The 227,747-nt window shown below is 72.4% G+C and carries 200 protein-coding genes, 1 tRNA gene and 2 pseudogenes (2 of these 203 cut by a window edge); 121 read left to right on the top strand and 82 right to left on the bottom strand.

Translation table 11 applies throughout. The features are described from left to right. The 4 genes from BS80_RS32420 to BS80_RS32405 form a co-directional block, all read right to left on the bottom strand. A protein-coding gene (locus tag BS80_RS32420; RefSeq protein WP_198045679.1) for an AAA family ATPase crosses the window boundary here: on the bottom strand, positions 1 to 1,942 show its 5' portion. The gene continues 200 nt to the left of window position 1, outside the view; only the first 1,942 of its 2,142 coding nucleotides appear in the window; its start codon is at positions 1,940 to 1,942; the stop codon falls past the left edge of the window. Positions 1,943 to 2,152: 210 nt separating this feature from the next. Continuing rightward, positions 2,153 to 3,523, bottom strand: a complete 1,371-nt coding sequence (locus tag BS80_RS32415) for a hypothetical protein (RefSeq protein ID WP_063772133.1) — start codon at positions 3,521 to 3,523, stop codon at positions 2,153 to 2,155. A 146-nt stretch (positions 3,524 to 3,669) separates the two neighbouring features. Beyond that, positions 3,670 to 3,927, bottom strand: a complete 258-nt coding sequence (locus BS80_RS32410) for a hypothetical protein (RefSeq protein ID WP_035804855.1) — start codon at positions 3,925 to 3,927, stop codon at positions 3,670 to 3,672. Beyond that, positions 3,917 to 5,758, bottom strand: a complete 1,842-nt coding sequence (locus BS80_RS32405) for a glycoside hydrolase family 15 protein (protein ID WP_035804853.1) — start codon at positions 5,756 to 5,758, stop codon at positions 3,917 to 3,919. The genes BS80_RS32410 and BS80_RS32405 overlap by 11 nt, the downstream gene beginning before the upstream one ends. A 202-nt stretch (positions 5,759 to 5,960) precedes the next feature. Between BS80_RS32405 and BS80_RS32400 the strand changes: the two genes are divergently transcribed. Further along, positions 5,961 to 6,389 (top strand): DUF7144 family membrane protein, encoded by a 429-nt coding sequence (locus tag BS80_RS32400; protein WP_035804851.1) that lies wholly within the window; start codon positions 5,961 to 5,963, stop codon positions 6,387 to 6,389. A gap of 63 nt (positions 6,390 to 6,452) precedes the next feature. Then, a complete protein-coding gene (locus tag BS80_RS32395; RefSeq protein ID WP_232246736.1) occupies positions 6,453 to 6,998 on the top strand; it encodes a phosphatase PAP2 family protein in 546 nt (181 codons plus the stop codon). Between the two features lie 51 nt (positions 6,999 to 7,049). Here the strand turns inward: BS80_RS32395 and BS80_RS32390 are convergent, their stop codons facing one another. Together BS80_RS32390 and BS80_RS32385 are read right to left on the bottom strand one after the other, a co-directional pair. Beyond that, positions 7,050 to 8,405: a diacylglycerol/lipid kinase family protein gene (locus BS80_RS32390; protein WP_051967495.1), complete on the bottom strand. Its 1,356-nt coding sequence runs from the start codon at positions 8,403 to 8,405 to the stop codon at positions 7,050 to 7,052. A gap of 262 nt (positions 8,406 to 8,667) precedes the next feature. Continuing rightward, positions 8,668 to 9,906 (bottom strand): alpha/beta hydrolase family protein, encoded by a 1,239-nt coding sequence (locus BS80_RS32385; protein ID WP_035804847.1) that lies wholly within the window; start codon positions 9,904 to 9,906, stop codon positions 8,668 to 8,670. Positions 9,907 to 10,244: 338 nt separating this feature from the next. On the opposite strand from BS80_RS32385, the gene BS80_RS38730 reads away from it, so the two are divergent. Next, on the top strand, positions 10,245 to 12,416 hold the full coding sequence (locus BS80_RS38730) for an NEW3 domain-containing protein (protein ID WP_063772132.1): 2,172 nt from the start codon (positions 10,245 to 10,247) through the stop codon (positions 12,414 to 12,416). 98 nt (positions 12,417 to 12,514) lie between these two features. Here BS80_RS38730 and BS80_RS32375 read toward each other — a convergent pair whose 3' ends face one another. Next, positions 12,515 to 13,897 carry a lipase family protein gene (locus BS80_RS32375; protein WP_035804846.1) on the bottom strand — a complete coding sequence of 461 codons (1,383 nt, stop codon included), beginning with the start codon at positions 13,895 to 13,897 and terminating at the stop codon, positions 12,515 to 12,517. A 209-nt stretch (positions 13,898 to 14,106) separates the two neighbouring features. Here BS80_RS32375 and BS80_RS32370 point away from each other — a divergent pair, with 209 nt between their 5' ends. After that, positions 14,107 to 15,522 carry a PucR family transcriptional regulator gene (locus BS80_RS32370; protein ID WP_157536731.1) on the top strand — a complete coding sequence of 472 codons (1,416 nt, stop codon included), beginning with the start codon at positions 14,107 to 14,109 and terminating at the stop codon, positions 15,520 to 15,522. Here BS80_RS32370 and BS80_RS32365 read toward each other — a convergent pair. Next, positions 15,441 to 16,967 carry an FMN-binding glutamate synthase family protein gene (locus BS80_RS32365; RefSeq protein ID WP_035804845.1) on the bottom strand — a complete coding sequence of 509 codons (1,527 nt, stop codon included), beginning with the start codon at positions 16,965 to 16,967 and terminating at the stop codon, positions 15,441 to 15,443. The two genes, BS80_RS32370 and BS80_RS32365, sit on opposite strands and share 82 nt — an antisense overlap. A 207-nt stretch (positions 16,968 to 17,174) precedes the next feature. Then, a complete protein-coding gene (locus BS80_RS32360) occupies positions 17,175 to 17,753 on the bottom strand; it encodes a hypothetical protein (RefSeq protein WP_035804844.1) in 579 nt (192 codons plus the stop codon). A gap of 301 nt (positions 17,754 to 18,054) precedes the next feature. On the opposite strand from BS80_RS32360, the gene BS80_RS32355 reads away from it, so the two are divergent. Next, on the top strand, positions 18,055 to 20,469 hold the full coding sequence (locus BS80_RS32355; RefSeq protein ID WP_051967494.1) for an ATP-binding protein: 2,415 nt from the start codon (positions 18,055 to 18,057) through the stop codon (positions 20,467 to 20,469). 80 nt (positions 20,470 to 20,549) lie between these two features. Here the strand turns inward: BS80_RS32355 and BS80_RS32350 are convergent, their stop codons facing one another. Next, positions 20,550 to 20,918 (bottom strand): hypothetical protein, encoded by a 369-nt coding sequence (locus BS80_RS32350; RefSeq protein WP_035804843.1) that lies wholly within the window; start codon positions 20,916 to 20,918, stop codon positions 20,550 to 20,552. A gap of 1,063 nt (positions 20,919 to 21,981) precedes the next feature. Here BS80_RS32350 and BS80_RS32345 point away from each other — a divergent pair. Further along, positions 21,982 to 22,794 (top strand): hypothetical protein, encoded by an 813-nt coding sequence (locus BS80_RS32345; protein ID WP_157536730.1) that lies wholly within the window; start codon positions 21,982 to 21,984, stop codon positions 22,792 to 22,794. Positions 22,795 to 22,885: 91 nt separating this feature from the next. Here BS80_RS32345 and BS80_RS32340 read toward each other — a convergent pair whose 3' ends face one another. Both BS80_RS32340 and BS80_RS39995 read right to left on the bottom strand, forming a co-directional pair. After that, a complete protein-coding gene (locus BS80_RS32340; RefSeq protein ID WP_035804841.1) occupies positions 22,886 to 23,098 on the bottom strand; it encodes a hypothetical protein in 213 nt (70 codons plus the stop codon). A gap of 184 nt (positions 23,099 to 23,282) precedes the next feature. Beyond that, a pseudogene (locus tag BS80_RS39995) lies at positions 23,283 to 23,588 on the bottom strand (ATPase, T2SS/T4P/T4SS family); the annotation flags it as partial. A 147-nt stretch (positions 23,589 to 23,735) separates the two neighbouring features. Between BS80_RS39995 and BS80_RS32330 the strand changes: the two are divergent. Further along, the gene (locus BS80_RS32330) at positions 23,736 to 24,821 is read left to right on the top strand and encodes an integrase core domain-containing protein (RefSeq protein WP_035804838.1); all 1,086 of its coding nucleotides are present in this window, start codon (positions 23,736 to 23,738) and stop codon (positions 24,819 to 24,821) included. A gap of 52 nt (positions 24,822 to 24,873) precedes the next feature. Next, entirely contained in the window at positions 24,874 to 25,317 is a 444-nt protein-coding gene (locus BS80_RS39990) for a hypothetical protein (protein WP_083975613.1), read from the top strand. On the opposite strand, the gene BS80_RS32325 is transcribed toward BS80_RS39990, so the two are convergent. After that, positions 25,299 to 25,383 (bottom strand) — tRNA-Leu (locus BS80_RS32325). The two genes, BS80_RS39990 and BS80_RS32325, sit on opposite strands and share 19 nt — an antisense overlap. 189 nt (positions 25,384 to 25,572) lie before the next feature. On the opposite strand from BS80_RS32325, the gene BS80_RS32320 reads away from it, so the two are divergent. The 3 genes from BS80_RS32320 (at position 25,573) to BS80_RS32310 (ending at position 28,626) form a co-directional block, all read left to right on the top strand. Then, positions 25,573 to 26,910, top strand: a complete 1,338-nt coding sequence (locus BS80_RS32320) for a M20/M25/M40 family metallo-hydrolase (protein WP_035804836.1) — start codon at positions 25,573 to 25,575, stop codon at positions 26,908 to 26,910. Between the two features lie 190 nt (positions 26,911 to 27,100). Continuing rightward, the gene (locus BS80_RS32315; protein WP_035804834.1) at positions 27,101 to 27,343 is read left to right on the top strand and encodes a chaplin; all 243 of its coding nucleotides are present in this window, start codon (positions 27,101 to 27,103) and stop codon (positions 27,341 to 27,343) included. A gap of 299 nt (positions 27,344 to 27,642) precedes the next feature. Further along, a complete protein-coding gene (locus tag BS80_RS32310; protein ID WP_051967493.1) occupies positions 27,643 to 28,626 on the top strand; it encodes a chaplin in 984 nt (327 codons plus the stop codon). 169 nt (positions 28,627 to 28,795) lie between these two features. On the opposite strand, the gene BS80_RS32305 is transcribed toward BS80_RS32310, so the two are convergent. Then, entirely contained in the window at positions 28,796 to 29,002 is a 207-nt protein-coding gene (locus BS80_RS32305; protein WP_269676796.1) for a DUF5703 family protein, read from the bottom strand. Positions 29,003 to 29,302: 300 nt separating this feature from the next. Between BS80_RS32305 and BS80_RS32300 the strand changes: the two genes are divergently transcribed. Continuing rightward, positions 29,303 to 29,932, top strand: a complete 630-nt coding sequence (locus tag BS80_RS32300; protein ID WP_035804828.1) for a hypothetical protein — start codon at positions 29,303 to 29,305, stop codon at positions 29,930 to 29,932. 103 nt (positions 29,933 to 30,035) lie between these two features. Here BS80_RS32300 and BS80_RS32295 read toward each other — a convergent pair whose 3' ends face one another. After that, complete coding sequence (locus BS80_RS32295) at positions 30,036 to 32,165, bottom strand: ATP-binding domain-containing protein (RefSeq protein ID WP_232246735.1); 2,130 nt, start codon at positions 32,163 to 32,165, stop codon at positions 30,036 to 30,038. Next, complete coding sequence (locus BS80_RS32290) at positions 32,162 to 33,142, bottom strand: aldo/keto reductase (protein ID WP_035804826.1); 981 nt, start codon at positions 33,140 to 33,142, stop codon at positions 32,162 to 32,164. The genes BS80_RS32295 and BS80_RS32290 overlap by 4 nt, the downstream gene beginning before the upstream one ends. 373 nt (positions 33,143 to 33,515) lie before the next feature. Between BS80_RS32290 and BS80_RS32285 the strand changes: the two genes are divergently transcribed. From BS80_RS32285 to mshC, 5 genes are all read left to right on the top strand, one after another. After that, positions 33,516 to 34,562, top strand: a complete 1,047-nt coding sequence (locus BS80_RS32285) for an LLM class F420-dependent oxidoreductase (RefSeq protein WP_035804824.1) — start codon at positions 33,516 to 33,518, stop codon at positions 34,560 to 34,562. Positions 34,563 to 34,651: 89 nt separating this feature from the next. Continuing rightward, positions 34,652 to 35,356 carry a histidine phosphatase family protein gene (locus tag BS80_RS32280; protein ID WP_035804822.1) on the top strand — a complete coding sequence of 235 codons (705 nt, stop codon included), beginning with the start codon at positions 34,652 to 34,654 and terminating at the stop codon, positions 35,354 to 35,356. Positions 35,357 to 35,442: 86 nt separating this feature from the next. Then, positions 35,443 to 36,015, top strand: coding sequence for a DUF3090 domain-containing protein (locus BS80_RS32275; RefSeq protein ID WP_035804820.1), 573 nt, complete (start codon positions 35,443 to 35,445; stop codon positions 36,013 to 36,015). Positions 36,016 to 36,041: 26 nt separating this feature from the next. Next, positions 36,042 to 36,884 carry an SCO1664 family protein gene (locus BS80_RS32270; RefSeq protein WP_408607471.1) on the top strand — a complete coding sequence of 281 codons (843 nt, stop codon included), beginning with the start codon at positions 36,042 to 36,044 and terminating at the stop codon, positions 36,882 to 36,884. Between the two features lie 106 nt (positions 36,885 to 36,990). Beyond that, positions 36,991 to 38,220 (top strand): cysteine--1-D-myo-inosityl 2-amino-2-deoxy-alpha-D-glucopyranoside ligase, encoded by a 1,230-nt coding sequence (gene mshC / locus BS80_RS32265; protein WP_035804818.1) that lies wholly within the window; start codon positions 36,991 to 36,993, stop codon positions 38,218 to 38,220. A 55-nt stretch (positions 38,221 to 38,275) separates the two neighbouring features. Here mshC and BS80_RS32260 read toward each other — a convergent pair whose 3' ends face one another. The 4 genes from BS80_RS32260 to BS80_RS32245 form a co-directional block, all read right to left on the bottom strand. Beyond that, the gene (locus BS80_RS32260; protein ID WP_157536729.1) at positions 38,276 to 39,304 is read right to left on the bottom strand and encodes a slipin family protein; all 1,029 of its coding nucleotides are present in this window, start codon (positions 39,302 to 39,304) and stop codon (positions 38,276 to 38,278) included. Between the two features lie 294 nt (positions 39,305 to 39,598). Continuing rightward, entirely contained in the window at positions 39,599 to 40,666 is a 1,068-nt protein-coding gene (locus BS80_RS32255; RefSeq protein WP_083975610.1) for a PAC2 family protein, read from the bottom strand. Between the two features lie 249 nt (positions 40,667 to 40,915). Then, positions 40,916 to 41,725: an SGNH/GDSL hydrolase family protein gene (locus tag BS80_RS32250; protein ID WP_035804816.1), complete on the bottom strand. Its 810-nt coding sequence runs from the start codon at positions 41,723 to 41,725 to the stop codon at positions 40,916 to 40,918. 97 nt (positions 41,726 to 41,822) lie between these two features. Next, positions 41,823 to 42,899, bottom strand: coding sequence for a hypothetical protein (locus BS80_RS32245; protein ID WP_051967491.1), 1,077 nt, complete (start codon positions 42,897 to 42,899; stop codon positions 41,823 to 41,825). Positions 42,900 to 43,057: 158 nt separating this feature from the next. Here BS80_RS32245 and BS80_RS32240 point away from each other — a divergent pair, with 158 nt between their 5' ends. Next, positions 43,058 to 44,431: a hypothetical protein gene (locus tag BS80_RS32240; protein WP_035804814.1), complete on the top strand. Its 1,374-nt coding sequence runs from the start codon at positions 43,058 to 43,060 to the stop codon at positions 44,429 to 44,431. Positions 44,432 to 44,434: 3 nt separating this feature from the next. On the opposite strand, the gene BS80_RS32235 is transcribed toward BS80_RS32240, so the two are convergent. Then, positions 44,435 to 46,570, bottom strand: a complete 2,136-nt coding sequence (locus BS80_RS32235) for an AMP-binding protein (protein WP_051967490.1) — start codon at positions 46,568 to 46,570, stop codon at positions 44,435 to 44,437. A gap of 234 nt (positions 46,571 to 46,804) precedes the next feature. Here BS80_RS32235 and BS80_RS32230 point away from each other — a divergent pair, with 234 nt between their 5' ends. Continuing rightward, positions 46,805 to 47,431, top strand: coding sequence for a mycothiol-dependent nitroreductase Rv2466c family protein (locus BS80_RS32230; RefSeq protein WP_035804812.1), 627 nt, complete (start codon positions 46,805 to 46,807; stop codon positions 47,429 to 47,431). Positions 47,432 to 47,503: 72 nt separating this feature from the next. Here the strand turns inward: BS80_RS32230 and BS80_RS32225 are convergent, their stop codons facing one another. Beyond that, positions 47,504 to 48,544: a glycoside hydrolase family 18 protein gene (locus BS80_RS32225; RefSeq protein WP_232246734.1), complete on the bottom strand. Its 1,041-nt coding sequence runs from the start codon at positions 48,542 to 48,544 to the stop codon at positions 47,504 to 47,506. 142 nt (positions 48,545 to 48,686) lie between these two features. On the opposite strand from BS80_RS32225, the gene metH reads away from it, so the two are divergent. The 3 genes from metH to BS80_RS32210 all read left to right on the top strand — a co-directional run bounded on the left by metH (position 48,687) and on the right by BS80_RS32210 (position 54,993). After that, positions 48,687 to 52,277: a methionine synthase gene (gene metH / locus BS80_RS32220; RefSeq protein ID WP_035804807.1), complete on the top strand. Its 3,591-nt coding sequence runs from the start codon at positions 48,687 to 48,689 to the stop codon at positions 52,275 to 52,277. Between the two features lie 127 nt (positions 52,278 to 52,404). Continuing rightward, positions 52,405 to 53,109 carry an HAD family hydrolase gene (locus BS80_RS32215; protein ID WP_035804805.1) on the top strand — a complete coding sequence of 235 codons (705 nt, stop codon included), beginning with the start codon at positions 52,405 to 52,407 and terminating at the stop codon, positions 53,107 to 53,109. A gap of 261 nt (positions 53,110 to 53,370) precedes the next feature. After that, positions 53,371 to 54,993, top strand: a complete 1,623-nt coding sequence (locus tag BS80_RS32210) for an ABC transporter substrate-binding protein (protein WP_083975609.1) — start codon at positions 53,371 to 53,373, stop codon at positions 54,991 to 54,993. 70 nt (positions 54,994 to 55,063) lie between these two features. Here the strand turns inward: BS80_RS32210 and BS80_RS32205 are convergent, their stop codons facing one another. Then, positions 55,064 to 55,735: a response regulator gene (locus tag BS80_RS32205; protein ID WP_035804803.1), complete on the bottom strand. Its 672-nt coding sequence runs from the start codon at positions 55,733 to 55,735 to the stop codon at positions 55,064 to 55,066. Beyond that, on the bottom strand, positions 55,736 to 56,677 hold the full coding sequence (locus tag BS80_RS32200; RefSeq protein ID WP_083975608.1) for a RecB family exonuclease: 942 nt from the start codon (positions 56,675 to 56,677) through the stop codon (positions 55,736 to 55,738). It abuts the gene before it with no gap. 183 nt (positions 56,678 to 56,860) lie between these two features. On the opposite strand from BS80_RS32200, the gene BS80_RS32195 reads away from it, so the two are divergent. The 3 genes from BS80_RS32195 to BS80_RS32185 all read left to right on the top strand — a co-directional run bounded on the left by BS80_RS32195 (position 56,861) and on the right by BS80_RS32185 (position 59,881). Next, positions 56,861 to 58,066, top strand: a complete 1,206-nt coding sequence (locus BS80_RS32195; RefSeq protein ID WP_035804801.1) for a site-2 protease family protein — start codon at positions 56,861 to 56,863, stop codon at positions 58,064 to 58,066. 94 nt (positions 58,067 to 58,160) lie between these two features. Further along, complete coding sequence (locus BS80_RS32190; RefSeq protein WP_035804799.1) at positions 58,161 to 59,117, top strand: tRNA (adenine-N1)-methyltransferase; 957 nt, start codon at positions 58,161 to 58,163, stop codon at positions 59,115 to 59,117. A 146-nt stretch (positions 59,118 to 59,263) separates the two neighbouring features. Then, positions 59,264 to 59,881, top strand: a complete 618-nt coding sequence (locus tag BS80_RS32185) for a hypothetical protein (RefSeq protein ID WP_035804793.1) — start codon at positions 59,264 to 59,266, stop codon at positions 59,879 to 59,881. Between the two features lie 28 nt (positions 59,882 to 59,909). Here BS80_RS32185 and BS80_RS32180 read toward each other — a convergent pair whose 3' ends face one another. Continuing rightward, complete coding sequence (locus tag BS80_RS32180) at positions 59,910 to 60,212, bottom strand: ferredoxin (RefSeq protein WP_035804791.1); 303 nt, start codon at positions 60,210 to 60,212, stop codon at positions 59,910 to 59,912. A gap of 253 nt (positions 60,213 to 60,465) precedes the next feature. Between BS80_RS32180 and arc the strand changes: the two genes are divergently transcribed. The 26 genes and pseudogenes from arc (at position 60,466) to BS80_RS32055 (ending at position 85,343) form a co-directional block, all read left to right on the top strand. After that, on the top strand, positions 60,466 to 62,232 hold the full coding sequence (gene arc, locus BS80_RS32175) for a proteasome ATPase (protein ID WP_035804789.1): 1,767 nt from the start codon (positions 60,466 to 60,468) through the stop codon (positions 62,230 to 62,232). Between the two features lie 234 nt (positions 62,233 to 62,466). Continuing rightward, a complete protein-coding gene (gene dop / locus BS80_RS32170) occupies positions 62,467 to 63,978 on the top strand; it encodes a depupylase/deamidase Dop (RefSeq protein WP_035804787.1) in 1,512 nt (503 codons plus the stop codon). 220 nt (positions 63,979 to 64,198) lie between these two features. Next, positions 64,199 to 64,417 (top strand): ubiquitin-like protein Pup, encoded by a 219-nt coding sequence (locus BS80_RS32165; RefSeq protein WP_035806492.1) that lies wholly within the window; start codon positions 64,199 to 64,201, stop codon positions 64,415 to 64,417. Positions 64,418 to 64,420: 3 nt separating this feature from the next. Then, positions 64,421 to 64,897: pseudogene (locus BS80_RS39985) on the top strand (endonuclease domain-containing protein); the annotation flags it as partial. A 68-nt stretch (positions 64,898 to 64,965) separates the two neighbouring features. Beyond that, positions 64,966 to 65,808 carry a proteasome subunit beta gene (prcB, locus tag BS80_RS32155; protein WP_035804785.1) on the top strand — a complete coding sequence of 281 codons (843 nt, stop codon included), beginning with the start codon at positions 64,966 to 64,968 and terminating at the stop codon, positions 65,806 to 65,808. 48 nt (positions 65,809 to 65,856) lie between these two features. Then, a complete protein-coding gene (gene prcA / locus BS80_RS32150) occupies positions 65,857 to 66,642 on the top strand; it encodes a proteasome subunit alpha (RefSeq protein ID WP_051967487.1) in 786 nt (261 codons plus the stop codon). Positions 66,643 to 66,812: 170 nt separating this feature from the next. After that, positions 66,813 to 68,174, top strand: a complete 1,362-nt coding sequence (gene pafA / locus BS80_RS32145) for a Pup--protein ligase (protein ID WP_035804783.1) — start codon at positions 66,813 to 66,815, stop codon at positions 68,172 to 68,174. Positions 68,175 to 68,339: 165 nt separating this feature from the next. Then, positions 68,340 to 69,323 carry an FKBP-type peptidyl-prolyl cis-trans isomerase gene (locus tag BS80_RS32140; RefSeq protein WP_035804781.1) on the top strand — a complete coding sequence of 328 codons (984 nt, stop codon included), beginning with the start codon at positions 68,340 to 68,342 and terminating at the stop codon, positions 69,321 to 69,323. 133 nt (positions 69,324 to 69,456) lie between these two features. Further along, entirely contained in the window at positions 69,457 to 70,773 is a 1,317-nt protein-coding gene (locus BS80_RS32135) for an FKBP-type peptidyl-prolyl cis-trans isomerase (RefSeq protein WP_051967485.1), read from the top strand. 180 nt (positions 70,774 to 70,953) lie between these two features. Continuing rightward, positions 70,954 to 71,328, top strand: coding sequence for an FKBP-type peptidyl-prolyl cis-trans isomerase (locus tag BS80_RS32130; RefSeq protein WP_269676241.1), 375 nt, complete (start codon positions 70,954 to 70,956; stop codon positions 71,326 to 71,328). Positions 71,329 to 71,492: 164 nt separating this feature from the next. After that, positions 71,493 to 72,488: a helix-turn-helix transcriptional regulator gene (locus BS80_RS32125; protein ID WP_035804779.1), complete on the top strand. Its 996-nt coding sequence runs from the start codon at positions 71,493 to 71,495 to the stop codon at positions 72,486 to 72,488. 26 nt (positions 72,489 to 72,514) lie between these two features. Beyond that, on the top strand, positions 72,515 to 73,441 hold the full coding sequence (locus BS80_RS32120; protein WP_198045713.1) for a helix-turn-helix transcriptional regulator: 927 nt from the start codon (positions 72,515 to 72,517) through the stop codon (positions 73,439 to 73,441). A gap of 1 nt (position 73,442) precedes the next feature. After that, positions 73,443 to 73,676 (top strand): hypothetical protein, encoded by a 234-nt coding sequence (locus BS80_RS32115; RefSeq protein ID WP_035804776.1) that lies wholly within the window; start codon positions 73,443 to 73,445, stop codon positions 73,674 to 73,676. Between the two features lie 35 nt (positions 73,677 to 73,711). Next, positions 73,712 to 73,885 carry a hypothetical protein gene (locus tag BS80_RS41320; RefSeq protein ID WP_157536726.1) on the top strand — a complete coding sequence of 58 codons (174 nt, stop codon included), beginning with the start codon at positions 73,712 to 73,714 and terminating at the stop codon, positions 73,883 to 73,885. A gap of 188 nt (positions 73,886 to 74,073) precedes the next feature. Then, positions 74,074 to 74,343: a Sec-independent protein translocase subunit TatA gene (gene tatA, locus BS80_RS32110; protein WP_035804774.1), complete on the top strand. Its 270-nt coding sequence runs from the start codon at positions 74,074 to 74,076 to the stop codon at positions 74,341 to 74,343. Positions 74,344 to 74,414: 71 nt separating this feature from the next. Continuing rightward, entirely contained in the window at positions 74,415 to 75,368 is a 954-nt protein-coding gene (gene tatC, locus BS80_RS32105; protein ID WP_035804772.1) for a twin-arginine translocase subunit TatC, read from the top strand. Between the two features lie 115 nt (positions 75,369 to 75,483). After that, complete coding sequence (locus BS80_RS32100) at positions 75,484 to 76,635, top strand: NAD(P)/FAD-dependent oxidoreductase (RefSeq protein ID WP_035804771.1); 1,152 nt, start codon at positions 75,484 to 75,486, stop codon at positions 76,633 to 76,635. Positions 76,636 to 76,707: 72 nt separating this feature from the next. Then, the gene (locus tag BS80_RS32095) at positions 76,708 to 77,022 is read left to right on the top strand and encodes a (2Fe-2S)-binding protein (RefSeq protein ID WP_035804770.1); all 315 of its coding nucleotides are present in this window, start codon (positions 76,708 to 76,710) and stop codon (positions 77,020 to 77,022) included. After that, complete coding sequence (locus BS80_RS32090; protein ID WP_083975607.1) at positions 77,003 to 78,433, top strand: FAD/NAD(P)-dependent oxidoreductase; 1,431 nt, start codon at positions 77,003 to 77,005, stop codon at positions 78,431 to 78,433. Before BS80_RS32095 ends, BS80_RS32090 begins: the two co-directional genes overlap by 20 nt. A 131-nt stretch (positions 78,434 to 78,564) precedes the next feature. Next, positions 78,565 to 79,428 carry a dihydrodipicolinate synthase family protein gene (locus tag BS80_RS32085; protein ID WP_051967705.1) on the top strand — a complete coding sequence of 288 codons (864 nt, stop codon included), beginning with the start codon at positions 78,565 to 78,567 and terminating at the stop codon, positions 79,426 to 79,428. A gap of 55 nt (positions 79,429 to 79,483) precedes the next feature. Further along, complete coding sequence (locus BS80_RS32080; RefSeq protein WP_035804768.1) at positions 79,484 to 80,485, top strand: proline racemase family protein; 1,002 nt, start codon at positions 79,484 to 79,486, stop codon at positions 80,483 to 80,485. Next, the gene (locus BS80_RS32075) at positions 80,482 to 81,861 is read left to right on the top strand and encodes an aldehyde dehydrogenase family protein (protein WP_035804766.1); all 1,380 of its coding nucleotides are present in this window, start codon (positions 80,482 to 80,484) and stop codon (positions 81,859 to 81,861) included. Before BS80_RS32080 ends, BS80_RS32075 begins: the two co-directional genes overlap by 4 nt. Beyond that, positions 81,858 to 82,835 carry a proline racemase family protein gene (locus BS80_RS32070; RefSeq protein WP_198045677.1) on the top strand — a complete coding sequence of 326 codons (978 nt, stop codon included), beginning with the start codon at positions 81,858 to 81,860 and terminating at the stop codon, positions 82,833 to 82,835. The genes BS80_RS32075 and BS80_RS32070 overlap by 4 nt, the downstream gene beginning before the upstream one ends. A 30-nt stretch (positions 82,836 to 82,865) precedes the next feature. Further along, entirely contained in the window at positions 82,866 to 83,816 is a 951-nt protein-coding gene (locus tag BS80_RS32065; protein ID WP_232246733.1) for an ornithine cyclodeaminase family protein, read from the top strand. A gap of 125 nt (positions 83,817 to 83,941) precedes the next feature. Further along, positions 83,942 to 84,652 (top strand): GntR family transcriptional regulator, encoded by a 711-nt coding sequence (locus BS80_RS32060; protein WP_035804765.1) that lies wholly within the window; start codon positions 83,942 to 83,944, stop codon positions 84,650 to 84,652. A 94-nt stretch (positions 84,653 to 84,746) separates the two neighbouring features. After that, a complete protein-coding gene (locus BS80_RS32055; protein WP_035804763.1) occupies positions 84,747 to 85,343 on the top strand; it encodes a Uma2 family endonuclease in 597 nt (198 codons plus the stop codon). Between the two features lie 3 nt (positions 85,344 to 85,346). On the opposite strand, the gene BS80_RS32050 is transcribed toward BS80_RS32055, so the two are convergent. After that, the gene (locus tag BS80_RS32050) at positions 85,347 to 86,051 is read right to left on the bottom strand and encodes an ABC transporter ATP-binding protein (RefSeq protein ID WP_035804761.1); all 705 of its coding nucleotides are present in this window, start codon (positions 86,049 to 86,051) and stop codon (positions 85,347 to 85,349) included. Then, positions 86,048 to 87,118, bottom strand: a complete 1,071-nt coding sequence (locus BS80_RS32045; protein ID WP_035804759.1) for an FtsX-like permease family protein — start codon at positions 87,116 to 87,118, stop codon at positions 86,048 to 86,050. Before BS80_RS32045 ends, BS80_RS32050 begins: the two co-directional genes overlap by 4 nt. Before the next feature lie 188 nt (positions 87,119 to 87,306). On the opposite strand from BS80_RS32045, the gene BS80_RS32040 reads away from it, so the two are divergent. After that, a complete protein-coding gene (locus tag BS80_RS32040) occupies positions 87,307 to 88,578 on the top strand; it encodes a sensor histidine kinase (RefSeq protein ID WP_332262213.1) in 1,272 nt (423 codons plus the stop codon). Next, a complete protein-coding gene (locus BS80_RS32035; RefSeq protein WP_035804757.1) occupies positions 88,575 to 89,216 on the top strand; it encodes a response regulator in 642 nt (213 codons plus the stop codon). Before BS80_RS32040 ends, BS80_RS32035 begins: the two co-directional genes overlap by 4 nt. Before the next feature lie 45 nt (positions 89,217 to 89,261). Here the strand turns inward: BS80_RS32035 and BS80_RS32030 are convergent, their stop codons facing one another. Continuing rightward, positions 89,262 to 90,179, bottom strand: a complete 918-nt coding sequence (locus BS80_RS32030; RefSeq protein ID WP_035804756.1) for a hypothetical protein — start codon at positions 90,177 to 90,179, stop codon at positions 89,262 to 89,264. A gap of 120 nt (positions 90,180 to 90,299) precedes the next feature. On the opposite strand from BS80_RS32030, the gene BS80_RS32025 reads away from it, so the two are divergent. Further along, the gene (locus BS80_RS32025) at positions 90,300 to 91,352 is read left to right on the top strand and encodes a nitronate monooxygenase (protein WP_035804755.1); all 1,053 of its coding nucleotides are present in this window, start codon (positions 90,300 to 90,302) and stop codon (positions 91,350 to 91,352) included. Positions 91,353 to 91,386: 34 nt separating this feature from the next. After that, complete coding sequence (locus BS80_RS43680) at positions 91,387 to 91,542, top strand: helix-turn-helix domain-containing protein (RefSeq protein ID WP_332262212.1); 156 nt, start codon at positions 91,387 to 91,389, stop codon at positions 91,540 to 91,542. A 33-nt stretch (positions 91,543 to 91,575) separates the two neighbouring features. Here BS80_RS43680 and BS80_RS32015 read toward each other — a convergent pair whose 3' ends face one another. Next, positions 91,576 to 93,048: an aminopeptidase P family protein gene (locus BS80_RS32015; RefSeq protein WP_051967484.1), complete on the bottom strand. Its 1,473-nt coding sequence runs from the start codon at positions 93,046 to 93,048 to the stop codon at positions 91,576 to 91,578. A 282-nt stretch (positions 93,049 to 93,330) separates the two neighbouring features. Here BS80_RS32015 and BS80_RS32010 point away from each other — a divergent pair, with 282 nt between their 5' ends. The 10 genes from BS80_RS32010 to BS80_RS31965 all read left to right on the top strand — a co-directional run bounded on the left by BS80_RS32010 (position 93,331) and on the right by BS80_RS31965 (position 103,610). Continuing rightward, a complete protein-coding gene (locus BS80_RS32010) occupies positions 93,331 to 95,070 on the top strand; it encodes an ABC transporter substrate-binding protein (RefSeq protein ID WP_035804753.1) in 1,740 nt (579 codons plus the stop codon). Between the two features lie 16 nt (positions 95,071 to 95,086). Beyond that, positions 95,087 to 96,094, top strand: a complete 1,008-nt coding sequence (locus BS80_RS44205) for an ABC transporter permease (protein WP_035804752.1) — start codon at positions 95,087 to 95,089, stop codon at positions 96,092 to 96,094. After that, the gene (locus tag BS80_RS32000; RefSeq protein ID WP_035804750.1) at positions 96,091 to 97,080 is read left to right on the top strand and encodes an ABC transporter permease; all 990 of its coding nucleotides are present in this window, start codon (positions 96,091 to 96,093) and stop codon (positions 97,078 to 97,080) included. Before BS80_RS44205 ends, BS80_RS32000 begins: the two co-directional genes overlap by 4 nt. Next, positions 97,077 to 98,063, top strand: a complete 987-nt coding sequence (locus BS80_RS31995; RefSeq protein ID WP_035804749.1) for an ABC transporter ATP-binding protein — start codon at positions 97,077 to 97,079, stop codon at positions 98,061 to 98,063. The genes BS80_RS32000 and BS80_RS31995 overlap by 4 nt, the downstream gene beginning before the upstream one ends. Further along, positions 98,060 to 99,058, top strand: coding sequence for an ABC transporter ATP-binding protein (locus BS80_RS31990; protein ID WP_035804748.1), 999 nt, complete (start codon positions 98,060 to 98,062; stop codon positions 99,056 to 99,058). The genes BS80_RS31995 and BS80_RS31990 overlap by 4 nt, the downstream gene beginning before the upstream one ends. Positions 99,059 to 99,168: 110 nt before the next feature. Continuing rightward, the gene (locus BS80_RS31985) at positions 99,169 to 100,947 is read left to right on the top strand and encodes a glycoside hydrolase family 36 protein (protein ID WP_051967483.1); all 1,779 of its coding nucleotides are present in this window, start codon (positions 99,169 to 99,171) and stop codon (positions 100,945 to 100,947) included. A 10-nt stretch (positions 100,948 to 100,957) separates the two neighbouring features. Beyond that, complete coding sequence (locus tag BS80_RS31980; RefSeq protein ID WP_035804746.1) at positions 100,958 to 101,149, top strand: DUF6011 domain-containing protein; 192 nt, start codon at positions 100,958 to 100,960, stop codon at positions 101,147 to 101,149. 90 nt (positions 101,150 to 101,239) lie between these two features. Further along, positions 101,240 to 101,662 carry a GntR family transcriptional regulator gene (locus BS80_RS31975; RefSeq protein WP_035804745.1) on the top strand — a complete coding sequence of 141 codons (423 nt, stop codon included), beginning with the start codon at positions 101,240 to 101,242 and terminating at the stop codon, positions 101,660 to 101,662. Further along, on the top strand, positions 101,659 to 102,588 hold the full coding sequence (locus BS80_RS31970) for an ABC transporter ATP-binding protein (RefSeq protein ID WP_035804744.1): 930 nt from the start codon (positions 101,659 to 101,661) through the stop codon (positions 102,586 to 102,588). Before BS80_RS31975 ends, BS80_RS31970 begins: the two co-directional genes overlap by 4 nt. Then, on the top strand, positions 102,585 to 103,610 hold the full coding sequence (locus BS80_RS31965) for an ABC transporter permease subunit (RefSeq protein ID WP_051967482.1): 1,026 nt from the start codon (positions 102,585 to 102,587) through the stop codon (positions 103,608 to 103,610). The genes BS80_RS31970 and BS80_RS31965 overlap by 4 nt, the downstream gene beginning before the upstream one ends. A gap of 74 nt (positions 103,611 to 103,684) precedes the next feature. On the opposite strand, the gene BS80_RS31960 is transcribed toward BS80_RS31965, so the two are convergent. Continuing rightward, positions 103,685 to 105,760: a S9 family peptidase gene (locus BS80_RS31960; protein WP_035804742.1), complete on the bottom strand. Its 2,076-nt coding sequence runs from the start codon at positions 105,758 to 105,760 to the stop codon at positions 103,685 to 103,687. Positions 105,761 to 105,866: 106 nt separating this feature from the next. Here BS80_RS31960 and BS80_RS31955 point away from each other — a divergent pair, with 106 nt between their 5' ends. Beyond that, on the top strand, positions 105,867 to 106,958 hold the full coding sequence (locus BS80_RS31955) for an aminotransferase class V-fold PLP-dependent enzyme (RefSeq protein WP_232246732.1): 1,092 nt from the start codon (positions 105,867 to 105,869) through the stop codon (positions 106,956 to 106,958). A 19-nt stretch (positions 106,959 to 106,977) separates the two neighbouring features. On the opposite strand, the gene BS80_RS31950 is transcribed toward BS80_RS31955, so the two are convergent. Next, positions 106,978 to 107,352: a hypothetical protein gene (locus BS80_RS31950; RefSeq protein WP_035804738.1), complete on the bottom strand. Its 375-nt coding sequence runs from the start codon at positions 107,350 to 107,352 to the stop codon at positions 106,978 to 106,980. 351 nt (positions 107,353 to 107,703) lie between these two features. Here BS80_RS31950 and BS80_RS31945 point away from each other — a divergent pair, with 351 nt between their 5' ends. Next, complete coding sequence (locus tag BS80_RS31945) at positions 107,704 to 110,541, top strand: DEAD/DEAH box helicase (protein WP_035804737.1); 2,838 nt, start codon at positions 107,704 to 107,706, stop codon at positions 110,539 to 110,541. Positions 110,542 to 110,601: 60 nt separating this feature from the next. On the opposite strand, the gene BS80_RS31940 is transcribed toward BS80_RS31945, so the two are convergent. Further along, the gene (locus BS80_RS31940; protein ID WP_035804736.1) at positions 110,602 to 111,633 is read right to left on the bottom strand and encodes a sphingomyelin phosphodiesterase; all 1,032 of its coding nucleotides are present in this window, start codon (positions 111,631 to 111,633) and stop codon (positions 110,602 to 110,604) included. A 167-nt stretch (positions 111,634 to 111,800) separates the two neighbouring features. Beyond that, complete coding sequence (locus BS80_RS31935; protein WP_051967480.1) at positions 111,801 to 112,940, bottom strand: hypothetical protein; 1,140 nt, start codon at positions 112,938 to 112,940, stop codon at positions 111,801 to 111,803. Between the two features lie 82 nt (positions 112,941 to 113,022). Between BS80_RS31935 and BS80_RS31930 the strand changes: the two genes are divergently transcribed. Together BS80_RS31930 and BS80_RS31925 are read left to right on the top strand one after the other, a co-directional pair. Next, on the top strand, positions 113,023 to 114,363 hold the full coding sequence (locus tag BS80_RS31930) for a radical SAM protein (protein ID WP_035804734.1): 1,341 nt from the start codon (positions 113,023 to 113,025) through the stop codon (positions 114,361 to 114,363). Continuing rightward, complete coding sequence (locus BS80_RS31925) at positions 114,360 to 115,376, top strand: aminotransferase class I/II-fold pyridoxal phosphate-dependent enzyme (protein WP_035804733.1); 1,017 nt, start codon at positions 114,360 to 114,362, stop codon at positions 115,374 to 115,376. Before BS80_RS31930 ends, BS80_RS31925 begins: the two co-directional genes overlap by 4 nt. A gap of 115 nt (positions 115,377 to 115,491) precedes the next feature. Here BS80_RS31925 and BS80_RS31920 read toward each other — a convergent pair whose 3' ends face one another. The 5 genes from BS80_RS31920 to BS80_RS31900 all read right to left on the bottom strand — a co-directional run bounded on the left by BS80_RS31920 (position 115,492) and on the right by BS80_RS31900 (position 120,576). Next, positions 115,492 to 116,442: a hypothetical protein gene (locus BS80_RS31920; RefSeq protein ID WP_332262211.1), complete on the bottom strand. Its 951-nt coding sequence runs from the start codon at positions 116,440 to 116,442 to the stop codon at positions 115,492 to 115,494. A gap of 232 nt (positions 116,443 to 116,674) precedes the next feature. Next, positions 116,675 to 117,202 carry a GNAT family N-acetyltransferase gene (locus BS80_RS31915; protein ID WP_332262210.1) on the bottom strand — a complete coding sequence of 176 codons (528 nt, stop codon included), beginning with the start codon at positions 117,200 to 117,202 and terminating at the stop codon, positions 116,675 to 116,677. Continuing rightward, positions 117,199 to 117,414, bottom strand: coding sequence for a hypothetical protein (locus BS80_RS31910; RefSeq protein ID WP_035804732.1), 216 nt, complete (start codon positions 117,412 to 117,414; stop codon positions 117,199 to 117,201). The genes BS80_RS31915 and BS80_RS31910 overlap by 4 nt, the downstream gene beginning before the upstream one ends. 525 nt (positions 117,415 to 117,939) lie before the next feature. Further along, positions 117,940 to 118,506: a hypothetical protein gene (locus BS80_RS31905; RefSeq protein WP_035804731.1), complete on the bottom strand. Its 567-nt coding sequence runs from the start codon at positions 118,504 to 118,506 to the stop codon at positions 117,940 to 117,942. A 522-nt stretch (positions 118,507 to 119,028) separates the two neighbouring features. Further along, positions 119,029 to 120,576 carry an alpha-L-arabinofuranosidase B gene (locus BS80_RS31900; RefSeq protein ID WP_035804729.1) on the bottom strand — a complete coding sequence of 516 codons (1,548 nt, stop codon included), beginning with the start codon at positions 120,574 to 120,576 and terminating at the stop codon, positions 119,029 to 119,031. 369 nt (positions 120,577 to 120,945) lie between these two features. Between BS80_RS31900 and BS80_RS31895 the strand changes: the two genes are divergently transcribed. Continuing rightward, the gene (locus BS80_RS31895) at positions 120,946 to 122,496 is read left to right on the top strand and encodes an alpha-L-arabinofuranosidase B (protein WP_198045712.1); all 1,551 of its coding nucleotides are present in this window, start codon (positions 120,946 to 120,948) and stop codon (positions 122,494 to 122,496) included. Between the two features lie 112 nt (positions 122,497 to 122,608). Here BS80_RS31895 and BS80_RS39980 read toward each other — a convergent pair whose 3' ends face one another. After that, complete coding sequence (locus tag BS80_RS39980; protein WP_083975606.1) at positions 122,609 to 122,911, bottom strand: amidohydrolase family protein; 303 nt, start codon at positions 122,909 to 122,911, stop codon at positions 122,609 to 122,611. A gap of 1,313 nt (positions 122,912 to 124,224) precedes the next feature. Between BS80_RS39980 and BS80_RS42145 the strand changes: the two genes are divergently transcribed. Together BS80_RS42145 and BS80_RS44200 are read left to right on the top strand one after the other, a co-directional pair. After that, on the top strand, positions 124,225 to 125,073 hold the full coding sequence (locus tag BS80_RS42145; RefSeq protein WP_198045675.1) for a hypothetical protein: 849 nt from the start codon (positions 124,225 to 124,227) through the stop codon (positions 125,071 to 125,073). A gap of 93 nt (positions 125,074 to 125,166) precedes the next feature. Then, entirely contained in the window at positions 125,167 to 125,580 is a 414-nt protein-coding gene (locus BS80_RS44200) for a transposase (protein ID WP_408607452.1), read from the top strand. Between the two features lie 62 nt (positions 125,581 to 125,642). Here the strand turns inward: BS80_RS44200 and BS80_RS31875 are convergent, their stop codons facing one another. Beyond that, positions 125,643 to 126,035 carry an ester cyclase gene (locus tag BS80_RS31875; protein WP_232246730.1) on the bottom strand — a complete coding sequence of 131 codons (393 nt, stop codon included), beginning with the start codon at positions 126,033 to 126,035 and terminating at the stop codon, positions 125,643 to 125,645. A 140-nt stretch (positions 126,036 to 126,175) separates the two neighbouring features. On the opposite strand from BS80_RS31875, the gene BS80_RS31870 reads away from it, so the two are divergent. Both BS80_RS31870 and BS80_RS31865 read left to right on the top strand, forming a co-directional pair. After that, positions 126,176 to 126,748 (top strand): PadR family transcriptional regulator, encoded by a 573-nt coding sequence (locus BS80_RS31870; RefSeq protein WP_035804723.1) that lies wholly within the window; start codon positions 126,176 to 126,178, stop codon positions 126,746 to 126,748. A gap of 22 nt (positions 126,749 to 126,770) precedes the next feature. Continuing rightward, entirely contained in the window at positions 126,771 to 127,751 is a 981-nt protein-coding gene (locus BS80_RS31865) for an NADPH:quinone reductase (protein ID WP_035804721.1), read from the top strand. A 151-nt stretch (positions 127,752 to 127,902) separates the two neighbouring features. Here the strand turns inward: BS80_RS31865 and BS80_RS31860 are convergent, their stop codons facing one another. The 4 genes from BS80_RS31860 to BS80_RS31845 form a co-directional block, all read right to left on the bottom strand. After that, complete coding sequence (locus tag BS80_RS31860) at positions 127,903 to 128,160, bottom strand: hypothetical protein (RefSeq protein ID WP_035804719.1); 258 nt, start codon at positions 128,158 to 128,160, stop codon at positions 127,903 to 127,905. 67 nt (positions 128,161 to 128,227) lie between these two features. Further along, positions 128,228 to 129,133: a 5'-3' exonuclease gene (locus BS80_RS31855; protein WP_035806451.1), complete on the bottom strand. Its 906-nt coding sequence runs from the start codon at positions 129,131 to 129,133 to the stop codon at positions 128,228 to 128,230. Positions 129,134 to 129,180: 47 nt separating this feature from the next. Further along, positions 129,181 to 130,032 carry a PhzF family phenazine biosynthesis protein gene (locus BS80_RS31850; RefSeq protein ID WP_035804717.1) on the bottom strand — a complete coding sequence of 284 codons (852 nt, stop codon included), beginning with the start codon at positions 130,030 to 130,032 and terminating at the stop codon, positions 129,181 to 129,183. Between the two features lie 10 nt (positions 130,033 to 130,042). Next, positions 130,043 to 131,086 carry a cation diffusion facilitator family transporter gene (locus tag BS80_RS31845; RefSeq protein ID WP_035804715.1) on the bottom strand — a complete coding sequence of 348 codons (1,044 nt, stop codon included), beginning with the start codon at positions 131,084 to 131,086 and terminating at the stop codon, positions 130,043 to 130,045. 207 nt (positions 131,087 to 131,293) lie between these two features. Between BS80_RS31845 and BS80_RS31840 the strand changes: the two genes are divergently transcribed. Both BS80_RS31840 and BS80_RS43230 read left to right on the top strand, forming a co-directional pair. After that, positions 131,294 to 132,088, top strand: coding sequence for a 3-oxoacyl-ACP reductase (locus tag BS80_RS31840; protein ID WP_035804713.1), 795 nt, complete (start codon positions 131,294 to 131,296; stop codon positions 132,086 to 132,088). Between the two features lie 131 nt (positions 132,089 to 132,219). Further along, positions 132,220 to 133,566 (top strand): DUF2510 domain-containing protein, encoded by a 1,347-nt coding sequence (locus BS80_RS43230; protein WP_051967479.1) that lies wholly within the window; start codon positions 132,220 to 132,222, stop codon positions 133,564 to 133,566. 117 nt (positions 133,567 to 133,683) lie between these two features. On the opposite strand, the gene BS80_RS31830 is transcribed toward BS80_RS43230, so the two are convergent. Beyond that, positions 133,684 to 134,916 (bottom strand): alanine racemase, encoded by a 1,233-nt coding sequence (locus tag BS80_RS31830; RefSeq protein ID WP_035804711.1) that lies wholly within the window; start codon positions 134,914 to 134,916, stop codon positions 133,684 to 133,686. A 90-nt stretch (positions 134,917 to 135,006) separates the two neighbouring features. Between BS80_RS31830 and BS80_RS31825 the strand changes: the two genes are divergently transcribed. Beyond that, on the top strand, positions 135,007 to 135,789 hold the full coding sequence (locus BS80_RS31825) for an SseB family protein (protein WP_035804709.1): 783 nt from the start codon (positions 135,007 to 135,009) through the stop codon (positions 135,787 to 135,789). A gap of 4 nt (positions 135,790 to 135,793) precedes the next feature. On the opposite strand, the gene BS80_RS31820 is transcribed toward BS80_RS31825, so the two are convergent. Then, positions 135,794 to 136,168 (bottom strand): DUF1844 domain-containing protein, encoded by a 375-nt coding sequence (locus tag BS80_RS31820; protein WP_035804707.1) that lies wholly within the window; start codon positions 136,166 to 136,168, stop codon positions 135,794 to 135,796. A gap of 454 nt (positions 136,169 to 136,622) precedes the next feature. On the opposite strand from BS80_RS31820, the gene infC reads away from it, so the two are divergent. The 12 genes from infC (at position 136,623) to BS80_RS31760 (ending at position 149,151) form a co-directional block, all read left to right on the top strand. Beyond that, positions 136,623 to 137,378 (top strand): translation initiation factor IF-3, encoded by a 756-nt coding sequence (gene infC / locus BS80_RS31815; RefSeq protein WP_232246791.1) that lies wholly within the window; start codon positions 136,623 to 136,625, stop codon positions 137,376 to 137,378. 141 nt (positions 137,379 to 137,519) lie between these two features. Beyond that, positions 137,520 to 137,714, top strand: coding sequence for a 50S ribosomal protein L35 (gene rpmI / locus BS80_RS31810; protein WP_035804704.1), 195 nt, complete (start codon positions 137,520 to 137,522; stop codon positions 137,712 to 137,714). A gap of 104 nt (positions 137,715 to 137,818) precedes the next feature. Continuing rightward, positions 137,819 to 138,214: a 50S ribosomal protein L20 gene (gene rplT / locus BS80_RS31805; RefSeq protein WP_035804702.1), complete on the top strand. Its 396-nt coding sequence runs from the start codon at positions 137,819 to 137,821 to the stop codon at positions 138,212 to 138,214. 101 nt (positions 138,215 to 138,315) lie between these two features. Continuing rightward, positions 138,316 to 139,191, top strand: coding sequence for a TrmH family RNA methyltransferase (locus tag BS80_RS31800; RefSeq protein ID WP_035804700.1), 876 nt, complete (start codon positions 138,316 to 138,318; stop codon positions 139,189 to 139,191). A gap of 46 nt (positions 139,192 to 139,237) precedes the next feature. After that, positions 139,238 to 140,365, top strand: a complete 1,128-nt coding sequence (locus BS80_RS31795; protein WP_035804698.1) for a sensor histidine kinase — start codon at positions 139,238 to 139,240, stop codon at positions 140,363 to 140,365. A gap of 211 nt (positions 140,366 to 140,576) precedes the next feature. Then, complete coding sequence (gene pheS, locus BS80_RS31790; protein WP_035804696.1) at positions 140,577 to 141,698, top strand: phenylalanine--tRNA ligase subunit alpha; 1,122 nt, start codon at positions 140,577 to 140,579, stop codon at positions 141,696 to 141,698. Beyond that, on the top strand, positions 141,698 to 144,217 hold the full coding sequence (gene pheT / locus BS80_RS31785) for a phenylalanine--tRNA ligase subunit beta (protein ID WP_035804693.1): 2,520 nt from the start codon (positions 141,698 to 141,700) through the stop codon (positions 144,215 to 144,217). The genes pheS and pheT overlap by 1 nt, the downstream gene beginning before the upstream one ends. 132 nt (positions 144,218 to 144,349) lie before the next feature. Next, a complete protein-coding gene (locus tag BS80_RS31780; protein ID WP_035806449.1) occupies positions 144,350 to 145,081 on the top strand; it encodes a DUF7873 family protein in 732 nt (243 codons plus the stop codon). 474 nt (positions 145,082 to 145,555) lie between these two features. Beyond that, positions 145,556 to 146,623: a phosphatidylinositol-specific phospholipase C domain-containing protein gene (locus BS80_RS31775; RefSeq protein WP_035804692.1), complete on the top strand. Its 1,068-nt coding sequence runs from the start codon at positions 145,556 to 145,558 to the stop codon at positions 146,621 to 146,623. A 151-nt stretch (positions 146,624 to 146,774) separates the two neighbouring features. Further along, positions 146,775 to 147,308, top strand: a complete 534-nt coding sequence (locus BS80_RS31770) for a hypothetical protein (RefSeq protein ID WP_035806448.1) — start codon at positions 146,775 to 146,777, stop codon at positions 147,306 to 147,308. Positions 147,309 to 147,334: 26 nt separating this feature from the next. Further along, the gene (locus BS80_RS31765) at positions 147,335 to 148,558 is read left to right on the top strand and encodes an MAB_1171c family putative transporter (RefSeq protein ID WP_035804690.1); all 1,224 of its coding nucleotides are present in this window, start codon (positions 147,335 to 147,337) and stop codon (positions 148,556 to 148,558) included. Then, complete coding sequence (locus BS80_RS31760) at positions 148,555 to 149,151, top strand: phosphatase PAP2 family protein (RefSeq protein ID WP_035804688.1); 597 nt, start codon at positions 148,555 to 148,557, stop codon at positions 149,149 to 149,151. Before BS80_RS31765 ends, BS80_RS31760 begins: the two co-directional genes overlap by 4 nt. Positions 149,152 to 149,156: 5 nt before the next feature. Here BS80_RS31760 and BS80_RS31755 read toward each other — a convergent pair whose 3' ends face one another. Next, entirely contained in the window at positions 149,157 to 150,062 is a 906-nt protein-coding gene (locus BS80_RS31755) for a helix-turn-helix domain-containing protein (protein WP_035804686.1), read from the bottom strand. A gap of 289 nt (positions 150,063 to 150,351) precedes the next feature. Continuing rightward, complete coding sequence (locus BS80_RS31750; RefSeq protein ID WP_035804684.1) at positions 150,352 to 151,221, bottom strand: 3-hydroxybutyryl-CoA dehydrogenase; 870 nt, start codon at positions 151,219 to 151,221, stop codon at positions 150,352 to 150,354. A gap of 233 nt (positions 151,222 to 151,454) precedes the next feature. Here BS80_RS31750 and BS80_RS31745 point away from each other — a divergent pair, with 233 nt between their 5' ends. Continuing rightward, a complete protein-coding gene (locus BS80_RS31745; RefSeq protein WP_035804682.1) occupies positions 151,455 to 152,273 on the top strand; it encodes an SDR family NAD(P)-dependent oxidoreductase in 819 nt (272 codons plus the stop codon). A gap of 18 nt (positions 152,274 to 152,291) precedes the next feature. Here the strand turns inward: BS80_RS31745 and BS80_RS31740 are convergent, their stop codons facing one another. The 7 genes from BS80_RS31740 to BS80_RS38295 form a co-directional block, all read right to left on the bottom strand. Then, entirely contained in the window at positions 152,292 to 153,191 is a 900-nt protein-coding gene (locus BS80_RS31740) for a polysaccharide deacetylase family protein (RefSeq protein WP_035806446.1), read from the bottom strand. 109 nt (positions 153,192 to 153,300) lie between these two features. Then, positions 153,301 to 154,548: a M23 family metallopeptidase gene (locus BS80_RS38300; protein WP_051967477.1), complete on the bottom strand. Its 1,248-nt coding sequence runs from the start codon at positions 154,546 to 154,548 to the stop codon at positions 153,301 to 153,303. A 116-nt stretch (positions 154,549 to 154,664) separates the two neighbouring features. Further along, positions 154,665 to 156,290, bottom strand: coding sequence for an alpha-amylase family glycosyl hydrolase (locus tag BS80_RS31730; RefSeq protein ID WP_035804680.1), 1,626 nt, complete (start codon positions 156,288 to 156,290; stop codon positions 154,665 to 154,667). Positions 156,291 to 156,323: 33 nt separating this feature from the next. Then, on the bottom strand, positions 156,324 to 157,715 hold the full coding sequence (locus tag BS80_RS31725) for a pyridoxal phosphate-dependent decarboxylase family protein (RefSeq protein WP_035804678.1): 1,392 nt from the start codon (positions 157,713 to 157,715) through the stop codon (positions 156,324 to 156,326). A gap of 83 nt (positions 157,716 to 157,798) precedes the next feature. After that, on the bottom strand, positions 157,799 to 159,094 hold the full coding sequence (locus tag BS80_RS31720) for an ATP-binding protein (RefSeq protein WP_035804677.1): 1,296 nt from the start codon (positions 159,092 to 159,094) through the stop codon (positions 157,799 to 157,801). Positions 159,095 to 159,213: 119 nt separating this feature from the next. Beyond that, positions 159,214 to 159,930 (bottom strand): class F sortase, encoded by a 717-nt coding sequence (locus tag BS80_RS31715; RefSeq protein ID WP_035804676.1) that lies wholly within the window; start codon positions 159,928 to 159,930, stop codon positions 159,214 to 159,216. Positions 159,931 to 160,029: 99 nt separating this feature from the next. Continuing rightward, complete coding sequence (locus tag BS80_RS38295; protein WP_157536725.1) at positions 160,030 to 160,443, bottom strand: hypothetical protein; 414 nt, start codon at positions 160,441 to 160,443, stop codon at positions 160,030 to 160,032. Positions 160,444 to 160,705: 262 nt separating this feature from the next. Between BS80_RS38295 and BS80_RS31705 the strand changes: the two genes are divergently transcribed. Next, positions 160,706 to 162,643 carry a Xaa-Pro dipeptidyl-peptidase gene (locus tag BS80_RS31705; RefSeq protein ID WP_051967475.1) on the top strand — a complete coding sequence of 646 codons (1,938 nt, stop codon included), beginning with the start codon at positions 160,706 to 160,708 and terminating at the stop codon, positions 162,641 to 162,643. A gap of 73 nt (positions 162,644 to 162,716) precedes the next feature. Here BS80_RS31705 and BS80_RS31700 read toward each other — a convergent pair whose 3' ends face one another. Beyond that, entirely contained in the window at positions 162,717 to 162,962 is a 246-nt protein-coding gene (locus BS80_RS31700) for a ferredoxin (protein WP_051967474.1), read from the bottom strand. A gap of 4 nt (positions 162,963 to 162,966) precedes the next feature. Continuing rightward, complete coding sequence (locus tag BS80_RS31695; RefSeq protein ID WP_035804675.1) at positions 162,967 to 164,175, bottom strand: cytochrome P450; 1,209 nt, start codon at positions 164,173 to 164,175, stop codon at positions 162,967 to 162,969. Between the two features lie 283 nt (positions 164,176 to 164,458). Here BS80_RS31695 and BS80_RS31690 point away from each other — a divergent pair, with 283 nt between their 5' ends. From BS80_RS31690 to BS80_RS31675, 4 genes are read left to right on the top strand one after another with little or no spacing between them, the layout of a single operon-like run. Next, positions 164,459 to 166,162: an ABC transporter substrate-binding protein gene (locus BS80_RS31690; protein WP_035804673.1), complete on the top strand. Its 1,704-nt coding sequence runs from the start codon at positions 164,459 to 164,461 to the stop codon at positions 166,160 to 166,162. Continuing rightward, entirely contained in the window at positions 166,163 to 167,113 is a 951-nt protein-coding gene (locus tag BS80_RS31685) for an ABC transporter permease (protein WP_035804672.1), read from the top strand. After that, positions 167,110 to 168,099, top strand: a complete 990-nt coding sequence (locus BS80_RS31680) for an ABC transporter permease (RefSeq protein WP_035804671.1) — start codon at positions 167,110 to 167,112, stop codon at positions 168,097 to 168,099. The genes BS80_RS31685 and BS80_RS31680 overlap by 4 nt, the downstream gene beginning before the upstream one ends. Continuing rightward, the gene (locus BS80_RS31675) at positions 168,096 to 169,769 is read left to right on the top strand and encodes an ABC transporter ATP-binding protein (RefSeq protein WP_035804670.1); all 1,674 of its coding nucleotides are present in this window, start codon (positions 168,096 to 168,098) and stop codon (positions 169,767 to 169,769) included. The genes BS80_RS31680 and BS80_RS31675 overlap by 4 nt, the downstream gene beginning before the upstream one ends. On the opposite strand, the gene BS80_RS31670 is transcribed toward BS80_RS31675, so the two are convergent. Continuing rightward, a complete protein-coding gene (locus BS80_RS31670; protein ID WP_035804668.1) occupies positions 169,755 to 171,170 on the bottom strand; it encodes a pyridoxal-phosphate dependent enzyme in 1,416 nt (471 codons plus the stop codon). The two genes, BS80_RS31675 and BS80_RS31670, sit on opposite strands and share 15 nt — an antisense overlap. Positions 171,171 to 171,300: 130 nt before the next feature. Between BS80_RS31670 and BS80_RS31665 the strand changes: the two genes are divergently transcribed. After that, a complete protein-coding gene (locus tag BS80_RS31665; RefSeq protein ID WP_051967473.1) occupies positions 171,301 to 173,136 on the top strand; it encodes a penicillin-binding transpeptidase domain-containing protein in 1,836 nt (611 codons plus the stop codon). 14 nt (positions 173,137 to 173,150) lie between these two features. On the opposite strand, the gene BS80_RS41310 is transcribed toward BS80_RS31665, so the two are convergent. The 3 genes from BS80_RS41310 to BS80_RS31655 form a co-directional block, all read right to left on the bottom strand. Continuing rightward, positions 173,151 to 173,297, bottom strand: a complete 147-nt coding sequence (locus BS80_RS41310) for a hypothetical protein (protein WP_198045674.1) — start codon at positions 173,295 to 173,297, stop codon at positions 173,151 to 173,153. Positions 173,298 to 173,326: 29 nt separating this feature from the next. Further along, a complete protein-coding gene (locus tag BS80_RS31660; protein ID WP_035804666.1) occupies positions 173,327 to 174,079 on the bottom strand; it encodes an HAD family hydrolase in 753 nt (250 codons plus the stop codon). Positions 174,080 to 174,240: 161 nt separating this feature from the next. Further along, positions 174,241 to 174,558, bottom strand: coding sequence for a hypothetical protein (locus tag BS80_RS31655; RefSeq protein WP_157536723.1), 318 nt, complete (start codon positions 174,556 to 174,558; stop codon positions 174,241 to 174,243). A gap of 741 nt (positions 174,559 to 175,299) precedes the next feature. On the opposite strand from BS80_RS31655, the gene BS80_RS31650 reads away from it, so the two are divergent. Together BS80_RS31650 and BS80_RS31645 are read left to right on the top strand one after the other, a co-directional pair. Next, positions 175,300 to 176,244, top strand: coding sequence for an ABC transporter ATP-binding protein (locus tag BS80_RS31650; protein ID WP_232246729.1), 945 nt, complete (start codon positions 175,300 to 175,302; stop codon positions 176,242 to 176,244). Beyond that, positions 176,244 to 177,104, top strand: a complete 861-nt coding sequence (locus BS80_RS31645) for an ABC transporter permease (RefSeq protein ID WP_035804661.1) — start codon at positions 176,244 to 176,246, stop codon at positions 177,102 to 177,104. The genes BS80_RS31650 and BS80_RS31645 overlap by 1 nt, the downstream gene beginning before the upstream one ends. 22 nt (positions 177,105 to 177,126) lie before the next feature. On the opposite strand, the gene metG is transcribed toward BS80_RS31645, so the two are convergent. Both metG and BS80_RS31635 read right to left on the bottom strand, forming a co-directional pair. Next, entirely contained in the window at positions 177,127 to 178,836 is a 1,710-nt protein-coding gene (gene metG, locus BS80_RS31640; protein ID WP_035804660.1) for a methionine--tRNA ligase, read from the bottom strand. Between the two features lie 243 nt (positions 178,837 to 179,079). Beyond that, positions 179,080 to 179,739, bottom strand: a complete 660-nt coding sequence (locus BS80_RS31635) for a helix-turn-helix transcriptional regulator (protein WP_035804659.1) — start codon at positions 179,737 to 179,739, stop codon at positions 179,080 to 179,082. Positions 179,740 to 180,008: 269 nt separating this feature from the next. On the opposite strand from BS80_RS31635, the gene BS80_RS31630 reads away from it, so the two are divergent. After that, positions 180,009 to 183,239, top strand: coding sequence for an AfsR/SARP family transcriptional regulator (locus tag BS80_RS31630; protein WP_232246728.1), 3,231 nt, complete (start codon positions 180,009 to 180,011; stop codon positions 183,237 to 183,239). Positions 183,240 to 183,259: 20 nt separating this feature from the next. Here the strand turns inward: BS80_RS31630 and BS80_RS31625 are convergent, their stop codons facing one another. Then, a complete protein-coding gene (locus BS80_RS31625; RefSeq protein ID WP_035804658.1) occupies positions 183,260 to 183,469 on the bottom strand; it encodes a hypothetical protein in 210 nt (69 codons plus the stop codon). Between the two features lie 259 nt (positions 183,470 to 183,728). Between BS80_RS31625 and BS80_RS31620 the strand changes: the two genes are divergently transcribed. After that, positions 183,729 to 185,552 (top strand): APC family permease, encoded by a 1,824-nt coding sequence (locus tag BS80_RS31620; RefSeq protein ID WP_035804657.1) that lies wholly within the window; start codon positions 183,729 to 183,731, stop codon positions 185,550 to 185,552. Positions 185,553 to 185,595: 43 nt separating this feature from the next. Here the strand turns inward: BS80_RS31620 and BS80_RS31615 are convergent, their stop codons facing one another. The 3 genes from BS80_RS31615 to BS80_RS31605 all read right to left on the bottom strand — a co-directional run bounded on the left by BS80_RS31615 (position 185,596) and on the right by BS80_RS31605 (position 188,489). Continuing rightward, positions 185,596 to 186,003: an SAV_915 family protein gene (locus tag BS80_RS31615; RefSeq protein ID WP_063772131.1), complete on the bottom strand. Its 408-nt coding sequence runs from the start codon at positions 186,001 to 186,003 to the stop codon at positions 185,596 to 185,598. Positions 186,004 to 186,154: 151 nt separating this feature from the next. Continuing rightward, positions 186,155 to 188,065, bottom strand: coding sequence for an acyl-CoA dehydrogenase family protein (locus tag BS80_RS31610; protein WP_083975604.1), 1,911 nt, complete (start codon positions 188,063 to 188,065; stop codon positions 186,155 to 186,157). 109 nt (positions 188,066 to 188,174) lie between these two features. After that, complete coding sequence (locus tag BS80_RS31605; RefSeq protein WP_035804655.1) at positions 188,175 to 188,489, bottom strand: hypothetical protein; 315 nt, start codon at positions 188,487 to 188,489, stop codon at positions 188,175 to 188,177. A gap of 360 nt (positions 188,490 to 188,849) precedes the next feature. Between BS80_RS31605 and BS80_RS31600 the strand changes: the two genes are divergently transcribed. Together BS80_RS31600 and BS80_RS31595 are read left to right on the top strand one after the other, a co-directional pair. After that, entirely contained in the window at positions 188,850 to 189,053 is a 204-nt protein-coding gene (locus BS80_RS31600) for a cold-shock protein (RefSeq protein WP_035804653.1), read from the top strand. Positions 189,054 to 189,300: 247 nt separating this feature from the next. Next, on the top strand, positions 189,301 to 190,971 hold the full coding sequence (locus BS80_RS31595) for a DEAD/DEAH box helicase (protein ID WP_051967472.1): 1,671 nt from the start codon (positions 189,301 to 189,303) through the stop codon (positions 190,969 to 190,971). A gap of 65 nt (positions 190,972 to 191,036) precedes the next feature. Here BS80_RS31595 and BS80_RS31590 read toward each other — a convergent pair whose 3' ends face one another. Continuing rightward, positions 191,037 to 191,927 (bottom strand): hypothetical protein, encoded by an 891-nt coding sequence (locus BS80_RS31590; protein WP_157536719.1) that lies wholly within the window; start codon positions 191,925 to 191,927, stop codon positions 191,037 to 191,039. A gap of 158 nt (positions 191,928 to 192,085) precedes the next feature. On the opposite strand from BS80_RS31590, the gene BS80_RS31585 reads away from it, so the two are divergent. Both BS80_RS31585 and BS80_RS31580 read left to right on the top strand, forming a co-directional pair. Beyond that, on the top strand, positions 192,086 to 192,502 hold the full coding sequence (locus BS80_RS31585) for an SsgA family sporulation/cell division regulator (protein WP_035804651.1): 417 nt from the start codon (positions 192,086 to 192,088) through the stop codon (positions 192,500 to 192,502). Positions 192,503 to 192,677: 175 nt separating this feature from the next. Beyond that, positions 192,678 to 192,989 carry a hypothetical protein gene (locus BS80_RS31580; RefSeq protein ID WP_035804649.1) on the top strand — a complete coding sequence of 104 codons (312 nt, stop codon included), beginning with the start codon at positions 192,678 to 192,680 and terminating at the stop codon, positions 192,987 to 192,989. 4 nt (positions 192,990 to 192,993) lie between these two features. On the opposite strand, the gene BS80_RS31575 is transcribed toward BS80_RS31580, so the two are convergent. Beyond that, on the bottom strand, positions 192,994 to 193,473 hold the full coding sequence (locus BS80_RS31575; protein WP_035804646.1) for an ATP-binding protein: 480 nt from the start codon (positions 193,471 to 193,473) through the stop codon (positions 192,994 to 192,996). A 238-nt stretch (positions 193,474 to 193,711) separates the two neighbouring features. Here BS80_RS31575 and BS80_RS31570 point away from each other — a divergent pair, with 238 nt between their 5' ends. After that, positions 193,712 to 194,617 (top strand): SigB/SigF/SigG family RNA polymerase sigma factor, encoded by a 906-nt coding sequence (locus BS80_RS31570; protein ID WP_063772129.1) that lies wholly within the window; start codon positions 193,712 to 193,714, stop codon positions 194,615 to 194,617. Positions 194,618 to 194,626: 9 nt separating this feature from the next. Here the strand turns inward: BS80_RS31570 and BS80_RS31565 are convergent, their stop codons facing one another. Next, positions 194,627 to 195,520, bottom strand: a complete 894-nt coding sequence (locus tag BS80_RS31565) for a UbiA family prenyltransferase (protein ID WP_051967471.1) — start codon at positions 195,518 to 195,520, stop codon at positions 194,627 to 194,629. 79 nt (positions 195,521 to 195,599) lie between these two features. Here BS80_RS31565 and BS80_RS31560 point away from each other — a divergent pair, with 79 nt between their 5' ends. Genes BS80_RS31560 through BS80_RS31545 form a run of 4 tightly spaced genes read left to right on the top strand, consistent with a single transcriptional unit; the run spans position 195,600 to position 198,801 of the window. After that, positions 195,600 to 196,682 carry a type III polyketide synthase gene (locus BS80_RS31560; RefSeq protein ID WP_035804645.1) on the top strand — a complete coding sequence of 361 codons (1,083 nt, stop codon included), beginning with the start codon at positions 195,600 to 195,602 and terminating at the stop codon, positions 196,680 to 196,682. Between the two features lie 9 nt (positions 196,683 to 196,691). Continuing rightward, complete coding sequence (locus BS80_RS31555) at positions 196,692 to 197,225, top strand: isoprenylcysteine carboxyl methyltransferase family protein (protein WP_035804643.1); 534 nt, start codon at positions 196,692 to 196,694, stop codon at positions 197,223 to 197,225. Positions 197,226 to 197,269: 44 nt separating this feature from the next. After that, the gene (locus BS80_RS31550) at positions 197,270 to 198,283 is read left to right on the top strand and encodes an NAD(P)/FAD-dependent oxidoreductase (RefSeq protein ID WP_035804641.1); all 1,014 of its coding nucleotides are present in this window, start codon (positions 197,270 to 197,272) and stop codon (positions 198,281 to 198,283) included. Positions 198,284 to 198,333: 50 nt separating this feature from the next. Then, entirely contained in the window at positions 198,334 to 198,801 is a 468-nt protein-coding gene (locus BS80_RS31545; protein WP_063772128.1) for a hypothetical protein, read from the top strand. Here BS80_RS31545 and BS80_RS31540 read toward each other — a convergent pair. From BS80_RS31540 to BS80_RS31530, 3 genes are all read right to left on the bottom strand, one after another. Then, a complete protein-coding gene (locus tag BS80_RS31540; protein ID WP_035804638.1) occupies positions 198,780 to 199,136 on the bottom strand; it encodes a nuclear transport factor 2 family protein in 357 nt (118 codons plus the stop codon). The two genes, BS80_RS31545 and BS80_RS31540, sit on opposite strands and share 22 nt — an antisense overlap. Positions 199,137 to 199,296: 160 nt before the next feature. After that, on the bottom strand, positions 199,297 to 200,604 hold the full coding sequence (locus tag BS80_RS31535; protein WP_035804636.1) for an aldehyde dehydrogenase family protein: 1,308 nt from the start codon (positions 200,602 to 200,604) through the stop codon (positions 199,297 to 199,299). Positions 200,605 to 200,629: 25 nt separating this feature from the next. After that, the gene (locus BS80_RS31530) at positions 200,630 to 202,135 is read right to left on the bottom strand and encodes an MFS transporter (protein ID WP_035804634.1); all 1,506 of its coding nucleotides are present in this window, start codon (positions 202,133 to 202,135) and stop codon (positions 200,630 to 200,632) included. A 148-nt stretch (positions 202,136 to 202,283) separates the two neighbouring features. Between BS80_RS31530 and BS80_RS31525 the strand changes: the two genes are divergently transcribed. Continuing rightward, positions 202,284 to 202,718, top strand: a complete 435-nt coding sequence (locus BS80_RS31525; protein WP_035804633.1) for a MarR family winged helix-turn-helix transcriptional regulator — start codon at positions 202,284 to 202,286, stop codon at positions 202,716 to 202,718. A gap of 54 nt (positions 202,719 to 202,772) precedes the next feature. Beyond that, entirely contained in the window at positions 202,773 to 205,049 is a 2,277-nt protein-coding gene (locus BS80_RS31520; RefSeq protein WP_051967469.1) for a molybdopterin-dependent oxidoreductase, read from the top strand. A gap of 41 nt (positions 205,050 to 205,090) precedes the next feature. Here the strand turns inward: BS80_RS31520 and BS80_RS42140 are convergent, their stop codons facing one another. From BS80_RS42140 to melC1, 5 genes are all read right to left on the bottom strand, one after another. Next, positions 205,091 to 205,729: a TetR/AcrR family transcriptional regulator gene (locus BS80_RS42140; protein ID WP_051967468.1), complete on the bottom strand. Its 639-nt coding sequence runs from the start codon at positions 205,727 to 205,729 to the stop codon at positions 205,091 to 205,093. Between the two features lie 81 nt (positions 205,730 to 205,810). Continuing rightward, positions 205,811 to 207,265 (bottom strand): MFS transporter, encoded by a 1,455-nt coding sequence (locus BS80_RS31510; RefSeq protein WP_083975603.1) that lies wholly within the window; start codon positions 207,263 to 207,265, stop codon positions 205,811 to 205,813. Between the two features lie 190 nt (positions 207,266 to 207,455). After that, complete coding sequence (locus BS80_RS31505) at positions 207,456 to 209,792, bottom strand: M4 family metallopeptidase (RefSeq protein ID WP_051967467.1); 2,337 nt, start codon at positions 209,790 to 209,792, stop codon at positions 207,456 to 207,458. 635 nt (positions 209,793 to 210,427) lie between these two features. Next, a complete protein-coding gene (melC2, locus tag BS80_RS31500) occupies positions 210,428 to 211,255 on the bottom strand; it encodes a tyrosinase MelC2 (protein WP_035804629.1) in 828 nt (275 codons plus the stop codon). A 50-nt stretch (positions 211,256 to 211,305) separates the two neighbouring features. Further along, entirely contained in the window at positions 211,306 to 211,719 is a 414-nt protein-coding gene (gene melC1, locus BS80_RS31495) for an apotyrosinase chaperone MelC1 (RefSeq protein ID WP_035804627.1), read from the bottom strand. 449 nt (positions 211,720 to 212,168) lie between these two features. Here melC1 and BS80_RS31490 point away from each other — a divergent pair, with 449 nt between their 5' ends. Further along, positions 212,169 to 213,569: a DUF2201 family putative metallopeptidase gene (locus tag BS80_RS31490; protein WP_035804626.1), complete on the top strand. Its 1,401-nt coding sequence runs from the start codon at positions 212,169 to 212,171 to the stop codon at positions 213,567 to 213,569. Then, positions 213,566 to 215,455, top strand: coding sequence for a MoxR family ATPase (locus BS80_RS31485; protein ID WP_035804624.1), 1,890 nt, complete (start codon positions 213,566 to 213,568; stop codon positions 215,453 to 215,455). The genes BS80_RS31490 and BS80_RS31485 overlap by 4 nt, the downstream gene beginning before the upstream one ends. 29 nt (positions 215,456 to 215,484) lie before the next feature. On the opposite strand, the gene BS80_RS31480 is transcribed toward BS80_RS31485, so the two are convergent. Continuing rightward, the gene (locus tag BS80_RS31480) at positions 215,485 to 216,846 is read right to left on the bottom strand and encodes an SDR family NAD(P)-dependent oxidoreductase (protein ID WP_051967699.1); all 1,362 of its coding nucleotides are present in this window, start codon (positions 216,844 to 216,846) and stop codon (positions 215,485 to 215,487) included. Between the two features lie 359 nt (positions 216,847 to 217,205). Further along, a complete protein-coding gene (locus BS80_RS31470) occupies positions 217,206 to 217,802 on the bottom strand; it encodes an HAD domain-containing protein (protein WP_035804621.1) in 597 nt (198 codons plus the stop codon). A gap of 153 nt (positions 217,803 to 217,955) precedes the next feature. Between BS80_RS31470 and BS80_RS31465 the strand changes: the two genes are divergently transcribed. The 3 genes from BS80_RS31465 to BS80_RS31455 all read left to right on the top strand — a co-directional run bounded on the left by BS80_RS31465 (position 217,956) and on the right by BS80_RS31455 (position 221,942). Then, positions 217,956 to 218,867, top strand: a complete 912-nt coding sequence (locus tag BS80_RS31465) for an oxidoreductase (RefSeq protein WP_035804620.1) — start codon at positions 217,956 to 217,958, stop codon at positions 218,865 to 218,867. A 229-nt stretch (positions 218,868 to 219,096) separates the two neighbouring features. Continuing rightward, positions 219,097 to 220,662 (top strand): APC family permease, encoded by a 1,566-nt coding sequence (locus BS80_RS31460; RefSeq protein WP_232246727.1) that lies wholly within the window; start codon positions 219,097 to 219,099, stop codon positions 220,660 to 220,662. Positions 220,663 to 220,697: 35 nt separating this feature from the next. Further along, entirely contained in the window at positions 220,698 to 221,942 is a 1,245-nt protein-coding gene (locus tag BS80_RS31455; RefSeq protein ID WP_035804617.1) for a saccharopine dehydrogenase C-terminal domain-containing protein, read from the top strand. Here BS80_RS31455 and BS80_RS31450 read toward each other — a convergent pair. Next, positions 221,916 to 223,928 carry a heavy metal translocating P-type ATPase gene (locus BS80_RS31450; RefSeq protein ID WP_035804615.1) on the bottom strand — a complete coding sequence of 671 codons (2,013 nt, stop codon included), beginning with the start codon at positions 223,926 to 223,928 and terminating at the stop codon, positions 221,916 to 221,918. The two genes, BS80_RS31455 and BS80_RS31450, sit on opposite strands and share 27 nt — an antisense overlap. 123 nt (positions 223,929 to 224,051) lie before the next feature. On the opposite strand from BS80_RS31450, the gene BS80_RS31445 reads away from it, so the two are divergent. From BS80_RS31445 to BS80_RS41295, 5 genes are all read left to right on the top strand, one after another. Then, entirely contained in the window at positions 224,052 to 224,432 is a 381-nt protein-coding gene (locus BS80_RS31445; RefSeq protein WP_035804614.1) for an ArsR/SmtB family transcription factor, read from the top strand. Positions 224,433 to 224,545: 113 nt separating this feature from the next. Further along, a complete protein-coding gene (locus BS80_RS31440) occupies positions 224,546 to 225,664 on the top strand; it encodes an NADH:flavin oxidoreductase (protein WP_035806412.1) in 1,119 nt (372 codons plus the stop codon). 167 nt (positions 225,665 to 225,831) lie between these two features. Beyond that, positions 225,832 to 226,101 carry a hypothetical protein gene (locus BS80_RS39975; protein ID WP_083975602.1) on the top strand — a complete coding sequence of 90 codons (270 nt, stop codon included), beginning with the start codon at positions 225,832 to 225,834 and terminating at the stop codon, positions 226,099 to 226,101. A 518-nt stretch (positions 226,102 to 226,619) separates the two neighbouring features. Beyond that, positions 226,620 to 227,288, top strand: a complete 669-nt coding sequence (locus BS80_RS31430; protein ID WP_051967465.1) for a hypothetical protein — start codon at positions 226,620 to 226,622, stop codon at positions 227,286 to 227,288. Then, positions 227,242 to 227,595, top strand: coding sequence for a hypothetical protein (locus BS80_RS41295; protein ID WP_157536798.1), 354 nt, complete (start codon positions 227,242 to 227,244; stop codon positions 227,593 to 227,595). The genes BS80_RS31430 and BS80_RS41295 overlap by 47 nt, the downstream gene beginning before the upstream one ends. A 3-nt stretch (positions 227,596 to 227,598) precedes the next feature. On the opposite strand, the gene BS80_RS31425 is transcribed toward BS80_RS41295, so the two are convergent. Beyond that, a protein-coding gene (locus BS80_RS31425; RefSeq protein ID WP_232246789.1) for a methionyl-tRNA formyltransferase crosses the window boundary here: on the bottom strand, positions 227,599 to 227,747 show its end. The gene runs 691 nt beyond the window's last position; 149 of the gene's 840 nt are visible here — the last part of the coding sequence; its start codon lies beyond the right edge, outside the window; its stop codon occupies positions 227,599 to 227,601.

Here is a 227,747-nt window from a genome sequence, read left to right as displayed (position 1 = left end):
CCAGTGCGGTCAGCCCCCTGGCCCAGGGCGACGGATCCTCGGCAGCACCGGGATGCTCGGCGGCGTCGAGGGCGGACAGGGCCTGCCACGGATCACCGTGGCGAAGAGCCAGCCGGGAACGGACCACGGCGGTGATCACCGCCTGCACGGGATCCCGTCCGGACTCCGCCCCCGCCCCCGCCCCCGGCCCTGCGGTGTGCTGGGCGCTGCGTCGCGCCGCCGCCAGGTCGCCCCGCTCCATGGCGACCTGCGCGAGGACGAGGTAGGCGACGGCCGGCCGGTCGCCGCTGTCGCCTCGGGTGTGCGCGACCTCGGTGACGGCCTGGCGGGCGCGGGTCTCGGCCCGGCCGGTGGCACCGGTGAGTAACTCGACCAGCGCGAGCAGCGCGAGCGGCTCGTACCGATCCCGGGGATCGGTACCGTCCGCCCGGGCGAGGGCGGCGAGCAGCGTCGCGCGCGCCGAGGCGAGGTTCCCCGCCCAGAGCCGCGCGGCCGCCAGGTCGGTGAGCAGCCGGACCGCCAGCAGGGGGTGGTCGTTCCAGCGGTCGGCGGGCAGGCGGCGCCGCAGGCGTTCGACCGCCTCGGCCGCGTCCTCCGCCGCGACGGTCGAACCGTTCAGCCGGGCGGCCACCAGCCGCAGGAAGGCGGCGCTCAGCGCGAGCGGTGCGTCGTCACCGGCGGTGGCCGCGCAGGTGGTGGCCGCGCGCTCCAGGTGCGCCGTCCCGGCCGGCAGGTCGGCGGCGGCCAGTGCCCTGGCCGCCCGGATCAGCTCGGCGGACGGGCCGCGCACACCGGTCGGCATGCCTTCCAGCAGTGCGGCCGACACTCCGATGCCCGCGCGGGAGAAGTACTGTTCGACCGCCAGATCACCGACGAACCACTCGGCGGCCGTACGCCATTCGCCTGCGGCGATCGCGTGGCGCAGGGCGTCGTCCAGCAGGCCGGCCTGGTGCAGCCAGCGCGCGGCCGTCAGGTGGAGCTTCTGCTGCAGGCCCGGACAACGGGCCCGCAGCTGCACGCGGAGGATCTGCGCGAACAGGGGGTGCTGGCGGTACCAGGAGCCGTTCACCGGGGTGACGAAGGCGTTCGCCCGGGCGAGGTCGTCGAGGATCCGCTCCGCGTCGCCGCCTCCGGTCAGCGCGTTGGCCAGGGCCGGGTGAATGCGTTCGAGGACGCTGGTGCGCAGCAGGAGGTCCCGTGCCTCGCTCGGCTGGGCGTCGAGCACCTCGGCCAGCAGGAAGTCGGCGATCGTGCTGTGGCCCGCCTCGAACTCCTTCAGGTACCGCTCGCAGTCCGGTGCGCCGGCGGCGGCCAGTGCGAACAGCCGCAGTCCCGCGGCCCACCCCTGGGTGCGCTCGGTCAGGGCCCCGACACCTTCGGGGGAGAGCGACAGATCGTGCAGCCGCAGGAGCTCCGAGGCCTCCTCGGTCGAGAACGCGAGGTCGGCGGCGCGGATCTCCGCGATCTCACCGGCGGCACGGTAGCGGTGGAGCGGCAGCAGCGGTTCGTTGCGACTCACCAGGACCAGGCGCAGCTTTCCGTCCGCACGTCGGAGCAGGAGGTGCAGCCCTTCGACGATCTCCGGATTGGTCATGCGTTCGAACTCGTCGAGGACGATCACGACCGGGCGTCGGCATGCGGCCAGCTCGGCTGCCAGGCGCTCGGCCGGCTGCTCGGCCGGGTCCGCCCGGCGCGCGGTGGCGGTCTCCTGCGCGAGCGCCCCCGCCTGGCCCAGGGCCTGCCGGAGGACGGCCCAGAAGAACTCGGGGGCGTTGTCCTCCACCTCGACGGTCAGCCACGCGGGGCGATCCGGCGCCGCGAACGCGCGCGCCCAGTCGGAGGTCAGCAGCGTCTTGCCGGCTCCGGCCGGCCCGTTGACCAGCACCAGGACGTGCTCGCGCACGCCGTGGGTGAGCCGCTCGGCCAGCCGCGGCCTGCGCACGAACGTGGTCGGGACCGGGGGAACGCGTAACCGTGCGCCCAGGAGCGGGTCCGCGCCGAACCGCGAACTCCGCCCCTTCGGGACGGCCGGACCCCCGGGTTCCGTCGCCACGGTGCTCACCGCCGTCCATCCCGGACCTGCGCCGGGCGGGCACAGCTCTCCCTTCGATGGTCGAACGCGGAGCGCCGCGCCGCAAAAGGGAGGACCGCCTCAGCTGCTGCCGCCGCCCGCCGCCGGGGCGTCCTCGCCGGGCAGCGGGTGCGCGGCGCCGTCGGGGGTGGGTGCCGGGCTCGGGGCCAGGAACTCGCGGATGGCGAAGGCGATCAGGATCACCACGGCGAACCAGAGGACGACCAGGCCGGTCGGGTGGGTCCAGAACACGAAGACGACCGAGGCGATGAGCAGGATCGCGATCCCGATCCACCGCTTCCACCGGCGCACGAACGGTTCCACCGGGCCCGCGCGGAACCCGATCGAATCCGCCGCGGAGCGCACCCCGGCCATCCCGGTGGCGCCGATGTGGCGGATGGCCACGGCAGCCCGGGAGGGTCCCGAGAGCAGCGCGCCGAGAGCGACGAGCACGGCGAGCGCGCCCACCCCCCGCACGGCCTGGCGCAGGAAGGTCACCAGGGCGTCGAAGACGGCGCCCGCCGCGGCGGGCGAGGCGTCCGACGGCAGGTGGTCGATGAAGTAGGAACGGAAGACGGCCAGCGCGACGCCCAGCAGCAGCATCGCCGCGCCGACACCGATCGCCGCGCCGACCAGCGCCCTGCGCCGATTGACCGCGGTGTACACCCCGGCCGCGGCGACGAGCACCGCGATGACGGGCAGCCAGTTGCCGAGGATCTCCAGCAGCCGGACGGCGCTCTTGACCTTGGCGAGGTCGGGGGAGGAGAAGATCACGAAGTCGGTGTGGATGTCGGGGATCTTGGCGGCGGCCGCGAAGCCGGCATCGACCAGCTGTGCCTTCACCAGCTGCACGGCCGGCGCGATGTCGAGGGTCACCTCGTTGTTCGTCAGCTGCACCGCGCCGCCGCCCTCACCGGTCAGCGCCTTGTTCATGGTGGCGTGGCCGGCGCGCAGCGCCTGCTCCCAGACGGTCGCGAAGGCGTCGCTGGTCACCACCCGATCGGCCGCGCTGTGGATCAGATCGGTCAGCGCGCTGGTGAGCGGCCCGCTCAGGCCGTTGATCAGCTGGGCCAGCCGCGGTGGTACGCCCTGGTCGGCGGCGCCCGTCGAGAGCTGGTTCACCACGCCGGCGACGTCGATCTGCTGCACCGCGGCGTTGGTGATCCGGTTGGTGACGGCTGCCTGCACGTCGGGGTTGTGGGCCAGCGGCGCCAGGGCCGAGACGAACCGGTCCGTGTCGTGGACCTCGTCGTGCGCCCACACCGCGATCACCGCGAGCAGCGACAGCACGGACGCGACGATGATCAGGACGGTCGAGCCGAAGGCCCGCAGCCGGTGCTTCTCGGCGCGGGGTGTGGCGGCTGTGGCCTCCAGCTGGGCGATGCGGCGATGAAGACCGGCCAGCTCTCCCTCGTCCGGCTGCCCGGGCTGTGCCGGCTCGGTGGATGACATGGCCGGTGGCTCCCTTCCGGCGCGCTCGCCGCTGCCGGCCCCGGCACCGATGTGTCGCGGCTCTCCCCGCAGCAGAACCGATACCGGGCCCGCGCACGACCCGAGAGGCCCCACCCGAGTGGTCGGCCCGGCCGGACGAGTGAGCCTCAGGGTGCGTCCGCGGTCGCTCCCGGGGCCGGGGTGTCGCCGGCGGCGGGCGCCGGGGTGCCTTCGTGCGGCAGCAACAGGGCTGCGGCGAGGCCGATCACGCCGAAGACGGCCAGCGCGATCATGGCCGTGGCATAGCCGTTACTGGTGAGTTCGGTGACCAGGATCGTGCCGGCGACGGCGGTGCCCAGCGAGGAACCGAGGTTGGCCGTCGGGAGATGGAGGGTGTCGCCGGATGAGGCGGTGTCAGGCGACATGCCGGCGGTCGAGTTCGTCGTCGAGCGCCAGGGCCGCGTCGATCAGCGCGAGGTGGGTGAACGCCTGGGGGAAGTTGCCCAGTTGCTCACCGGAGGGGCCGATCTCCTCGGCGAACAGGCCGACGTGGTTGGCATAGGTGAGCATCTTGTCGAAGGCGTAGCGGGCCTGCTGGAGCCGACCGGCGCGGGCCAGCGACTCGACGTAGAGGAAGCTGCACAGGTTGAAGGTGCCCTCGGAGCCGCGCAGTCCGTCGGGTGAGGCGGCGGGGTCGTAGCGGTAGACCAGGCTGTCGCTGACCAGCTCCTGGTCCATGGCGTCCAGCGTGGAGAGCCAGGCCGGATCGGTGGGGGCGAGGAAGCCCACCTTGGGCATCAGCAGCAGGGAGGCGTCCAGCACGTCGCCGCCGTAGTACTGGGTGAAGGCTCGGCGCTGGGAGTTCCAGCCCCGTTTCACCACCTGCCGAAGCAGCTGGTCACGGGCGTCCTCCCAGCGGGTGAGGTCGGCCGGGCGGCTGTAGGTTCGGGCGATGCGCACCGCCCGGTCGAAGGCCACCCAGCACATCAGCCGGCTGTAGGTGAAGTCCTGGCGTCCGCCCCGGGTCTCCCAGATGCCCTCGTCGGGGAGGTCCCAGTGGTCCGTCAACCAGTCGATCAGGCTGCTCAGGGCCTCCCAGCCGCCCAGGGTGCCCATGTCGCCGCCGCCCGTGGTGAAGGCGTAGGCGGCCTCTCCGTAGATGTCGAGCTGGAGTTGGTCGGCCGCGGCGTTTCCGGCGCGCACGGGCGCGGACCCGAGATAGCCCTCCCAGTGGTCGAGCACCTGCTCGGACAGGTGGGGATCGCCGTCGATCCGGTACATGATCTGCAGCGGTCCGTTCTCGCCGCTCCCGCCGCCCTGGGCGGCCTCGACGCGGTCGCGGACCCAGCGGCGGAAGGCCAGGGCCTCGTCCTCGAAGCCGAGGCCGGTCAGGGCGTGGACGGAGAGCGAGGCGTCGCGGATCCAGGTGTAGCGGTAGTCCCAGTTGCGTTCGCCGCCGACCTGCTCCGGAAGTCCCATGGTGGCGGCGGCGATGGGGGCGCCGGTGGGGTGGTAGGTGAGCAGCTTGAGGGTGATCGCCGAGCGGTGCACGATCTGCTGCCAGCGTCCCGCGTAGCAGCAGGAGGCGAGCCACTCGTGCCAGAACTCGCGGCAGGCGTCGAAGGTGGACATGGTCTGCTCGTCCACGGGCGGCGCGGGCAGCGGGCTGCCCGACGGCTGGGTGGTGAGGAGCACGGTCGCCATCTCGCCCGCGTCCAGGGTGAACCGCGCGGTCAGGTCCGTCCCGTCCGGGTGCAGCACCACCGGGGCCGTGGCCTGGACGCAGAGTCCCTGGTCCGGGCCCTCGAACAGGGCCGAACGGTCGTCCAGGACGGTGAGCCGGTGGTCGGCCCGGCCGTAGTCGAAGCGCGGCCGGCACTCCAGCACGAACGGCAGGCTGCCCCGCACCACCCGGGCCACCCGGACGATGCGATGCCGGTCGCTGGGGGTGGGGGAGGTGTCCGGGACCATGAAGTCGATCACCTCGGCCACCCCGCCCGGGGCCATGAAGCGGGTGATCAGGATCGCGGTGTCCGACAGGTAGAGCTGCCTGACGCTCTCGTCGGCGACGGCGTCCCGGTCGATCGCCAGTCGGCAGTAGCCGCCTTTGGCCCGGTCGAGCAGCGAGGCGAAGAGGCTGGGTGAGTCGAACCGGGGAGTGCACCACCAGTCGATGTCGCCGTCGGTGGAGACCAGTGCGGCGGTCTGCAGGTCGCCGACGAAGCCGTGTTCCGCGATCGGGGGGTAGGGACGCATGGTGTGACTCCCGGGGCCGGAGCGGAGAACTGACCCTGCCCGGTCACTGTAGGAGCGGGGCGTCAGCGGCGGGCTCACCCCACGGGGGTGAACGGGTGGGCCCGGGTGTCCGGGTGTCACGGAAGGGGATCCAGGGAATGGGGGTACTGGTGTTTCCGCCGAGTTCTGCACCGCACTGCACTGCACGAATCGAGGTCGAGGAATGTCCACATCACCGAGACCCACGCCCCCGGCCCAGAGCCCCGGCGACAGCGCCTCCCGGGTAGCCGGCGGCACGGTCGCCTTCGCCGCCGTGATGCTTCTGATCGGCGGAGCACTCGCCATCTTCCGCGGGATCATGGGCATCGCCGAGGACGACGTCTTCGTCAGGACGCCGAACTACGTCTTCAAGTTCGACCTGACGAGCTGGGGATGGATCCATCTGGTCCTGGGCGCTCTCGCGATCGTGGTGGCCGCCGGACTGTTCAGGCTGGCCGTCTGGGCCCGGGCGGTCGGTGTGGCCGTCGCCGCGCTGCTCATCGTCGCGAACTTCCTGTCCATCCCGTACCACCCGCTGTGGTCCGTCAGCGTGATGGCGGTCTGTGCCGTCGTCATCTGGGGCCTGTGCGTGGTCCGTTCCTACGACAGCTGAGTCGGAGTCAGGCTCTCGACCGCCCGCATCCACCGCCCGCATCCACCGATGAGGAGCACACGCATGGTTGGCACCCGCGAGGTCCTGCATGACGTCGTGGCCGTGGACCGAGCCGTGTACGCCGCGGTGGCCGGCACCGAGACCCCCGCGCTCGACGTCGGCATGCGGCGCCTGTCCGCCGCGGCCGACCACTCCAAGATCTCCCTCACCGTCGCCGGGCTGCTGGCGCTTCGCGGGGGACGGTCCCGGCGGGCGGCGCTGCTCGGCACCGTCGCCATCGGTGTGGCCTCCACCGTGGCCAATCTGGTGGCCAAGCAGCTGGTGCGCCGCCCGCGCCCGGACCGGGCCGGGAGCCGGAGCAGTCCGGAGCGTCACGTCCCGATGCCGGTGTCCGCCTCCTTCCCGTCCGGGCACACCGCGGCGGCCGTGGCCTTCGCCGTCGCCGTCGGTTCCGAACTCCCGGCCGCCGCAACGCCGCTCGGCGTCCTCGCCGTCGCGGTGGGGTATTCCCGGGTCCACAGCGGGGTGCACTACCCGGGGGACGTGGTCGCCGGAGTGGTGATCGGCGTCGCGAGCGCCGCCACCGTGTCGGCCGTCACGAGGCACTGAACCGCCGCTGCCGTCGCCGACGGCTGGGGACGCCCGGCGGCAATGCGGGTTCTAGCGGCGTGCCGGGGCCGCGCCGGAACCGGCGAGGCGTGCCACGGTCAGTGCCTGGTGGCGCAGGAGCGCGAGGTCGATCGGCGGCTTGGAGCGCGGCACGCCCGGTCGTCCGCGCGGGACCCGCACGCGTAGGGCGAGCGGCCGGATCGTGAGGCGCACCGGGGTGGGCATCAGCACGGCTTCACCGTCGATGCCGACCGGGATCCGGGGGGCGTCCGACTCGACGACCACCTCGTGTGCGACCAGCGTGCGCAGTCCGCCGGCGTGGCGGCCGCGGAGCAGCTCGACCGCCTGAGCGGCGTTGTCGACCGTGATCGCGATGACGCCGAGCACGCCGCCGTCGAGCCGGGGACGGCGGCCCAGTCCGATCGGATCTCCGAACTCGTACGGGTTGTTGCTGATGAGTACGGCCTTCGGAGCCTCGATGACCACCTCGCCGTCGATCCGGACCACCAGACGAGGTCCCTGGTGGCCCGAGAGCGTCTCGGGAAGCAGCCGTAGCGTCGTGCCGCGCTTGTCGTCCCGGTACGCCGGACTCTGCACGACCTCCGCGTAGGCACCGAACGAGGCGTTGTTGACGAAGGTCCGCCCGCCGATCAGCCCGAGGTCGAGGCAGATCTCGACGCCGTCGCGCAGGGCGTCGAGGCCCGCGTCCGGCCGTTTCCGGTCCAGCCCGAGGTCCATCGCGAAGTGGTTGCGGGTGCCCGCCGAGACGACGAGGAAGGGGAGGTCGTGGTCGGCGGCGATGCCGGCGACCAGTGCCTGAGTGCCGTCTCCACCCGCGACTCCGAGCAGGTCGGCTCCGTCCGCCACCGCCGTTCGCGCCAGCGCGGCGACGTCGGTCGGGCCGGGGCCGTCGAGCAGCGCCACCTCGGCGCCCAGGGCTGCCGCCTTGGCGTCCAGGGCGAACTGTCCGACCTTCCCCCCGCCCGAGCGGGGGTTCATGATCAGGAAGGGGCGGGCCGGGGGTGGCGCCTCGCGTTCGGGCATGCCGGAGGGCGGCCGGGCCAGGACCAGGGCGGCCCTCGCGGAGGTGACCGCGAGCGCCGACAGGAGCAGCGCCAGCACGATGGACCAGAACTGGCCGCGGGCGATGTAGAGGACGACGACGGCGATCGGCACGGCCACGGCGACGGCGGCGCAGACCCAGCGCAGCGCGCCTCGGTTGCTCAGGAACCACCAGATCGCTGCGAGCGTCACCACCAGTCCGAGCCCGCCCGCGGTCAGCACGGCGAGACTGCTGAGGCCGCCGGTGATCAGCATCGCCACGGCGCCGAGCGCGGCCGCATAGGCGAGCCGGGCCAGCCAGCGCTGGGAGGCCGGCACCGGCAGCGAGGGCCCCTCGGGAGTCACGGCCCTGTCGGGGGGTCCTGCGGGTCCTGCGGGTCCTGCGGGGCCACGACCCGCCGCCGGGCCCTGATTCGGCTTCTCGGCATCGGTCATGGCTCCTCCGGGATCGCGTGAACAGAGAACGCAGGAGCAGGTCCGGACTTCCGCGTCGGTCGTCGCCCCACCCACGGTAGTGCCGGACCCGGTCGGTCACCGGGAGGCAGCGGCGTCGGCGCCCCGCGCCGCCCCGCCCCAACGGACCGGGCGGGGCGGGGCGGGCAGGCGGTCAGCGTCCGGTGAGGCTGTCGAACCAGGCGCGGATGCGGGGGTAGGAGGCCAGCGCCGATCCGTTGTGGTCGGTGGCACCCGCGTCCAGCACCGGCGCGTTCACCCCGGCGGAGGCCAACTCGGCCTGGCAGGCGCGGGTGTTGGCGGGCGCGACATCCCGGTCGCCGTCCGCGTCGTAGAGCCGGATCGGAGCCCGCGGGGCCCACCGGCAGACGCTGTCCGCAGCCTCGAACATCCGCTTGAACTCGCCGGTGGGGTGCCGGAGTTGCTCGAGGAAGGCCGGGGTGGAGAGCTGCTGCAGGCTGTCCGGGAGGGCGGCGGCCACCTGCTCGTCGGTGTGGTCCCCGTCGAACAGGGCGGTGACGGTGCGGTCGTAGGGCGCCTTGAAGGCCTTGGCGGGCGAGGTGTACAGCGGGTGCAGCCGGTTCCAGCCGACCACGAGGTCGGCGGCGTAGAACGCGGCGTGCGAGCCCAGCAGTTGGCCGTTCAACGCGGCGGGCAGCTCGCTGCCCGTCAGGTCGTACGGCCCGCTGACCGGGGCCAGCGCGGTCAGCCGGTAGCCGGGGACGGACCCTGCCTGCAGCGCCCGCCCCACGCTCATCGCGGCCGGGCCGCCCTCCGAGAAGCCGGTCACCAGCACCCGGCCGTCGGCGCCCGTCCCGTGCCGGGCCTCCACCACCCGGGCGGCGGTCAGCAGGTCGACCGAGGCGGTGGTCTCCGAGCGCACGTCCAGGTACGGGTGCGTGCCGGGCCCGACCCCCAGCCCCAGGTAGTCCGGCGCGACCGCGGCGAAGCCGTCCCCGGCGAACATCACCGCCGCCGCCCGGTCGGGACCGTCCGTCACCGAGGGGGCGTCACCCCGGTAGGCCATCGTGCCGTGCGTGTACTCGACGGTGGCCAGGGCGCGCGTCCCCGGATCGCGCGGCAGCGCGACCACCCCGCTGGCGGTGGTGGGCCGCCCCTGGGGGGTGACGGTCCGGTAGACCACCCGGTCCACCTCGACCCCGTCGCGTTCGGCCGGGGTGGCGAAGCCGATGCCCTGGACGTAGGCGGTGGCCTGCTGGGCGTCCAGCGAGGCCAGCGGCGTGACGGAGACCACGGTGCCGCGCTTCGCCCCTCCCGCCGACGGGCCGGCCGCCGTCGCGGTCGCGGTGCCCGCCACCACCGACAGGCAGAGTAAGGCGGCGGCTGCGGACAGGCGGTGGGTGGTGCGGCGGCGCGGTTGCAGGTTCGTCATCGAAATCTTCCCTCGCTCGGCTGCGCTCACGGCACTTGCGACTCGTCCCGGTGCCCGCGCTGCTGGGGGCTTCCCGGTGCCTCAAGCCTCGCAGCGCGGCCGCCCGGGAACGATGGAGCTGCCCGGCGTCCCGGGGGTGGGGAGAACCCCCCGGTGCGCCGGGGGTGAGGTCCCTCTCCCGTTGTGGAACTGCGCAGCTGTCATGCGCGCTCGTACATTTTTCTGCTCATGTTGACCGTGCTCTTGTCATAAATGAGCACTGCTGCCTAAATGATCCTCACCACGGTTCTGCTTCAGCCGCTTTCCCACGGCTCGACCGATCAGTGAGGTTGCCCCCTGTGACATCTCCCCTCGCGCGGCGACTGCGCGCGGCCCTCGCCGGCTGCTGCGCGCTCGCCACCGCGTCCGCCGGCCTGCTGCTCGCCTCCCCGGTGAGTGCCGAGGCCGCGACGTCCCCCACCCAGTACCCCAACTACGCGCCGACCCCGCCGATGGGTTGGAACGACTGGTCGTACTACCAGTGCGACATCAGCGAGCAGACCATCCTCGGCAACGCCCAGGCCCTGGTCGACAGCGGACTGGCCGCCAAGGGCTACGACACGGTGACCACCGACGACTGCTGGATGGGCGCGCAGCGCGACGCCGCGGGCGACCTGGTCGCCGACCCGGTGAAGTTCCCGCACGGTATGGACTACGTGGGCGCCCGACTCCACGCCATGGGCCTGAAGTTCGGCATCTACGAGGACGCGGGCACCGACACCTGCGGTGGCTACCCAGGCTCGCTGAACCACTGGCAGCAGGACGCGAACCTGTTCGCCAAGTGGGGTGTCGACTACGTCAAACTCGACGGCTGCAACGTCCCGGGCAAGCCCGGCGAGAGTGACGAGCAGAGCTATCACGACACCTATGCGGCGTGGAGCCGGGCGATGCTCAACACCGGTCGCCCGATGGTGTTCTCGGTCTCCGCCCCGGCGTACTTCCAGGGCACCGACGACGCCGTCTGGCACTCCGTCATCGGCTGGTCCGCGCAGGTCGGAAACCTCTGGAGGGAGGGCGCGGACATCGCCCTCGGCCAGGACAGCGGCGCGGGCAAATGGGGCTCGATCACCTACAACTACGGCTACAACGTGGGCCTCGCCGACCAGCAGAGCCCCGGCCGCTGGAACGACCCCGACTTCCTGCTCGCCGGTGACGCGGGCCTGTCCCGCGACGAGACGCAGAGTCAGATGTCGCTCTGGGCCATGATGGCGGCGCCGCTGATCTCCAGCACCGACCTCACCCGGCTGTCCGCCGACGGCCTGGCCGTCCTGGGCAACCCGGACGTCATCGCCGTCGACCAGGACCGGGCCGGCGTGCAGGGCCGGATCGTCCAACAGGGCGCCGGATACGACGTGCTGTCCAAGCCGCTGGCGAACGGCGACCGCGCGGTGGCGCTGTTCAACAGCTCCGACTCCGCGCAGACCGTCACCACCACGGCCGCCGCCGCGGGCCTCGGCTCCGGCTCGTCCTTCCTGCTCAAGGACCTGGTGACGAAGAACGTCACCCGTACCACCGGCACCATCAGCGCCGACATCCCGCCGCACGCCACCGTGCTCTACCGGGTCAGCGCGGGCGGCGGCCACACGGTGCAGCCGGCCACCGCCCTCAGCTGGCGGGACGTCAGCACCGAGGACCGGCCCGCCACGTACCAGGTCAGCCTCGCGAACCTCGGCGCGACCGGCATCGAGGACACCACGCTGCGCCTGACCGCCCCCGCGGGCTGGACGGTCTCCCCGTCGACGGTCCGGCTGAACCGTGTGGCGCCCGGGGCCACCGCGACGGCGACGGTCGTACTGACCGCACCCAAGGCGCCGCCGGGCACCACCGTGTCCACCATCACCGCCGCCGCCGACTACCAGGCGGGCCCGGCCGGGCGCGGTGCGGTGAGCGGGCCGCTGACGATCACCCAGGTTGTTCCGTACCCGACACTCGCCGCAGCGTTCAACAACGTCGGCGTGACGGCGGAGAGCACCACCGCGCCGGGCAACCTCGACGGCGGCGGCGACAGCTACTCCGCCGACGCCCTGGCCAAGGCCGGCGCGACCCCGGGTGCGGCCATCAGCGCCAACGGGCTGAGCTTCACCTGGCCGACGGCCGCCCCGGGCACCGCGGACAACGTCGCCACCGCCGGTGAGGCGGTCGAACTCGGCGGCCAGGGCAGCGCGGTCGCCTTCCTCGGCGCCGAGACCGGCTTCGCCTCCGGCACCGTGACGGTGACCTACACCGACGGCACCACCAGCACCGGACAACTGGGCTTCCCCAACTGGTGCTGCACCCCGACCAGCGACTACGGCGCGCAGATCGTCCTCACCACGGACCATCGCAACACCCCGGCGGGTCCCGCCAACTACGGCACCAGCTACCGGGTGTTCTCCAACACCGTGCCGCTGACCGCGGGCAAGACCGTCCGGACCGTCACGCTGCCCGACCAGCCGGCGATCCACCTCTTCGCGCTCTCGATCAAGCCCTGACCCGTCGCACCCCGACCGATCCAGGCCCCGCCGCTGAGTTGGGATGCGGCGGGGCCTGCGGGCCGTGCGGATGTACGGACGTGCGGGCGTGCGGGGCGTCAGGACGTCGGGGCCGGCTGTTCCGGAGCCAGGGAGTTGCCCGCCGGGATGTCGCCGCAGTCCGAGGGAGCGGTGCGGCCCGCGAAGCGGTCGCCCAGCCAGCCGAACGCGGTGGGTGCCCAGACGACGGGCACGCCGACGTGGCTGAGCAGGTCGTACTGCTGGTACTTGACCGGGGCCTGCCCGGCGTCGCAGTACTGCTGGGCGAGGGCCCGGACGTCTCCGGCGACCATGACCCCGTCACCGGTCCCGATGCCCGCGGGGCTGCCGAAGGTTCCCTCGAAGACGCCGCCGTTGCCCTGGGCGATGTATCCGGGGACGGTCGGGCTGGGGGCCGAGCCGAGGTTGATCCGGTTCACGGCCTGGAGGAAGCCGGGGGCCGAGTCGGGGTCGGCGTACTCCGGCTTCGCCAGCTTCTGCCAGGTCAGCCCGGGATAGTGGCCCAGCGCGTCGGCGATCGACCCCTGCTGGAGCTGCTGGTACACCTGCTGGCCGTAGCTGTTGAGGTAGGGCGTGAGGTCGATGCCGTAGGAGCGGGAGACCCCGATGACCGACATCGGGATGACACCGCTCCACACGAGGGAGCCGCCGACGTACTTGAGGTTGTGTGCCGGGTCCACCAGCAGGCCGCCCTCGGCGTAACCGACCAGCTTGCTGTTGACGTCGGGCGCGTAGCTCGGTGCGAGCGCGGCCGCCCAGTCGGTGGCGATGGCGCCGCCGGAGTAGCCCATCAGACCGAACCTGGTGTCGGCGTTCAGTCCGGTCTGCGCCGACCTGGTCGCCGCTCGGATCGAGTCCAGCGTGTTCGTCGCGTACTCCGGGCCGGCCGCGAAGTCGGCCTGCTGGCCCTCGGTGTCCGGGATGACGACGCTGTAGCCCTGCAGCAGTGCCGGGACGAGGAACACGGCCTCGACGTTGGGGATGGCGCCGCCCAGCGAGACGTTGCCGGCGATCGCGCGGGACGGGCCGTCCTCGGGGTTGAGGGAGTCGTAGAACGACTGGTAGGAGACGGCCTTGCTGCTGTCGCCGGTCAGGCTGCGCACCACCGTGGTCACGTTGGCGGCCGGTCGGCCCTGGGCGTCGGTGGTGCGGTAGAGCAGCTGGATCGCCGTCACCGGCGTGGGCAGGCCGACGAGGTGGTACGGCAGGGTGCGGGTCTTCAGCACGGTGCCCGGGGCGAACGAGGACAGCGGCTCGCTGCCGGTGTAGGCGTAGAACGGGTCGCCCGCCGTGGACGCTGACGGCGTGGCAGTCGACGCCTGGGCGGCCGACGCCGTCGTAGTTGTCGGCGCGCCCGGGGCGGCGTTGGCCAGCGGGGCGGCGGAGAGGGCCGCGGTGGTGGCGATGGCGAGGGCAACCAGTCGAGTGGCGGTTCTGGACATGAGTCCCCGATCCGGGAGTGGGGGCGGTGGGCATGGGGGTGCCGTGGGGGTGCCAGGGGGGCTGACGTGTGACGCGGCCTGGTACGCGCGTGCCTGGTCATCCGCCGGAGGACGTGTTACCAACTGGTAGGTAACATCCCGGAAACCATCATGGACGCGACACCGGACTGCGTCCTTGGGTGGGGTTACAGAGATTCGCGAGGTGGATTGTGACCGCACCCAACGCGGCGGACGGCGAGCAGGAGCCGAGCTTCGGCGGCATCCCGGTGCACAGTCGACTGCTGGCGCAGACGCCGACGCTGGCAACTGCGGTGCTGGCCCGGCTCGTCGAGCAGCTGCCGGCCTACGGCACGCTCCCCTCCGAACAGTTGCGCGGTGAGATCACCAAGGCGGTGGACCGCAGCATCCGGAACTTCATCGGGGTGCTGCGCTCCGGCGAGCTTCCCGCCGAGGCCGAACTGGCGGCGATCCGCGAGTCCTCGGCGCGGCGCGCGGACGAGGGCGTGCCGCTGGAAGCGGTGGTCGGCGCCTTCCACATCGGCGCGGAGGAGTGCGTCGCGCAGGTCCTCGCGGCGGCCGAACCGGCAGACCTGCCCGATGTGCTGACGGTCCAGCGCCGACTGCTCGGCTACCTCCGGCTGGTGAGCGCCGCGGTCGCCAGCGGGTACGTCCAGGAGCGGCAGGCCGCGCTCGGTGACGACCAGGTCGCCCGGCAGTCGCTGCTGTCCCGGCTGCTGGAGGGCGGCGACCCCCAGGCTGCGGCCGACCGCGCCGGGATCCGGCTGCCGGCCTGCTACCTGGTCCTGAGCATCGCCATCGGGCCGCACCCCGACGAACTGCTGCCCGGGGTGAACAGGGCCGTCGCCGCTCGCCGCAAACTCCGGCGGCTGCGGGCCGAGTTGGAGCGTCAGATGCCGGGGGAGCCGCTGTCGGTGCTGTCCGGGGACGGCGGGTTCGTGCTGGTCCCGTACGAGCGGCCGGCCGCCGCCTTCGGCAGCGCGGACCGCGAGCGGCTGGTCCGGCTGGTCGAGCAGCTCGCCCGGCTGTGCGGGGCCGAGCTGCTCGTCGCCGCTGCCGCCGCCGCGCCGGACGCCGTCGCGGACGCCGCCCGGCTGGCCGGCGAGGTCCGCGAGGTGGCCGAGGCGGCTGGGCGCGGACCCGGCCTGTACACGTTGGACGACATGCTGGTGGAGTACCAGCTGAGCCGTCCCGGCCCGGCCCGGGACGGGCTCGCGGCGCTCCTCGGGCCGCTCGCCGCACGGCCCGAACTCCTCGACACGCTGCGCACGTTCCTCAGCTGCTCGCTCGACCGCCGCCGCGCCGCCGCGCGGCTCCAGGTCCACCCCAACACCGTGGACTACCGCCTTCGCAAGATCACCGAACTGACCGGCCTGGACGCAGCCCGGGGCGCCGACCTGCTGACCCTGCACGCCTCCCTGGCCGCGCTGGCCGCGCTGGCCGTCCGTGAGCCCGTCCGTGAGCCGGTCCGTGAGCCCGTCCGTGAGCCCGCCCGTGAACCGGTCCGTGAGCCCGTCCGTGACGGTCAGACGGTCGGCCCGGCGGTGACCAGAGCGGTGATCTCGTCGGCGAGCTCCGGGCCGAGCTCACCCCAGCCGTCCTTGTAGCCGTAGACGCCGGCCAGGGTGCGGGCCTCGTAGGCGCCGTTCATGATCTCGATGTCGTTGGCCGTGATGAGGGCCGGGTGGGCGACGCCGAGGGCCCCCGAGACCTTGATCAGCTCCCTGCGCAGCGTCCGCAGGTAGACAGCGGCCCGGGTGGCCTTGGAGGCCGGGTCGAGGCCGCGGGCCAGCCACGGGTTCTGCGTGGCGATGCCGGTGGGGCACTTGTCCGTGTGGCACTTCTGCGACTGGATGCAGCCGATCGACAGCATGGCCTCACGGGCCACGTTGATCATGTCGACGCCCAGGGCGAAGGCGACCGCGGCGTTCTCGGGCAGGCCGAGCTTGCCGGAGCCGATGAAGGTCAGGTCGTCGGTCAGGCCCAGTTCGGCGAACGTGCCGTAGACCCGGGAGAAGCCCATCCGGAACGGCAGCGACACCGAGTCGGCGAACATCCGCGGCGCCGCCCCGGTGCCGCCCTCACCACCGTCGACCGTCACGAAGTCGACACCGCGGTCGCCACGCGCCATCAGCGTGGCCAGCTCCTGCCAGAAGTCCAGCTCTCCCACCGCGCTCTTGACCCCGACCGGCAGTCCGGTCTCGGCGGCCAGCAACTCGACGAAGTCGAGCATCGAGTCGACGTCGCCGAACGCGGTGTGCCGCGAGGGGGACGCGCAGTCCTTGCCGACCGGGACGCCGCGGATGTCGGCGATCTCCTGGGTCACCTTGGCGCCCGGCAGCATGCCGCCCAGCCCCGGTTTGGCCCCCTGGGAGAGCTTGATCTCTATCGCCTTGACCGGCGCACCGGCGACCACCGCCTTGAGCTTGTCGAGGCTGAAGCTGCCGTCCTCGTTGCGGCAGCCGAAGTACGCGGTGCCGATCTGAAGGACGATGTCGCCGCCGTTGCGGTGGTACGGCGAGAGGCCGCCCTCGCCCGTGTTGTGCATCGTGCCCGCCAGCGCCGCCCCCTTGTTGAGCGCGGAGACGGCCGCGCCGGAGAGCGATCCGAAGCTCATCGCGGAGATGTTCACCACGCTCGCCGGCCGGAACGCCTTGGCGCGCCCACGCGGCCCGCCCAGCACCTTGGCCGAGGGGAGCGGGGCCTGCGGGTCGTGCGCGTCGGGCAGCGCGCCGGCGAACGTGCGCTGCTTCAGGTAGGCGTGCCCCTGCACGTGCTCGACGTCCACCTCGGTTCCGAAGCCGAAGTAGTTGTTCTGCTCCTTCGCCGAGGCGTAGATCCAGCTGCGCTGGTCACGGCTGAAGGGGCGCTCCTCCTCGTTGGAGGTCACGATGTACTGCCGCAGCTCCGGCCCGATCGTCTCCAACAGGTACCGGGCGTGACCGACCACCGGGAAGTTCCGCAACAGGGCGTGCCGCTTCTGGATGAGGTCACGGGCAGCCACTGCGGCCAGTGCGGTCGCGGCGACGGCGCCGATTCTCCGGGCGTGCATGAACGTTCCTCCTTGGTGCACGACTCCACCGTCGTGAGGTGGAACCGTGGAGCCGTGATGCCCAGGCGGGCGTGGCGTTGGGCGACGGGCCGGCCGGTCGGCCGTTCGGCGTCCCCGAAGAATGCGCCACGATAGTAGGAGGCCGCCCGGACCGGCCTGTCGCCAGGGTGCCGGCAGCGCGCTCGCCGACGCCTCGCCGGCCGCCGGCTACCTCGAGACCGTCACGCCGGCGGGATCCGGCCTCCGGGCGGCGGCCGGCCCGTTTCCGGCTGTGGCCGGACTCCCGTCGCCGGCCGGCGTGGCGGTCAGCGGCAGCGCCAGGATGGTGGCGAGCAGGCCGCCGAGCGACCGCGCCGGCAACACCAGGCGCCGATGGGCGAGCCGGCGGTGTCCCGTCCGCTCCGGCGCCCGCCGCACCCGCGGTGCCGCCTCGGGCGCGGTCTCGGCCGGGACGGGGTCGGGGTCGGACGCGGTCGGTGCGAGGGCGGCGTGGGCAGACGGCACGCGAGGTTCGACCGCGTGCTGCCGCATCTGGATGCGCTGCCAGGCGGACCGCCAGCGGGCGAGTTCCTCGCCGGACGCGCCGAAGGCGGTGGCCAGCGTCAACACCCGTTGCAGCGGCGGCAGGTGGTTCCGCTGCGGGCTCAGATCTCCCGAGGTGGTGCTCCGCGGAAGGCCGGTGCGGCGCTCGATCTCGCGCAGTGACGGGTCACCCGACCAGGCCTTGAAGGCCCGGAGCTGGCGAACGAGCTCCTGCGCGGTGGTGGCGTCGCACGGATCGGGCATCACCGCCAGATCCTGTCGCGGTAACCGGCTCGGATCCCCGTTCATGTCGTGCCCGGTCATCTGTCCCCCTCGGTAACCGGCTCGATCGGCCGAGCGCGGCGCGTGTCCCGGGGGCCAGTCTCGTCAACACCAACCCGCCACTCCATGGCGTTCTCCTGGCGTTAGCATGATGCTTTGTCGTCAGGCGCCGGTCAGGGCCGCAGAGTCGGGGGGCCGCTGACGGCGGTACGGGTTCCGGGCGCCGGGCCGTTGCCGTCGTCGTCGTTCCCGCGGGGTGATCACCCTTCGGAGGCGATCGATCATGCTGGGGGAGTTTGGAACGCTCCTGCGCGAGTACCGGTTATCGGCCGGGTGGACGCAGGAGGAGCTGGCGGAGCGCTCCGGTGTCTCGACGCATGCGATCAGCGTGCTGGAGTCCGGGCGGCGGCGGCCTCGGCTGTCGTCGGTGGCCCGGCTGGCCACCGCCCTGGGCCTGGACTTCGCCCGCCGCGACCAACTGCTCGCCGCGGCCCGCGGGGAGCCGGAGTCGCGGACGGGTCCGGCACCGGTCGAACACCTGGTGCCCCGTCTGCTGCCGCACGCCGTCCCGGACTTCACCGGACGACGCGGCGAGGTGGAACGGCTGCTGGCGCTGGCCGGCGGACCGGGCGGCACCCAGGCCCGTCCGCTGGTGATCTCGGCCATCGACGGCATGGCCGGCGTCGGCAAGACCGCCCTGGCCGTTCACACCGGGCACAGCCTCACCAGCCGCTACCCCGACGGGCAGCTCTTCGTGGACCTGTACGGCTTCACCCCGGGCCGGCGGCCGCTCGATCCGGGCGCGGCACTGGAGAGTCTGCTCTGCGCCATCGGTGTCAGCAGGACCGCACTGCCCTCGCGCACCGAGGAACGCGCCCAGCTGTGGCGCAGCCGGGCGGCGGGACGGCGGTATCTGATCGTCCTGGACAACGCCGTCGACGCCGAGCAGGTCCGTCCGTTGATCCCCGGCAGCTCGCGCTGCCTCACCCTGGTGACGTCCCGGCAGCGCATGCTCGCACTGGACGGGGCGGTCAGCGTCCCCCTGGACGTACTGAGCCATGACGAAGCCGTGGAACTGTTCGCCCGGATCGTCGGCCCGGACCGGGTCGCCGGCCACGCCTCCACCGTGGACGGGATCGTCGCGCTGTGCGGCAGGCTCCCGCTGGCGCTGCGGATCGCCGGCGCCAGGCTGGCCCACCATCCCACCTGGACGCCCGTCCAGTTGCTGGAGCGGATCCGGCGCCCGCAGAAGTTATTGACCGAGCTCTCCAATCGCGACCAGAGCGTCGCCGCCGCCTTCGTGGACTCCTACCACGCCCTCACCCCCGCCCAGCGGCGCGCGTTCCGGCTGGCCGCGCTGCACCCCGGCGAGGACTTCGCGGCGCCCGCCCTCGCCGCCCTGGTCGACGCACCGCCGGCCGAAACCGAGGAACTCCTCGAGTCGCTGCACAACCACCACCTGCTGATCGAACACACGGCCTTCCGGTACACCTTCCACGACCTGCTGCGCACCTTCGCCGACGAGTTGCTCGCACGCGAGGAACCCGAACCCGTGCGCCGCGCCGCACTCGTCCGGCTCCTCGACCACTACCGCCACACCGCCGCCTCGGCGATGGACCAACTGGCCCCGCTGGAACGGCACCACCGGCCGCAGGCTCCCACGCCCGGCGGTACACCGGTGGTGTTCGCCGACCAGACGGACGCGGCGGACTGGCTGGCCCGGGAGCAGGCCAACCTGCTGGTCCTCGCCCACCACGCCACCGACGCCGGTCTGCCCCGGTACGCGGCGGACCTGCCGGCCATCCTCTGGCGCCACCTGAAGCGCCACATGCCCGCGCAGGAGGCGCTGGTGCTGGGCACCCGTGCCCTGCGCGCCACCCGGCAACTCGGCGATCCGGCCGGCGAGGCCGCCGCACTACGGCACCTCGGCGCGGTGCAGTACCAGCTCGGCGACTTCCCGCAGGCACTCGACCTGCTCCGGCAGGCCCTGGAGCTCCAGCGCGCGACCGGAAACCGTGCCGGTGAGGCCCACGTGCTGGCCAACCTGGGCCTCACCCAGACCCGGATGGGGCGCCTGGAGGAGGCGCTCGACCACCTGCAGCAGGCGCTGCGGCTCAGCCGGGAGCTCCCCGACCCGGCCGTCGAGGGGATCGCCCTGATCAACCTGGGGCCCACGCTGACCAGGCTCGGACGGCTGCCGGAGGCCCTGGAGTACCACCGCGCCGCATTGCGGTTCTACCGGAGCAGCGGCAACCGCCTCGGCCAGGCCATCGTGCTCAACCAGTACGGCGAGTACCAGCAGCGGCTGCACCACCATCCGGAGGCGCTCGACCTCTACCAGGAGTCGCTGGACCTGCACCAGGACCTCGGTGACACCTTCGGCCAGGCCGAGTCGCACACCCTGCTCGGCAACGCCCTGCTGGCGATGGACGCTCCGGCGAGCGCCCTCCAGCATTACCGGGCCGCGATCGACTTCCTCCCGCACACCGGCGAGCGGTACAACCTCGGGCGGATCCACCTGGGACTGGCGCGCACACACCAGCGTCTGGGAGACCTCGACACCGCCCGGGAGCACGCCGAACAGGCCGTCGAGATCCACAGCTCGCTGAACATCCCCGAGGCGGACGAGGCGCAGGCCCTGCTCGACTCCCTCGCGGAGGGACCCCGACCTCGTCCCGGCGCGTTCGGCGTCAGTTGACCGGCTCGGCATCGGGCGGTGGGGGGGAGATGGTGCGAGCGAACCCCCGAGACCGCTCCCGCCACCTCCCCCCACCGCGCTCAGTTGGCCGGGCCGCACACCTCCGCGCTGCGCGACCCCCACAGACACGCCTCCAGGCTCATGCCCGGGCCGTCGTAGTACCACGGCGACTCGGAGCCGCTGGTGGTCGGGCCGTAAACCCAGCGGCCGGCGTTCAGGTCATAGATGCCGAACTCACAGCCACTGGGGTTGGCGAGCGGATCGATCGCCATGGCGTCGTGGCCGCCCTGGAGTTCGATCTTCTCCAGCGCGAGGCAGCCACCACTACGGATCGTCCAGCTGCCCTCGGCAGCCTGCGCCGAGGTCGCGGTACCCACCCCGATCACGCCCAGCGCGACGACGGCGAGCGTGGCGGCCGCGGCACGCTTGCTGGTCCTGGTGAATCGCATGGAACCCTCCGTAAGTCGATTCCGCCCCGGAGCCGGCGCCGGGGCACACCCCGAACCTCAGCGCCCGCCGCCCCCGAACACAACGGTTCGAGCACTACCCGGACGCTCCCGGACGCTCCCGGACGGCGCTGGACGCCTTCGGACAGCTTCGGACGGTCTGTCGGTGCGAGCGTCCACGCTGCCGCGCTGGCTGGTGCGACCGGCCCACTCGCTACGATGCGCGTGGTTGAGACAGCCGATCGAACAGGGGCGAGCCAGTGTCAGAGAACAGTGACGAGCGGGAGCCTGTGCGATCGGTGCTCGAGCGCACGCTGCCGCTCGGTCTGGGGATCGGAGCGGCTGCCCTGATTCTGGCCGGTGTCGGCGGGTTGGCCCTGAGGGGCTCTCACACGCCGGCCGCCCGACACCCCCCGCAGCTGTCCAGCCTCATACCCAGTGCCGGCCCCGTGCCCAGCCTCAGCGCAAGCCCCACGCCGAGTGCGAGCCCGAGCTCCGCTCCGAGCCTCTCGCCCACTCCCTCGCTCGCGCCTGTCGGCTCACCGACCCCGACTCACCCGCGGTCCGACCCGGCGACGACCCACGCACCGGAACCCTCGGCCACCCGGCACACCCCGGCGACGCCCGCCAAGCCGTCCACGTCCCGCCCGCCGGTCACGGACCCGGGGCCCCGGCCCACGTTCAGCTATGTCCGGCCACACCCGACCAGTTGCCCGCCCGGCCAGGTCCTGCTCACCGAACTCGACGGAAGCACGGAATGCGTCACCCTGGTCACCCCCGTGCCGATTCCCCGGACGCACCCGCCGACGTCCCCGACCGGCTGAGCACTTGATGCGACGCTTCGTGCCCCGCTGCCGCGCGAAGGCCTCCGCCGGCTGCGGCTGCGCGAGCGCGTTGTCGGCTCCTTAATGGAATGGGGTGCGCCCTGGGGTCCGCCCGCCCCGCTGGTGTGCGAGACAGGAGGCGTCGCATGGTCGACTCGCTCACTCCCCCTCCAGGACGCCGTGGGCGCGGGGTGCAGAGGGGTCGGTCCCCCTCCTGTGCCGGGCGCGGGCGGGGCGGGTTGATGCTCGGAGTGGTGTTGCTGGCCGCGTCCTGGCCGGTGTACTGGCAGATGGCAGGCCTGGCGGGCCGGGTGGGCTTCTTCGGCACCTGGCTGGGTTACGTCGTGCTCCTCGACGCGGTCGTGCTTCGGCGCAGCGGGACCTCCCCTCTCACGCGTGCGCGGTGGTGGTACGTGGGGGTGTTCGTGCTGTCGGTGGCGTTCTGGTGGACTTACGAGGGCCTCGACCTGCTCACCGGGAACTGGACGTACGCCCCGACCGCCTGGGACCGGTCACCGGCCTGGGCACTTCTCTACTCCCTCGACTTCGCCACTGTGCTGCCCGCGCTCTTCGTGACCGCGGAGTTGGTCAGCTCGCTGCGTCGTGCCGGGGTGGCGCGGCCGGTCGCCCGGTCTGCGCGGATTCCCGGCCCGGTGCTCCGCACGCTGCCCGCGGCTGTGCCCCTGGTGGTCATCCTGCTCGCGGTGTGGCCGCACGAGACGTATCCGCTGCTGTGGCTGCTGCTCTTCCTGTTGCTGGATCCGCTCAACGCCCTGGCCGGACGGCCGAGCCTGCTGGCGGACATCAGCCGCGGGCGCTGGGGGACCGTGGTCACCCTGGGCGCGGCCGCCCTGGTCTGCGGCTTCTTCTGGGAGATGTGGAACTCCAGCTCCGCGCAGGTGTGGGTGTACCACGTGCCGGGCCTGGACGGCAGTGCGCACCTGTTCGCGATGCCGGTCGTCGGCTACGCCGGCTATATCCCGTTCATGTGGTCCGCCTACGCGACCTACCAGGCCCTGCGGCCGGTGCTCCGGTTGCCACAGCTGGTGGTGTGAGAAGACGCCACTACGGCGGGCGCCGGCCTCCGCGCCCGCCACCGCGGCGGCCCCCGGGGGCCGCCGCGGTGGGCGTCCCCCGGCGCAGTGGTCAGAAGGAGAAGGTCTGCAGCTCGGCACCGTTGCCGTCCTCGCCGTTGCCGTCCTCGCCGGTGCCGTACATGCTCTGGCCGTCGGGGCCGATCGCCAGGCCGACGAGGTCGTCGACGTCGAAGCCGAAGACGTCCTCGTTCGGGACCTCGGCGCCGGTGGCGGTGTCGAAGGCGAGCACCGACGGGGCGCCGGACGGGTGGGAGTTGGCCACGTAGAGCCGGGTGCCGTCGGCGAAGACCAGCGGGGAGGCGAGCTGGGACGGATGGGCCGCGATCGGCCTCCGCGCTGCGGCCTGTCTCCTCGGGCCGCTGCCCGTCGGGGCCGTCAGGTGCGGCTGACCGGGGCGTGCGGCCGTTGGATGTCGTCCGGGTCGGCCGTGTGGCGGACGGCACCAGGTGCCCGGTCTCGGCGATGGTCAGGGCCGCGGAGATGCTCTCCGGGTCGCGCGTCTCGCCGAGCAGCAGGACGTCGGGATCCTCGCGGAGGGCCGAGCGCAGCGCGGCGGGGAACGAGTCGGTGTCGGTGCCGACTCCACGCTGGGTGACCGCCGAGCGCTGGCGGCGGTGCGGGTACTCGATCGGGTCCTCGACGGTGAGGATGGGCACCGACCGGTGCGTGTTGACGTGGTCGAGGAGTGCCGCCAGGCTGGTCGACTTGCCCGACCCGGTCGGCCCGGTGACCAGTACGAACCCGCGTGCCAGGTGAACCGGTCAGCTGAGCCAGCCGCGCTGTGCTGCCTTGAGACCGGCTTCGAAGCGGCTGGACGCGTCGAGCAGATCGTGTCGGGTTCGGAAAGTCATCGCCGCAGGTGGCAGCGGTAGGGCGATCTCGGCTGGCACTGTCTCCGGGTGATCGTCTCGCTGCTGTACAAGGTGACCCGCCAGCTGTTGTCCGCCCCCGGGGTGCTGCTGCGCCGCGACACCGCGAAGGATGCCGAGTTGCTCGTGCTTCGGCACGAGAACGCGGTGCTGCGTCGCCAGATCGCCGGACCGGTCCGCTACGAGCCGACGGACCGGCTCTGGCTGGCAGCGCTGGCGGGACTGATGCCCCGTCACCGGTGGCGCGAGGTTTTCCCGGTCGCCCACGGCACGCTGCTGGCCTGGCATCGCAGGTTCATCGCGGCGAAGTGGGATTACAGCGCGCGGCGAACCCGGACCGGGCGACCGCCGACCCGGACGGCGATCAAGAAACTGATCCTGCGGCTCGCTCGCGAGAACTCGAGGTGGGGACACCGGCGGATCCAGGGCGAGCTGGCCCGACTCGGACACCCGATCGCCGCATCCACCGTATGGCAGATCCTGAACGCTGCGGGCGTCAACCCGGTCCCACGGCGCACCAGCCCGACCTGGCGCGAGTTCCTCACGAACCAAGCCGAGGGCATCATCGCCGTCGACTTCTTCCATCTCGACACCGTGATGGGACGCCGGCTGTACGCGCTGGCGTTCCTCGAACACGGCACCCGGCGTCTGCACATCGCCGGTGTCACCGCCCATCCCACCCGGGAGTGGGCCGTCCAGCAGGCCCGCAACCTCGCCACCGACCTCGGCACGCGCATCGACTCGCTGCGCTTCCTGCTGCGCGACCGCGACGCCAAGTACGGGCCGTCGTTCGACGCCGTCTTCGATGCCGAGGAGATGGAGGTCTTGAAGAGCGCGCCGCGGGCTCCCCGGATGAATGCCCACTGCGAGCGGGTGATTGGCAGTATCCGGCGCGAGGTGCTCGACCACGTCCTGATCGTGAACGAGGCTCATGCTCGGCTGGTCTTGGACGCCTACCAGCGGCACTACAACGAGCACCGTCCCCACCGGTCCCGGAACCAGCTACCACCCGGCGCCGACCGCCAGCCCACCACTCCTCACGACTTCGAAGGCCGCAGGCTCCTGCGCACCCGCGTCCTCGGCGGCGTCATCAACGAGTACCGGTACGCAGCTTGACCAGCGGCGATGACTTTCCGAGCCCCACAGGATCGACGACACCATCGACCTCATGACCACCGCCGCCGCCGTCACGTCGACCACGGACTCCACCCTCAACGCCGAGCACGCGAAGAAGACGATCAAGCAGTGTGACGCGAAAACCGCCACCCACCGATCCGCCCTTGAAGCTGGCGCCGACCCAGTCCTCGTCACCGGCTGGATCACCGAGACCCAGGCGACCCGCGCCCGAGCCGAAGCCGAACTCCGCACCGCGCAGCCCGCACGCCGGGCCCAGCCCACCCGCGACGACATCGCCGCACTCGTCCGGGCCAACACCGACCTCGTCACCGTCCTCACCCGGACCGAGCCGACGGAACGCGCCGATCTCTATCAGAAGTTGGGACTGGTGTTGACGTACGACTCCGGAAAACAGAAAGTGCTGGTTGAGAATAATCTCAACCAGCACTTTCACGATGCCCGTAGGGCATCAGCCTGTGTCCGAGGGGGGACTTGAACCCCCACGCCCGATAAAGGGCACTAGCACCTCAAGCTAGCGCGTCTGCCATTCCGCCACCCGGACTGGGTGTTGTCTGCGTGGCTCACTGCCCCGCTGACATGCGTAACTGTAGCAAAGATCGGCTCCGAGGCCCAAAAGTGGTGGGTGCGGGGGGTGGCTGGGGGAGGATGGCGGGACCGTGCCCGGTGCGCGCTGGCTAAGTCGGGGTGTGGCGGACGGGGTTCCGAGTGGGGCAGACGACGAGGAGTGACCGTGAGCGAGTCGAAGGCGGAGCGGGCGGGCGGCCCGAAGGTGAACGGGGAGTCGGAGGTCGTCGACATCTGTCGGGACCTGATTCGGATCGACACCAGCAACTACGGGGATCACTCGGGGCCGGGTGAGCGGCTCGCTGCCGAGTACGTGGCGGAGCAGCTGGCGGAGTTCGGGCTGGAACCCAAGATCATCGAGTCGGCCAAGGGGCGGGCGTCGACGGTCGTGCGGATCGAGGGTGAGGACCGGTCGCGGCCGGGGTTGCTGATCCACGGGCACACCGACGTGGTGCCGGCCAACGCCGATGACTGGACGCACCACCCGTTCTCCGGCGAGGTCGCGGACGGGTGTGTGTGGGGGCGCGGCGCGGTGGACATGAAGGACATGGACGCGATGACGCTGGCCGTCGTCCGGGACCGGCTGCGTACCGGGCGCAAGCCTCCGCGTGACCTGGTGCTGGCGTTCGTCGCGGACGAGGAGGCCGGCGGGACGTACGGCGCGCGGTACCTGGTCGACAAGCACCCGGAGCTGTTCGAGGGCGTGACCGAGGGGATCGGGGAGGTCGGCGGTTTCTCCTTCACGGTCAACGACAACGTGCGGCTCTACCTGGTGGAGACGGCCCAGAAGGGCATGCACTGGATGCGGCTCACGGTCGACGGCCGGGCCGGGCACGGGTCGATGACGAACGACGACAACGCCATCACCGAGCTGTGCGAGGCGGTGGCCCGGCTCGGCCGGCACAAGTTCCCGCTGCGGATCACCAAGACCGTGCGGGCGTTCCTGGACGAGCTGTCGGACGCGCTCGGGGTCCCGCTGGATCCGGACAACATGGACGAGACCCTCCGGGTGCTCGGCGGCATCGCCAAGATGATCGGTACGACGCTGCGCAACACGGCGCAGCCGACCATGCTCGGCGCCGGCTACAAGGTGAACGTCATCCCGGGGCAGGCCACGGCCCACGTGGACGGGCGGTTCCTGCCCGGCTACGAGGAGGAGTTCCTCGCCGAGCTGGACAGCGTGCTGGGTCCGCGGGTGAAGCGGGAGAGCGTGCACTTCGACAAGGCCTTGGAGACCAGTTTCGACGGGGCGCTGGTGGAGGCCATGCAGACGGCGCTGCGGGCCGAGGACCCGATCGCGCGGGCGGTGCCGTACTGCCTCTCGGGCGGGACGGACGCGAAGTCGTTCCAGGATCTGGGGATCCGCTGCTTCGGCTTCGCGCCGCTTCAGCTGCCTCCGGAGCTGGACTTCGCGGGGATGTTCCACGGTGTGGACGAGCGGGTGCCGGTCGAGGGGCTGAAGTTCGGCGTGCGGGTGCTCGACCGTTTCATCGACGCCTGCTGAGCACAGCGGCCGAGTGGGCCCGCCCTGGGAATGAGGATTTCCCGGGGCGGGCCGTTTGCTGTTCGGGCAGGCGAGCGAATGATCACCTTTAAGGGTGAATGGCGTGCCGCGTCCGTACCCCATTCGGCAGAGCCTCGTTTACTCCTATGACAGTCCGGAGAATGGGCTGTCACATGATCAGGAGGAAATCATGAAGGTTAAGAAGATCGCCGTTGTTGCCGCCGCCGCCGGTGGCCTGATGCTCGCCGGTGCCGGCGTGGCTGCCGCTCACGGCGGTGCGGGTGCCGAGGGTGCTGCGGTCAACTCTCCGGGAGTGCTGTCCGGCAACAACGTCCAGGTGCCGGTGCACATCCCCGTCAACCTGTGCGGCAACACCGTTTCCGTCATCGGCCTGCTGAACCCGGCCTTCGGCAACAACTGCCAGAACTTCTGAGCACTGACCCCGCTGGGGGTCGGTGAGTCGGTGGGGATGTACTGAGGGAAGGGCCGCTCCGATCGGGGTGGCCCTTCTCGTCGGCCCTCGTCGACCTTGTTCTGTGACGCATTCTGTCGACCGCGCGGGCGTATCGGCGTGGAAACCTACTCGATCGGGTGAGGCACGGCTGCTTGGGCCAACTTTTCGAGGGGCGACTCGTTATCTAGTGGGCGGGAAAAGCTCTCGTCGGAAATTCAGACCATCACATGTCAGGGGTACCTATGCGACAAGTTGCCAGGAGAGGGATCCTCACCGCTGTGGCCACCGGCAGCGTGCTGGCGTCCACCGCGGGGTATGCCTACGCGAGTGCCGATGCGCAGGGGCTGGCGGCCAACTCGCCAGGGGTCGGTTCGGGTAACACGGTTCAGGTGCCGGTGGACGCGCCTGTCAACGTGTGTGGCAACACCGTCGACGTCATCGGGCTGCTCAATCCGGCGTTCGGCAACCAGTGCGCGAACGCCTCGCCCGCGCACAGCCACGTCGGCGGCCGGACCTGGGGCGGCGCGGGCGGCTCGGGTGCGCCGGGCGCCACGGGCTGGCAGGGCGGGTCCGGCAGTGGCATGCCCGGCATGAGCGGGATGCCGACCATGCCCGACATGCCGGGGATGCCGGGCATGCCCGGCGCTTCGGGCTGGCAGGGCGGCACGGGAACGAACGGCTCGCCGCAGTCGCCCGGCGGCCCGGCGCACTGGCCGGGCATGCCGGACGTGCCCGGCGTACCGGCAGCGGGCACGGGAGCCGCGTCCGGCGCGGCGTCCGGTGCCCAGGCGCCGGGCGGTGACTGGTCGACGGTCGGCAGCAGCGCCTCCGGGGTCAGCCAGGGCTCACCGGGCGTGGCCGCGGGCAACAACGCGCAGGCGCCGGTGGACGTGCCGGTCAACGCGTGTGGGAACACCGTCGACGTGGTCGGCCTCGGCAACCCCGCGATGGGTGACGACTGCGCCAACCAGGCCGCGCCCACCCCGCCGCCGGCACCGGTGCACAACCCGCCCCCGCCGACCTCGGTCCCGGTCGTCACGCCTCCGGCGCCGGCCGCTCCAGTGGTCGAGGCCACCCACAACCCGGCCCCGCCGGCTGTCGTCGCCCCGGTCGTGGCGGCGCCGCAGGCGGTCAAGGCCGCGCCCGTCGTCGGCCAGCTGGCGTTCACGGGTGTCGACGGGCTCGACGTGATCGCCCCCGCCGGTCTCGCGCTGCTGATCGCCGGCGGCGTGCTGTACCGCCGCTCGCGCCTGGCGGCCTGAGGCTGAGAACCCTCGGGCCGAAGGCCGATCCGGGCCCCCGCCGTCGCGCCGTGATGTCGTGACGGCGGGGGTCCGCCCGCGTTGCCGATGCCGTGCGCGGCCGGTCAGCGCGCGGTAGATGCGTGGGTAGATCCGTGGGTAGATGCGTGGTGTCGTACGAGCGGTTGGCTCACCAGCTCCGGTTCTGGCGGATGATCCGGCGGCGCAGCAGCACCGTCCGGCTGCCGTCCGGCAGGAGCCGCAGCCTGTCCAGCTCCCAGTGTCCGTACTCGGCATGCTCGGTGAGCAGCTGGCGGGCTGCGTTCCGAGAGGTGCCGCGCGGCATCTGCAGGGACCGGTACTCGTACTCGGTCTGCCGGACCAGCTTCGGTTGGATCAAGGTTCGCCTCCTGAGCGACGTCTGCGGGTAAGCCTACGACCTGCCCCTGACAGCGGCGTAGACCCGGGACGGACCGGGCCTCCGCAGTCGTCTGATGCCCGCTCAACTCCCGTCGAGTGCCTACGTCTGGAGTCGTTCTACCCGGCTCGCGAACCCGGGATGCCGCCCGTGGAGGTGACTGCGACGCGGGCACAGAAGCACACAGATGGGACACCGGCGGGCAAGTTGCCCGGAAATCGCGCACTCAGACCGGAACCCCTGTGCGCCCGGCCCCCGGGTACGGATACCGTCTGCCCCATGTCTGATGCCGCGCAGCTCACCCGCACCGAGGTACGCGACGCCGCCGAGGCGGTCAAGGCCGCCATCGACCGCCATCTCGAAGCGGTGTCCAGCACCACCACAGCGGACGACCCCGCTGTCTTCGCCGCGTACGAGGAGCTGGCCGCCGCGGCCATCACCTACGACCAGCTGCTCTACGAGGTCTATGACGAGGTCACTCCCTTCGAGGTCCCCGGCGACGGCGGGCCCGACAGCTACCGGGGGCCGGAGCAGCCGGCCGCGATCAGCGTGCTGATCCGCCGGGACTACCGGATCGCCGACCCGCGCCGGCTGCGTGCCCAGGCGGAACGCCTGGACTCCTCGCTGGCGGCCGCCGGCGGCGAGGGCGGGGCCGCGGAGGGCGTGAGCGCGGCGGTGGGGGTGGTGTTCGGGGAGTACGAACCGGACGAGATCGCCGCCCGCGCCGACGAGTTCGGCCTGGAGGAGGGCGACGCGACGGTCTGGGTGGCGGCCGCCGAGCCGACCGAACCGGGCGAGTGGCTCTCCGAGCCGTTCGACAGCCCGGACCCGCAGTTGCTGATCTGCCGCTTCGACGTCAGCGAGGTCTACGACGACGAGGAGCTGGACGAGAGCGGTTCACCGGAGTGAGTCCGGCGGGGCGGTGAATGAGGCGGGGTGGGGCGCACGGCGAAAAGCCTGCGCCCCACCCCGCCTCACTGCTCCTGCTTCGCCAGCGCGGTGCCGCCGGCGCTCAGAACGCCTGCTCGGCGTGCTCGGCCAGGATCGCCCGCAGCCGGGTGGTCCGCGGCTGGGCCGGTCGCTCGGCGACGGCCTGCACCAGGGCGGGCCCGGCGGCGTGCACCACGGACAGGTGCCGCTCAGCGCGCCCGAACGCGGTGTAGACCCACTGCCGGGTCAGCCCGGCCGCCGCGTCCTCGGGCAGTACCACCACGACGCCCGGCCAGCGCCGTCCGACCGCCTGGTGGACGGTCAGGGCCCAGCCGTGCCGCAGCTGCGCCGCCTGCGCGGGCGCGACCGTCAGCTCCTCGCCGTCGGCGAACGCCAGGCGCAGCCCGGCCTCGTCGCCGCTCAGCACCGTGCCGGGGCGGTTCACGCCGGGCACGGGGGAGTGCACCACCCGGTCGCCGGGATCGAAACCGCCGAACCGCCCGGGACCGGGGTTGAGCCGCGCCTTGGCGGCCGTGTTGAGCGCACGGGTGCCCGCCGCGCCGCCGTGCCCGGGGGTCAGCAGCACCACCTGGTCGGCCGGGATCCCCAGGGCCCGCGGGATCGAGTCGGTGAGCAGCTGGACGGCCCGGTGGACGGCCTCGGCGGCGTCGCGCGCGGTGAGGATGACCACCTCCTTGTCCGGCGCCTCGACGCTCTGCAGCTCGCCGATGCCGATGCCGGACACCAACTCGCCGATCGGGCCGAGGTCGGGGGTGCGGGAGGCGACCACCGGGCACGGCTTGGCGGCCAGCAGGTCGGCGAAGAGCCGCCCGGGGCCGGCCGACCAGAGCTGGCCGGGGTCGCCGCTGAGCACCAGCCGGGTGCCGTCGGCGAGGGCCTCGACCAGGGTGGCGGCGAGTTCCAGGTCGAGCAGCGGGGCGTCCTGGACGATCAGCAGGTCGAGGGCGAGCGAACCGTCCTCGGAGCGCCCGGGACCGCGCAGCCCGCCGAGCAGCTCAGCGAGGGTGACGGACGGGACGGACGGCCCGGACGGCTCCGGCTGCTCGGCCGGCTGCCCCGGTTCAGCCTCGTCGCCCGGAGCGGCCTTCCGCGCCGGCGGCAGCAGTGCGGCGAGAGCGTCCCGCCCGTGGTCGGTCCAGGAGGCGGCCCAGGCACGCAGGCCGAGGCCGCGTGAGGCCGCGAGCAGCGCGGCGAGTTCACCGCGCGAGGCCGCGTCGCCGGTGTGCAGCACGAGCGGGTGCTCGGCGACGGCCCGGATCAGCGCGGCGGCCGACGACGACGGCGCGGCCAGCGCGGCCGCCTCCCAGGCGGCCTCCGGGTCGCCCCCGTCCACTCCCTCGTCCGATGCCGGTTCGAGGGTGGACATGATCCGCACCAGGCCGTCCGCCGCGCTGTCCTCGGCGAGTGCCAGCCGCTCCAGCGCGAGCAGCATCCGCACCGGCGGCTCGTCGTCCTCGTCCTGGTCCCCGCCGGAGGTCGCCGCAGCTGTGGCGGGACCGGTCAGCTCCTCCTGGAACGGCATCACGCGGCCGTCCAGCACGGCCTCCTGCAGGGCCAGCGCCGGATCCGGCAGGCCGAGCTTCTGCAGGCCGGACTGCAACTCGCCCGCCTCCAGCGCGGAGTGGCCGCGCAGCGCCGCCTGTTCCAGCAGCCAGGCGGCCAGCGCCTGCCCGCGCCGGGTGTCGCCGGGACCGGCGGCGGGGCCGAGCAGGGCGCGCGCGAAGCCGTCGGCCTGCTCGGGACGGACGCCGGGCAGGCCGAGCAGCCCCCACGGGTCCTCGCGCAGCGCGTCGGCCGCGCCCTCGCCGTACGCGGCCACCGCCGCACCGGCCAGCCCGGGGACGGACGCCGCCGGTGCCCCACCCTCGGTGAGCACCGCGCCGACGGCGCGCAGGGCCGCTGCGCGCGCCTCGTCCGGTGCGACGGCGACAGCGGCGCCCGCGCCCGCGCCGGACGCGGACGGGTCGTCGGATCCGCCGCTGCGGCCGATGCTGCGGATCGCCTCCGCAAGCGCGGCGACCTCGGCGGGCCGCCCACCGCCCGTAGCCTCGCTACTCTCGCTGCTCGCGCTGTCCTCGCCTCCGGCGGCCACAGCGTTGTCAGCGGTGTCGTCGACGGCAGCGGTGTCGGCAACCGCGTCGCTGGCCGCGTCCAGCGGGGCGTCCCCGGCGGTCTCGTGCGTCTGGCTCACAGTTCGTTCCAGTCCTGGTCAGGGTAGCGACGCACCGGCGCCGAGATGTCGTCCAGCGCCCCGCGGATCTCATCCGGAAGCGTAAGCGCCTCCACCGACAGCGAAGCACGCAGCTGCGCGGCGCTCCGCGCGCCGACGATCGTGCTGGTCACGCCCGGCCGGTCACGCACCCAGGCCAGCGCGACCGCGAGCGGGCTGCTCGCCAGCCCGTCCGCGGCGGTGGCGACCGCGTCCACGATCCGCCGGGAGCGCTCGCCCAGGTACGGCTGGACGAAACCGGACAGGTAGGGCGAGGCGCCCCGCGAGTCGGGCGGAACCCCGTGCCGGTACTTGCCGGTCAGCACGCCGCGGCCCAGCGGCGAGGAGGCGAGGAGCCCGAGCCCGGCGTCCCGCGCGGCCGGCAGCACCTCGCGCTCGATGCCGCGCTGGAGCAGCGAGTACTCCATCTGGGTCGCGGCCAGCGGCACCCGTCCGGCGCCGCAGCGCTGCCAGGTGGCGGCCTTGGCCAGTTGCCAGCCGCTGTAGTTGGAGACCCCGGCGTAGCGCGCCCGGCCGGAGGCGACCGCGAGGTCCAGCGCGTGCAGGGTCTCCTCGGCGGGGGTGCCGGGGTCGAAGGCGTGCACCTGCCACAGGTCGACGTAGTCCGTCCCGAGCCGGCGCAGCGAGGCGTCCAGCGCGGTCAGCAGCTGACCGCGCGAGGTGTCGAACCTGCGGTCGCTGTCCGGGACGCTGCCGGCCTTGGTGGCGATCACCAGCTCGGAGCGGGGGATCAGCGAGTCCGTCAGGCGCGAGATGAGGTACTCGGCGCCGCCGTCCGCGTAGACGTCGGCGGTGTCCACCAGGGTGCCGCCGGCTTCGGCGAACTCCTTGAGCTGCTCGGCGGCTTCCTGCTCGTCGGTGTCCCGGCCCCAGGTCATGGTGCCCAGACCGAGCCGGGAGACCCGCAGGCCGGTGTGGCCGAGGTGACGCTTCTCCACGGGGAACCCCCTCGATCGGTTGCGCGGACAGATCGCTGAGCGCACGAGTCGCCAAGCGGATGGATCACAGAGCGGACAGGTCACTGAGCGGACGACGGCGCCGACGCGCCCGCCCCCACCGGCCCCGGGCGGGGGCGAAGTCCACGAGGGAAGAGCGTAGTGGGCGCTCGTGAGGCCGCCCGGCCGACCCGCAGGGCGCAGCAGCAGGCGCGGCGCGAGCGCAGCAGCAGGCGGCCCCGACCGCAGCCTCCGGCGCGCCTCACGCGCGCCCGTCCGGGAGGTGCCGCACGGCACAACTACCGGCCAGTAGCATGGCCGTCGCGCCGCGGCTACGCTCGGCACGGATCCCTCTCCTGGAAGGCTCGGCACCCACATGAGACTCGGCATCAACCTCGGTTACTGGGGACTCGGCATGGACGCCGACAACATCGCGGTCGCCCAGGAGGCCGACCGGCTCGGCTACGCGGTCTGCTGGGCCGCCGAGGCGTACGGCTCCGACGCCGCCACGGTGTTGAGCTACGTCGCGGCCAAGACCGAGCGGATCGACGTCGGTTCGGCGATCTTCCAGATCCCGGCCCGCACCCCGGCGATGACCGCGATGACCGCCGCGACCCTGGACACCCTCTCCGGCGGCCGGTTCCGGCTGGGCCTCGGTGTCTCGGGACCGCAGGTCTCGGAGGGCTGGTACGGCGTCAAGTTCGACAAGCCGCTGGCCCGCACCCGTGAGTACGTCGAGATCATCCGCAAGGCGATGTCGCGCGAGCGGCTGGTCCACGAGGGCGAGAACTGGACCCTCCCGCTGCCCGGCGGCCCGGGCAAGCCGATCAAGCTCACCGTGCACCCGGTACGCGAGCACATCCCGCTCTACATCGCCGCGATCGGGCCGAAGAACCTGGAGCTCACCGGCGAGATCGCCGACGGCTGGCTCGGCATCTTCTTCGCACCCGAGCACGCCGCCGTCTCGCTGGACCAGTTGACCGCCGGACGCGCCAAGGCAGGCCTGACGCTGGAGGGTTTCGACCTCTGCCCGACCGTCAGCATCGCGGTCGGCGACGACGTCAAGGCCGCCGCGGACTCCCAGCGCTCCTACGCCGCCCTGTACATCGGCGGGATGGGCAGCAAGGAGAAGAACTTCTACAACCAGCTCACCCGGCGGATGGGCTACGAGCAGGCCGCCGACGAGATCCAGCAGCGCTACCTCGCCAAGGACTACGCGGGCGCCGCGGCCGCCGTGCCGCACGACCTGATCGACGCCACCTCGCTGCTCGGCAGCAAGGAGCGGATCGCCGACCGGATGCAGGCCTTCGCCGACGCGGGCGTCACGACGCTGACCCTCGCCCCGGCCGGGTTCACGCTGGAGGAGCGGATCACCGCGCTGCGTACGGCGGTCGAGGCCATGGAGCTGGCGGGGCTGGCGTAGCGGGCTGCTCCGCGCGTCCGCGAACCAGTGGTGGCAGCGGGCCGTGGTACCGGGCGGATTCCGCCCGGGTCACCCCGTAGGCTGGAGGCATGCCCACGCTGCTGCTGGTTCGCCATGGACGGTCCACCGCCAACACCGCCGGGATCCTCGCCGGATGGACGCCCGGGGTGGACCTGGACGACACCGGTCGCTCCCAGGCGGCGGCGCTGGTGGACCGGTTGACGGGTGTTCCGCTGGCGCAGGTGATCAGCAGCCCGCTGGAGCGCTGCCGGCAGACCCTGGCCCCGCTGCTCGCGGCGCGTCCGGAGCTGGGCGAGCCGACCGTGGACGAGCGGTTCGGCGAGTGCCACTACGGCGAGTGGACCGGCCGTCCGCTCTCCGAGCTCGCCCTCGAACCGCTCTGGCGCACCGTCCAGGACCACGCCTCGGCCGCCGCCTTCCCGGGCGGTGAGTCGCTGCGCGCGCTGAGCCACCGCACAGTGGCCGCGGCCCGCGAGTGGGACGAGAAGATCGCCGCCGAGCACGGCCCGGACGCGGTCTGGGCCGTCTGCACGCACGGCGACGTGGTCAAGGCCGTGGTCGCCGACGCGCTCGGGATGCACCTGGACCATTTCCAGCGGATCAACGTCGAGCCCTGCTCGGTCACCGCGATCCGCTACACCCCGCAGCGGCCCTTCGTGCTGCGGATGGGCGACACCGGCGACCTCGGTTCACTGCGGCCGCGTCCGTCGCACGGCTCCGGCGACGCTTCCGGCGGCGACGCGGTCGTCGGCGGCGACACCGGTACGCCCTGAGGCCGGACCGTCCCACGGCGATCCGAAAGCCGTAGGGTGAAAAGCACGCCCCCCACCGACCCGTTTCACACCCCCGGAGCGAGAGAGTGCCCCGTCAGGTCTACTTCTACGACCAGCCCGAGCGGTTCGTGGCCGGTACCGTCGGCCAGCCCGGCGCCCGGGCGTTCTTCCTGCAGGCCAGCGCACGTGGCCGGATCACCAGCGTGCTGCTGGAGAAGACGCAGGTCGCGGCGCTCGCCGAACGGGTCGAGGAGGTCCTCGACGAGGCGTTGCGGCGCAGCGGCGGCGACGCCCCGATCCCGGCCGTCGCACCGGTCGAACTGATCGACACCGCCCCGCTGGACCTGCCGCTGGAGCAGGAGTTCCGGGTCGGCACCATGGCGCTGGCCTGGGACAGCACCGCGAGCTGCCTGGTGGTCGAGGCGCAGGCGGTGCTGGAGGAGGAGGCGGAGGACGCCGAGGAGGCCGAGGTCGCCTTCGAGGACGACGAGAACGGTCCGGACATGCTCCGGGTGCGGCTCAGCGGCGCGATGGCCCGGGTCTTCGCCAAGCGGGCGCTGGACCTGGTCGCGGCCGGCCGCAAGCCCTGCCCGTTCTGCAACCTCCCGCTGGACCCCGAGGGCCACCTGTGCCCGCGCGCGAACGGTTACCGACGCTGAACGGCGAGGCGCAGCCACCTCAGGAGCTGGCGATACCCGAAGCGGACCCGGCTGCGGGGGCCGCGCTGGCCGCCGACGTCCCGACCGCGCTGACGCTGCTGCGCGAGGGTGAGCTGACCGTGCACGGGCAGCTCACCGACGCCTCCAACGCGGCGCTGTACTGCTCGGTCTCCTTGGACGGCGTGAGCGGGCTGTGCGTCTACAAGCCGGTCGCGGGGGAGCGGCCGCTCTGGGACTTCCCGGACGGCACCCTGGCCGGCCGCGAGGTGGCCGCCTACGAACTCGCCGCCGCGACCGGCTGGTCGCCGATCCCGCCCACCGTGCTGCGCGAGGACGGCCCGTACGGGAGCGGGATGGCGCAGATCTGGGTCGAGCCGGACCCGCAGGCGCCGCCGCTGCTGGACCTCCAGAACCCGACGGGCGGCCCGCGACCGGGCTGGCTGCCGATCGTCCTGGGCCAGGTGGGGGAGGGCCGCACCGCGTTGCTGGTGCACGCGGACGACCAGCGGCTGCGCAGGCTCGCCGTCGTCGACGCCGTCCTGAACAACGCCGACCGCAAGGGCGGGCACCTGCTCTCGGCCGCCGACGGCCGGATCTACGGCATCGACCACGGGGTGACCTTCGCGGTGCCCGGCAAGCTGCGCACGCTGCTCTGGGGCTGGGCGCGGCAGCCGTTGACCGAGGAGGCGGCCGAGATGCTGCGGCGGCTGGCCGGGGAGCTGGACGGCGCCCTGGGGGCGCGGCTGCGGCCGCACCTGACGGCGGCTGAGCTGACGGCCACCCGGGAGCGGGTCGCGGAGCTGCTGCGTACCGGGCGCCACCCGGTGCCGTCGGACGAGTGGCCCTCGATCCCCTGGCCGCCGGTCTGAGCTGCCTCTCTCCCGCCAGCCGCACCGATGTGTCGTACGGCGCAGATTCAGCCGAATCGACAAACTGGTTAGCCTTTCAAATGATCGCAAGGTTAGAGTCATTTTCATGCATGCCTGGCCCGCCTCCGAGGTTCCCGCCCTGCCTGGTCAGGGACTCCCCCTGCGTATCCACGACACCGCCGCGGGCTGTACCCGGGAGGTCGTGCCGCAGGGCACCACCGCCCGGCTGTACGTCTGCGGCATCACCCCGTACGACGCCACGCACCTGGGCCACGCGGCCACCTACAACGCCTTCGACCTGGTCCAGCGGGTCTGGAAGGACGCCGGGTACGACGTGCTGTACGTGCAGAACGTCACCGACGTCGACGACCCGCTGCTGGAGCGCGCCAACGCCACCGGCCAGGACTGGACCGTCCTCGCCGAGCGCGAGACGGCGCTCTTCCGCGAGGACATGACGGCGCTGCGGATGCTCCCGCCCGCGCACTACGTCGGCGCGGTCGAGTCGATCCCGTGGATCGTCCCGCTGGTCCAGAAGCTGCTGGTGAGCGGCGCCGCCTACCGGCTGGACGGCGACATCTACTTCTCGGCGCAGGCCGACCCGCGTTTCGGCGAGGTCTCGGGGCTGAGCCACGAGGAGATGCTGCCGGTCTTCGCCGAGCGCGGCGGCGACCCCGAGCGCGCGGGCAAGAAGCACCCGCTGGACGCGCTGCTCTGGCTGGCCGCCCGTCCGGGCGAGCCCGCCTGGGACACCGAGCTCGGCCGCGGCCGGCCCGGTTGGCACATCGAGTGCGTGGCGATCGCGCTGGAGTACCTGGGGATGTCCTTCGACCTCCAGGGCGGCGGCAGCGACCTCGTCTTCCCGCACCACGAGATGGGCGCCGCGCACGCCCAGTCGGCCACCGGCACCCACCCGTACGCGCGCTCCTACGTGCACGCCGGCATGGTCGGGCTGGACGGGCACAAGATGTCCAAGTCGCGCGGCAACCTGGTCTTCGTCTCGGCCCTGCGCCGCGAGGGCGTGGACCCGGCGGCGATCCGCCTCGCGCTGCTCTCGCATCACTACCGGACCGACTGGGAGTGGGACAAGTCCGTGCTGGACACGGCGGTCGAGCGCCTCGCCCGCTGGCGCGCGGCCGTCTCGCGTCCGGACGGCCCGGCGGCCGAGCAGCTGCTCGCCGAGGTGCGGGCCGCCCTCGCGGACGACCTGGACTCCCCGGCGGCGCTGGCCGCCGTGGACCGCTGGGCCGCGCGGCAGGAGCAGGACGGCGGCCAGGAGATGGGCGCGCCGGGCCTGGTCTCGCGCACCGTGGACGCTCTGCTGGGCGTCGCGCTGTAGGTGTGTTGAACCGTGAGCGGCCGCCGACCCGACACCGGGTCGGCGGCCGCTCGCGTTACCGCTCGTCGTCCTCGGTATCCCCGGCCGGGCCGTCGGGAGCCGCTGCCGCTGCCGGGAGCCCGTCGACGGCGTGCAGCGCGACATGCAGGGCGTGTTCCAGCGCGTCGGCGGGCGGCGTCGGGTCCGGGAGGGGGAGGACGTCCGGCAGCGCGTCGTCCGGGAGGGCGGCAGCGTCGACGGCCTCGACCGCCGCCTCGGCCACCTGCGCCAGCTCGGCCGCCTTCTCGGCGTCCAGCTCCTGCGCCTTCGCCTCGTTCTTCGTCGTCGCGCTGTCCAGGAAGCGCAGCAGCTCGACCGGGAACGGCAGCACCAGGGTCGAGTTCTTCTCCGCGGCGACCTCCACCACGGTCTGCAGCAGCCGCAGTTGGAGCGCGGCCGGGGTGGCGCTCATGATCTCGGCAGCCTGCGAGAGGCGGGCGGAGGCCTGGTACTCGCCGTCCGCCGTGATGATCCGGGCGCGCCGCTCGCGGTCCGCCTCGGCCTGCCGGGCCATCGAGCGCTTCATCGACTCGGGCAGGGCGACATCCTTGATCTCCACCCGGTCGATCTGGACGCCCCAGCCGAGCGCGGGGCTGTCCAGCATCAGTTCCAGACCCTGGTTGATCGGTTCCCGGTTGGCCAGCAGGTCGTCCAGCTCGCTCTTGCCGATGATCGAGCGCAGCGACGTCTGTGCGACCTGCGAGATCGCGAACTGGTAGTCCTGCACGGTCACGGTCGCCCGCACCGGGTCCTCCACGCGGAAGTAGACCACCGCGTCCACCCGGACGGTTACGTTGTCGCGGGTGATGCCCTCCTGGGCGGGCACGGGCATCGTGACGATCTGCATGTTCACCCGCTGGATCCGGTCGGCCACCGGCAGCAGCATCACCAGCCCCGGCTCCCGGACCTCCTCGCGCACCTTGCCGAACCGGAAGACCACCCCGCGCTGGAACTGCTGGACCACGCGCACGCTCAACGCCGCCGCGACCGCCCCGGCTCCCAGCAGTCCGGCCAGCACGCCCAGCACCACATCCAAGATCAACATCGCAGCCACCTCGGGACCCACGGCTCCGGACTTCCACGGTACTCCGCGTGCCGAAAGGCGGGGTGGGGCGCCGGCGACCGGCTCCCCGGGGGGTGCCGGGCGGCCCAAGGTGGTCTAGACCCTTGACAGGGAGTGGTCCGGACCTGTGGACTGGGCACGACCGATGACCGGCGGCTGCCCGACGCCGGTCATCGGTCCTTCCGCGGCCGAAACGGGCCGCACAGCGGGCTTTCTGAGTCTGCGTCGGCCGACCGCGCCACCCCTCGCGTGTCACACCTGGCGCTGCTCCTCGCGCTACTCCTCGCCGTCCTTGTCGCCGTCCGCCTCGTGCTCCGCGGCCGGCTCGACGGCGTCCGTCGTCGCCCCCGCGTCCGTCGTCGCCCCCGCGTCCGTCGTCGCCCCCGCGTCCGCGACGTCCCCGACGACGTCCACGGTCTCCGCCGGCTCACTCGGCTCGCTCGCCTCGGGCGCGCGCTCCGCGAGGGCCCGGCCGCTCACCGGCTTCTCGCCGGTCGGCCCCTGGTTCTCCCGCCGACGCAGATAGCGCTCGAACTCGCGGGCGATCGCGTCCCCGCTCGCCTCGGGCAGCTCGGCGGTGTCCTGGGCCTCCTCCAACTGCTGCACGTACTCGGCCACCTCGGTGTCCTCGGCGGCCAGTTGGTCCACCCCCAGCTGCCAGGCCCGGGAGTCCTCGGGCAGTTCGCCCGGCGGGATCCGCAGGTCGAGCAGGTCCTCCAGCTTGTTCAGCAGCGCCAGGGTGGCCTTGGGGTTGGGCGGCTGCGCCACGTAGTGCGGCACCGCGGCCCAGAGCGTCACGGCCGGCACCCCGGCGTGCGCGCAGGCCTCCTGGAGCACGCCGACGATGCCGGTCGGCCCCTCGTAGCGGCTCTCCTCCAGGTCCAGCGTGCGCGCCAGGTCCGGGTCGGAGGTAACCCCGCTGACCGGGACCGGACGGCTGTGCGGGGTGTCGCCCAGCAGCGCGCCGAGGATCACCACCAGCTCCACGCCCAGCTCGTGCGCGAACCCCAACAGCTCGTTGCAGTACGAGCGCCAGCGCATGCTGGGCTCGATACCGCGCACGATCACCAGGTCCCGGGTCTTCGGCTCGGTCACCCGCACCACCGACAGCCGGGTGGTCGGCCAGGTGATCCGGCGTACCCCGCCGTCCAGCCAGACCGTGGGCCGGTTGACCTGGAAGTCGTAGTAGTCCTCCGCATCCAGGGCGGCGAAGACCTTGCCGCCCCAGGTCTCGTCGAGATGCCCGACTGCCGCAGAGGCGGCGTCGCCCGCGTCGTTCCAGCCTTCGAAGGCACAGACCATGACCGGGTCGATCAACTCGGGAACATCTTCCAGCTCGATCACCCAGCGTCTCCCTCCGGCCGGCCCGGTCGTGCCCCGCGCCCGCGGGCCGGTGACCGGCTGCCGACTGCTTCTCCCTCGCATGGAACGCGCCGTTCCACGGTCCTACCTGCCCACCCTACCGGGATATATCCGCAGGACTACGGGGTTCCGCACTCCTCCGGAGGATGCGTGCGGAACCGGAAAACCGGTGGCGCGCAGGGTTCGGATGGCGTACGAGAACGCGGCCTTGTCCCGCCCGCGAGCGCGGTCCTATCCGCCGACCGCCGCCGCGACAACCGGCAGGTATCCGTGCGCCTGTCCCTCGGCGGTCGGGTGGAAGGACTCCCAGAGCGGCGTCAGAACGATCCGGGTGATCCACTCCGTGCCGTGCGCGGCGCAGATCTCGTGGTCGGCGAAGGAGCCGCGCGGATCGGCGAAGCGGTCGCCGTGCGCCTGGGCCCGCTGCTGGAGCAGCGCGTCGACCTGGTCGGTCAGGGCGTCGAACCGCTTGCGCCGGGCGTCGGTGCCGACGAAGCAGGTGGTGCCGGTGTGCAGCAGATCGGGGTAGCCGGTCACCACGACCCGCGCGCCGGGCGCGGCTCGGCCGATGCCGTCCAGCAGCCGGTCGACGCGGCCGGGCAGGTCGTCGCGCGCCACCTGGGCGGAGTGGTCGAGCGCCTGGTAGCACTTGGCGTCGGTGGTGAACGGTTGCAGGCAGGCGATCACGGCGTCCGCGAAGCCCAGGTCGTTCCCGCCGGCGGTCAGCGTCACCAGGCCGGTGCCGGCCGGGATGGACGGCACCTGGTTGGTCAGCACGTCCTCGCTGGTGGCGCCGTTGCAGGCGAGGTCGAGGAATGGTGCGGACCCGGCCTGCGCGGCCAGCAGCGCGGGGTAGGCGCGGGTGCTGCGGTGGCAGTCGCCGCTCGCCGGGTCGTAGGCGCCGGCCGCGACTCCCGCGGCGTAGGAGTCGCCGAGCGCGACGTAGCCGGTGGCGGCCGCCGGCGCCGGCGTGGCCGCGGTGAGCAGCAGCAGCGGGACGGCCGCCAGGGCGGCGAGAAGCTTGTGGCGCACAGGGGTCATGGCGACGCATCGTAGCCGAGCATGTGCACGGCGTGACGAATCACCGATGGGCCATCAGTGGCTCCCCGGGGAGGTCATCGGCATCGCGGACGGAGCGTCAGAACGCGCGCAGCCAGGCCGACACCTGCTTGGCGACGTTCTCGCCGATCCGCCCGACCGCGGCCGCCAGCTCCTCCAGCTCCGCGAGCGGGGACGGCTCGGCGGCCGGGTCGCCGGCCAGGGCGACGGCGGTGCCCCGGTAGCCGACCGGGCCCTCGCCCACGCGCTGCGACCAGCCGAGGAACGCGGCGCCGTCGTCGACGAGGCCGATCGAGGCCGAACAGCCCCGCTGGTCCAGCCAGTCGACCCGTTGCAGCGGCGCCCCGCCGGTCTCCAGGAGGAGCGTCAGCGGGCCTCCGGTGTGCCAACTGCCGCCCCAGCCCGCCTCGGTGGCGAAGTGCAGGGTCGGCTGAGGCGCCGCATCGGCACGGAAGGCGGACCGGTCGGTGAGCGTGCCGCGCAGCTCGGACCATGCGCCGTCCTCGTCGAAGACGTGGCCGTAGAACCCGGCCGGTTCCGCGTCGAAGACGATCGACGCCTCGACGCCGTCCTCGTCGCGCCAGCCCAGCCGGGCGGGCAGACCGCGCTCGCCGCTGTCCAGGTGGACGCGCAGCGGCGGCCCGGCCACCCACTGAGTGCTGCCGGCCGCCCGCCGTTCGGTGGCGTACCCGAGCACCGACTGCGCGAAGCCGTCCGCCAGCAGCGCCCGTTCGGCGCCGTCCCGGTCGGCCACCGACTCCAGCAGCACCCGGTAGAGCCACAGGTGCGAGCGCGCGTCGTCGCCCGAGGCCAGCCGCAGGGTGTTGGCGCCCGGTCGCAGCAGCGCCTGCGGGACGGCGACCACCGTGTCGTGCGGCAGGTCGCCGCCGCCGGCTATCCGGTGGTTGGCCAGGAGCGCGGCGCCGTTCACGGTCACCTCCAGCGGCGCGTGGCCAAGTCCGGCGCCCAGTTTGGAGACCAGCGCGCGGATCTTCAGGGTGGCCTCCGCCGGTACCGCGTCCGGCGGCACCTCGAAGTCGATCTCCACGGCGGCCCCGGCGTCGAGCACGAGGTGGTCCCGGGCGAAGGAGCACTTCTCGGTGCGCACCTCGGCGTTGCCCGTGCGGACGTCCTGGGCCGCGAAGTCGCTGAACATCGGTTGCACGTCGGTCTCCAAGCGGTGCGTCGGGTGCGTTGACCCTCGGACTGTAGCCCGCCGGGACGACAGCGCTCGACTGCCGGATCCACCGGGGCGGGTGGAGCGGATCCGTCGAGCCCGGGACGCGCGCAGCTCTCCCCTCGTACGCTCGGACGATGCGAGCGGACGGACATGACGAGGCGTCAGGTAGCTGGGAGGCCGCCTGGTCCGGCGGCGGGCGGGCGGTCCACCTGGGCAACGCCGCGGACTTCAACGCCCAGTTCACGCCGGGGGACCGCAACGCGCACGGCCCGCTGGGCCGACGCGACCAGGGGCACCACTACGCCTGCCTGGCTCCCTTCTACAGCCCGCACCCCGCCGCCGTGCTGCTGCCCCGGCACCTGGACGGCGCCTGGATGGACCTGCTCTCCAGCCAACTGGACTGGGGAAAAGTCGAGTTGCACAGCGGCATCGCCGAGCAGAGCTGGTTCGACGAGGCGCTCGCGGCCCGCCCCGCGCTGCTGGAGCGGCTGCGCGCGACGGGGCTGCCGCTGCTGCCCTGGGGGCGGACCGCCGGGGTCGACCGGCTCACCGGCCGCGCGGACGACGGCGTGCTCGCGGCCGTCCGCCGCTTCGAGTCGAAGGCCGCCGCGCTCGACCTGTTCCGCGAGGTGGCCCGGGACCACCCGGACATCCCGGTGCGGATCCAGCGGCGGGTGGACTCCCCGCGCCGGCTCGCCCGCCTGGTCGCCGAAGCGGCCCGCGCCGGGCGCACGCTCGTCCTCAAGTCGGAGTACGGCGTGGGCGGCCTGGGCACCGTCGTCGTCATGCCGAGCGAGGTGGCGCGGGCCGGCGGGGCCCGGGCGCTGGTGCGCGGGCTGCTGGCGGACGGGGAGCTGGAGCGCGGCGGCGACGTCCTGGTGGAGCCCTACGTCACCGCGCCCGGCCGTCCGCGCGACCTCACCTTCGACGCGGTCGTCGCGCGGGACGGCAGCGTCCACCCGGTCGGCGTCGCGGTGATGCGGGTGGCGGGCACCGGCTACCGGGGCGCCACCGTGGGCCCGGGCGTGTTGCCGGACGGGCTTGCGCTGCGGGCGGCCCGGTTCGGGTGCGACGTCGGCCGGGCACTGGCCGGCCACGGCTACCGGGGCTGGTTCGACATCGACTTCATCAACGCCGGACAGGGGCGGCTGGCCCCGGCCGAGGCCAACCTGCGCCTCACCGGCCCGGCCGTCGCCTTCATGCTCCGGGCCCGGCTGGACGCGGTGCGCGGCCCGGGCCACCTGGTCCGCACGCTCGACGAGGTGCCGCTGGGCGCGCGGGTGCCGCAGGAGGCGCTGTTCGAGCACACCCGGCGGCTCGTCCGGCTCTGCGAGCCGCTCGGCGCGACACTGCTCCCCACCCTGCCCAGCACGGGCTTCGAGCCGTACCCGGCGCTGGGGGTGGCGATCGCCGCGCGCTCGACGGTGGTGCTGGACGCGGCCGAGGCCCTGGTCCGGGCCGCGAGCGCGCAGCTCGGCGAGATGTTCGCCGACATCGCGCCGGACTGACGGTCAGCGCCCGCCGACGTTGCCCCGCTCCCACGTCATGAAACGCACCAGCACCGCGGCCGCGAGCATCAGGGTGATGTTGAACCCGTACACCAGGCCCGCCTGCGCGGCCCAGTCGTCGGCGGCGGTGAGCCGGTAGGTGTTGTCCTGCGGCCACCAGGCGGCCAGCAGCCAGACGATCGAGAGGTGCGCGGCCAGGGTCAGCCCCGGCGGGCGGCCGAGCCGGTCCAGCGACCGCCTGCCGAGGATCAGGAACGCCACGCCGTACCCGAAGAAGAGGTCCTCGAAGCCGTACAGCCCGCGGAACATCCCGGACCACGGCGCGGGGACCGCGCTCACGTCGGTCGAACCCGGCCAGATCGCATTGGTCAGCACCAGGGCCAGCAGGGCGAAGGACAGGACGAGCAGAAGCCAGGCGCACCCGAACTTGTCCTGGGACCCGCTACCGGTGCCCGCGCGGCCGCCTGCCTTGCCGCTCGCCCGGCGGGCCTTGGCGGAGCCGGGCGGGCCGAACACGGCCGGCCCGTCCGCGGTGTAGTCGCGCTGTGCGGGCAGCGGCAGCCGGGCCCGGTCGACCTTGCCCGCGCGGGTGCGCGGCAACTCGGGCAGCAGCACCACCGCGTCCAGCGTCGCGGTGGGCAGCCCGCGGACGAAGGACGTGCGCAGTTCCCCGGTGTCCAGCGGCTGCCCCTGCTCCCGGGGCACCACGTAGACCACCGTGGCCCGCCGCCCGGCCGTCGTCCCGATCTCGGCCACCAGGCTCTCGCCGACCCGCGGGTGCTCGCGGGCCACCCCCTCGATCTCCGCCGCCCCGACTGCCTTCGCCACCCTGGTCGGCTGCACCGGGCCGTCGACCGGCTCCAGGCGCCCGACGAACTCCAGCAGTCCGTCGGGCCGCAGCCGTCCGATGTCGCCGGTGCGGTAGTACAGGCGGCCGGGGGCGGCGCGGTTCAGCGTGCGGAAGCACGCCGCGGTACTCCCGGGGTCGTCCAGGTAGCCGCGCCCCACGGTGGGGCCGCTGATCCTGATCTCACCCGCGCCGCCCGGCGCGGCCGGCGCCCCGGTGAGCAGGTCGGCGACGTAGACGTCGGTGCCGGGAAAGGGCCGGCCGATCACCGAGACGCGCGCCGGGTGCTCCACCTCGCCGCGCAGCCCCCGCCCGTCGAAGTACACGTTGTCGACGCCCGCCTCGGCGACCCCGTACACGTTGACCAGCCGCACGCCGTCGCCGAGGTACTCCTGGAGCGCCAGGTACTCGTCCAGGTACCACTTGTCGGCGCCCACCGCGAGCAGCCGGACCCCGGCGAGCCGCAGCCCGCGGGGCCGCAGATGGGCCTCCAGACGTCTGAGCGTCAGGAGGTTGGTCTCCATCACGGTGATCCGCGAGGAGACCACCAGGGCGTGCAGTTCGCCGATGTCCGCCGAGCGGTCCAGCGTGAAGTCCGGTTCGGCGAGCACCAGCGTGCCGCCCGAGCAGAGCGCCCGCAGCCAGTCGGCGGTGAAGACGTCGAACTCGAAGGCGGTGCTCTGCAGATGGCGGTCGGCGGGGGTGAAGCGGAAGACCTCCTGCCAGCCCTCGAAGGCGCTCACCAGGTTCCGGTGCTCGACCAGGGCGCCCTTGGGCAGTCCGGTCGAGCCGGAGGTGAAGAAGACGCAGGCCAGGTCGCCGGGAGCGGCGGCGCAGTCCAGCGGCGCGTCCGAGAGCGCGGCGAGCTGCGGCTCCTGGGTGTCCAGGCAGACCACCGGCCGCCCGACGGCGTCGGCCAGTCGGACCCGGTGGTCCTCCTCGGTGACGACGGTGAACGGCTTTGCCAGGGTGAGGATGTGACGCAGCGCCGGTTCGGGGGCGGTCGGCTCCACCGGCAGATAGGCGCCGCCTGCCTTGAGCACCCCGAGCAGGGCCACGATCAGCTCCGGCGACCGGCCCATCGACACCGCCACCAGGCCGCCGGGCGGCAGTCCGAGCGTCCGCAGGTGGCGGGCCAGCCGGTTGGCCCGGGCGTCCAACTCGGCGTAGTCCAGCCGCTGCGCGCCGCACTCGACGGCCGAGGCCCGCGGTGCGCGGCGGGCCTGCTCCTCGAACAGCTGGTGAACGGTCCTGACCGGGCCGTGGCCCGCCTGTGCCGTCGTGGTCGTCATCGCCCATCCCTCCCGCACCGGCGCAGCGCAGCGGCACCCGGCCGGCGCGGTCGCCGTCGCCAGTGTGGCAGAGATGAGTGATCACCTTGCGGGAAAGGCGAATTGGGGACCGCGGCCGGACGTCGACGGCTCGGTCCGCCGTCCAGCAGGGAACGCCGCGGAGCACAGTGGCCCAAGAAGACGGGCCCGGATTGGATCTGACACCCGGCCGACCGGCCACCTATCGTGGAAGCCATGACCACTACTGACCAGAGCGTTCCCACGAAGGTCGACTTCTACTTCGACCCGGCCTGCCCGTTTGCCTGGATCACCTCCCGCTGGATCCTGGAGGTCGAGCAGCACCGCGAACTCGACCTGAACTTCAAGGTCATGAGCCTGTCCGTGCTCAACGAGAACCGCGCGGAGCTGCCCGAGCAGTACCGCGACATGCTGGGCCGCGCCTGGGGCCCGGTGCGGGTCTGCATCGCGGCCGCCGAGCAGCACGGCCCCAAGGTGCTGCGCGACCTCTACACCGCGATGGGCACCCGGATCCACAACCAGGGCAACAAGGACTACGCCTCGGTGATCCCCGAGGCGCTGGCCGAGGTCGGCCTGCCGGCCGAGCTGGCCGCCGCCGCGCTGAGCACCGACTACGACGACGCGCTGCGCCGCAGCCACCACGAGGGCATGGACCCGGTCGGCGACGACGTCGGCACCCCCACCATCCACATCGACGGGGTGGCCTTCTTCGGCCCGGTGCTCACCGCGATCCCGCGCGGCGAGGACGCGCTGCGCGTCTTCGACGGCGCCCGGCTGCTGGCCGGCTACCCGAAGTTCTTCGAGCTCAAGCGCAGCCGCACCGGCGAGCTCGACTTCAGCTGAGCCGCCCGGGCGTGCTGCCCGTCAGGAGCCCCCGGCGCCGGTTCGCGCGCGCCGGGGGCTCCTGCTCGCGGCTTACGAGCCGTCCCGGCGCCAGTCCTGCCGGTAGGCGGCCCAGTCCGCGGCGGTGGCCGTGAAGTCGGCGTACATCCCGACCCCGAAGCCCTGCCGGTCCACCGCGTGCCGGCTCAGCCCCAGCCGCACCCCGCGCACGGCGGCCGCGACCGTCTCGGCCGAGCCCTGGTGGCCCCACTGGTCGGCGTCGTAGGCGGGCAGTCCCATCAGCAGGTCCACCGAGGGCGGCGTGACCTCCAGCGCCAGGGCGGTCTGCTGGGCCACATAGCCGGTGTAGAGCGCCTGGGTCGGCATCGCGGTGTCGTAGGACATCACCGCGATCTGGTCGGTGCGCCGGGCCACCTGGCCGAAATACGCCTGCGACCACCACTTGGGGTGCCCGGCCAGCGCCCCGGCCACCGCGTGCAGCGCGGGCAGCGGGTCGATCTGCGGGGTCGCCACCGACAGCGGTACGCCGCGCGCGGCGGTCCGCGCGTGGACCTGGTCGAGCAGCGTCAGGTACCCGGCGTCCCCGGAGTGCAGCGGCTCCAGGTCCAGGTGGACGCCGTCGAAGCCGGCGTCCAGCACCTGCTGGGCCGAGGTGGTGATCCGGTCCCGGACGTCGGCCCGGTCCAGGTCCAGCCCGTCGTCCTCGGGTTCGACCACGTCGCCCAGCCAGGCCTGCACCCGTACGCCCGGCAGCTCCCGGTGCACGGCGTCGATCAGCGTGCGGGCCTGCGGGTAGCGATCGGCGGGCAGCGAGCCGTCGTGCTCCAGCGGGCCGGCGTGCACATAGAGGTCGCGGACGCCGCCGCGGACGAGCTGCGCCAGCGCCGTCAGGTCGGCCGGGCCCTTGCGGCCGTCCACCCAGGCGTGGCCGAGCCAGACGGCGTCCCGGCCGCGGCTGCGGGCCGACGCGGACGGGTCCCCGACGGCCTCGACCCGCAGCGCCAGCGCCGCCGAGCCGACCGGTACCACCAACAGCGCAGCGAGCCCCAGGGCCACCCACACGGTCCGCCGCCGCCGTCTCGACCAGCTGCGCCAGCGCACTATCGGCCGCACTTTGCCTCCCCTTGACCTTTGGTTCGGTTCAGCATACGGAATCTGCCGGTGGTGATCGGCCGGGGCGGTTACGCTGACGGCGTGCACCCCCGTTACGAGGGGAGCGCATAGCCGACAGCCGTCGCAACCAGGGAGTAGCCCCATGGCCACCAGTGTCCCCTCAGCCGCCCAGCAGGCCCGCGCCACCGCGTTGCGAGAAGCCCTGCTGAGTCGAGTCGTCGTCGCCGACGGAGCGATGGGCACCATGCTGCAGGCGCAGGACCCCACCCTGGAGGACTTCCAGGACCTCGAAGGCTGCAACGAGATCCTGAACGTCACCCGCCCCGACATCGTGCGCTCGGTGCACGAGGCCTACTTCGGCGTCGGCGTGGACTGCGTGGAGACCAACACCTTCGGCGCCAACCACGCGGCGCTGGGCGAGTACGACATCCCCGAGCGGGTCTTCGAGCTCTCCGAGGCGGGCGCCCGGATCGCCCGCGAGGTGGCCGACTCCTTCGCCACCCCCGACCGCCCGCGCTGGGTGCTCGGCTCGATCGGCCCGGGCACCAAGCTGCCCACGCTCGGCCACGCCCCGTACGAGCTGCTGCGCGAGGGCTTCCGGCAGAACGCGGCGGGCCTGATCGCGGGCGGCGCGGACGCCCTGCTGGTGGAGACCAGCCAGGACCTGCTGCAGACCAAGGCCGCGATCCTGGGCAGCAAGCAGGCGCTGGCCGACGCCGGGGTGGACCTGCCGATCTTCGCGCAGGTGACCGTGGAGACCACCGGGACCATGCTGCTCGGCTCGGAGATCGGCGCGGCGCTGACCGCGCTGGAGCCGCTGGGCATCGACTACATCGGCCTGAACTGCGCCACCGGCCCCGCCGAGATGAGCGAGCACCTTCGCTACCTGGCCAAGAACGCCCGGATCGGCCTGTCCTGCATGCCGAACGCGGGCCTGCCGGTGCTGGGCAAGGACGGGGCGCACTACCCGCTGAGCCCGGAGGAACTGGCCGACGCGCACGACACGTTCACCCGCGAGTACGGCCTCTCGCTGGTCGGTGGCTGCTGCGGCACCACCCCCGAGCACCTGCGCGCCGTCGTCGAACGGGTCGGCTATGACTCAGGCGAGGTTGGCGCACAGGGTCCCTCCTCGCCGACGGCGGGCAAGGAGGGACGGGTGCGCGGCCGCGCGGTGGTCGCGCGCGATCCCAAGCCCGAGCCGGCCGCCGCCTCGCTCTACCAGTCGGTGCCGTTCCGCCAGGACACCTCCTACCTGGCGATCGGCGAGCGGACCAACGCCAACGGCTCCAAGAAGTTCCGGGACGCGATGCTGGCCGGCGACTGGCAGGCCTGCGTGGAGATCGCCCGCGAGCAGATCCGGGACGGCTCGCACCTGCTGGACCTCTGCGTGGACTACGTCGGCCGCGACGGCGTGGCGGACATGCGGGAGATCGCCGGCCGCCTGGCCACCGCCTCCACCCTGCCGATCGTGCTGGACTCCACCGAGACGCCGGTGCTGCGCGCGGGCCTGGAGCTGCTCGGCGGCCGCGCGGTGCTCAACTCGGTCAACTACGAGGACGGCGACGGCCCCGACACCCGGTTCGGCAAGGTCGCGGCGCTGGCCCGTGAGCACGGCGCCGCGGTGATCGCGCTGACCATCGACGAGCAGGGCCAGGCCCGCACCGCCGAGACCAAGGTCGCCATCGCCGAGCGCCTGATCGACCAGCTCGGCTCCGAGTACGGCATCGCCGAGCACGACGTGATCGTCGACTGCCTGGCTTTCACCCTGGGCACCGGCCAGGAGGAGTCGCGCCGCGACGGCATCGAGACCATCGAGGCGATCCGCGAGCTCAAGCGCCGGCGCCCCTCGGTGCAGACCACGCTGGGCCTGTCCAACATCTCCTTCGGCCTCAGCCCCGCGGCCCGCCAGGTGATCAACTCGGTCTTCCTGCACGAGTGCGTGGAGGCCGGCCTCGACTCGGCGATCGTGCACGCCTCCAAGATCCTGCCGATGGCCCGGATCCCCGACGCGCAGCGCGAGGTGGCCCTCGACCTGGTCTACGACCGGCGCCGCCCGGCCACCGCGACCGAGCCCGCCTACGACCCGCTGCAGTCGCTGCTCCAGCTCTTCGAGGGCGTCAGCGCCGCCTCCAGCGCGGCCTCCAAGGCGGAGGAGCTGGCGGCACTGCCGCTGGAGGAGCGTCTCCAGCGGCGGATCATCGACGGCGAGCGCAAGGGCCTGGAGGTCGACCTGGACGAGGCGCTGACGCTCCGTCCGGCGCTGGAGATCGTCAACGAGACGCTGCTGTCGGGCATGAAGGTGGTCGGCGAGCTGTTCGGCTCGGGCCAGATGCAGCTGCCGTTCGTGCTGCAGTCCGCCGAGGTGATGAAGACCGCGGTCGCCCACCTGGAACCGCACATGGAGAAGTCCGACGACGAGGGCAAGGGCACCATCGTGCTGGCCACCGTCAAGGGCGACGTGCACGACATCGGCAAGAACCTGGTCGACATCATCCTGTCGAACAACGGCTACACCGTGGTCAACCTCGGCATCAAGCAGCCGGTGTCGGCGATCCTGGACGCGGCCGTCGAGCACCAGGCCGACGTGATCGGGATGTCCGGGCTGCTGGTCAAGTCCACGGTGATCATGAAGGAGAACCTCCAGGAGCTCAACCAGCGCAAGCTGGCCGCCGACTACCCGGTGATCCTCGGCGGCGCGGCGCTGACCCGCGCGTACGTCGAGCAGGACCTGCACGAGATCTACGACGGCGAGGTCCGCTACGCCCGCGACGCCTTCGAGGGCCTGCGGCTGATGGACGCGCTGATCGGCGTCAAGCGCGGGGTGCCCGGTGCGGTGCTGCCCGAGCTCAAGCAGCGCCGGCACGCCCGGGTGGAGGTCCAGGAGCCGGAGGAGGAGAACCTCGGCCAGATCCGCTCGGACGTCTCGGTGGACAACCGGGTGCCGACCCCGCCGTTCTGGGGCGACCGGATCGTCAAGGGCGTCCCGTTCGCCGACTACTCCTCCTGGCTGGACGAGGACGCGCTCTTCAAGGGGCAGTGGGGGCTGAAGGCGGCGCGCAGCGGCGACGGCCCGAGCTACGAAGAGCTGCTGGAGACCGAGGGCCGGCCGCGGCTGCGGATGTGGCTGGACCGGCTGCAGACCGAGGGCTGGCTGGAGCCGGCCGTGGTCTACGGCTACTACCCGGCCGCCTCCAAGGGCGACGACCTGCTGGTCTACAACCAGGACGGCAGCGAGCACACCCGCTTCACCTTCCCGCGCCAGCGCCGCGGGCGCCGGCTCTGCCTGGCCGACTTCTTCCGCCCGGAGGAGAGCGGCGAGCGCGACGTGCTGGGCCTGCAGGTGGTCACCATGGGCAACCGGATCTCCGAGGCCGCCAACGAGCTGTTCCAGGCCAACGCCTACCGCGACTACCTGGAGCTGCACGGCCTGTCCGTCCAACTCGCCGAGGCACTGGCCGAGTTCTGGCACGCCCGGGTCCGCTTCGAGCTCGGCTTCGGCGACGAGGACCCGCAGGACGTGAAGGACATGTTCGCCCTCAAGTACCGCGGCGCCCGCTTCTCGCTCGGCTACGGGGCCTGCCCCGAGCTGGAGGACCGCGCGAAGATCGCCGAGCTGCTGAAGCCCGAGCGGATCGGCGTGGTGCTCTCCGAGGAGTTCCAGCTGCACCCGGAGCAGTCCACCGACGCGATCGTCATCCACCACCCCGAGGCGACGTACTTCAACGCGCGGTAACCCTCACGTCGCGTGCTGTTCGCAGCCCTGCGCGTATCCTGGACGACCCCGTACGGGCCGGCTCGCATCTCGATGCGGTCGGCCCGCACGATCCCAGGGGCCCGCGCGCAGTGAAGGGACGTGCCCAATGACCAGCATCGACACCATCACCCCGGCCCCGGAGAAGTCCGGCGGCCGGGGCCTGCAGGCGGTGCTGCTGGACATGGACGGCACGCTGGTGGACACCGAGGGCTTCTGGTGGGAGGCCGAGGCCTCGCTCTTCGCCGAGTTCGGCCACCCGCTGGACGAGACCCACCGGCTGCACTGCGTCGGCGGCCCGATGTCCCGGGTGCTGGAGTACCTGATCGGTGTCACCGGGGTGCGGATCGACCCCGCCGAGCTGACCGTGCTGATCAACCGGCGCTTCGTCGAACTCCTGGACGGCGGCGCCCCGCTGATGCCCGGCGCGGCCCGGCTGCTGGAGACCCTGGCCGAGCACCGGATCCCCGCCGCGCTGGTCTCCGCCTCGCACCGCAGGATCATCGACCTGGTGCTGAAGAACCTCGGCGACCACCCCTTCGCCTTCTCGGTGGCCGGCGACGAGGTGTCCCGGACCAAGCCGCACCCCGACCCCTACCTCGCGGCCGTAGCCCGCTTCGGCGCCGAGCCGGGACGCTGCGTGGTGATCGAGGACGCCCCGCTGGGCGTGCAGGCCGGCGAGGCGGCGGGCTGCCCGGTGATCGCGGTGCCCTCGGTGGCGCCGATCGAGCCGGCGCCCGGGCGGACCCTGCTGACCTCGCTGGAGGAGTTGGATCTCGACCTGCTGCGCTCGGTAGTCGCCGCCCGGGTGTGACGCTGGTCTCATTCTCCGTCCGCCCAAGGGGTGGCAGATCGCGGGCAGCCGGGAGAAATCGGGCATTGGCTGACAACTCGCCGACGCCCGCGCGCCGCGGGGTCGTCGGGTCCGGGGAGGGGTGGCGCCATACCAAGGGTCGTGTGGCAGGCTGCCTGGGTCTATCCCGACATGTTCGAGCGCCGTTCGCGAAGCACCCTATCCGGGCCGCCGACGGCTGCTCACCGGCACCCTCAGCCGGCCAGCACGGAGAAGGAACGCATGACTTCAGCCATACGACGCGCACCCGGCCGGACGGCCGTGGTGGGCTGCGCGCTCCTGGTCGCCACCGCCACCGCCGGCTGCAGTTCGGTGCAGTCCGCCGTGAGCGGCAGCGGCGGCAGCAGCTCCATCACGATGGGGACCGCCAACGTCACCAGCGTGCTGGACCCGGCCGGTGCCTATGACCGCGGCTCCTGGCTGATCCTCAACAACACCTTCCAGTCGTTGCTGAGCTTCCCGGTGGGCGGCACCTCCCCGCTGCCCGACGCCGCGCAGTCCTGCCAGTTCACCGGCTCCGACGCGATGACGTACGAGTGCACCATGCGCTCGGGCCTGACCTTCTCCAACGGTGACGCGCTGACCGCGCAGGACGTGGTCTTCTCGGTCAACCGGATGAAGGCGATCAAGGACGCGGGCGGCCCCTCGGTGCTGTTCGAGACCATCAAGTCGGTGGAGGCCCCCAGCGACAGCGAGGTGGTCTTCCATCTCACCCAGCCCGATGCGGTGCTCCCCGACAAGCTGGCCAGCGCCGCCGGGTCGATCGTCGACCACAGCGTCTTCCCGGCCGACAAGGAGCTGCCCAACGACAAGCTGATCGGCTCCGGTCCGTACAAGATCGACTCGGTCGAGACGATGACCACCCCGGCCGGCGCGAAGGCGCCGAGCAAGATCGTCCTGTCGGCGAACAGCCGCTACAAGGGTGCGCAGAAGCTCGACAACTCCAAGTTCACGGTGCGCTACTTCAACACGCCCGGGGACCTGAAGACCGCGCTCGACAGCAGCGCCGTCGACCTCACCGACAACAGCCTCGACCCCAACGTCTCGGCCCAGTTGGCGGCCGACGACCAGTCCGGCAAGGGTGACATCAAGGTCGCCCAGGGCGTCGGCGGCGACACCCGCTTCCTGGTCTTCAACACCAAGGACCAGACAGCCGGCCAGCTCGCCGTGCGCCAGGCCGTCGCCCAGCTGGTGGACCGCGACGCGCTGGCCCGCGACGTCTACGCCGGCACCGTGCAGCCGCTCTACTCGGTGGTGCCGCAGGGCTTCGGAGGCCACACCACGGCCTTCTTCGACAAGTACGGCACCCCGGACGCGGCCAAGGCCAAGGCGATCCTGACCGCCGCCAAGGTGCAGCTGCCGGTGAAGCTCCAGCTGACCTGGTCCCAGGCCCAGGCGCAGGGCGCGGAGAGCGCCGAGCTGAAGAAGCAGCTGGAGGCCAGTGGCCTGTTCCAGGTCACGGTCCAGCAGGTGGCCGACTGGACCGGCTTCCAGAAGGGCTGGACGGACGGCAGCTACCAGGCCTACACGGTCGGCTGGACCGCCGACTACCCGGACCCGGACGACTTCGTGGTCCCGCTGGTGGTGGACGGCGGCGCCTTCCACAACAACTACGACAACCCGCAGATCACCCAGAACCTGGTGCCGCAGAGCCTCAAGCAGGCCGATCGCAGCGCCGCGGCCGCCACGTATTCCACCATCCAGGGCATCGTCGCCAACGACGTCCCGTTGCTGCCGCTCTTCCAGAGCAAGGCGTTCTACGCCGCGCGCAACAACATCACCGGGATCGAGGGCACCATCGACCAGACCGGTGTCTTCCGCTTCGGGGACATCGGCCACAGCTGAGTGAGCCGGGTACGGCGAAGGGGCACCCGAACCGGGTGCCCCTTCGCCGTACATCCACCGAGGGCAGGTCCTACAGCGCCCCCGGGCGCACCAGGCCGCTCTCGTAGGCGTACACCGCGGCCTGCACCCGGTCGCGCAGGCCCAACTTGGTCAGCACATGGCCGACATGGGTCTTCACCGTGGTCTCGCTGACGAACAGCTCGGCGGCGATCTCCGCGTTGGACAGCCCGCGGGCCACCAGCCGCAGCACCTCCATCTCGCGCTCGGTCAGCGTGTTCAGGGCCGGCGAGGGCGTCTCGTCGCCGGAGGGCAGTCTGGTGGCGTAGAGGTCCAGCAGTCTGCGGGTGATCGAGGGGGCGAGCATCGCCGCGCCGTCCGCCACCACCCGGATCGCCTGCACCAGTTCCTCGGCCGGTACGTCCTTGAGCAGGAATCCGCTGGCACCGGCCCGCAGTGCCTCCACCACGTACTCGTCCAGGTCGAAGGTGGTCAGCACGAGCACCTTGACCGGGCCGTCCCGCCCGGGCCCGGCGATCCGCCGGGTGGCCTCGACACCGTCCATCCGCGGCATCCGGATGTCCATCAGCACCACGTCGGGCTGCAGCGCCCGCACCTGTTCCAGCGCCTGCTGTCCGTCCCCGGCCTCACCCACCACCACCAGGTCGGCCTCGGCCTCCAGAATCATCCGGAAGCCGGTGCGCAGCAATGGCTGGTCGTCGACCAGCAGCACCCGGATCGTCACTTAGGACTCCTCGCTCATCTGCGTGTTGGATCCCTCGGGGACCAAGGGATCCTCGGCGGCCCGTGCACCGGGCAGGACCGCCACCGGAAGGGGGTAGGGCGGGGGAGTGCCGCCGAACTCAGGACAGCTCTGCTGATGATCGCACCAGTCGCACAGCCGGTTGCGGGTGGCCGGGAACTCACCGGTAACCACCGCCCGGCTGATCGTCTCCCAGAGCGCCAGCAGCTTGCGCTCCACCGACAGCAGGTCGGCCTCGTCGGGGTCGTAGCTGACCACGTCGCCGCCCCCGCCGAGGTACACCAACTGCAGCCGCTTGGGGATCACGCCCTTCCAGCGCCAGACCACCAGGGCGTAGAACTTCATCTGGAACATCGCCTTGGCCTCGAAGTCCCGCGAGGGCGCCCGGCCGGTCTTGTAGTCCACCAGCCGCACCTCGCCGGTGGGCGCGACGTCCACCCGGTCGATGTACCCGCGCAGCTTGAGGCCGGACTCCAGCACGGTCTCCACGTACAGCTCCCGCTCGGCGGGCTCCAGACGGGTCGGGTCCTCCAGCTTGAACCACTGGCCGAGCAGCTTCTCGGCGTCCGCCAGCCAGCGGGCCAGCGCCGCGCCGTCCGGGTCGTCGGCGAACAGCGCCGCCAGCTCCGGCCGCTCGGCCAGCAGGCGCTCCCACTGCGGGCGCAGCAGCTCCCTGGCCCGGTCCGCGGTCCGCTCGCCGGCCGGATGGTCGAAGAGCCGCTCCAGCACGGCGTGCACCATGGTGCCGCGCGTGGCGGCCGCGCTCGGCGGCTCCGGCAGCTTGTCGATCACCCGCAGCCGGTAGAGCAGCGGGCAGGTCAGGAAGTCCCCGGCACGGGAGGGGGAGAGCCCGGTCGGGGGCACGGCCCGGCGGGCGGTCGCGGTCGGCTGCATGGACCCGACCCTATGGGGTCCGGCCGTCATTCCACTGTCAGCCCGCTCACAGCGACGATCGCCGGGCCCGCAACCGGTGTCCCGCGGTCCCAGCGGGTAGAACACTGGTAGACAGGCGCGTCCCCCGCCGCACGGAGAGATCACGTAGCGTGGGCAGCCATCCGGCCGTCAGGGCCGGTCAGCCGGCGGGGACGACGACCTGAAGGGGTCACGGTGAGCGACACCACGGGTCAGCAGACCTCCGAGCAGCCACCCGAGAAGGACCGGCGCCCGCAGGAGCCCGTGCGCCCCGGTGGCGGCATCCTGATGGGCCGCCCGTTCGGCGTCCCGATCTACGTCACCCCCACCTGGTTCCTCATCGCGGGCCTGATCACCTGGATCTTCGGCGGCCAGCTCGCCGACGTGCTGCCCGACCTCGGGGCCACCCGGTACCTGGTCGCGTTCTCCTTCGCGATCGCCTTCTACGGCTCGGTGCTGGTCCACGAGCTCGCCCACACCCTGGTCGCGCTGCGTTACAAGCTCGGCGTGCGCCGGATCCAGCTCCAGTTCCTCGGCGGTATCTCGGAGATCGAACGGGAGGCCGAGACCCCGGGCCGGGAGTTCTGGCTGGCCTTCGTCGGGCCGCTGCTCTCGCTGGTCCTCGGCGGGATCTGCTGGGGCGCGATGACCTTCGTGACGGCCGGTACCGTCCCCGGCGTGCTGCTCGCGGGCCTGGCGGTCTCCAACCTGGTGGTCGCCGCCTTCAACCTGCTGCCCGGCCTGCCGCTGGACGGCGGCCGGATGCTGCGCGCGGTGGTCTGGGGCCTGACGGGCCGTCCGATGGCCGGCACGGTCGCCGCCGCCTGGGCCGGCCGGGTGCTGGCGGTGGCCGTGCTGTTCGGCCTGCCGATGATCAGCAGCGCCCGGGCCGGCACCCGCTCGGGCGGCGACACGCTGCTGGACACCGCGCTCGCCGCCGTGCTGGCCGTGGTGATCTGGAACGGCGCGGGCGGGGCCGTGCGCAACGCCCGGCTGAAGGTCGCGCTGCCCGGGCTGACCGTGCGCGGCCTCACCCGCCGCGCGGTCTCGGTCACCGCCGACACGCCGCTCGCCGAGGCGCTGCGCCGGGCCCGCGAGGCCCAGGCCGGAGCCGTCCTGGTGGTCGACGCGCTGGGCGCGCCGCTCGCGCTGGTCAAGGAGGCCGCCGTCCTGCAGATCCCCGAGCAGCGCCGGCCCTGGGTGGCGGTGGGCGCACTCGCCCGCTCGCTGGAGCCGGGGATGCGGCTGCCCGCCGGGTTGGAGGGCGAGGACCTGCTGACGGCGCTGCGGGCCACCCCCGCCAGCGAGTACCTGGTCGTCGAGTCGGACGGCTCGGTCTACGGGGTGCTGGCGGTCCTGGACGTCGAACGCCGGCTCACCGCGGCCATCGCCGGCCGCTGAACGGGTCGCTGAACCGGTTGCCCGACCACCGCCGAACCCGCCGTGGCCACCGGGTTGGTCGGGGGCCCGTCCCCGTTCCCTTAGGATTGTCCTTATGTCCGAACCGACCGGTGCCACCCGCAGGCGGGGGCCATTCACGGTCGGGGATCAGGTTCAGCTGACCGACCCCAAGGGCCGTCACTACACGTTCACGCTCGAAGCAGGGAAGAGCTTCCACACCCACAAGGGTGCCTTCCCGCACGACGAGCTGATCGGTGCCCCCGAAGGCACGGTCGTGCGAACCACGGGGAACGTGCCGTATCTCGCGCTGCGCCCTCTGCTCCCCGACTACGTCCTGTCCATGCCCCGCGGCGCTGCCGTGATCTACCCCAAGGACGCGGGGCAGATCCTGGCGATGGCCGACATCTTCGCCGGCGCCCGCGTGGTCGAGGCCGGCGTCGGCTCCGGCGCGCTCAGTACGTACCTGCTGCGCGCGGTGGGCGACACCGGCATGCTGGCCTCCTACGAGCGCCGCCAGGACTTCGCGGACATCGCGCAGAAGAACGTCGAGCGCTACTTCGGCGGCCCGCACCCGGCCTGGAAGCTCACCGTCGGCGACCTCCAGGACAACCTGGTCGAGGGCGACGTCGACCGGATCATCCTGGACATGCTCGCCCCCTGGGAGTGCCTGGACGTGGCCGCCAAGGCCCTCGTCCCCGGCGGCCTGATCTGCTGCTACGTGGCCACCACCACGCAGCTGTCGCGCACCGTCGAGGCGCTGCGCGAGCACGGCAGCTTCACCGAGCCGGCGTCCTGGGAGACCATGGTCCGCACCTGGCACGTGGAGGGCCTGGCGGTCCGCCCGGACCACCGGATGATCGGGCACACCGGCTTCCTGCTGACCTCGCGCCGGTTGGCCGACGGCGTCGAGCCGCCGCTGCGCCGCCGCCGCCCCGCCAAGGGCGCCTACGGCGAGGACTACGACAACGGCAGCCCCGAGCCCTCGCTCGCCGAGCGTGCGGCGGCCCGTGCGGCGTCCCGCGAGGACAACCCCGTCATCGAGCAGGACTGAGACAACCGAAGGGCGGCGCCGCGGCGCCGCCCTTCGGCGTACCCCGCGCACCCGCGCCGGGCGGCCGCGCGCCCCGGTGCCGAGCCACCCGCTCTGATGTGCGACGATGCTGCTGACACGGACATCCTGCCGGTGGAGGGGCCCCCTTGGCGGACGACGCAGTGCACCCGGCAGCGCCCGAACGGGCCGCCCACGACACCCGCGACAGCACGGCGCAGCACGCCCGCCCGGGTCTGCTGCACTGGAGCGCGGTCCTGGCCGCCTGCGGGGCGGTGGTGGCCGCCGCCCTGGCCGCGGGGCCCGCCGCCGGAGCCGTCCGCACAGCCTCGCCCGGCAGCCCCCGTCCCGTCCCCACCGCTCAGGCGCCGGACCCGGCCAAGGCGGCCCTGCCGCTGGACTGCGGGCCCCTCCCGGTCAAGATCGCGATCAGCTTCTCCGCCGACCTCGGCGACGGCACCCCCAGCACCGTGGTCGCCGCGCACTGCGACGCCGGCAACGGCACCCCGCCGGACGGCGTCTTCGTCCTGGGCGAGGGCCCCGACGGAGTGCCGGTGGTGCGCGACACGCTGGTGCGCTGGCAGGAGAACCTGACGCTCACCCGGCTGGCGCTGCGCAGCGACGGCGTGCTCACCGGGCAGGCCGTCGGTTACTCCGGCGACGGCGTGCCGCGCTGCTGCCCGGACCTCAAGGTGAACCTCAACTGGTCCCGCAAGGGCGGCTCCTACGTCCGCACCCAGACCAGCGCCCCGTCGGCCGCGGCCTGACGGGGCGCCAGCAGGGCCGGGACGCCGCTCAGTCGGCGTCCGGTCCGTACACCTCGACCCCGTCGCTCACCCGGCGGACGTGGATGCAGTCGCCCGGGCACTCCTTCGCCGAGTCGACCACGTCCCGAAGGAGCGTCAGCGGGACCGGTGCGGTCTCCCCGGCCTGCTGGCGCAACTCGTCGTCCTCGCCCTTCACATACGCCAGGCCGTCGATGTCCATCTCGAAGACCTCGGGGGCGTACTGCACGCAGATGCCGTCGCCCGTGCACAGGGCCTGATCGATCCACACCTCGAGGGGCTCACCGACGGCTGCCTCGCTGGTCACCGACATCGTCTCCTGCCGTTCTTGTCCGCTTGTCCGACGATCCGTCCAGGAGGAACGGTCACGATCGGGTATTGACTTGCCCGACGATACATCTGCCCGCTTTCCGGCGGTGTGCGGTGGGTATCTCCTAGGCAGAGGGGAAGCACACACGGGTGAAGATCGGACACACCCCTTCCGTCTTTCTGATCTAGGGGTTTACACGGCCCCTGGTCCAGGTAGGGTCTGGAAGCATCCCGCTCCCCAGGAGGAGGTGAGGACCGTGGCAGCCCACGATGACGACTACAACCGCACTGCCGGCAAGCCCGCTCGTGGTTCCGACGAGGCCGCACAGGTCGCGTACCTCGAGCAGGAGATCGCCGTCCTGCGCCGCAAGCTCGCCGACTCGCCGCGCTCGTCGAGAATTCTCGAAGACCGGGTCGTCGAGCTCCAGACCAACCTGGCCGGAGTCTCCGCCCAGAACGAACGGCTCGCCTCCACCCTGCGCGAGGCCCGCGACCAGATCGTGGCCCTCAAGGAGGAAGTGGACCGGCTGGCCCAGCCACCCGCCGGATTCGGCACCTTCCTCGCCCAGAACGAGGACGGCACCGCCGACATCTTCACCGGCGGGCGCAAACTGCGGGTGAACGTCAGCCCGAGCCTCGAACTAGACGAGCTGCGCCGTGGCCAGGAAGTGCTCCTGAACGAGGCGCTGAACATCGTCGACGCGTTCGAGTTCGAGAGCATCGGCGACATCGTCACCCTCAAGGAGGTCCTGGAGGACGGCGAACGCGCGCTGGTCACCGGGCACACCGACGAGGAGCGGGTGGTCCGGCTCGCCGAACCGCTGCGCGACATCACGCTGCGCCCCGGCGACGCCCTGCTGATGGAGCCGCGTTCCGGCTACGTCTACGAGGTCGTCCCCAAGTCGGAGGTCGAGGAGCTCGTCCTCGAAGAGGTCCCCGACATCGACTACCGGCAGATCGGCGGTCTGCACGCGCAGATCGAGATGATCCGCGACGCGGTCGAGCTGCCGTACCTGCACGCCGAACTCTTCAAGGAGTACGAGCTGCGGCCCCCCAAGGGCGTGCTGCTCTACGGCCCGCCCGGGTGCGGTAAGACGCTGATCGCCAAGGCGGTCGCGAACTCGCTCGCCAAGAAGGTCGCCGAGGTCACCGGCCGGCCCCAGGGCAAGAGCTACTTCCTCAACATCAAGGGCCCCGAGCTGCTCAACAAGTACGTCGGCGAGACCGAGCGGCAGATCCGCCTGGTCTTCCAGCGGGCTCGTGAGAAGGCCAGCGAGGGCACCCCCGTCATCGTCTTCTTCGACGAGATGGAGTCGCTCTTCCGCACCCGTGGCTCCGGTGTCAGCTCGGACGTGGAGAACACCATCGTCCCCCAGCTGCTCGCCGAGATCGACGGCGTGGAGGGGCTGGAGAACGTCATCGTGATCGGCGCCTCCAACCGCGAGGACATGATCGACCCGGCGATCCTGCGCCCGGGCCGGCTCGACGTCAAGATCAAGATCGAGCGTCCGGACGCCGAGGCGGCCAAGGACATCTTCTCCAAGTACCTCAAGAACTCGCTGCCCTTCCACCCGGACGACCTCAAGGAGCACGACGGGTCGCTGGACTCCACCGTCGCCGCCATGATCCAGGCGGTCGTGGAGCGGATGTACACCGAGACCGAGGAGAACCGCTTCCTGGAGGTCACCTACGCCAACGGTGACAAGGAGGTCCTGTACTTCAAGGACTTCAACTCCGGCGCCATGATCCAGAACATCGTGGACCGGGCCAAGAAGATGGCCATCAAGGACTTCCTCGACCACGGCCAGCGCGGCCTTCGCGTCTCCCACCTGCTCGCCGCCTGCGTGGACGAGTTCAAGGAGAACGAGGACCTGCCCAACACCACCAACCCGGACGACTGGGCCCGCATCTCCGGCAAGAAGGGCGAGCGGATCGTCTTCATCCGCACGCTGGTCACCGGGAAGCAGGGCGCCGAGTCCGGCCGCTCCATCGACACCGTGGCCAACACCGGCCAGTACCTGTAGGCGAGGCAGGATCCGCACCACCTGCACACGACACGCTCCGACACCCCGTCCGGCCGTCGGCCTCCGGGCCCACGGCCGGACGGGGTGTCTGCGGCACCCGGAGCCCCGGGCCGTCGGTGCAGCGCTCCAGGCACCACCCGCCGGCCCGGACCGCACGGTCCGCCGCTGGCGGCGCACCACAGGGACGTCGGTGTCCCGCCCGCTCGGGGCGGGGCGACGGGCAAGGAGGGCCGCATGACCGTAAGGCGCGTGATGGGCATCGAGACCGAGTACGGGATCTCCGTACCCGGACACCCCAACGCCAACGCCATGCTCACCTCGTCCCAGATCGTCAACGCCTACGCGGCGGCGATGCACCGGGCGCGCCGCGCCCGCTGGGACTTCGAGGAGGAGAACCCGCTGCGGGACGCCCGGGGTTTCGACCTCGCCCGCGAGGTGGCGGATTCCAGCCAGCTGACCGACGAGGACATCGGCCTGGCCAACATCATCCTCACCAACGGCGCCCGCTTCTACGTGGACCACGCGCACCCCGAGTACAGCTCGCCGGAGATCACCAACCCGCGCGACGCGGTGCTCTGGGACAAGGCCGGTGAGCGGGTCATGGCCGAGGCCGCCGCCCGCGCCCTGGAACTGCCCAACGGGCAGACCATCCACCTGTACAAGAACAACACCGACAACAAGGGCGCCTCCTACGGCACCCACGAGAACTACCTGATGCAGCGGGCGACCCCGTTCGCCGACATCGTCCGCCACCTCACCCCGTTCTTCGTCTCCCGCCAGGTGGTCACCGGCGCCGGCCGGGTGGGCCTGGGCCAGGACGGCTCGGCCAACGGCTTCCAGCTCAGCCAGCGGGCCGACTACTTCGAGGTCGAGGTCGGCCTGGAGACCACCCTCAAGCGGCCCATCATCAACACCCGGGACGAGCCGCACGCGGACGCCGAGAAGTACCGCCGACTGCACGTGATCATCGGCGACGCCAACCTCTCGGAGATCTCCACCTACCTCAAGCTCGGCACCACCTCGCTGGTCCTGGCGATGATCGAGGCCGGCTTCATCGCCGTCGACCTCGCGGTCGACCAGCCCGTGCGCACCCTGCACCGGGTCTCCCACGACCCCTCGCTGCAGCACCTGATCCAGCTGCGCAGCGGCCGCAAGCTGACCGCCGTGCAGCTCCAGATGGAGTACTGCGAGCTGGCCCGCAAGTACGTCGAGGACCGCTACGGCCACGACGCCGACGAGCAGACCGTCGACGTGCTGGCCCGCTGGGAGGACGTGCTGGGCCGCCTGGAGCGCGACCCGATGAGCCTGTCCAAGCAGCTCGACTGGGTCGCCAAGAAGGAGCTGCTGGAGGGCTACCGGCAGCGCGACGGCCTGGACTGGGACCACCCCCGGCTGCACCTGGTCGACCTCCAGTACAGCGACGTACGGCCCGAGAAGGGCCTCTACAACCGCCTCGTGGCACGCGGCCGCTTCGACCGGCTGGTGACCGAGGAGGAGGTGCTGCGCGCCGTCCACAAGCCCCCGGAGGACACCCGGGCGTACTTCCGCGGCCGCTGCCTGGAGCAGTACGCGGAGCACGTCGCGGCCGCGTCCTGGGACTCGGTCATCTTCGACCTGCCGGGCCGCGACTCCCTCCAACGGGTACCGACCCTGGAGCCACTGCGCGGCACCCGCAACCACGTCAAGGAGCTCCTCGACCGCTGCCGCACCGCCGAGGACCTGGTCCGGGTGCTCTCCGGCGACTGAACTCCGGTCGGTGAGAACGCGATCACCACGGGTGAACGCGCCCTCGGAGGGGAATCATCCAGGTGACGTCCCGGCGTTGAACAGAGTGGACCTGAAGGTGGACGCGGCACACGCCGCCGAGACCACGCAAACGGGCAGCGCCAGTCGCACCCGGTGTATAGGGTCTGAGCAGCAAGCTTGGACCAACCGTGCCAGACGAAATTCGAGCGGGGTGAGGGACATGGCGACCAAGGACACCGGCGGCGGCCAGCAGCGGGCGAACCGCTCCTCCGAGGAGGTCGAGGAGCAGGCTGCGGAAACGCAGAACTCCGAGGAACTCAAGGAACGCCAGGAAAAGCTGAGCGACGACGTGGACGCGGTATTGGACGAAATCGACGAAGTCTTGGAGTCGAACGCCGAGGATTTTGTTCGCGGATTTGTTCAAAAGGGCGGGCAATAAAGAATGTCCAAAATGCATTTTGAGGCGCACTGCTCGAGATGCAAGAAGACATTGCCGGCGGCTGAATTCGCAAAGAATCGGTCGAGGTGGAACGGGCTGCAGGCGACGTGTCGCGCCTGCAGCGCCGCCTATTACGACCGGCGACAGCTGGCCAAGGGTAAGGTCGTGCGTCCTCGTACAGAGGTGCCGGAGGGCTACAAGCGGTGCCCCGATTGCGAAGAGGTCAAACCGCACAGCGAATGGGACAAGAACACCCGCCAGCCCAGTGGCCTTGCGCCCTATTGCAAGCCTTGCCGGTCCGTGCGCAATCGCGAGAGCTATTTCCGGCGCACCTACGGCATGACCGAAGCCGACCTCCAAGCCATGCTCGCGTCCCAGCACCAGCTCTGCGTGATCTGTCTGGCGAAGCGGGCAGAACATGTGGATCACGACCACGAAACGGGTAGGGTCCGTGGCATCCTCTGCTTCGCGTGCAACGCGGCACTCGGGCAGATGAGGGACAGTCCCGACGCGCTCCGGCGGGCTGCCGACTATCTGGAAGGAATCGTGTGGAAGCCAACACTCGTGGCACCGGGCGTCTACCGGATGCCTTCCTCACCGCGGGATCCTCGTCGTTCATCGAGTTCCTGGCGGCGTATTCGCCGGAGCTGCTCCCCGGACGCCGTGCCCTCCCCGAGGGACTGACCATCGAAGCGCCGCACGGCACCACGATCGTCGCCGCCGTGTTCGACGGCGGCGTGGTGATCGCGGGCGACCGTCGGGCCACCATGGGCAACGTGATCGCCCAGCGTGACATCGAGAAGGTCTTCCCGGCCGACGAGTACAGCGCGGTCGGCATCGCCGGCACCGCCGGCCTCGCCGTCGAGATGGTCCGGCTCTTCCAGCTGGAGCTGGAGCACTACGAGAAGATCGAGGGCGCGGTCCTCTCGCTGGAGGGCAAGGCCAACCGCCTCACCACCATGATCCGGGGGAACCTGGGCATGGCGATGCAGGGGCTGGCCGTGGTGCCGCTCTTCGCCGGCTACGACCTGGACCTCGGGCGCGGCCGGATCTTCAGCTACGACGTCACCGGCGGCCGGTCCGAGGAGCGCGGCTTCACGGCCACCGGCTCCGGCTCGGTCTTCGCCCGCGGGTCGCTGAAGAAGCTCTACCGCGAGGACCTGACGGCCGATCAGGCCGCCACCCTGGTCGTCCAGGCGCTCTACGACGCCGCTGACGACGACTCGGCGACCGGCGGGCCGGACCTGGCGCGCAAGATCTTCCCGATCGTCTCGCTGATCACCGAGGACGGCTTCCGCAGGCTGTCCGACGACGAGGTGTCCACGATCGCGCAGTCGATCGTCGAGCACCGCAAGAGCCGTCCGAACGGTCCGCAGGCCCCCCTGCTGTAGTCCGCCAGCCTCCTACCCCACCCACCTGACAGAAGGGGACGACCGCCGGTGTCCACACCGTTCTACGTCTCGCCTCAGCAGGCCATGGCGGACCGCGCGGAGTACGCCCGCAAGGGCATCGCGCGCGGTCGCAGCGTGGTCGTGCTCACCTACGCCGACGGCATCGTCTTCGTCGCCGAGAACACCTCCCGGGCGCTGCACAAGGTGTCCGAGATCTACGACAAGATCGCCTTCGCCGCGGTCGGCCGCTACAACGAGTTCGAGAACCTCCGGATCGGCGGCGTGCGCTACGCCGATCTGCGCGGTTACTCCTACGACCGGGCCGATGTGACGGCCCGTGGGCTGGCCAACGTCTACGCCCAGACCCTGGGCACCATCTTCTCCTCGGTGGGCGAGAAGCCCTACGAGGTGGAGCTGATCGTCGCCGAGGTGGGCAAGGCCACCGAGGACGACCAGATCTACCGGCTGACCCCGGACGGGTCCGTGGTGGACGAGCAGAACACCGTCGTGGTCGGCGGCAACGCGGATTCGATCGGGACCTACCTGGAGCAGCGCCACACGCCCGGCCTGAGCCTGGCGGAGGCGCTCAAGGTGGCCGTCGAGTCGCTCGCCCGCGACCCCAACGGCGGCTCGCCGCGGACCCTGACGCCGGAGCAGCTGGAGGTGGCCGTGCTGGACCGCCACCGGCCCCAGCAGCGCAAGTTCAAGCGGATCCTGGGCGGCCAGCTGGCCCGGCTGCTGAGCGGCGACGAGTCGGCGGCCGCCGAGGACGGCGGCGAGGACGCCCCCGCCGCCGCGACCCCGAAGGACGCCCCCGGGGACGCCGCCGAGTAGCGCGGCGGCCTTCCGAGCCCGTGGGGTGCGGCGCGATCGGCGCCGCGCCCCACGGGCGCGCGCATTTCCGGGCCGTCCTCGGCGGGCCGTGATCCGGGCCGGAATAACCGTGCTCCGATTGGCGCAGCCGAAACGGTTTCAGAACGTCGCCAGAAGCGTAAAGTCCCACCATGGATCGCCGAATTTTCGGGCTGGAGAACGAGTACGGCGTCACGTGTACGTTCCGGGGACAACGGCGTCTGTCTCCGGACGAGGTGGCCAGGTACCTCTTCCGCCGCGTAGTTTCCTGGGGACGAAGCAGCAATGTCTTCCTGCGCAATGGCGCACGGCTTTACCTCGATGTCGGTTCGCACCCCGAGTACGCCACTCCGGAGTGCGACGACGTCACCGAGCTGGTGACGCACGACAAGGCGGGCGAGCGCATCCTCGAAGGTCTCCTGGTGGACGCCGAGCGGCGGCTGCACGAGGAGGGCATCGCAGGCGACGTCTACCTCTTCAAGAACAACACCGACTCGGCCGGCAACTCCTACGGCTGCCACGAGAACTATCTGGTGGCCCGGCACGGGGAGTTCTCCCGGCTGGCCGACGTGCTGATCCCGTTCCTGGTGACCCGCCAGCTGATCTGCGGTGCCGGCAAGGTGCTGCAGACCCCGCGCGGTGCGGTCTACTGCGTGAGCCAGCGGGCGGAGCACATCTGGGAGGGCGTCAGCTCGGCGACCACCCGCTCCCGTCCGATCATCAACACCCGCGACGAGCCGCACGCGGACGCCGAGCGCTACCGGCGGCTGCACGTGATCGTGGGTGACTCCAACATGTCGGAGACCACCACCCTGCTCAAGGTCGGCGCCACCGACCTGGTGCTGCGGCTGATCGAGGCCGGCGTGGTGATGCGGGACCTGACGCTGGAGAACCCGATCCGGGCGATCCGCGAGGTCAGTCATGACCTCACCGGCCGCCACCAGGTCCGGCTGGCCAACGGCCGGGAGGCCAGCGCGCTGGAGATCCAGGAGGAGTACTACGGCAAGGCGCTGGAGTTCGCCGACCGCAAGGGTCTGAACACCGGCACGGTGGGCCGGGTGCTGGAGCTGTGGGGCCGCACGCTGGAGGCGGTGCGCACCGAGGACCTCGCCAAGGTCGGCAACGAGATCGACTGGATCATGAAGTACCAGCTGATCGAGCGCTACCGCGAGAAGCACCAGATGAGCATGTCGAACCCCCGGGTCGCCCAGATCGACCTGGCCTACCACGACATCCACCGCCGTCGCGGGCTCTTCTACCTGCTGCAGAACAAGGGCCAGGCCCAGCGGGTCACCACCGACCTGAAGACCTTCGAGGCCAAGTCCGTCCCGCCGCAGACCACCCGCGCCCGGCTGCGCGGGGACTTCATCCGCAAGGCGCAGGAGCAGCGCCGCGACTTCACGGTGGACTGGGTGCACCTCAAGCTCAACGACCAGGCGCAGCGCACCGTGCTCTGCAAGGACCCGTTCCGTTCGGTGGACGAGCGGGTGGAGAAGCTGATCGCGGGCATGTAGCCCGTCGTCGGTCCCGTGCGGCCGGAGGGCGGGGCGGGAAGGTGATCCGATCGTGTGGTTGATCACCTCCCCGCCCCGCCTTCCGGCCTGCGGAGGGTGCGGGTTCTAGGGTGGGTCGAGTTCGCTGGCCGTATGGACCGGACTTGACCGACAGTGAGGAACACCGTGCGACGGATTGCCGGGCTGCTCGCAGCCCTGCCATTGCTGGCGCTCGTGGCGTGCAGCAGCAGCACACCCGTGAAGAGCGGCCCGTCCGCGGCGCCGAGCAGTTCGGCCCCGGCCGTGCCGAGCCCGGTGGGGTCGGCCTCGCCGATGCCCACGGTGACCGGGGACTTCGGCAAGAAGGCGACGATCACCCTCCCGGCGGGGCAGCCGAGCGGCCAGTTCGTTGTCAGCACGCTGAGCGAGGGCGACGGCGCCGGGGTCAACAAGGGCGACTGGGTGACGGTCAACTACACGGCGAAGAACTGGACGACCGGCAAGGACGTGCCGAGCTCCTACGACGCCGGCTCCAAGCCGCAGCTCTACCAGGCGGGCAGCGGGCAGCTGGTGCCGGCCTTCGACCAGAGCGTGGTGGGCAAGAAGGTCGGCAGCCGGGTGCTGGTGGTGGCCCCGCCGGCCGCGGGCTTCGGCAGCACCGGGAACAGCGCGCTGAGCGTGGGCGGCCAGGACACCGTGGTCTTCGTGCTGGACATCATGGAGGACGTGCCGCAGGACTCCGCGGTGACCGGGACGATGACGCAGGCGCCGCCCACCTCCCCGCAGGTGAAGGACAACGGCAAGGCCGCCCCGACGATCACCATCCCCAAGGACCAGCCGGCGCCGACCGACCTGCAGAGCTTCGCGCTGATCAAGGGCGACGGCAAACCGGTGCAGGCCGGGCAGACGCTGGTGGTGCAGTACACCGGGGTGCTGTGGAGCAACGGCCAGCAGTTCGACTCGTCCTGGAGCCACGGCGGGGCGCAGGCCCTGCAGGTGGGCACCGGCAGTGTGATCCAGGGCTGGGACAAGGGGCTGGTCGGCCAGCCGGTGGGCAGCCGGATGCTGCTGGTGATTCCGCCCGCGCTCGGCTACGGCGACAAGGCGCAGTCCTCGATCCCGGCCAACTCCACGCTGGTGTTTGTGATCGACATCCTGGAAGCTGTGTAGTCGATCGGTAGCGGTGGGGCAGGCCCTTCTCACATGTCATGTACAGACGATGAGAGCCTGCCCTCATGCTGAGCTGACATACTGCTGCCGATTCGCACAGCGGCGAGCGATCTGATGGCGAGGATGGGGAGTCATGGCTGAGAATGCGTCGGGCCCGGGCGAGGCCGACACCGCGAGCGGCGCGGTCGCCGACCCGGCGGCCCCGAGGCCCGGGGGCCCGCTGCCGGGCGACGGCGAGTCCATCGTGATTCCGCCGTCGATTCTCAAGCAGCAGGCGGGCTGGGCTCAGCCGGGCCAGGCCGCGCCGGCCGCCTCCGGCACGCCCAAGGACGACGAACCGCAGGTGTTCGCCTCCACGGTGCGCAAGGAGCAGCAGTCCGAGGCGGACTACGATAAGGCGCCCGGCGTGGGCCGGCTCGGCGCGGTGCTGGCCAGCGTGCTGGCCGTGCTGCTGATCGGCAGCGGCGTCGCGCTGTACGAGATCAACAAGCCGGACAACAGCAGCTCGTCCTCGGCCGCGGACAGTGCCACCGCCACGCCCAGCGCGCCGGCCTCGCCGAGCGCGCCGGCCGTCCCGCCGATCAAGACGGACGCCAAGGTGCTGCCGACGGTCACCGGCGACGTCGGCAAGAAGGCGACCATCACGCTGCCCACGGGCGGTTCCCCGGACGGGAACTTCGTGGTCAAGCCGCTGGTCGAGGGCGACGGCGCCAAGGCCGACAAGGGCTCCTGGGTCACCGCGGACTTCACCCTGAAGGACTGGAACACCGGCAAGGACATCTCCGGTTCCTACGACCAGGGCCAGCCGCAGATCTTCCAGGCCGGCACGGGTCAGCTGATCCCGGCGCTGGACGCCAGCGTGGTGGGCGCCAAGGCCGGCAGCCGGCTGCTCGTCGTGGCGCCCCCGGCGGCGGCCTTCGGCAGCCAGGGCAACCCCAGCCTGGGCCTGGGCGCCACCGACACCCTGGTGATGGTGATCGACGTCGACCGCGTCAACGCCCCCGGCGCCCGGGTGAGCGGTGACGTCACCGCGCCGCCGGCCGACTTCCCGCAGGTCAAGGAGAACCCCGGCAAGCCGGACACGATCACCCCGCCGGCCGGCGTCACCGACCCGACGGCGCTGAAGACCGCGGTGCTGATCCAGGGCAAGGGCCCGAAGGTCGCCAGCGGCGAGAAGGTCGTCGTGCAGTACACCGGCGCGCTGCTCAAGGACGGCAAGGAGTTCGACTCCTCGATCGGCAAGACGGCGTTCAGCTTCGTCACCGGTGGCGGCAACGTCATCGCGGGCTGGGACCAGGGTGTCGTCGGCCAGAACGTCGGCAGCCGGATCGAGCTGGTGATCCCGGCCTCGCTCGCCTACAAGGACCAGGCGCAGAGCGGCATTCCGGCCAACTCCTCGCTGGTCTTCGTGATCGACATCCTCGATGCCGGTGTCGGTTCGGCCAACTGACAGCGACCATAATGGGGTGACCGGCGGCGGGGCGACCCGCGGCCGGGCCTGAAGTGCATGGGCGGCGGACGCCCGTACGGTGGTTCCCCAGGGAGCCGCGGTACGGCGGTCCGCCGCCGTGCTGTGTGCTGTGGAGCATTGACGAAGGCCGCCACGGGCGGCTGATGAGAAGAGGCAGTTGTGAGCGAGTTGACGAAGCCGGAGATCGACTTCCCGGGTGGCGAGCCGCCGGTGGAGCTGCAGATCCGCGACATCACGGTGGGCGACGGCGCCGAGGCCAAGGCCGGGCAGACGGTCAAGGTCCACTACGTCGGTGTCGCGTTCAGCACCGGCGAGGAGTTCGACGCCAGCTGGAACCGCGGTCAGGCCTTCCAGTTCCCGCTCGGCGGCGGCCGGGTCATCAAGGGCTGGGACGAGGGTGTCGTCGGCATGAAGGTCGGTGGCCGGCGCGAGCTGATCATCCCGGCCAACAAGGCCTACGGCAACCAGTCGCCGACCCCGGCGATCAAGGCGGGCGAGACCCTGATCTTCGTGGTCGACCTGCTGGGCGTCTGACAGCAGCCGCACCCGACGGCCGCACCCCGCTCGCGGGGTGCGGCCGTCGTCGTCCGGTCCCGGCTTTCGCCGCAGGTCCCGCTACCGGTACGGTCGGGTCGCCGGGTTCACGAATGGCCCGGCGGCGCAGCCCGCGCGCTGCGCGGCACACCGGAAGGGTCACGATGGCGATCGCCAAGGCAGAGCGGCTGATGAACCTCGCCCTGTGCCTGATGAACACCAAACGCCCGCTCTCCAAGCGAGAGCTTCGGGAGTCCATCGAGGCCTACCGGGAGGCCTGGCAGCACGGCAGCGAGGACGCCTTCAACCGGATGTTCGAGCGGGACAAGGACGACCTGCGCGAGCTGGGCCTGGTCATCGACGTCGACGAGAACACCTCGGACGGCGAGATCGGCTACCTGGCCCGCGCCGACCGCAACCGGCTGCCGGAGATCGCGCTGGACGCCGAGGAGGCGGCCGCGCTGAGCCTGGCCGCCAAGGTCTGGCACCAGGCCCGCCTCTCGGGCGCCGCCAGCGGCGCGCTGCAGAAGCTGCGCGCGGCGGGGGTGCCGTTCACCGAGGACGGCTCCGACGGCCGCACCGCGCTGGAGCCGCGGATCCCGGCCCGCGAGGCCGCGTTCGAGCCGCTGCTGCTGGCCGCCCGCGACCGGCGGCCCGTCAGTTTCGAGTACCGCAAGTCCGGAGCCTCGGCCGTCGAGGCGCGCTCGGTCGAGCCGTGGGCGCTGGAGTGCTGGCGCGGCCACTGGTACCTGGCCGGCTGGGACCGTGACCGCTCGGCGGTGCGGGTCTTCCGGCTGAGCCGCATCACCGGCAAGGTCCGCTCGCGGGCGGGCGCGTTCGTCGCGCCGATCCCCGAGCATGTGGACGTCCGGGCCTACGTCGCCACCTTCGCCGGCGAGGGCGCCACCGCCACGGCCACCGTCCGGGTGCGCCGCGGTGCCGGGTTCCCGCTGCGCACCAAGGCGTTGGCGACCCGTCAGATCGACCCGCAGTGGGACGAGTTGGAGATCCCGTACGGTCACGGGCTCGGCGCCGACCTCGCCGAGTTCGGTCCGGACCTGGTCGTCCTGGAGCCTGACGAGCTGCGGGCCGACGTCATCGACCGGCTGCGCGCCGTGGCCGGCCTCGCAGCCCAAGCGCCTGAAGGAGCCACCCGGTGAGCAACGCCATCGACCAGACCCGCCGGATGCTCTCGCTGGTCACCTACCTGCGCGAGCGCCCCGGCGCCGAGGTCGCCGAGGTGGCCCGGGCGTTCGGGATCACCGAGCGCGAGCTGATCGCGGACCTGAACGTGCTGCCGATGTGCGGCACCAGCTTCCGCGGCGGCGACCTGCTGGACATCGACACCGACGGCGAGCGGATCTGGTGGCACAACGTCGACGACGTCGCCCAGCCGCTGCGGCTGGCCGCCGACGAGGCGACCGCGCTGCTGGTGGCCGCCCGCGCGGTGGCCGGCCTGCCGGGCCTGCGCGCGCGTGACCGCGAGGCGCTCACCCGCGCCGTCGCCAAGATCGAGAACGCGGCGGGGGAGAGCGCGGAGGGCAGCGCCCGGGTCGGGGTCACCTTCGAGGCCGAGGGCCAGGTCTTCGCCGACATCGACCGCGCGCTCTCCGAGGGCCGGCTGATCTGGCTGCGCTACTACTCGCACGGGCGCGGCGGCATGACCGAGCGCGAGGTGGACCCGATCCGCCTGGTGACCGAGGGCCACACCTACCTGGAGGGCTGGTGCCGGACCTCCGAGGACCGCCGGCTCTTCCGGCTGGACCGGGTCGCCGAGCTCAAGCTGCTGGACGAGCCCGCCCGCCCGCCGCGCCTGGAGCCCCGCGACCTCTCGCAGGGCCTGGTCAACCCGGGCGCGGACGACCCCGAGGTGGTCGTCGAGGTCGGCCCCGCCGGGCGCTGGGTGGCCGAGTACTACACTCACGACCTGGCCGAGGAGCTGCCCGACGGCGGCCTGCGGATCACCCTGCGCAGCTCCGACCCGTCGGGCCTGCGCACGCTGGCGCTGCGGCTGGGCCGGGACGGGCGGATCGTTTCGCCGGCCCCGCTCGCGGACGAGGCCCGGGAGGCGGCGCTGGCGGCGCTGGCCGGGTACCAGGGCGGGACGCACTGAGGTGACGGAAGAGGACACCAGGTTCAAGGTCTACTGCTCGCAGTGCCGGGAGAAGGTCGAGCTGGCCGCCTCGGAGTTCCGGCTGGCGCTGGGGCGCACCAAGGAGCGGACCTTTTACAGTTTCAGCTGCCCGGCCTGCGGTGCGGCGGTGCGCAAGCCCGCCGGTGAGAAGATCGTCGAGGCGCTGACCGGCGCCGGGGTGCGCACCATGCGGCTCGTCCCGGTCGAGGGCTAGGCCGTCGACAGCGTCTAGAACAGTGGAGGTCGTTCGTGCCGTGGATCCTGATGGCGGCCGTGGGACTCGGTACCGCGGGACTGCTGGTGCTGGGGGTGCTCTCGATGCGCCTGTGGCTGGATGTGCGGGTGCTCTCCCGCGAGGTGGACACCGCGTCCCGCACCCTCGCCGAGGCCTGTGGGGAACTGAGCGCGACCGTCCGGGGCTGATTCCTCGAACAGTTCGGATCGCGCGCGCCCAAACTTCACCTGCTCGTGAGGGTTGGGGGGCTCCTGGGCCCGCCACGCGCGGGTTAGGCTCTCTCCTGGCCCGCCGTATCCGCGGGCCGCACCCGTCCCGTCCGCCCGCGGACCGATCCGGCTCCGGATCGCCGCTCTCGCCAGGAAGGTCGTAGCCCATGGGCAGGATCGTGGAGTTCCTCCTGATCGCCGCGATGGTGACCGTACTCTTCGGCGCGAAACGGCTGCCCCAGCTGGCCCGGTCGCTGGGCCAGTCCCTGCGCATCCTGAAGAGCGAGACCCAGGCGCTGAAGGACGAGGGCACCGAGCGGACGACGGCCAAGGCCCCCCGGGCCGCGGCCGAGACGGTCAGGACGATCCAGGCCGCACCCGGTGACGCCTCCACCGCGCGGCCGGTCACCGAGCAGAAGCCGGCCCGCCCGCACTGACGCGGTCGGACCGGCCCTGGCACCGCGGCCCGCCGCCCGGCGGAGCGCGACGCACGAGTTGAGGACCGGGGTTGAGCAAGTCTTCCAAACCGCCCAAGGACCCCGACGGACGGATGTCCCTCGGGGATCACCTCCGCGAGCTGCGGAACCGACTGGTCAAGTCGGTGCTGGCGATCGTGGCCTGCACGATCGTCGCGGCGTTCTTCAGCAAGGAGCTGCTGCACCTGCTGATGGAGCCGCTGCCGGCCTGCACCCCGGCGCAGCTGGCCGACCCCCACTTCCACGGCCACTGCGCCCAGGTCGCGGTCATCGGCGTCACGGCGCCCTTCGCGCTCACCCTGAAGGTCTGCATCACGGCGGGCCTGGTGGGCGCGGTGCCGATCTGGCTCTACCAGCTCTGGGCCTTCATCTCGCCCGGTCTGCACAAGAACGAGCGTCGGTACTCGATGGGGTTCCTGGCCGCCGGCACGCCGCTCTTCCTCGGCGGTGCGGCCTGCGCCTACCTGCTGATGCCGACCACGATCCGGGTGCTGGGCTCGTTCACCCCGATCGGGGCGCAGCAGATCCTGCCCGTCGACGGCTATCTGAACATCGCGACCAGGATGGTCCTGGTGTTCGGCGCGGCCTTCGAGTTCCCGCTGATCCTGGTGATGCTGAACTTCACCGGGGCGCTCTCCGGCAAGCGGATGCTGGGCTGGTGGCGGGGCATGGTGATGGCCATCACGGTCTTCGCGGCCTTCGCCACGCCGAGCGCCGACCCGGTGAGCATGCTGGCGCTGGCGGCGCCGATCTGGGTGCTCTTCTTCGTCGCGGTGGCGATCGCGCTGCTCAACGACCGGCGCAGGCGGCGCCGCAACCCGGACGCGGGCCTCGGTGACGAGGAGGCCTCGCACCTGGACCTGAGCGTGGAGGGTGTCGGCGGGGTGCAGGGCGTCGAGGCGTCCGGACCGGTCGGCGCCTCGGCCGCTCCGCTGGCCTCGGTGCCGTCCGCGCGCGCCGAGACGGTGGACGACGACATCACCTGAGCCGTGCAGCACGGGCCCCGGCCCGCTTCTCCCGCAGGGGAGGAGCGGGCCGGGGCTTTTTGCCGTCCCGGGGGGTCGTCTTGGCAGTGCGTTGGCAATGTGACATATTACTGACGTGCTCACGAGACCTTCTCACGACGTCGTGGTGATCGGCGCCGGCGTCGTCGGTGCCGCCTGCGCGTACTACGCAGCCGAGGCCGGCCTGTCGGTCGCCGTGGTCGACCGCGGCCCGGTGGCCGGCGGGACCACCGGCGCCGGCGAGGGCAACCTGTTGCTCTCCGACAAGGAACCCGGACCCGAGCTCGACCTCGCCCTGCTCTCCTCCCGGCTCTGGACCGAGCTCGCGGGCCGGCTCCCGGCAGCCGTCGAGTACGAGCCCAAGGGCGGCCTGGTGGTCGCCTCGGACCCGCGGCGGCTGGAGGCCCTGCGGGCCTTCGCGGCCGGCCAGGCGGCCGCCGGGGTGAAGGCCGAGGAGGTGGCGGGCGAGCGGCTGCGCGAGCTGGAGCCGCACCTGGCCCCGGGCCTGGCCGGCGGCTTCCACTACGCCCAGGACGCCCAGGTCCAGCCCGCGCTGGCGGCCGCCCATCTGCTGCGGGCCGCCCGGCAGCGCGGCGCCGAGCTCTACCTGGGCGAGGCCGTCACCGGGCTGCCGACCGGGCCCGGCGGTGCCGTGCGCGGTGTGCGCACGGCGCGCCGGGAGCTGGCGGCCGGCGCGGTGGTCAACGCGGCCGGCACCTGGGGCGGCGAGCTCGCGGCGCTGGCCGGGGTCAACCTGCCGGTGCTGCCCAGGCGCGGGTTCGTGCTGGTCACCGAGCCGCTGCCACGGGTGGTGCGGCACAAGGTGTACGCCGCCGACTACGTCGCCGACGTGGCCAGCGGCTCGGCCGCCCTGCAGACCTCGGCCGTCGTCGAGGGCACGCCCTCCGGGCCGGTGCTGATCGGCGCCAGCCGCGAGCGGGTCGGCTTCGACCGGACGCTCTCGCCCGAGGTGCTGCGCCGGCTGGCCGCGCAGGCCGCCGAGCTCTTCCCGGTCCTGGCCCGGGTCCGGGTGCTGCGGGCCTACCGCGGCTTCCGGCCCTACCTGCCGGACCACCTGCCCGCGATCGGCGCCGACCCGCGTGCGCCGGGCCTGTACCACGCCTGCGGCCACGAGGGCGCGGGGATCGGGCTGGCGCCCGCCACCGGACTGCTGATCGCCCGGCAGCTGACCGGCGCGCGGCCCGACCTGGACCTCGCCCCGTTCCGGCCCGACCGCTTCCCGGCCTGAGCCCGCACGCCCCCACGCCCGCCACGCCCGCCACCCGCTCGCCCCCACGCCCGCTCGCAGAACGGATCAGCCATGCGTCGCACCCCCGCCGCACTGGTCGAGGCCGACCCCGGCCCGGCCCACACCATCGAGTTCGACGGCCGTCCGGTCCCCGCGCTGGCGGGGCAGACCATCGCCGCCGCGCTCTGGGCCCAGGGCATCATGGCCTGGCGCACCACCCGGGTCGGCGGCCGCCCGCGCGGGGCGTTCTGCGGCATCGGCGCCTGCTTCGACTGCCTGGCCACCGTCAACGGCCGCCCCAACCAGCGCACCTGCCTGCTCCCGGCCCAGCCCGGCGACACCGTCACCACCCAGGAGGGCCACGGCCATGGCGACCTCGCCGTCTGAGCACGCAGAGCGCACAGAGCACGCTGACGACCCCGCCGGGTACGACCTGGCGGTGATCGGGGCCGGTCCGGCCGGACTGGCCGGGGCCGTGGCCGCCGCCGACCACGGCCTGCGTTGCGCGCTGCTGGACGCGGGCGCCCGTCCCGGCGGCCAGTACTACCGCCACCCGGCCCCCGCGCTGGGCGCCGCCCGTCCCGACCGGCTGCACCACCAGTGGTCCGTCTTCACCGGCCTCGCCGACCGGCTGGCCGCGCACGTGGCGGCCGGGCGGATCGTGCGGCTGGCCCACCACCACGTGTGGGCGGCCGAGGCAGGCGCCGAGTGGCGCTTGCACGCCGCGGTCGGCGCCGACTCCGCGGGGAGCGCCGTGATCCGGGCCAGGGCCGTGCTGCTGGCCACCGGCGCCTACGAGCGCCAGCTGCCGTTCCCCGGCTGGACGCTGCCGGGGGTGGTCACCGCGGGCGGCGCGCAGGCGATGCTCAAGTCCGGGCTGGTGCTGCCGGGCCGCCGGGTGGTGGTGGCCGGCAGCGGCCCGCTGCTGCTGGCGGCGGCCGCCTCGCTGACGGCCGCCGGCGCGGCGGTGCCGGCCGTCGTGGAGGCGGGGGACTACCTCGGCTACGCCCGCCGTCCGGGTGTGCTGGCGGCCGTCCCGGGCAAGCTGGTCGAGGGCGCGGTGCACGGCGCGGCGCTGGCCCGCCACGGCGTACGACTGCGCCGCTCCAGCGCGGTGGTCCAGGCACATGGCACGGACCGGGTGACCGGCGTGACGGTGGCGCGGCTGGACGCCCGCTGGCGTCCGCTGCCCGGGACCGAGCGCCGGATCGACTGCGACGCGCTGGCGGTCGGCCACGGGCTCGTCCCGCAGATCGAGCTGGCCACCGAACTGGGCGCCGCCACCCGTCCGGTGCCGGACGGCACGGTGGCGCTGCGCGTGGACGGCCACCAGCGCACCAGCGTGCCCGGGCTCTGGGCGGCGGGTGAGACCTGCGGCGTCGGCGGGGCCGAACTGGCCATCGCCGAGGGCGAGTCGGCGGCGCTGGCGATCGCCGGGGCGACGCCGCCCCGGGCGCTGCTGAGCCGGCGCCGGCGGCTGCGGGCGTTCGCCGAGCTGATGGCCGCCGCCCACCGGCCGGGCCCCGACTGGACGTCCTGGCTGCACCCGGACACCGAGGTCTGCCGCTGCGAGGAGGTCCCGGTCTCCGCCGTCCGGGAGGCCGTCGACGAGCTGGGCGCCGGGGACCCGCGCACCGTCAAGCTGCTCACCCGGGCCGGGATGGGCTGGTGCCAGGGCCGGATGTGCGGTCCGGCGGTGGCCTGTCTGTCCGGGGGCGGGGCGCAGGGCGCGGACAGCCGCCCGCTCTCCTGCCCGGTCCTGCTCGGCGAACTCGCCGCCGGTACGTCCGAGAACTGATCGTCCGTCACGAATGGCGCACGCAAGTGCTTGCGCCATTCGTCGAGCGCCTATAAAATGTCACACCTCACCAAGGAGATACTCTCGTGTCCAACGCCCTGAACGACCCCACCCGTCCGTGGCGCGGGATCATGGTCGCCACCACTCTCCCCCTGCGGGCCGACCGCTCGGTGGACTACGACGCCTACGCCGAGCACGTCCGCTGGCTGATCGACTCCGGCTGTGACGGCGTCGTCCCCAACGGCTCGCTCGGGGAGTACCAGACCCTCACCGACGCGGAGCGCGCCAAGGTCGTGCACACCGCGGTCGAGGCGGCCGGCGACGGCGCGCGGGTGATGCCCGGGGTCGCCGCGTACGGCAGCGCCGAGTCGAAGCGCTGGACCGAGCAGGCCGCCGACGCCGGCGCCGGCTCCGTCCTGCTGCTGCCGCCGAACGCCTACCGGGCGGACGCCGCCACCGTGCGCGCCCACTACGCCGAGGTGGCCGCTGTCGGCCTGCCGGTGGTGGCGTACAACAACCCGTTCGACACCAAGGTCGACCTGGTGCCCGAGCTGCTGGCGGCGCTGCACGGCGACGGCAGCATCGTGGCGGTCAAGGAGTTCAGCGGTGACGTCCGGCGCGCCTACGAGATCGCCGAGCTGGCCCCGGGCCTGGACCTGCTGATCGGCGCGGACGACGTGCTGCTGGAGCTGGCGCTGGCCGGCGCGGTCGGCTGGATCGCCGGCTACCCCAACGCCCTGCCGCAGGCCTCGGTCGCGCTCTACCGGGCCGCCGTCGCCCACGACCTGGCCACCGCGCTGCCGCTCTACAAGGCGCTGCACTCGCTGCTGCGCTGGGACTCCAAGACCGAGTTCGTCCAGGCGATCAAGCTCTCCATGGACATCGCCGGCCGCCCCGGCGGTCCCACCCGCGCCCCGCGCGCCCCGCTCGCCCCCGAGACCGAGGCCGCCGTGCGCGCCGCCACCGAGAAGGCCCTCGCCGAGGGCCTGCGCTGATTTCCCGTCGGGCCGGCCGTCGGGGCCGGCCCGACCTTCCGACGAAGGGGCACCGATGCGCACCCGCCACGTCTTCCACGCCGTCGACTCGCACACCGAGGGCATGCCCACCCGGGTGATCACCGGCGGCTTCGGCGTCATCCCCGGCGCCACCATGGCCGAGCGCCGCACGCACTTCCAGCAGAACCTGGACCACTTCCGCACGCTGCTGATGTACGAGCCGCGCGGCCACGCGGCGATGAGCGGCGCGATCCTGCAGCCGCCCACCCGCCCGGACGCCGACTTCGGCGTGCTCTTCATCGAGGTCTCCGGCCTGCTGCCGATGTGCGGGCACGGCACGATCGGGGTGGCCACCGTCCTGGTGGAGACCGGCATGGTCCCGGTCGTCGAGCCGGTCACCACGGTCCGCCTGGACACTCCCGCCGGGCTGGTCGTCGCCGAGGTGCAGGTGAAGGACGGCGCGGCCACGGCGGTGACGATCCGCAACGTGGCCTCCTTCGCGGTCGCCCTCGACCGCAAGATCGAGGTCCCCGGCCACGGCACGGTCCGCTACGACCTGGCGTACGGCGGCAACTTCTACGCCATCCTGCCGCTGGCCGAGTTCGGGATCCCCTTCGAGCGCGAGCGCAAGCAGGAGATCCTGCAGGCGGGCCTGGCGCTGATGGACGCGATCAACGAGGCCGAGCGTCCGGTGCACCCCGAGGACCCGTCCTTCCACAGCTGCCACCACGTCAACCTGCTGGCCCCCGGCTCCACCGCCGAGCACTCCCGGCACGCGATGGCCATCCACCCCGGCTGGTTCGACCGCTCGCCGTGCGGCACCGGCACCTCCGCCCGGATGGCCCAGCTGCACGCCCGCGGCGAGTTGCCGATCGGCCGCGACTTCGTCAACGAGTCGTTCATCGGCACCAGCTTCACCGGCCGCCTGGTCGAGGAGACCTCGGTGGCCGGCCTGCCCGCCGTGGTGCCCACCGTCACCGGCCGGGCCTGGGTGACCGGCACGGCCCAGTACTTCCTCGACCCGCGCGACCCGTTCCCCGGAGGCTTTCTACTGTGACCGTCATCTCGTACAACCCCGCCGACCCCGCCGATCTGGTCGTCGAGGTCCGGGCGCCCGGCGCGTTCGGCACCGCCGCGGCCGTCGAGCGGGCCCGGGCCGCGCAGCCCGGCTGGCTCGCGGCCGGTGCGGCGGCCCGTTCTGCGGCGCTGGGCCGGGCCGCCGACGCCGTCGAGGCGCATGCCGACGAACTGGCCGCGCTGACCGTCCGCGAGGTGGGCAAGCCGATCGCCGAGGCGCGCGGCGAGGTCGCCCGGACCGCCGCGATCCTGCGCTACTACGCCCAGGCGCCGTACGCGCCGACGGGTGCCGTGCACGAGCCGGCGGCCGGCCCGGGCCTGCTGCTGACCCGTCGCCGCCCGCACGGCGTGGCCGGCCTGATCACCCCGTGGAACTTCCCGCTGGCCATCCCGGTCTGGAAGGCCGCGCCCGCGCTGGCCACCGGCAACACCGTCGTGCTCAAGCCGGCGCCCGAGGCGACCGCCTGCGCGCTGCGGCTGGCCGAACTGCTCGACCTGCCCGCCGACGTGCTCACCGTCCTGCCGGGCGGCGCGGAGGAGGGCGGCGCGCTGGTCTCGGCCGCCGACGTGGTCTCCTTCACCGGATCGACCGCCACCGGCGCCGCCGTCATCGCCGCCGCCACCGCGCGCGGCATCCCGGTGCAGGCCGAGATGGGCGGGCTGAACGCGGCGCTGGTGCTGCCGGACGCCGACATCGAGCAGGCCGCCGCCCACCTGGCCGCCGCGATCGCCGGCTACGCGGGCCAGAAGTGCACCGCCACCAGCAAGGTGATCGCCGTCGGCGAGGCCTACCAGCCGCTGCGCGAGGCACTGGCCAAGGCGCTGTCCGCGCTGTCGGCCGCCGACCCGGCGCTGCCCGGCACCGCCTGCGGCCCGGTGATCTCGCAGGCCGCGCTGGACCGGCTGGCCGGGGCGGTCGGCTCGGCCCGCGCGGCCGGGGCCACCGTGCTGGCCGGCGGCGAACGCCCGGACCGGGAGGGCTGGTTCATCGAGCCGACGCTGCTGGCCGAGGTGCCGCCGGAGCACCCGCTGCTGGCCGAGGAGTTCTTCGGCCCGGTCGCGGTCCTGCTGGCCGCCGCCGACCTGGACGAGGCGATCGCCCTCGCCAACAGCACCCGGCACACGCTGGCCACCTCCGTGCACACCCGGAGCCTGGACACCGCGCTGGCCGTCGCCGACCGCCTGGACGCCGGGATGATCCGGGTCAACGCGCCCTCCAGCGGCGTCGACTTCCACCTGCCGTTCGGCGGGGCCAAGGCCGCCTCGTACGGCGCGCGCGAGCAGGGTCAGGCCGCGCTCGACTTCTACACCGCCGGCCGCACCGTCAGCCTGCTGCCCGCCGGAGACCTGCGGTGATCGTCGAGACGGTGGACTACCACACGGCCGGCGAGCCGTTTCGGATCGTCACCGCGGGCCTGCCGCCGGTCGCCGGTGACACGGTGGCCGAGCGGCGGGCGATCGCCATCGGGGCGGGCGGGAGCGCGACCGCGCCGCGGCCGGGCCGGCTGGACGAGGTGCGCCGGCTGCTGACCCGCGAGCCGCGCGGGCACCCGGGGATGTACGGCGGGTTCGTGGTGCCGCCGGACGACAGCGAGGCGCACCTCGGGGTGCTGTTCTGGCACAAGGACGGCTACTCGACGGCCTGCGGCCACGGCACCATCGCGCTCGGAGCCTGGGCCGTGGACAGCGGGCTGGTGGCGGCCCCCGACGACGGCGAGGCCAGGGTGCGGATCGACGTGCCCTCGGGACGGGTCACCGCGGTGGTGCACCGCGCCGGCGGGCGCACCACCGCGGTCACCTTCCGCAACGTGCCGACGGCCGTCCTCGCCCGCAAGGTGCCCGTCGCGACCTCGCGCGGCACCGTGCAGGTGGACCTCGCGGACTCCGGCGCCGTCTACGCCTCGCTCGCGGTGCCCTCGGTCGACCCGGCCGCCCTGGCGGAGTTGACCGCGCTGGGACGGGAGGTCCGCGCCGCGCTGCTACCGGCGTACGACCTCTACGGGGTGATCCTCCACCAGGAGCTGCCCGACACCCCGTCAGGGCCCAGCCAGCGCAATGTGACCGTCTTCGCCGACGGCCAGATCGACCGCTCCCCGTGCGGGTCCGGCACCTCCGCCCGGCTGGCCCTGCTGGCCGCCGACGGGCGGCTCGGGCCGGGGGAGGAGCTGCGGCACGAGTCCGTGATCGGCACGGTGATGACCGGCCGGGTGGTCGGGCAGCACCCGCGCGGCGTGCTCACCGAGGTCACCGGCCAGGCCTACCGTACGGGGGAGCACCGCTTCGTCCTGGACCCGCTGGACGAGCTCGGCACGGGGTTCCTCCTGGTGTGAGCAAGAGCCTGGTCAGGGCTTCCTCGCGCTGTGGACCACCACCTCACCGATCGGATCATCATGACGCCCGACCAGCCGCTCTCCTGGCTTCCCGTCGACCTCACACCCGTCGAGGCCGCGGCGGCCGTCGCGAAGGTGCTGCGCGAGGGACTCGACCCCGAGCGGTGCCCGGCCCGCAGCAACGTGCGGGTGCCGGCCGGCGAGCTGCTGATGATGCCGGCCGCCACCGCCGACTACGCGGGCGTGAAGATCGCGGGCGTGGCCCCCGCCAACCCCGCCCGCGGCCTGCCCCGGATCACCGGCAGCTACCTGCTGCTGGACGGCCCGACGCTGCGGCCGCTCGCGCTGCTGGACGGCGCCGCGCTCACCGCGCTGCGCACGCCCGCCGTCACCGCCGTCGCGCTGGACGTGCTGGCCGAGCCCGGCGCCGCGCACCTGGTGCTGTTCGGCGCCGGGCCCCAGGCGTACGGGCACCTGGACGCGCTGGCGGCGATCCGCCCGCTGGAGCGCGTCACCGTCGTCGCCCGGCGCCCAGGACCGGCGCGGGAGCTCGTCGCGTACGCCGAGGCCCGCGGCCTGACGGCGGACGCCGGCGCCCCCGACGCGGTGGCCGCAGCCGACCTGGTGGTCTGCTGCACCACCTCCGCCGAGCCGCTCTTCGACGGCGCGCTCGTCCCCGACCACGCCGCGGTCGCCGCCGTCGGCTCGCACGACCCGGCCGGCCGCGAGACGGACGGCGCCCTGGTGCGCCGCGCCACCTGCTACGTCGAGTCCCGCGACGTCGCCCTGCGCGAGGCGGGCGACCTGCTGCTGGCCCGCGCCGAGGGCGCCACCCCGGGCCCCGGGCAGTGGCACAATCTGGCTGAACTGGTCACCGGCCGGGCGCCGGTGCCGCAGGGCCGTCCGCGCTTCTTCAAGAGCGTCGGGATGGCCTGGCAGGACCTCGCGGTGGCGGCGGAGCTGCATCGCCGGTCGCGCTGACGCCCGTGGCGTCCCCGGGCGTTCCTTGAAAGTCGGACCATCGCGGTGGACGAATATCGGCATGGTGGATGATCAAAGAAACGTGACATTGTACGCTGGTCTTCCGTACCGTTCGGAGGATCGCAGTGACCGAGTCGAAGCCCCGCACCCTCATCTCCGTTCAGGAGCGCCTGCGCGACCAGGTCGCGCACGCGCTGCGTGCCGCGCTGATCTCGGGGGAGCTGCGCCCCGGAGCCGTCTACTCCGCCCCCGCGCTCGCCGCCGACTTCGGCGTCTCGGCCACCCCGGTCCGTGAGGCGATGCTCGACCTGGCCCGCGAGGGACTGGTCGAGGCCGTCCGCAACAAGGGGTTCCGGGTCACCGAGGTGACCGAGCGCGACCTGGACGACTTCACCGAGATCCGCGCGCTGATCGAGGTCCCCACGGTCGGCCGGGTCACCCGCTCCGCCACCCGCGAGCAGCTGGAGGAGCTGCGGCCGGTCGCCCAGCAGATCGTGGTGGCCGCCCGTGAGCACGACCTGATCGGCTACCTGGAGGCCGACCGGCAGTTCCACCTCACCCTGCTCGCCCTGGCCGGCAACACCCGCCTGGTCGAGGTGGTCGGCGACCTGCGCAAGCGCTCCCGCCTCTACGGCCTGACCCGCCTCGACGAGCGCGGCGACCTGGTCTCCTCCGCCGAGGAGCACCTGGAACTGCTCGACATCATGCTCACCGGCGACGCCCCCGCCGCCGAGGCCTGCATGTCCCGTCACCTGGGCCACATCCGCTCGCTGTGGGCCGAGGGCCGCGAGCTGCCCCCGGAGGAGAAGACGGCGCTGCGTCTGCGGGCGCGTTGAGGTAGCCCGTCCGGGTGACGCGCGGGAATCCGGCCCCGGAGGGGGAAGGCGTTCTACGATGATGGTCTCGACATCGGCAGCCAGGAGGAACTCCATGTCCGCCGCAGCGATTGAGCAGCCCACCGAGCAGCTGAGCCTGCTTGAAGCCGCTGACCTGATCTCCAGCCGGCTGGCCGGTTATCGCGTCGAGATCATCGGGAGCCAGATCACCGTGACGCCGCCCGCCGACGGTCCGCACGGCCGTTCCCTGACCCGCATCATGAAGCCCTTCATGGCGGCCGGTCTGGATGAGGGGGAGACCGAGCTGATCCAGGCCATCGGGGTATGGCTTCCCGACGGGCCGTCGGACTACGCGATTCCCGACCTGGCGCTGGTCGATGCCGACTTCGAGGACCACCCCGGCAAACTCAACTGTTACGACCCGGCGGTCTTCCGCCTGGTGGTCGAGGTCACCTCCTCCAACCACCAGACCGACCTCAAGACGAAGCCCGCCGTCTACGCCTCCGCCGGCATCCCCGTCTACCTGATCGTCGACCGCAGGAACCGACGCGTCATGGTCCTCACCGACCCCGAGGACGGCGAGTACCGGGTGCACGCCGTCCACCACCCCGGGAAGCGTTTCACCCTGCCCGAGAGCATCGGCGCCGTCGTCGAGATCGATGTCGACAGCGTGCTCGGGCCCGCCAAGTAACCGTCAGCCGGCCGGGGTCAACCGGCCGTCGTGCATGTCCAGGACCCGGTCGACCCGGCCGAGCAGGTCGCGGTCGTGGGTGACCATGACAGTGGCCGTGCGGTGGGTGCGGGTGACCTCGGCCAGCAGGTCGACGATCTGGGCGCCGCGCTCGTGGTCCAGGGCCGAGGTCGGCTCGTCCACCAGGAGGACGGACGGGCGGCCGAAGAGCGCGCGGGCGATGTTGACCCGCTGGCGTTCGCCGCCGGAGAGCTGGTGCGGGCGGCGGTGCTGCTTGGAGCCGGTCAGGCCGACCGAGGAGAGCAGGTCACCCGCCCGGTCCCGGGCCTCGCGCACCCGCCCGCCGCGGACGTCCTCCAGGACGAGCAGCTGCTCCACCGCCGTCAGCGAGGCCAGCAGGTTGGACTGCTGGAAGACGATGCCCAGGCGGTCGCGGCGCAGCGCGGTGCGGGCCCGCTCGCCGAGGGCGCCGGCGTCCTGACCGTCTATCACCACCTGCCCGCTGTCGGGGCGCAGCAGTGTGGCCGCCACCGCCAGCAGGCTCGACTTGCCGGAGCCCGAGGGCCCGGCCACGGCCGTGAACTCGCCGGGGGCCACCTCCAGGGTGACGTGGTCCAGCGCGGTGAGCCGGCTCTCGCCGTCGGGGTAGGTCAGGGTGACGTCGAGCAGGGCGAGTCCGGTGCGGGTGTGGACCAGGGTGTCGGTCATCGGTTGGCTCCCAGGGCGGCGATCGGGTCGACGGAGGTGATGCGGCGTACGGCCAGCGCGGCGCCGACCAGGCCGAGCAGGACCATCGCCGTCACCGGCACGGCCACGCTGGAGAGGCTCAGTTCGAACGGCACCCCGTTGGAGGCGATCAGTCCGCCCACCGCGCCCGCCGCCCCGCCCAGGACGGCGCCGCCCAGCAGGACGGTCGCGGCCTGGGCGAGGGCGTCGCGCACCAGGTAGGCGCTGCTCGCGCCGACCGCCTTGAGCACCGCGATGTCGGGCTTGCGCTGCACGGTCCAGACGGTGAAGAAGGCCCCGACCACCAGGGCGCTGACCGCGAACAGGAAGCCCTGGATCATCTGCAGGCTGCCCTGTTCGGCGGAGTACCCGTCGATGCCGGCCGTGGCGTCGCCCAGCGCGACGGTGTCGGTGTTCTGCGCCGCGTCCAGGGCGCCGGTGCCCGCGCCGCCGCCGACCAGCGCGAGCGCGGTGGGCTGGGTCTGACCGCTGACGCCCTGCCAGCCGGCCGGCGTGGTCCAGACGGTCGGGGCGTGCGCGTAGGAGCGGGAGGCGGTGATGCCGGAGACGGTGAGCGTGCTCGGGCCGACCCTGACCTGCGAGCCGACCACCAGGTGGTAGGCGGCCGCGGTGTCGGCGCCGACCGCGACCTGCCCGTCCTGCGGCGCGCCGCCGCTGCTCAGCGGCGGCAGCAGGGCGGCCGGCGCGCCGAGCACACTGACCGAGGCGGCGGCGCCGTCCGCCGTCAGCCGGGTCATCGAGATGCCCAGCGGCGCCGCCGTCCGCACGCCGGGGGCGGCGGCCCAGGCGGCCTGCTGGGCGGGCGAGACGGTGCTGTTGCTGAACGAGACGCTCGGCGAGGCCCCGGTCGGGGCCGCGAAGACGATCCGGTCGACCGGCAGCCCGGCGACGGCCGAGGACGCGGCGGAGGAGAGCCCGCCGGTCAACCCGTAGAGGAAGACGACGAGCGTGGTGATCAGCGTGACCACGGCGCCCATCAGGGCGAAGCGGCCCTTGGCGAAACGGATGTCACGCAGGGCGACGAACACGGTGAGCCCTTCTGGCGGCTGGGGTGAGGGAGCGGGGCGTGCTCCTCCACTCTGTCGGGCGCGCGGGCCGGTGCCATCGGGGAGAGGAGCGGGTCCGGGGCCCACCGTGCGATGCACCCGCGAATCCACCGAACGGTTGATGCCGGACCGAGTGGATCAGCCCGGCCGGGCCCGTACCCTCGGAAGGCGTGAGCCGTACCGAGAGACCGACCCCCGACGCGACCGACGACGCCGTCGGCCATTCTGCGAACACCCCGGCCCTGCGGCTGATGAACCTCGCCCTGCACGGGCTGTTCTTCACCCTCCTGGTGGTGCTCGTGGTCCGCGGTCTGCTGGACGGCGCGCTCGGGGCCGCCGGGCTGGTCACCGCCGGCGCGCTGGCCGCCGTCTACGCGGCGGGCGGCCTGGCCGAGCGGATCAGGACGGACCGGCTGTGGGCGGGCCTCTGGCTGGGCGCGGTGGTCGTGCTGTGGGCCGGGCTCACCCTGCTCCACCCGGAGTTCTGCTACCTGGTCTTCCCGCTCTACTTCGTCTGCCTGCACCTGATGCCGGTGCGCTGGGCCCTCCCGTCCGTCGCCGCGCTGACCGTGGTCGTGGTGGCGGCCCAGGCGGGGACGGAGGGCGGGCTCACCACGCCCAAGGTGCTCGGCCCGCTGGCCGGGCTGGCCGTCGCGCTGCTCACCGCCTACGGCTACGCCGCGCTCTACCGGGAGGGCCGCGAGCGGCAGCGGCTGATCGACGACCTGGTCAGCACCCGCGACGCGCTGGCGGCCAGTCAACGCGAGGCCGGCCGGCTGGCCGAGCGCCAGCGGCTGGCCCGGGAGATCCACGACACCCTCGCCCAGGGGCTCTCCAGCATCGTGCTGCTGGCCCGCTCCGCCGACGCGGCGCTGCCGGGCGACCCGGCGACCGCCGCGAGCCGGATCCGCGAGGTGGGGCAGACCGCCTCCGAGAACCTCGCCGAGGCGCGCCGCTTCGTCCAGGCGCTGACCCCGCCCGCGCTGGACGACGCCACCCTCACCGAGGCGCTGCGGCGCCTGGCGGCCGGGCCGGGTGCGGCCTTCCAGCTGGACGGCGAGCCGTACCCGCTGCCGGTGGAGGCCGAGGTCGCGCTGCTGCGGCTGACCCAGGAGGCGCTGGCCAACGCGGTGCGGCACGCCCGGGCCCGGCAGATCGCGGTGACCCTGACCTACCTGGACGACGAGGTGACCTTGGACGTGTTCGACGACGGCGTGGGCTTCGACCCGCAGACCGTCCCCCGCGGGGCCCGGCCCACCTTCGGGCTGCACGGCATGCACGAGCGGATCGCCGCGCTCGGCGGCAGCCTGACGGTGGAGTCCGCGCCGGGCGAGGGGACGGCGGTGGCGGCCTCGCTGCCGCTGCGCGCGGTGGTGACGGCGGAGAACGTGCTGACCGAGCCGGCCGCCGACGTCCGCGGGAGCGCGGCGGTGGCGCGGTGATCCGGGTGCTGCTGGTGGACGACCACCCGGTGGTCCGGCGCGGCCTGCGCGCCATGGTGGACGACCTGGCGGAGCTGGAGGCGGTCGGCGAGGCGTCCGACGGCGCGCAGGCGCTGCGTGTACTGGCCGAGCTGGCGGAGCGCGGGACCCGGCCCGACGTGGTGCTGATGGACCTGCAGATGGGCACCGGCATGCACGGTGTGGAGGCGACCCGGCGGATCACCGCGCTGCCCGACCCGCCCGCCGTCCTGATCCTCACCACCTACAGCACGGACGCCGACATCCTGGCCGCCGTCGAGGCCGGCGCGACCGGCTACCTGCTCAAGGACGCGCTGCCCGAGGACGTGGTGGCGGCGGTCCAGGCCGCCGCCCGGGGCGAGACGGTGCTCGCGCCGCCCGTCGCCGCCCGGCTGTTGGGGCGGGTGCGGGCGGGGCGGCCGACCCTCTCGCCCCGGGAGGGGCAGATCCTGCGGCTGCTCGCGGAGGGGCTGGCGAACCGGCAGATCTCCAAGCGGCTCTTCATCAGCGAGGCCACCGTCAAGACCCACCTGGTGCACATCTACGACAAGCTCGGCGTGGACAGCCGCACCGCGGCGATCGCGGCCGGGCTGAGCAGCGGCCTGATCCGGCCGGTGTGAGGCCGGTGCTGCCGTGAGGGCGGTGCTGTCTCAGTGCTGAGGTGATCAGCAGACCGGGACCAGCACGGTCAGCGTGAACGCGTGCGGGTCCGGGTTGGCCGGGGCCTGCTGGGTGATCGTCACCGGGATGCTGGTGCCCGGCACGGCGGCCGGGTCCACCTGGATGGCGAAGCCGCGGTTGAAGGTGGACCAGGTGTTGTTCACGGTGTCCGGGCAGGTCGCGGTGGTCCCGTCGGCCGAGATCACGCACGCGCTGTACTCCGGGGCGGAGCTCAGGAAGGTCGAGCCGGCCGGCAGCTGGGCCACCACCTGGCCGCGCCACGGGTAGTCGGTGGACGGGCCGAGGTTGCGCTCGACGATCTCGAAGTCGGCGGGGTTGCCGGGGGCGGCCGGCTTCGGCGGGCGGTAGAGCTCCAGGACGCCGCTGGTGACCGGCGCGGTGAGGTCCAGCGTCCAGCTGCTGGTGCGGTCGGCGGGGTTCTGGTCGGGGGCCCAGTCCACCTCGGCGGTGCCGCCGGGGTAGCTCTTGGGGCCGGGCACGGTGGTCACCGTCTGCTCGTAGACGGTGTGGGTCTCGCAGCTGTCGGGAGCGAGGTTCTGGGCGACCGGGAAGCGGATCCAGTTCCACCCGCCGTCGATCGGACCGGTCTCGTAGGGCCCCGCGGTGAGTGCCAGGCTGGGGTCGGCGGGGCCGTTGACCACCAGCGTCGCCGAGGTGGGGGTCTCGGTGCCGTGGTTGCAGACCGTCACGAGCAGCGGGGCCACCGCGCCCGGTGCGGCCGGACCGACGGGCTGGACGCTGACCGAGAGGTCGCGGGCGAAGGCGTCGCGGTGCGTCGCCGGGGTGGCCCGGGTGACCGGGGTGCCGTGGGCGGCCGGAGCCGCCTGGGCGCTCGGGGCGAGGGCGAGCGGGAGGAACAGGGCGGCGGTCAGGCCGGCGGTCACGGGTGCGGGGATCCGCATGGGGTACTCCGGGGGTGGGGAGGGGCGAACGTCGTCGTTCGCTTGCGAACCTACGCACCCCGGGGGGCGCCCGCCCTGCGAACTACGCCGCGCCGGTGAGGCCGTGGGTAGGGTGGCGGGGTGTCCTCCTACGATGTCGACTTCGCCGGACTGACCGTGCCGATCATCGCCGCGCCGATGGCCGGCGGGGCCTCCACGCCGGAGCTGGTGGCGGCGGTGAACGCGGCCGGCGGCCTGGGCTTCCTGGCCGCGGGGTACCGCACGGCCGCCGCGATGTCCGAACAGATCGCGCGGATGCGTGTGCTGACGGACCGTCCGTTCGGCGTGAACCTCTTCGTCCCCTCGTCGCCCGGGGGTTCGGCGCACGCGGACCCGGCGGCGCTGCGGGCGTACCGGGCCGAGCTGCTGCCCGAGGCCGAGCGCTGGGGCGTCCAGCTCCCCGCCGAGTTCGCGGCGGACGACGACGACTGGGCGGGCAAGCTCGCGGCGCTGCTGGCCGACCCGGTCGCGGTGGTCTCCTACACCTTCGGCCTGCCGACCCGTCAGGAGGCGGACGCGCTGCGGGCGGTGGGGTCCGCGCAGGTCGCCACCGTCACCGGGCCGGACGAGGCGCGGGCGGCGGAGCTGGTCGGCGTGGACGCGCTCTGCGTCCAGGGGCCCGAGGCGGGCGGCCACCGGGGCACCCACCGGGTCGAGGACGAGCCGGGCGCACTGCCGTTGACGCAGCTGCTCGCGCGGGTCCGCGCCGTCACCGGCCTGCCGCTGATCGCCGCCGGCGGGCTGGGCACCGGCGCCGCCGTCGCCGACGTCCTGCGGGCGGGCGCGGTGGCGGCGCAGCTGGGCACGGCGTACCTGCTGGCGGACGAGGCCGGCACCTCCGCCACCCACCGCGCGGCGCTCACCGACCCGCGCTTCGGCGAGACGGTCGTCACCCGCGTCTTCACCGGCCGCCCGGCGCGCGGCCTGCGCAACGCCTTCATCGACCGCCACACCGGCCGCGCCCCGCACGCCTACCCCGAAGTCCACCACCTCACCCAGCCCCTGCGCGCCGCCGCCGCCCGCCGCGCCGACCCGCAGGCCCTCCACCTCTGGGCCGGCACCGCCCACGCCACCACCCGCCCGGGCCCGGCCGCCGCCATCACGGCCCGCCTGTGGCGCGAGGCCCGGGGGTAGCGGGGCGGTCGGCGGGGGCTGTTGTCATCGGGAGGTGGCGCGGTCGCTCGGGGTCAGCCAGGCGCGAGTGTCGCAGATCGAGCACGGTCAGGTGGACAGCCTGGAGACGCTGCGCGCCTACGCCGCCGTGCTCGGGGGCGAGGTGTCCGTGGTCGTCCGGCGTGGGCCGGTCACGGTGCAGGTGGCCTGACGGCCGTTGGCCCCCGCCCCCGGGGTGGGCTGCTCAGGAGAGCAGGGTGCCCATCCACTCCTCGATGGCGGGGGCGGTGCGGGGGAGGGCGGAGGACATCAGGTGGGCGCCGTCGGCGGTGATGACGAGGTCGTCCTCGATGCGGACGCCGATGCCGCGCAGTTCCAGGGGGAGGGTCTCGTCGTCGGGCTGGAGGTAGAGGCCGGGTTCGACGGTGAGGACCTGGCCCTCCTCCAGGACGCCGTCCAGGTAGGTGTCGGCGCGGGCCTTGGCGCAGTCGTGGACGTCCAGGCCGAGCATGTGGCCGCTGCTGCACAGGGTGTAGCGGCGGTAGAGGCCGCTGTCCTCCTGGAGGGCCTGCTCGGCGGGGATCCGCAGCACGCCCCAGTCGGCCAGGCCCTCGGCGATCACCCGCATCGCGGCGCGGTGGAAGTCGCGGAAGCTCGCGCCGGGGCGCAGAGCGGCGATGCCGGCGTCCTGGGCGGCCAGGACCAGGTCGTAGGCCTGGCGCTGGACGGGGGAGAAGGTGCCGCCGAGCGGGAGGGTGCGGGTGACGTCGGCGGTGTAGAGGGTGTCGGTCTCCACGCCGGCGTCCAGCAGCAGCAGCCGGCTGGGGTCGAGGGCGCCGTCGTTGCGGATCCAGTGCAGCACGCAGGCGTGGGCGCCGGAGGCGGCGATGGTCTGGTAGCCGGTGCCGTTGCCCTCGGCGCGGGCGCGCAGGTCGAAGACGCCCTCGATCCAGCGCTCGCCGCGCGGGTGGCGCAGGGCGGTGGGCAGGGCGCGCACGACGTCCTCGAAGCCGGCGGTGGTGTGGTCGACGGCCAGTTGGAGCTGGCCGATCTCCCAGGCGTCCTTGACCAGGCGCAGTTCGGAGAGCACGGCGGCCAGCCGGGCGTCCTGCGCGGCGGTGCCGGCGGCGGGGCGGGCGGTGTGGCCGTCCACTGCCGGGTCGACGCCGGCCAGCACCCGGGTGCCCGGCTGCGGGCCGGTCAGCAGCTTCTCCAGGTCGTCCAGGTGTTCCGCGCGCAGGCCGGTGAGCTGGGCGGCCTCGGAGAGGTCGGCGCGCCGGCCGACCCAGAACTCGCCGTAGCGGCGGTCGCGGTAGAACTCCGAGCCGGAGCGCGGTGAGCGCGGGCGCAGGTAGAGGATCGGCTCGTGGCCCTCGGGGCCGGTGGGCTCCAGGACCAGGACGTGGCCGACCTGGTCCTCGCCGCTGAGGCCGGTCAGCCAGGTGTAGGCGCTGTGCGGGCGGAAGCGGTGGTCGTCGTCGTTGCTGCGCACCCTGAGCTGTCCGGCGGGGACGACCAGCCGCTCGCCGGGGAAGGCGGTGGAGAGGCGGGCGCGGCGCGCCGGGGTCACCGCGTAGGCCGCGACGCGCTCGGTGGCCGGCAGCGGGGTGGCGGCCCAGGCGGTGGCCATGAAGGCGTCCAGGGCGGGGGAGACCGGGAGGTCGTGGCTGCCGATGTTGAGGGGTGGCGCGGCGCGGTGGGACGGCTGGGTGGTCACGGGGGCGGCTCCTGGAGTATCGCGGCTTTTGTCCGGCGCGGCCGGGCTGATCTGCGTCAATACGCGTGCGGTGCGAGGGGTTTGAGGGTCGATTAGGACACAGCTGGATAACGTGACGCTCGATCCCTTGTCAGTGCAATTTCACATTACTATGTTACGTGCCACACCTCCGGAGTGCCAGACCCTGGCAGCCCCCGGCCGGTGGCCTCGGATCAGCCCCGGGGCGGGCCGCACGCCCCGCAGTACGGGCCCCAAGTCCGTCCCCCCATAGCGGAGTTGCACATGACCAGGCGTACCTGCGCCGCCCTCGCGGCGGCGATCGCAGCGACACTGACCCTCACTCTCGGGGCGTGTTCCAGTACCGGCAGCGGGAGCGACCCCGCCGACAACGGCAAGGGCATCACCACCGAGGGGGACGGCGTCGTCGGTGGTACGCCGGTCAAGGGCGGCACCCTCAACATCCTCTCCAACCAGGACTTCTCCCAGCTCGACCCGACCCGCAACTGGGTCGAGCCGGAGATGGACTTCGGCATCCGGACCCTCTACCGCACGCTGACCACCTTCAAGGCGGCTCCCGGCGCCGCGGGGCTTCAGATCGTCCCGGACCTGGCCACCGACCTCGGTGAGCCGAGTGACAACGACAAGACCTGGACCTTCCACCTCAAGGACGGCCTCAAGTACGAGGACGGCTCCCCGATCGTCGCCGACGACATCAAGTACAACGTCGAGCGCTCGTTCTCCCCCGACCTGCCCGGCGGGCCGGACTACGCCAAGCAGTACCTGAACGCCCCGGCCGGCTATGCCGGTCCGCTCAAGGGCCAGCGGCTGGGCCCGCAGGCCATCGAGGTGCCGGACGCCAAGACCATCATCTTCCACCTCAAGCGCTCGGTGGCGGAGTTCGGCTTCACGGTCACGCTGCCGACCTTCTCGCCGGTCCCGATCGGCAAGGAGACCGGCGCCAACTACAGCAACCACCCGTTCTCCTCGGGTCCGTACAAGATCCAGTCGTATGACCGGGGCAAGAGCCTGGTGCTGGTCCGCAACACCTTCTGGGACGCGAGCACCGACCCGGTCCGCAAGGCGTACCCGGACAAGATCGTGGTGAACCAGTCGCTCGGCAGCGCGGGCATCGCCGACCGCCTGATCGCCGATCAGGGCGACGACCAGAGCGCCATCTCCTATGTCGACCTCACGCCGCCCCGGGTGCCCGACGTGATCACCAACGCGGCCGTCAAGTCCCGCCTGGTCAGCGAGAACTCCGGCTGCACCACGATGCTCGACATGAACACCTCGAAGCCGCCCTTCGACAACGCCAAGCTCCGCCTGGCGATGCAGTACGCGGTGGACAAGGAGGCCTTCCAGTCCGCGGTGGGTGGTCCGGCGCTGGCCGACATCGCCACCACCTACCTGCCGCCGGCGCTGACCGCTGGTACCGCGGTCGACCACTTCAAGATCCCGGCCGCCGGTGACCAGGCCAAGGCCAAGCAGCTGCTCGCCGACGCCGGTTACGCGGGCGGCTTCTCCACCGACATCACCGTCTCGACCGGCGCCAAGCAGCAGGCCGAGGCGATCCAGGCCTCGCTGAAGAACGTCGGCATCAACGTCACCATCAACGCGGTGGACGCCAGCACCGTCAACTCGGTGATCGGCGACAAGAGCAAGCAGACCGGTCTGGCCATCGCCGGCTGGTGCCCCGACTACCCGTCGGCCGCCACCTTCCTGCCGATGATCTTCGACGGCCGCACCGTCACCGACACCGGCAACCAGGGTGACGTCACCCGGTTCAACGACCCGGCGGTCAACACCGAGTTGGACCGGATCGCGGGCCTGAGCGACCTCAAGGCCGCCAACGACGCCTACCTCGCGCTGGACGGCACGATCATGGACGACTCGCCCGCGGTCCCGCTCACCTGGCAGAAGAAGCCGCTGCTGGTCGGCTCCAACATCGCCGGAGCGTTCGCCAGCCCGGTCTGGTCCGGCCAGCTCGACTTCGCCGCCATCGGCCTCAAGTCCGCCAAGTAGTAGGGGAGTTGCGAGAATGACCGCCCCGCTCTCCACCGGCTTGTCCGGGGGAGCGGGTGCGGCGGCCGGCGACCCCGGCGCAGCCGCTCCCGCACCCGATCCCGCCCTCGATCCGCAGGCCCAACAGACGGCCTCCCCCTGGCGGTTGGCCTGGGAACGGCTGCGCCGCCGGCGCGCCGCCCTGGTCGGTGCCGGCATCATCGCCTTCTTTGTGCTCGCCGCGGTGTTCGCCCCCGTGCTCACCGCGATCAGCGGCACCGGCCCGGACGCCACGGACAAGCGGGCCATCGACCCCTACCTGGGCGGCCTGCCGCGAGGCAGCGCGGGCGGGATGAGCCCGCAGCACTGGCTGGGCGTCGAGCCGATGCTCGGCCGCGACATCTTCGCCCGGCTGCTCTACGGCGCCCGGATCAGCCTGACGGTGGCCTTCAGCGCGGCGGTGATGATCACCGTGATCGGCGTGCTGCTGGGCATCACGTCCGGCTACTTCGGCGGCCGGATCGACACCGTGATCAGCCGCTTCATGGACGTCATGATGTCCTTCCCTAGCCTGATCTTCATGATGGCGCTGCTCTCGGTGGTCCAGAACGTCAACCGGGTGCTGCTGCTGATCGTGGTGATGAGCCTGTTCACCTGGCCCTACATCGCCCGGGTGATCCGCGGTCAGACGATGTCGCTCAAGCACCGCGAGTACGTGGAGGCGGCCCGCGCCAGCGGCACCACCAGCGCGCGGATCCTGTTCAGCGAGATCCTGCCCAACCTCACCGGCACGATCATCGTCTACCTCACCCTGGCGATCCCCGGCCTGATCGGTGCCGAGGCGGGCCTGACCTACCTGGGCGTCGGCGTGCGCCCGCCCACCCCGTCCTGGGGCCAGATGATCGCCGACTCCTCGCTCTACTACAAGGTCGACCCGATGTTCTTCGTGCTGCCCTGCTCCTGCCTCTTCCTGATGGTGCTGGCCTTCACCCTGCTCGGCGACGCTCTGCGCGACGCGCTGGACCCGAAGGGCAGCCGCGGATGACCGGTTTCCTGATCCGCCGCCTGTTCGGCATCGCGGTCACCCTGCTGGTGGTCTGCGCGGTCACCTTCTGCATCTTCTACCTGTTGCCCAACGACCCGGCCGTGCAGTTCTGCGGCAAGGACTGCCCGCCCGACCGGGTGGCCGAGGTGCGTCAGCAGATGGGCCTGAACGCCCCGCTGATCGTGCAGTTCGGACGCTATGTGCTGGCGATCTTCGCGGGCCGCACGATGGGCAGCGGCAGCTACGCCGTGCAGTGCCACTTCCCGTGCTTCGGCTACTCCTTCCAGAGCGGGCGCCCGGTCTGGGACCTGATGATGGACCGGCTGCCCACCAGCGCCTCTCTGGCGATCGGTGCGGCGGTGATCTGGCTGCTGCTCGGCCTGGCCGCCGGGGTGCTCTCGGCCCTGCGCAAGAACACCTGGATCGACCGCACCGTGATGGTCGCCACCATCGGCGTGGCCGCGCTGCCGGTGTACTTCACCGCGATGATCCTGCTCTACGTGGTGGTCGTGGTGCTCGGCCTGATGCCCTATCCGCGCTATGTCGCCTTCACCGACGACCCGTTCGGCTGGGTGCAGAACCTGCTGCTGCCGTGGACCACCCTGGCGCTCACCTTCGCGGCGATCTACGCCCGGATGACGCGCAGTTCGGTGATCGAGACGCTGGCCGAGCCGTATGTGCGCACCGCCCGGGCCAAGGGCCTGCGCGAGCGCCGGGTGGTGGGCCGGCACGGGCTGCGCCCGGCGCTGACACCGATCGCCACCATGCTCGGGATGGACCTGGGCGGCCTGCTCGCCGGAGCGCTGATCACCGAGTCGCTGTTCGGCCTGCCGGGCGTCGGCAAGCTCTTCGCCGACTCGCTGGCCAAGTCCGACCAGCCGGTGGTGATGGGCATCACCCTGCTCGCCTCCTTCTTCATCATCACGTCCAACCTGGTCGTGGACCTCGTCTACGCCTGGATCGACCCGAGAGCGAGGGTGTCGTGACGCTGCTCGAAGTCAACGATCTCGCCGTGGAGTTCACCACCGCCGAGGGCATCGTGCAGGCCGTCAAGGGCATCGACTTCGCGGTCGCACGCGGCCAGACGCTGGGCATCGTCGGCGAGTCCGGCTCCGGTAAGTCCGTCACCTCGCTGGCCGTGATGGGTCTGCACCGGGGTGCGAAGGTGACCGGATCGGTCCGCTTCGAGGGCACCGAGCTGATCGGCGCCCCGGACGAGACGGTGCGCCGACTGCGCGGCCGGCGGATGGCGATGGTGTTCCAGGACGCGCTCACCGCGCTGCACCCGTATTTCACCATCGGCGACCAGATCGCCGAGGCGCACCGCGAGCACCACGGCAGCAGCCGCAAGGAGTCCTGGGCGCGCGCCGTCGAGGTGCTCGGCGACGTCGGGATCCCCGAACCCGCCCGCCGGGCGGGGGAGTACCCGCACCAGTTCTCCGGCGGCATGCGGCAACGGGCGATGATCGCGCTGGCGCTCTCCTGCGAGCCGGACCTGATCATCGCCGATGAGCCGACCACCGCGCTGGACGTCACCGTCCAGGCGCAGGTGCTCGACCTGCTGATGCGGCTGAAGGACGAGCGGGGCCTGGGCATCATCGTGATCACCCACGACCTGGGCGTGATCGCCCGGGTCGCCGACGAGGTGCTGGTGATGTACGGCGGCGCGGCCGTCGAACAGGCAGGCGCGGAACGGCTGTTCACCGCGCCGCGGCACCCCTACACCCGCGGCCTGCTGGAGTCGCTGCCCCGGCTGGACGCGGCCGACGGCGAGCCGCTGCACGCCATCCCCGGCAACCCGCCCTCGCTGCTGGCCCCGCCGGCCGGCTGCGTCTTCCACCCCCGCTGTCCGGTGTACGCGGCGGCCGACACCGGGCAGCGGGAACTCTGCACCGCGGCCCGCCCGCCGTTGCGGCTGCTGGCCGACGGCCACCGCAACGCCTGCGTCCGCTCGGAGGAAACGACATGACGACACGTCAGGACACGATCACCGACGGGCCGTTGCTCGAAGTTCGGGACCTCGGGATGACCTTCCCGGTGCCGCGCGGCGGGCTGCGCCGCGCGGCCGGGATCAAGGCGGTGGACGGGGTCTCCTTCGGGGTCTCGCCGGGCGAGACGCTCGGACTGGTCGGCGAGTCGGGCTGCGGCAAGTCCACCACCGGGCGGATGCTGGTGCGTCTGCTGGACCCCACGGCGGGCCGGGTGGACTTCCAGGGCGAGGACATCACCCGGATCAGCCAGCGGGCGCTGCGTCCGCTGCGCAGCCGGATGCAGATCATCTTCCAGGACCCGTTCGCCTCCCTGAACCCCCGCCAGACCGTCCAGCAGATCATCTCGGCGCCGCTGCGCGCCCAGGGGACCGCCGCCGCCGTCATCCGGCGTGAGGTCCGTGACCTGGTCGGTCTGGTCGGGCTCGCCCCGGAGCACCTGGAGCGCTACCCGCACCAGTTCTCGGGCGGCCAGGCCCAGCGCATCGGCATCGCCCGGGCGCTGGCCACCCGGCCGGCGCTGGTGGTGGCCGACGAGCCGGTCTCCGCCCTGGACGTCTCCATCCAGGCGCAGATCGTCGGCCTGATGGAGCGCCTGCAGCGCGAGCTGGGTGTCGCGTATGTCTTCATCGCCCACGACCTGGCCGTGGTGAAGCACATCAGCCACCGGGTCGCCGTGATGTACCTCGGCCGGATCGTCGAGATCGGCGACAAGGAGGAGGTGTACGACCGGCCGGCGCACCCCTACACGAAGGCGCTCCTGTCGGCCGTGCCGCTGCCCGACCCGGCGGCGGAGCGGGTCAGGGAGCGGATCGTCCTGCTCGGCGACCCGCCGAGCCCGGCGAACCCGCCCGCCGGCTGCACCTTCCACCCCAGGTGCCCCAAGGCCCAGGACATCTGCGGCAGCGAAACGCCGCTGCTGCGGATCTCCGGCGCGGGGCAACGGCAGGTCGCCTGCCACTTCCCGGAGAACTGACCACCCGTCGGATCACCGACCCACAAACACCCGGCCGGGCGCAGCGGGGACTCCATACGGAGGGGCCGCGCCCGGCCGGGCACCATCGTTTTCTTCGGAAAGGCCTCACGATGTCCCCTCTGAGCTGGGACGGCTGCGCTCCGGCCACCGGCCGTACCGAGACCGTCCGCGAGATCGACACGAACGTCCCCGGGCTCGCGCTGCGGGTGACCGCGATCGGCGCGGCCGCCCTGGTGGCGGCGGTCTCCGGCGCCGACCGGATCCTGCTGGTCGAGGCCGGCGCCGAACGGCCCGACGACGCGGGCCCGGTGCGGATCCGGGTGGAGTGGCGGCTGCCCTGCACCGGCGCCACCGCACTGTGGACCCCGGCCACCGGCACCCGCTGGCTTCCGCCGTCCTGGAACACCCCGCGCACCGCCTCGCTGCCCAGCGGCGCCCCGGTCGGCAGCCTGATCGCCACCGGGGACGCGGCCCTGTGCACCTTCGCGGTCGGTGAGACGGTGCTGCCGGTCACCATCGGCGAGGGCGCGGTGGAGGAGAGCGGGGAGTTCGTCTGGTGGGTCGAGCACGAGCTCACCCCGGGGGGTGAACCCCTGCGGCTGCGCCTTGATCTGACGCAGCGTCACTTTGCCGAGACGCTGGCCGACGCGGCCGCCTGGTGGGCCGCCCTGGTGGCGCCGGTGGCGGTGCCCGACGCGGCGTTCCTGCCGGTCTTCTGCACCTGGTACGCGCTGCACCTGGACATGACCGCGGCCGACGTCGAGCGGCTGGCCGCGCTGGCGGCGCCGCTGGGCTTCGCCGCGCTGATCGTCGACGACGGCTGGCAGACCGACGAGGTCTCCCGCTCCTACGCCACCGCCGGTGACTGGCAGCCCGCTCCCGGCGGGTTCCCGGACTTCGGCGCGCACGTCAAGCGCGTCCAGTCGCTGGGCCTGGCCTACTTGTTGTGGCACTCGCTGCCGTTCGCGGGGGACCGCAGCGAGGCAGCCGAGCGGCTCGCCGGGCACACCCTGGCGCACCTGCCCGAGCTGGAGACCTCGGTGCTCGACCCGGGCAGCGCGCCGGTGCGCGCGCACCTGGTCGAGCGGCTGGCCGCGGCCGTCGAGGCGTACGGGGTGGACGGCCTCAAGATCGACTTCATCGACACCTTCGCGCGGTACGCCCGGGACCAGTCGGCGGTGGCCGTCGGCGTCCACCGCCTGCTCGCCGAGCTGGACGCCCGGTTGCGTGCGGACCGCCCCGACCTGCTGGTGGAGCACCGGCAGGGCTACGTCGGCCCGGGGCTGTGGCCGTACGCGACGATGGTGCGTGCCACCGACTGCCCGCACAACGCGGTGGAGAACCGGGTGCGCTGCACGGACCTGCGGCTCACCGCCGGTCCGCTGGCCGTGCACGCCGACCCGCTGACCTGGCATCCGCAGGAGAGCCCGGAGCAGATCGCGGTACTGCTGCAGTCGGTGCTCTTCGCCACCCCGCAGGTCTCCGTCGACCTCGCCCGGCAGAGTCCCGAGCAACTCGCGGCCCTGCGCTTCTGGCTCTCGGTCGGCCGCGAGCACATCGACCTGCTGCAGCGCGGCGGATTCCGCCCGCACCGCCCCGAGCTCGGCTACCCGCTGCTGGAGGCGCGCCGCGGCGCCGGGCTGGCCTTCGGCCGCTACGCGCCCGTCACGATCCCGGTCACCGGGGAGTGGGAGCTGCTGCTGGTGGCCAACGCCGACCCCGACCCGCTGGTCCGGCTGCGCTTCGGGCAGGAGCCAGGCCGGCTGCTGATCTCGGTCCAGGACTGCACCGGCGCGATGCTGATGGTCACCGGCAGCGCCGGCGACGAGACCGAACTCGCCCTCGACGTCCCGCAGGGGGGTCTGCTCACGGTGCGCCGCACCCGGTAACGTACCGACGATGACGCCCGAACAGCCCGCCCTGCTGCCGCCCGGCCCCGCCACGCTCGCCGCCGTGGTGCGCTGCCGGCGGTGCGGGCGGGTTCTTCGCGATCCGGAGGCCCGGATGCTGCGGCTGGGCAAGGAGTGCCGGGGTCCCGAGCACGCGGTGCGGGTGGTGGCCGGCGAGCAGGACCCGCTGCCGGGGATCTGAGGACCGCCGCACGGCTGTGACCGGGAGGAATTGACCTGGCTGCCGACATGCGCGAGAGTTTCACTACTACACTAGTGAAAGGGTGCGGACATGATCGAGTACCGCATCGACCGGCGCAGTGGCGTCGCCACCTATCTGCAGATCGTCCACCAGACGAAGCAGGCGCTGCGGCTGGGCCTGCTGCAGCCGGGGGACAAGCTGCCGACCGCCCGGGAGGTGGTCGAGGCGACCGCCATCAACCCCAACACCGTGCTCAAGGCGTACCGCGAACTCGATCGGGAGGGCCTGGTCGAACCGCGGCCGGGCCTGGGGACCTTCGTCCGGCGCTCGCTGGCGCGCGCCGAGGCGGGAGCGGACGGGCCGCTGCGCGCGGAGCTGGTCGCCTGGGTGGACCGGGCACGGCTCGCGGGGTTGGAGCACGAGGACGTCGCCGCGCTGGTGGCGTCCGTTCTGGAACAGAGGTTCGTCACCGGCGTCGCCGCGACGAAGCGTGAGACCGAGGGGAAGTCATGAACGATCCGACGGGTGGCGCAACCGCCCTGGAGGCCTTGGGTCTTGGCAAGCGCTACCGGCGCGGGTGGGCCCTGCGCGACTGCAGCTTCCGCATCCCGGCGGGTGCGGTCTGCGGGATGGTCGGCCCCAACGGCGCGGGCAAGAGCACCCTGCTCGCCCTGGCCGCCGACCTGTTGAAGCCCACCGAGGGCGCCATCACGGTGTTCGGCCGTCCGCTGGACGCCCCCGGGCAGCGCGCCCGGGTCGCCTTCGTCGCGCAGGACAAGCCGCTCTACCCGCGGTTCACCGTCGCCGAGACGTTGCGCCTGGGCCGCGAGCTGAACCCCGGCTGGAACCAGAGCGCCGCACAGCGGGTCGTCGACCAGGGCGACCTGCCGGCGGACGCCCGGATCGGCACCCTCTCCGGCGGCCAGCGCACCCGGGTCGCGCTGGCGCTGGCCCTGGGCAAGCGGCCCGGCCTGCTGATCCTGGACGAGCCGATGTCCGACATGGACCCGCTGGCCCGCCACCAGCTGATGGGCACCCTGATGTCCGAGGCCGCGGCCAACGGCACCACGCTGCTGATGTCCTCGCACATCCTGGCGGAGCTGGACGGGACCATCGACCACCTGCTGCTGGTGGACTCCGGCCGGATCCGGCTGGCCGGCGAGGTGGACGAGATCCTGGCGGCCCACCGGCTGGTGGTGGGGGCCGACCCGGGGGACGGAGGGCCCGGCCCGACGGTCGGGCACACGGTCGTCGAGTCCCGCCGGACCGGTCGTCAACTGACCGTGCTGTTGCGCCCCGAGGGCATGATCGACAGCGGCTGGGAGGTCACCGAGCCCACGCTGGAGGAACTGCTGCTCGGCTACCTCCGTTCGCCGCAGGCCCCCACGCTCTTCACCGACAGCGCCCGCGCCGGACACGACGCGGCGGTGGCGGCATGAGCGTCGACACCCTGATCGAGCAGGTGACGACCACGAACAGCACGTCGCTGCGCGGTGAGCGGCTGCACGGGCTGGCCTGGGTGGCCTGGCGGCAGAACCGTGCGCTGGTCTGGGTCCTGCTGGCGGCCGTGGCGGCGGTGGGCTGCTTCCTCTGGTTCGAGCACAGCGCGGTCGTCGAGGCCACCGCCCGGGTCCGCCAAGCCGGTTGCGGCCAGGGCCAGGGCACCGCGACCGACACCGGCGAGAGCTGCTGGCCGCTGCTGGAGGGTGTGTCCGCGCGCGCGAGTGACTTCACCGACAGGCTGCAACCCCTGCTCGCGGCCGTCCCGCTGCTGATTGGCATGTTCGTCGGAGTGCCGCTGTTCAGCCAGGAGTTCGAGCGCGGCACCCATCGCCTGCTGTGGTCCCAGTCGGTGTCCCGCACCCGCTGGCTGGCGGTGCGCCTCGGCACGGCGGCGGCGTTGGTGCTGCTGGCCACCGCGGCCCTGGCCGGGCTGGCCAGTTGGTTCTGGCACACCGACGTGCACACCGAACTCGGCGCCTTCGACCCGCCGTTCCAGGGCCTGACCTACGTCGTGCTGGGCGTCGTGCCGGTTGCCACGGCGCTGTTCGGGCTGACCGTCGGGGTCCTGGTGGGGTTGCTGATGCGGCGGACGCTGCCCGCGATCGGCGTCACGGCGGTGCTGCTGCCGGTGCTGGAGCTCGGGATGTTCCTACTGCGCCCGTCCCTGTATCCGCAGGTCTACGGGGTGCAGCAGATCAGCCCGAACTTCGACGGGTTCATGCAGCCGACCGACGCCTGGCTGGTCTCCCACGGCATGATCCTGGCCGACGGCAGCAAGGTCGCCAACGACGGCTCGTGCATCAACCAGCCGGGCTGCCGGCAGGTGAGCGAGGTGTACGGCTACTACCACCCGGTCTCGCACTTCTGGCCGATCCAGCTCATCGAGAGCGGCGTTCTGCTCGCCCTCGCCGCGGCGATCGTCGCCTTCGTGTTCCACCGGGTGCGCCGGGTCGCCTGAGCGGGTCGCTTTCGCCCGGTCGTCCGAGCCGACCGGGGGCCGCCGCGCAGGGCGGCTGCCCCCGGCCTCCGGGATCAGCCCAGTGCCCCTTGCAGGAAGGCGAGTTCGGCCGTCACGATGCGCTCGTGGGCGCCGCCCGCGGTCAGGTGGCTGACCCCGGGCAGCGGCAGCACACTGTGCGGGCGGCCCGCCTCGTGCAGGGCCTGCGAGAGCAGCAGGGTGTGCGAGGGGTGCACGTTGTCGTCCGCCAGGCCGTGGATCAGCAGCAGCGGGCGGCTGAGCCCCGGCGCGTCGGGGAGCAGGCAGTCGGCCAGGTACCCGTCGGGGTTGTCCTGGGGCAGGCCGAGGTAGCGCTCGGTGTAGGCGGTGTCGTAGTGCCGGAAGTCGGTGGGCGGCGCGCCCGCCGAGGCGGCGTGGAAGACGTCCGGGCGGCGCAGCACGGCCAGCGCCGCGAGGTAGCCGCCGTAGGACCAGCCGCGCACCGCGACCCGGGTCAGGTCCAGGTCGCGGTGGCGCTCGGCCAGCGCGTGCAGGGCCGCGACCTGGTCGTCCAGGGCGACCTGGGAGAACCGGCGGAAGATCGCCTTGGCGAAGGCGGGGGAGACGAACGGGGTGCCGCGGTTGTCGGTGGTCACCACCGCGAAGCCCTGGTCGGCCCACCACTGGCGCAGCTGCCAGCGCCGGGGATCGGCGGCGATCGCCTGGCTGCCGGGGCCGCCGTAGACGTCCAGCAGGACCGGCAGCCGCTGTCCGGCCAGGTGCCCGCGCGGGTACACCACGGCGGTGGGCAGGGCGAGTTCGGTGACCCGGGCGAGTTGCGGGAGTACCTGGTAGGGCAGCGGCTCGGCGAGGTCGGGCAGCGTGAACTCGCTCTCCTCGCGCAGGATCCGGCGCCGGACGCCGTCCGCGGTGGCGGAGCTCAGCAGCAGGGTGTCGGCGGCGGCCAGCGCGCTGTGCACGCCGGGGCCCTCGGTGAGCCGGCGCAGCGCGCCGTCCGCCGGGTCCAGCAGGAAGACGTGCTGGTCGGCGGGGTCGCCGTCGCCGGCCTCGATCAGCAGTCCGCCGCGCAGCCGGCCGACCACCCGGCGCACCTGGAGGCGCTCGTCGGTCAGGATCCGGCCGTCCAGGGCGATCGCCCGGGCCCGGCCGTCGGTGGTGTCGGCGGACGTCAGCAGGCCGCCGTCGTCCAGCCGGGCCGGTGTGCCCGGCAGGTCGTCGACCCAGAACTCGTCGGTGGTCCGGGAGAGTTCGACAGTCTTGCCGGTGGCCGGGTCGGCGCTGAGCAGCAGCACGGTCTGCTGCAGGCGGTCGGCGACGGTGAGCAGGATCTCGCCGTCGTCCTCCCAGCCGGCGGCGCAGACGTACGGGTAGCGCTCGGCGTCCCACTCCAGCGCGGTGCGCCGGCCGTCCAGGGCCAGCACCCACAGCTGGACGTCGGCGTTGGGGCCGCCGGCCTGCGGGTAGGCGAAGACGTCGGCGGGCAGCTCGGGCCGGGTCGGGTCGGCGAAGTGGCGCAGCGGGAGGTCGGCCTCGTCGACCCGGGCGGCCAGCACGGCGGAGCCGTCCGGCGACCACCAGTGGCCGCGGTGGCGGCCGAGCTCCTCGGCGGCGGCGAACTCGGCCACGCCCCACAGGGCGCCGTCCAGCGGGCTGAGCGGGCCGTCCAGTCCGGTGACGTGCAGCACGCCGTCGGCGACGTACGCCGTCCTGCTGCCGTCCGTGCTCGGGCGCGGGTCGAACACCGGTCCGGCCGAGGGGAGTTCGACGCAGCTGCCGGCTCCGGTGTCGGCCCGGAAGAGCCGGCCGTCCAGCGCGAAGACGGCGATGGCGCAGTCGGGGGTGGCGGCGAACGAGCCGATGCCAGGCGCCCACAGCCGCACCCGCTCACGCAGCCGGCGCTCCAGCGCGGGCAGGTCCGCCAACTGCCCCGTGCGGCCCGGCAGGAGTACGGTGGGGTCGGCTGCCAGCGTCTCCTGACGAGTCGTCAGATCGAGCAGCCAGAGCCGCTCGACGGGGTCCTGTGGGCCGGTGGAGCGCAGGAAGAGCAGGCGCTCGCCGTCGGCGGCGAGGGTGAACGCGCGCGGTGCGCCGTAGCTGAAGCGGCCGGTGCGGGCGCTGAGGGCGAGGAAGGGATCGGAGAGTTCGGTCACGAGTCCGATGGTACTATGCAGTGTGAAATGTCACACGTCATCGGATGAGACTCTTCCGCCCGAGCCGATCGCCGGAGCCGCCGAGCTGTTCGCGCTGGATCCGGCCGTGGCGCACCTCAACCACGGCTCCTACGGCGCGGTGCCCCTGGCGGTGCAGCGCGCCCAGGAACAGCTGCGGATCGAGCAGGAGCGCGACCCGGACGCCTTCCTGCTCGAAGCGCCGGGCCGGATCGCCGAGGTCCGGCGCGTGATCGCGGCGGCGCTCGGTGCCGACCCCGACGGGCTCGCGCTGCTGACCAACGTCACCGAGGCGGTGGCCGTGGCGCTGGACAGCATCCCGTTCGCGGCCGGTGACGAGATCCTGGTGACCGACCACGGCTACGGCGTGGTGACCAGGGCGGCCGAGCGCCGGGCGGCCGAGTGCGGGGCCACCGTGCGCACGCTGGCCCTGCCGCTGGACGACGAGGAGGACGCCGTCGTCGCCGCCGTGCTCGCGGCGCTGCGCCCGCGCACCAGGCTCGCGATCCTGGACCGGATCACCTCGCCGACCGCCCGCGCGGTCGCCATCGGACCGCTGGTCCGCGCGCTGGCCGAGCGCGGGGTGCTCACCATGGTGGACGCCGCGCACGCCCCCGGAATGCTGCCCGTGGAGCAGGAGATCGGCGGGGCCGACTTCTGGTTCGGCAACCTGCACAAGTGGGCCTTCGCGCCGCGCCCCACCGCCGTCCTCGCCGTGCGTCCCGAGTGGCGCGAGCGGATCCGGCCGCTGACCTACTCCTGGGAGCACGAGCAGGGCTACCCGGCCCGCGTCGAGTGGCGGGGGACCGCCGACTACACCGGGTGGCTGGCGGCCCCGGCCGGGCTGGCCCTGCTGGAGGAGCTGGGCGTCGAGCGGGTGCGCGGGCACAACGACCGGCTGGCCGGCTACGGGCAACGGGTGCTGGTGGAGCTGGCGGGCCTGTCCGCGCTGCCCGCCACGCCGGGCGTCTCGATGCGGGCGGTGCGGCTGCCGGCCGGGGTGGCGCAGGACGAGCCGGCGGCGAAGGCGCTGATGGCGGCCGTCCGCGACGGGATCGGCGCCCGGGTCGCGGTGCGGCCGTGGGCCGGCGGCGGAGTCCTGCGGATCAGCGCGCAGGTGTACAACCGGCCCGAGGAGTACCGGCTGCTGGCGGCCGGTCTGGCCCGCCTGCTCGGCTGAGCGGCACCGGGCCGGGGGGTCAGACCTCGATGCCGTTCTCGATGCTCCGCAGCTTGTGCCGGGCCATCGCCAGATTGGCCCGGCCGCGGTTCAGCGCCAGGTAGAGGAAGAGGCCGCGCCCGGTCGACGTGGTCAGCGGCCGGATCAGGTGGTACTGGTTGGAGAGCGTGATCAGGATGTCCTCGATCTCGTTGTCGTGCAGATTGAGCATCTCCATGGTCCGCATCTTGGCCCGGACCACGTCCGTGTTGCCGGCTGCCGCGACGTTGAGGTCGAGCTCCGCGCTGTCCCCCAGTGATCCCAGCGCCATCCCGCTGCTGTAGTCGACCAGGGCGACGCCCATCGCGCCCTCGATCGACATGGCCTCCTTGAGCGCGGTCTCCAGATTCGGCATGCTGCTTCCCCTCGTCGTTCGGTGCGGTCGTCGGTGTGGTCGTCGGTGTGGTCGTCCGTGTGCCCGCTGGGTAACGACTGTAGGGAGCGCGCCAACGTCAGGTTGACGTTTGATCACAGGCGACGGAAGCAGGCCGATTGGTGATCGTCAGAGACCGAATGCGACCGGAGGCGGTCCCGAAAACGGTGCGATCAATGTCAGTCCTGCCGGGTAACCTCAGGCTGAGATGCTGGATCACCACACCAACCACACCAGCTGCGTCCCACTCCCGGCCCGTGCCGTGGAGCCGGACCCGCAGCCGCAGGCGTCACCGTCTGCGACCCACCACCACGGGAAGAAGAGGTGACGCCGATGAGCAGCGCCCTGCCTGACGACGACGCGATGAGCCCCGCCGAGGCCTACGCGGCCTCCCGCCTGCGTGCCAAGCAGCAGGCCACCGCCCTCTACGGCTTCCAGGAGCTGTACGACTTCCCGCTCGACCCGTTCCAGCTGGAGGCCTGCGAGGCGCTGGAGGCCGGCTCGGGCGTGCTGGTCGCCGCTCCGACCGGCTCCGGCAAGACCATCGTCGGCGAGTTCGCCGTCCACCTGGCCCTGGCGTCCGGCCGCAAGTGCTTCTACACCACCCCGATCAAGGCGCTCTCCAACCAGAAGTACGCCGACCTGGTCAAGCGCTACGGCGCCGCCAAGGTCGGCCTGCTCACCGGGGACAACACGGTCAACGGCGACGCCCCGATCGTGATCATGACCACCGAGGTCCTGCGCAACATGCTCTACGCGGGCTCGCAGACCCTGAACGGTCTCGGCTACGTGGTCATGGACGAGGTGCACTACCTCGCCGACCGGTTCCGCGGCGCGGTCTGGGAGGAGGTGATCATCCACCTGCCCGAGTCGGTCACCCTCGTCTCGCTCTCCGCGACCGTCTCCAACGCCGAGGAGTTCGGCGACTGGCTGGACACCGTCCGCGGCGGCACCAAGGTGATCGTCTCCGAGCACCGCCCGGTGCCGCTCTGGCAGCACGTGATGGCCGGCAACCGGATGTACGACCTGTTCTCCAACCCGGACACCGACGGCCGCCCCAGGAGCGGCCCGCGCAGCCCCGCCAAGTCCGTCAACCCGGAGCTGGTCCGGCTCGCCCGCTCCGAGATCGACCGCAACCCGCGCCAACAGCGCGGCCGCGGCCGCTCGATGCCCACCGGCCGCCCCGGCCGGGTCTGGACGCCCAGCCGGGTGGACGTGATCGAGCGCCTGGAGGCCGAGGGCCTGCTGCCCGCGATCACCTTCATCTTCAGCCGGGCCGGCTGCGAGGCCGCCGTGCAGCAGTGCCTGCACTCGGGCCTGCGGCTGAACACCGACGCCGAGCGGGCCCAGGTCCGCGCGCTGGTCGAGGAGCGCTGCGCCGCGATCCCCGACGAGGACCTGCACGTCCTGGGCTACTTCGAGTGGCTGGACGCGCTGGAACGCGGCGTGGCCGCCCACCACGCGGGCATGCTGCCGCGGTTCAAGGAGGTCGTCGAGGAGCTCTTCCTGCACGGCCTGGTCAAGGCCGTCTTCGCCACCGAGACCCTGGCGCTGGGCATCAACATGCCGGCCCGCTCGGTCGTGATGGAGAAGCTGGTCAAGTGGAACGGCGAGATGCACGCCGACATCACGCCCGGCGAGTACACCCAGCTCACCGGCCGGGCCGGGCGCCGGGGCATCGACATCGAGGGCCACGCGGTGGTGCTCTGGCAGCGCGGCCTGGACCCGGAGGCGCTGGCGGGGCTGGCCGGCACCCGGACGTACCCGCTGAAGTCCTCCTTCAAGCCGTCCTACAACATGGCCGTCAACCTGGTCTCCCAGTTCGGCCGGCACCGCTCGCGCGAGCTGCTGGAGACCTCGTTCGCCCAGTTCCAGGCGGACCGTTCGGTGGTCGGCATCTCCAAGCAGGTGCAGCGCAACGAGGAGGGCCTTGAGGGCTACCGCGAGGCGATGACCTGCCACCTCGGAGACTTCGACGCGTACATGAACCTGCGCCGCACGCTGAAGGACCGGGAGAACGAGCTCTCCCGCGAGGGCAGCGGCCAGCGCCGCGCCGCCGCGATCGACTCCATCGAGGCGCTCAAGCCGGGCGACATCATCCATGTGCCGACCGGCAAGTTCGCCGGCCTCGCGCTGGTGCTCGACCCCGGCCTGCCGCCGGTCAGCCGCTCGCCGCGCACCCAGCGCCACCCCGACTACCAGGACGGGCCGCGCCCGGTGGTGCTCACCGCCGAGCGGCAGGTCAAGCGCCTGGCGATGATCGACTTCCCGCACCCGGTGGCCGCCGTGGACCGGATGAAGATCCCCAAGTCGTTCAACCCGCGCAGCCCGCAGTCGCGTCGCGACCTGGCCTCCGCCCTGCGCACCAAGGCCGGGCACGTGGAGCCGGAGCACTTCCGCCGGGGCCGCGCGGCCGCCGCCGACGACCCGGAGATCACCCGGCTGCGCGCCGAGCTGCGCGCGCACCCCTGCCACGGCTGCAACGAGCGCGAGGACCACGCCCGTTGGTCCGAGCGCTACCACCGCCTGCACCGGGACACCGACCTGCTGGAACGCCGGATGCGCTCGCGCACCCACACCATCGCCCGCACCTTCGACCGGGTCTGCGGCCTGCTCACCGACCTCGGCTACCTGCGCGGCGACGAGGTCACCCCCGACGGCAGGCGGCTGGGCCGGCTCTACGGCGAGCTCGACCTGCTGGCCTCGGAGTGCATCCGCGAGGGGGTCTGGAAGGACCTCGCCGCCGCCGAACTCGCCGCCTGCGCCTCGGCGCTGGTCTACGAGTCCCGTCAGGCGGACGACGCGTCCACCCCGCGGGTGCCGGAGGGCAACGCCAAGGAGGCGCTGGGCCGGATGGTCCGGATCTGGGGCCACCTGGACGCCCTGGAGGAGCAGCACCGGATCTCCACCGCCGAGGGCGTCGGCCAGCGCGAGCCCGACCTGGGCTTCGCCTGGGCCGCCTACCGCTGGGCGCTGGGCCACAACCTGGACCAGGTGCTGCGCGACGCCGACATGCCGGCCGGAGACTTCGTCCGCTGGACCAAGCAGCTGATCGACGTGCTCGGCCAGATCCAGGACGCGGCGGGCGAGGACGCGCAGCTGCGCACGACCGCGCGCAAGGCGGTGGACGGGCTGCGGCGCGGCATCATCGCGTACTCGTCGGTGAGCTGACCACAACAGGGCGGGCCGGGTACGCGCGGCTGCGCGTACCCGGCCCGCCCTGGCTGTCTGTCAGCCCAGCTGGAAGGTGGCCTCGACCGGGTAGTGGTCGCTCGGCGCGTTGGTGTCCATCTGCCCCTGCGTCCAACCCGCCTGCGGGTCGAAGTCGGTGGCGACCGTCGGCAGCGCCTGCGGCGTCGGGCGGCCCGGCGCGTTCAGGTAGCCGAGGTAGTCCAGGCTGTCCTGGTAGTCGTCCGGGAAGCTCTCCACGCCCGACATGAACTGGCACCAGGTGGCGACCGTGCAGTCCATCGTGGTCAGCGTCTGGCCCGGGTTGGTCGCCGGGGTGCCGAGCACGCCGCCGACCGCGTTCTGCGCGTTGGCGAAGTCGCCGCGGCTCTGGCCGTGGAAGTACTCCACGTTGAGGTCGCCGCCGAAGAGCACCGGAGCGGTGGAGCCCACAATGCCGTTCACCCAGCTCTGCACCTCGCCGAGCTGGCCGAGCCGGGTGGCCTGGGTGGTGTCGGTGGAGGTGCCCTGCTGGTCGGCCTGCAGGTGGGTGCCGGCCACCCAGGTCTTCACGCCGCCCTTGTTGACCTGGGCCAGCACGGCGCCCTTGTTGGCGTTGTAGTCCCAGGTGCCCGAGGTGGAGTTGCTGTAGATATGGGCGTACTGGGCGGTGATCGGGTACTTGGAGAGGATCATCGTCCCCCCGTTGATCACGAACGGGGAGTTGGAGCAGTTGCCGCTGATCCCGGTCCAGCCGCCACCCGAACAGGTCTGGCCGATCACCGGCGTGCGGTACGGGTAGAGGTCGGCGAGCTTGCTGTTGATGTCGTTGGTCGAGCTGTGGTTGAACAGCTCGTCCAGGATCACCACGTCCGCGTTGTGCTGACGCACGATCGACTCGATCACCGGGGTCCGGCTGGAGGCCCGCTCGTTCTCCATCGAGTCGACGATCGACGTCCCGAGGTCGACGTTCCAGGCGAACACCGACAGGGTCGAACCACTGGGCGCGGCAACCGCGGCCTGCGGTGCGCCGCTGAGCAGGGCGGCCGCGACGGCGACGGTGGACAGGGCGGCGGCGGTACGGCGCAAGGACATGGAGAGGGCTCCTGAGGGTGGGTCAGCTGGGTCAGCTGCGTGCATGACAGCGGAACCGTAGCTACTCATGGGTACGTTTGGAAGAACTTCGACCCATGACTCCATGGCAGAAAGATGTCTGCACAACCTTGGCCGCACCCGACCTACTTGCGGGCCTGTTTCCGGGCCTACTTACCGACCCGCTTCCCGATCTGCTTCCCGATCTGCTTCCCTGCCGGTTGACGCGTGCCCGCGCCGGTGGCCGCGAGGGCGCGGGCGAGGTCGAAGGCGGCCACCGGGTCCTTGTCCGCGTTCCACGGGTAGGCGCCGCACCACGGTCCGATCAGCCGGAACTGCTCCAGGGCCGCGTCGTGCAGGCCGGCCCTGCCGAGGTAGTGGGCCGCCAAGTGCCGCAGGTAGGGCAGGTGTTCGTCGGACTCGGGAACCAGGGCGAGCGACTCGACGACCAGGCCGAGCCGTTCCTTGGCCCGCCCCGAGGACGGCAGCGCCGCGGCGCCGTGGCGCTTCTCCAACTCGTGGAGGGCGTGCAGGTACATCCCGGCGAGCGGGCTTCCGGCGGGGGCCGTGCGGGCGGCCCGCTCGGCGAAGTCGACCATCTGCTTGTCGCTGCCGGACCACTTGGCGCACCAGTACTGCAGGGTCTGCCAATGGCCGTCGTAGTGGTGCGGGGCACGCTCGACGAGTCCGTCCCACAGCGGCCGGAACTGCTCGTGGCCGTACTGGAGCGCGCGGGCCGTGGTGACCATGACCACCCACGGGCCGGGGTCACGCGGATCGAGCAGCGCGGCGCGCTTGGCGGCTTCCATCGAGGCGGGCAGCAGCTCCAGGAACCTGGCCATCCGCTCCGGCGGCACCTGCTTCGCGTAGCCGTTGCCCCGGATCTCCCAGGCCTGGTGGACCAGCAGCCGGGCGTGGAGCGTGGCCGCGGTGCAGTCGTCCGGCTCCGCGTTGCGCCAGTCCGTCAGCCAGCCGTCGCCACTGCTCGCGACCTGGAGCAGGAACTCCGTACGCGCCCAGCGCTCGTCCCACCCCTGCGCGGCCTCGACATGCGCGGCCGCACTGCGCCAGTCGCCCGCCCAGGCCGCGTGGGCTATCGCATGCAGCTCCTTGTGATGGTGTGCCGGCAGCGGCGGCCCCGCACGGTCGGGATCGAGCTGCGCGCGGGGGACGAGCCCGTGGGCGAGCGGATCGAAGCCCTTGGGCATCTTCGGCCGGGCCGCTTTGGCCTGGCCGGACCGGCTGGCGCGGAAGGCTCTGATCATGGCGCTGACGAACGCGACGACCGCGAACGCGAGGAAGGTGGTCACAGGGGAGATCATCCCCGCTGACCGCGCGCCGGTGCAAAGAATGACCGGGCCGGTCAGAGGCCCGTTCCTGCATGATGACGGAATGAACTCGGGCGACCAGCGTTTCCACGTCATTGTGCTGTCGAACTTCGCGAAGGGATTCGACAAGTACGCGTTCGCTTACGGTAAGGCGGGAATTCCGGAGAGTACCTATCCCGACCGGTTCCACCTGCTGACCCGCGCGGAGCTGGCCATCGGGATCGGGAAGGCGCGACGCCTGCTGGACCGTCTGGCCATCGCGGGCGACCGGCTGCTGGTGCTGGAAACCACGGTGGACCCGGACAGGCTGGTGCCCAACGTGTCGACCGGCCTCGGCATGGAACTGCACGAGGCTCGCATCCGGCTGTCAGCCGTTCACGAACTCGATCACGCAGGTGATGAGTTCACGCTGCGCCCGACGACCGTCGAGGACGCGATGGCGGCCTCCCTCCACCTGCACGGATCGGCGCAGCGCCGCTACGCCGACATGCGACCGCGCTCGGTGTCGATCCTGCCGGTCGCCTCCGCCTGCCAGGCCCGGTGTTCGTTCTGCTTCTCGGCGGCTTCGATCTCCAGCGACCAGGCGCCGGCCCGGGTCCCGTGGGACGCGGTCGCCCACTGGCTGGAGCAGGCCCGCGCGGCCGGCGCCGAGCGTGCGGTGATCACCGGCGGCGGGGAGCCCACGCTCATACCGTTCGACCAGCAGCTGCGGTTGGTATCCGCCTGCTCGACGGCCTTCCCGAAGGTCGTCCTGATCACCAACGCGCACACCCTGGCGAAGGGGCAGCACGCCGACCGGGCCGGCCGACTGGCGGCCCTGAGCGCCGCAGGCCTGAGCGTGCTGGCCGTCTCCCGGCACCATCAGGACGACGACGCCAGCGAGCGGCTGATGATGCTGCGCACGCCGGTGAGTTCGGTGATCGACACCTGGCGCGTGGAGCGTGACCGCTGGCCGGGGCTGCGGATGAGACTGATCTGCGTGCTCCAGCACGGTGGTGTGGCCGACGCGGCCGGCGTCGCCGACTACCTTTCGTGGGCCGCGGCTCTCGGTGTCGAGGAGGTCTGCTTCAAGGAGCTCTATGTCTCCACCAGCACCGAGTCGCTCTACTTCGACCGCACCGCCAACGTGTGGAGCCGACAGCACCAGGTTTCGCTGTCCGTCGTCACCCGGTTCGCCGCACAGCACGGCTTCGAACTGGCAAGCCGCCTGCCCTGGGGCGCGCCGGTCTACCACGGCGACTGGGACGGCCGGCCGATGCGGATCGCCGCCTACACCGAGCCCAGCCTGCTCTGGGAACGCACCAGCGGGATCGCCCGCAGCTGGAATGTCCTGGCCGACGGACGCTGCTACGCCTCCCTGGAGGACCGGGCCAGCGAGATCCTGCCCGAGGGTGTGGCGGCATGAGGTTCGACGAGTTCCAGGAGTTCCGGCAGCGGCAACTCGGTGCTTCGCCGTCGCTGTTGGACGCCGCCGAGACCAACGTGTACCGCGCGCTTGCCGCGCTCCGACCGCAACCGCCCGCCGAGCTGAGCACGGTGCACCGGTGCGATCTCGCCCGCGCCTGGCTGCGACGGTTCGAGTTGCCGCAGGAGTGGTCCGGCCGGGCGATGGTCTGCCGAGGGGTCCGGCACGGGCTCGGCGTGGTGTTCAACCGGCTGCGCGCCGTCCAAGCGCGGTTGTGGCTGCCCGGCGACGTCTACCCGGTCTACTTCGAGCTGGCCCGCGCCGCGGGCCTGACACCCACGTCCTACCCGACACTGCCCGCACCGGTCCTCCCGACGTCGCCGGCGGACGACCGCCCCGAATACCTGCTCCTCGCCAACCCCAGCAAGCCGCTCGGCCGGTACCTGTCCGATGCCGAGTGCGCCGCGGTGATGGCGTGGTTGCGCGAATCACCGCACCGCCGCCTGCTGATCGACAGCGTCTACGACCTGGGGACCCCGTTCGCCGCCGGCACCCGGCGGTTGCTGGACACCGGTCGTGCGGTCCTGCTGCATTCGGTCACCAAGGGATGGCTGTGGCCCCGCACGTTCGGCGTGGTCCTACTGGGACCGGCCCAACCCGAACTGGCCACAGCCTTCCGCGCCGACCCACCGACACCGGCCCAACTGAACCTCGCCGCCCGCCTGCTGACCGAGCACACCGACGTGCCCCGGCAGGTCGTCGCCGAACTGGCCGCCCGGGCCCAGCGGTTGTTCGAACGACTGCCGGCCGAGGTGCTGGGGGCGATTCCCCTGGCGAGCCGGACCTGTCCCGGCAACTACTTCTTCCCGGTCGATATCCCGGCGCAGACGCTCCAGCACGAGTACGGCGTACTCGCCATCCCGGTCGGCGTGTTCGGCGAGAGCAACTGGTCCGGCTCCATCCTGACCAGCCTTGCTGAGGCTTTCGCCCCGACGCCGGTGGTGGCGCGCTGAACCCACGGAACCACCTGGCCGTGGAGGACGATGCGGACGCCATCAGCTGGATTGCCCGGCCACGACTACGCCTTGGATGCCCTGGTGGCCGCGACCGCGCTCGCGTCTCCTGCGGTCAGTATCCCTGGTCGTAGAGCGCCCGCAGCCACGGTTCCCGGACGGCGGGCATCCGCGCGAGCGTGTACCGGAACGCTTCCCGGGACGGCTGGAACGGGTACCACGGATGTGGAGGAAGCGGATCGTCCCGCTCCACGCCTGCCGGGAGCCCACCGACCACCGGCAGGCGGGTCCGGTGCGGCGGATAGGCGAGCTCGGCCCAGAGTGCGGCATCCATGGGTACCGGCACTGCTTCACCACACGGCTGCCACACCTGTCCGGTCTGCGGATGGACCGGCACCAGCACCAGGTCGGCGGCCGGCTCACCGAACCCCGGCCCCGCCAGGTCCAGCCGCTTCGCGCCATCCCCGGCGGGCAGCAGTGCGCCGAGCGCCCGACCGAGAAGCTCGGCAACCGGCCCGGAAACCACCTCGATGGGCGCGCCCCCGGAGGCCGCCACCAGGTGGGCGAGAACCACGCCCGCCGGGATGTCCCGATACTCGCTCAACCGGTGCCACAGCGCGCCGGTGGCCAGCAGTTCCGCCCAGTCCATGACTGGCCGCTCCGGCGGGCCGGACAACCGCACCACCGCCTGCGGAACGAGCCGGACGACCTGCCAGCACCCGCAGTCGTCCATCCTCGTTCCGACCGGCAGATCGCAGCCCAGGCAGGCGAGGTTCGGCCCGTCCCTCCCGTCGATCCCCATGCAGTAGCCCCCGGCTCGATCGAGGATCAGCCTGGTGCCGCGCATGTCGCCGGGCGCGAGGAGGACGGTGCCTGACGGCCCGTTGGACAGAGCGCCGAACGGCGCAAAACGCCCGTGCTCTGCGGCCTCGTGCGTCCCGACCTCGTCCCACTGCCGCCACGGCGGCCCGTACGGTGCGGGGTCGACGGCGTAGGACCCGGCCTCCAACAGCGGCGGATGCAGCTTCTCCCAGTGGGTGTCGGCCAGGTGGATCGGCAACGCCACCTCCGACACCGCCGCCGTCAGGACCGCACCGCAGCCTGCACACCCGAACACCGCCAAGCTGTCCCCTCCCGTCATTAAAGCCCCTGCATCCCACCAATCGATGGACCTTGGAGCAAGGGGTTTTCAATCAGCGCTGAAGGCTCCACCAGGCGGTAGTCGTCGCATATGAAAACGAGGGCAGCTTTCCCGAGTTCGAGAGGGTACTGGTCTCGGCCCGCCGATTCGGACACTGTCAGCGTGGGCGCACCATGGCGGTGAGCCGGGGTGATTCGGGTGTGGGCAGCTGGCTGTTGAAGGCATGGTAGCCCCAGGTCTCGTACAGGGCCTGGACCCTGCCGTCCCCGGCGAGCGGGTTGACCATGAGGGCGACGCGGTCTTCGGTGCGCTGGGCGAGGAGTTCGTCGTGAATACGGCGGGCGGTCCCGGTTCCGCGCCAGGGAGTGCGGACGCCGATCTCCTTGATAGCCAGCACGGGGGTATCGGTGAAGCCCTCGGGCAGCGGTTCGGCCATGCGCTTCCAGTACCGGTCGTCGGCGTCGACGGTGTTGCCGTAGGCGTAACCGATCGGGACGTCGCCGTCGTGGCCGAGGATGAGTTCGAAGCCGGGTTCGGTGGCGTGCCGGTCGAGGCGTTCGGCGAATGTCTGGACACGGTAGTTGACCAGATGAAGCAGCGGCGCCCGAACGTCGGCGTAGACGTCCAGCAGGTCCTGCCGGGCCTGCGTGGTGAGGTCGGTGTGGTGGCGGAGCTCGATTGTCACGCGGTGGTCCTCCTGCTGTTGCGTGTGTACCCGGCCCAGGTACGGGCCAGGATGCTGCCATCGGCCAGATCGCCCAGCTTGGTGCCGAAGGCGTTCAGCATGCCGGTGACGCGGGGGTGGGCGGAGACCTCCGCCGGGACCGACATGGCGGCGGCGACGGCGGGTTCGAGGTCGCCCTGGCCGACCCGCTCGGGGATCCGGACGCCGTTCATCTCGGCCAGGCCGCCAGCCCTGCCAAGGCTCTGACCACCACTCCCAACTACCAGAACGGCCGACGTATCGGACTGCACGTCGACAACTGGGACCGCTTGGACTACGAGTCCAAGCACACCGGCCGACGGCGTCTGTGCTTCAACCTCGGCCCCGGCACCCGCTACCTCCTGCTCGCCGACCTCGACATCCGCACCATCTGCCGCACCCTCTACGCCGACCCCGCCTGCCGCTGCCCCCCACACCGACGACCTGCGGGCCTACGTCGTCAGTCGGCAGCCGCTACGGGTGTTTCGCATCCGGCTGGCTCCGGGGGAGGGTTGCATCGCCCCCACTGAGCTGCTGCCCCACGATGGCTCGACCGAGGATCAACCCGAGCCGTCCACGGCGGTGTTCTGGCTCGGCCATTGGCCGCGCGGCATCCTCCCCGCTGCGGTCTGAGCTCCGGTGATGGAACCGGGAAAGCCGGGGCATGCCCTTCCTGTACGGGTTGCCGGGGCACCGTGCGCCGCTGCGCAGGTTGGCCGCTATGCGGCGTAGGTGACTTCGTCGAACGTGAATGCCCCACTACGCGAGATAGGTACGGCGATGGGCTCGGCGATGCCGGTCGTGGGGTCGACCACTCCGAAGCCCATCGCGGGGCGGAATGACGAGGCTGTCGACGCTGCAGTAAGGCGAAGCGTTCCGACCTCGAAGCCCCAGAGAGCGTCGGCCGTCAGATCGTCGGCCGGGATCTCTCCTATCAGTGCGAGGCTGCTGGTTCCGCTGCAGATGATGGAGTGTCCGAACCCGCGAGCGAGCAGGATGGCGAGCGCGCCCGGATAGCGACTGGAGCCAGGGCCCGTTGCGCTGAACCTTTCAGGGGCGGTCCTGCTCACGCGGGTAGCGGAGCTGACCGTTATCCTCGACCCCGAGACCAACGGTGGTCCGTACGTCTTCGACGTGCCGTACGTGCAGCGCGCTCGCCGTTCCGAGCCGAGCGGTATCGCGACCTGGTGGTGGAGTTCCGCGACCGGCCCGGTGTCAGCCGGCGCGGCCGTCTGGAAGATGCACCGGACCAGCAGATGGTGTTGGACCCCGATCAGAGGCCGCACTGGTTGAGTCGATAGGGCCGCACAAGCATCCCCACGGCGCAGAGCCGAGTGGACCCAGGTCAGAGCATTCAGCAGGGCGGTCCGACCGCCTGCCACACCAGCACCCAGGGTCCTGGGGCCACTGCGGCGACACAGCGGTGGGTCGCAGCTCCGCGGAGAGGGCCCGCTCCTCGGCGAGCGGCTCACCGCGGCCACGGTCGTCGGCACGGTGCTGATGCTCGTGGCCATCGCCGGCCTCGCGGCCGCCGAGTCGCGACCGGACGCGAAGGGCTGACCACCGGCGAGGTGACATGAGGCGAGGGTGGTGCGCCAGGACCATGGTCTGGCATGCCGCCCTCGCACCGCCGGAAGCCGGTAGACGTCCAGCGCTGCCGCCGACGGACTTGCGCTCTCAGAGGGCGGAATGTGAGCTGATTTCCGTTCTGCCGTCATCCGAACGTGTGGCCTTGCCGTCAGTGGCAAGTCGCCGGGCCGCATGAGGGGTTTCTCCGTGCGGCCCGGCGGTGGGGTGGGGGTGAGGTGTCAGCTCCAGGGCTGGGCGGTGAGCCAGCTGGTGTCGTCGGTCCAGGAGGTGGCGTTGTCCCAGGTGTTGGAGCCGCCGTTGGAGGCGGTGTAGACGGTGTAGTTGAAGTGGCGCAGGTACTTGTCGGGGTAGTTGAGGGACTGGAAGGAGTAGCCCTGGCCGTTGTGTCCGGTCTGCGGGCAGAACGTGGCGTCCTGGGCGAACAGGGAGGTGTTGTCGTTGGCGTTCAGGTAGAGCTGGAAGCCCGAGTGCCGCAGGTACTGCCCCGGGTCGTTGGCGGACTCGAAGGAGAGGCAGGTGCTGTTGGCGAGGCCGGCCCGGACGATCCAGGTGGAGTCGGCCTTGACCGTGGCGGAACTGGAGGAGTCGACGGGGGAGATGACGACCTTGGTGTCGGAGTCGTCGTGGCGGATGTAGTCGCCGGTGCAGCAGGAGGTGGTGGCCTGCAGCGAGATCCGCGAGCCGGGGGCGATCGAGCCGGTGCCCGAGGAGGAGTCGGCGTAGCCGGCGGCGGTGATGTTGGCCTGCACCGCGTTCTCGGTGGCGTCGCTCGGGTAGCCGGAGGTCATGACTCCTTCGTAGAAGGTGCCGGCGGAGCTGTTGCTGTTGTCGCCGCCGATGCCGAGGATGATCGCGCCCTGCTTCTTCATCGGGTTGTAGCCCGAGACGTTGGGGCGCACGCCGCTGTAGGAGGTGGACAGCGCGCCGGACTGGGCGTTGCCGGAGCGGATCGCCCACTGGTTCGGGCCGCCCTTGACGGCGGCGGTCAGGAAGCGGTTGTTCACGGTCGGGTCGTTGGCGTTGTAGCCGGCGTTGACGCCGGAGAACAGGCCGTTCTCCTGGTCGGCCATGACCCACGGGCCGTTGCCGGCGCCGTAGCCCCAGCCCGTGCTGTTGCCGAAGTAGATGGCCTCCATGGTGCCGTTGCCGTCGTCGGTGCTGTCGGTCTCGGCGTTGCCGTAGTCGAAGCAGCAGCCGCCGTTGTAGTGGGTGCCGTCCAGGACCGCGTACATGCCCTCGGGCTGGTCGCCGGTGGCGATGCCGGAGGTGTTGTTGTTCCGGTAGCCGGTGCCGGGGGCCACGTAGACGCCGTAGGCCTTGTGGCCGGCAACGGTGACCGGGGCAGCGGTGGCGTTGGCGAGGTTGTCGTTGCCTCCGGCCGCTGGGCCGGGCCAGTAGCCCTTGAGTGCCTGGGTGAGGTTGTTGCCCTTGCCTGACTGGTCGTAGATCACCGTGATCACGCAGCTGGTGCCTGCGCAGAAGGAGTCCTGGGCGGCGGCGTTGGCGTAGCCGCCGGCGCTGAGGACGCCGATGTCCGCGGTGGCGTTGTCCGAGGCGCGTCGCACCTGGTAGAGCGAGCCGTTGTACGCGGCGTACAGCGCGCGTGTCGTGGAGTGCGCGGCCACACACGGGGTGCCGCCCGCGGCGTAGATGTCGCACGGCTGCTGGGTGGCTGCCTGTGAGGCGGTGGCGGTGCCGACCAGTACGCCGGCGGCAAGGGCGAGAGTCGCCCCCGTCGCCAGCAGGGTGCGCCGAGCGTGGCGCATCCATCCCGAAATGATCACGTGTGAACTCCTTCGTCCGTCTGTGGGCGGCACCGGTGAGCCTGATTGTTAGCGCTCACAACGAGCTGGGACGAGTGTCCACGGGGAGACCCGGCGGGTCAACGCTTTGAACGCCCCGTTCGCAATCCGGAGAAGGAGACCGCCGTGGGCCGACTCGTCTCTGCTGCTGGAGGTGAGGGCCGGCGTGGGAGAACCTCTTGAAGTCAGCCGGTTCGACTTCTTGACGCTCCGTCCGGAGTGGGTCAATAGTGAGGGCTCAATCCGAACGGCCGAGTGCTAGTTGGCTCGGCAGGAATTGTTAGCGCTAACATCTGCTCGGCGCTCCCGTAGCAATGAACAAGGGAGTTCATGATGCTTTCCCTCCGCCTGTTTCGCCCCCTGCGCCGGCGGCTGGTCGTCCCCCTGGCCGCAGTGCTGCTCGCCTTCACCAGCCTCATCGCCTTCAGCGGCACCTCGCACGCCGCCTCCCAGGGGCCCTGCGACATCTACGCGGCCGGCGGCACCCCGTGCGTCGCGGCGCACAGCACCACCCGCGCGCTGTTCGCCTCCTACAACGGCTCGCTCTACCAGGTGCAGCGGGCCTCGGACAGCGCCCTGCTGAACATCGGGGTACTGTCCGCCGGAGGCGTCGCCAACGCCGCCGCCCAGGACTCGTTCTGCGCGGGCACCACCTGCACCATCACCCGCGTCTACGACCAGACAGGCAACAGCGGCAACACCCTGGTCTACCAGGGACCGGGCGGGACCGGCGGTGTTGACACGGCCGCCACCGCGACCACCGAGGCGTTGACCGTGGGCGGCCAGAAGGCCTACGCGCTCTACATCAACCCCGGCAACAGCTACTGGGCCAACGGCTCGGGTGTGCCGACCGGCAGCTCGCCCGAGGGCGAGTACCTGGTCACCAGCGGTACCCACGTCAACAACGGCTGCTGCTTCGACTACGGCAACACCGAGACCGACCACAAGGCCGACGGCAACGGCGCCATGGACGCGATCAACTTCGGCACGTCGTGCTGGTTCGGCGGTTGCAGCGGAACCGGGCCGTGGGTGCAGGCGGACCTCGAGGACGGCCTGTTCCCCGGCGGCAGCACCGCCTGGAACACCGACCAGGTCGCCGAGACCAGCCACTTCGTCACCGCGATGCTCAAGAACAACGGCACCACCCAGATGGCACTGCAGGGCGCCAACGCCCAGTCCGGGAGCCTGACCAAGCTCTACAGCGGCTCACTGCCCAGCGGGTACAACCCCATGCACAAACAGGGTGCCATCATCCTCGGCAGCGGCGGCGACTGCTGCCAGACCAACCACAACGACAGCGCGGGCACCTTCTACGAGGGCGCGATGGTCAAGGGCTACCCCAGCGACGCCACCGACGCCGCAGTCCAGGCCAACATCGCCGCGGCCGGCTACACGACCGGCACCACCCCCTTCACCCCGGGCGCGCGGATCTCGCTGCAGGCCACCACCTCCTGCTGCACCGGCGACTACATCCGCCACGACGACTCCGACACCAAGGTCGTCATCTCCCCCGTCGACTCCTCCAGCTCCGCCACGGTCAAGGCCGACTCCACCTGGATCGTCCGGGCCGGCCTCGCCAACAGCACCTGCCTCTCCTTCGAGTCCGCCAACGACCCGGGGCAGTACCTGCGGCACTCGGGCTTCCAGCTCTACCTGAACGCCAACGACAACACCTCCCTGTTCGCCCAGGACGCCACGTTCTGCCCGCAGACCGGACACAACGGCCAGGGCTACTCCTTCCAGTCCCTCAACTACCCCGACAAGTACCTGCGCCACTTCAACTTCACCGTCTACGCCGCCTCCAACGGCGGCTCCAACACCTGGGACAACGCCACCTCCTGGACCGACGACACCAGCTGGCTCACCGCCCAGCCCTGGAGCTGACCGGGAGCCGGATGGCGCCCAGCCGCCACGGAGCAGGCAGAGGAACCGCTCTCTGCCTGCTCCGTCGGCAAGCTCCTGGCGCGAAGGCCGACCGGGCGGTGCGGTCCCGGACTCAGTGACCGGTGTGGCAGCGGTCGGGGCCGAACACGTCCAGTACTTCGCGCAGGAGCGCGAGCGCGGACGCGGGAGTCGCGTCCGGTGCCAGTTCGGTGGCCAGGCCGGAGAGCTTGCAGACGGTGTTCGGCTGCTTCGCCACTTGGCGCGGTGCCTGCGACCACTGGTTACCGGATTCCGGCTTCGGCTTCCCGAGGTGGTCCAGGACGATGGTGTGTGCGGGCACGCTGCGGCCAGCTGCGCCAGTTCGGCCAACTGGTGCTGCCGGACGCCAGGCGTCGAACGGGAGTCCGGCCTCCATGAAGACCACCTCGACCGGCGCGGGACGGAGCTGCTCGAAGTCGTCGGCGGTGAACGGCCGGTCGAGCTCGGGCGCCTAGTCGAGCCATGGGTAGGAGAGCCGCCGCGGATCCCAGAGGTGGACGTGGCAGTCCAGGATCGAGGCCATGGTTCGGCCGGTCATCGTGCGCCGTCGTCGCTTGGCTGGTCCGACGGGGCGTCGAACGGGGTGCGGTAGGACGCGGGTCGGGCCCCCCACCCGTCCCCGTCGGCACCGCCTGCCCCGCGATCAGATCCCGTTCCCGGCCCGCTCTCCGCGCGACGTGCGGCGACTTCGCCCTCCTCGGCCGGCGCACGCAGCACCTCCTCGCGGGCAATTCGTGCATGGTCCACACGCTGCCGGGCCGCAGCAACATGCTCCTCGGCCTCCCGCCCCGCCTCCAGCCAGGACTCGAACCCTTCCCGCGCCACCGCCTCGCGACACTCCAGCAAAGCGATCACCGACGGCACTGCGCACCTCCTGGACGGACAGAACCAACCGTCCACTGGCTGCCCCGCCCTGGCCGCTACCACACCCAACCCTCGAGAAAACTGCAGCTCATCGAGCTGCAGCACCGTTCACCACCACGCTCTGATCCTGCCCGTCGTTCACCCTGCCGAAAAAAGTCCGCGCGGGTCGGCAACCTTTCCGCCCGCGGCGGCAACGGAGAGGTGGAACGCCGACTCGACCGGACGCGGTCGGCAACCTTTCCGGGCCGCCCGACCACTGAAGGTCGCCGGATCGACTGACACGATCAAAGGAGAGCTCAGCTATGCCCGCTCCACATCCACGCCGCCCGTGGCGTTTCACGTTGGCGAGTGCCGTGTCGGCGACCCTGCTCGCGGTGGTTGCCGGTTGCGGTCAGCCGTCGCATGCCGGGAATGCCGCCGCTGCGGCGTCTGCGACCACGGCGGCTTCACCGACTCCAGCGGCTAGTGCGAGCACCCCCACCAACGCGGCGCCTGCGACGGCAGCGGTTTCGTCCACCCCATCGGGTAAAGCGAACGCCGCGGGCGGCGGGCCAACGCCGGGTAGCACACCCTCGGGCGGCAGCACGTCCGTCGGCGGCGGCTCGACGACACGAAACTCCGTCACTTTCATGGGCAAGAGCACGGTGTCGATCGGAGGAGGGATGACCGATGCTTCTGCGGCCGCCGCACCGTTCGACGTTCGGTACCAATACCTCGTCAGTCCGCCTGCACCGTCGAGCGACCTGTACACGGCGTCGACCTGCCCGAGTGGGTTGAATTGGTGGGGATGCGTGGACGGTGGGCGTGGGGGGGATCATCCCCACTATGGAAGCCCGCGCTGCGCAGGCCACCTATCAGGGTCGTCCTCATCCGCAGACAATGATGTGGACATGGTTTGAACTGCCTGACCTCACCTCCGCTCCGGCGTGGCAGGACGAGGTGAAGGCGGTCAACCGGGTCGACCTCCTCACCAGATACCTCAACGACTACCGTTTCTTCCTCCAGAAGATCGGCACCTCGCACGACATGATCGATCTCGAACCTGATTTTTGGGGATTCGCACGAGGGATGGGCAATCTGGACACGGTCCCGGCGCAGGTGACTGCTGCGGCTCCGAACGACTGCGCCAATCAGGAGAACAGTGTGGTGGGTCTGGCCCACTGTCTGATCGCAATGACCCGCAAGTACGCTCCTGACGCGGCCGTCGGCCTGCATCTCACCTGCTGGGACTGGCCGGGTAACGTGGCACGCTGTGGCAGGGATTACGTGGCCCTCGGGGCAACCGGCGCGGACTTCCTGGTCGGGGAGGTAGAAGCCGCGGACGCCGGCGTCAATGCCTTGCCGGCGAATGGCGGACACAACTCGTTCTGGACCGACCAGAAGTGGGCCGCGCAGCTCGCGTATTGGAAGCAGATGGCGGACACGGTCGGCAAACCGATCGTGGCCTGGCAGATCCCGCTCGGCAACATGCGACAGAACAACACCACGAACCACTACCAGGACGACAAGGTCGACTGGCTGTTCTCGCACATGGACCAGGTCGCGAGCGCCCATGTCGCGGGTCTGCTGTTCGGCCCGGGAACACCGGATTCGACCACGGTCGAAAGCGACGGCGGCAACCTGTTCGCGAAGACGAACACCTACCGAAACTCGGGTGGCACGCAGCTCAAATAGCGTGAGAAGGCTGCTGCCCTCGCGGTCGGCGCGTCGTTCAGCACGATCGGCCTGGTCCTGCTCGGCGTGATCCTGGCCGCCCGCAGGACGTCGGTGACGTCCGCCGAGCCGCTGCCGTCGATGATGTCGGGTAGCCGGAGCACATTGCTGTGCCCCGGCTACCCGACCGCCGTATGCACCCTCCGCTGCGCTCTGAGCCTGGTGGTGCTCGGCACCCAGAGCCTGCACGCCGCAGCCGGGGTGCAGGCCGTGACGACGGGACGCGACGCGGCGAAGAAGGTGCCCGGCCGCAAGCGGGGACTTGCCGTGGACGTGCTGGGCCTGGTGATCGCCGCGGTCGTGCCGGCCGCCTCCGTCCACGACAACGCCTTCGGCACCGCCCTGCTCGACAAGGTCGCGGCCGGCACCGCGGGCACCGTGACGAAGGCCCTGGAAGCTCAACGCCTGACCGGGTGCAACATCCTCACCGAGACCGAACCGGGCCTCTTCACTCTGCCGCGAACGTAGCCGCCCAGCCCGACTACTTCCTCCGCCACGGCGAAACGGACATCAGCTCACATGCCGCCCTCTCAAGGCGCAGGAACGGCACCGATCTGCTGCATCACCCCGAGGAGGTCGGGCTGGCCCCGCTCCTTGATGATCTTTCCGTCGGCCAGGTAGTAGAGGTTCATGGCCTGGACCGAGATGGTCTTTCCGCTGGCCGGGATTCCGAAGAACTCGCCCTGATGCGTTCCGCGCATGGTGAACCGGGCGGCCACCGTGTCGCCCTCGGTGACGGTCTCTTCCAGAGTCCACCGGACATCCGGGAACCCCGCGCGCATCATCGCGATCAGCTCCAGGTAGCCCTCAGGGCCCCGCAGCGGTTCCGGGTGGCTCGGCGCATGAAACTCGGCATCCGGGGCGATGACCTCACGGGCAAGGTCCTCGTCAGCTGTGTTGATGAACTCGACGAAGCGACTCATCACGGATTCCGTGGATTGCGGCGACATGTCCGTCCGCCTCTCTCTTCTTGCACTGCCCCTCGCAACGAGCGAGCGGAAGAACCACAGTACATCGATTCGATGTGTGCATCGATTCGATGTAGGTGTGGGACGATGGGGACATGCTTGACCTAGCGATACTGGGCTTCCTGGCCGAGCGGCCTTTGTCCGGACATGAACTGCGCCGCCGACTCTCGGAGTTGACGGGCTACAGCCGGCCGGTGAGCGACGGCAGTCTGTATCCGGCGATCAAGCGTCTCGCCGCGGCGGGCTTGCTGGAACGGCGCCCGGACCCGGCCGCGGGCCCGGCCCGCTACATACTGAGTGTGACCGACGCAGGGCGCACCGACCTGCTGCAGCGGCTGCGCGCGCCCGCCGACCACGAGATCAGCGACTTCACGCGGTTCTTCACCGTGCTGGCGTTCCTCTCCCTCCTGCCGGACGTCGCCGAACAGCACGCGGTGCTGCGGCGGCGACTGGAGTTCCTGGAGGAGCCGGCGAGCTTCTTCTACGACGGCGACCGGCCGCTGCGTGCCGAGGACATGGCCGACCCCTACCGGCGCGGCATGCTGCTGACCGCCCGCGCCATCAGTAGCGCCGAACGGGCCTGGTTGCACCAGGTTCTGGACGGTGACGAGCCAGTCGCCGCGCGCGCCGGGACCGACCCCTCTACGCTCGGACGACCTGTGCGCTGACCAGCCCCGGAGGTAGCCGCTCATGCTTGCGTCCTGGTACGACCGACAGGGCCCCGCCGCCGACGTGCTGCGCGTCGGCGAGCTGCCCGACCCCACCCCCGGCCGGGGCGAGGTCCGCGTCCGCGTCACCGTCTCCGGTGTCAACCCCGGCGACACCAAGAAGCGGTGCGGCTGGCTCGGCTCCTCGATGCCCTACCCGCGGGTGATCCCGCACAGCGACGCCGCCGGAGTCGTCGACGCCGTGGGCGAGGGGGTCGACGGGCGTCGGGTCGGACAGCGGGTGTGGGTGTACGGCGCCCAGTCCTACCGACCGTTCGGCACGGCCGCCCAGTACACCGTCGTGCCCGCCGATCTGGCTGTGACGCTGCCCGACCACCTCGGCGACGAAGTCGGCGCGGCCCTGGGCATCCCCGGCATCACCGCCCACCGCGCCGTGTTCGCCGACGGACCGGTCGACGGCAAGCTCGTGCTGGTGCACGGCGTTCTGGGCGGGGTCGGCTCCCTGGCCGCGCAGCTCGCCCGCTGGGGCGGGGCCAGGGTGCTCGCCACCGTCCGGCGCGGCGCGGATCTCGCACAGGTCGATCCGGCTGTCGTGTCCCACGCCGTGGCTCTGGACCAGGGGGACCCGGCGGCGGCGATCCGCGCGTACGCGCCCGAGGGCGTGCACCGGATCGTCGAGGTGTCCCTGTCCGACAATGCAGACCTCGACAACGCCGTGGTCGCGAACGGCGCGGTCATCGCCGCCTACGCGACGAGCGCGGACCGGACCGAGATCCCCTTCTGGTCGCTGCTGTTCAACAACGTCATCCTGCGCTTGATCGGCAGCGACGACTTCCCCGAAGAGGCGAAACGCCAGGCAGCACGCGATCTGACCGCCGCGGCCGCCGTGGGCGCCCTGACCGTCGAAGTCGGCGACCGTTACGAGCTGGCGGACATCGCCAAGGCCCACGACCGCGTCGACGCCGGCAGCCGTGGCCGCGTCCTGGTCACTCTGCCCCGGTGACCCCGTCCGTCGTTCACCACGCCCACGGGTGCGTCCTGATCAGCCGAGGCAGCAGCCGAGCGGTACCAGGGACGCGCGACGTTCTCGGCCGAGACAAGACCTGAGCGTGCCTCCTATGACAGAACGTCTGATTTCGCGTTGACCTGCGAGATCAGGGGATGATGTTCCGCATCTCGCCGAGGGGCCCGCGGAACCCTGTACCCAGATAGGCGTCTTCTTCCAGTTGCTCAAGTTGGTCCCGAACGGGCTCGAATATCGAGGACAGGAACTCCCTACGAGCGGCCCAGCTGTTCGCCATGTCATGGTTGATCCAGTAGGTGCGGAAAGCTCGAAAGTCTCTGAACGGGACTGAGAACTCGATTTCGAGCCGGGACAGCAGTGACCGGAGGGCCTTCAGGGCTACGGTCATCTGATCGTCGTCGAAAGCCTGCGTGCGTACACCACGGCCCCCGCCGCTGAGTCAGGATCGTCGGCACTCAGCGGGTGGCGGCGAGGGTGTCGAGGAGGCGGGTGAGGGAGGTGCCGAGGCCCCAGCGGGTGGCGAGGTCTTCGAGGGTCATGGGGTCGAGGGGTTCGCGGGGGAGGGTGGGGTCGAAGGTGGGGAGGGGGACGTCGGTGGCGACGCGGACGACGGTGGGGGCGACGTCGAGGTAGGGGGCGCCTTCGAGGAGGTTCTTGCGGCGGGCGGGGGTGAGTTTGGAGAAGGGGTCGGCGGCGGCGGCGCGGATGCCGGCGAGGTCGCCGTACTCGTGGATGAGCCCGGTGGCGGTCTTCTCGCCGATGCCCTTGACGCCGGGCAGGCCGTCGCTGGGGTCGCCGCGCAGGACGGCCATGTCGGTGTACTGGGCGCCGGTGACGCCGTACTTCTCGCGGAGCAGGGTGTCGTCGGTGATCTGCAGGGTGCCGACGCCCTTGAGGGGGTAGAAGACCTGGATGTCGCGGGCGTCGTCGACGAGTTGGAAGAGGTCGCGGTCGCCGGTGACGATCTGGACCGGGCCGGCGGCGCGGGTGGCGAGGGTGCCGATCACGTCGTCCGCCTCGTAGCCGGGGGAGCCGATCCGGGCGATGCCCAGGGCGTCCAGCACCTGTTCGATGACCGGGACCTGGGGGGCGAGGGTGTCCGGGACCTCCTCCTCGCCCGCCGTGGCCTCGGGGGCCAGCCGGTGGGTCTTGTAGGTGGGGATCAGGTCGACGCGCCACTGCGGTCGCCAGTCGGCGTCCATGCAGGCGACCAACTGGTCGGGGCGGTGGTCCTGGACCAGCCGGGTGATGAAGTCGAGCAGGCCCCGGACGGCGTTCACGGGCTGGCCGTCCGGGGACTTCAGCGACTCCGGGACACCGAAGTAGGCCCGGAAGTAGAGGCTGGCGGAGTCGAGGAGCATCAGTCGGGGTGCGGTCACCCGCCGATCATCCCGCACACCGCCGACAATTACCCCGGCAGCCGGACCGCCGCGCCGCTCACGCGCACCCGCGGGTCGTCGGCGCGCAGTTCGACGTGGAGCAGGCCGGGGCTGCCGAGGTCCTCGCCCTGGTGCAAGGTCAGGACGGTGTCGCCGGGCGCCTGGCCCAGCTCGCGCAGGTACGCCCCGAACGCGGCGGCCGCCGCGCCCGTCGCCGGGTCCTCGACCACGCCGCCGACGGGGAAGGGGGCGCGCACGTGGAAGACCGTGGCGGACTCGCGCCAGACCAGCTGAAAAGTGATCAGCTCGCGCGCTGTCATGAAGGCGGCCAGCCGGTCGAAGTCGTACGCCAGGTCGGCCAGCCGCCCGCGGGTGGCGGCCGCCAGTACCAGGTGGCGGGCGCCGGCGTAGGCGATCCGCGGCGGGAGGGTGGGGTCGAGGTCGGCGGCCTGCCAGTCGAGTGCGGCCAGCGCCTCCTGGAAGTCGGCCGGGTCGACGTCCAGGACGTGCGGCTCGACGCTGGTCAGGGTGGCGCGCAGCACGCCGTCCGGGTCCACCGCCACGCTGACCGGGACCGTGCCGGAGCGGGTCTCGAAGACCAGGTCGCCCGGGCCGGTCAGTTCGGCCACCGCGACCGCCGCGGCGACCGTGGCGTGGCCGCAGAACGGGACTTCCATGGCGGGCGCGAAGTAGCGGACGTCGTAGGTCCGTGGTCGGCCCTGTCGGTCCGGTGTCAGGAAGGCCGTCTCGGAGTAGCCGAGTTCGGCGGCGACGGCCAGCATCCGGTCCTCGGTCAGGCCGGTGGCCTCCGGGACGACGCCGGCCTTGTTGCCGCCCTCGGGGGTGCTGGTGAACGCCGCGTATCGCAGGACTGTCGTCATCGTGATGCCCTCAGTGGGTGTGCGGCCCGCTGCGATGGACCGGGCCGTGCGAGTCGGCGCAGTGCTCACCGCTCGGGAACTCGGTGGCGTCGGTGATCTGCAGCAGGTCCTGGTCGTCGTCCTCGCCGACGTGGTCCACCTGGAGGGTAGCGTGGGTGATCTTGTAATCGTCGCGGAGCCGGCGCTGCAGATCACGCCGCACGGCATGGCAGTCGCCGCCGGGGGCGACCAGGATGTGCGCGGAGAGGGCCGGTTGGCCGGAGGTGATCTCCCAGACGTGCAGGTCGTGGATCTCCTCCACCGCCGGGGCGGCCACCAGCCGGTCGGCGAGCGCGTCCGGGTCGATGCCGGCCGGCGAGGCCTCCAGGAAGATCCGTCCGGAGTCCCTGACCAGTCCGTACCCGGCCCGCAGCATCAGGGCCACCACGATCAGCGAGGCGATCGCGTCCGCCCGCAGGAACCCGGTGGTCAGCATGATCGCGCCGGCCACCGCGGTGGCGATGAAGGCGTAGAGGTCGGTCAGCACGTGCTGGAAGGCGCCCTCGACGTTGAGCGAGCTGCGGTTGGCCTTCGACATGCACCAGGCCGCGCCGATGTTGACCACGATCCCGACCAGCGCCGTGACCAGGACCAGGCCACCCTGGACGTCCGGCGGCGAGATCAGCCGGCCGATCGACTCGTAGCCCAGCCAGGCCGACAGGACGAGCAGGGTGACGCCGTTGGCCTGCGCGGAGAGGATCTCGGCCCGCTTGAAGCCGTAGGTGAAGCCGCCGCGGGCCGGCCTGGCGGCCAGCCGCATCGCGACCAGGGCCAGCACGATGGAGACCGCGTCGGTCAGCATGTGCGCCGCGTCCGAGATCAGTGCCAGCGAGTGGGCGGCGAAGCCGACGACCACCTCGCCGAGCATGAAGACCACGATCAGCGCGAGCGCGCTGGTGAGCCAGCGCCGGTCGGCGTCGGCGGCGACCGCGTGCGAGTGCCCGTGTCCGCCGTGCCCGTGGCTGTGTCCGTCGTCCTGATGGGCGTGGTCGTGATCGTGGTCGTGCTCGGCCATCGCGGTCGTCTCCTGATCGCTGAGAGAGGTCAAGGACGGGTGCCCTGCAGGGAGAGTGAACCCCAGATCGGAGGAAGATCCAAAGGCTGCACTGGTGACCGTTGTCGTTCCCTTCTGGGCCGTTTCCAGCGTAGTAACCCGAACCATTTGAAAACCCAACGTATACTGTTGATCGCTTTCCGTGACGATGCTCGGAGGAGGACCGCGATGCCCCACAGGTCGACGGACGCCGTGGTCTGCCGCCGCCTGGTCGGCCGGACGGCGGTGGTCACCGGTGCCGGCAGCGGCATCGGCCTGGCCGCCGCGCACCGGCTCGCCGCCGAGGGCGCGCGGGTGGTGCTGGCCGACATCGACGAGGCGGCCGGTCGGTCGGCGGCCAAGGCGGTCGGCGGGCTCTTCGTGGCCACCGACGTCACCGACCCGTACATGGTCGAGGCGCTCTTCGACACCGCCTACGAGACGTACGGCAGCGTGGACGTCGCGTTCAACAACGCCGGCATCTCGCCGCCGGAGGACGACTCCATCCTGACCACCGGGCTGGACGCCTGGCACCGGGTGCAGGAGGTCAACCTCACCTCGGTGTACCTCTGCTGCAAGGCGGCGCTGCCCTACATGCGGCGGCACGGGCGCGGCTCGATCATCAACACCGCCAGTTTCGTGGCCAGGATGGGCGCCGCCACCTCGCAGGTCTCCTACACCGCGTCCAAGGGCGGGGTGCTGGCGATGTCGCGCGAGCTGGGGGTGCAGTTCGCCCGCGAGGGCATCCGGGTCAACGCGCTCTCGCCGGGGCCGGTGGACACCCCGCTGCTGCGCGAGCTCTTCGCCGCGGACCCGGTGGCGGCGGCCCGGCGCCTGGTGCACATTCCGCTCGGCCGCTTCGCCCGGCCCGAGGAGATCGCCGCGGCGGTGGCTTTCCTGGCGAGTGACGACTCCTCGTTCATCACGGCCGCGGAGTTCCTGGTGGACGGCGGAATCTCCGGGGCCTATGTCACACCGGTGTAGGCCTCGTTCCGGGGCGTGCGGGCCGGGGGGATCCCGGGGGAGCTGACTCTCACCGTAATCTCATCCGAAATGGCCCGATTGCGCGGCTCAGTTGATATCGCGTTTATCTGTCTGGCCATACATTTTGTGGTGTGAGCGACGCGAAGATCCCGGCCGGGTGGTACCCGGACCCTCAGGACACGACCAGTGACCCCCGGCCCGAGCGCTGGTGGGACGGCACCGGCTGGACGGCCACCACCCGTCCGGTCGCGCCGAACGACAGCACCACTACCGACAGCACTACCACCGACAGCACCACCGCCGACGCCGCGGACGTCGAGGACACCGCCGTACTGAGCGGGACCGGCACGGTGATCGAGGGCGAGGTGCTGCACAGCGGCCCCACCGTCCGATTCCCGCAGGCGCCCACCGAGGCGATCCCGCCGGTCGACAGCCCGGACGGTTCGGTCAGCCTGGACGGTTCGGCTGCTCCCGGCGGACTCGGTGGCCCGGGCGGACCGTACGACGATGCGATCGACTGGTCGCAGCCGGTGGCCCGCAAGCCGTCCGTGTTCAAGCGGATGTCCAAGCCGGTGCTGGTCGCGGCGGCGGTGGCCGGCCTGCTCGGCCTGGCGGTCGGCTCCGGCGTCACCTACCTCGCCGTGCACAAGGACGGCGGCGGCACGCAGGCGGCGGCGCCGCAGAACGCCGTGCCGCCGTTGCACCAGCGCGGCCAGGGCGGTTCGGGGCGCAGCGGCGGCAACGGTAGCGGGGGATCCGGCGGCTTCCCGGGATTCCCGGGTCAGGGCGGCTCCGGCGGCTCGGGCGCCAGCGGCGGCGGCTCCGGCGCGCTCCCGGGCTTCCCGGGGCTCGGCGGCGGGTCCGGCGGGTCCGGCGGCTCGGGTGGTTCGGGTGGCTTGGGTGCGAGCAACCTCGCCGTCGACGTGATCAACAAGATCCAGCTGCCCGTCCCCTCCGGCTGGACCGGCGGCACCGGTGACGACGGCAGCGCGGTCCTGTCCATCGGCACCTACACCTGCCCGGGCGCCGGCGCCTCCGGCGGTACGGGTGGCACGGGCGGTTCCGGTGGCACCGCCACCGCGACCTGCTCGCTGGGCGGCGCGAACACCGGCCGCCTCCAGGGGACGGACCCGCAGGCGGCCGCCAAGACGGACATCACGGCGGCGGCCAACGAGTCCTACCCGAACAGCAAGTCGCACACCGAGCTGGAGTCCCAGGCGGTGACCGTCGACGGCCGCAGCGGCTACCTGGTCCGCTGGAAGGTCTCGGCCTCGCAGGGCAACGACGGCTACGTCGAGACGGTGGTCTTCCCGACCGCGGACGGCAAGAGCCTGATCTCCCTGCACCTCGGCTTCGACATCGCCGCCAAGGCACCGGACGTCTCGGTGATGGACACCATCGTCAAGGGCGTCAGCGACTTCACCGGGACGATCACGGGTGGCGCGGGCGGCTCGACGAGCGGCGGCACCAGCACCTGACCCTCCCACAAGGACGTGCGGGGCCCGGCCGGACGACGGCCGGGCCCCGCACGTGTCGGCCCCGGCCTACAGCCGGCCCCGGCCTACAGCCGGGCACGGCCTACAGCCGGGCACGGCCTACAGGAAGGTCAGGCCCTCGCCGCGGTAGGTCGGCACGGTCCGCACCACCCGGTCGCCCTCGATCAGCTGGAGCTCGGCGAAGCGCTCGCACAACTCGCCCGCCTTGGCGTGCCGGAACCAGACCCGGTCGCCGATCAGCAGATCGTCGGCCGGCGAGCCGAGCAGCGGCGTCTGCACCTCGCCGGCCCCCTCCTGGGGGTCGTAGCGCAGCCCCTGCGGCAGGTAGGGCACCGGCGAGCGGTCCGGGCCGGCCGCGCCCGAGGCGGGGTAGCCGCCGCCGAGGACCGTCACCACGCCCACGCCGGGCCGGCGGACCACCGGCTGCGCGAACAACGCGGCCGGACGGCCTTGGAAGGCACGGTAGTTGTCGAAGAGCCGGGGGACGAAGAGCCCGGAGCCGGCCGCCACCTCGGTCACCGCGGCCTCCGCGACGGTGCTCTCCACGCTGCCGGTCCCGCCGCCGTTGACGAACTCCAGGTCCGCCACCTGACGCAGCGTCCGGACCACCGCCGAGCGCCGGTCGGCCAGTTCGGCCCGCGCCTTGGCCTGCATCAGCTGGATCATGCGCGAGCGCAGCGGCCGCCCGGCGATCCGGTCGCCGACGCCCGCGATGTGCCCCTCGTACGCCATCAGGCCGACCACCCGGAAGCCCGGCCGGTTCTGCACCAACTCGGCGAAGGCGCGCAGGTCCTGCGGCGTGCGCAGCGGCGAGCGCCGTGCGCCGACCCGGACCCGGCCGCCCAACAGGTGGAGCGCGGTGTCCAGTTCGAGGCAGACCCGGACCTCCTCGCGGCCGGCCCGGGCGGCGTCGACCAGGTCGAGCTGGGCGGGGTCGTCCAGCAGGACGGTGACGGCGGCGGCAAGTTTGGGGTCGGCGGTCAGCTCGGCGAAGCCGGCCCGGTCGGCGGACGGGTAGGCGAGCAGGACGTCCTCGAAGCCGGCCCGGGCCAGCCAGATCGACTCCGCCAGCGTGAAGCTCATCAGCCCGGCGAACCCCTCGCGCGCCAGCACCCGTTCCAGCAGCGCCCGGCAGCGCACCGACTTGCTGGCCACCCGGATCGGTTTGCCGGCCGCCCGGCGCACCAGATCGTCGGCGTTGGCGTCGAAGGCCGCCAGGTCGACGATCGCCAGCGGCGCGTCCAGGTGGGCGGTGGCGTGGTCGTAGCGCGCGCGGTCGGCCGCGGGGGAGGAGCTGGTGCGGGCCGCCGGGGACGAGGTGAGGTGGGCCATGGGCGCAGACTGCCACAGACTGCTACCCGGGGGTAGGGATTCGACGCGTCCCGGTACGGCCGCCCGGGCCGCAGCCGTTAGGCTCGACCGGTGGACCGCAAGAACATCCCTGACCCAGGCTTCGCCGGCGACGACGGCCGCGCCGATCCGGCTCTCGCCCAGGCCCTGGCCGGCTGGGCGGCGCAGCGCGAACCGGCCGCCGAGACGGCCCTGCTGGCCGCGCTGCCGGCCGCCCGGCTGATGGTGCCGATCGTGGCGCTGCTCGGCGAGGTGGAGACCGACGCCGCGCGCGAAGCGAAATGGGGGTCCGCCCGGCCGAAGGCCGGGGGACTCAAGCACGAGAAGACCAGCGACATGGCGGTCCCGGTGATCGAGGCCGCCGACGGACGGCGCGCGCTGCCCGCCTTCACCTCGCTGGAGTCGCTGGCCCGTTGGCGGGCCGACGCACGCCCGGCGCCGGTGGCCGCGCCGCAGGCCGTCCTGGCCGCCTACGCGGAGCGCGCGGACGCGCTCTTGATCGACCCGGCCGGGCCGGTGACGTACGAGCTGACGGGGGCCCGGATGCGCGCGGTCGCCGAGGGCCGGGCCTGGCTGCCGCCGGTCCGCGACCCGCAGGTACTGGAGGCGCTCAGCGCGTTGCTGGCGGCCGAGCCCGAGGTGCTCCGCGCCGAGCTGCGGCCGGGCACCGAGACGGACGCGGTGCTCGCGCTGGGGGCCGCGGCCGACGCGGCGGTGCCGGCACTGGCCCAGCGGCTGGCCGGCGCGCTGGCGGCGGACCCGGTGCTGCGGGTGCGGCTGGGGCGCGGCCTGGACCTGGCGCTGCTGCCCGCGGGCACCGAGCCCGCGGGCACGCTGTTCTACCAGAAGCGCTGAGACGTCAGGAGTAGACCGGCCCGGTGAACTTCTCGCCCGGCCCGGTGCCCGGGGCGTCCGGCACCAGCGAGGCCTCGCGGAAGGCCAGCTGGAGCGACTTGAGGCCGTCCCGCAGCGGCGCGGCGTGGAAGTTGCTGATCTCGGGGGCGCCGGCGGTCACCAGCCCGGCCAGGGCGGTGATCAGCTTGCGGGCCTCGTCGAGGTCCTTGTCGGCCGCGCCGCCCTCGGCGAGGCCGCACTTCACGGCCGCCGCGCTCATCAGGTGCACCGCGACGGTGGTGATCACCTCGACCGCGGGCACCTCCGCGATGTCGCGGGTGAGGTCGTCGAAGCCGATCGCGTCGTCCGTGGAGACGCTGTCGGTGGGCTCGCTGCTCAAGAGGGGCTCATTCCTTAGGGGTGGATCCGTACCTCTGGGAGCGTACAAGGGCCGCTCACCGGGACGGGAATAACGCTTCTCCCCGGAAGGCTGGTAAGCTTCGAGACTGACCGGCCAGGAACCCCTGTGGAACCTGGCCAGCAAGTGGAGGCTCCACCCAGGAGGCCCGAGAGGGCAACCATGAAAGTCTCCCACCTGATCGGCCTCGCGGTCGATGGGTCCCGGTCCGCGGCAGGTGCCTCAGGGCGTCCGCCGCCAGCGGCGTCCAGACGGATGCCGCCCCCGGTCGTGTGGAGCCCCGCCTGTTCGCCGAGCGGGGCTTTTTTCGTGTCGCGGTGCGCTGGACGCCAGACTGCAGCGCAGCACGAATGAAGCCCCGCCCAGTGGTCGAGTCCACTACGTGCGACCGCCTCCCTGACGGCCGCATCGCAGAAGGTGCAACCAAGGAGGCCCCATCAGCACCGAGCCCCGCATCAACGACCGGATTCGCGTCCCTGAGGTGCGACTCGTCGGTCCCAGCGGCGAGCAGGTCGGCATCGTGCCGCTTGCCAAGGCGCTGGAGCTTGCGCAGGAGTACGACCTCGACCTGGTCGAGGTCGCGGCGACCGCCCGGCCGCCGGTGTGCAAGCTCATGGACTACGGCAAGTTCAAGTACGAGTCGGCCATGAAGGCCCGTGAGGCGCGCAAGAACCAGGCGCACACGGTCATCAAGGAGATGAAGCTCCGGCCGAAGATCGACCCGCACGACTATGACACCAAGAAGGGTCACGTCGTCCGGTTCCTCAAGCAGGGTGACAAGGTCAAGATCACGATCATGTTCCGCGGTCGTGAGCAGTCCCGCCCCGAGCTGGGCTTCCGACTGCTGCAGCGGCTGGCGAACGACGTCCAGGACCTGGGCTTCGTGGAGTCCTCGGCCAAGCAGGACGGCCGTAACATGATCATGGTTCTGGGCCCGCACAAGAAGAAGACCGAGGCGATGGCCGAGGCCCGTGCGCTGGCTGACGCCCGCAAGGCCGAGCGCCAGGGCCGGAACACCGGTTCTGACGACGCCGACGACCTTGAGCTCGACGACGACGCAGCCCTTGAGGCGGAGAACGCGGCGGCTGAGGCCGAAGCGGAAGAAGCCGAAGGCGAAGAGGACGAGGCGGAGGACGGCGAGGACATCGCCGCCGACGCCGAGAAGCCGGCTGAGGTCGCTCAGGACGCCTGAGCCCCAGGGCTCCGGCCGGTCCGAGTGATCTGGCCACCACGGTGCCAGGGCGCCCCGCCCCGGCACCGGAGTACACCCAGCGCCCCTGCCCGCGTGGTCACCCACGCGGGCCAGGGCGGACCGACGAGGAGAGACGGCGATATGCCGAAGCAAAAGACGCACAGCGGCGCCAGCAAGCGCTTCAAGATCACGGGCTCGGGCAAGGTGCTGCGCGAGCGTGCCGGCCGTCGCCACCTGCTGGAGCACAAGCCCTCCACGCTGACCCGCAAGCTGGCCGGCACCGTCGTGGTGGCCCCCGCGGACGTCAAGAAGGTCAAGAAGCTTCTCGGCAAGTGATCCCGCCGTGGCCCCAGGGCCGCGGAATCCGGCTGATCCTTACCGACCCAATCGATTGACGGACCGCGTGAAGTAGTCCGTGGTCCAACCCAAGGAGTAATGAAGTGGCACGCGTCAAGCGGGCAGTAAACGCCCACAAGAAGCGCCGGGTCATCCTTGAGCGGGCGAAGGGCTACCGCGGCCAGCGGTCGCGCCTTTACCGCAAGGCCAAGGAGCAGGTCACCCACTCGCTCGTTTACAACTACAACGACCGCAAGAAGCGCAAGGGTGACTTCCGTCAGCTCTGGATCCAGCGCATCAACGCTGCGGCCCGTGCCAACGGCATGACCTACAACCGCTTCGTGCAGGGCCTCAAGGCCGCCAGCATCGAGATCGACCGCAAGATGCTGGCCGAGCTGGCCGTCCACGACCCGAACGCGTTCGCGTCGCTGGTCGAGGCTGCCCAGAAGGCGCTGCCGACCGACGTCAACGCGCCGAAGGCCGCTGCCGACGCCGCCTGATCCCTCCCAGGATCACCGCACCGCAATCAGACCCGCAGGTGGCTTCAGCCTGCGGGTCTGATCTGTCTTCCCCTCCAGAGAAGCGAGACCAGCGCACCCTCATGGCCGGTACCGACATCCCCCTGCTCAGCTCGCTGCGCTCGCCGCGCGTCATCGCCGCCCGCAAGCTGGCCCGCCGGGCGCAACGCGGCAAGGACCGACGCTTCCTGGCCGAGGGCCCGCAGGCGGTCCGCGAGGCGGTGGCGTTCGGACTGCTGCCGGGCGGCGACCAGCACGCCGTGGTGGAGGTCTACCTGACGATGGAGGCCGCCGAGCGGCACGCCGACCTCGTCGAGGCCGCCGAGCGGGCCGGCCTGCCGGTGCTGACCGCCACCGACGAGGTGATCGCGGAGATCTGCGACACGGTCACCCCGCAGGGCATCGTGGCGCTCTGCCGCTTCCTGGACACGCCGTTCGAGGAGATCCTGCGCTCCCGCCCGCGACTGGTCGCGGTGCTCGCGCACGTCCGCGACCCCGGCAACGCCGGGACGGTGCTGCGCACGGCCGACGCGGCGGGTGCCGACGCGGTGGTGCTCACCGACGCCTCGGTGGACCTCTACAACCCCAAGGCCGTGAGGGCCTCGGTCGGCAGCCTCTTCCACCTGCCGGTGGCGGTCGGCGTCCCGGTCGAGCAGGTGGTGGCCGAGCTGCGCGCCGCGGGGGTGCGGGTGCTGGCCGCCGACGGCGCGGGGGAGCGCGACCTGGACCAGGAGCTGGACGAGGGCACGCTGGGCGCGCCGACCGCCTGGGTCTTCGGCAACGAGGCCTGGGGCCTGCCGGAGGAGACCCGCGCACTCGCCGACGAGGTGGTGCGCGTGCCCATCCACGGGCACGCCGAAAGCCTCAATCTCGCCACGGCCGCCGCCGTGTGCCTCTACGCCTCGGCCCGCGCCCAGCGTTCGTCCGCAGGGTGTCGCGCCCCGGGTGCGGAGCGCTAGGGTCGTCTCGTCGGTGGACGGGTGGGCTCGGATGGGGAGGACACCCATGGTCGGCAGCGAGGATCGGCCAGGGCCGGCGGCGGCGCCGCCGATGGACCCGGACGAGCTGCCGGACGGCCTGGTGATCGCCGACGAGCGGGGCCGGGTGGTCTGCTTCAACCGGGCCGCCGCCCGGCTGACCGGCTTCGGCGCGGCCTCCGTGCTGGGCCGGCCGCTGGACGAGGTGCTCCCGCTGGAGGACCTCGACGGCCGCCGCTGGTGGCCGCTGACCGATCCGTACGGCGGCCTGGCGATCCGCACCCGCCAGCCCGAGCGCAACCTGCTGCTGCCCGGCGGCCGTGAGGTGCTGGTCTCCGCCCAGTACGTCCGGGAGCGCCCGCGCGGCCCGGTGCTGCGGGTGCTGGTCGCGCTGCGCGGCACCGAGGCGCGCCGGCGCACCGAGCGGGCGCACGCCGAGCTGATCGCCACCGTCGCGCACGAGTTGCGTTCCCCGCTGACCAGCGTCAAGGGCTTCACCGCGACGCTGCTCAACAAGTGGGAGCGGTTCACCGACGGCCAGAAGCGGCTGATGCTGGAGACCGTCAACTCCGACGCCGACCGGGTGACCCGGCTGATCGCCGAACTGCTGGACATCTCCCGGATCGACGCCGGCCGCCTGGAGCTGCGCAAGCAGGTGGTCGACCTCGCCAAGGCGGTGCACCGGCACGTGGCCGGCAAGATCGCCGCGGGCATCCCGGAGGACCGTTTCGACATCCGGATCACCGACGGTCTGACCCAGCAGTGGGCCGACCCCGACAAGATCGACCAGGTGCTGGCCAACCTGCTGGAAAACGCGGTGCGCCACGGCGAGGGGACTGTCACCATCGAGGTGGCACCGGCGAAGGAGATCGTCGAGGCCGCGTCCTGGGAGCACCCGGGCACCCCACCCCGTTTCGTGGAAGGCACAGCGGTCACCGTGAGCGACGAAGGCAGCGGCATCCCCGAGGAGTCGATGCCGCGCGTCTTCACCCGCTTCTGGCGCGGCAGCAAGCGCGGTGGCACCGGCCTGGGCCTCTATATCGTCAAGGGCATCGTGGAGGCCCACGGGGGCGCCATCAGGATCGACCGCGCCCCCGGTGGCGGCGCGCGGTTCCGATTTATCCTGCCCGCCGCAGTGCCCGACTTCATGTCCTGAATCCTGGACGGTGGGCCCGGCGGGCGGTGGAAAAGCAGGCGCCAGGCGCCCTGCGACTACACTCGACCTGGTGTAACGCCCTGTGCGGCTGAGCCGCGGACACCCTCCCCGTGCATGCGGTGGGATCGGTCTGCCCGCGCCCCGGCCACGCAGGGCGTAGCCGATGGAAATGACCTGAGCACGGACGAGCTGGAGCACGGGAAAGATAGAGATGTCCGCACCCAATAAGTCGTACGACCCGGTGGAGGTCGAGGCATTGAAGCCCGAAGAGGTCGAGCGAGCCCGGGACGAGGCGATCGCGGCCTTCGCCGCGGCGACCGGCCTCGACGAGCTGAAGCAGGCCAAGGTCGCGCACACCGGCGACCGGTCGGCGCTCTCGCTCGCCAACCGCGAGATCGGCGCACTGCCCCCGCAGGCCAAGGCTGCGGCCGGCAAGCTGATCGGCCAGGCCCGTGGCGCGGTCAACCAGGCGCTGGCGAAGCGTCAGGCCGAGCTGGAGGCGGAGCGCGACGCCCGCGTGCTGGTCGAGGAGGCGGTGGACGTCACGCTGCCGTTCGACCGTGCCCCGCGCGGCGCCCGGCACCCGCTGACCACGCTGGCCGAGCGGATCGAGGACACCTTCGTCGCGATGGGCTACGAGGTCGCCGAGGGTCCCGAGGTCGAGGCGGAGTGGCTCAACTTCGACGCCCTCAACCTGGGCCCGGACCACCCGGCCCGCTCGATGCAGGACACCTTCTTCGTCGCGGCCCCCGACGGCTCGCCCGACTCGGGCGTCGTGCTGCGCACCCAGACCTCGCCGGTGCAGATCCGGACCATGCTCGACCGCGAGCCGCCGATCTACGCGATCTGCCCCGGCCGGGTCTACCGGACGGACGAGCTGGACGCCACCCACACCCCGGTCTTCCGGCAGGTCGAGGGCATCGCGGTGGACGAGGGCATCACCTTCGCCGACCTCAAGGGCACCATCGAGCAGCTGGTCTCCAAGCTGATCGGGGACGAGCTGGAGCTGCGCTGGCGGCCTTCGTACTTCCCGTTCACCGAGCCGAGCGCCGAGGTGGACCTGCAGTGCTTCGTCTGCCGGGGCGCCAGCGTCGGCAACCCGGACCGGCCCTGCCGCACCTGTTCGTCCGAGGGCTGGATCGAGCTCGGCGGCTGCGGCGTGGTCAACCCGCGGGTGCTGATCGCCAGCGGTGTCGACCCGAACCGCTACAGCGGGTTCGCCTTCGGCCTGGGCCTGGAGCGGATCCTGATGAATCGTCACAACGTCGCCGACATGCGCGACATGGTCGAGGGTGATGTGCGCTTCACTCTCCCGTTCGGGATGGAGATCTGATGCGCGTCCCGCTTTCCTGGCTGCGTGAGTACGTCGACCTGCCCGCCGGTGAGACCGGCCGCGACGTCGCCGAGCGGCTGATCCGGGCCGGCCTGGAGGTCGAGACCGTCGAGCAGCTCGGCGGCGACCTCAAGGGTCCGCTGGTGGTCGGCCAGGTGCTGTCCATCGAGGAGTTGACCGGCTTCAAGAAGCCGATCCGGCACTGCTGGGTGAACGTCGGCGACGCCAACGGCACCGGCGAGCCGCAGGAGATCGTCTGCGGCGCCCGCAACTTCGCGGTCGGCGACAAGGTCGTCGTGGTGCTCCCCGGCGCCGTGCTGCCCGGACCGTTCCCGATCGCCGCGCGGCAGACCTACGGCCACACCTCGGCCGGCATGATCTGCTCGGCGCGCGAGCTCGGCATGGGCGACGACCATGACGGCATCATCGTGCTGCCGCCGGAGTTCGAGCCCGGCACCGACGCGATCGAGCTGCTCCAGCTGGTCGACGAGGTGCTGGACATCGCGGTCACCCCCGACCGCGGCTACTGCCTCTCGATGCGCGGGGTGGCCCGCGAGGCCGCCGCCGCGTACGGGCTGCCGCTGGCCGACCCGGCGCTGCTGGACGTGCCGCCGGCCAACTCGTACGGCTACCTGGTCAAGGTCGCCGACCCGGTGGGCTGCGACCGCTTCGTGGCCCGCACGGTGACCGGCATCGACCCGGCCGCCCAGTCGCCGATCTGGCTGCAGCGCCGCCTGCAGAAGATGCACGTGCGGCCGATCTCGCTGACCGTCGACATCACCAACTACGTGATGCTGGAGGTCGGTCAGCCGCTGCACGCCTACGACCGCAACCGGGTGGACGGCCCGCTGCAGGTCCGCCGCGCGAGCGAGGGCGAGCAGCTCACCACGTTGGACGGCGTCAAGCGCAAGCTCTCCGCCGACGACCTGCTGATCTGCGACAACTCCGGGCCGATCGGCCTGGCGGGTGTCATGGGCGGCGCCTCGACCGAGATCCTCGACGCGGTGACCGACCCGGAGACCGGCGAGGTCACCGGCTCCACCGAGGTGATCATCGAGGCCGCGCACTTCGACCCGGTCGCCGTCGCCCGCAGCGCCAAGCGGCACAAGCTGCCGTCCGAGGCCTCCAAGCGCTTCGAGCGCGGGGTGGACCCGGAGGCGTCCCGCGCCGCCGCCCAGCGCGCGGTGGACCTGCTGGTGCTGATCGCCGGCGGCACGGCCGAGGCCGGTGTCACCGACATCGCGGCCCCGCGCCCGATGCGCACCATCACCATCGCCGCCGACCTGCCCGACCGGGTGGCCGGCACCGAGTACGGCCGCGAGACCGTCACCCGGCGCCTGCAGGAGGTCGGCTGCGCGGTCTCCGGCTCCGACGTCCTGGAGGTCACCCCGCCGACCTGGCGCCTGGACCTCACCGACCCCAACGACCTGGTGGAGGAGGTCATCCGGCTGGAGGGCTACGACAACGTCCCCGCCCGGATGCCCACCGTGCCGCCGGGCCGCGGTCTGACCGAGGCCCAGCGGATGCACCGCCGGGTCGGCGTGGCGCTGGCCGCGGCCGGCTACGTCGAGGTCAACAACTACCCGTTCCTCGGCGACGCGGCCTTCGACGCGCTGGGCCTGGCGGCGGATGACGAGCGCCGGCGCACCGTCAAGCTGGTCAACCCGCTGAACGACGAGGAGCCGGCGCTGCGCACCACGCTGCTGCCGGGCCTCCTCGCCACCCTGCGGCGCAACGTCGGCCGTGGCAACACCGACCTGGCGATCTTCGAGGCGGGCCTGGTCTTCCGGCCCAAGCCCGAGCCCGTGGTCGCGCCGCGCCCGGCCGTCGACCGCCGTCCCACGGCCGAGGAGCTGGCCGCGCTGGACGCCGCGCTGCCCGACCAGCCGCGCCGGATCGCGGTCGCGCTGGCCGGCGAGCGGCAGCCGGCCGGCTGGTGGGGCGCCGGTGCGCCGTCCGGCTGGGCCGACGCCGTCGAGGCGGCCCGCACGGTGGCCCGCGCGGCCGGCGTGGAGCTGGAGGTCCGTCAGGACCAGCACGCCCCCTGGCACCCGGGCCGTTGCGCGGCGCTGTACGCGGCGGGCACCGACCGGCTGGTCGGCCACGCCGGCGAGCTGCACCCGCGGGTCGTCAAGGCGCTGCACCTGCCGGAGCGCACCAGCGCGATGGAGCTGGACCTGGACCTGCTGAGCGCCGACGGCGCGCGGACGGTCGAGGGCCCGGCGGTCTCCGGCTTCCCGGTGGCCACCCAGGACGTCGCGCTGATCGTTGACCGCGACGTCCCGGCGGCCCGGGTGGAGCTGGCGCTGCGCGAGGGCGCGGGTGAACTCCTGGAGGCCATCCGGCTGTTCGACGTCTTCGAGGGCGAGCAGGTGGGTGCGGGCAAGAAGTCGCTGGCGTACGCGCTGCGGTTCCGCGCCACCGACCGCACGCTGACCGCCGACGAGGCCTCGACCGCCCGCGCGGCGGCGGTGGCCTCCGCCGAGGCCCGTACGGGCGCGGTGCTGCGCGGCGCGTAGCACGATGCCAGGGGCCCCGGACCGCAGTTGCGGTCCGGGGCCCCTGGCGTTCCCGGCCGGATGCCGGATGCCGGATGCCGGATGCCGGAAAAGGGCGGGCGAATGGCGCTCGAACACTGGTACGTTCTGCGGGTGCCGAAGCTGAATCAGATCATCGCCGTCGAAAAGGGCGTCAAGTCCAAGTCCTTCCAGGAGCTGACCCAGGCTCACCAGGACCTCCAGAAGCCTGCGTTGCTGGCCGGGATCTCCCGGACCTACCAGCCCAAGGACGAGGAGGGCGAGCAGCTGCCGCCCGAGTCCAGCCGGGTCCAGATCAAGGCCGAGGACATCCTGCGGAGCACCGCGGCGACGCTCACCCGGCTCTTCGACGTGACCGCCACCAAGGACTGGGCCAACCGCAGCGCCAGCGCGGACGTGGTGGTCGACGGTGTGGTGCTGCTGGCGCAGGTGCCGGTGCCCTACCTGCTCTTCCTGGAGAAGCAGCTCGCCGACCTGCACACCTTCGTGCGCAAGCTCCCGGTGCTGGATGCCGCCGAGTCGTGGAACCTCGACCCCTCCACGGACTCCTGGAAGACCGACGCGGTGCGCACCATCCGCACCAAGAAGGTCCCGCGCAACCACGTGAAGGCCGAGGCCACCGAGAAGCACCCGGCCCAGGTCGAGGTCTACTACGAGGACATCCCGGTCGGGTACTGGACGACGGTGAAGTTCTCCGGCGCGCTCCCGGCCCGCCGGGTGAACGAGCTCGCGGAGCGCCTGGAACGGCTCCAGCAGGCCGTCAAGTTCGCCCGCGAGGAGGCCAACAGCGCCGAGGTGACCGACCAGCGGATCGGTGACGCGGTGTTCGGCTACCTCTTCAGGTAGCCTCATGATCGCCCCCCGTGCAGACGGTGGGGTGCGCTGAAGGGCGCAAGCTGAAGCTGATGTTGAAGCTGACCCAGGGGTCACAGTGGAGGTTCGAATCCTCCCCCCGGCACTTCCGGCCGGGGTAGCCCAAGCCAGGCAGAGGCAGCCCCTTGAATCTCAGATTCTCGCTCCAGTCTCAGTATTCGCCGCCGAACGCCGGATCGACCGGGTGTGGACGATTATCGATGGGTGCGGGTTCAAATCCCGCCTGTGCCTCTTCCATGGCACGGTAGTTCAACGGGAGAACACCTCGATTTCAGCATGATCCACACTCTTCAACGTGTCGGCGTGAGCAATTGGGCGGCACACCTCGGGCCCGGGAGCTGGATACGTTCCCGGGCCCTCCTTCGTTCCCCTGGCGTTCACCGGTCCGGTCCATGATGCTGTCGACTGATCAGTCCACGTCAAGGCAACGAGAGTTGAGGCCTCCGCATGCGTCTGCCCCGGGTTCGTACCCTCACGTCCGCCCTGCTGGCCCTCCCACTGGCCCTTCCGCTGGCCCTGCTGACCCCGACCGCCGGCGCCGCGGCCGACGGCACCGGCTCGCTCTCGCTGGCCGCGGCGACCACCGTCGGCATCCACAACACCTACGACCAGGGCGCCTACACCTACCTCGCCCAGGCGCTCGACTCCGGCAGCTCGCTGATCGAACTCGACACCTGGTTCAACGTCTTCACCCACCACTGGAACGTCAGCCACGCCAACCCGCTCGGCGACAGCAACAACTGCGTGCAGGCCAAGGCCCCGGCCGACCTCTACACCGGCAGCCGCAGCCAGGACCTGGACAGCTGCCTGGACGACCTGCGGGTCTGGCTCACCGCCCACCCCGACCACCCGCCGGTGATGGTGAAGTTGGAGATGAAGGCGGGCTTCGACCAGACCATCGGGATGGGCCCCGCCGCGCTGGACGGCTACATCGCCCAGCACCTGGGCAGCCTGGTCTACAAGCCGGCCGACCTGCTGCGCAAGCCCGACGGCAGCAGCTACCCCGACCTGGACACCGCGGCGAAGGCCGGCAACTGGCCGACCAGGGACGCCCTGGCGGGCAAGGTGATCATCGAGGCGATCCCCGGCACCGTCGAGGAGGCCAACCCCTTCGACCACCTGTGGACCGACACCGAGTACGCCCAGTACCTGCGCGGCCTCGCGGCGGCCGGCACGATCGGCAACGCCGAGATCTTCCCCAGCGTCCTGGGTGCCCAGGCCGGCGACCCGCGCACCCGCTACCCCGACGCCACCCTGCGCCCGTGGTTCGTGGTCTTCGACGGTGACGCGGCCACCTATCTGAGCAGCTCCGACACCGCCTGGTACGACCGCAGTCACTACCTGGTGGTCACCACCGACGCCCAGAACGTCGCCCCCGCCATCGACGACACCAACCCGACCGTCGACCAGGCCCGCGCCCGGGTCGCCCAACTGGCCGCCGCGCACGCCAGCTTCGTCAGCTCCGACTGGCGCACCCTGACCACCGTCCTGCCGGAGGTCCTCCCCAGGGGCTGATCACCGTGCGTGATGTGACGTCGCGTTAACTGGAATGCACCTTCCGGTCCGAAGGCCCGGTGAACCCTCCTCCGCACGGGTGTCCTAAGTTGTCTGTCCGGGTCCGGGACAGCTGCTGCGGGGGAGGGGAGGCGTGGTGAGTCCGTTCTCGATGCGCCGACTCCGCAAGAGCTGCGAGGCGAAGCTGGCCGATCTGCCGCTGCCGGTGCCGTTCACCATCGCCGGCCTGGTGGCGAACATCGAGGCGGCCCGCGGCCGGACCATCGAACTGGTCCCGATCGACGACCGCGGCACCGACCTGCGCACGGCCTGCGGCCTGCGGGTCAAGACCGAGACGCACTCGTTCATCCTCTTCCGGCGCCGCCCGACGCAGAACCAGACCGACCACGTGAAGCTCCACGAGCTGGTGCACGAGTGGTTCGACCACGGCACCAGCCTCACCGCCGAGGAGCTGCGGCGCTACGTGCCCCCCGCGCTGCACGAGAGCCTCGTCGAGCGGCTCGGGCGCGGCGGGATCGTCCAGGCCCGCGCCCGCTACGACACGGTCGAGGAGCAGGAGGCCGAGTTGTCGGCCTCGCTGATCAAGCGCATGGTGCGCCGCCAACTCCCGCTGGGGGACGACATGGTCAGTCTCCTGGAGTCCACCCTGTCCCACCCGGTCGCACCCCCGCGCGGCCGCAAGTAGTACGAAGTCGAAGGAGCAGCAACCCTGTGCTTGGTTTCTGGGCGTACGCCGTCGCCGCGACGATGACCGCCGTCGCCGTCTGGCGGCTCCCCGCGGTCCTCTACGGCGACTCGCACCGCCGCGCGCTGTGGGGCTGTTACGTCGGGTTCGCCGCGGCGCTGTGGCTCAAGAGCCCGGCCGTGGAGTCCTGGCTGAACAACTCGCCGATCGTCGACCTGTCGATCCTGCTCAAGCACTACGTGAGCACGGCCGCGCTGCTGGCGATCCTCACCTACGTGGTGGCCAGCTACGGCCGCAGCGACGAGGCGGTGATCCCGCGTCACGTCGCCGTCGCGCGCTGGATCGAGCGGGTGGCCTGGAAGGCGGCGATCGGCCAACTGGCGCTGATGACCGTGCTGTTCTTCACGGTGGTGAACCGCTCCCACCCCAGCGTGGACTTCGTCCCCGACCATGCCGGGCAGTGGGGCGCGAGCACCTACGAGAGCATCTTCTACATCTACCTCGGCGCCTCCTCGGCGGTCACCTGCTACCAGTGGTCCAGCGCGGCGCGCCGCGCCGAGACCCGGCTGCTGCGCACCGGACTGGTGCTGATGGCGGTCGCGATGGCCATCGGGGTGCTCTACGTCTTCATCCGGACGGCGTTCATGTGGGTCGCCGTGTTCCACCACCTGAGCCACGGCTTCGACGACGGCCTGGGCAAGTTCACCGAGGCGATGCAGATCGTCCTGTTCTTCCTCTTCGCCGTGGGCGTCAGCATCCCCACCACCGACGCCGCCGCCACCCGCTGGCGCTCCTGGCGGACGCTGTGGCGCCTCTACCCGCTGTGGCGGGACCTGATGACGGCGTTCCCGGGCACCGCCCTGCAGCCGCCCGCGAGCCGGTGGCGCGAGGCGGCCCGGACCTCGCCGCCGCTGGACGTCCGGCTGGACCGCTGCACCCAGGACATCGCCGACGCCGTCGACCAGTTGCGCCACTACGCCCCGCCGACGCTGCTCTTCGCGGCGGAGGACGCCGCCGCGGCCGGTGCGGACCCGCAGCCCGCCGCCGAGGCCCTCTGGATCAGGGCCGCCCTGGCCGCCGTCGCCGCCGGCGAGCGCAACGACGAGGCGTCACCCGCGCTGCCCAGCAAGCCGATCAGCGACAGCGACGCGGAGGCATCCTGGCTGCTGCGCGTCCAGCAGGCCTACGCGCAGGCCGACCCCGACCAGGCCCGGGAGCTGCGCGAGGCCGCCAAGGAGTACGCCCGGTGAGCGGCACCGAGACCTCCGCGCAGAGCGCCGTGACGGCCGTCGCCCGGACGGTCACCGACGTCCTGCAGCCACGCAACGTGCTCCTCGCCGGGCTGACCGGCCTCGGCATCGCGGCGGCCGGTGACTGGACCGGCGCCGCCTGGGGGCTGTTCGCCGCCCTGTGCGCGGGGCTGGTCCCGGCCGGCTACATCGACTGGGAGCGCAAGCGCGGCACCTGGGGCGACCGGCACGTGGTCGACCGCACCAAGCGGGCGCCGATCTTCTTCGTCATCCTCGGCTCGATCGGCTGCGGCAGCCTGGTGATGCTGCTGGGCCACGCGCCGCACGACATCCTGACCTCGATGATCGCGCTCTGGGCGATGACCGTGGTGCTGCTGACCGTCAACACGGTCTGGAAGATCAGCGTCGACAGTGCGGTCGCCTCCGCGGTGGTGGCGATGCTGGCCGCGGTGCAGTCGCCGTGGTGGCTGGCGGCCTACACGCTGGTGGTCGCGGTGTGCTGGTCGCGCGTCGCGCTGACCTACCACACGGTGGCGCAGACGGTGGCCGGTGCCTCGCTGGGGCTGGCCACCGCCGGTGTCTGGCTGCTCTGAGCGCGCTACTTCGGGCCGTTGCCGGGGATGTGACCGCGCCGCAGGGCGGCCACCAGTTCGTTGATCTTCGCCATCGCCTGGGCCGACAGTCCCTCGCCCTGGTCGCCTCGCGCGGCCAGGGCCAGGCCCGTTCCGTGCACCATCAGGCGGATGCCCTCGACGACCTGGCGCTCGACCTGCTCGTTGGACTGGAAGAAGAGCGGGGAGACGCCGAACACCTCGGAGAGGCCCTCGTACAGCAGGCTCTCCGGCACGCCGGCCAGCACCTCGGCCGGCGGCCGGGCGCCGGTCCGCAGCGCGCGCACCTGCTCCTCGCCGAGCAGCTGCCGGGCAGCCTTGGCGTTGACGGTGGCGCAGATCGCCGCGTCCGAGGGGCGTTCGGCCGGGCTGAAGGTGTGCTCCAGCAGGTAGGTGATCTTCTCGGCGAGCGTCTGCGGCGCGGGTGCGGGTGCGGGTGCGGGAGCCGCCGGGGCCGCCGGTTCGCTCGGCGTGAAGACCCCGAAGGACCGGTCCTGGGCGGCCAGCAACTGCGCCTCACCCACCCGGTAGGCCTGCGCGAGACTCGGGACGTAGCCGGGGTCGAGCCGCCGCACGCCGCGCTCGGCGTTGCTCACCGGGATGTGGGACTTCGTCCCGATCAGCTCGCCGGTCCGGTTCTGCGGGTAGCCGGCGTCGCAGCGCAGATCGGCCAGGTCGGGTTCGCCGTCCCGGGGGAAGAGCTCGTCCAGCCCCCCGCCGAGCGCGGCGGCGAGGGCCGGCAGCCGGTCGGGCTCGGGAAAGGTCTCGCCACTCTCCCACTTCGCGATCGTGGGCCGCTTGACGCCCAGTGCGTCCGCCAGCTCGGCCTGGGTGCGCTCGGCGGCTCGGCGCATTCGACGGAGGTCGTGGCCGTCAAAACGGCGGGCAGGCATCCCGATGCTCCTGGTGGCGGTGGACGGCAGGTGGACGGCGGTGGGTGGCGGCCGCCGCGGACGGCGGCGACCGACGGGGAACGTCGGACTATCGGCTTGATAGCCAAGGGTACATAAAGTACTGTCCGCTATCGAGGATTCCCGCAGAACCCTTCACCGGTCATCCGGCGGGCTCCGCGCTGTCCTCGTTCCCGCAGTACCGCGTCAGGCGTACCACCGTTGCGCCGACCGGTGGGAGTGGGCCCGTACAGGGGTCGGGCTCACTCCCGCCGGAAGGACTGACGCAGGGTCAGGACGTCGCGGTGTAGTCGTAGAAGCCACGGCCGGACTTGCGGCCGAGCAGGCCCGCGTCGACCATCCGGGAGAGCAGCGGGGGAGCGGCGTACAGCGCTTCCTTGTACTCGTGGTACATCGAGTCGGCGATCGAGGCGATGGTGTCCAGGCCGATCAGGTCGCACAGCCGCAGCGGGCCCATCGGGTGGGCGCAGCCGGCCTCCATGCCCTTGTCGATGTCCGAGGCGGTGGCGACGCCCGACTCGAACATCCGCACCGCCGACAGCAGGTACGGCACCAGCAGCGCGTTCACCACGAAGCCGGCCCGGTCGCGGGCCCGGATCGGCTCCTTGCCGAGGACCTGGACGGCGAAGGCCTCGACCCGCGCGGTGGTCTCGGCGGAGGTGGTCAGGGTCGGGATGACCTCGACCAGCCGCTGCACCGGGGCGGGGTTGAAGAAGTGCAGACCGATCACCTGCTCGGGCCGCGAGGTGGAGGCGGCGAGCTTCACGATCGGGATGGAGGAGGTGTTGGAGGCCAGCACCGCGTCCCGGCGCTCCATCACCTGGTCCAGCTTCTGGAAGATCTGGATCTTGATGTCCTCGCGCTCGGCCACCGCCTCGACCGCCAGGTCGCGGTCGGCGAAGTCGGCGAGGTCGGTGGTGAAGGAGAGCCGGCCCAGGGCCTCCTCACGCTGCTCCTCGGTGAGCTTGCCGCGCTTGACGGCGGTGTCCAGCGAGTTGGTCAGCCGGTTGCGGCCGAACTCCAGGGCATCGCCGCTGGCTTCCGAGACCAGGACGTCCAGTCCGGCCCGGGCGAACACCTCGGCGATGCCCGATCCCATGAGGCCGCAGCCGACCACTCCGACGCGCGCGATGTCGCTCACTCATCTGCCTTTCAAGATTCCGCCGGGCGGGATCGCCGCCCATGTCGTTCGACCGTACTACTCCGAGCGGCTGAATCCTCCACTCGCCCTGCTGTTCGGCCGATCGGATGAGGTGGTCGCGCTTGCCCGTGTGGCCGAGCGCACGCGTCCGGCGCGCGGGCGCATGCTGTCGGCCGGGGCCCGGCGTCCCGGCCCCGGCGCCTGCCGGGGCGTGGCGGACAGGGAGCGCGAGCATGCGGAGCGGCAGTCTGGAAGGGCAGGTGGCGCTGATCACCGGCGCCGGACGGGGCATCGGCCGGGAGATCGCGCTCGGCCTGGCCGCCGAGGGCATGGCGGTGGGCCTGGTCGGGCGCACCCAGGACCACCTGATCCGGACCCTGAAGGACTGCGTGCGGCTCGGCGCCCGGGGCGTCGCGCTGTCGGCGGACGTCGCCAGGCCCGGCGCGGTGCGCGAGGCGGTGCGCAGCATCGAGCGCGACCTGGGACCGATCGACCTGCTGGTCAACAACGCCGGTCAGATCGACCGGGCCGAGGAGCCGATCTGGGAGGTCGACTCGGCCCAGTGGTGGCAGGTGCTTGAGGTCAACCTGCGCGGTCCGTTCAACCTGATGCGCAGCGTGCTGCCGGGCATGGTGGAGCGTCGGCGCGGACGGATCCTCAACCTCAGCTCCGGTTTCGCGCTGCGCCCCGACGGCCACTACACCGCGTACGCGACGTCCAAGGGCGCGCTGCTCCAGCTCTCCGACAACATCGCCGACTCGCTGGCCGAGCACGGGGTGGTGGTGCTGGACATCAGTCCGGGCGCGGTGGCCACCGACATGACCGCCAGGATGCCGATGTTCGCGGGGATGAAGGAGTGGAACAGCATCCCGTACATGGTGGCGGTGGCGGTGGACGCCGCGCGCGGCCGGTTCGACGCCCTGCACGGGCGGTTCGTCCACGCCGGGCGGGACAACCTGGAGCTGCTGGTCGCCCGGGCCGACGAGATCCGCGCGCTGGACGCCCGCACCCTGCGGCTGCGCCCGTACGGGGCTGACGACCCGCTGGCCTGAGCGTGTGCCCGGCCGGGCTCAGGCCATCAGCTCGCTGGCGGTCACCGCGCTCAGGCCGCGTTGCCCGAGCGCGTCCAGCAGGCTCGGCAGGGTGTCCACGGTGCCCTGGTGGCCCATGTGCAGGGCGATCACCGACCCAGCCTTCACCGAGGCGAGGATCCGGCGCTGGACGACGTCGCCGCCCGGGTCGGTGTAGTCGCGCGGGTCGAGGCTGAACGAGAGGCAGTGCTCGTAGCCCACCTTGCGGGCCTGCTCCTTCACCCGGGCGGTGGCGTACTGGGCGGCGGAGGGGCGGAACCAGCGGCCGATCGAGCCGGTGAGCTCCTGCAGCCGGTCGGCGCAGTCGGAGATCTCGGCATACGCGCGGTCGGCCGACATGCTGCTGATGTCCAGGTGGTTCTGGGTGTGGTTGCCGAGCTCGTGCCCGCCGCTGAGGATCCGTTTGGCCATCTGCGGCTGCTGGTCCAACCAGGTGCCGACGGCCAGCACGGTTACCCGGGCGCCGTGCTGTTCGGCGGCCTCCAGGATGGCGGTGGCCAGGTCGGGATCGCCCTGGCCGTGGAAGGTCAGGGCGACCTGCGGGCGGTCGCCGGTGCCGTTGACCACCTCGAACGGGGTGTCCTCGGCGAGTGGCGTCAGCACCGGCGGCGTCGGACCGGCGGGGCTGGGCGAGGCGGCCGGGGCGGCAGGCGTCCCGGCCGCGGCCGCCGCTGCCGCCGGGGCGGGCGGCGCCGGTGGGTCGGAGCCGGCGACGGGGCGCGGCGCGGCGGGTGGTCGGCCGACGGCGGAGAACGAGGTGGGCAGCGCTCGGCCCGCGCCGGCGGTCTCCTTCCCGCAGGCAGGGAGAAGGGTGCCCGCCGCGGTGAGAGCGGCCAGCTGGGCAGCGGTACGCAGAATTCTGCGGCGGTCGACAGTCATCGCGGTCAGCATAAATACGACATATCGACCGAGCGATTCGGCGCCGGACCGCATCGTCGGACGCCGCCGGTTCTCCCCAGGCGCTCCCCGGCGCGCGCGGCCCTCCCGGTCAGCGGTCCAGTCGGTGCCCGCGCAGCAGCTGCCGGCCGGGCCGGTGCGCCATCCGCAGCGGCACCGGCCGGACGCCCTCGGCCGTGCGGGCTATGGCGTGGATGTGCAGATGCGGCTCGCTGGTGTTGCCCGAGTTGCCGACCCGGCCCAGCGGCTGACCGGCCACCACGACGTCTCCCGCGCGCACCCGGACACTGCCCAGCCGCAGGTGCGCCAGCAGGATCTCCACCGGCGCCGCGGGGTCGGTGCCCGGCCCCGGATCAACCCGCAGCGCCACGTGGTTGCCGACCGGGGGCTGGCCCTGCTGCGGACGGTCCTCGAACGGGCTGATGGCGGCGGGTTGGTCGTCGAAGCCGTCGACGGCGGTGAGCACCGTGCCGTCGACGGGGGAGGCCACCAGCTGCCCGTAGCTGTGGTAGCGCTCCAGTGACCTGGGCGCCAGACCGGTGGCCCGGGTGCCGGAGCGTCCGAGTGCCATCAGGTCCAGTGCGTAGCGCTGCACCGGGTGGCCGGTGTGGTGGTTGGTCGCGCGGCCGCCGCCCTGGAACACGTGCACGCGCTGTCCGGGCAGCGGGTTGCCGATCAGCACCGGCGGCTGGGCGGTTCGCGGTTCGCGGCGGGTGGCCAGCGTGCCCACCGCGCCCAGTACGGTGCTGACGCAGAGCAGCAGGCGCCAGTCGCCCGGCGAGCCGGTGGGCAGATCCGGCAGGCGCAGCGCGCCGAACAGCGCGAGCAGGACCGTCAGGACGGCCGTCCCGGCGCGGACCCGCCCGCCGAACCAGGCCCACGGTGCGCGGAACCAGCCGGCCGCCAGCAGCGCCGCGGTGGCGGCCAGCGACTCCAGGGCGGCCGAACGGTTGCCGTCCGTCAGGCAGTCGGCGGCCAGCAGGAGCGGGGCGAGCGCCGCCAGGACGCCCGCCGCCGGGTTGAGCAGCCGCAGCCAGCCGGCGGGTACCCGGGTGCCCGCCGTGGAGCCGAGCCAGAGCATCGCGATCCGCTGCTGCCCGTCCAGGCCGATCAGCACCGGGAAGGACCCGTGGGTGAACTCCGCCCGGTAGCGCCCGGGGAGGCGGTCCGCGGTGACGGACCGGAGGTCCCCGTAGTGGGTGCGGACCTCTTGGTGCAGCGCCGCCAGTTCCGCCTCACCGACCTGGCGCACGAAGTCCGGTGCGAACAGCCCGGGTTCGAACCGGTCCCCGGTTAGGAAGCCTTCCAGACAGCGCTGTTCGTCCTCGGCAAGGCTCATCCCCGTGGTGTCCGTTCTGTCCCGCACGTGCGTGCTCGGTGGTGGCGTCCACCGGTCCGGCGGGCCTGTCAGCTCCCCCCGGGGCCGGATTCTCCGGGCATCGTACGCGCCCGAACTCAGCGGCCGGGTACAGGGGCTGGAGGCAGCCGGAAGATCCCGTAGGAGAACCCGGCCGCCCGCAGCGTCCCGGCGGCCAGCTCCACCCCGTGTACGGCCAGCGGCTCGGCCGGGCCCGCCGCTCGGGGCAGGACGAGCTCCGCGCCGGCGCGGCGGGGGTTGACCACCACCAGGTGCGTGCCGCCGCGCAGATAAACGAACGGGTAGTCCTCGTGCAGGACTTCGACGCCGCCGCCGGGGCCCAGCGCCGGAGTCTCGCGGCGCAGCCGGATCAGCCGCTGGACGTGCCACAGCAGCGAGGCGGGGTCGGCTCGCTGCGCCGCGACGGTGGGGCGTCCGGGGTCGGGGTCGATCGGGAGGTAGTGGATGCCGGCCGGGGCGGTGGAGAACCCGGCGCCCGGGCCGTCGTCCCACTGCATGGGGGTGCGCGAGCCCTGGCGCTGCTCGCTGCCCAGCTGGCTGCCCTCCTTCTCCGCCAGCCCGGGGACGAAGCGCATGCCGATCTCGTCGCCGTAGTAGATCACCGGCAGGGTCGGCCAGCTGAGCAGGAAGGCGAAGGCGGCCGGGAGTTGCTCGCGAGTGCGCGGGCCGCAGGCCAGCCGGGAGAAGTCGTGGTTGGCGGTCGGCAGCGCGATGTGGCCGCGGCCGTCCACGGCGGCCTCGGCCTGCCGCCAGGCGGCCAGGAACTCGGCCGTCGAGCCGCGCCCCTCGGCGTCGAACCAGCAGGGCTCTCCGTGCGCCCAACTTCCCTGGCTGCCCGTCCCGTTGTCCCAGAGTGAACGTAGTGCCCGGCCGGTGAAGTGCAGGAAGAAGTCGGCGTGCAGGCCGGCTGGGACGGAGACCGCCGGATCGCCCCACTCGGCGAGCAGTACGCGGTCCGGGTAGTGGGCGTCCAGCCATTCGCGCATCTCGCCCCAGAGCCGGCCGGTCTCCCGGTGCCCCGGATCGTCCTTGACCAGCGAGGAGGCCATGTCGACCCGGAAGCCGGCCACGCCGAGGTCGAACCAGTGCGCCATGATCTCCCGCAGCGCGGCTCGGTTGGCCAACGGCCCCGGCGCGTCGACCGGTTGGCGCCAGGGCTCGGCGGGGTCGGGACGGGCGTAGCCGAAGTTCAGTGCGGGCTGGATCGGGTAGAAGTTGGCGCGGTAGAAGCCCCCGCGCGCGCCCTGGTTGGGGATCCACTCGCCGACCGGTGCGGCCATCTCGCGGTGAGCAGGCGGCCGGTCCGACCAGATGTAGCGGTCGTCGCCCGGGGTCTGCGCGGAGTGCCGGAACCAGGGGTGGCGGTGCGAGGTGTGCCCGGGCACCAGGTCGAGCAGCACCCGGATGCCGCGCCGTCCGGCCGCCTCGACCAGCGCTACGAGGTCGGCGGTGGTGCCGTAGCGCGGCGCGATCGTGAGGTAGTCCTCGACGTCGTAGCCCGCGTCGCCGAACTCCGAGGCGAAGCACGGGCTGAGCCAGAGCGCGGTGACCCCCAGCCAGGCCAGGTGGTCGAGGCGGGCGGTGATCCCGGGCAGGTCGCCGATGCCGTCGCCGTCGGAGTCGGCGTAACTCTGCGGGTAGATCTGGTAGAGCACGGCGTCGGCGAGCCAGTCGGGGGAGAGGGAGAGCTGACGATGCGTCATGGTGCCAGGGTAGGGCGGGTGGGGTGGCCGGCGTCAGTCCGCGAGCCCGGCGGCGGCCGCGATCAGCGCGCGGGCGATCCGCTCGGCGTCCTCCTCGCCGGTGCGCCAGTTGCTGAACGCGGCGCGCACCGCGGGGGCGCCCTGGTAGAGCGTCGGCGTGGTGAACACCTCGCCGGCGGCCGCGGCGGCCAGCGCGGCCAGGCGCTGCGCGGTCGGCGCCTCGGTGAGGGTGAAGCAGACCACGTTGAGCCGGACGGGGGCCGCCAGGCGCAGCCGCGGCTCCGCCTCCACCGCCGCGCCGAGCGTCCGGGCGCCCGCCACGCAGCGCTCGACGATCTCCCGGTGGCCGTCGCGCCCGTACGCGCGCAGCGTGAACCAGGCCGGCAGGGCGCGCAGTCGGCGGGAGTTCTCGGGGGTGAGGTGCACGAAGTCCGGGACGTCGCCGAGCGGGCCGAGGTAGGCCGCGGCGTTCTGGAAGACCCGGGCCTGCAGATCGGGCCGGCGGGTGAACTGGACGGCGCTGTCGTACGGCACGTTGAGCCATTTGTGCAGGTCGATGCAGAGCGAGTCGGCCAGGTCCATCCCGTCGACCAGGTGCGCGTGCTCGGGCGAGAGCGCGGCGAAGGCCCCGAAGGCGCCGTCCACGTGCAGCCAGAAGGAGTACCGCTCCTTGAGCGCGGCCAGGGCCCGCAGGTCGTCGAAGTCGACGCTGTTGACCGTGCCCGCGTTGGCCACCACGATGCACGGGCCGTCCGCCGCCGCGAGCGCGCGCTCCAGTGCCGCCGGGTCGACGGCCTCCCGGCCCGCCAGCCGGTCCACCGGGATGAGCGCGTCGCGGCCCAGGCCCAGCATCGACAGCGCCTTGCCGACGCTGGAGTGCGGGCTGCCGGAGAGCACCCGGACGCGGCCCAGCACGCCCACGCCCTGGTCGGCCGGCGAGACCCCGAGCTGTTCGCCCAGCCACTCGCGGGCGATCGCCAGGCCGGTGGTGTTGGACATCGTCGCGCCGCTCACGAAGGCGCCGCTGTGCTGCGGGCCGAGGCCGAAGAGCTCGCGCAGCCAGCCCAGCGTCTGCCGCTCCAGCTGCTGGCCGGCCGGCTCGGCGGAGCTGTTGGGGTTCTGGTCGTACGCGCTGGTCAGCCAGTCGCCGGCGAGGGCGGCCGGGGTGGCGCCACCGGTGACGAAGCCGAGGTAGCGCGGCCCGGCACTCGCCGAGAGCGCGGGCTCCCACTCGGCGGCGAACTCCTCCAGCGTGCGTTCCAGCCCGACGCCCGCCCCGGCCAGCGGCCCGCCGACCGGGAGGGCGGCGCCGAGATCGACCACCGGACGCTCCGCCAGGCCGTCGAGGAAGCCGACGGTCCGTTTGCGGACGGCCTCCAGCAGGTCGGGCAGGTGGTCGAGGTCGGTGGCGAGCTGCGGGTGCATCGGACGGCTCCGTTCGTCGGGTACCCACCGACCCTAGACGCGGTGCGGCCGCGCGGTCCCGGGCCACCTCGCATCAGGTGGACTTAGATCCGCGCGTGGGTGGCGATGTCGGCGGTGAAGCCGTCGACCATCGCCGGGGTGACGGTCGGCCGGCAGCGGGCGACGGCGGCCAGGTAGTCGGCGGTGGTGGCGCCGGCGGTGGTCGTGCCGGCGGTCTGGGGGGCGCCGGGGACCGGGCGGGCCAGGTCGCGTTCGAAGGCGGCCTGGGCGGCGCCGCGGGCGGCGTGCTCGATGTCGGCGGGGGTGAAGAGCTCGCTGGCGCCGACCAGCACGTCCAGGTCGACGTCCGGGCGGCCGGCCGCGTGGCGGCGCCAGATCGCCGTGCGGGCGGCGGCGTCCGGGGTGCCGATCGGGATCAGGTAGTCGAACCGGCCCGGGCGCAGGAAGGCCGGGTCCAGCGAGCGCACCGAGTTGGTGGCGCAGACCAGCAGCCGTTCGTCCTGCTCGCGGAAGCCCGGGATGATCTTCAAAAGCTCGTTGGTGATGCCGTGCGCCGCGCTGTCCGGCCGGTCCCCGCGGACGGCGGCGATCTCCTCGACCTCGTCGATGAAGACCAGCACCCGCTCCAGCGCGCCGATCCGGGCGAACGCCTCGCGCAGCGCCGCCGCCAGGTTGCCCTGGTCGGCCAGCCGGGAGGGCAGCAGTTCGACGAACGGCCAGCCCAGCCGGGAGGCGATGGCCCGCGCGAAGGTGGTCTTGCCGGTGCCGGGCGGCCCGAACAGGGCGATCGCGCGCGGCGGTTGGACTCCGTGCCGGGCGGCCAGCTCGGGTTCGGCCAGCGGCAGCACGATCCGGCGCTCGATCAGGCTCTTCTCCGCCTCCATCCCGGCCACCTGGTCCCAGAGGTCGCCCGGCAGCAGCCGGCCGCCGAGCTCCTCCAGCAGGTCCACCGACGGTCCCGCGGCGGGTTCGGTCTTCTCGAAGTACGCGGCGGCCGGCCGCCGGGTGTAGCCGGCGTTGTGCAGGCCCTCGCCCAGCAACTCCTCCTCGGGCAGCACATAGGCGACCCGGCGCACCCGCAGCGCCACCAGCCGCCGCTCCAACTCGCGCAGCAGCGCGCTCGCGAGGCCGAGTCCGCGCCAGCCGGGCGCGATCGCGATCCGCATCACCCAGGCGCGCGGGCCGGCCGTGCAGGCCAGCGCCGCGCCGATCGCGGCGCCGTCGTGCACGGCCACCACCGCGGGCTGGCGGTCGGTCAGCGCGCCGATGCACTCGGCCAGCGAGAACACCGACTCCTGGCCGAGCTCGGCCGTGCTGTCGATCAGGTGCACGACGGTGGCGAGATCGTCCTCGCGGTAGTCGTGGATCAGCCAGTTCATGGGTACCGCCCCTCGCAGCTCGTGGGCCGAGGCTAGGGCGGGCCGGGCCGCGCGGGCGCCCGCCGGGACGGACAACGGGCGGGGCGAAACCGTACGGTCCGGCGCTGGCGTGCGGTCGGTCAGCTCGCCCGGAGCGCGGTGAGGTGGGCGAAGACCACGACGTTGGCGGTGTAGTCGTTCTTCTTGTGGTCGTACGTGCCGCCGCAGGTGATCAGGCGCAACTGGGCGTCCGGGGTGGCGCCGTAGACCCGGTCGTCCGGGAACTTGTTCTTGGCGAAGGCCTCGGCGCTGTCGACGGTGAACTCGGCGGTCACGCCGTCGTCGCGGGCGATGTCCACCTTGCTGCCGGCGGGCAGCGCGCTCAGGTTCCAGAAGACGGCCGGGGAGGTCTTGGTGTCCACGTGCCCGAGGACCAGCGCGGGGCCGCGGTTGCCGGGCACCGTGCCGCCGCGGTACCAGCCGACCAGGTTGGTGTCGTCGGGCGGCGGTGCGTTGAGGGCGCCGTCGGCGCCCAGGTCGAGCGAGGTGAAGGGCGCGTTCACCCCGATCGACGGGATGGTCAGGCGGACCGGGTGCGCGTCGGGCGTGACCAGGGCGTGCACCGCCGGCTTGCCGCCGGTGCTGGGGCTCGGGAGGCCGGCCAGCGGGGCGTGGGCGGCGGCCGGCTGCGGTGGCAGCGCGGTGGCGTCGTCCAGCGACTGATGGATCATGAACAGGCCCAGCAGACAGGCGCCGAGGGCTCCGTAGAGCACCCGGCGCCGTTGGCGGCTCATCGCGGGCGCGGTGCCGGTCGGCGGTGCTGTCGAGCCGTCGGGGGCCGGTGCGTGCTTGCCCATCGGGCGCCTCTCTCGGTGTGGGTGGAGCGGGTGCGCCCCGCGCGGCGCGCCTCCGTCGGGAGGGCGCCGTGCGGGGCGGGTGAGGTCAGGGCGGCGGGGTCAGGCCGCGAGGCCGCCGACCGGCTTGCGGCGGCGCAGCGCGACGGCGCCCACGGCGATGCCGCCGACCAGCAGCGCCGAACCGGTGGCCAGGCCGCCGGTGCCCAGCGCCGCGAAGCCGCCGCCGGTGTGCACGGCGCCGTGCGGGCGCTTGTCGCCCTCCCAGGCCTCCTTGCCCTTCGACTCGTCGCCCTTGGCCTCGTCGGCCTTCTTGTCATCGGCCTTCTTGTCGTCCCACTTCTTGTCGTCCGCCTTCTTGTCGTCGGCCTTTTTGTCGTCTGCCTTCTTGTCGTCCGGCACCGTGACCGCTCCGGTCTTGGTGCTCGGGTCGACGTCGGCGTGGGCCATCGGGGCGGCCATGCTCAGAGCGGCAGCGGTGAGAGCGGCAGCGGCAAGGTGGTGTACACGACGCATGAGAGTGAGTCCTTTCGGGGGCGCCCCGGAGGGCGACTGATCGTCAGCCTGAGGGAATCCGGGGGCGCTCCACCCACAGTCCGTCGCGCACAGTGGCGACGCGACTTCGGATCGTACAAACGCGTGACGCTGCGCAGCGGGAAGTCGGCGGCGCCGGTGTGCCGGGCGGGCGTTGGGCCAGGGAGTGTGTCACGCTGGTAAAATTTGACGGCACAGCGTCAAAACCCTTCTGGCGACCGCCTCGGACTCCTACCGTCGGGGCGTGATAACTCCTCGCTCCCGCTTCCTGGCGGTTCTTGCCACGCTCCTTCTGGCCTTCGCCGCCGCCCTGGTGGCCCCTGCCGCCGCCCGGGCCACCCCCGGCCAGCCGGCCTCTGTACGGAACGGCACCAGCCAGCCCGTCTACTCCTACGCCAACGCCATCCGGGAGACCGTCTGGGTCGACACCGGTCTCGACAACGACGGCCGCTCGGGCACCGACCGGGTCGCCGCGGACATCATCCGGCCCAGCGAGCCGGCCGCGGCCGGCCAGAAGATCCCCGTGATCATGGACGCCAGCCCGTACTACTCCTGCTGCGGGCGCGGCAACGAGAGCCAGCTCAAGACGTACGACGCCAACGGCAAGCCGGTGCAGTTCCCGCTGTTCTACGACAACTACTTCGTCCCGCGCGGCTACGCCGTGGTGCTGGTCGACACGGCCGGCACCAACCGTTCGCAGGGCTGCGTGGACGTCGGCGGCCCGGCCGACGTCACCTCGGCCAAGGCGGTGATCGACTGGCTGAACGGCCGCGCCAACGGCTACAGCTCGGTCACCGGCGGCAGCGTGGTCAACCCCACCTGGACCAACGGCTCGGTCGGCATGATCGGCAAGTCCTGGGACGGCACGATCGCCAACGGCGTGGCCGCGACCGGGGTGCAGGGCCTGAAGACCATCGTGCCGATCTCCGCGATCAGCTCCTGGTACGACTACTACCGCTCGGACGGCGCCCCGCTCTACAGCGGCACCCCCGCGGACCTGGCCTCCGACGTGGAGAGCTCGACCGCCGCGCCGAACTGCTCGACGGTCCAGAGCCAGCTGGCCTCGGGTTCGCCCTCCAACGGCAACTGGAGCTCGCTCTGGCAGGCCCGCGACTACGTGGCGTCGGCAGCCAACGTCAAGGCCAGCGTCTTCGTGGTGCACGGGATGGAGGACCTCAACGTCCGCGACATCAACTTCTCGCAGTGGTGGTCGGCGCTGGCCCAGACCGGCGTGGACCGCAAGATCTGGCTCTCCCAGACCGGGCACGTGGACCCCTTCGACTACCGGCGCAGCGCCTGGGTGGACACCCTGCACGACTGGTTCGACCACTACCTGATGGGCGTCGACAACGGCATCCAGAACGGTCCGGTCGCCGACGTCGAGCGGGCCCCCGACCAGTGGACCCAGGAGCAGAGCTGGCCGGCCCCCGGCACGGTCGCCAGCACGCTGAACCTGACGCCCGGCGCGCTGACCACGGGTGCGGGCAGCGGCAGCGCCGGCTTCACCGACAACCCCTCGCTCGGTGAGGACAACTGGGCGGCGGACGTCGACCGGACGACCTCGGAGAAGACCGCGTTCACCACCGGCGCGCTCACCCAGCCCCTGCAGATGTCGGGCCAGGGCTCGATCACGCTGAAGGTCACGCCGTCCACCAAGAGCGCGCACCTGAGCGCGGTGCTGGTCGACCTCGGGCCGGCCACCATCCGCAACTACGAGGGCTCGGGCGAGGGCATCAGCACGCTCAGCACCCGGTCCTGCTGGGGCGACAGCACGGCGGGCGACAGTGCCTGCTTCCTGGACACCGCCGCCGACACCGAGCAGGTGGGCTACACGATCTTCAGCCGGGGATGGGCCGACCTCGGGCACTACGCCGGGCTGAACTCGGCGGCCACCATCACCCCGGGCAAGGCCTACACGATCACCTTCAACCTGGCCGGAACCGACCATGTGGTGCCCGCCGGGGACCGGCTGGCGCTGATCGTGGCCGGGACGGACAACGGGTTGCTCAACCCGGCGTCCACCAGGCCGAAGGTGACCATCGACCTGGCGCACTCCTCGCTCCAGCTGCCGCTGGTCGGCGGTGCGGGCACCCTGCCGGCGGCGGGCAAGCACACCGGTGGTGCGCTGCTGCCTGGGCTGACGGTTCGTCAGAGTGCGGCCGGGCGTTCCTCGTTCCAGTAGCGTCGAAGACCGGTCCCGGGGTGGTTGCCCCGGGGCCGGTCACACCGATCGGGTGCTCAGCGCGCTCGGGCGCTCACCACGCGGGCGCGATCTGCTCCCCGGTGTCCACGCGGTGGACGGCCAGCGCCTCCACCGGGCAGAGTTCGGCCGCCTCGGTGACCCCCTCGCGGTCGGTGGTGGCCGGGCGCAGGGCGCGGGCGCGGCCGTCCTCGCCGAGGGCCAGGTCGGCCGGTGCGGCCCCGGCGCACAGTCCGGTGCCCACGCAGCGCGCGCGGTCGACCCGTACGACCAGGGCGGGCGCGGTGTTCTGGCGGTTCACCCGGTCACCAGCCGACCGGCAGCACGAGCGGGCTGCGGGTGAGCAGGCCCAGGCGCCACTCGATGGCGTCGGGGGCGACCTCCAGCCGCAGGCCCGGCAGTCGGCGGGCCAGCCGGTGCAGCGCCAACTCCAGCTCCATCCGGGCCAGCCAGGCGCCCAGGCAGTGGTGCGGGCCGGCCCCGAAGGTGAGGCTGGGCGTCGGCAGCGGCGCGAAGAGGTCGCGACCGCTCTCCTCGCCGTAGACGGCCGGGTCGAGGTTCGCCGGCCTGGTGTCGGCGGCCACCACGCTGCCTGCGGGGATCAGGACGCCGCCGATCTCCACGTCCTGCACCGCCCGGCGCAGCAGCCCGGGCAGGTGATCGCTGTCGCCGAGCGGGACGGTGCGCAGCAGCTGCTCGGCGGCGGTCGACGCGGCCTCCTCGCTGGTGCCGAGCCGCAGCCAGTCCTCGCGGGCCTCGCCGAGCAGGTAGACCAGCGCGTTGCCCAGCGAGGTCATCGTCGTCTCGTGCCCGGCCACCACCAACCCGCAGACCAGCGAGACAAGTTGCCGCTCGGTCACCTCGCCGTCCTGGTCACAGGCTCGCACCAGGCTGCTGACCAGGTCCTCGCCGGGCAGCCGCCGCCGCTCGGCGACCAGGGCGCCCGCGAACTGCCCGAACTCCTCCATCGCCTCCTGCACCTCCTGCGCGGAGTAGGCGGCGGCCGAGAGCGCGTGGTCGCTCCAGTGCCCCAGCCGCTTGAGGTCCAGGCCGTCCAGTCCCATCAGCCGGCTGATCACCGCGACCGGCAGCGGGCGGGTGAACGCGCTGACCAGGTCGATGGGTTGGCCGGCATCGGTCAGGTCGTCCAGCAGGCCGTCCACCACCGAGGCCACCCAGGGGCGCCAGCGTGCGATGGCCCGGGGGGTGAAGGCGCGCTGCACGGTGCGGCGCAGCCGCTGGTGTTCGATGCCGTCCAGATTGAGCATGCCGTCCGGGTCGTCCAGCAGGTTCGGGTAAGGCGTCAGCGGGGGAGCGTCGGGGGCGTACAGCGCCGCCCGGTTGAGCCGCGGGTCCGTGAGCACCTGGCGGACGTCCGCGTGGCGGCGCACCACCCAGACCGGTGTACCGGTGACCAGCGAGGCGAGGACCGGCGGTCCGGGGGCGGTGAACCGCAGGCAGTGCAGGGGAATGAGCGCGGGTGCGGCGGTCGTGTCTTCGGCGTCGAGGGACATCGATCCTCCTGGCGGTAGGCCGGGGCACTGTCAGCACGCGCGGTGCCCCTGATGCTACTGACGGTAAACGTCCGACGCGGGCTCAACCAGGGGGTGGAACAAGCCAAATGATGTCGTGGGCTGTCCGGCGGTGGTCTCCGGCTTGCCCCGGCTTTCCTCATGTTGCGGGCATATGGCAGTTCGATGGGCGGTCTTGACCGGTCTTGCCGATCACTCCAGAGTTCGTCATGTCCCTGCCCGTCGCCGAGGGCGCGGACATCCCCCCACGTACGAGGAGTTGGGCATGAGCAAGAGCAGGGCCGTCGCCGCGGCCGCCGGATTCGCGCTGCTGGCCGGGCTGGCCACAGCCTGCGGCGGTGGCACGGCCAAGAGCTCGGCGACCGCCGCCTTCGACCCGGCCACCTGCCAGGGTGGAACGCTCACCGTGCTCGCCCAGCTGGGACAGGGCAAGTTCGACCCGGCCGAGCTCTACACCTCCGGCGGCGGCAAGGTCCCCACCCTGGTGTTCCGCACCCTCACCACGCGCAACCACACCACGGGCGGCCCGGACGGCGCCAAGGTGGTCCCCGACCTGGCCACCGACACCGGCGAACCCAACCAGGACGCCACGGTCTGGACCTACCACCTCAAGCCCGGGCTGAAGTTCGAGGACGGCACGCCGATCCGCTCGCAGGACGTCAAGTACGGCATCGAGCGCTCCTTCGCGCCGGAACTGCCGGGCGGGCCGCCCTATCTGCGGGACTGGCTGATCGGCGGCGAGCAGTACCAGGGCCCCTTCAAGGGCGCCGACCTGCCCTCGATCGAGACCCCCGACGACAGCACGATCACCTTCCGGCTCACCAAGCCCGAGGGCGACTTCCCCTTCCTGGCCACCGCCACCCAGTTCGCGCCGGTGCCCAAGGCCAAGGACACCGGCACCGACTACCAGAAGCATCCGGTCTCCTCGGGGCCGTACGAGGTGACCAGCAACGACAACGGCAAGTCCATGGTGCTGGACCGCAATCCGTACTGGTCGCGGAGCATCGACGACCAGCGCCTGGCCTGCCCCGACAAGATCGTCTACACCTCCGGGCTCGACCCGGCCGTGATCAACCAGCGCCTCGCCGCGAGCAGCGGCGACGATGCCCGCGCCGTCAGCGGCGACACCGACATCGACGCCGGCATCCTGGCCAAGCTGAACACCGACTCCGCGCTCAAGAGCCGGGTGGCCACCGGCTACTTCGGCGCCACCCAGTACCTGGCCTTCAACCCCACGGTGAAGCCGTTCGACAATGCCCTGGTGCGGCAGGCGATCTCCTACGCGGTGGACCGCACCTCGGTGATCAACGCGGTCGGCGGCAGCGCGGTGGCCAAGCCCGCCACGACCTTCCTGCCTGACCAGCCGGCCTTCGGCTACACGCCCTACGACTACTTCCCGGCCGGGCCCAGCGGCGATCCCGCCAAGGCCAAGGAGCTGCTGGCACAGGCGGGTTACCCGAACGGGCTGAGCATCACACTGAGCCACGCCACCGACCAGAGCGACATCGGCCCGGCGGTCGCCGCCGCGGTGCAGGAGTCGCTGGGCAAGGCCGGGATCACCGTCAAGCTCGACGCCTCCGCCGATGACGACTACTTCACCAAGACCCAACTGCCCTCCAGCGAGCCCGGCTTCTTCATCGGCGGCTGGGGAGCCGACTGGCCCTCCGGCGGTCCCTTCCTGGCCCCGATCTTCGACGGCCGGCAGATCCTCACCGCGGGCGGCAACTTCAACTCCGCGCAGCTGAACGACCCGCAGGTGAACGCCGAGATCGACGCCGCCAACAAGCTCACCGACCCCGCCAAGGCGCAGCAGGCCTGGGGACAGCTGGACGCCCAACTCGGCAAGCAGGCCTGGACGGTGCCGCTCTACCACCCGGTCTACAAGCGGCTGGTCGGCAAGGACGTCAAGAACGCGTACGTGAGCCAGTGGAACGGCGTCTACGACCTGTCCCGGATCTCGGTCAAGTAGATGTCGAGTCCCACGCCCGCTTCGCCCTCCAGCCCGGTCTGGCGGCGGCTGCGCGCCAACCGCGCCGCGATGGCCGGCCTGCTGGTGGTCGTGCTGCTCCTGCTGCTGGCCGCCGCCGCACCGCTGGTCGCCGCGCTGGAGGGGCAGAATCCGACGGCCTTCCACAACGAGCTGATCGACTCCGCCACCGGCGGCGTGCCGATCGGTCCGTTCGGCGGGGCGAGTGCCCGGCACTGGCTCGGCGTGGAGCCGGGCACCGGTCGCGACGTGCTGGCCCGGCTGGTCTACGGCGCGCAGGTCTCGCTCTCGGTCTCGATCGGCGCCACCGTCGTGCAGGTCGCCCTCGGCACGCTGATCGGGCTGGCCGCCGGACTCGGCAACCAGCTCGCGGACACCGTGCTCAGCCGGACCATGGACCTGGCGATCGCCTTCCCCGGGCTGGTCTTCGCCATCTCGCTGATGGCGGTGGTGCCCGGCTCGTTCCCCCGCCCGGTCCTGCTGATGCTGGTCCTCGGCGTGCTCGGCTGGGGCGGCACCGCCCGGCTGGTGCGCGGGCAGGCGCTCACCCTGCGCTCGCTGGACCATGTCGCGGCGGCGCGGCTCAGCGGGGCCCGCTCCTGGCGCACCGCGCGGCGCGAGATCCTGCCCGGGCTGGCCGCGCCGGTGATCACCTACGCGGCGCTGCTGCTGCCCGGCAACGTCACCGCCGAGGCCGGGCTGTCCTTCCTCGGCGTCGGGGTGCGCCCGCCGACCTCCTCCTGGGGGCAGATGCTCTCCGGCGCCACCACCTGGTACCAGGCCGACCCGGCATACGTGCTGCTGCCCGCCGGGCTGCTCTTCGTCACCGTGCTGGCCTTCACCGTGCTCGGCGAGGGGCTGCGCACCGCGCTCGACCCGCGCGCCAAGTCCCGCCTTCGCAGGGCGCGTTCGCGTCGGACGGTGGCGGCGTGATCCGGTTCCTGGTGCGCCGCACGGTGAGCACGCTGACCGTCATGCTGGTGCTGTCCGTGGTGGTCTACCTGGTCTTCTACGCCGCCCCGCACGACCCCGCCCTGCTGGTCTGCGGCAAGGGCTGCGACGGCGCCCGGCTCGCCGTCGTCCGGCACAAGCTCGGCACCGACCTGCCGCTCTGGCAGCAGTACTGGCAGTTCCTGCACGGGCTGCTGGCCGGACGGGACTTCGACGCCGGGACCGATATCACGCACTGCGCCGCGCCGTGCTTCGGCTACTCCTTCCAGACCGACCAGCCGGTGCTCGGCATGATCACCGCCAGGCTGCCGCTGGACGCCTCGCTGACCGTGGGGGCGGCCGTCCTGTGGCTGCTGATCGGCATCGGCGCCGGCGTCCTGTCGGCGCTGCGGCGCGGCGGGATCGGCGAACGGGCGCTGACCGGTGTGACGTTGGCGGGCATGGCGATGCCGGTCTTCCTGGTCGGCCTGCTGCTGATGATGCTCTTCTGCGGCTACCTGCAGTGGCTGCCCTTCCCGACCTATGTGCCGTTCACCCAGGACCCGTCGGCCTGGGCTGCCAACCTGGTCCTGCCGTGGATCTCGCTGGCCCTGGTGACGGCCGCCAGCTACGCCCGGATGACCCGCAGTTCGCTGCTGGAGACGCTGGCCGAGGACCACATCCGCACCGCCCGGGCCTACGGCCTCGGTGAACGGCGGATCGTGCTGGGACACGCCCTGCGCGGCGCCCTCACCCCCGTCATCACGCTGCTCGCGATGGACCTCGGGGGACTGCTCGGCGGCGCCCAACTGACCGAGTCGGTCTTCGGGTTCGACGGTATCGGCCGGCTCCTGGTGGAGTCGGTGAACAAGATCGACCTACCGGTGGTGGTGGGGGTCACGCTCTTCGCGGGCTTCTTCATCGTCATCGCCAACGCCCTGGCCGACCTGCTCTACGCACTGGCCGATCCGAGAGTGGGACTGCGGTGACGGACGACTCTGTGCTGCTCGAAGTGGCCGACCTGCGGGTCGACTTCGGCGCGGTCCGTGCGGTGGACGGGCTCTCCTTCACGCTCCCGGCCGGGGAGTCGCTCGGCCTGGTCGGCGAGTCCGGCTCGGGCAAGAGCACCGTCGCCGCGGCCCTGCTCGGGCTGCACCGGACCGGTGGGGCCGAGGTGAGCGGCTCGATCGTGCTGGACGGCACCGACGTCCAGCGCGCCTCCGACGCGGAGTTGCGCCGGTTGCGCGGCGCCCGGGCGGCGATGGTGTTCCAGGACCCGCTCTCCGCCCTCGACCCCTACTGGTCGATCGGCGCGCAGATCGCCGAGGTGCACCGGCTGCACACCGGCTCCAGCCGCCGGGCCGCCGCCGAGCGGGCGGTTCAGGTGCTCGACCGGGTCGGCATCCCCGACGCCGCCCGGCGGGCCGCCGCGCACCCGCACGAGTTCTCCGGCGGGATGCGCCAACGGGCCCTGATCGCCATGGCGTTGGCCTGCACGCCCAAGCTGCTGATCGCCGACGAGCCGACCACCGCGCTGGACGTCACCGTCCAGGCGCAGATCCTCGACCTGCTGCACGAACTGCGCGTCGAGCACCGGATGGCACTGCTGCTGGTCACCCACGACCTGGGCGTGGTGGCCGGGAACACCGACCGGGTGCTGGTGATGCGGGGCGGCCGGGCCGTCGAACACGGGTCGGTGGCCGAGGTGCTGGGCGCGCCGGCCGACCCGTACACCCGGGAACTGGTCAGCGCCGTACCGAGGCTGGACGCCCGGCGGGAGCCGTCGACGGCGACGACCGGCGACGTCCTGCTGAGCGTCCGGGAGCTGCGCAAGGAGTATCCGGTCGCCAACCACGGCCTGCTCGGCCGACGGGAGCGGCTGGCCGCGCTGGACGGCGTCAGCCTGGACCTGCACCGCGGCGAGGCGCTGGGCGTGGTGGGGGAGAGCGGTAGCGGCAAGACCACGCTGGGTCGGCTGCTGGTACGCCTGTTGGAGCCCACCGCCGGACGGATCCTCTTCGAGGGGCGCGATCTTGCGCACGCCTCCGAGCGTGAACTTCGGCCGGTGCGGCGTGAGTTGCAGATGGTCTTCCAGGATCCGCTGTCCTCGCTCAACCCGCGTCGGACGATCGGCGACGCGATCGCCGACCCGCTGCGGGTGCAGGACCGGGCCGGCGAGGCGCAGGCCCGGGCGGCGGTGGGCGAGTTGCTGGAACGGGTCGGCCTGCAACCGGACTGGTACGGCCGCTACCCACACGAGCTCTCCGGCGGTCAGCGCCAACGCGTCGGCATCGCGCGGGCGTTGGCGCTGCGGCCGAAGGTGCTGGTGTGCGACGAGCCGGTCTCCTCGTTGGACGTCTCCACCCAGGCCCAGGTGGTCCGGCTGCTCGCCGAGCTGCAACGGGAGTTCGGGCTGACGCTGGTCTTCGTGGCGCACGACCTGGCCGTGGTGCGCCAGGTCAGCGACCGGATCGCGGTGATGCGGGCCGGCCGGGTGGTCGAGCTGGGGGACGCCGACGACGTCTACGAGAACCCACAGCACCCGTACACCCGGCAGCTGTTGGCGGCCGTGCCGGTCCCCGACCCGGTGGTGGAGGGGGACCGGCGGCTGGCCCGCGCGGCGCTTGCGGGGTCAGTTGCGGGGTCAGTCCTTCAGTAGCGCGCGCAGCTCGGCCGGGCCGACCAGGCCGACGGCGTACCCGTCGTACAGCACCACGGCGGAGCTGAGCCCGCGTTCGGTCAGCTCCGCGAGCGTCGCCTCGGCCGGCCGGCCCGCGCCGAACTGCGGGAGCGGGGCGGCGAGATGGTCGCCGACCAGGTCGCCGGGCGCGGCGCTGCCGTCCGCCACCGCCGCCGCCAGCTGCTCCAGCGACACCGTGCCCACCAGCTCCGAGGCGGCGGGCTGACGGCCCGGGCCGATCGGGCAGGGGCCGACCGACAGGACGGGGTCGTCTCCCTGCGCCTGCCGCGCGCGCAGCGCCTCCAACGCCCGGCCGACCGTGCTGTGGTGGTGCAGATACGGCAGCGGCTGCTCGCGCCGGTCGCCCGACAGCGCGTCGCCGACCCGCGGGAGCGACTCGTCCCCGTCCAGGAAGCCCAGGTGCAGCAGCCAGTCGTCGTTGAAGTATTTGGAGAGGTACTGCTTGCCGGAGTCCGGCAGCATCACCACGACCAGGTCCTGCGGGGTCAGCCCGGCGGCCACCCGCAGGGCCGCGGCCACCGCCGTCCCGGCCGATCCGCCGACCAACAGGCCCTCCTCGCGGGCCAGTCGGCGGATCGTCAACAGCGACTCGCGGTCGCCGATCGGCAGGATGTCGTCCACCACGTCCTGGTGGAACGACTTCGGCCAGACGTCCTCGACCGTCTCCGGGTGGCGGAAGTGCCCGGCCGCCTCCACGAAGTAGGGCCGCCCGTCGCCCCCGCCGTACACCGAGGCGGTCGGGTCCGCGCCGATCACCCTGACCTTGCCGTCACTGGCCTCCTTGAGGAAGCGCCCGGTACCGCTGATCGTGCCGCCGGTGCCCACGCAGGAGACCAGGTGGGTGATCCGGCCCTCGGTCTGCCGCCAGATCTCCGGCCCGGTGCTCGCGTAGTGCGCGCCCGGGTTGTCCGGGTTGTCGTACTGCCCGGCCAGCCAGCCGCCCGGCGTCTCCTCGGCGATCCGGGCGGCCACGTTGAACAGGTGCTCGGGGTGCTCCGCCGGCAGCCCGCCGCGTCCGACCAACACCTCGGCGCCGTAGGCGCGCAGGGTGGCGACCTTCTCCGTGCTGGCCTTGTCCGAGATGACGAGAATCGCCCGGTACCCCTTGGAGGCGGCCACCATCGCGAGCCCGACCCCGGTGTTGCCCGAGGTGGCCTCGACCACCGTGCCGCCGGGCTTGAGCGCCCCGGACTTCTCGGCCTCCTCGATCATGCGCAGACCGACCCGGTCCTTCACGCTGCCGCCTGCGCTCAGGTACTCGAGCTTGGCGTAGACGGGGGCACCCGTCCCCTCGGGCGTGCGCAGGCGCACCAGCGGGGTGTTGCCGATGAGGTCGAGCAGGGATTCGTGGGCTTCCATCGCGCCAGCCTAGACGGACCGGCACGTGCCGTGAATTTCTCGAAGTGGGTGCGACAAGATGAGTGGGTCACGCGTTCAATGAGTGGCATGTCCGCCCGAATCGTCGTGCGGACTCCGGGGGGAGAATGCGATGGACCAGGACCACACGGTCGGCGCCGAGCAGGACGGCGACGACGAGGACGTACTGCTGTACGACAGACACGGGGACGGCGGCCGGGAGTTCGGCGGCGGGGAGTACCTGGACGGGGACGACGACGGCGAGGAGCCCGCGGGGCGCCGGAGCGCCGGTCGGGCCCTGAAAGTCGGGCTGGCCGGCGTTACGCTCGGCCTCCTGGCGGTGGGCGGCCTCGGGGCGTACAACCTCGTCTCGGCGATAGGCGGCGGCTCGCACGCCGCCGGCCCGCCCGGGACGGGCAGCCAGGCGTCCCGAGCCTCCACCGTCCCGCCGAGCGCCGACCAGGCGGCGGCCGCCGAGCAGGCGTTCCTGAGCGACTGGGCCAAGGGCGACCTGGCCGGCGCCGGTGCGCTGACCGACGCCCCGGACACCGCGATCGACGCGCTGACGGCGTTCGGGCAGTCGGTGCACCCGAGCGCGCTGGCCTTTGTCCCGAGCGGGCCGCCGAGCGGTTCGCCCGTTCCCTCGCCGGCCGCCTCGCCCGCGGCGGCGGGCCTGTTGACGCTCGGCTTCAAGGCCACGGTCTCCTTCGACGGCGCCGCCACCCCGTGGACGTACGACGGGCGGCTGAGCGTCGAGCGCGGCGACGACGGGCGGGCGCTGGTGCACTGGGTACCGTCCGTGATCCACCCGCTGTTCGGGCCGGGCGCGGCGATGACCATCCGCTCGCTGCCCGTCCCGGCCGCCGCCGCCGTGACCGACCGCCAGGGCCGACCGCTGGGCACGTTCCCCTCACTCGCCCCGCTGCTCGCCACCCTCCAGACGCCCGGCAGCTCCGCCCCCGGCGCCCCCGGCCGGGCTGTGGTGATCACCGACGTCGCCGGTGGCACGACCACGCACCAGCTGTTCGTCATCTCCCAGCCGGCGGCCGCCCAGCCCACCCGGCTGACCCTGGACGCCGACGTCCAGGCGGCGGCCGAGGCGGCGGTCACGCAGCAGTCCTCGGGCGGCAACCCGGCGTCCCTGGTGGCGGTCGAACCCAGCACCGGCAACATCCTGGCGGTGGCCAACGCCTCGGCCGGCGGCTTCAACGCGGCCTTCCTCGCGAACATCGCGCCCGGCTCGACGATGAAGGTGATCACCGCGGCCGCCCTGCTGGAGGCAGGGGACCAGCCGCAGACGGCCGTCCCCTGCAGGGCCACCACCAACTCGCCCAAGGCCTGGCACAACGACGAGCCCGGCGACCACCTCGGCTACACGCTGGCCGACGACTTCGCGCAGTCCTGCAACACCGCCTTCATCGACGAGAGCCGGGCGAAACTGGCCCCCGGCGCGCTCGGCCGGACCGCCCAGCAGTTCGGCCTGGGCCAGCCCTGGTCCACCGGCCCGGGCGTGAGCAACTTCGACGCGAAGATCCCGGACCCGACCAACTCGGACGACGCGGCCGCCGAGGCGATCGGCCAGGGGGAGATCCAGGCCAACGCGCTGACCATGGCGTCGGTCGCGGCGACCGTCGAGAGCGGTGGCTTCCGTCAGCCGATCCTGCTGGCGGGCCAGCCGCAGGCCAAGGCCGGCCAGTCGCTGCCCGGTTCGGTCGCCCAGCAGCTGCGGAGCATGATGGCCGGGGCCGCCGCCGACGGCACTGCCCAGTCGGCGATGTCCGGCCTCACCGGCCGGGTCGGCGCCAAGACGGGCACGGCGCAGGTGGACGGCGCGCCCGCCCCCAACAGCTGGTTCGTCGCCTACCGCGGCAACCTCGCCGTCGCCGCCGTGGTCCAGGGCGGCGGTTACGGCGCGGCGGCCGCCGGGCAGGCGGCGGCGCACGTCCTGGCGGTGGGGAACGGGGGCTGACCGTCCGTCGGGCCTCAGGTGCCGCCGGGCTGCGCCCCGGCGGCACGCAGCCGCACACCGCTGTAGATGAACAGCCCGCTGCGCGAGAGCTCGGGCAGCGGCGGCACGGAAAGGAGGTCGGCGAGCTCGAAGAGCTCGCCGCCGAGGACGTCCTCGTTCATGGCGCGGGACATCACGGACAGGGGCCGCACTACGCCGAGGGGGTGGTGCTGACTCCAGGTTCACCGAAGTTCCGGCGGAACGGTTGAGGATGCGCAGCACGCGATGCCCGCGTGGCGTCCCGGCTCCCCCTGGACACATACGCGTCGAATACAGCGGTATCGAGATCCTTGAGGGAATCCAGTACCAGAGTGGCAATCGCATAGCGAGGATCGCTGCGATCAGCGGCCTCGGGAACGGCGACTACCGTCATCTGGGCTGACACGCCAGCGAGGACGCCGGTGAGCGAGTCCTCGATCACCATGCATTCGTCGGGTGACGCGCCGAGTGCGGCGGCTGCGCGGAGATAGGCGCCCGGGTGGGGCTTGCCGTGTTCGTCGTCTTCGGCCGAAAACACGGCATCGAAAGATCGGTCAAGGCCAGTGCTCGCGAGCGCATGCCGAATCACCGACTCCGGCGAAGATGACACGACGGCCATCGCCCTCGATGCACGCGCGCACGCCGCGACGGCGTGTTCGGCACCGGGTTTCAGCGCCGCTCCCTCCAGCCTGCGGCACACGGCGGCCACGATCTGCTGCTCTACGTCGACGGGGTCGGCTTGAATGGTGGCCCGATCGAACCAGTAGGCCACCATGTCCCTTTGCCGCATCCCACGCGTCGCCGCCTGCATCTCCGTCGTGAGGTGCAGGCCAAGCGGACCGAACACTTCACGCTTTGCCGCGTCCCAGATCGGCTCGGAGTCGATCAAAAGGCCGTCTAGGTCGAAGAGGACAGTCGGTTGCATCGGTTGCTCTTTCGTTGGCGATCACGCGAGGAGGAGACGATTCAGCCGCTCCCGCACGGACTGGAGTGCCTCGTCGCCGAGGCCGAACTTTGCCTGGCGCCTTGCTGACTCCTACCAGGCCAGCCATCGGACGGGGCGAACGTTGCCTGATGCGGCACCAGTCAGAAGTCAGGGCGAACTCGTAGAGCCGCCAGGGCAGCTGGCGCTTGATCGGGCTTGAACGACCAGCCGGGCATACCGCCCCAGGCAATCGACACGCGCAGGTACGCGACCAGGGTGATGCCGGGCCGGCCGCTCACACCGTGGAGCACTGGGTCGGCCGCGTTCTGGGCCATCTCGATGTCGTGGGTGGCGCCGCTGATGTTGGCCTTGTGCAACTCGTCCGGCGCGAAGTCGAAGAAGAATCCGTCCTCGCCGACCTCGGGGTCGTCTTCAACGGCATCCTGGTAGTCATCCCAGCTCTCGCGCAGGTGCTGCACGGTTAGGAAGGACCAGCGGGTCAGGAAGGATGGGGGCGGCGCTGTACTGGCTTCCCTCGGCATAGCATTCCTTCAGTGCCGGACAGTCCCCGGCGAACCATGCTCCGCCGACCACACGGAAGCAGGCGTCCAGGGCCGGGGGCACGGAGCCGATCTCGGCCTGAAGAAGATCGAGATCCCGTAGTTCCTCGGCCGTGGCTGGCTCGCGGATCGGAAGGACAGGAACGAGTCCGAGTTCAGTCAGCTGCTCTGCGAGACGATCCACATGACGTGCCACCCGTTGCATCGTTGCCCGCGCCACACCTCGGCAGTCCTCATCAAGCCCCTCCGGAACAGGGCCAAGACGGCGTAGGTCCGCCCAGACGCCTTCGTGGTCACCACTGATGTATCGCTGTGTAAACGAGATCACCGAAGCACCCTGCCCAACATGGGCACCCGCAGGCAAGTGTCCGATCTACCTCGCGGCGTGCCCACCGCTACCGGGCCGCTCCGAGGCGACCACCAGTCCGGCGCTACTCTTCCCCACCCACGCCTGGCGGGCGTTCGTGGCCGGCGTGCGGGCAGGAAGGTTTCCTGTCGATGGCTGACGCGCCCGGTCCGCTGGGTCGGGACGGGAGCCGCCGGGCCCCTCGCGGCTCCGGCGGTTGCCCGGTCCCCCCTGGCGGAGCATCGTGGAGGGGGCGGTGGGCGGCTTGGGAGTGAGGTGGCCCTGTGGCGGCGGTGGGTGAGCGGGATGGTGAGGTGATCCGGACCGCGGGGCTGAGCAAGGTGTACCCGAAGGCGGATGTGCCGGCCGTGGACGGGTTGGATCTGGCGGTGCACCAGGGGGAGTTGTTCGGGCTGCTCGGGCCGAACGGGGCGGGGAAGACCACCACCGTCGGGATGCTCACCACGCGGGTGGTGCCGACGGCGGGGACGGCGTGGATCGGGGGGATCGACGTCGTGGCGCGGCCGACGCTGGTGAAGCAGGTGATCGCGGTGGTGTCGCAGCAGAACACGCTGGACCGCTCGCTCACCGTGCGCGAGAACCTCTACTTCCACGGGCTGCTCTTCGGCGTGCCGCCCCGGCAGGCGCGGCGGACGGCGGACGCGCTGCTGGAGCGGTTCCACCTCGCCAAGTGGGCCGACGCCTCGGTGTTCGCGCTGTCCGGCGGGATGGCGCAGCGGCTGATGGTGGCGCGCGCGATCTACCACCGTCCGGCCGTGCTGTTCCTGGACGAGCCGACGGCGGGGCTCGATCCGCAGAGCAGGCTGGCGCTCTGGGAGATCCTCGGGGAGCTGATCGCCGACGGGCAGACCATCCTGCTCACCACGCACAACATGGAGGAGGCCGACCAGCTCTGCGACCGGGTGGCGATCCTGGACCACGGCCGGGTGCTGGCGCTGGACACCCCGGCCGCGCTCAAGCAGGGGGTGGGCGCCGACACCGTCGTCACCGTCCAGGCGGCCGGTGACCCGGCGGCGCTGGCCGAGCTGCTGGGCCGCGAGATCGCCGGGGTCACGCAGAGCAGGCTGACCGGCGCCGGGGTGGAACTGCAGGTCAAGGGCGGCGGCGCGAACCGGTTGCTGCCCCGGGTGCTGAGCGCCGCCGAGGCGGGGGGCTTCGAGGTGGCCGACCTGTCGGTCGCGGAGGCGTCCCTGGAGACGGTGTTCATCAGCCTCACCGGGAAGGAGCTGAGGGACTGATGTCCAGTTCCGCCATCACGGTTCAGCCGACCCGTTCGGTCTTCGCGGCCAGCCGTTCCGCGCTCGGGGCGCTGGTCAAGCGGGACCTGCTGGTGCTGCGCAAGCACGCCGGGGAGTTCGCCGCCCGGACGATCATGCAGCCGCTGCTGCTGGTCTTCGTCTTCCTCTACGTCTTCCCGTCCATCGGCCAGGGCATCGGCGGCGGCAGCGGCCACGCCGGCGAGTCCGACTTCGCGACCGTGCTGGTGCCGGGGGTGGTGGCGATCACCATCATGTTCCAGGGCATCCAGTCGGTGGCGATCCAGCTCTCCCAGGAGTTCGGCTACACCCGGGAGATCGAGGACCGGGTGCAGGCGCCCTGTCCGCTCTGGCTGGTCGCGGTGGCGCGGGTGCTCTCGGGGGCGACGCAGGGGCTGATCTCGGCGGTCCTGGTCTTCCCGATCGCCGCCGTGGTGCACGCGCCGGGCGTGGAGGCGCATCTGTCGGTGCACTGGTGGGTGGTGGTCACGCTGATCCCGCTGGCCTGCCTGGCGATGACCTCGCTGGGGCTGGTCCTCGGGACGACGTTCGAACCGCGCAACATCGGGCTGATGTTCGGCTTCGTCGTCCTGCCGCTGGTCTTCCTCGGCGGTACGTACTACCAGTGGACGAAGCTGTCGGCGATCCAGGTCGGCGGCTTCCCGTGGTTGCAGACGCTGGTGCTGGTCAACCCGTTGATCTACATCGCTGAGGGGATGCGGGCGGGGCTGACCGACGCGTCGCACATGCACCTGTACGTCGTCTACCCGGTGTTGATCGGGTTCTGCGTGCTGTTCCTGAGCCTGGGGCTGCGCAACTTCCGTCGCCGGGTGCTCTCGTAGGACGAGAGCACCCGGCAGGGGACTACTGGGCGCCGAAGCGCTCGCGCCAGGCGGCCAGGTCCTCGTCCGTGATCTTCGCGAAGAGCACCGGCGGGACGGTGAACGGCGTACCGGCCGCGACGAAGTCCAGCGCGGCGGCCTGCTCGGCGGTGACCCAGCCGGGCTCCTCGGTCACGCCGGGCGCGAAGACGGCCCGCATGGTCGCACTGGTGGCCGGGATGAACGGCGCCGAGACCGTCCCGTAGAGGTGGATCAGGTTCATCGCGGTGCGCAGCGTCAGCGCGGCGCCGGCCTCGTCGGTCTTGATCTCCATCCAGGGGGCCTTGGTCTCCAGGTAGGAGTTGCCCGCGCTCCACAGCGCCCGCAGGGCCTGCGCGGCCTTGCGGAACTGCAGGGTGTCCAGGTGGTCCTGGTACTCGGCGAGCAGGCCGGCGATCTCCTCGCCGAGCCGCTGCTCGGCCTCGCCCGCCGGGCTGCCCGCCGGGACGCTCTCGCCGAACCGCTTGGTGCTGAAGGTCAGCACCCGGTTGACGAAGTTGCCCAGCGTGTCCGCCAGGTCCTTGTTCACGGTGGAGGAGAAGATCTCCCAGCTGAAGCTGGTGTCGTCCGACTCCGGCGCGTTCGCCATCAGGAAGTAGCGCCAGTAGTCGGCGGGCAGCAGCTCCAGCGCGGCGTTGGTGAAGATGCCGTGCTGCTGGCTGGTGGAGAACTTTCCGCCGTAGTAGTTCAGCCAGTTGAAGGCCTTGACGAAGTCGACCTTCTTCCACGGCGCGCGGGTCCCGATGATGGTCGCCGGGAACATCACGGTGTGGAACGGGACGTTGTCCTTGGCCATGAACTCGGTGTAGCGGACGTCGTCGGCCTGGTACCACCAGGACTTCCAGTCGCGGTTGGCCGGGTCCTCGTCGGACCATTCCTTCGTCGCGCCGATGTACTCGATCGGGGCGTCGAACCAGACGTAGAAGACCTTGCCCTCGGCGGCCAGCTCCGGCCAGACGTCGGCCGGGACGGGCACGCCCCAGTCCAGGTCACGGGTGATCGCCCGGTCGTTGAGGCCCTCGGTCAGCCACTTGCGGGCGATCGAGGAGGCCAGCGTCGGCCAGTCCTTGCCGTGCTCGTCGATCCAGGCCTCGACCTCGCCGGCCAGCTTGGACTGCAGCAGGAAGAGGTGGGTGGTCTCGCGGACCTCCAGCTCGGTGCTGCCGCTGATCGCCGAGCGCGGGTTGATCAGGTCGGTCGGGTCAAGCAGGCGGGTGCAGTTCTCGCACTGGTCGCCGCGGGCCTTGTCGTAGCCGCAGTGCGGGCAGGTCCCCTCGATGTAGCGGTCCGGCAGGAACCGGCCGTCTGCCACCGAGTAGACCTGCCGGATCGAGCGCTCCTCGATGAACCCGTTGGCCTTGAGCTCGCGGGCGAACTCCTGGGTGATCTCGCGGTTCTGCTCGGAGGAGCTGCGCCCGAAGTAGTCGAAGGACAGCTCGAAGCCGTCGTAGATCGCCTTCTGCGCCACGTGCTGCTGCGCGCAGAACTCGTCCACCGGCAGGCCGGCGGCCTTGGCGGCCAGCTCGGCCGGGGTGCCGTGCTCGTCGGTGGCGCAGATGTACAGCACGTCGTGGCCGCGCTGGCGCAGGTAGCGGGAGTAGACGTCCGCCGGGAGCATGGACCCGACCATGTTCCCCAGGTGCTTGATCCCGTTGATGTAGGGAAGCGCGCTGGTGATCAGGTGTCGAGCCATCCTGGGAAGCTCCCATTCATGTAGGTGGCGCCGGGCTCCGGGAGCACGGGGTGCTGGTAGGCGACCGTCGCCGGGCGAATACGTCCGGCCCGCGCATCGCCGTCACCGGGGAGGTGCTCGACGCCACGGGCTGTCGTTATTCTATCGGCCGTGGCAGGGCGGCCCGTACCGGTATTTCGCCCGCGCCGCCCGCGCTGGAGGCCTTCCGGGCGGCGGGGGCCCGCCGAGGACGGCGACGAGGGTCTAGATGTAGCCCTCGCGCAGGGCGAAGGCGACGGCGTGGGCCCGGTTGCGCAGCTGGAACCGGGTGGTGATGCCGTGCAGCACGTTCTTGACGGTCCGCTCGGAGTAGCAGAGCCGGCGGGCGATCTCCGAGGTGTCCAGGCCGTCGGCGAGCAGCCGCAGGATCTCGGTCTCCCGCGCGGTCGGCTCGGTGGTGGCCCAGCCGGGGCTGTCCACGCTGCGGCGCTTCATCCGGCCGACCTGGTGCAGCACCCGGCCGAGCAGGTCGGCGGGCAGGTCGCTCTCGCCCTGGGCGGCGGCCCGCACCGCGCGTAGCAGTCGTTCCTGGTCGGCCTCGTGCCGCCAGACGACGGCGCCGACTCCGCCGGAGACGACGTCCATCAGCTGTACCTCGGAGATCCGGCCGACCACCAGGACCACCCGGCCGGCGCCGCCGCGGGCCAGTCGGCGCAGGCGGGCCAGTGCGGTGTCGTCCAGGTTCTCGGTGATCACGAGGGTGACCGCGTTCTCCGGCCCGTGGTCGTCGTCGGCGAGGTAGATGCCGGGGACGTGGCGCAGCTGGCCCGCCGCTCCGCTTCTGGTGATCGGGTCGTCGGCGTGGATCCGAATCACGATCGAGGCGGTGCTGACGGGTTGTTCCAGCACGTGGTGCATGGTCATGGGCTCCCATCCGATGAGGTCGGGTCGCTTCCGGGCTGCGTTCTCGCCACGGTAGCCGGGGGTCGATCTACGCGGGCTCACCACGAGGCCCGCGGACCGGCCGAATGAACGTTCGGACGTTGAACGGACGTTGATCGGAAGGGTGAACCCGGGCGGTCGTAGCGCCGCCCGGCGGGGCGCGACCGGGGCCGGATCACCCCCTGGAAAACGGCGGAGCTGCCGTTATCCTGATCGACCGGGGGCGGGCGTGTGGGGAGGCGGGACAGTACATGGGGGACGCGCTGCGGTTCACAGTGCTCGGTCCGATGGGCGTCGAGCGCGGCGGAGTCGCTCTGGGCACCGGATCCCCTCAGCAGCAGGCGATGCTCGCCACCCTGTTGCTGCGCCCCGGACGCAGCGCCGGTATCGCCGAACTGATCGACGCCCTGTGGGGCGAGGAGCCGCCGCAGGCCGCCACCGCCACCATCCGGACCTACGCCTGGCGCTGGCGGCGGATCCTGGAGGAGGACCGGGCGAAGGCCCGGGTGCTGGTCTCGGCCGGGGACGGCTACGAGCTGGTGGTCGCGGACGGCATGATCGACGCGCGCCAGGCCGTGGCGCTGACCGCCCGGGCGGCGCAGGAGCAGGCGGCCGGCGATCTGCAGGCGGCCGCGGCGCTGCGCGACCGGGCGCTCGGACTCTGGCGGGGCGAGGCCCTGGCCGGGATCCCCGGACCGTTCGCCGAGCGCCAGCGCGCCGAACTCGGCGAGCTGCGCGCGGATCTCACGGAGGAGCGGCTCGACCTGGACCTCGGTCTCGGCCAGGCCGCCCTGGTGGTCCACCAGCTGACCGAGCTCACCGTGGCGCAGCCGCTGCGCGAGCGGCCGTACGCGCTGCTGATGCGCGCGCTGTGCCAGATCGGGCGCCGGGCCGACGCGTTGGCGGTGTACCGCGGTGCGCGCAGCCACCTGGTCGCGGAGCTGGGGATCGAGCCGGGGCCGGAGCTGGAGCAGCTGCACCGGCAGATCCTGGCCGGCGACCCCGCCCTCGGCGGGCCGTCACCGCTGGCGGTCGCCGGGGTGGCGGTGGAGGAGACGGAGGCCTGGCACGCCGCGGAGCTGCCGGACGCCCTGGAGCTGCCGGACGACGGGAAGCCGCTGGACTCCGACGCCAACTCCGACTCCGACGCCGACCCCGATGCCGTCGCGCAGACGCCGGAACCCCGGGGGAGGCCGGGCGCCGCCGGGGCGGTGACCCTCCCGCACATCGCGAACCCGCCGCAGCCGCCGCTCCCCGCCCTGGTCGGCCGGCAGGACGAGCAGGGGTCGCCCGATCCGCGCACCGGTCAGTCCTCCGAGGGCCCGGTCGGCCCGTCCCAACTGCCTCCCGGCGCGGCGGACTTCACCGGTCGGGCAGCCCCGGCCGGCGAGCTGGTCGCAGCCCTGACGGTGAACGGACGTGACGCTCTCGCCGTCGTGACGGTCGCCGGGATGGGCGGCGTCGGCAAGACCACGCTGGCCCTGCACGTCGCGCACCGCGTCCGCGCCGACTTCCCCGGCGGTCAGCTCTACGCGTCCCTGCACGGCGGCGACGGCGTGCCGGCCGACCCCGGCGACGTACTGGCCGGGTTCCTCACGGCGCTCGGCCTGTCCGCGGAGGGGCTGCCGGGCAGCGTGCAGGACCGGTCGGCGCTCTTCCGGTCGTTGACGGCCGACCGCCGCCTGCTCGTCGTCCTGGACGACGCCCGGGACGCCGCGCAGGTCCGTCCGCTGCTGCCGGGCTCCTCCAACTGCGCGGTGCTGGTCACCAGTCGCCCGCGGCTGGTCGGGCTGCCCGTCGCCTTCCACACCACCCTGGACGTGTTCGACCCGGTGGACGCGGTCGGCCTGCTCGGCCGGGTGATCGGCCCCGACCGGCTGGCCGCCGAGCGGGACGCCGCGCTCAACCTGGTCGGGAGCTGCGGGTTCCTCCCGCTGGCCGTCCGCATCGCGGCCGCCCGGCTCTCCTCCCGGCCGTCCTGGACGGTCCAGACGCTGATGAACCGGCTGGCCGACGAGCAGCGCCGGATCGACGAGCTGCGGATCGGCGAACTGACCGTCGAGGCGGTCTTCGAGTTGAGCTACCAGCAGCTGACGCCCGCCCAGGGACGGGTGTTCCGGATGCTGTCGGTGTTCGACGGACCCGACATCGGGCTGAGCGCCGCGGCCGCCGCGCTGGCCGTCGAGGAGCCGCAGGCCGAGGACCTGTTGGAGGCGCTGGTCGACATCGCCCTGCTGGAGTCGCCGGCCCCCGGCCGCTACCGCTACCACGACCTGTTGCGCTCCTTCGCCCGCAGCCGGGCCCGCAACGAGCCGGACGAGTCGGCCCTGGCGTTCGGGCGGCTGCTGGAGTTCCTGCTGGCCACCGCCTGCGAGGCGTTCCAGCTGGCGATACCCGGCGACCCCGTCGCCGGGGTGCTCGGCTCGCTCGGCGCACCGGGTCTGGGGCTGCGCGACCTCGCCGCCGCGCGGGCCTGGGTGGCCGCCGAGTCCGAGGGCGCCGTCGCGCTCGCGGTCCAGGCGGCCCAGAACGCGCTGGCCGTCCCGGCCTCCGCGGCCGGCGGCGCGCCCGCCCCGGAGGCCCGTCGGCTGCGGATGGCCGTCGACCTGCTCATCGCGCTCTGCCCGTTCGAACAGGACGCCTGGTACGGGCGGTTGGCGCCGGCCGCCGACCTGCTGGCCCGCTGCGCGGCGCAGTGCGGCGACACCCAGGCGGAGGGCCGGGCCCGCTTCCTGGCCGGGACCATCGCCCTGCGGGCCACCCGGCTCGACGAGGCCGAGCAGTCCGAGCGGCGGGCGGCCGACGCCTGCCGCAGCGCGGGGGACGTGGTGGTGCTGCGCCAGGCGCTGAACGACCTCGGCATGATCGCCTACCTCCAGCACCGCTACCAGGAGGCGGTCGTCCACTACGACGAGGCGATCCTGCTGGCCCGTCAACTTGGCCACCGCTCAGGCGAGATGGCGACCACGGTGAACGCCGCACTGGCGCTGGTCCGCAGCGGCCACCCGGCCGAGGCGGTGCCCGCCTGCGAGGGCGTCCTGGCGGACCTGCGCCGGATCAACGACCTCGCCGGCACGGCCTACCCCCTCTACGTGCTGGGGCTGGCCCGGCACGCCATGGGCGACTACGACACCGCGATCGCCTGGTACCGCAGGTGCCTGGCGGTCGCCGTCGAGGCCCTGATGCCGGACCGCGAGGCCCAGGCCCGCACCCGCCTGGCGGACAGTCTGCGGGCCGTCGGCCGGCTGCCCGAGGCCCGCGAGCAGGCCGAGCGCGCGCTGCGGATCTGCGAGCAGGCCGGCGCCGCCCGGGACCAGGGGCACGCGCTGGTGGCACTCGGCCGCGTCCTCGTGGAGCTCGGCAGCCTGGAGCACGCCCGGGCCAGCCTGGAACAGGCGCACGGGCTGTTCGACGGGCTCGGGCTGCCGGACGCCGCGGACGTCCGGGAGTTGATCGGGGCACTCGGGCTGCTCCGGCTCTGACGGCGCGGCGAGACCTGGGGTCAGGGCAGCATCGCCGGGAAGCGCGGGCCGGGCTGCGGCGGAGCCTCCGCGCCGGTGGTGTTCCAGCTCTGCAGCGGGGTGAAGACCGTCCGGACGTCGCCGTGCGGCGCCGCCGCCGCGCCGACCGTCCCGACCAGGGCCGCGACCAGTGCGGCGATCGCCAGCGCGGTTCGCAGCTGAAGGCCGCCCGACGTGCCCCGATGCGTCATCGTTGCCATTCCTCTGCCCACGGCTCAGCCTCCAGAGTCCACGGTGTGGGTGAGGCCCCAACCGGTGGCACGACTATGACAGTCGGGGATCAACGCAGGATCAACGCCGCCCGATCAACGCCGTCGGAGCAACGCCCCGGCGCCCGTAGAGCCGCCGCCTCGACCTGCCGTCGCGTCGTCTGAGTGAACGTCGCGACCCCGGGCAGACTGGCCCTCGCCCCACCACCACCCCGGTTCCCGGCTGAGCGAGGTCACCCCGATGGCGTACGGACTGTCACGACGCGAGCTGGACCCCCGGGTCCGGCTGCTCCCCGGCGAGGGTGGCCGCGACCACCTGAGCAGTGTGGAGGGCCTGGCCGCCCTGTCGCTGGACGCGCTGAGCTCGGTCGCCTACGGGCCCGAGGCCATCGTGGTCGTCCTGGTCGCGGCCGGCACCGGCGCCCTGGGCGCCACGCTGCCGATCACCCTGGCGATCGCCGGGCTGCTCGCCGTCCTGGTGGTCTCCTACCGCCAGGTGATCGCCGTGCACCCGGACGGCGGCGGCGCCTACGCGGTGGCCAAGAAGGACCTCGGACCGACGGTCAGCCTGCTGGCCGCGGCGAGTCTGGTGGTGGACTACGTGCTCACCGTCGCCGTCAGCCTGGCGGCCGGCGCCGCGAGCCTGGCCTCCGCCTTCCCCGCGCTGAGCGGGCACCTGGTGGCGGTCTGCCTGGGTGGACTGCTGCTGATCACCGTGGTCAACCTGCGCGGCATCGCCGAGAGCGCCCGGGTGCTGATGCTGCCCACCGTGCTGTTCATCGCGACCGTGCTCGGGATCGTGGTGCTCGGCCTGTTCCGGTCGCATCCGGCGGCGGTCGTCGGCACCGAGCAGTCCGTGCCGGTCACCGAGACGCTCGGCCTGCTGCTCGTCCTGAAGGCCTTCGCGGCCGGCTGCTCGGCGCTGACCGGGGTGGAGGCGATCGCCAACGGCGTCCCGGCGTTCCGCGAGCCGCGGGTGAAGCGGGCGCAGCGCACCGAACTGATGCTCGGCGCGCTGCTCGGGCTGATGCTGGTGGGCCTGGCGGTGCTGATCCGCCGCGACCACGTCGCCCCGCGCGGCGGGGTGACCGTGCTGGCGCAGCTGGCCGCCGGCGCGTACGGCAGCGGGTGGGCCTACTACGCGACCAACGTGATCGTCGCCCTGGTCCTCGGCCTGGCGGCCAACACCAGCTTCGGCGGCCTGCCCGTCCTGATGAGCCTGCTGGCCCGCGACAACCGGCTGCCGCACCTGTTCGGCCTGCGCGCCGAGCGCCCGGTGTACCGGTACGGCGTGCTGGCGCTGGCGCTGCTGTCGGCGCTGCTGCTGGTCGTGGTGCAGGCCGACACCCAGCGGCTGATCCCGCTCTTCGCGATCGGGGTGTTCATCGGCTTCACGATCAGCCAGGTCGGCCTGGTCCGGCACTGGGCGCGCGAGCGGCCGGCCGGCTGGCTGCGCCGGGCCGCGGTCAACGGCGTCGGGGCGGTGCTGACGGCGGTCGCGGCGCTGGTCTTCCTGGCCTCCAAGTTCGTCGAGGGCGCCTGGGTGGTCGTGCTGGCGGTACCGCTGCTGATGCTGCTGTTCACCCGGGTCCAGCACTACTACGACGCGGTCGGGGCCGAGCTCGGGATCGGGCTGATCCCGGCCCGGCCGACCCGGCGCGAGCAGGGCAGCGGCCTGGTGATCGTGCCGATCGGCGAGGTCAACAAGCTGACCTCGTACGCGCTGACCGCCGCGCTCGCGCTGGGCGGCGAGGTGGTCGCGGTCGCGGTGCACGGCAACCCGGACGCCGTGCGCGAGCTGCGGGCGCGCTGGGAGGAGTGGGACCCGGGGGTGCGGCTGGAGATCATCGACAGCCCGCACCGCTCGCTGGTGCAACCGGTGGTCGACTACGTGCAGCGGACGGCCGAGAGCGGGCGGCAGATCGCCGTGCTGATCCCCGAGGTCGAGCCGCGCCACCGCCGGTACCAGATCCTGCAGAACCAGCGCGGCATCCTGCTCGCCACCGTGCTGCGGGCCCGGACGGACGTGGTGGTCTGCATGCTGCCGTACCGCCTGCCGCTGTGAGCGGGAGCAGGCCTGGCGAGCGGGCGCGGGGGAGGGGGTGGCGTCAGCGGGCGGGCGCGGGGGAGGGGGTGGCGTCAGCGGGCGGGCGCGGGGCCGCGGCGGGCCGCGGACGGGCCTCGCGGCAGTCGGGCCCGGACGAGAGCGGGCGCGGGGCGGCGGCGACGAACTGCGGGTCGACGGTGAGCCGGGTGACGCCCAGCGGCTCGGCGAGCGCGCGCAGCGCGGATTCGGCGAGCAGCACCCAGGCCTGGGCCGGGCCGAGCGCGGCGGTCAGTTGCGCCTCGGTGCTGAAGGCGACGGCCGTGCGGTCGCCCAGCGGCGTGCGGAACATGCGGGCCGTGTGGCCCAGCGGCCCCGACCGGACGGGTACGAGCAGCTGCTCCACCGGTCCGGCCGGGACGCGTTCGAAGGGCTCCGAGTCAGCCGCGCCGCGGCTCCGAGGCTCGTTCACGGGAGGTCCTCCGTAGGTCGGTCGGTGCGGGTACACAGCGACGGTATGCCCGGGCCGACCGCGCTGCCGCCCGGTACTGACACGTTCTTGATCCCGAGGCCCGATGTTCATACTCCGCGTTGACGGCGCCGGATCCCGGGTCGCGGGCGCTCTACCGGGGAGCGGGCACCGGCGCCGTCCGGTGCCAGGGACCGTCGGGGTCGTCGAAGGCGGCGGTGTAGTGCGCGTTGGCGATCGGGATGTCGGCGAGCAGTTCCTCGGGGACGTCCAGGGCTGCGACGAGGTCGAGCGCGTGGTCGGCCAGACGTGCCGTGAGCCGGTCCGTTGCGACAGGCAACTCCCGGACCTGGTCGGCCGTCAGAAAGCCCTCGGCGAGCAGGTCCCCGCTCTGCCGGGCGATCCGCTGGAGCGCGAAGAGACGGTACAGGTCGAGCAACAGGGCGCGGGCGTCGGGTGACGCGGCGTCCTCGGCGGCGGTCGCCAGGGCGGCGGCGGCCTGGCGCTGGGCGTGCGCGGCGACCAGCTGGAGGGCCGGGGAGGCGGCGGTGTTCCAGCGGGCGAGCGGGTTGCCGGCGGGCCCGCCGCGCAGCTGCGCGCGGGCCCGGGTGTGCCAGAGGTGCTCGGTCGCGGCGAGCAGGTCGCGCAGGAACGCGGGGTCGGCGAGGTCGCGTCCCGTCGGCGGCAGGGGGGTGAGGGCCGTGAGCTCGTGGCCGAACAGCATCTCGCCGCCGGCCTTGGCCCAGATGACGAGGTTGTCGCCCTCGGCGGTGATCGCCCCCTCGGCGTCGGCGGCGAGTTCGGTGATGCCGTTGACCGGGAGCAGGCCCTGGGCGCCGCAGCGTTCGCGGCACTCGATGATGATGCCGCGGGACTCCCAGGTGCTCCACCCCTTGGCGACGGCGATCAGGCGCTCCAGCCGCTCCTGCCGCTGGCCTGCCTGTCCCTCCTGGCCGGCGGTCAGCCCGCCTCGGGACGCGACGTGTTCGGCCCAGTCCCGGACCAGCGTGCGGTGCCACAGCGTCATCGCGTAGGTCGTGGCCAGCGCGCCGGTCAGCGGCGCGTAGTGGCTGCGGTGGGCGAAGACCGGTACGCGTTCCAGGGCCCGCGCACCGCCGATCCGGCGGTGGTGCCCGTAGCGGACCGCGATCGTCAGCGCGGTGCGGGTGGCCCCCAGCGTGCTCGCGCTCATGCACAACTTGCCGAGGGTGACCCGGCCGATGGCCCGCAGGAAACGTTTGCGTCGGCTGCCCAGTGTGCTGCTGAAGGTCCCGTCCTCGGTCAGCCGTCCGTGGTCCGCGGAGAGCAGCGCGTCGAACGGCAGCACCACGTTGTCGAAGGAGGTCAGGCAGTGGTCGACGGGCGCGCCGATCCGGTCCGGCAGCGGCCGTACCCGGATGCCGGGCAGGGCGCCGGCGTCGTCGGTCAGCGGGGTGAGGAAGAGGAAGACACCGTGGTCCGTCCCGTCGACCAGGAGCCGCGCCGCGACCACCGCGCTCTTGGGGCCGCCCGCCGCACTGGTGTTGGGCATGAACTTCTGCGCACCCGCGGTGGGCGTGTGCAGGAGGAAGGTCCGCCGGTCGGGCCGGTAGGTGGCGGTGGTCTGCAGCGCCGCTGCGTCGTTGCCGTGTTCGAGCTCGGTGCACAGGAAGGTGCCGGTCCGGCGCAGCTCGGTGAACTCGTCCACCGCACGCAGCCGTTGCGGGTCGTGGTCCAGCAGGCTGCCCAGGAACAGGTTGTAGTGGATGCCGGCCACCGTGGCCAACCCGGCGTCGATCGGCCCGGTCCACTCGTGCAGGCTGGTCAACCGGTACGGATCGGAAGCCAGTTCCTCGGCCGACCCGACCGCCTCGTGGATCAACCGCAGCCGTTCGTAGGACCGCGCCAGCCGTTCGGCCCGGCTCAGCCCCTCGCGCCGGCGGAACGGCGCGGTCGCGGTCAACTTGCGCCAGGGCGTGTGCACCTGGTCGCGGTCGTCGCCGAAGAGCAGTCGGGTTAACTCGTCGGCCGTACCCGGTGCGCAGGGTGCGGACGGTGCTTCAGGGGCCAGTGGGAGAGTCGTCATGGCTACGACAACGACCCTCCCGGGCAATCCATGGCATGGATTTCGGACTTCCCGTGTCCGGATCATGACGGCGTGTGACGCGGCCTGATCCGGGAGGGGCCGCGGCGGCTCAGGGGGTGACGGTCCGCAGCGCGGCTTCGGCCAGCAGCGGCCACTGGGTGGCGAGGGCGGCGGGGACGGCGACCCAGTCCTTGAAGGGGCGCTCCTTGCCGGACGGGTCGAAGAGTTCGGCGTCGTCGAGGGTGAGGGCGGCGGCGTGTTCGGGGCTTCCGTCGCCGAGCCGGAAGGCCAGCCGGTCGTCCTTCAGGCAGGCGAAGGCCTTGCCGTGGGCCTTGAGCGCGCGCTTGCCGAACATCGTGCCCGCCGTGGCGCCGAGCGGGGCGAGGTCGGTCGCGAGGTCGTCGAAGAGTGCGTCGGGGGTCATCGGGGAGTCCTCCTGGTCGCGGAGTCGGCGCTGGGGTCTGAACGATCCTACGGACCGGCTCTGCTGAGGTGTCGTCACCGAGTGGGCGGTCGACTTCGGCTCGGGACATCGCGGTCATTGTGCCGCGCCGCCCCGGACCTTCGCCCACGGAGGCGGCGGGGAAATCCTCCCGTTGTGGCTTCCGGCCTGCTACAGTCGTGTTAGTTGCAGTTGTGGTTCCCATGAACTTTGTGTGCGCCTGCTGGTTTGTGACCGCTAGGCGCCTTTTTGTTTTCCCGGCTCTTCCCCGGATGGATCACCATCGCGGCGACGCGGAGTACGCACACTGCGGATTCCGGTCACCCTTGAAGGAGATATTTAATGGCTAATGGCACCGTGAAGTGGTTCAACGCGGAAAAGGGCTTCGGCTTCATCGAGCAGGACGGTGGCGGCGCTGACGTGTTCGCCCACTACTCGAACATCGCCGCCCAGGGCTTCCGTGAGCTGCTCGAGGGCCAGAAGGTCGAGTTCGACGTCACGCAGGGCCAGAAGGGCCCGCAGGCCGAGAACATTCGTCCGCTCTAATTTTTTCTCTGCACAGGCACCCGCCGCGCAGCAGGGGCCCGCACCGCGCGAATGCACGGAGCGGGCCCTCGGCATTTTTGCCGTATCCAGCGCCGGACACGCAGCTCCACGCCGCGTCCGTGCCGCTCCACGCTGCGCTCTGTAAGCGCCCCGTCGTGGCATTCACACTGGCTCGTTCTTGCGATCTCCGTACGGCCCTGGGCCGCGGAGCCTTCCCGGAGACGTGCCATCTGAGGAAGGTTTTCGTATGAATCGCTCTACTGGTTCCTCCTACCGACGCTCCGAAACCCGGTCCGGTTCCCGCACCGGCGGCGGCTCGGGCACCCGCAGTGAGTTCGGCTCCCGCTCCGGCGGCGGTTCGGGCGGTTACGGCGGGAGTTCGGGCGGTGGTTACGGCGGCGGTTCGGGCGGCGGCTACGGCTCCCGCTCGGGCGGCGGTTCGGGTGGTTACGGTGGCGGCGCTCGTCGCGCCTCCGGCCCGCCGAGCCGCCAGTCGCGCGCACCGCAGGGCGAGTTCGCCATGCCGGTGAGCACCACCCCGGCGCTGCCCGCCGTCGAGGCCTTCGACGAGCTGGACATGCCGAACGCCCTGCTCTCCACGCTGGTCCGGCAGGGTGTCACCTCGCCGTTCCCGATCCAGGCCGCCACCCTGCCGAACGCGCTGGCCGGTCGTGACGTGCTCGGCCGCGGCCGTACGGGCTCCGGCAAGACCATCGCCTTCGGCCTCGCCGTGCTGGCCCGCACGGCCGGCAGCCGGGCCGAGCCCCGCCAGCCGCTGGCCCTCGTGCTGGTGCCCACCCGCGAGCTCGCCCAGCAGGTCACCGAGGCGCTCACCCCGTACGCCCACTCGGTGCGGCTGCGGATGGCCACGGTGGTCGGCGGCATGCCGATCAGCCGCCAGGCGCAGGCGTTGAGCCGTGGCGCCGAGGTCGTGGTGGCCACCCCGGGCCGGCTCAAGGACCTGATCGAGCGCGGCGACTGCCGGCTGGACGAGGTCTGCATCACGGTGCTGGACGAGGCCGACCAGATGGCCGACATGGGCTTCCTGCCCCAGGTCACCGAGCTGCTGCGGCAGGTCGCGCCGGACTGCCAGACGATGCTGTTCTCCGCCACCCTGGACCGCAATGTCGACCAGCTGGTGCGCCGCTTCCTCAAGGACCCGGTCACGCACTCGGTCGACCCGTCGGCGGCCACGGTCAGCACGATGGAGCACCACCTGCTGCACGTGCAGGGCCACGACAAGAACGCCGCGATCGCGCACATCGCCTCCCGCGAGGGCGGCGTGATCATGTTCACCGACACCAAGCACGGTGCCGACCGCCTCGTGCTCGACCTGCTCGCCAGCGGCGTGAAGGCGGCCGCGCTGCACGGCGGCAAGTCCCAGCCGCAGCGCACCCGCACCCTGGAGCAGTTCCGCAACGGCCAGGTCACCGCGCTGATCGCGACCAATGTCGCCGCCCGTGGCATCCACATCGACGGGCTCGACCTGGTCGTCAACATCGACCCGCCGAGCGACCACAAGGACTACCTGCACCGCGGCGGCCGTACCGCCCGGGCCGGCGAGTCCGGCACCGTGGTCACCCTGGTGCTGCCCAACCAGCGCCGTGGGATGGCCCGGATGATGGCCACCGCCGGTATCACCCCGGAGTCCACCCAGGTCCGTTCCGGTGACTCGGAGCTCGCCCGGATCACCGGCGCCTGCGTGCCGACCGGCGTGCCCGTGGTCGTCGCCGACCCGGTGGTCGAGCGCCCGCGCCGCGGCGCCTCCGCCTCGGGCCGCAACCGCCGCAGCCGTCCGGCCTACGCGGGCCGCAGCCAGGGCAGCGGCTCCGGTGCGTCGGGCGGGTCGGGTTCCTCGCGGGGCTCGTCCGCCGGCTCCCGTAGCGCCGCGCCGCGCCGCACCAGCGCCTCGGCGTAACAGCGCGCCCACCCGGGCAGCGCCGCACGGACCCCGTGCGACCCGCCGTACTCCCCGTCCTCTCGCTATCCGGCCGGACGGGACCAGTACGCCTGGTCGGGCGGGGTCCGTCGTCGTAGGTCGGCCCGGACCTCGCGGGCCAGCCGGTGGGTGTCCCGCCGGTTGAGGCTCGCGCCGACGGCCGCGCCGAGCAGGAACGGGACCAGGACCGGTAGCGAGCGCACCGAACTGCGGGCGAGGCGCCTGCGGACCTGCCGCCGGACCTGCGAGCCCGCTCCCATCGCGATGATGCCGGCCGGGCGCACCAGGCTCATCCCGTCGATGCCGCGCCGGTTGGCCCAGGCCGAGATGTAGGCGGCGGACCGCTGGGCGGTGGTGCCCGCCGCGCGCATGCCGTAGACCTCGTGCAGCTCGGCGATCAGCTTGATCTCCACGGCCGCCACCGCCAGCGTCTCGGTGGCGATCTCGACCGGCATGGCGGGCGGGGTCGGCACCATCGCGGCGGCTCCGATGCCGGCGCCGACCGCGCCCGACGCCCGGCAGGCGCCGAGCACCAGCCGGTCGGCCAGCGTCTCGGGGTCCAGCGCGTTGGGATGCTGGGCCCGCAGGGTCGCCAGGTCCCGCACGGGGATCCGGGGCGCGGTCGCCAGCAGCCGGTCGGTCAGCCCGCGCGCTCCGCTGCTCGCGCTCTGCGCCGCCCGGCGTCCGCCCCGGTCGAAGCCCTTGGCCAGGCTCCGGGTCAGACCGCCGGCCAGCGCCTGGGCGCGCCCACGGCCGGCCTGTGGCGGGGCCTGCGGGCCGGCCGTCGGGTCGGGGCCGGTGTCCGGCCACCGCTCGGCCTCGGCGGTGAGAGCGGCCAGCGCCCGCGCCGGATCGGTCGCGTCGGATCCCTCCTCGGGGACCGCCGCGCTCGGGAGTGTCGGGTCGGGGACACGGCGCTTTCGGATGAATGCCATGCCATCCGGGTACCCGCTGCCGGGCACTCGACGCAGCCGGGCCCGGTCCAGGGCGGAGCGGACCGGCGCCGGCCGCGCATGGTGCGGCCCAATGCGGGTAGCCGGGTCTGCCTAGCGCCGGATGCGGTCCGGCGTACTTTCCCGCCAGGAGGACCGCCATGCGCGCCGAGATCGACAGCCAGCTCCCCGCCCTACTGGTCGCACCGGGCGCGCCACGCCTGGACAGCAGACTGACGTACCGCAGCAGCGACCCGTACGCCGTCACGCTGGCCTTCGGCGCCCAGCACGCGCTGGAGGGCGAGCCGGTGGTCTGGGTCTTCAGCCGCGAGCTGCTGGCGACGGGGGTGAACACCGTGGCCGGGGCGGGCGACGTCCGGGTGCGTCCCTACGATCCGGGGCGCACCGTGATCGAGCTGCGGGTGCCGGAGGGCTCGGCGGTGCTGATGCTCCCGACCGACGGTGTGCGGGCCTTCCTGCGGGCCAGCTACGAGGCGGTGCCCAGCGGCGCCGAGGGGCGGGGAATCCCGTGGGACGCCTTCCTGGCCACCCTGACCGAGGAGATCGACGGCCCGTAGCGGGAGCTCAGGTCACCGTCCCGGCAACGAAGCTGACGGACCGTCCGAGACTGGCGGCGGCCGGGCCGTTCAGAGCTGCCGGGCGCTGGGCAGGATCGCAGGGGCAGCCGTGGTCTCCGCCGGCCGCCGGCCGCCGGCCCTCGTACACAGTCGACAGGACCCTGAAGGGATCTCGATGACGGAACTCTTGGTGGAGCTCAACCAGGCGCGGATCGACGGCGAGGACATGGCCGTGGTGCTCGACCTCCTCGGCGACCTCGCCACCGAGGTGGAACCCGCTCAGCAGCGCACCACCGAGCACGGCGACGGCTGGGTGCTCTACATCCACTGGATGTCCGACGCGCCGGTGCCCGCCGCCCTGGCGACCGGGCTGCCGCGCGCGGCGGTCCGGATACGCGACTACTTCACCCGCCAGGGAAAGGTCCCGCCGAGCCGGGTCGACCTGCTCGACGCGGACCGCACGCCGCTGATGCGGATCTCCCCCTGATGGCCTAGCGATCAGCGGGCGGGGCCGTGACCTCCAGCCAGACGGACTTGCCGCTCTGGTCCTCGCGCACCGTGACCCCCCACTGCCGGGAGAGCCGGGCCACGGTGTGCAGTCCGTGACCGCCCGGGCGCCCGGGATGGTGCGGCACCCGGGGCTGCGGGGGGACCGGGCTGGCGTCGGACACCTCCACCCGGACGGCGTCGGCGGTGCCGCGCAGCAGGAGCTCCTGCGGCCCGCCGGCGTGCAGGCAGGCATTCGTCACGAGCTCCGAGACGAGCAGCAGCACGTCGTCGGCCGCCGCCTGGCGCTCCGCGTCCTCGGCGGGGAGCCAGCCCCAGTCGTGCAGCGCCCGGCGGGTGAAGTCCCGGCACCGGGCGACCACGCCCCGGGTGTCGAAGAGCGCGAGCCGGCGGACCTGGCCGCCCCGGGGTAGTCCCACGGGCGCGGGCCGTGGGAGTGGCCGCTCGGTCCGGCTGGTGTTCATCTGGCCTCGTCCACCCTCACTCGCCCCTGGTTCAGCCGTCGGTCAGCCCTTGGTCAGCCCTGGGCCGGCGCTCGTGCGCAGGGCCGCGATACTCCTACGACTGCCCGCCGCCCAGGCCCTCAACCACGCCCCGAGCAGGGAGATCTCGATCGACCCGCACCGGTGGGCGTACCGTGGGCAGTCGAGCAACGTCCCAGTCGTCGAAGGCCACAAGCCGACCGTGGAGGGGACACCACTCATGGCAGCCCGGAACGTCCGATACGTCAGGTACCCGACCGCCGCACCCCCGGCGAGACCGGTCGCCGCACCGCCCACCGGCGGCGGACGGCCGCCCGGCCCGCCCACCGACCTGCCCGTACTCGCGGCGGCGGAGAGCGTCAGCACCGGTGACGCGCGGGCGATGTCCAGGGTGCTCTTCCGGCGCCTCGCCGAGCTGGAGGAGGGCACGTACGAGTACGCGTACGTGCGCAACACGCTGGTCGAGCTGAACATGGCGTTGGTCCGGTTCGCCGCCGCCCGGTTCCGGGCCAACCCGGAGCCGATGGAGGACATCGTCCAGGTCGGCACGATCGGGCTGATCAAGGCCATCGACCGCTTCGAGGTCGAGCGCGGCCTGGAGTTCACCACCTTCGCGGTGCCGACCATCAGCGGCGAGATCAAGCGCTTCTTCCGCGACACCACCTGGGCGGTGCACGTCCCGCGCCGCCTGAAGGACCTGCGGGTCGAGCTGGCCAGGGCCACCGACGCCTTCGCCGCCGAGTACGACCGCGCCCCGACACCCGCCGAACTCGCCGACCGGCTGGGGCAGAGCGTCGAGGAGGTCACCGAGGCGCTGACGGCGGCCAACGGCTACCACTGCTCGTCCACCGACGCGCAGAGCGACCCGGAGGACGGCGAGGGGGCGCTCGCGGCCCGGACCGGCATGGTCGAGCACGGGTTCGAGGCCGTCGAGAACCTCCAGGCCCTCAAACCGCTGATCGCCGCGCTGCCCGAGCGTGAGCAGCGGATCCTGTCGCTGCGCTTCGGCGAGGAGCTCACGCAGTCGCAGATCGGTGCGCGGCTCGGCCTGTCCCAGATGCACGTCTCCCGGCTGCTCTCGCGGACCCTCGCCGAGCTGCGCGAGGGGCTGCTCGCCGAGGAGTGAGCCCAGCCCTCAGGCCGGCCGGGCGCCGCGCAGGAGCAGGAGCCCGACGTCCAGGCCCGCCAGCGCGAGGGTGGCCAGGAACGGCAGCCGTCCGCGCGGGACCAGCACGACGGCCGGTGTCAGCGCGCCGGTGACCGCCAGCGCCACCCAGCCCGCGACGCCGACCGGTCCCGGCGGCCCGAACACCAGCACGGCCGACGCCGCCAGCAGCGGCCCGGCGGCCAGCACCCGGGCCCGCCCGGGCCCCAGCCGCTGCGGCAGCCCGCGCACGCCCGTGCCGAGGTCGTCCGCGATGTCCGGCAGCACGTTGGCGGCGTGTGCGCCCGTCCCCAGCAGGGCGCCGGCCGCCATCGCCCAGGCCGCGGGCCAGGGCCGCCCGGGCAGCCCGAGGGTGACGAAGGCGGGCAGCAGGGCGAAGGCGACGGCGTAGGGCAGCCAGGAGAGCACCGTCCGCTTGACGCCCAGGTTGTACGCCCAGGCCGCGCCGACGCCGACCAGGTGGGCGCCGCCCGCGAGCAGTCCGTTCGCCAGCGAGAGCGGCACGCAGAGCGCCAGCGCGCCGCCCGCCGCGACGGCCACCGCGTGCGGGCGCACGGTGCCGGTGACCAGCGGCTTGTCGGCCCGCCCGGCGGCCAGGTCCCGCCGCAGGTCGACCCGGTCGTTGCACCAGCCGACCGAGAGCTGCCCGGCGAGCACACTCAGCGCGACCAGCGGGCAGCCGGCCGCGCCCCGACCGCCCGCCGCGGCCAGGACGGTCGCGACGGCGGTGACGGCGAACGACGGCGCCGGGTGCGCGGCCGCCAGCAGGGCGCGGAGCCGTCCGGCCGCCGACCGTCCGCCTGCTGCTCCGCCCGTCGCTCCGCCCGCTGCTTCGCCCGTCACCTGCGCTTCGACGCTGTGCATCCGATGATCCTAGGGCGCGGAAATGCCTTCTGCGTCCTCATTCCTGACGATTCGTCCGACTTCCGCCTACGCTGATCCGATGACGCGAATCGCCGCTGTTCAGGGAGTGCTGCCACCCCACCGCTACGAGCAGCGCGAGATCGCCGAGGCGCTCGCTGCGGTCTGCCTGCCCGACGGCACCGATCGCGCGACGCGCGCCGATCGCGCCGTGCTGGACCGACTGCACCGCACCTCCTCGGTCGGCACCCGCCATCTGGCGCTGCCGCTGGAGCGCTACGCCGACCTGGGCGGCTTCGGCCGGGCCAACGACCTGTTCATCGAGGAGGGCCTGCGGCTGGGCGAACGGGCGCTGCGGGCCGCGCTGGACCAGGCCGGGATCGCCCCGCACGAGGTGGACCTGGTGATCACCACCTCCGTGACGGGCATCGCCGCGCCGTCGCTGGAGGCCCGGCTGGCCGGCCGGGTCGGTCTGCGCCCCGACGTGAAGCGGGTGCCGGTCTTCGGCCTGGGCTGCGTGGCCGGCGCGGCGGGCCTGGCCCGGCTGCACGACTACCTGGCGGGGCACCCCGGGCAGGTCGCGGTGCTGCTCTGCGTCGAACTCTGCTCGCTGACCGTGCAACGCGGCGACGCCAGCCCGGCCAACCTGGTGGCCGGCGCGCTGTTCGGCGACGGGGCCGGCGCGCTGGTCGCCGTCGGCCGTGAGCACCGGCTGCACCGGGAGGGCGCCGGACCGACCGTCTCGGCCACCCGCAGCCGTCTCTACAGCGGCACCGAGCGCGCGCTCGGCTGGGACATCGGCGACACCGGCTTCCGGATCGTGCTCGGCGCCGAACTGCCCGAGCTGGTCCGCCTGCACGTCGGCGAGGAGGTGCGCTCCTTCCTGGCCGAGCACGACCTGAAGCCGCCGGACGTCGCAGGCTGGGTCTGCCACCCGGGCGGCCCGAAGGTGCTGGACGCGCTGGAGGCGACGCTCGGTCTGGACGCCGGGGCGCTGGAGCTCACCCGGCGCTCGCTGGCGCAGGTCGGCAACCTCTCCTCGGCCTCCGTGCTGCACATCCTGCGCGACACGCTGGCGCTGCGCCCGCCGCCGTCCGGCACGCCCGGCCTGATGCTGGCGATGGGCCCGGGCTTCTGCTCCGAGCTCGTCCTGCTGCGCTGGTAGGCGGCCGCGATGACCGCCTACGCGCTGCTGATCGTCCTGGTCGCCGTCGAACGGCTGGCCGAACTGGTCGTCGCCCGCCGCAACGCCGCCTGGAGCAGGCGCAACGGCGGGGTCGAGTACGGCCGCGGCCACTACCCGGTGATGGTCCTGCTGCACACCGGCCTGCTGGCGGGCTGCCTGGCCGAAGTGGCGTGGGCCGGGCGGCCGTTCCTGCCCGCGCTGGGGTGGCCGATGCTGGCTCTGGCGCTGGCCGCCCAGGCGCTGCGCTGGTGGTGCATCGCCACCCTGGGACCGCGCTGGAACACCCGGGTCATCGTGGTGCCCGCGCTGCCGCTGGTGACGGCAGGCCCGTACCGGCTGCTGAGCCACCCCAACTACCTGGCCGTCCTGGCCGAGGGTGTGGCGCTGCCGCTGGTCCACACGGCCTGGCTCACCGCGACCTGCTTCACGCTGCTCAACCTGCCGCTGCTGGCGGTCCGGCTGCGCTGCGAGAACGCGGCGCTCACGCGCTGCGTCGCGCCGGCTCCAGAGCCCGTCGGATGAACCGGCGAACGCATGAACTGGCGAACTGGTGAGGTGGTGATCCGGTGATCGACCTGCTGATCGTCGGCGGCGGACCGGCCGGCCTCGCCACCGCGATCCACGCCGCCCGGGCCGGGCTGGCGGTGGTGGTGCTCGAACCGCGTCCCGCCCCGATCGACAAGGCCTGCGGCGAGGCGCTGATGCCCGCCGCGGTCCTCGCCCTGGCCGAACTCGGCGTCGCCGTCGAGGGACACCCGCTGCGCGGCATCCGCTACCTGGACGCGCGCCGGCAGGCCGAGGCCCTGTTCCGCGCCGGACCCGGCCTGGGCGTGCGGCGCACCGCGTTGCACCAGGCGCTGTCCTGGCGCGCGGCGGAGCTGGGCGTGCCCGTCCTGCCGCTCAAGGCCGGACCGGTCCGGCAGGACGGGCACAGCGTCACCGCCGCCGGCCTCACCGCCCGCTACCTGGTCGCCGCCGACGGCCTGCACTCCCCGATCCGCCGCGCGCTGGCCCTGGACCGCCCCGATCCGCGCCCGCCCCGCTACGGCCTGCGCCGCCACTTCGCGCTGGCGCCCTGGACGGACTGCGTCGAGGTGCACTGGGCCGCCCGCTCCGAGGCCTACGTCACCCCGGTCGGCCCGGGCCTGACCGGAGTGGCCGTCCTCACCGGCGACCGCGCGCCCTTCCCCGAGCAGCTGGCGGCCTTCCCCGCACTCGCCGCCCGGCTGCGGGAGGCCTCGGCCGGTCCGGTGCGCGGCGCGGGACCGCTGCGCCGGCCGGTCAGCGCGCGGGTCGCCGGGCGCGTCCTGCTGGTCGGCGACGCCGCCGGCTACCTCGACGCACTCACCGGCGAGGGCATCTCGCTCGCTCTCGCCACGGCCGCCCACCTGGTGCGGTGTGTCGCCGCAGACCGTCCGCACGCATACGAACGAGCCTGGCGGCAGGCCTCCCGCCGCCACCGACTGCTCACCGGCAGCCTCCTCGCGATCCGCTCCCACCCGCAGGCGGCGCGCCGGATCGTCCCGGCCGCCGCCCTGCTCCCGCCGGTCTTCGCGGCCCTGGTCAACCGCCTCGGCTGAGTGGGCGCCCTCCCACCGGGTACGCGTAAAGAATGAGACCCGTGGAGCCAATGAGACCCGTGGAGCCACCCCCCGCGGCCGGCCGGACCACCCTCTGGGTGCTCGCGCTGCTCACCGCGGCGGCACTCGCCGTCGACGCGTACGTGCACGCCGATCTGGCCGCCCGCTATGACCCGATCAGTGCCAGCATCAGCCAGGGCGACCTCTTCCGGATCGAGGCCGCCGCCGCCTCGCTGGCCGCCCTGCTGCTCGTGCTGCGCCCCACGTCCCGGCTCGTCTGGGGCTTCGCCTTGCTGGTCATCTCCAGTGCCCTCGGCGCGATCCTGCTCTACCGCTACGTCAACGTCGGGACACTGGGCCCGCTGCCCAACATGTACGAGCCGGTCTGGTTCCGGGAGAAGACGCACGCCGCCGTCGTGGAGGCCATCGGCACCGCCACGGCCCTGGCCGGGTTCACGCTGGCCGTCCTGCGCGGCCGGCGCCGGCACGCGGCCCTTCAGCGCGGCGTCAGCCGGTAGCTGACGGTCATCGCCTGGATGAGCCCGTCCCGGAAGAGGAAGGTGTCGACCCCGTCCTCGGCCCGGTTGGTGTCCGAGTCGGCGGCCCACTCCAGGTACAGGAGGTCGCCACCGAAGTTCTTGACCCTGATGTCCCACCGGGCGCGGGGAATGTCGGCGAACAGCTGCGCGAACGCCTCGCGCACCCCGTCCCGGCCGTGCCTCACCCCGGCCGCGGTGATGAAGACCGCGTCCTCGGCGAAGTTCTCCAGGATGCTGTCGAGGTTTTCGGAGCGCAGGGCCTCCCCATGGGCCTGGAAGGTCTCCTGCGGGGTGCGGGACGCGAGGTTCTCCATCGATGCTGCCCTTCCTGGCCCGGGACCGGCTGCCTGCCGGCGCTGCGCCGAGGGTATCTGACGTGGCGTCAGGACGGCCCTGAGGCGCTGAACCCGGTCGGTGACGGCATGCGGCAGGCCCCGCCCGTGACGGGTGGGGCCTGCGGGTGCGGAGGAGTGCTCAGCCGATCGGCTTGTCCAGGATCGCCTTCGTGTGGCTGAAGGTGTCCATCGAGTACTCGCCGTGGTAGCGCCCCATCCCGCTCTCGCCGACGCCGCCGAACGGGAGGTCGGGGATGGCGAGGTGGGAGACGGGCAGGCCGAAGGCGAGGGCGCCCGAGGAGGTCTCCTCGGTGAGGCGCGCCTTGGTCTGCTCGGACTCGGTGAAGGCGTACAGGGCCAGCGGCTTGTCGCGGTCGTTGACGAAGGCGATGGCGGCGTCGAGGTCCGGGACCGCGATGAGCGGCAGGATCGGGCCGAAGATCTCCGCCTTCATCACCGGGGCGTCGGGGGAGACGTCGGCCAGTACGGTCGGGGCCAGGTAGCGCGTCGCGCGGTCGTGGGTGCCGCCGGTGACGGTGCGGCCGTCGTCCAGCAGGGCGGTGAGGCGGTCGAAGTGGCGCTCGTTGACGATCCGGCTGTAGACCGGGCTGGCCGCCGGGTCGTCGCCGTAGAGCGCGTGGACGGCGTCGGCCAGGTGCGGCTCCAGCGCGGCGGCGCTCTCGCCGATGGCGAGGACGTAGTCGGGGGCCACGCAGGTCTGGCCGGCGTTGAGGAACTTGCCGCGGACGATCCGCTGGGCGGTGGCGGCCAGGTCCACGCCCGGCTCGACGACCACCGGGCTCTTGCCGCCGAGTTCCAGGGTGACGGGGGTGAGGTGCTGTGCGGCGGCGGCCATCACGATCCGGCCGACCGTGCCGTTGCCGGTGTAGAAGATGTGGTCGAAGCGCTCGGCGAGCAGGGCCGTGGTCTCCGGGATCGCGCCCTCGATGACCGCGACGGTCTGCGGGTCGAGGAAGCGCGGGAGCAGCGCGGCCATCGCGGCCGAGGTGGCCGGGGCGAGCTCGCTGGGCTTGACGACGGCGGTGTTGCCGGCCGCCAGCGCGCCCACCAGCGGCGCTAGGGCCAGCTGCAGCGGGTAGTTCCACGGCGCGATGATCAGCACCACGCCGAGCGGGTCGCGCACCACCCGGGCCGCGGCGGGCAGGAAGCTGTCCGGGACGGGGGCGGACTTCGGGCGCAGCCACTCCTCCAGGTGCCGCACGGTGTGGTCGAGCTCGTTGAGGGTGAAGCCGATTTCGGTGCGGTAGGCCTCGGCCGCGCTCTTGCCCAGGTCGGCGTGCAGGGCCTGCTGGAAGGCCTCGGCCTGCTCGGTGAGCAGGGTCCGCAGGGCGGCCAGCTGAGCCAGGCGCCAGGCGAGCGGCTTGGTGCGGCCGGAGTCGAAGGTGGCCCGCAGCTCGGCGACGGTGGTGGCGACGGTGGTGGTCATCAGGTGCTCCAGGAGGGTGGTTCGGTCAGACCTGCGCGGGGACGGCGTCGTCGGCGGGCGTGCTCGCGGCCACCGGGAGGGCGGCGCCGAGCGGGCGGTGGTGCTTGCTCAGCCCCACCAGGGCGACGGCCACGGCGAGCAGCAGTGCGCCGGCGGCGATCACAAAGCTCAGTGTGAACTGGCTCTCGGCGGGCAGCGCCACGCCGAGCCGGGGGTAGCTGACCATCTTCGAGGCGAGCAGCGAGGTGACCACCGCACTGGCGATCGAGCTGCCGACCGAGCGGGAGATGGAGTTGATGCCGTTGGCGATGCCGGTCTGGTGCAGCGGGACGCTGGCCGCGATGAGCGCGGGCATCGCCGCGTAGCCGAACGAGATGGCGATGCCGGTGAGCATGCCCGCGATGATCACCGCGGGGCTGGAGCCGTGGCCCCAGGCCAGCCAGGCGAAGCCGGCGACGCCGATCAGGGCGCCGATCGCCAGCACGAAGCGGGCGCCGATGCGGTGCACCAACTTGCCGCCGAGCGGAGCCGCCGCGAGCGAGATGAGCGCGCTGGGCAGCAGGTACTCGACCGAGGCGCGCAGCACGGAGGCGGTGAAGCCGTATCCGGCCAGCCGCTCCGGCACCTGGACCAGGTAGGAGATGCCGATGAACTGGGCGAACGAGGCGAAGCCGACGAACAGTCCGGCCAGGTTGGTGAAGAGCACCTGGCGGTGGACGAACATCCGCATGTCGACCAGCGGGTTGGCGACGCGCAGTTCCACCAGGACCCAGACCGCGGCCATCACGACCGCGCCGACCAGGCAGCCGATGATCCGGCCCGAGCTCCAGCCCCACTCGTGGCCCTGCGAGATGCCGAGCAGCAGCAGGACGAGGAAGACCGCGAGGGTGGCGGCGCCGAGCACGTCGATCCGCCCGCCGCTGGGCGATCCGCCGTGCGGGACGAGGACGGCGACGGCGGCCAGCGCGAGCAGGGTCAGCGCGGTGGAGAACCAGAAGACCAGGTGGTAGTTGGGGTTGCTGCCCTGGGTGAGCAGGCCGGTGGCCACCAGGGAGAGGCCGCTGCCGAACGCGAGGGTGCCGCTGACCAGGGCCATCGCCCCGTGCAGCTTCTCGTGCGGGACCTCGTCGCGGATCACCGAGAGGGCGAGCGGGAAGATCGCGGTCGCGGAGCCCTGGAGCACCCGGGCGATGATCAGCAGGGTCAGCGAGGTGGTGGTGGCGGCGAGCACCGAGCCGATCACCATCACCACCAGGACCGCGACCAGCGTGCGCTTCTTGCCGAACTGGTCGCCGACCCGGCCGAGCAGCGGGGTGAAGACGGCGGCGGAGAGCAGGGCCGCGGTGGTCACCCAGCTGACGCCGGCGGCGCCGGTGTGCAGCTCGCGCTGGAGCAGGGCGAGGATCGGGACGACCTGGGTCTGGGCCATGGCCACGACCATCGCGGCGAGGCCGAGCGCGAGGATCAGAGGGGTGCTGCCGCGTTCCTTGGTGCTGGATCTCGGCGCTGCGTGGGTCGGGGCGTGGCTCATGACGGTCCTGCGGTCCTTCCGGGAGGGCCCTGCCGGGTGCGGCGGTGGGCCTGAGGCTTGAAGGGGTAGATGGTTGATGTCCTCAAGCAATGAATTGAAGGTAGTCCTCGATGGTTGAAGATGTCAAGCAGTCGCCTACACTGGAGGCATGACCCCGACCACACCCACCTCGACCGCACCGTCGCCCGTCCAGCTGATGGACCAGCTGGCCCAGGCCGCGGCCGGCTACTACCGCGCCTTCGCCGCCGTGGCCGCCGAGCGCGGGCTGACCCTCATGCAGGGCAAGATGCTCAGCCTGCTGCGCCGCCCGATGCCGATGCGGACGCTGGCCGAGCTGCTCGCCTGCGACGCCTCCAACGTCACCGGCATCGTCGACCGGCTGGAGGCGCGGGGTCTGGCCCGCCGCGAGGTCGACCCCGGCGACCGGCGGATCAAGAACGTGGTGCTGACCGAGGAGGGCGAGGAGACCGTGCGGGCGATCCGCGCCGAGCTGATGTCCGGCCTCACCGGGCTGGAGCAGCTGGACGAGGAGGAGCGTCTGACCTTCCAGGAGCTGCTGGTGCGCGTCTTCCCACTGGCCTGACGAAGCTCGTCCGCGCTCTGTCGCCGCAGCCTCCCGGCCGCTACCCTCGCTGCCATGACCGGGCTACTGACCAGTACATCCGTCGTCACCCACCGCACCTGCCCGCTCTGCGAGGCGACCTGCGGGCTGACCGTCACGGCCGCCGCGGCGGCCGACGGCGGACCGCCCGCGATCTCGGTCCGCGGCGACGGTGATGACCCGTTCAGTCGCGGCTACCTCTGCCCCAAGGGCGTCGCGCTCGGTCAGCTGCACGCCGACCCCGACCGGCTGCGCACCCCGCTGATCCGGCGCGGCACGACCTGGACGGAGGTCGGCTGGGACGAGGCCTTCGCCGAGGCGGGCCGGCTGCTGGCCCCGCTGCTGCGCGAGCACGGCCGGGACTCGGTCGCGGTCTACCTCGGCAACCCGACCGTCCACAACCACGCGGCCTCGCTCTACACCCGGGTGCTGGTCCAGGCGCTCGGCACCGGCTACCGGTTCAGCGCCAGCACGGTCGACCAGATGCCCAAGCAGGTGGCCTCCGGCCTGATGTACGGGACGGAGCTGTCGATCGCCATCGCGGACCTCGACCGCACCGACTACCTGCTGATCCTGGGCGCCAACCCGCTGGTCTCCAACGGCAGTCTGCTCACCGCCCCCGACCTGCCGGGCCGGCTGCGCGCGCTGCGCCGGCGCGGCGGACGGCTGGTGGTGGTCGACCCGCGCCGCACCCGGACCGCCGAGGCCGCCGACGAGCACCTGGCGATCCGCCCGGGCACCGACGCGCTGCTCCTGGCGGGCCTGGCCCACACCCTGCTGGCGGAGGGCCTCGCCGACCTCTGGCAGGCCGCCCCTCACGTCACCGGTCTGGACGAACTGCGCGCCGCGCTGGCGCCGTTCACCGCCGAGGCGGTCGCCGCGGCGACCCGGATCGAGGCCGGCACGGTCCGCCGGCTGGCCCGCGAACTCGCCGCCGCGCCCAGCGCCGCCGTCTACGGGCGGATCGGCACCACCACCACGGAGTTCGGCACCGCAGCCAGCTGGCTGGTGGACGTCGTCAACACGCTCACCGGCAACCTGGACCGCCCCGGTGGCGTGCTGTGGCCCGAACCCGCCACCGGCTCGCCCAACACCACCGGCGAGCCGGGGCGCGGCCGCGGCGTCCGGGTGCCCGGCTCGCGCCGCACCCGGGTGCGGCAACTGGCCAGCGTCTTCGGCGAGTTCCCGGTCGGCACGCTGGCCGAGGAGATCGACACGCCCGGCCCGGGACGGCTGCGCGGTCTGATCACCTTCGCCGGGAACCCGGTCCTCTCCACCCCCAACAGCGCCCGGCTCGGCGCCGCGCTGGCCTCGCTCGACGCGATGGTCAGCATCGACGCCTACCTCAACGAGACCACCCGGCACGCCCACGTGCTGCTGCCGGCCGCCTCGCCGCTGGCCCGCAGTCACTACGACCTGGTCTTCACCGGCTTCGCGATCCGCAACACCGCCAAGTACTCGCCGCCCAGCCTGCCGCTGGGGGAGGGCGAGTTGGACGAGTCCGACGTGCTGCTGCGACTGGCCTGCACCGCGCTCGGCGGCGGCCTGAGCGCCGACGAACTGGACGACCTCACCGCCGCCGACACCGCGCGCCGGCTGGCCGCCGACCCCTCCTCGCCCGCGTACGGCGCCGACCCGGTCGAGCTGCTCGCCGCCGTCGCCCACCGCCGGCGCCAGGACCGGCTGTTGGACCTGCTGCTGCGCGGCGGCCCGTACGGCGACGGCTTCGGCGCCAAGCCGGAGGGCCTCAGCCTGGACGCCCTGCTGGCCGCCCCGCACGGCCTGGACCTCGGCCCGCTGCGCCCCCGGCTGCCCGGCGTGCTGCGCACCCCGAGCGGCAAGGTGGAACTCGCCCCGCCCCAACTGCTGGCCGAGGCACAGCGGTTGGCCGAGCATCTGGACGGGCTCAGGGCCGCCCCGGACGGTGGGCTGCTGCTGGTGGGCCGCCGCCAGCTGCGCTCCAACAACTCCTGGATGCACAACGTCCCGCTGCTGGCGGGTGGCAGCAACCGCTGCACGCTCCAGCTCCACCCGGCCGACGCCGAGCGGCTCGGCATCACCGACGGCGGGCCGGTCACCGTGCGCTCCCGGGTCGGCGAACTGCTCGCGACCGCCGAGATCACCGACACCGTCACCCCCGGAGTGGTCAGCCTGCCGCACGGCTGGGGCCACGACGGCCCCGGCACGCGCGCCGCGGTGGCCGCGCGCGAGCCCGGCGTCAACAGCAACCTGCTGACCGACGAGCTGCCGATGGACCCGCTGTCCGGCACCGCGGTGCTCAACGGCATCCCGGTGGAGGTCCTGCCGGGTTAGCGCTCCGGCAACCGCTGGGCTGCCTGGGATGACGGCCGATCCTAGGCGCCGTCGGGCCGGCCCGCGCCGGTGATCCGGGTCAGGTCGGCGCGGGTCAGTGCGGGGTGGGTGCTGCGTACGGCGGGGGCGCGCAGGCCTGCGAGGAGGATGTCCAGGTGGCGTTCCCAGGCGTGTGGGGCGATCGCGCCGGTGGTCTGGACGATGCCGCGCAGGGCCCAGGCCGACGTCATCACGTCGCCGAGTTCGACGTCCGCGCCGACCAGGTCGAACTCCCTTGCCTGCTCCAGGAGTTCGCTGACTACGTCCCACAGCTGCGCGGCGGACTCGGCCGTGGTGCGGCCGATCAGCTGGTCGGCGTAGCGGTGGTGGTCCATGAACGAGCGGCCGAGCACCCGCAGGAAGGCCTCCAGGCCGGAGCCGTCCCCCCGGGCCAGCACCCGGCGGCCGGCCTCGACGAGTTCGTCCAGGATCAGCCGGACGAGTTCGTCCAGCAGCGCCTCCTTGTTGGGGAAGCGACGGTAGACCGTGCCGACGCCCACCCCGGCGCGGGAGGCGATCAGCTCCACGCTCGCGTCGGTGCCGAACTCGGAGACGACCTCACGGGCGGCGTCCAGCACCAGCTGGTGGTTGCGCGCGGCGTCGCGCCGCATCGGCCGGGCGTCCGCGTCCCGTACAGCCATCGTCGCTCCTGGTCCGGGGTGGTCGGGGCCTGCCTGGAGTGCAGTCTAGTGCGACGTCAGGCCCCGACCCGCCCCTCGGGGTCAGGCGCTCTCGTGGACGGGCCGGGCGTCGGTGACGGCGTCGCCGGGGGAGCCGGCCGCGGGGGTGGCGGTGCGGCGGGCGGCGACCGGGATCAGGGTCGCGGCCAGCGCGGCCACCGCGAGCGCGCCGGCCAGCATGGCGAAGCCGTGGGTGTAGCCGGCCGCCCGGGGCAGGCCGCCGGGGCCGGGGTGGGCGGTGACGATGCTGGCCATCAGCGCGGCGCCGATCGAGCCGCCGATGGTGCGGATGTTGGCGTTCATGCCGCTGGCCACGCCGGTCTGGGCCGGCGGCACGGCGCCGACGATGAGGCTCGACATCGCCGCGAAGGCCAGGCCGAAGCCCACGCCCATGATCGCGGTCCCGAGGAACAACTCCCACTTGTGGTCGTGCGCGAAGGCGAACACCGACATCGAGACGATGCCGACCAGGCAGCCCAGCAGCACCACGGTCTTGGCGCCGATCCGGCGGGCCAGAGCGCCGGCGCCCATGCCGGCCAGGAACATCGTGACAGTCGACGGCAGCAGGATCAGTCCGGACTGGGTGATGTCGGCGCCGAAGCCGTAGCCCGCGGCGCTCGGGGTCTGGACGAACTCCGGCAGGAACGCGAAGACCGCGTACATCCCGACGCCGATCAGCAGCGCCACCAGGTTGTTGGTCCACACCGCCGGCCGCCGCATCATCGTCATGTCGATCAGCGGCGTCTGCGAGCGCTGCTCGACCAGGACCCAGCCGGCCGCCAGCACGACCGCGGCCACGAACAGTCCGATCACCTTGCCCGAGCCCCAGCCCCAGGTGGGGGCCTGGCTGAGCGCGAGCAGCAGGGCCACCAGCCAGGCGGAGAGCAGGACGGCGGGCAGCCAGCTGATCCGTCCGGGGGTGCGCACCGGCGACTCGGGGACGAAGAAGTGCGCGGCGACGGCGGCGGCGATGGTGAGGATCATCGGCAGCCAGAACAGCCAGTGGTAGTCCAGCGCGTTGACGATCGGACCGGCCAGCACGATGCCCAGGCCCGCGCCGACCGCACTCAGCGAGGCGATCGCGCCGACCGCCCCGGACACCTTCTCGCGCGGGAACTCGTCGCGGACGATCCCGAACGCCAGCGGCAGCACGCCGCCGCCGATGCCCTGGACCACCCGGGCGGTGATCATCACCGTCATGTCGGTGGCCAGCGCCGCCAGCAGCGAGCCCAGCGCCAGGGCGGCCAGGGTGGCGACGAAGACCCGCTCCTTGCCGACGATGTCGCCGATCCGGCCCATGATCGGCGTGAATATCGACGCCGACAGCAGGTAGGCCGTCAGGACCCAGGTCACGGTGGACTGGGTGGTGTGCAGGTCCACCTGGATCGTCGCGAGCACGGGCGTGACCAGCGACTGCAGCAGCGCGTAGGCGGCGACACCCGCTGCGAGGACCGCGAAGGTGACCTGATGGTGCGTGCGTCGGCTCTCGGACGCCATGGGACTCCCTCATCCGCTTCACTCGAAAAAGCGGAATGGTCATTCCGCCACGCGAGAGAGTACCGGACGGGAATGACGATTCCGTTTCGTCGTACGAGCTGGGCCCCGGCCGGCCCACGCACGGCTCCGGCCCGGCAGCGCGGACGCTGTCGGGCCGGAGCTTTCATCCCCCACGGATGGTGACGGTGCGTCAGCTCGTGGTGATCGCGGTGTCGTCGATCACGAAGCTGGTCTGGAGCGAGGAGTCCTCGGTGCCGGTGAACTTCAGGGTGACCGTCTGGCCCGCGTAGGACGAGAGGTCGAAGGACTTCTGGACGTAGCCGGTGGCGGCGTTCACGTTGGAGTAGGTCGCCAGCGTGGTGCCGTTGGCCGTGACGCCCAGCTTGTCGTACGCGGTGGTGCCGGTCTCGGCGGTGTCGACGTGCAGCCAGAAGCTCAGCGTCGCCTTGCAGCCGGCCGGGATGGTCACCGCCTGCGAGAGGGTGTCGGTGTGGGTGCTGCCGTAGCCGTCGAGCCAGGCCTTCCACGAGCCGGTGTGCGCGGCCTGCGAAGCGCTGTTGTCGACGACGCCGGAGCTGGCGGTCCACGGCGCGGCGCTGCCGGTCTCGAAGCCCGCGTTGCCGAGCAGCTGGGACGGGCTGGCGCAGGTGCCGCCGCCACCGCCGCCCACCGTCCAGGTGAAGGCGGTCGAGCCGGTCGCCCCGGCGCTGTCCTTCACGGTGACCGCGACGTTGGAGGTGCCCGCGGTGGTCGGGGTGCCGGTGATCTTGCCGGTCGTGGAGCTGATCGACAGGCCGGCCGGCAGGCCGGTGGCCGAGTAGGTCAGCGCGCCGGTGCCGCCGCTCGCGCTGATCTGCAGGCTCACCGCGGTGCCGACCGCGGTGCTCTGGTTGCCCGGGTTGCTGACACTCACGCCGCCGGTGGGCAGCGAGCCGACGTTGACGGCGGCCCAGGCGGTGGCGACCTGGTTGTACTCGGCGCTGTTGGCGCCGTACAGGTCGGTGGCCGCCGCGAGGGTGGCGGTGCGCGCGCCGGCGTAGTCGGTGGTCGAGGTCATGTGCGCGGTGAGCGCCTGGTACCAGATGTGCAGCGCCTTGTCGCGGCCGATGCCGGTGACCGCGATGTTGTTGAGCGTCGGGCTGTTGTAGCTGAACCCGTTGATGGTCTTGGGCGTGCTGCCCTCGGAGAGCAGGTAGAAGAAGTGGTTGGCGACGCCCGAGGAGTAGTGCACGTCCAGGTTGCCGACGCTGGAGGACCAGGAGTCCGCCGAACTGCCGTCCTTGGAGGGCTTGTCCATGTACCGCAGCGGCGTTCCGTCGCCGTTGAGGTTGATCAGCTCACCCAGCCAGTAGTTGGGCGGGTTGCTCGCCAGGTTGGCGTACCACTCGACGCCGGTGCCCATGATGTCGGAGGTTGCCTCGTTCAGGCCGCCCGACTCCCCGGAGTAGTTGAGCGCGGCGGTGGCGGCGGTGACGCCGTGGCTCATCTCGTGGCCGGAGACGTCGATCTCGGTGAGCGGGTGGGTGTTGCTCGCACCGTCGCCGTAGGTCATGCAGAAGCAGCTGTCGTCCCAGAACGCGTTGGTGTAGTTGCTGTCGTAGTGCACCCGGCTGTAGGCGCCCACACCGTCGTTGCGGATACCGCTGCGGTTGAAGGTGTTCTTGTAGTAGTCCCAGGTCGCCGCCGCGCCGAACTGGGCGTCCACGGCGGCGGATTCGCGGTTGCTCGCCTGGCCGTTGCCCCACACGTCGGTGGACTTGGTGAACAGCGTGCCGTTGCCGGACGTGCCGTTGGCCATGTCGGTGGTGTACTGGCCGCCGCGGGTGGCGTCCTTCAGGCTGTAGGTGCTGCCGGACTGGGCGGTGGTCAGGTTGACCTGGCCGACGAAGACGCCGGTACCGGTGCCGGTTTCGACGGTCTCGGTCTTGCTCAGCACCGCACCGGTCGTGGCGTCGGTGATCACCTGGAGGCGGCTCGGCGTGCCGTCCGGCTGCTTGCCGTCGACCATCGTCTGCCAGGCCAGCTTCGGGGTGTTGGTCTCGGCCCAGACGACCAGTTGGGGCGCGGCGGCGAGGGTGGTGCCGGCGGCCGCGGCCAGCGCGGCGGCCTGCGCCCCGGGAGCCGCGACGGCCGCGGTGGTGCTCAGGCCCGCGAGGCTGGCGGTGCTGGCGCGGTCGACGCCCTCGGTCGCACCGGTGGCGCTCTGATGGATGATCAGGTCACCGCCGAGCACCGGGAGTCCGGCGTAGGTGCGGGTGTAGCGCAGGTGCCTGGTCCCGTTGGGGTCGACCACGGCGTCCTTGGTGACCAGCTGCTCCTGGCTGCTGAGACCGATGGCCTGGGCGAGTGCGACGCTCTGCCGGGTGGCGTCGGCGAGCAGTTGGGCGCGGGCGGTGGCGGCCTGCGGGCTGCCGGAGGCCGCCGGGGCGGCGGCCTGGGCGGCGCTGACCGGGACGGCCGTGGCGAGCAGGGCGGTGGTCGCGGCTATCGCGGCCAGGGCTGTCCGGGCATGAATGTGGCGAGGCAATTCGCACTCCTTAGCCGACCGGCCGCGCGGGGTCGCGGGCCGGTGCGGAGATGCCGGCCGCGGGGTTGCGGCGCAGCGCGCGGAACGATGGTGGGGGTGGCGCGCGGAGCTCGGCCGGGCAGCCCGGGTCACCGGGGCCCGCCGACGTACACAACAGGCAAAGAGTCGTGCAAGGGGGTGGTACGGGAAACGGAACGGCCGAAGGGCGTGCCCGGGTCGGCGGTTCCGGTGCGACTGTGCCGGGGGGTGGGGACCCGCTCAGCTCCAGCCGGGGGAATCGTGACAGGAAACAGCCCGTGGACGACAGATGTGCGTCAAGGGTTGGCCAATAAGAATTCTCTGTGAAAACGCGGGATTGACGATCCGTCGGGGAGAGTGGGTGGGCCCTTGGTGCGGGCTGGGAGATCCATTGGCGTCGGCTTGACTCGGCAGGCCGGAGGCGGTGGCGGTTGACCGGACACCGACATGTTCGGTCCGGCGACGGCCCTGCCCGCCCGGCCCGGCCGGTCGGCCCGGAGGCGACCGGACGGGAGGGGTTCGCGCCGGACCGGGGGACCGGTTTCGGCCAATCGCCGAAGGGGTCGGCGCCGCCCATGGCGGCACCGACCCCGGTGGAGTGGCAGGAGCGTGACGGATCAGTAGGCGCTGTCGTAGGTGTAGAAGCGGGTGTGGTCGAGCAGCGCGGCCGGAGCGGTGTCGTTCCAGGGCTTCATGGTGTCGTTGAGGGACACCACGTCCTGGGTGCGGTCGGCCGGGAGGTAGCCCTGGTCGGGGTGGCGGGCCTGCCAGCCGGCCCACAGGCGGTCGATGAAGCAGTGGTGCAGCCAGAAGACCGGGTCGTTGGGGGACATGCCGGTGCTCATGTTCCCGCCGATCCAGACGTGCACCCGGTTGTGCAGGTTGACGCCCCGCCAGCCCTCCAGGTTGTTGCGGAACCCGTCGGAGGAGCTGTTCCACGGCGGGGTGTCGTAGTCGGACAGGGCAAGCACGCCGTCCACGTCCGCCTTGGTGGGCAGGTCGGCGGTGCCGGCGCCGAGCGAGCGCAGCAGGTAGTTGCGGCTGTCCGGGCTGACCGTCACCGGCCACTTGCCGCCGCTGAAGGCGAACGGACCGGTCGTCACCTGGCCGTCGCTGCTGCGCCCGTCGCCGCCCAGGAAGTCCGCGCCCCAGATCGAGGCGTCGGTGGTGCGGTCGGCCGTCCAGTCCCAGTAGGGCAGGGCCACGGTCGCGTCGATGGCCTGAAGCGCCTGCTCGAACTGGAGCAGGAACTTGCGGTGCCAGGGGAGGAAGGACGGCGACCGGTGGCCGGTCCGCTCGCCGTCGTCGGTGTCGCTCATGATGAAGGAGTTGTGCGTGCTGACGAAGGTGTCGTAACCGCCCTGGCGCTTGAGTTCGAGCACGGCGTTGACGAAGCCGCGCTTCTCCTGGGCCGTCAGGGTCGCCTGGTTCTTGCGCACTGCCATGGGTCCTCCGGGTGAATGGGTCGGGTGCGGGCCTGGACGTGCCGGGGCGGTCAGACGGAGATCGGGACGAGCTGGGCGCCGTGCAGCGCGATGACGGCCGAACGGGCCAGCGCGCGCGGCGTGCTGAAGGTCCGGTAGTGGTCGAGCACGCTGATCCACGTGCCGTCGGCGTTGCGCATCATGTGCAGTTCCCGGCCGTCGATCAGCACCTGGTAGCCCATGGCGCCGTGCTGGTGGCCGCTCGGCATCGCGGTCCCGGCGGCCATCGGCATGCCCTGGATGCGGCGCTGCTGGAAGACCTCGTCGAAGCTGTCGTCGCCCTCCAGGCCGGCGGCGGCGGTGGAGCCCGCGCCCGGGCCGGTCAGGCCCAGGACGACGGTTCCGGTGGCGGCGGTCAGCGCCACCACGGCGCCCTGGAGCATCCGGCGGCGGGTGAGATCGGTACTGGTGCTCTGTTCGGACATGGCTGTGCCCCCCTGATGTGGAATCGGTGTCCCCCCGATGCGCGTGCGATCGTCAGAACCGCCCGTGGGCAGCCGAGTTGGACGGGCCGGCACGGTGTGCGTTCGATCGATCGTTCGGGTTCATTCCTATCAGGGGTGTTGCGGGAGTTGACACAAGTGATCGAATGTAGGCGAAGTGACGGCTGTTTCTGGACAGCGACTGTTGAGAGCTTGACCTTTTGCCGAAGTGAGAACTTCTGCCGCGATGGCTGCCCCAGGGCAAGAGCCGGTAAATCCTGCGCCGCCGACACCGCACGGCCGCAAGGTCTGCGGTCTTGACGGATCCCTTGTGACCGCCCTTACCCGCCGAGGATGGCGCGATGCCTTCGCGCCGGCCTGGCGACCGCGCCTGAGCCGGTGTCAGTCCCGCCTGGTACCTATGAGGTGTCCGGACCGAAGGGAGAGCCGCCATGCCGTACGGCGCACCGACCACCCACGTGATCGACCTGACCGACCGCCAGGCGCTGCGCCAGTGGCGCCCGGCCGCCCCCGAGGTGCTGGCCGAGGCGCACCACCTCAAGGAGGCCGCGCTGTTGGACTTCGGCCTGACCGAGTCCGCCGTCGCCTCCTGGCTCTACACCAAGTGCCACCACCAGCTGGCCACCACCGCCATCGACACCGCCGCCGTGGTGGCCTCGGGGGACGGCAGCTGCCTGCTCCTCTACAACCCCGACTTCTTCGTCGCGATCGGCCTGCGCGGGGTCAAGTTCGTGCTCTTCCACGAGGCGCGGCACCTGATCCAGCGACACCTGCTGGTCGATCCCGAGCTGCGCGCCGACCCGGTGTTCAAGCTGGCCGCCGAGGTGACCATCAACCACGTCGCGCTGAGCAGGCTCGGCCAGGGCACCGAACTGCCCACCCGCGACGGCGAACCGGTCGGCATCGACCCGTACGAGATCCACCGGCTCTACCAAGCCGACCTCGCCGACCAGGGCCTGGCACCGGTCGACTACGCGGCCTTCGTCGACACCGACCAGAGCGTCTACAGCGAGCTCAGCCGGATGAGGAACCCACCGGTGCCGGCCGAGTACTGCCCGCACCTGGACGGCCACGGGCCGCCCGCCGACCAGGAGACGATCGACGCGGTCGGCTCGTCCGTGCTGCTCAACGCGCTGCTAGCGGCCCGGCGCGGCCATCGCGGCGCCGAACAGGAGCTGCTCGACCTGCTCCACCGCACCGAGGGCGCCTCCGAGCGGACGGCCGGGCTCTGGGGCCGGCTCGGGGCCGGGCTGCTGCGCGGAGGGATCACCCGCACCGGCCGGGTCGACTGGTGGCAGCGCTGGCTGGTGGACGTCCTGGCCGGCAAGCTCGGCGAGGGCGAGCGGTTGGTCTACCCCAGGAAACGCGGCGCGCTGCTCGCGGCGCTGGGCCATCCGCCGATGCTCTCGCGGCGCGGTCCGATCCGGCAGAAGGTGCTGGTCATCGCCTACGACACGTCCGGTTCGATGCCGGACTCGGTCATCGACTGGCTGACCGAGCTGGTCGGCCGGATCGACGGCGTCGAGGCGCACTGGCTCTCCTTCGACGCCGTCGTCATGCCGTTCCGTCCCGGTGAGCGGGTCCACGGCGGTGGCGGCACCAGTTTCCAGGCGGTGGTGGACTATGTCGAGGGCCGGTCCGTCGGGGGCGAGGGCCGGCGCTTCGAGGAGCGCCCGGACGCCGTCGTCGTGCTCACCGACGGCTACGCGCCGCCCGTCACCCCGGCCGAGCCCGACAAGTGGATCTGGCTGATCACCGACGGCGGCACCGACTGGCCCGACCACCACCACCCGCAGATGGCCTGCCATCGCGTCACCACAGGAGCGTCATGACCGGCACCGCCGCACCCGCCCGGCCCTGGCGGGCCACCGCGACCTACCCGGCCCCGCCCGAGGGCTGGACAGGTGCCTCGCGGCTGGAGTCGTTCATCGACGCGATGATCGCGCTGGGCCAGACCGGGCAGGTCTTCGGCGAGCACGGCATCGGCAAGACCTCCACCTTTCACGCGCACCTGGCCGCCGCCCGTCCGGACGTCCAGCTGGTCGTCGTCCCGGCGGCCAACCTCACCCCCGACGACCTGCTGGCCAACGCCCCGGTCCGGGACGAGGCGACGGGCGCACTGGTGCTGCGTCAGCTGGTGATGAGCCAGTTGCGGCCGGGGCGGCCGTTCGTGCTGCTGATCGACGACTCCCTGCAGGCCGGCGACACCATCCAGTCCCAGCTGATGCAGATCGCCTGCAACTGGACGCTCGGTGAGTACGACCTGCGGGCGCTCGGCTGCGTCGGGGTGTTCCTCGCCGACAACGAGTCGCTGGCCGAGACCAGCGCGCGGCGCAGCGACCTCGCCATCCTGGACCGGATGGTGACCATCAAGATCACCGCCAATGACACCGCCTGGCGTCAGGTGCTGGCCGCCCGCCACCCCGACTGGGACCTCAAGCCGGTCTTCGCCCTCTGGGCCTCGCTCACCCCGGCCGTCCGCGAGCTGCTCTCCCCGCGCACCCTGGAGCACGTTCTCGCCAATGCGCGCGAGGGGTTCCCGCTGATCTGGGGACTGCCGCTGGTCAACGGCGAGCGGCTGCGGCTGGCCGAGCCCGGTGCGTCCGGTGCGGCCGGTGTGTCCGGTGCGCCAGGCGTCGACCGGACGCACGAGATCCTGGACCGGATCGCCGACGCCATCGGCGTCCGCAACCCCGCCCGGATCGCCGATCCGGTGCGCCGGGTGCTGCGGGCCGCGCTGGCCAACCGTTGGGCCGTCCTGCTGCAGGGGCCGCCCGGCTGCGGAAAGACCGAAATGGTCCGGGAGTTGACCCGGGAGAGCCTGGGCCGCGAGCCGCTCTACTTCTCGATGCCGGTCACCAATGTCGAGGACCTCTGCGCGCCGGTCCCCACCCCCGACGGCACCTTGGAGAACCTCCTCGCCCTCAGCTTCACCGGCCCCGCACCGAAGGCGATCATCTGGGACGAGTACAACCGCCCCAAGGACAAGGCGGCCTTCGCCAAGCTGATGGAGATCACCCAGGAGTGGTCGATCGCCGGTCACCGGATCGAGGGCCTGCGCGCGCAGATCGCCCTGCAGAATCCGCCCTACCACCTGGGGCGCAAGCTGCTGGTCTCCCGCAACAACATCGCCCAGGCCACCCGCTTCACCGCCTCACTGGACGTCGACCCGGCCGACATCCCCGCCAACGAATGGCTGATAGCCCGCTACGGACCGGTCGCCGAGACGGTCCTGGAGTGGTGGAAGAACGACCTCGACGAGGAGGGTCGGGGCTGGATCACCAAGCGCACCATGGAACGCCTGATCAAGCTGCACCAGCACGACCTCCCGCTGCAGATGGGCACGGTCTACCTGGGGGACGGCGAGTACGCGCCCGTCTCGCTCACCGCGCTGACCGAGCGGCTGGCCGGCCGACCGGTGACCGGCCTCCAGGAGATCGCCGCCGACGTCGATGCCTGGGAGACCCGGTTGCAGCGGGCCGCCGAGCTGTCCAGCGAGGGCGGGAACGACACCGACCTCGTCCACCAGGCCATCGCCAACGCCGAGTTGTCGCAGCTGCGCCGGCACCGCGAGGCGGTGGCCCGGCTGGTCCGCCGGCTGCCGGCGAAGCTGCGCTCGACCTACCTGGTCGGTGCGACGGCGGAGCAGCAGCGTTTCTGGATCGAGCTCTTCGCCACGCTGCCCAAGGTGAAGGCGAAGGCCACCGCCAGCCGGTGACCCGCGGCGCGCTCTGGCCGTTCCGCCGCTCACCACGCCGCCTCCCGGTAGTCCTTGAGGAAGACCCCGGCCACCGGGTCGCCCGCCTCGCCGCGCACGATCGGGTCGTAGACGCGGGCGGCGCCGTCGACGATGTCCAGCGGGGTGCGGATCCCGCGTGCGGCGATCCGGGCCTTCTTCGGCGCCGGGTTCTCGTCGGTGATCCAACCGGTGTCGACCGCGCACATGTGCACGCCCTGCGCGGCGAGTTCGGCCGCGCTGGTGCGGGTGAGCATGTTCAGCGCGGCCTTGGCCATGTTGGTGTGCGGGTGTCCGGCGGTCTTGTTGCGCACGGTGAAGCGGCCCTCGACGGCGGTGACGTTGACGATGTAGCGGTTCGGGTGCGGCGCCGCCAGCAGCAGGGGCAACAGGCGGTCGCAGGGCAGCGCCGGGGCCAGCGCGTTGACCAGTTGGGTCTCCAGCACCTCGGCGGGGTCCAGCGTGCCGAGCCGGGCGGTCCAGGAGTTCTCGGCCGCGGTGTCCGGCAGCAGCCCGGCCTCGTCGGGGGCGTCCACCGCCGGGGCGACCTCGCCGGCCGGCCCGCCGGGGCCCAGCTCGGCGGCCGGCCAGGCGGCCGTCAGCGCGGGCATCGGGCGAAAGCCCGGCGCGTGCGAGACGGCGACCGCGCGCCGCGCGTCGGTGCCGGGCGGCAGCGGGGCGTGCTCGCCGGCGGCCAGCAGGGCGTAGGAGCCGGGCGGTCGGCGCAGCGTCTGGGCGGCGTTGTTGACCAGGATGTCGAGCGGCCGCCCCTCGGCGCGCAGGCTCTCGCAGAGCCCGAGCACCTGGCGCGGATCACGCAGGTCGATGCCGACCACGGTGAGCCGGTCCAGCCACCCCGCGCTGCCGGGCGCTGCCTGGAAGCGCCGGACCGTGTCGTGCGGGAAACGGCTGGTGACGATCAGTTCGACGCCGTCCCGGAGCATCATCAGAGCCAGCTGGAAACCTATCTTGACCCGCCCACCGGTGAGCAGCGCCCGGCGGCCCCGCAGGTCGGTGGAGAGCGCGCGGCGGGCGGCGTTGTCGCGTGCGCAGTCCGGGCAGAGCGCGTGGTAGAAGCTGTCCACCTGCCGGTAACTCGCCTTGCAGACATAGCAGCGACGCGGCCGGCGGAACTCGCCGACCGGCTCCGGAACGGCGGGCAGCGCGAGCGGCGCGTCCTCGCGGCGGGCCAGGTCCCCGGTGACGGTCGCAGCGGTCAGGGTGGCGTCCACGGCGCCGTCCACGGCGGCGAGTTCGGCCCGGCGGGTCTTGCGACGCCGGTGCCGCCCCTCCCGCACGAAGGCCTCGGCCACCCGCTCGGCCCGCAGCCGCGCCGGATGCTCCACCGGCAACTCGCGCAGCCGGCCGACCATCCGGGAGAAGGCGGCGAGTTCCTCGTCCGTCACCTCGACGTGCTGCACTGCCGCTCCCCGCGTACCGGCCTGCCCGGCCTGAGTGGTGGACCCGACCGCACTCGAACCGGCGCACCCACCCTGCGGAGGCGGCGCGCCTGCCGCTGCGCTACGGGGTCTTGACACCGCCCGGCAGTAACCCTCGCGACGCCGGACGTTCCCGGCATGCTAGCGGCCTCCCCGCGCAGGCCAGGCGGCGGGTCGTACCCCGACCGCCCCACATCGACCCGCCGCCGTCCCCAGCCGGCCGCCGCCGTCCCCAGCCGGCCGCCGCCGCGCCCGCCCGCCGCCGCGCCGCACGCGGGCAGCTTCGTGAGCCGCTATCCGCAGGCCGGGACGCCGGGCTCGGCGGCCTGCTCCTCGGCGAACCGGCGGAGCGCGGCGAAGTCCTCGGGCAGCAGGCCCAGTTTGGGGTCCACCCGGCGCAGCAGGGCGGGGCCGGGGTGATGGGCGCGCACCCAGGCGCGGTCGGCCTCGCCGATCTCGTCGTCGACCCAGGCGAATGGTCGGCCCGCCACCCACGCGACGATCTCGGGGGTCTTCCAGAACACCCCGACCTCCGGCGTCCGGCGGGGTACGGGCCAGGCGATGAAGGGGAGTTCGGGCAGCCCGAGGGCCGGGGACACGTACGCGTTGGCCTCCTCCTCCCAGGTGGTCGCCCAGACCAGGTCGAAGGGCAGCGCCAGCAGCGCGGGACCGTGGCCGGGGTTGAGCCAGACCCGCAACGGCCTCGGCCGGCTCTCCGGGATACCCCAGGCCGCGAGCCGCTGGCGCTCGGAGGCCACCCAACGGGGCGTCAGCAGGCGGTGGGTGCGGTAACCGTCGGGGCGGCGGTGGGGCTTCGCGCCGTACGGATTCAGCGGGCCGTCCACGTCCAGCAGGAGGAGCGGGCGCTGTGGGGGAGGGGCGGCGGTCATACCTGGAACGTACCGCGCACAATCCACCACTGGACGGCTTGCATGCCCAGCCACTATTCTGTCTCAGTGGCGACAACTGCAAGGCAAAGCCCACCACTTACTACTCTATCAGCTGACGACCCATCGTGCAAGCCCTCACGAAAGGCCTCTCCCATGACGAGCGCGCAGACGATCACCGCCGATGCCGCGGGCAGCTGGCGGCTCGGTGACCTCACCGTCCACCGGATGGGCTTCGGTGCGATGCGGCTCACCGGCAGTGGCGCCTTCGACCAGGGCACTCCGAGTGACCGGGGCAGGGTGATCGGGGTGCTGCGCCGGGCCGTTGAGCTCGGGGTGAACCACATCGACACCGCGGCCTTCTACTTCTCGTCGCTGCGCTCCGCCAACGAGTTGATCAACCGTGCGCTGGCGCCCTACCCCGACGACCTGGTCATCACCACCAAGGTCGGCCCCGGCCGGGGCCCGTCCGGGGAGTGGCTGCCCTGGGCGGCTCCGGAGCAGCTGCGCGGCCAGGTCGAGGAGAACCTGCGCCAGCTGGGCCGGGACCAGCTGGACGTGGTGAACCTGCGCTGGAGAGGGGCGGATTCGATCGCCGAGCACTTCGGTGCGCTGGCCGAACTGCGCGACGCCGGGCTGATCCGTCACCTGGGCCTGTCGAACGTCGGGTCCGGGCACCTCGCCGAGGCGCAGGCCATCGCACCGGTGGTCTGCGTCCAGAACCGTTACAGCCTCGACTCGCGGCGCCCGGGCGACGACGACCTGCTGCGGGTCTGCGGGGAGCAGGGCATCGCGTTCGTCCCCTTCTTCGCCATCGCCGGCGAGGGGCGCGAGGAGGGGGCGAGCCGCACCGAGGCCGACGAGGTCCTCGCCGTCGCCCGGGCGCACGGCGTGACGGCCGCGCAGGTCCGGCTGGCGTGGACGCTGCAGCGCGGGCCGCACGTGCTGGCGATCCCCGGCACCGGCAACCCGGACCACCTGGCCGACAACGTCGCGGCCGGCGCGCTGCGGCTCTCGCCGCAGGACCTGGACCGCCTGGAATCCCTCGGCCGGATGGTGGCGGCGTAGTCGGAGCTCCCGGCAGGCCGGTGCGGTCGGCGCCGGCCGTCCGGTAGCCGGTCACGGGAGCCAGTCAGGTGACAACGACGTCCCAGCCCTGGCAGAACCGGTCGGGTGCGCGGAAAATGGTGGCTCGTAGGGCCTGCCCGTGGTGTGCGCTGCCCAGGGCAGCTGTCCCGGGACAGAAGACGCCGTCGCCGGCCGGCCGGGGCGTCGTGCACGAGTGAGGTGGGTCCCTGTGTCGAATACCCCCGGTGATCGTGCGACCAGCACGGGAATGCTCGCTCCTGGGTCGGGCGCCGGCGAGAAGGGGCTCAAGACCGGCGCCCTGGGACTGTTCTCGTCGGTCGCCATCGGGCTGGCCTCCACCGCACCGGCGTACAGCCTGGCGGCCACCCTCGGGCTGATCGTGGTGGGCGTGGGCCTCCAGGCGCCGATCATCACGATCCTGGCGTTCATCCCGATGCTGCTGATCGCCTTCGCGTACAAGGAACTGAACGCCGCCGACCCGGACTGCGGCACCACCTTCACCTGGGCGGCGCGCGCCTTCGGGCCGCGCACCGGCTGGATGGGCGGCTGGGGCATCGTCATCGCCGACGTGATCGTCATGGCGAACCTCGCCCAGATCGCCGGCATCTACGGCTTCCGGCTGCTCGGCCTGGACTCGCTAGCCGGGAACAAGACCTGGACGACCATCGCCGGCGTGGTGTGGATCATCGTGATGACGGCGATCTGCTACGTCGGCATCGAGATCTCGGCCGCTCTCCAGCGCTGGCTGCTCTGCGTCGAGGTCGCCATGCTGCTGCTGCTCTCGATCACCGCCCTGGTCAAGGCCTACGGCAGCTCCGCGCCCGCCACCGCGATCCGGGTCTCGTGGTCCTGGTTCAACCCACTCAACGTCGCCTCGGCCAGCGCCCTGACCAGCGGCATCCTGGCTGCCGTCTTCATCTACTGGGGCTGGGACACGGCGGTGTCCGTCAACGAGGAGACCGCCGACAGCGCGCGGACGCCGGGCCGGGCGGCGGTCATCTCCACTGTCCTGCTGCTGATCATCTACGCCCTGGTCTCCACCTCGGCGCAGGCCTTCGCCGGCGTCGGCACCACCGGTATCGGCCTGGCCAACCCGGACAACTCCGGGGACGTGCTCTCCGGGCTGGGCAACGCGGTCTTCGGCAGCCAGGGCCTGGGGTGGTTCCTCACCAAACTGCTGATCTTCATGGTGCTGACCTCCTCCGCCGCTTCCACCCAGACCACCATCCTGCCGACGGCCCGCACCACCTTCTCGATGGCCGCGCACAAGGCCATCCCCGAGCAGTTCGCCCGGGTGCACCGCCGGTTCCTCACGCCCACCTGGTCCACCGTCGTGATGGGCGTCGCCTCGATCGCGTTCTACGTCCTGCTGACGCTGATCAGCAGCAACGTGCTGGCCGACTCGATCGCCTCGGTCGGCCTGGGCATCGCCTTCTACTACGGCCTGACCGGCTTCGCCTGCGTCTGGTACTTCCGCCGTCAGCTCACCCGCAGCTTCCGGGACTTCATGATCAAGGGCCTGCTGCCGGGGCTCGGCGGCCTGATCCTGCTCTACTTCTTCTGCTACGCCGCCTTCGACGTGTACGCCAAGCCCGACTACGGCACGACCTCGATCAACCTGCCGGTCTTCGGCGAGACCGGCGGGGTGACCGTGATCGGTATCGGCGCCCTGCTGCTCGGGGTGGTGCTGATGCTGGTCCAGTGGGCGGTGCAGGGATCCTGGTTCCGCCACCCGGACGTGCCGGTCAGTGCCGCCGCCCGGGACGAGCCGTGAGAGCGGAGAGCAGCGGCCGGGGAGCGGGAGCTGAGATGCGAATTCTCCTCGTCGGGGCGGGCGGTGTGGGCACCGCGGTGACCCGGATCGCGGCGCGCCGCGCGTTCTTCGAGCACTTCGTGGTCGCCGACTACGACCTCGCGCGCGCCGAGGCGGCGGTGGCCGCGCTGAGCGGCGGCCCGGGCGAGGGGCAGGGGAGCGGGGACGCCCGCTTCCGGGCGGTGCGGGTGGACGCCTCCGACCGGGCGGCCGTCACCCGGCTGCTGACCGAGCACCGGTGCGGCGTGCTGCTCAACGCCACCGACCCGCGTTTCGTGCTGCCGCTGTTCGAAGCGGCGCTGGCCGCCGACGCCGACTACCTCGACATGGCGATGTCGCTGTCCCGTCCGCACCCCGAGCGGCCCTACCGGGAGTGCGGCGTCAAGCTCGGCGACGCCCAGTTCGAGCAGTCCGTCCACTGGGAGCGGGCAGGCCGCCTGGCGCTGTGCGGGATGGGCGTCGAACCGGGGCTCTCGGACGTCTTCGCCCGCTATGCCGCCGACGAGCTCTTCGACGAGATCGAGGAGATCGGCGTGCGCGACGGCGCGGACCTCACGGTCGACGGCTACGACTTCGCCCCCTCGTTCAGCATCTGGACCACCATCGAGGAGTGCCTGAACCCTCCGGTGGTCTACGAGGCCGACCGGGGCTGGTACACCACCGAGCCGTTCAGCGAGCCGGAGGTCTTCGACTTCCCCGACGGGATCGGGCCGGTGGAGTGCGTCAACGTGGAGCACGAGGAGGTGCTGCTGGTGCCGCGCTGGGTGAAGGCGCGGCGGGTCACCTTCAAGTACGGGCTCGGCGCGGACTTCATCCAGGTGCTGAGGACCCTGCGGATGCTCGGCCTGGACCGCACCGAGCCGGTCGCGGTGTCCAGCAGCGCCGGGGTGGTCCAGGTCGCTCCGCGCGACCTGGTCGCCGCCTGCCTGCCGGACCCCGCCACACTGGGTGACCGGATGCGCGGCCGGACCTGCGCCGGCACCTGGGTGAAGGGGACCAGGGACGGCCGGCCACGCGAGGTGTACCTCTACCACGTGGTCGACAACCAGTGGTCCATGCGGGAGTACGGCTCGCAGGCCGTGGTGTGGCAGACCGCGATCAATCCGGTGATCGCCCTGGAACTGCTCGCCACCGGCGCCTGGTCGGGCTCCGGTGTGCTCGGCCCCGAGGCGTTCGCGCCCAAGCCGTTCCTGGAGCTGTTGACCGCCTACGGCTCACCCTGGGGCATCCGCGAGGAGTGAAGCGGGACGGCTGTCGCGGGTGCTCGCGGCGCGGGCCCGCCGCCAGGCCGCGTCGCGCAGCAGGCGCAGGCCGTTGAGGCCGACGATGACGGTCGAGCCCTCGTGGCCGAGGACGCCGAGCGGCAGCGGCAGATGCCCGGCCAGGTCCCAGACCACCAGGCCGGAGATGAACACCGAGGCGATCACCAGGTTCTGCACCACCAGCCTCCGGGCCGCCCGGGAGAGCGCCACCACGGTGGGCACGGTGGCGAGTTCGTCGCGCACGACGACGGCGTCGGCGGTCTCCAGGGCGAGGTCCGAGCCGGCCCGGCCCATCGCGACGCCGGTGTGGGCGGCGGCGAGCGCGGGTGCGTCGTTCACGCCGTCGCCGATCACCAGCACGCGGCGCCCGGCCCGCTCCCGCTCCCGGACGGCGCCCACCTTGTCCTGCGGCAGCAGGCCGGCGCGGACGTCGGTGATGCCGACCTCGGCCGCGAGCCGGGCGGCGGCGCGCGGATTGTCGCCGGTGACCAGCATCGGCGTGGTGCCGGTCAGGACGGTCAGCGCGGCCACGGTCTCGGCGGCGTCCGGACGCAGGCGGTCGGCGATGCCGAGCAGGCCGAGCGCGCTCCCGTCCTGGGTGACCAGCACGGCGGTGCGCCCGCCGCGCTCCAACTCCTCGGCGACGGCTGCCGCCTGAGCGGGCAGCGGGCCCAGCCGGTCCGGCGCGCCGACGGCGATCACGGCGCCGCGGACGGTGGCGGTGACCCCGACGCCGGGGGTGGAGGCGAAATCCGACGCCGCCGGGACGACCAGGCCGCGCTCACGGGCGGCGCCCACGACGGCCCGGGCCAGCGGGTGTTCGCTGGCGTGCTCGGCGGCTGCCGCCAGCGCGAGCAGCTCGTCGGCCGACGGCCCGCCGCCCGTCAGCGGGCGGACGTCGGTGATCCGCGGGGTGCCCTCGGTCAGCGTGCCGGTCTTGTCCAGCGCGACGGCGTCGACCTGTCCGAGGCGTTCCATCACGACGGCGGACTTCACCAGCACGCCGTGCCGTCCGGCGTTGGCGATCGCCGACAGCAGCGGGGGCATGGTGGCCAGCACCACGGCGCACGGGGACGCGACGATCATGAACGTCATGGCCCGCAGCAGCGAGCCGGTCACAGCGGCGCCGAACGCGAGCGGGACCAGGAAGACGGCCAGGGTGGCGACGACCATGCCCAGCGAGTACCGCTGCTCGACCTTCTCGATGAACAGCTGGGTGGGCGCCTTGGTCTGCGACGCCTCCTCGACCATCGCGACGATCCGGGCGATCACCGAATCGCCGGGATCCCGTTCCACCACGACCCGCAGGGCGCCGGTGCCGTTCAGGGTGCCGGCGAAGACCTCGTCCCCGGCCTGCTTGGCGACCGGCAGCGGTTCGCCGGTGATGGTGGCCTGGTCGACCTCGCTCGCGCCGTCCAGCACGCGTCCGTCGGCGCCCACCCGCTCGCCGGGCCGGATCAGCAGGACGTCGCCGACCGCCAGCGCCTCGGTGGGGACCGTCTCCTCACCGCCGTCGGCCGGCAGGCGGGTGGCGGTGGCGGGTGCGAGGTCGAGCAGGCCGCGCACCGAGTCCTGGGTGCGGGCGGTGGCCAGCGCCTCCAGCGCGCCCGAGGTGGCGAAGATGACGATCAGCAGGGCGCCGTCGGTCAGTTGGCCGATCGAGGCGGCGCCGATCGCGGCGACGATCATCAGCAGGTCCACGTCGAGGGTCTTCTCGCGCAGCGCCCGCAGACCGGCCCAGGCCGGTTCCCAGCCGCCCGTCACGCAGGCGAGGGCGTAGAGCGAGACCGCCGTCCAGCCGGGCGCGCCGGTGAGGTGCAGCGTCAGCGCGAGCACGAACGCGACGGTGGCGGCCGCGGCCCAGCGGGCCTCGGCCAGCGCGAGGACGCGGGTGCGACGCCGCGGAGCGGACCCGGCGCGCGGGGCGGCCGGGGGCGCCGGGCGGGTGGTGAGGGTGGAGGGCATGGCGGGGTGTTCCTTCGCGCAGGCGGGGGAGGGCACGCACGACGGTGGACCGGTGCGACGCGGTGCATCCACCATACAGGAACACATGAACAGGCCTTCATGTGTCATCGGTAGGATGGTCGCATGGGTCACGGAGTCGTCACCACCGCCGAGAACAGCGCGCCGCGCACCCGCATCGACGCGGACAACGCCGCCAAGGTCGCCACCACCCTGCAGGCCCTCGCCACCCCCTCCCGGCTGCTGATCCTCGCCCGACTGCGCGAAGGCCCGCTGCCCGCCACCGAACTGGCCGCGGCCGTCGGCATGGAGCAGTCCGCCTGCTCGCACCAGCTGCGACTGCTGCGCAATCTCGGCCTGGTGGTCGGCGAGCGCCGCGGCCGCTCGGTGGTGTACGCGCTGTACGACCACCATGTCGCCGAGCTCCTCGACCAGGCCGCGTACCACGTCGAGCACCTGCGACTGGGCATGACCGACGCGGCCGACGGCGCACTCGCCGGCGACTGAGCGCCTCCGCGGCCCGTGCCGGGAATCGGCGGGGCGCTCTGTGGAGTTGCCGCAGGTGGGCCGTGCCGTTCCGAGACGCGGTCCACTGTCGACGACCGAAGGTGGATGTCTTGATCCCCGGCAGCTCAGCCCCGCGTGCCTCAGCCATACTCGCCCGTCCCTACTCCCTGGGAAGCCTGACCGTCCGCAACCGGATCGCGATGGCGCCGATGACCCGCGAGTTCTCGCCCGGCGGGATCCCCGGCGCCGACGTGGCGCAGTACTACGCCCGGCGCGCGGCCGCCGGGGTGGGCCTGATCATCACCGAGGGCACCTACGTCAACCACGCCTCGGCGGGCACCAGTGACGCCGTCCCGCACTTCCACGGTGAGGACGCGCTCGCGGGCTGGGCCGGCGTCGCCGAGGCCGTGCACCAGGCCGGCGGCGCGATCGTCCCGCAGCTCTGGCACGTCGGGATGGCACGCTCCGCCGGCGCTCCGCCGGTGGTGGACGCCCCCCGGGTCGGCCCGTCCGGAGTCCCGGTGCTCGGGTCGGACCCGGGGCAGGCGATGACCGCCGAGGACCTGGACGACGTGATCGCCGCCTTCGCCGCCGCCGCCGGCGCGGCCGAGGCGCGTGGTTTCGACGGCATCGAACTGCACGGCGCCCACGGCTACCTGATCGACCAGTTCCTCTGGGCCCACACCAACCGGCGCACCGACGGCTACGGAGGCGACCTCGTCTCCCGCACCAGGTTCGCCGCCGAGATCGTGGCCGCCTGCCGCAGCGCCGTGTCGGCCGACTTCCCGATCATCTTCCGGATGTCCCAGTGGAAGATGGGTGACTACCGGGCCCGGATCGCCGAGTCGCCGCAGGAGCTCGAAGCCATCCTCACCCCGCTCGCCGAGGCCGGCGCCGACGCCTTCCACTGCTCCACCCGCCGGTACTGGCTGCCGGAGTTCGAGGGCTCCGACCTCAACCTGGCGGGCTGGGCGAAGAAGCTCTCGGGCAAGGCCACGATCAGCGTCGGGTCGGTCGGCCTCGACAGCGAGTTCACCAAGTCGTTCCGCGGCGAGGGCGGCGGCGTCGCGGACATCGACGCCCTGCTGGACCGCCTGGAGCGTGACGAGTTCGACCTCGTCGCGGTCGGCCGTGCCCTGCTGGCGGACCCCGAGTGGGCCGCGAAGATCCTCCAGGGCCGCACGGAGGAGCTCACCGCCTTCGACGCGGCGGCGATGAGCACCCTGCACTGACGCGTGGCCGGAGCGGGAATCCCGACTGCTTGATGTGGACCAGGGAATTCCGATTATGCAGATTAAAATTCCGTGCGAAATGTGTCACTAACGGTCGCCCCCTTGGCGTGATTTCCCTGCTGCGATATCTTTTGTGGCCGGATTTTCTTTCACTTTCAGGGGGGCGAGTGGACGCCAAGTGGGAACCCGATCCATCGGCATCCTTCGTGCGACGGCTGGGCAAATCGTCACACGAACTCGGTCAGACGTCCGGGAACTCCAGCTGCCCGGACATCTGGGAACTGGACAACGGGGACATCGCGGTCATCGGCCGCGAGCTCACCGCATCGTACGAGGGCAGGCTTCCGGACGGGGTGAGCGTGGATCCCGGTGAGCGCCTGGTGGTCATTCCCCGGGCGACCATCATCGCCGCGAAGCCGGACATTCCCCATGAATGACCTGCTCGCGGGGGCGACGGGCGAGCGTATGGAGCTGGATGCCTATTACGTGGACTTCGAGTGCAATTTCTGGAGTATCACCGACCTCGGCTTCTGGAAGATGGAGCGTGGTCAAACCTTCAGGGAACCGGGATACGACAGCTGGACGGCATTCGCCGAAGGGCGCTGGGACGAATCGCTGAGGCTGCTGGAGGCCGGGCGCGCGGAGATGGAGAGCTACCACCGGCGCATCGAGGCGGCGGACCAGGCGTTTTCCGTGACGCCACGTCAACTTCCGGTTGCCGGTCGGCACTTCGTCAACCGCAGCGGCGAGATCGGGCATCTGAACAGCATCGCCGCCCCCGACCGGGAGGCGGCGCCGGTGGTCGCCGTGGCACTCGTCACCGGCACGGCTGGGGTGGGCAAGACCTCGCTGGCGCTGCACTGGGCACACAGCGTGCGTCGATGGTTCCCGGCCGGCGCCGCTGTACGTCAATCTCCGAGGGCACGACTCGGCCGCTCCGGTCGCACCGGAGCAGGTGCTCGACCGCTTCCTGCGGGACCTGGGCGTTCCCGCCGTCGCCGTGCCGGTCGGCGCCGACGACCGGGCCTCGCTCTACCGCTCGATCATGGCCGACCGCCGGATGCTGGTCGTGCTCGACAACGCCGCGACGGCCGCCCAGGTGCGCCCGCTGCTCCCCGGGACGGCCGGCGCCCTCGTCCTGGTGACCAGCCGGAACAGTCTCTCCGGCCTGGTCGCCCGGGAGGGTGCGCTCCGGCTGGAGCTGAGGAGGTTTCCGGAGAGCGACGCCGTCCGGCTGCTGCGCGTCGTGACGGCGGACTACCGGACCCATGACGATCCTGACGAGCTGACGGAGCTGGCGCGGCTGTGTGCGCAGTTGCCGCTCGCGCTGCGGATAGCCGCCGAGAGGGCCGCCGGCCGACCGCGGATGCTGCTCGCGGAGTTGATCGAGGACCTGAAGGACGAGTCGGTGCGCTGGGACGTCCTGACGGCGGAGGCCGAGGAGGAGGCGGACGCGATGAGCAGCGTGTTCGCCTGGTCGTACCGGGCGCTGCCCGAGGCCGCGGCCAGGCTGTTCAGACTCCTGGGCCTGCACCCCGGGAACGAGTTCGGCCTGCCGGCCGCCGCCGCTCGACGCGCTGGCCCTGTGCCGGCGGGCGGCGTCCGTCCAGCGGCGGCTCGGTGACCGCAGTCGTACGGCCACCGCGCTGGACCGGGCGGGGGAGGCATGCCGGGATCTCGGCAGGTTCGGTGAGGCGGCGGACCTGCACCGGGAGGCCGCCGGGATCCACCGGGAGCTCGACGACCGCTGGCAACTGGCCGGCGCGCTGGGGAATCTGGCGCTCTGCCTGGACGCCGACGGCGCGGCCGAGCGGGCCGGGAAGCACTGGGCGGACGCGCTCGGGTTGCTGGCGGGTTTCGACGATCCACAGGCGCTCGCGTTGCGACGGCGGATTGCGTGGCGGCTCGGGCGGCTGCCCGGGGACGGGTGAGGGTCAGGGGGCCTGCGGGGGCGCCGACTCGGTGATCCAGATCGGGCCGTCGGCGCATTCCAGCCGGATTCCGCTGCCCGGGGAGGTCCGGGTGCGCAGCACCGTGAGGGCGGCCGTCGATCTCGGCGACGGGGCCGAGGTCCGGGCCCATG

It is taken from the genome of Kitasatospora mediocidica KCTC 9733, assembly GCF_000744225.1.
Classification (GTDB): domain Bacteria; phylum Actinomycetota; class Actinomycetes; order Streptomycetales; family Streptomycetaceae; genus Kitasatospora; species Kitasatospora mediocidica.
The sequence above is the reverse complement of the archived record's forward strand: the minus strand, read 5'-3'. Positions and strand labels throughout refer to the sequence as shown.

Bases quoted from the DNA above. Each gene is read 5' to 3' on its own strand.
- BS80_RS32415 (WP_063772133.1), bottom strand. From the start codon at position 3,523: ATGTCATCCACCGAGCCGGCACAGCCCGGGCAGCCGGACGAGGGAGAG.
- BS80_RS32410 (WP_035804855.1), bottom strand. From the start codon at position 3,927: ATGTCGCCTGACACCGCCTCATCCGGCGACACCCTCCATCTCCCGACG.
- BS80_RS32405 (WP_035804853.1), bottom strand. From the start codon at position 5,758: ATGCGTCCCTACCCCCCGATCGCGGAACACGGCTTCGTCGGCGACCTG.
- BS80_RS32400 (WP_035804851.1), top strand. From the start codon at position 5,961: ATGTCCACATCACCGAGACCCACGCCCCCGGCCCAGAGCCCCGGCGAC.
- BS80_RS32395 (WP_232246736.1), top strand. From the start codon at position 6,453: ATGGTTGGCACCCGCGAGGTCCTGCATGACGTCGTGGCCGTGGACCGA.
- BS80_RS32385 (WP_035804847.1), bottom strand. From the start codon at position 9,906: ATGACGAACCTGCAACCGCGCCGCCGCACCACCCACCGCCTGTCCGCA.
- BS80_RS32375 (WP_035804846.1), bottom strand. From the start codon at position 13,897: ATGTCCAGAACCGCCACTCGACTGGTTGCCCTCGCCATCGCCACCACC.
- BS80_RS32365 (WP_035804845.1), bottom strand. From the start codon at position 16,967: ATGCACGCCCGGAGAATCGGCGCCGTCGCCGCGACCGCACTGGCCGCA.
- BS80_RS32360 (WP_035804844.1), bottom strand. From the start codon at position 17,753: ATGCCCGATCCGTGCGACGCCACCACCGCGCAGGAGCTCGTTCGCCAG.
- BS80_RS32355 (WP_051967494.1), top strand. From the start codon at position 18,055: ATGCTGGGGGAGTTTGGAACGCTCCTGCGCGAGTACCGGTTATCGGCC.
- BS80_RS32350 (WP_035804843.1), bottom strand. From the start codon at position 20,918: ATGCGATTCACCAGGACCAGCAAGCGTGCCGCGGCCGCCACGCTCGCC.
- BS80_RS32345 (WP_157536730.1), top strand. From the start codon at position 21,982: ATGCTCGGAGTGGTGTTGCTGGCCGCGTCCTGGCCGGTGTACTGGCAG.
- BS80_RS39990 (WP_083975613.1), top strand. From the start codon at position 24,874: ATGACCACCGCCGCCGCCGTCACGTCGACCACGGACTCCACCCTCAAC.
- BS80_RS32315 (WP_035804834.1), top strand. From the start codon at position 27,101: ATGAAGGTTAAGAAGATCGCCGTTGTTGCCGCCGCCGCCGGTGGCCTG.
- BS80_RS32300 (WP_035804828.1), top strand. From the start codon at position 29,303: ATGTCTGATGCCGCGCAGCTCACCCGCACCGAGGTACGCGACGCCGCC.
- BS80_RS32285 (WP_035804824.1), top strand. From the start codon at position 33,516: ATGAGACTCGGCATCAACCTCGGTTACTGGGGACTCGGCATGGACGCC.
- BS80_RS32280 (WP_035804822.1), top strand. From the start codon at position 34,652: ATGCCCACGCTGCTGCTGGTTCGCCATGGACGGTCCACCGCCAACACC.
- mshC (WP_035804818.1), top strand. From the start codon at position 36,991: ATGCATGCCTGGCCCGCCTCCGAGGTTCCCGCCCTGCCTGGTCAGGGA.
- BS80_RS32260 (WP_157536729.1), bottom strand. From the start codon at position 39,304: ATGTTGATCTTGGATGTGGTGCTGGGCGTGCTGGCCGGACTGCTGGGA.
- BS80_RS32250 (WP_035804816.1), bottom strand. From the start codon at position 41,725: ATGACCCCTGTGCGCCACAAGCTTCTCGCCGCCCTGGCGGCCGTCCCG.
- BS80_RS32245 (WP_051967491.1), bottom strand. From the start codon at position 42,899: ATGTTCAGCGACTTCGCGGCCCAGGACGTCCGCACGGGCAACGCCGAG.
- BS80_RS32240 (WP_035804814.1), top strand. From the start codon at position 43,058: ATGCGAGCGGACGGACATGACGAGGCGTCAGGTAGCTGGGAGGCCGCC.
- BS80_RS32235 (WP_051967490.1), bottom strand. From the start codon at position 46,570: ATGACGACCACGACGGCACAGGCGGGCCACGGCCCGGTCAGGACCGTT.
- BS80_RS32230 (WP_035804812.1), top strand. From the start codon at position 46,805: ATGACCACTACTGACCAGAGCGTTCCCACGAAGGTCGACTTCTACTTC.
- metH (WP_035804807.1), top strand. From the start codon at position 48,687: ATGGCCACCAGTGTCCCCTCAGCCGCCCAGCAGGCCCGCGCCACCGCG.
- BS80_RS32215 (WP_035804805.1), top strand. From the start codon at position 52,405: ATGACCAGCATCGACACCATCACCCCGGCCCCGGAGAAGTCCGGCGGC.
- BS80_RS32210 (WP_083975609.1), top strand. From the start codon at position 53,371: ATGACTTCAGCCATACGACGCGCACCCGGCCGGACGGCCGTGGTGGGC.
- BS80_RS32200 (WP_083975608.1), bottom strand. From the start codon at position 56,677: ATGACGGCCGGACCCCATAGGGTCGGGTCCATGCAGCCGACCGCGACC.
- BS80_RS32190 (WP_035804799.1), top strand. From the start codon at position 58,161: ATGTCCGAACCGACCGGTGCCACCCGCAGGCGGGGGCCATTCACGGTC.
- BS80_RS32180 (WP_035804791.1), bottom strand. From the start codon at position 60,212: ATGTCGGTGACCAGCGAGGCAGCCGTCGGTGAGCCCCTCGAGGTGTGG.
- dop (WP_035804787.1), top strand. From the start codon at position 62,467: ATGACCGTAAGGCGCGTGATGGGCATCGAGACCGAGTACGGGATCTCC.
- BS80_RS32165 (WP_035806492.1), top strand. From the start codon at position 64,199: ATGGCGACCAAGGACACCGGCGGCGGCCAGCAGCGGGCGAACCGCTCC.
- pafA (WP_035804783.1), top strand. From the start codon at position 66,813: ATGGATCGCCGAATTTTCGGGCTGGAGAACGAGTACGGCGTCACGTGT.
- BS80_RS32135 (WP_051967485.1), top strand. From the start codon at position 69,457: ATGGCTGAGAATGCGTCGGGCCCGGGCGAGGCCGACACCGCGAGCGGC.
- BS80_RS32125 (WP_035804779.1), top strand. From the start codon at position 71,493: ATGGCGATCGCCAAGGCAGAGCGGCTGATGAACCTCGCCCTGTGCCTG.
- BS80_RS32120 (WP_198045713.1), top strand. From the start codon at position 72,515: ATGCTCTCGCTGGTCACCTACCTGCGCGAGCGCCCCGGCGCCGAGGTC.
- tatA (WP_035804774.1), top strand. From the start codon at position 74,074: ATGGGCAGGATCGTGGAGTTCCTCCTGATCGCCGCGATGGTGACCGTA.
- BS80_RS32095 (WP_035804770.1), top strand. From the start codon at position 76,708: ATGCGTCGCACCCCCGCCGCACTGGTCGAGGCCGACCCCGGCCCGGCC.
- BS80_RS32090 (WP_083975607.1), top strand. From the start codon at position 77,003: ATGGCGACCTCGCCGTCTGAGCACGCAGAGCGCACAGAGCACGCTGAC.
- BS80_RS32085 (WP_051967705.1), top strand. From the start codon at position 78,565: ATGGTCGCCACCACTCTCCCCCTGCGGGCCGACCGCTCGGTGGACTAC.
- BS80_RS32080 (WP_035804768.1), top strand. From the start codon at position 79,484: ATGCGCACCCGCCACGTCTTCCACGCCGTCGACTCGCACACCGAGGGC.
- BS80_RS32055 (WP_035804763.1), top strand. From the start codon at position 84,747: ATGTCCGCCGCAGCGATTGAGCAGCCCACCGAGCAGCTGAGCCTGCTT.
- BS80_RS32050 (WP_035804761.1), bottom strand. From the start codon at position 86,051: ATGACCGACACCCTGGTCCACACCCGCACCGGACTCGCCCTGCTCGAC.
- BS80_RS32030 (WP_035804756.1), bottom strand. From the start codon at position 90,179: ATGCGGATCCCCGCACCCGTGACCGCCGGCCTGACCGCCGCCCTGTTC.
- BS80_RS32010 (WP_035804753.1), top strand. From the start codon at position 93,331: ATGACCAGGCGTACCTGCGCCGCCCTCGCGGCGGCGATCGCAGCGACA.
- BS80_RS44205 (WP_035804752.1), top strand. From the start codon at position 95,087: ATGACCGCCCCGCTCTCCACCGGCTTGTCCGGGGGAGCGGGTGCGGCG.
- BS80_RS32000 (WP_035804750.1), top strand. From the start codon at position 96,091: ATGACCGGTTTCCTGATCCGCCGCCTGTTCGGCATCGCGGTCACCCTG.
- BS80_RS31990 (WP_035804748.1), top strand. From the start codon at position 98,060: ATGACGACACGTCAGGACACGATCACCGACGGGCCGTTGCTCGAAGTT.
- BS80_RS31985 (WP_051967483.1), top strand. From the start codon at position 99,169: ATGTCCCCTCTGAGCTGGGACGGCTGCGCTCCGGCCACCGGCCGTACC.
- BS80_RS31980 (WP_035804746.1), top strand. From the start codon at position 100,958: ATGACGCCCGAACAGCCCGCCCTGCTGCCGCCCGGCCCCGCCACGCTC.
- BS80_RS31975 (WP_035804745.1), top strand. From the start codon at position 101,240: ATGATCGAGTACCGCATCGACCGGCGCAGTGGCGTCGCCACCTATCTG.
- BS80_RS31970 (WP_035804744.1), top strand. From the start codon at position 101,659: ATGAACGATCCGACGGGTGGCGCAACCGCCCTGGAGGCCTTGGGTCTT.
- BS80_RS31965 (WP_051967482.1), top strand. From the start codon at position 102,585: ATGAGCGTCGACACCCTGATCGAGCAGGTGACGACCACGAACAGCACG.
- BS80_RS31950 (WP_035804738.1), bottom strand. From the start codon at position 107,352: ATGCCGAATCTGGAGACCGCGCTCAAGGAGGCCATGTCGATCGAGGGC.
- BS80_RS31945 (WP_035804737.1), top strand. From the start codon at position 107,704: ATGAGCAGCGCCCTGCCTGACGACGACGCGATGAGCCCCGCCGAGGCC.
- BS80_RS31940 (WP_035804736.1), bottom strand. From the start codon at position 111,633: ATGTCCTTGCGCCGTACCGCCGCCGCCCTGTCCACCGTCGCCGTCGCG.
- BS80_RS31930 (WP_035804734.1), top strand. From the start codon at position 113,023: ATGAACTCGGGCGACCAGCGTTTCCACGTCATTGTGCTGTCGAACTTC.
- BS80_RS31925 (WP_035804733.1), top strand. From the start codon at position 114,360: ATGAGGTTCGACGAGTTCCAGGAGTTCCGGCAGCGGCAACTCGGTGCT.
- BS80_RS31910 (WP_035804732.1), bottom strand. From the start codon at position 117,414: ATGAACGGCGTCCGGATCCCCGAGCGGGTCGGCCAGGGCGACCTCGAA.
- BS80_RS31900 (WP_035804729.1), bottom strand. From the start codon at position 120,576: ATGCGCCACGCTCGGCGCACCCTGCTGGCGACGGGGGCGACTCTCGCC.
- BS80_RS31895 (WP_198045712.1), top strand. From the start codon at position 120,946: ATGCTTTCCCTCCGCCTGTTTCGCCCCCTGCGCCGGCGGCTGGTCGTC.
- BS80_RS39980 (WP_083975606.1), bottom strand. From the start codon at position 122,911: ATGGAGGCCGGACTCCCGTTCGACGCCTGGCGTCCGGCAGCACCAGTT.
- BS80_RS42145 (WP_198045675.1), top strand. From the start codon at position 124,225: ATGGAAGCCCGCGCTGCGCAGGCCACCTATCAGGGTCGTCCTCATCCG.
- BS80_RS31875 (WP_232246730.1), bottom strand. From the start codon at position 126,035: ATGAGTCGCTTCGTCGAGTTCATCAACACAGCTGACGAGGACCTTGCC.
- BS80_RS31870 (WP_035804723.1), top strand. From the start codon at position 126,176: ATGCTTGACCTAGCGATACTGGGCTTCCTGGCCGAGCGGCCTTTGTCC.
- BS80_RS31865 (WP_035804721.1), top strand. From the start codon at position 126,771: ATGCTTGCGTCCTGGTACGACCGACAGGGCCCCGCCGCCGACGTGCTG.
- BS80_RS31860 (WP_035804719.1), bottom strand. From the start codon at position 128,160: ATGACCGTAGCCCTGAAGGCCCTCCGGTCACTGCTGTCCCGGCTCGAA.
- BS80_RS31855 (WP_035806451.1), bottom strand. From the start codon at position 129,133: ATGCTCCTCGACTCCGCCAGCCTCTACTTCCGGGCCTACTTCGGTGTC.
- BS80_RS31850 (WP_035804717.1), bottom strand. From the start codon at position 130,032: ATGACGACAGTCCTGCGATACGCGGCGTTCACCAGCACCCCCGAGGGC.
- BS80_RS31845 (WP_035804715.1), bottom strand. From the start codon at position 131,086: ATGGCCGAGCACGACCACGATCACGACCACGCCCATCAGGACGACGGA.
- BS80_RS31840 (WP_035804713.1), top strand. From the start codon at position 131,294: ATGCCCCACAGGTCGACGGACGCCGTGGTCTGCCGCCGCCTGGTCGGC.
- BS80_RS31830 (WP_035804711.1), bottom strand. From the start codon at position 134,916: ATGGCCCACCTCACCTCGTCCCCGGCGGCCCGCACCAGCTCCTCCCCC.
- rpmI (WP_035804704.1), top strand. From the start codon at position 137,520: ATGCCGAAGCAAAAGACGCACAGCGGCGCCAGCAAGCGCTTCAAGATC.
- BS80_RS31800 (WP_035804700.1), top strand. From the start codon at position 138,316: ATGGCCGGTACCGACATCCCCCTGCTCAGCTCGCTGCGCTCGCCGCGC.
- BS80_RS31795 (WP_035804698.1), top strand. From the start codon at position 139,238: ATGGTCGGCAGCGAGGATCGGCCAGGGCCGGCGGCGGCGCCGCCGATG.
- pheS (WP_035804696.1), top strand. From the start codon at position 140,577: ATGTCCGCACCCAATAAGTCGTACGACCCGGTGGAGGTCGAGGCATTG.
- pheT (WP_035804693.1), top strand. From the start codon at position 141,698: ATGCGCGTCCCGCTTTCCTGGCTGCGTGAGTACGTCGACCTGCCCGCC.
- BS80_RS31775 (WP_035804692.1), top strand. From the start codon at position 145,556: ATGCGTCTGCCCCGGGTTCGTACCCTCACGTCCGCCCTGCTGGCCCTC.
- BS80_RS31770 (WP_035806448.1), top strand. From the start codon at position 146,775: ATGCGCCGACTCCGCAAGAGCTGCGAGGCGAAGCTGGCCGATCTGCCG.
- BS80_RS31755 (WP_035804686.1), bottom strand. From the start codon at position 150,062: ATGCCTGCCCGCCGTTTTGACGGCCACGACCTCCGTCGAATGCGCCGA.
- BS80_RS31745 (WP_035804682.1), top strand. From the start codon at position 151,455: ATGCGGAGCGGCAGTCTGGAAGGGCAGGTGGCGCTGATCACCGGCGCC.
- BS80_RS31740 (WP_035806446.1), bottom strand. From the start codon at position 153,191: ATGACTGTCGACCGCCGCAGAATTCTGCGTACCGCTGCCCAGCTGGCC.
- BS80_RS38300 (WP_051967477.1), bottom strand. From the start codon at position 154,548: ATGAGCCTTGCCGAGGACGAACAGCGCTGTCTGGAAGGCTTCCTAACC.
- BS80_RS31730 (WP_035804680.1), bottom strand. From the start codon at position 156,290: ATGACGCATCGTCAGCTCTCCCTCTCCCCCGACTGGCTCGCCGACGCC.
- BS80_RS31725 (WP_035804678.1), bottom strand. From the start codon at position 157,715: ATGCACCCGCAGCTCGCCACCGACCTCGACCACCTGCCCGACCTGCTG.
- BS80_RS31720 (WP_035804677.1), bottom strand. From the start codon at position 159,094: ATGAACTGGCTGATCCACGACTACCGCGAGGACGATCTCGCCACCGTC.
- BS80_RS31715 (WP_035804676.1), bottom strand. From the start codon at position 159,930: ATGGGCAAGCACGCACCGGCCCCCGACGGCTCGACAGCACCGCCGACC.
- BS80_RS38295 (WP_157536725.1), bottom strand. From the start codon at position 160,443: ATGCGTCGTGTACACCACCTTGCCGCTGCCGCTCTCACCGCTGCCGCT.
- BS80_RS31695 (WP_035804675.1), bottom strand. From the start codon at position 164,175: ATGTCCCTCGACGCCGAAGACACGACCGCCGCACCCGCGCTCATTCCC.
- BS80_RS31690 (WP_035804673.1), top strand. From the start codon at position 164,459: ATGAGCAAGAGCAGGGCCGTCGCCGCGGCCGCCGGATTCGCGCTGCTG.
- BS80_RS31685 (WP_035804672.1), top strand. From the start codon at position 166,163: ATGTCGAGTCCCACGCCCGCTTCGCCCTCCAGCCCGGTCTGGCGGCGG.
- BS80_RS31670 (WP_035804668.1), bottom strand. From the start codon at position 171,170: ATGGAAGCCCACGAATCCCTGCTCGACCTCATCGGCAACACCCCGCTG.
- BS80_RS31665 (WP_051967473.1), top strand. From the start codon at position 171,301: ATGGACCAGGACCACACGGTCGGCGCCGAGCAGGACGGCGACGACGAG.
- BS80_RS41310 (WP_198045674.1), bottom strand. From the start codon at position 173,297: ATGAACGAGGACGTCCTCGGCGGCGAGCTCTTCGAGCTCGCCGACCTC.
- BS80_RS31660 (WP_035804666.1), bottom strand. From the start codon at position 174,079: ATGCAACCGACTGTCCTCTTCGACCTAGACGGCCTTTTGATCGACTCC.
- BS80_RS31645 (WP_035804661.1), top strand. From the start codon at position 176,244: ATGTCCAGTTCCGCCATCACGGTTCAGCCGACCCGTTCGGTCTTCGCG.
- metG (WP_035804660.1), bottom strand. From the start codon at position 178,836: ATGGCTCGACACCTGATCACCAGCGCGCTTCCCTACATCAACGGGATC.
- BS80_RS31635 (WP_035804659.1), bottom strand. From the start codon at position 179,739: ATGACCATGCACCACGTGCTGGAACAACCCGTCAGCACCGCCTCGATC.
- BS80_RS31630 (WP_232246728.1), top strand. From the start codon at position 180,009: ATGGGGGACGCGCTGCGGTTCACAGTGCTCGGTCCGATGGGCGTCGAG.
- BS80_RS31625 (WP_035804658.1), bottom strand. From the start codon at position 183,469: ATGACGCATCGGGGCACGTCGGGCGGCCTTCAGCTGCGAACCGCGCTG.
- BS80_RS31620 (WP_035804657.1), top strand. From the start codon at position 183,729: ATGGCGTACGGACTGTCACGACGCGAGCTGGACCCCCGGGTCCGGCTG.
- BS80_RS31610 (WP_083975604.1), bottom strand. From the start codon at position 188,065: ATGACGACTCTCCCACTGGCCCCTGAAGCACCGTCCGCACCCTGCGCA.
- BS80_RS31605 (WP_035804655.1), bottom strand. From the start codon at position 188,489: ATGACCCCCGACGCACTCTTCGACGACCTCGCGACCGACCTCGCCCCG.
- BS80_RS31600 (WP_035804653.1), top strand. From the start codon at position 188,850: ATGGCTAATGGCACCGTGAAGTGGTTCAACGCGGAAAAGGGCTTCGGC.
- BS80_RS31595 (WP_051967472.1), top strand. From the start codon at position 189,301: ATGAATCGCTCTACTGGTTCCTCCTACCGACGCTCCGAAACCCGGTCC.
- BS80_RS31590 (WP_157536719.1), bottom strand. From the start codon at position 191,927: ATGGCATTCATCCGAAAGCGCCGTGTCCCCGACCCGACACTCCCGAGC.
- BS80_RS31585 (WP_035804651.1), top strand. From the start codon at position 192,086: ATGCGCGCCGAGATCGACAGCCAGCTCCCCGCCCTACTGGTCGCACCG.
- BS80_RS31580 (WP_035804649.1), top strand. From the start codon at position 192,678: ATGACGGAACTCTTGGTGGAGCTCAACCAGGCGCGGATCGACGGCGAG.
- BS80_RS31575 (WP_035804646.1), bottom strand. From the start codon at position 193,473: ATGAACACCAGCCGGACCGAGCGGCCACTCCCACGGCCCGCGCCCGTG.
- BS80_RS31570 (WP_063772129.1), top strand. From the start codon at position 193,712: ATGGCAGCCCGGAACGTCCGATACGTCAGGTACCCGACCGCCGCACCC.
- BS80_RS31565 (WP_051967471.1), bottom strand. From the start codon at position 195,520: ATGCACAGCGTCGAAGCGCAGGTGACGGGCGAAGCAGCGGGCGGAGCG.
- BS80_RS31560 (WP_035804645.1), top strand. From the start codon at position 195,600: ATGACGCGAATCGCCGCTGTTCAGGGAGTGCTGCCACCCCACCGCTAC.
- BS80_RS31555 (WP_035804643.1), top strand. From the start codon at position 196,692: ATGACCGCCTACGCGCTGCTGATCGTCCTGGTCGCCGTCGAACGGCTG.
- BS80_RS31545 (WP_063772128.1), top strand. From the start codon at position 198,334: ATGAGACCCGTGGAGCCACCCCCCGCGGCCGGCCGGACCACCCTCTGG.
- BS80_RS31540 (WP_035804638.1), bottom strand. From the start codon at position 199,136: ATGGAGAACCTCGCGTCCCGCACCCCGCAGGAGACCTTCCAGGCCCAT.
- BS80_RS31535 (WP_035804636.1), bottom strand. From the start codon at position 200,604: ATGACCACCACCGTCGCCACCACCGTCGCCGAGCTGCGGGCCACCTTC.
- BS80_RS31530 (WP_035804634.1), bottom strand. From the start codon at position 202,135: ATGAGCCACGCCCCGACCCACGCAGCGCCGAGATCCAGCACCAAGGAA.
- BS80_RS31525 (WP_035804633.1), top strand. From the start codon at position 202,284: ATGACCCCGACCACACCCACCTCGACCGCACCGTCGCCCGTCCAGCTG.
- BS80_RS31520 (WP_051967469.1), top strand. From the start codon at position 202,773: ATGACCGGGCTACTGACCAGTACATCCGTCGTCACCCACCGCACCTGC.
- BS80_RS42140 (WP_051967468.1), bottom strand. From the start codon at position 205,729: ATGGCTGTACGGGACGCGGACGCCCGGCCGATGCGGCGCGACGCCGCG.
- BS80_RS31510 (WP_083975603.1), bottom strand. From the start codon at position 207,265: ATGGCGTCCGAGAGCCGACGCACGCACCATCAGGTCACCTTCGCGGTC.
- melC2 (WP_035804629.1), bottom strand. From the start codon at position 211,255: ATGGCAGTGCGCAAGAACCAGGCGACCCTGACGGCCCAGGAGAAGCGC.
- melC1 (WP_035804627.1), bottom strand. From the start codon at position 211,719: ATGTCCGAACAGAGCACCAGTACCGATCTCACCCGCCGCCGGATGCTC.
- BS80_RS31490 (WP_035804626.1), top strand. From the start codon at position 212,169: ATGCCGTACGGCGCACCGACCACCCACGTGATCGACCTGACCGACCGC.
- BS80_RS31485 (WP_035804624.1), top strand. From the start codon at position 213,566: ATGACCGGCACCGCCGCACCCGCCCGGCCCTGGCGGGCCACCGCGACC.
- BS80_RS31480 (WP_051967699.1), bottom strand. From the start codon at position 216,846: ATGGTCGGCCGGCTGCGCGAGTTGCCGGTGGAGCATCCGGCGCGGCTG.
- BS80_RS31470 (WP_035804621.1), bottom strand. From the start codon at position 217,802: ATGACCGCCGCCCCTCCCCCACAGCGCCCGCTCCTCCTGCTGGACGTG.
- BS80_RS31465 (WP_035804620.1), top strand. From the start codon at position 217,956: ATGACGAGCGCGCAGACGATCACCGCCGATGCCGCGGGCAGCTGGCGG.
- BS80_RS31455 (WP_035804617.1), top strand. From the start codon at position 220,698: ATGCGAATTCTCCTCGTCGGGGCGGGCGGTGTGGGCACCGCGGTGACC.
- BS80_RS31450 (WP_035804615.1), bottom strand. From the start codon at position 223,928: ATGCCCTCCACCCTCACCACCCGCCCGGCGCCCCCGGCCGCCCCGCGC.
- BS80_RS31445 (WP_035804614.1), top strand. From the start codon at position 224,052: ATGGGTCACGGAGTCGTCACCACCGCCGAGAACAGCGCGCCGCGCACC.